At 72.0% G+C, this 230,686-nt stretch carries 149 protein-coding genes and 3 pseudogenes (2 of these 152 only partly in view); 67 read left to right on the forward strand and 85 right to left on the reverse strand.

What is annotated here, in order from left to right; translation table 11 throughout:
* The 3 genes from M8C13_RS03250 to M8C13_RS03260 form a co-directional block, all read right to left on the reverse strand.
* On the reverse strand, positions 1–8,974 hold the start of the coding sequence (locus tag M8C13_RS03250; RefSeq protein ID WP_252478930.1) for a non-ribosomal peptide synthase/polyketide synthase. 9,683 nt of this gene lie to the left of the window's left edge; 8,974 of the gene's 18,657 nt are visible here — the first part of the coding sequence; it begins with the start codon at positions 8,972–8,974; its stop codon lies beyond the left edge, outside the window.
* Between the two features lie 96 nt (positions 8,975–9,070).
* On the reverse strand, positions 9,071–10,435 hold the full coding sequence (locus M8C13_RS03255; RefSeq protein WP_252478931.1) for a serine hydrolase: 1,365 nt from the start codon (positions 10,433–10,435) through the stop codon (positions 9,071–9,073).
* 703 nt (positions 10,436–11,138) lie between these two features.
* Positions 11,139–11,624, reverse strand: coding sequence for a MarR family winged helix-turn-helix transcriptional regulator (locus M8C13_RS03260; protein ID WP_252478932.1), 486 nt, complete (start codon positions 11,622–11,624; stop codon positions 11,139–11,141).
* A gap of 94 nt (positions 11,625–11,718) precedes the next feature.
* On the opposite strand from M8C13_RS03260, the gene M8C13_RS03265 reads away from it, so the two are divergent.
* Both M8C13_RS03265 and M8C13_RS03270 read left to right on the forward strand, forming a co-directional pair.
* Complete coding sequence (locus M8C13_RS03265; RefSeq protein ID WP_308202765.1) at positions 11,719–12,897, forward strand: glycosyltransferase; 1,179 nt, start codon at positions 11,719–11,721, stop codon at positions 12,895–12,897.
* Positions 12,898–13,083: 186 nt separating this feature from the next.
* On the forward strand, positions 13,084–13,788 hold the full coding sequence (locus M8C13_RS03270; RefSeq protein ID WP_252478934.1) for a response regulator transcription factor: 705 nt from the start codon (positions 13,084–13,086) through the stop codon (positions 13,786–13,788).
* A gap of 75 nt (positions 13,789–13,863) precedes the next feature.
* On the opposite strand, the gene M8C13_RS03275 is transcribed toward M8C13_RS03270, so the two are convergent.
* Positions 13,864–14,070, reverse strand: a complete 207-nt coding sequence (locus tag M8C13_RS03275; protein ID WP_252478935.1) for a hypothetical protein — start codon at positions 14,068–14,070, stop codon at positions 13,864–13,866.
* Positions 14,071–14,211: 141 nt separating this feature from the next.
* Positions 14,212–15,069: an NAD(P)-binding domain-containing protein gene (locus M8C13_RS03280; RefSeq protein WP_252478936.1), complete on the reverse strand. Its 858-nt coding sequence runs from the start codon at positions 15,067–15,069 to the stop codon at positions 14,212–14,214.
* A gap of 101 nt (positions 15,070–15,170) precedes the next feature.
* Between M8C13_RS03280 and M8C13_RS03285 the strand changes: the two genes are divergently transcribed.
* Complete coding sequence (locus M8C13_RS03285; protein ID WP_252478937.1) at positions 15,171–15,752, forward strand: TetR/AcrR family transcriptional regulator; 582 nt, start codon at positions 15,171–15,173, stop codon at positions 15,750–15,752.
* Between the two features lie 4 nt (positions 15,753–15,756).
* Here M8C13_RS03285 and M8C13_RS03290 read toward each other — a convergent pair whose 3' ends face one another.
* On the reverse strand, positions 15,757–16,293 hold the full coding sequence (locus tag M8C13_RS03290) for a hypothetical protein (protein ID WP_252478938.1): 537 nt from the start codon (positions 16,291–16,293) through the stop codon (positions 15,757–15,759).
* Positions 16,294–16,471: 178 nt separating this feature from the next.
* Here M8C13_RS03290 and M8C13_RS03295 point away from each other — a divergent pair, with 178 nt between their 5' ends.
* From M8C13_RS03295 to M8C13_RS03310, 4 genes are all read left to right on the forward strand, one after another.
* Positions 16,472–18,274: a cellulase family glycosylhydrolase gene (locus M8C13_RS03295; protein ID WP_308202758.1), complete on the forward strand. Its 1,803-nt coding sequence runs from the start codon at positions 16,472–16,474 to the stop codon at positions 18,272–18,274.
* A 222-nt stretch (positions 18,275–18,496) separates the two neighbouring features.
* Entirely contained in the window at positions 18,497–21,274 is a 2,778-nt protein-coding gene (locus M8C13_RS03300; protein ID WP_252478940.1) for a LuxR family transcriptional regulator, read from the forward strand.
* A gap of 145 nt (positions 21,275–21,419) precedes the next feature.
* Entirely contained in the window at positions 21,420–21,866 is a 447-nt protein-coding gene (locus M8C13_RS03305) for an FdtA/QdtA family cupin domain-containing protein (RefSeq protein ID WP_252478941.1), read from the forward strand.
* Positions 21,866–22,969: a DegT/DnrJ/EryC1/StrS aminotransferase family protein gene (locus M8C13_RS03310; RefSeq protein ID WP_252478942.1), complete on the forward strand. Its 1,104-nt coding sequence runs from the start codon at positions 21,866–21,868 to the stop codon at positions 22,967–22,969. The genes M8C13_RS03305 and M8C13_RS03310 overlap by 1 nt, the downstream gene beginning before the upstream one ends.
* Positions 22,970–23,065: 96 nt before the next feature.
* On the opposite strand, the gene M8C13_RS03315 is transcribed toward M8C13_RS03310, so the two are convergent.
* The 14 genes and pseudogenes from M8C13_RS03315 to M8C13_RS03390 form a co-directional block, all read right to left on the reverse strand.
* Positions 23,066–24,346, reverse strand: coding sequence for an RNA polymerase sigma factor (locus tag M8C13_RS03315; RefSeq protein WP_252478943.1), 1,281 nt, complete (start codon positions 24,344–24,346; stop codon positions 23,066–23,068).
* 3 nt (positions 24,347–24,349) lie between these two features.
* Complete coding sequence (locus M8C13_RS03320) at positions 24,350–24,766, reverse strand: YciI family protein (RefSeq protein WP_252478944.1); 417 nt, start codon at positions 24,764–24,766, stop codon at positions 24,350–24,352.
* 534 nt (positions 24,767–25,300) lie between these two features.
* Positions 25,301–27,736 carry a beta-glucosidase gene (locus tag M8C13_RS03325; RefSeq protein ID WP_252478945.1) on the reverse strand — a complete coding sequence of 812 codons (2,436 nt, stop codon included), beginning with the start codon at positions 27,734–27,736 and terminating at the stop codon, positions 25,301–25,303.
* Positions 27,733–28,446, reverse strand: coding sequence for a class I SAM-dependent methyltransferase (locus tag M8C13_RS03330; protein WP_252478946.1), 714 nt, complete (start codon positions 28,444–28,446; stop codon positions 27,733–27,735). Before M8C13_RS03330 ends, M8C13_RS03325 begins: the two co-directional genes overlap by 4 nt.
* A gap of 8 nt (positions 28,447–28,454) precedes the next feature.
* The gene (locus M8C13_RS03335) at positions 28,455–29,729 is read right to left on the reverse strand and encodes an activator-dependent family glycosyltransferase (protein WP_252478947.1); all 1,275 of its coding nucleotides are present in this window, start codon (positions 29,727–29,729) and stop codon (positions 28,455–28,457) included.
* A gap of 36 nt (positions 29,730–29,765) precedes the next feature.
* Positions 29,766–30,944, reverse strand: coding sequence for a P450-derived glycosyltransferase activator (locus tag M8C13_RS03340; RefSeq protein WP_252478948.1), 1,179 nt, complete (start codon positions 30,942–30,944; stop codon positions 29,766–29,768).
* Positions 30,944–31,714, reverse strand: coding sequence for a thioesterase II family protein (locus M8C13_RS03345; RefSeq protein WP_252478949.1), 771 nt, complete (start codon positions 31,712–31,714; stop codon positions 30,944–30,946). Before M8C13_RS03345 ends, M8C13_RS03340 begins: the two co-directional genes overlap by 1 nt.
* A 14-nt stretch (positions 31,715–31,728) precedes the next feature.
* Positions 31,729–35,874 (reverse strand): annotated as a pseudogene (locus tag M8C13_RS03350) (type I polyketide synthase); the annotation flags it as partial.
* A 71-nt stretch (positions 35,875–35,945) separates the two neighbouring features.
* Positions 35,946–46,037, reverse strand: coding sequence for a type I polyketide synthase (locus tag M8C13_RS03355; RefSeq protein ID WP_374213021.1), 10,092 nt, complete (start codon positions 46,035–46,037; stop codon positions 35,946–35,948).
* A gap of 11 nt (positions 46,038–46,048) precedes the next feature.
* A complete protein-coding gene (locus M8C13_RS03360; RefSeq protein WP_374213016.1) occupies positions 46,049–51,190 on the reverse strand; it encodes an SDR family NAD(P)-dependent oxidoreductase in 5,142 nt (1,713 codons plus the stop codon).
* A 13-nt stretch (positions 51,191–51,203) separates the two neighbouring features.
* On the reverse strand, positions 51,204–55,994 hold the full coding sequence (locus M8C13_RS03365; protein WP_374213022.1) for a type I polyketide synthase: 4,791 nt from the start codon (positions 55,992–55,994) through the stop codon (positions 51,204–51,206).
* 20 nt (positions 55,995–56,014) lie between these two features.
* Positions 56,015–66,889, reverse strand: a pseudogene (locus M8C13_RS03370) (type I polyketide synthase); the annotation flags it as partial.
* Positions 66,890–66,952: 63 nt separating this feature from the next.
* On the reverse strand, positions 66,953–80,914 hold the full coding sequence (locus tag M8C13_RS03385) for a type I polyketide synthase (RefSeq protein WP_252478954.1): 13,962 nt from the start codon (positions 80,912–80,914) through the stop codon (positions 66,953–66,955).
* A complete protein-coding gene (locus M8C13_RS03390; protein ID WP_252478955.1) occupies positions 80,907–88,883 on the reverse strand; it encodes a type I polyketide synthase in 7,977 nt (2,658 codons plus the stop codon). Before M8C13_RS03390 ends, M8C13_RS03385 begins: the two co-directional genes overlap by 8 nt.
* 363 nt (positions 88,884–89,246) lie before the next feature.
* On the opposite strand from M8C13_RS03390, the gene M8C13_RS03395 reads away from it, so the two are divergent.
* Both M8C13_RS03395 and M8C13_RS03400 read left to right on the forward strand, forming a co-directional pair.
* Positions 89,247–90,101: a metallophosphoesterase gene (locus M8C13_RS03395; protein WP_252478956.1), complete on the forward strand. Its 855-nt coding sequence runs from the start codon at positions 89,247–89,249 to the stop codon at positions 90,099–90,101.
* Positions 90,098–90,742: a 4'-phosphopantetheinyl transferase superfamily protein gene (locus M8C13_RS03400; protein ID WP_252478957.1), complete on the forward strand. Its 645-nt coding sequence runs from the start codon at positions 90,098–90,100 to the stop codon at positions 90,740–90,742. Before M8C13_RS03395 ends, M8C13_RS03400 begins: the two co-directional genes overlap by 4 nt.
* Positions 90,743–90,797: 55 nt before the next feature.
* On the opposite strand, the gene M8C13_RS03405 is transcribed toward M8C13_RS03400, so the two are convergent.
* Positions 90,798–95,780 carry an SdrD B-like domain-containing protein gene (locus tag M8C13_RS03405; RefSeq protein WP_252478958.1) on the reverse strand — a complete coding sequence of 1,661 codons (4,983 nt, stop codon included), beginning with the start codon at positions 95,778–95,780 and terminating at the stop codon, positions 90,798–90,800.
* Positions 95,781–96,218: 438 nt separating this feature from the next.
* Between M8C13_RS03405 and M8C13_RS03410 the strand changes: the two genes are divergently transcribed.
* Positions 96,219–97,277 carry an NlpC/P60 family protein gene (locus M8C13_RS03410; RefSeq protein ID WP_252478959.1) on the forward strand — a complete coding sequence of 353 codons (1,059 nt, stop codon included), beginning with the start codon at positions 96,219–96,221 and terminating at the stop codon, positions 97,275–97,277.
* A gap of 76 nt (positions 97,278–97,353) precedes the next feature.
* A complete protein-coding gene (prcB, locus tag M8C13_RS03415) occupies positions 97,354–98,133 on the forward strand; it encodes a proteasome subunit beta (RefSeq protein ID WP_252478960.1) in 780 nt (259 codons plus the stop codon).
* 10 nt (positions 98,134–98,143) lie between these two features.
* Here prcB and M8C13_RS03420 read toward each other — a convergent pair whose 3' ends face one another.
* The 7 genes from M8C13_RS03420 to M8C13_RS03450 form a co-directional block, all read right to left on the reverse strand.
* Positions 98,144–98,974 carry a nitroreductase/quinone reductase family protein gene (locus M8C13_RS03420; RefSeq protein WP_252478961.1) on the reverse strand — a complete coding sequence of 277 codons (831 nt, stop codon included), beginning with the start codon at positions 98,972–98,974 and terminating at the stop codon, positions 98,144–98,146.
* Between the two features lie 331 nt (positions 98,975–99,305).
* Entirely contained in the window at positions 99,306–99,971 is a 666-nt protein-coding gene (locus M8C13_RS03425; RefSeq protein WP_252478962.1) for a hypothetical protein, read from the reverse strand.
* 33 nt (positions 99,972–100,004) lie between these two features.
* Positions 100,005–101,759 (reverse strand): hypothetical protein, encoded by a 1,755-nt coding sequence (locus M8C13_RS03430; protein ID WP_252478963.1) that lies wholly within the window; start codon positions 101,757–101,759, stop codon positions 100,005–100,007.
* 63 nt (positions 101,760–101,822) lie between these two features.
* On the reverse strand, positions 101,823–102,842 hold the full coding sequence (locus M8C13_RS03435) for an ABC transporter permease (protein ID WP_252478964.1): 1,020 nt from the start codon (positions 102,840–102,842) through the stop codon (positions 101,823–101,825).
* Complete coding sequence (locus tag M8C13_RS03440) at positions 102,839–104,377, reverse strand: sugar ABC transporter ATP-binding protein (RefSeq protein WP_252478965.1); 1,539 nt, start codon at positions 104,375–104,377, stop codon at positions 102,839–102,841. Before M8C13_RS03440 ends, M8C13_RS03435 begins: the two co-directional genes overlap by 4 nt.
* Positions 104,378–104,387: 10 nt before the next feature.
* A complete protein-coding gene (locus tag M8C13_RS03445) occupies positions 104,388–105,347 on the reverse strand; it encodes a sugar ABC transporter substrate-binding protein (RefSeq protein WP_252478966.1) in 960 nt (319 codons plus the stop codon).
* A gap of 41 nt (positions 105,348–105,388) precedes the next feature.
* Positions 105,389–106,462: a LacI family DNA-binding transcriptional regulator gene (locus tag M8C13_RS03450; RefSeq protein ID WP_252478967.1), complete on the reverse strand. Its 1,074-nt coding sequence runs from the start codon at positions 106,460–106,462 to the stop codon at positions 105,389–105,391.
* A 186-nt stretch (positions 106,463–106,648) separates the two neighbouring features.
* On the opposite strand from M8C13_RS03450, the gene M8C13_RS03455 reads away from it, so the two are divergent.
* A complete protein-coding gene (locus M8C13_RS03455) occupies positions 106,649–107,368 on the forward strand; it encodes a VOC family protein (RefSeq protein ID WP_252478968.1) in 720 nt (239 codons plus the stop codon).
* Between the two features lie 47 nt (positions 107,369–107,415).
* On the opposite strand, the gene M8C13_RS03460 is transcribed toward M8C13_RS03455, so the two are convergent.
* Both M8C13_RS03460 and M8C13_RS03465 read right to left on the reverse strand, forming a co-directional pair.
* Positions 107,416–107,964 carry a snapalysin family zinc-dependent metalloprotease gene (locus M8C13_RS03460; protein ID WP_252478969.1) on the reverse strand — a complete coding sequence of 183 codons (549 nt, stop codon included), beginning with the start codon at positions 107,962–107,964 and terminating at the stop codon, positions 107,416–107,418.
* A gap of 121 nt (positions 107,965–108,085) precedes the next feature.
* On the reverse strand, positions 108,086–108,436 hold the full coding sequence (locus M8C13_RS03465) for a hypothetical protein (RefSeq protein ID WP_252478970.1): 351 nt from the start codon (positions 108,434–108,436) through the stop codon (positions 108,086–108,088).
* A gap of 30 nt (positions 108,437–108,466) precedes the next feature.
* Between M8C13_RS03465 and M8C13_RS03470 the strand changes: the two genes are divergently transcribed.
* The 14 genes from M8C13_RS03470 (at position 108,467) to M8C13_RS03535 (ending at position 124,992) form a co-directional block, all read left to right on the forward strand.
* Positions 108,467–109,438 (forward strand): o-succinylbenzoate synthase, encoded by a 972-nt coding sequence (locus tag M8C13_RS03470; RefSeq protein ID WP_252478971.1) that lies wholly within the window; start codon positions 108,467–108,469, stop codon positions 109,436–109,438.
* A 70-nt stretch (positions 109,439–109,508) separates the two neighbouring features.
* Positions 109,509–110,300, forward strand: coding sequence for a DeoR/GlpR family DNA-binding transcription regulator (locus M8C13_RS03475; protein WP_252478972.1), 792 nt, complete (start codon positions 109,509–109,511; stop codon positions 110,298–110,300).
* 65 nt (positions 110,301–110,365) lie between these two features.
* Positions 110,366–111,448: an ABC transporter substrate-binding protein gene (locus M8C13_RS03480; protein ID WP_252478973.1), complete on the forward strand. Its 1,083-nt coding sequence runs from the start codon at positions 110,366–110,368 to the stop codon at positions 111,446–111,448.
* Positions 111,438–112,994 carry a sugar ABC transporter ATP-binding protein gene (locus M8C13_RS03485; RefSeq protein WP_252478974.1) on the forward strand — a complete coding sequence of 519 codons (1,557 nt, stop codon included), beginning with the start codon at positions 111,438–111,440 and terminating at the stop codon, positions 112,992–112,994. Before M8C13_RS03480 ends, M8C13_RS03485 begins: the two co-directional genes overlap by 11 nt.
* Positions 112,991–113,959, forward strand: coding sequence for an ABC transporter permease (locus tag M8C13_RS03490; protein WP_252478975.1), 969 nt, complete (start codon positions 112,991–112,993; stop codon positions 113,957–113,959). The genes M8C13_RS03485 and M8C13_RS03490 overlap by 4 nt, the downstream gene beginning before the upstream one ends.
* Positions 113,956–114,990, forward strand: coding sequence for an ABC transporter permease (locus M8C13_RS03495; protein WP_252478976.1), 1,035 nt, complete (start codon positions 113,956–113,958; stop codon positions 114,988–114,990). Before M8C13_RS03490 ends, M8C13_RS03495 begins: the two co-directional genes overlap by 4 nt.
* A 656-nt stretch (positions 114,991–115,646) precedes the next feature.
* A complete protein-coding gene (locus M8C13_RS03500; protein ID WP_252478977.1) occupies positions 115,647–117,659 on the forward strand; it encodes a hypothetical protein in 2,013 nt (670 codons plus the stop codon).
* A gap of 5 nt (positions 117,660–117,664) precedes the next feature.
* Positions 117,665–119,113, forward strand: coding sequence for a GT4 family glycosyltransferase PelF (pelF, locus tag M8C13_RS03505; protein ID WP_252478978.1), 1,449 nt, complete (start codon positions 117,665–117,667; stop codon positions 119,111–119,113).
* Complete coding sequence (locus M8C13_RS03510) at positions 119,110–120,567, forward strand: hypothetical protein (protein ID WP_252478979.1); 1,458 nt, start codon at positions 119,110–119,112, stop codon at positions 120,565–120,567. The genes pelF and M8C13_RS03510 overlap by 4 nt, the downstream gene beginning before the upstream one ends.
* A 35-nt stretch (positions 120,568–120,602) precedes the next feature.
* Positions 120,603–121,598 carry an SDR family NAD(P)-dependent oxidoreductase gene (locus tag M8C13_RS03515; RefSeq protein ID WP_252478980.1) on the forward strand — a complete coding sequence of 332 codons (996 nt, stop codon included), beginning with the start codon at positions 120,603–120,605 and terminating at the stop codon, positions 121,596–121,598.
* 29 nt (positions 121,599–121,627) lie between these two features.
* Positions 121,628–122,374 (forward strand): sugar phosphate nucleotidyltransferase, encoded by a 747-nt coding sequence (locus M8C13_RS03520; RefSeq protein WP_252478981.1) that lies wholly within the window; start codon positions 121,628–121,630, stop codon positions 122,372–122,374.
* 55 nt (positions 122,375–122,429) lie between these two features.
* Positions 122,430–123,383, forward strand: a complete 954-nt coding sequence (locus M8C13_RS03525) for an NAD(P)-dependent oxidoreductase (protein WP_252478982.1) — start codon at positions 122,430–122,432, stop codon at positions 123,381–123,383.
* Entirely contained in the window at positions 123,380–124,093 is a 714-nt protein-coding gene (locus M8C13_RS03530; protein WP_252478983.1) for a spherulation-specific family 4 protein, read from the forward strand. Before M8C13_RS03525 ends, M8C13_RS03530 begins: the two co-directional genes overlap by 4 nt.
* A complete protein-coding gene (locus M8C13_RS03535) occupies positions 124,018–124,992 on the forward strand; it encodes an endo alpha-1,4 polygalactosaminidase (RefSeq protein WP_252478984.1) in 975 nt (324 codons plus the stop codon). Before M8C13_RS03530 ends, M8C13_RS03535 begins: the two co-directional genes overlap by 76 nt.
* On the opposite strand, the gene M8C13_RS03540 is transcribed toward M8C13_RS03535, so the two are convergent.
* From M8C13_RS03540 to M8C13_RS03555, 4 genes are all read right to left on the reverse strand, one after another.
* The gene (locus M8C13_RS03540) at positions 124,940–127,186 is read right to left on the reverse strand and encodes a copper-translocating P-type ATPase (RefSeq protein WP_252478985.1); all 2,247 of its coding nucleotides are present in this window, start codon (positions 127,184–127,186) and stop codon (positions 124,940–124,942) included. The two genes, M8C13_RS03535 and M8C13_RS03540, sit on opposite strands and share 53 nt — an antisense overlap.
* Before the next feature lie 126 nt (positions 127,187–127,312).
* Positions 127,313–128,161 (reverse strand): glutamate ABC transporter substrate-binding protein, encoded by an 849-nt coding sequence (locus M8C13_RS03545; RefSeq protein WP_252478986.1) that lies wholly within the window; start codon positions 128,159–128,161, stop codon positions 127,313–127,315.
* Between the two features lie 615 nt (positions 128,162–128,776).
* The gene (locus M8C13_RS03550) at positions 128,777–131,218 is read right to left on the reverse strand and encodes a family 20 glycosylhydrolase (RefSeq protein ID WP_252478987.1); all 2,442 of its coding nucleotides are present in this window, start codon (positions 131,216–131,218) and stop codon (positions 128,777–128,779) included.
* Between the two features lie 124 nt (positions 131,219–131,342).
* On the reverse strand, positions 131,343–132,236 hold the full coding sequence (locus tag M8C13_RS03555) for a M23 family metallopeptidase (RefSeq protein WP_252478988.1): 894 nt from the start codon (positions 132,234–132,236) through the stop codon (positions 131,343–131,345).
* Between the two features lie 93 nt (positions 132,237–132,329).
* On the opposite strand from M8C13_RS03555, the gene M8C13_RS03560 reads away from it, so the two are divergent.
* Positions 132,330–135,137 carry a BTAD domain-containing putative transcriptional regulator gene (locus M8C13_RS03560; protein ID WP_252478989.1) on the forward strand — a complete coding sequence of 936 codons (2,808 nt, stop codon included), beginning with the start codon at positions 132,330–132,332 and terminating at the stop codon, positions 135,135–135,137.
* Here the strand turns inward: M8C13_RS03560 and M8C13_RS03565 are convergent.
* Both M8C13_RS03565 and M8C13_RS03570 read right to left on the reverse strand, forming a co-directional pair.
* Complete coding sequence (locus M8C13_RS03565; protein ID WP_252478990.1) at positions 135,104–135,913, reverse strand: SGNH/GDSL hydrolase family protein; 810 nt, start codon at positions 135,911–135,913, stop codon at positions 135,104–135,106. The genes M8C13_RS03560 and M8C13_RS03565 overlap by 34 nt on opposite strands.
* A 98-nt stretch (positions 135,914–136,011) precedes the next feature.
* Complete coding sequence (locus M8C13_RS03570; protein WP_252478991.1) at positions 136,012–137,139, reverse strand: lactonase family protein; 1,128 nt, start codon at positions 137,137–137,139, stop codon at positions 136,012–136,014.
* 232 nt (positions 137,140–137,371) lie between these two features.
* On the opposite strand from M8C13_RS03570, the gene rocD reads away from it, so the two are divergent.
* Positions 137,372–138,613, forward strand: a complete 1,242-nt coding sequence (gene rocD, locus M8C13_RS03575; RefSeq protein WP_252478992.1) for an ornithine--oxo-acid transaminase — start codon at positions 137,372–137,374, stop codon at positions 138,611–138,613.
* A 52-nt stretch (positions 138,614–138,665) separates the two neighbouring features.
* Here rocD and M8C13_RS03580 read toward each other — a convergent pair whose 3' ends face one another.
* Both M8C13_RS03580 and M8C13_RS03585 read right to left on the reverse strand, forming a co-directional pair.
* Positions 138,666–140,183 (reverse strand): aldehyde dehydrogenase family protein, encoded by a 1,518-nt coding sequence (locus tag M8C13_RS03580; RefSeq protein WP_252478993.1) that lies wholly within the window; start codon positions 140,181–140,183, stop codon positions 138,666–138,668.
* A 145-nt stretch (positions 140,184–140,328) separates the two neighbouring features.
* Positions 140,329–141,531: a transcriptional regulator gene (locus tag M8C13_RS03585; RefSeq protein ID WP_252478994.1), complete on the reverse strand. Its 1,203-nt coding sequence runs from the start codon at positions 141,529–141,531 to the stop codon at positions 140,329–140,331.
* 50 nt (positions 141,532–141,581) lie between these two features.
* On the opposite strand from M8C13_RS03585, the gene M8C13_RS03590 reads away from it, so the two are divergent.
* Positions 141,582–142,934, forward strand: coding sequence for a DUF2252 family protein (locus tag M8C13_RS03590; protein ID WP_252478995.1), 1,353 nt, complete (start codon positions 141,582–141,584; stop codon positions 142,932–142,934).
* A 4-nt stretch (positions 142,935–142,938) separates the two neighbouring features.
* On the opposite strand, the gene M8C13_RS03595 is transcribed toward M8C13_RS03590, so the two are convergent.
* Genes M8C13_RS03595 through M8C13_RS03605 form a run of 3 tightly spaced genes read right to left on the reverse strand, consistent with a single transcriptional unit; the run spans position 142,939 to position 145,948 of the window.
* The gene (locus M8C13_RS03595; RefSeq protein ID WP_252478996.1) at positions 142,939–144,561 is read right to left on the reverse strand and encodes an ABC-F family ATP-binding cassette domain-containing protein; all 1,623 of its coding nucleotides are present in this window, start codon (positions 144,559–144,561) and stop codon (positions 142,939–142,941) included.
* 42 nt (positions 144,562–144,603) lie between these two features.
* The gene (gene zapE / locus M8C13_RS03600; protein WP_252478997.1) at positions 144,604–145,635 is read right to left on the reverse strand and encodes a cell division protein ZapE; all 1,032 of its coding nucleotides are present in this window, start codon (positions 145,633–145,635) and stop codon (positions 144,604–144,606) included.
* A 28-nt stretch (positions 145,636–145,663) separates the two neighbouring features.
* Positions 145,664–145,948 (reverse strand): hypothetical protein, encoded by a 285-nt coding sequence (locus tag M8C13_RS03605; protein ID WP_252478998.1) that lies wholly within the window; start codon positions 145,946–145,948, stop codon positions 145,664–145,666.
* A gap of 157 nt (positions 145,949–146,105) precedes the next feature.
* On the opposite strand from M8C13_RS03605, the gene M8C13_RS03610 reads away from it, so the two are divergent.
* From M8C13_RS03610 to M8C13_RS03665, 12 genes are all read left to right on the forward strand, one after another.
* Positions 146,106–146,867, forward strand: a complete 762-nt coding sequence (locus M8C13_RS03610) for a pyrimidine reductase family protein (RefSeq protein ID WP_252478999.1) — start codon at positions 146,106–146,108, stop codon at positions 146,865–146,867.
* Positions 146,864–147,406, forward strand: a complete 543-nt coding sequence (locus tag M8C13_RS03615; protein WP_252479000.1) for an RNA polymerase sigma factor — start codon at positions 146,864–146,866, stop codon at positions 147,404–147,406. The genes M8C13_RS03610 and M8C13_RS03615 overlap by 4 nt, the downstream gene beginning before the upstream one ends.
* Positions 147,403–147,990 (forward strand): anti-sigma factor, encoded by a 588-nt coding sequence (locus M8C13_RS03620; protein ID WP_252479001.1) that lies wholly within the window; start codon positions 147,403–147,405, stop codon positions 147,988–147,990. The genes M8C13_RS03615 and M8C13_RS03620 overlap by 4 nt, the downstream gene beginning before the upstream one ends.
* Positions 147,991–148,081: 91 nt before the next feature.
* Positions 148,082–148,546, forward strand: coding sequence for an Asp23/Gls24 family envelope stress response protein (locus tag M8C13_RS03625; RefSeq protein ID WP_252479002.1), 465 nt, complete (start codon positions 148,082–148,084; stop codon positions 148,544–148,546).
* Positions 148,546–148,833, forward strand: a complete 288-nt coding sequence (locus M8C13_RS03630) for a hypothetical protein (RefSeq protein ID WP_252479003.1) — start codon at positions 148,546–148,548, stop codon at positions 148,831–148,833. Before M8C13_RS03625 ends, M8C13_RS03630 begins: the two co-directional genes overlap by 1 nt.
* Positions 148,834–148,836: 3 nt before the next feature.
* The gene (locus M8C13_RS03635; RefSeq protein ID WP_252479004.1) at positions 148,837–149,106 is read left to right on the forward strand and encodes a hypothetical protein; all 270 of its coding nucleotides are present in this window, start codon (positions 148,837–148,839) and stop codon (positions 149,104–149,106) included.
* A gap of 14 nt (positions 149,107–149,120) precedes the next feature.
* Complete coding sequence (locus M8C13_RS03640) at positions 149,121–149,300, forward strand: hypothetical protein (protein ID WP_252479005.1); 180 nt, start codon at positions 149,121–149,123, stop codon at positions 149,298–149,300.
* The gene (locus M8C13_RS03645; RefSeq protein ID WP_252479006.1) at positions 149,297–149,650 is read left to right on the forward strand and encodes an Asp23/Gls24 family envelope stress response protein; all 354 of its coding nucleotides are present in this window, start codon (positions 149,297–149,299) and stop codon (positions 149,648–149,650) included. The genes M8C13_RS03640 and M8C13_RS03645 overlap by 4 nt, the downstream gene beginning before the upstream one ends.
* Positions 149,651–149,654: 4 nt before the next feature.
* Positions 149,655–150,188 carry a DUF6286 domain-containing protein gene (locus tag M8C13_RS03650; RefSeq protein ID WP_252479007.1) on the forward strand — a complete coding sequence of 178 codons (534 nt, stop codon included), beginning with the start codon at positions 149,655–149,657 and terminating at the stop codon, positions 150,186–150,188.
* Positions 150,185–150,781, forward strand: coding sequence for an alkaline shock response membrane anchor protein AmaP (locus M8C13_RS03655; RefSeq protein WP_252479008.1), 597 nt, complete (start codon positions 150,185–150,187; stop codon positions 150,779–150,781). The genes M8C13_RS03650 and M8C13_RS03655 overlap by 4 nt, the downstream gene beginning before the upstream one ends.
* Positions 150,782–150,821: 40 nt before the next feature.
* A complete protein-coding gene (locus M8C13_RS03660) occupies positions 150,822–151,910 on the forward strand; it encodes an ATP-dependent DNA ligase (RefSeq protein WP_252479009.1) in 1,089 nt (362 codons plus the stop codon).
* Positions 151,911–151,985: 75 nt separating this feature from the next.
* The gene (locus M8C13_RS03665) at positions 151,986–153,548 is read left to right on the forward strand and encodes an alpha/beta hydrolase (protein WP_252479010.1); all 1,563 of its coding nucleotides are present in this window, start codon (positions 151,986–151,988) and stop codon (positions 153,546–153,548) included.
* Positions 153,549–154,381: 833 nt separating this feature from the next.
* Here the strand turns inward: M8C13_RS03665 and meaB are convergent.
* From meaB to mutA, 3 genes are read right to left on the reverse strand one after another with little or no spacing between them, the layout of a single operon-like run.
* Positions 154,382–155,377, reverse strand: coding sequence for a methylmalonyl Co-A mutase-associated GTPase MeaB (gene meaB, locus M8C13_RS03670; protein WP_252479011.1), 996 nt, complete (start codon positions 155,375–155,377; stop codon positions 154,382–154,384).
* Positions 155,377–157,587, reverse strand: coding sequence for a methylmalonyl-CoA mutase (gene scpA, locus M8C13_RS03675; RefSeq protein WP_252479012.1), 2,211 nt, complete (start codon positions 157,585–157,587; stop codon positions 155,377–155,379). Before scpA ends, meaB begins: the two co-directional genes overlap by 1 nt.
* The gene (gene mutA / locus M8C13_RS03680; protein WP_252479013.1) at positions 157,587–159,506 is read right to left on the reverse strand and encodes a methylmalonyl-CoA mutase small subunit; all 1,920 of its coding nucleotides are present in this window, start codon (positions 159,504–159,506) and stop codon (positions 157,587–157,589) included. The genes scpA and mutA overlap by 1 nt, the downstream gene beginning before the upstream one ends.
* A gap of 225 nt (positions 159,507–159,731) precedes the next feature.
* Between mutA and M8C13_RS03685 the strand changes: the two genes are divergently transcribed.
* Entirely contained in the window at positions 159,732–162,020 is a 2,289-nt protein-coding gene (locus M8C13_RS03685) for a glycoside hydrolase family 95-like protein (protein WP_252479014.1), read from the forward strand.
* Positions 162,021–162,030: 10 nt separating this feature from the next.
* Positions 162,031–162,498: an AAA family ATPase gene (locus tag M8C13_RS03690; protein WP_252479015.1), complete on the forward strand. Its 468-nt coding sequence runs from the start codon at positions 162,031–162,033 to the stop codon at positions 162,496–162,498.
* On the opposite strand, the gene M8C13_RS03695 is transcribed toward M8C13_RS03690, so the two are convergent.
* Together M8C13_RS03695 and M8C13_RS03700 are read right to left on the reverse strand one after the other, a co-directional pair.
* Positions 162,491–162,967 carry a GNAT family N-acetyltransferase gene (locus M8C13_RS03695; RefSeq protein WP_252479016.1) on the reverse strand — a complete coding sequence of 159 codons (477 nt, stop codon included), beginning with the start codon at positions 162,965–162,967 and terminating at the stop codon, positions 162,491–162,493. The two genes, M8C13_RS03690 and M8C13_RS03695, sit on opposite strands and share 8 nt — an antisense overlap.
* Positions 162,968–162,990: 23 nt before the next feature.
* Positions 162,991–164,427 (reverse strand): alpha/beta hydrolase, encoded by a 1,437-nt coding sequence (locus M8C13_RS03700; protein ID WP_252479017.1) that lies wholly within the window; start codon positions 164,425–164,427, stop codon positions 162,991–162,993.
* A gap of 169 nt (positions 164,428–164,596) precedes the next feature.
* Here M8C13_RS03700 and M8C13_RS03705 point away from each other — a divergent pair, with 169 nt between their 5' ends.
* Together M8C13_RS03705 and ald are read left to right on the forward strand one after the other, a co-directional pair.
* On the forward strand, positions 164,597–165,247 hold the full coding sequence (locus M8C13_RS03705) for an FMN-binding negative transcriptional regulator (protein ID WP_252479018.1): 651 nt from the start codon (positions 164,597–164,599) through the stop codon (positions 165,245–165,247).
* Between the two features lie 91 nt (positions 165,248–165,338).
* Positions 165,339–166,457, forward strand: a complete 1,119-nt coding sequence (gene ald / locus M8C13_RS03710) for an alanine dehydrogenase (RefSeq protein ID WP_252479019.1) — start codon at positions 165,339–165,341, stop codon at positions 166,455–166,457.
* Between the two features lie 31 nt (positions 166,458–166,488).
* On the opposite strand, the gene M8C13_RS03715 is transcribed toward ald, so the two are convergent.
* From M8C13_RS03715 to M8C13_RS03755, 9 genes are all read right to left on the reverse strand, one after another.
* On the reverse strand, positions 166,489–167,454 hold the full coding sequence (locus M8C13_RS03715; protein WP_252479020.1) for an MBL fold metallo-hydrolase: 966 nt from the start codon (positions 167,452–167,454) through the stop codon (positions 166,489–166,491).
* Positions 167,455–167,547: 93 nt separating this feature from the next.
* The gene (locus M8C13_RS03720; RefSeq protein WP_252479021.1) at positions 167,548–168,072 is read right to left on the reverse strand and encodes a hypothetical protein; all 525 of its coding nucleotides are present in this window, start codon (positions 168,070–168,072) and stop codon (positions 167,548–167,550) included.
* Positions 168,065–168,388 (reverse strand): hypothetical protein, encoded by a 324-nt coding sequence (locus tag M8C13_RS03725; RefSeq protein WP_252479022.1) that lies wholly within the window; start codon positions 168,386–168,388, stop codon positions 168,065–168,067. Before M8C13_RS03725 ends, M8C13_RS03720 begins: the two co-directional genes overlap by 8 nt.
* 32 nt (positions 168,389–168,420) lie before the next feature.
* Positions 168,421–168,990, reverse strand: coding sequence for a hypothetical protein (locus M8C13_RS03730; protein WP_252479023.1), 570 nt, complete (start codon positions 168,988–168,990; stop codon positions 168,421–168,423).
* Positions 168,987–169,472, reverse strand: a complete 486-nt coding sequence (locus M8C13_RS03735) for a hypothetical protein (protein ID WP_252479024.1) — start codon at positions 169,470–169,472, stop codon at positions 168,987–168,989. The genes M8C13_RS03730 and M8C13_RS03735 overlap by 4 nt, the downstream gene beginning before the upstream one ends.
* 26 nt (positions 169,473–169,498) lie before the next feature.
* Entirely contained in the window at positions 169,499–170,038 is a 540-nt protein-coding gene (locus tag M8C13_RS03740; protein ID WP_252479025.1) for a hypothetical protein, read from the reverse strand.
* On the reverse strand, positions 170,022–170,663 hold the full coding sequence (locus tag M8C13_RS03745; RefSeq protein ID WP_252479026.1) for a hypothetical protein: 642 nt from the start codon (positions 170,661–170,663) through the stop codon (positions 170,022–170,024). The genes M8C13_RS03740 and M8C13_RS03745 overlap by 17 nt, the downstream gene beginning before the upstream one ends.
* The gene (locus tag M8C13_RS03750) at positions 170,660–171,988 is read right to left on the reverse strand and encodes a putative T7SS-secreted protein (protein ID WP_252479027.1); all 1,329 of its coding nucleotides are present in this window, start codon (positions 171,986–171,988) and stop codon (positions 170,660–170,662) included. Before M8C13_RS03750 ends, M8C13_RS03745 begins: the two co-directional genes overlap by 4 nt.
* Positions 171,988–172,335, reverse strand: a complete 348-nt coding sequence (locus tag M8C13_RS03755) for a WXG100 family type VII secretion target (RefSeq protein WP_252479028.1) — start codon at positions 172,333–172,335, stop codon at positions 171,988–171,990. Before M8C13_RS03755 ends, M8C13_RS03750 begins: the two co-directional genes overlap by 1 nt.
* Positions 172,336–172,460: 125 nt before the next feature.
* Between M8C13_RS03755 and M8C13_RS03760 the strand changes: the two are divergent.
* Positions 172,461–173,482 (forward strand): annotated as a pseudogene (locus M8C13_RS03760) (IS5 family transposase).
* 19 nt (positions 173,483–173,501) lie between these two features.
* Here the strand turns inward: M8C13_RS03760 and M8C13_RS03765 are convergent.
* The 5 genes from M8C13_RS03765 to M8C13_RS03785 form a co-directional block, all read right to left on the reverse strand.
* Positions 173,502–173,711, reverse strand: coding sequence for a hypothetical protein (locus tag M8C13_RS03765; RefSeq protein ID WP_252479029.1), 210 nt, complete (start codon positions 173,709–173,711; stop codon positions 173,502–173,504).
* A gap of 75 nt (positions 173,712–173,786) precedes the next feature.
* Positions 173,787–175,517, reverse strand: a complete 1,731-nt coding sequence (locus M8C13_RS03770) for an ABC transporter ATP-binding protein (RefSeq protein WP_252479030.1) — start codon at positions 175,515–175,517, stop codon at positions 173,787–173,789.
* Entirely contained in the window at positions 175,514–177,295 is a 1,782-nt protein-coding gene (locus tag M8C13_RS03775; protein WP_252479031.1) for an ABC transporter ATP-binding protein, read from the reverse strand. The genes M8C13_RS03770 and M8C13_RS03775 overlap by 4 nt, the downstream gene beginning before the upstream one ends.
* Before the next feature lie 89 nt (positions 177,296–177,384).
* Positions 177,385–178,137 carry a thioesterase II family protein gene (locus M8C13_RS03780; RefSeq protein WP_252479032.1) on the reverse strand — a complete coding sequence of 251 codons (753 nt, stop codon included), beginning with the start codon at positions 178,135–178,137 and terminating at the stop codon, positions 177,385–177,387.
* A gap of 83 nt (positions 178,138–178,220) precedes the next feature.
* Positions 178,221–178,901 (reverse strand): TetR/AcrR family transcriptional regulator, encoded by a 681-nt coding sequence (locus M8C13_RS03785; protein ID WP_252479235.1) that lies wholly within the window; start codon positions 178,899–178,901, stop codon positions 178,221–178,223.
* 79 nt (positions 178,902–178,980) lie between these two features.
* Here M8C13_RS03785 and M8C13_RS03790 point away from each other — a divergent pair, with 79 nt between their 5' ends.
* Complete coding sequence (locus M8C13_RS03790; protein ID WP_252479033.1) at positions 178,981–180,210, forward strand: MFS transporter; 1,230 nt, start codon at positions 178,981–178,983, stop codon at positions 180,208–180,210.
* Here the strand turns inward: M8C13_RS03790 and M8C13_RS03795 are convergent.
* Positions 180,179–181,132, reverse strand: coding sequence for a nucleoside hydrolase (locus M8C13_RS03795; RefSeq protein ID WP_252479034.1), 954 nt, complete (start codon positions 181,130–181,132; stop codon positions 180,179–180,181). The two genes, M8C13_RS03790 and M8C13_RS03795, sit on opposite strands and share 32 nt — an antisense overlap.
* A 14-nt stretch (positions 181,133–181,146) precedes the next feature.
* Positions 181,147–182,511, reverse strand: coding sequence for an NAD(P)/FAD-dependent oxidoreductase (locus tag M8C13_RS03800; RefSeq protein WP_252479035.1), 1,365 nt, complete (start codon positions 182,509–182,511; stop codon positions 181,147–181,149).
* A gap of 325 nt (positions 182,512–182,836) precedes the next feature.
* On the opposite strand from M8C13_RS03800, the gene M8C13_RS03805 reads away from it, so the two are divergent.
* The gene (locus tag M8C13_RS03805) at positions 182,837–184,384 is read left to right on the forward strand and encodes an LCP family protein (protein ID WP_252479036.1); all 1,548 of its coding nucleotides are present in this window, start codon (positions 182,837–182,839) and stop codon (positions 184,382–184,384) included.
* 23 nt (positions 184,385–184,407) lie between these two features.
* Positions 184,408–185,616: an amidohydrolase family protein gene (locus M8C13_RS03810; RefSeq protein ID WP_252479037.1), complete on the forward strand. Its 1,209-nt coding sequence runs from the start codon at positions 184,408–184,410 to the stop codon at positions 185,614–185,616.
* Here M8C13_RS03810 and M8C13_RS03815 read toward each other — a convergent pair.
* The 7 genes from M8C13_RS03815 to M8C13_RS03845 form a co-directional block, all read right to left on the reverse strand.
* Positions 185,613–185,963, reverse strand: a complete 351-nt coding sequence (locus tag M8C13_RS03815) for a hypothetical protein (protein ID WP_252479038.1) — start codon at positions 185,961–185,963, stop codon at positions 185,613–185,615. The two genes, M8C13_RS03810 and M8C13_RS03815, sit on opposite strands and share 4 nt — an antisense overlap.
* Before the next feature lie 37 nt (positions 185,964–186,000).
* Entirely contained in the window at positions 186,001–186,951 is a 951-nt protein-coding gene (locus tag M8C13_RS03820; protein ID WP_252479039.1) for a hypothetical protein, read from the reverse strand.
* Positions 186,952–187,169: 218 nt separating this feature from the next.
* Positions 187,170–187,613 (reverse strand): very short patch repair endonuclease, encoded by a 444-nt coding sequence (locus M8C13_RS03825; protein WP_308202760.1) that lies wholly within the window; start codon positions 187,611–187,613, stop codon positions 187,170–187,172.
* A 46-nt stretch (positions 187,614–187,659) separates the two neighbouring features.
* Entirely contained in the window at positions 187,660–188,427 is a 768-nt protein-coding gene (locus M8C13_RS03830) for a GIY-YIG nuclease family protein (RefSeq protein ID WP_252479041.1), read from the reverse strand.
* 55 nt (positions 188,428–188,482) lie between these two features.
* Positions 188,483–189,715: a DNA cytosine methyltransferase gene (locus tag M8C13_RS03835; protein ID WP_252479042.1), complete on the reverse strand. Its 1,233-nt coding sequence runs from the start codon at positions 189,713–189,715 to the stop codon at positions 188,483–188,485.
* 152 nt (positions 189,716–189,867) lie between these two features.
* Positions 189,868–190,902 carry a non-homologous end-joining DNA ligase gene (gene ligD / locus M8C13_RS03840; RefSeq protein ID WP_252479043.1) on the reverse strand — a complete coding sequence of 345 codons (1,035 nt, stop codon included), beginning with the start codon at positions 190,900–190,902 and terminating at the stop codon, positions 189,868–189,870.
* Positions 190,889–191,533, reverse strand: a complete 645-nt coding sequence (locus M8C13_RS03845) for an NUDIX hydrolase (protein ID WP_252479044.1) — start codon at positions 191,531–191,533, stop codon at positions 190,889–190,891. Before M8C13_RS03845 ends, ligD begins: the two co-directional genes overlap by 14 nt.
* 25 nt (positions 191,534–191,558) lie before the next feature.
* On the opposite strand from M8C13_RS03845, the gene M8C13_RS03850 reads away from it, so the two are divergent.
* The 9 genes from M8C13_RS03850 to M8C13_RS03890 all read left to right on the forward strand — a co-directional run bounded on the left by M8C13_RS03850 (position 191,559) and on the right by M8C13_RS03890 (position 199,307).
* Positions 191,559–191,867 carry a hypothetical protein gene (locus tag M8C13_RS03850; RefSeq protein ID WP_252479045.1) on the forward strand — a complete coding sequence of 103 codons (309 nt, stop codon included), beginning with the start codon at positions 191,559–191,561 and terminating at the stop codon, positions 191,865–191,867.
* A gap of 17 nt (positions 191,868–191,884) precedes the next feature.
* On the forward strand, positions 191,885–192,310 hold the full coding sequence (gene msrB, locus M8C13_RS03855) for a peptide-methionine (R)-S-oxide reductase MsrB (RefSeq protein ID WP_252479046.1): 426 nt from the start codon (positions 191,885–191,887) through the stop codon (positions 192,308–192,310).
* Between the two features lie 156 nt (positions 192,311–192,466).
* Positions 192,467–193,408 (forward strand): TIGR04222 domain-containing membrane protein, encoded by a 942-nt coding sequence (locus M8C13_RS03860; RefSeq protein WP_305883919.1) that lies wholly within the window; start codon positions 192,467–192,469, stop codon positions 193,406–193,408.
* A 42-nt stretch (positions 193,409–193,450) separates the two neighbouring features.
* Entirely contained in the window at positions 193,451–194,353 is a 903-nt protein-coding gene (locus M8C13_RS03865) for a TIGR04222 domain-containing membrane protein (protein ID WP_252479047.1), read from the forward strand.
* Between the two features lie 36 nt (positions 194,354–194,389).
* Positions 194,390–195,259, forward strand: a complete 870-nt coding sequence (locus tag M8C13_RS03870) for a TIGR04222 domain-containing membrane protein (RefSeq protein ID WP_252479048.1) — start codon at positions 194,390–194,392, stop codon at positions 195,257–195,259.
* On the forward strand, positions 195,256–196,071 hold the full coding sequence (locus M8C13_RS03875; protein WP_252479049.1) for a DUF692 domain-containing protein: 816 nt from the start codon (positions 195,256–195,258) through the stop codon (positions 196,069–196,071). Before M8C13_RS03870 ends, M8C13_RS03875 begins: the two co-directional genes overlap by 4 nt.
* The gene (locus M8C13_RS03880; RefSeq protein ID WP_252479050.1) at positions 196,068–196,406 is read left to right on the forward strand and encodes a hypothetical protein; all 339 of its coding nucleotides are present in this window, start codon (positions 196,068–196,070) and stop codon (positions 196,404–196,406) included. Before M8C13_RS03875 ends, M8C13_RS03880 begins: the two co-directional genes overlap by 4 nt.
* 118 nt (positions 196,407–196,524) lie before the next feature.
* Positions 196,525–197,037, forward strand: a complete 513-nt coding sequence (locus M8C13_RS03885) for a TetR/AcrR family transcriptional regulator (RefSeq protein ID WP_252479051.1) — start codon at positions 196,525–196,527, stop codon at positions 197,035–197,037.
* 926 nt (positions 197,038–197,963) lie between these two features.
* A complete protein-coding gene (locus tag M8C13_RS03890) occupies positions 197,964–199,307 on the forward strand; it encodes a carotenoid oxygenase family protein (protein ID WP_252479052.1) in 1,344 nt (447 codons plus the stop codon).
* Positions 199,308–199,311: 4 nt separating this feature from the next.
* Here the strand turns inward: M8C13_RS03890 and M8C13_RS03895 are convergent, their stop codons facing one another.
* Genes M8C13_RS03895 through hemE form a run of 4 tightly spaced genes read right to left on the reverse strand, consistent with a single transcriptional unit; the run spans position 199,312 to position 203,179 of the window.
* A complete protein-coding gene (locus tag M8C13_RS03895) occupies positions 199,312–199,944 on the reverse strand; it encodes a class I SAM-dependent methyltransferase (protein WP_252479053.1) in 633 nt (210 codons plus the stop codon).
* 15 nt (positions 199,945–199,959) lie between these two features.
* Positions 199,960–200,655: a hydrogen peroxide-dependent heme synthase gene (gene hemQ, locus M8C13_RS03900; protein WP_252479054.1), complete on the reverse strand. Its 696-nt coding sequence runs from the start codon at positions 200,653–200,655 to the stop codon at positions 199,960–199,962.
* Positions 200,643–202,106 (reverse strand): protoporphyrinogen oxidase, encoded by a 1,464-nt coding sequence (gene hemG, locus M8C13_RS03905; RefSeq protein ID WP_252479055.1) that lies wholly within the window; start codon positions 202,104–202,106, stop codon positions 200,643–200,645. Before hemG ends, hemQ begins: the two co-directional genes overlap by 13 nt.
* Positions 202,103–203,179, reverse strand: coding sequence for a uroporphyrinogen decarboxylase (gene hemE / locus M8C13_RS03910; RefSeq protein ID WP_252479056.1), 1,077 nt, complete (start codon positions 203,177–203,179; stop codon positions 202,103–202,105). The genes hemG and hemE overlap by 4 nt, the downstream gene beginning before the upstream one ends.
* A 96-nt stretch (positions 203,180–203,275) precedes the next feature.
* Here hemE and M8C13_RS03915 point away from each other — a divergent pair, with 96 nt between their 5' ends.
* Complete coding sequence (locus tag M8C13_RS03915; RefSeq protein ID WP_247758574.1) at positions 203,276–203,839, forward strand: DUF3000 domain-containing protein; 564 nt, start codon at positions 203,276–203,278, stop codon at positions 203,837–203,839.
* Positions 203,840–203,865: 26 nt separating this feature from the next.
* Here the strand turns inward: M8C13_RS03915 and M8C13_RS03920 are convergent, their stop codons facing one another.
* On the reverse strand, positions 203,866–204,909 hold the full coding sequence (locus M8C13_RS03920; protein ID WP_252479057.1) for a dipeptidase: 1,044 nt from the start codon (positions 204,907–204,909) through the stop codon (positions 203,866–203,868).
* A gap of 317 nt (positions 204,910–205,226) precedes the next feature.
* On the opposite strand from M8C13_RS03920, the gene M8C13_RS03925 reads away from it, so the two are divergent.
* On the forward strand, positions 205,227–205,880 hold the full coding sequence (locus M8C13_RS03925; RefSeq protein ID WP_221490790.1) for a response regulator transcription factor: 654 nt from the start codon (positions 205,227–205,229) through the stop codon (positions 205,878–205,880).
* Between the two features lie 236 nt (positions 205,881–206,116).
* Entirely contained in the window at positions 206,117–207,391 is a 1,275-nt protein-coding gene (locus M8C13_RS03930; RefSeq protein WP_252479058.1) for a ribonuclease D, read from the forward strand.
* Positions 207,392–207,557: 166 nt separating this feature from the next.
* Here the strand turns inward: M8C13_RS03930 and M8C13_RS03935 are convergent, their stop codons facing one another.
* Positions 207,558–208,325, reverse strand: a complete 768-nt coding sequence (locus M8C13_RS03935; protein ID WP_252479059.1) for an NYN domain-containing protein — start codon at positions 208,323–208,325, stop codon at positions 207,558–207,560.
* A complete protein-coding gene (locus M8C13_RS03940) occupies positions 208,322–209,515 on the reverse strand; it encodes an MFS transporter (protein ID WP_252479060.1) in 1,194 nt (397 codons plus the stop codon). Before M8C13_RS03940 ends, M8C13_RS03935 begins: the two co-directional genes overlap by 4 nt.
* A gap of 216 nt (positions 209,516–209,731) precedes the next feature.
* Here M8C13_RS03940 and M8C13_RS03945 point away from each other — a divergent pair, with 216 nt between their 5' ends.
* Together M8C13_RS03945 and M8C13_RS03950 are read left to right on the forward strand one after the other, a co-directional pair.
* On the forward strand, positions 209,732–210,973 hold the full coding sequence (locus M8C13_RS03945) for a thiolase family protein (RefSeq protein WP_252479061.1): 1,242 nt from the start codon (positions 209,732–209,734) through the stop codon (positions 210,971–210,973).
* Entirely contained in the window at positions 210,970–213,084 is a 2,115-nt protein-coding gene (locus tag M8C13_RS03950) for a 3-hydroxyacyl-CoA dehydrogenase NAD-binding domain-containing protein (protein WP_252479062.1), read from the forward strand. Before M8C13_RS03945 ends, M8C13_RS03950 begins: the two co-directional genes overlap by 4 nt.
* A gap of 54 nt (positions 213,085–213,138) precedes the next feature.
* On the opposite strand, the gene M8C13_RS03955 is transcribed toward M8C13_RS03950, so the two are convergent.
* Entirely contained in the window at positions 213,139–213,969 is an 831-nt protein-coding gene (locus tag M8C13_RS03955) for an NAD(P)H-binding protein (RefSeq protein WP_252479063.1), read from the reverse strand.
* An 81-nt stretch (positions 213,970–214,050) separates the two neighbouring features.
* Here M8C13_RS03955 and M8C13_RS03960 point away from each other — a divergent pair, with 81 nt between their 5' ends.
* Both M8C13_RS03960 and M8C13_RS03965 read left to right on the forward strand, forming a co-directional pair.
* Positions 214,051–214,983, forward strand: a complete 933-nt coding sequence (locus M8C13_RS03960) for an AraC family transcriptional regulator (RefSeq protein WP_252479064.1) — start codon at positions 214,051–214,053, stop codon at positions 214,981–214,983.
* A 71-nt stretch (positions 214,984–215,054) separates the two neighbouring features.
* Positions 215,055–216,623, forward strand: a complete 1,569-nt coding sequence (locus M8C13_RS03965; protein ID WP_252479065.1) for a PHP domain-containing protein — start codon at positions 215,055–215,057, stop codon at positions 216,621–216,623.
* A 7-nt stretch (positions 216,624–216,630) separates the two neighbouring features.
* On the opposite strand, the gene M8C13_RS03970 is transcribed toward M8C13_RS03965, so the two are convergent.
* Together M8C13_RS03970 and M8C13_RS03975 are read right to left on the reverse strand one after the other, a co-directional pair.
* Complete coding sequence (locus M8C13_RS03970) at positions 216,631–217,854, reverse strand: serine hydrolase (protein WP_252479066.1); 1,224 nt, start codon at positions 217,852–217,854, stop codon at positions 216,631–216,633.
* A complete protein-coding gene (locus M8C13_RS03975) occupies positions 217,796–218,527 on the reverse strand; it encodes an alpha/beta fold hydrolase (RefSeq protein ID WP_252479067.1) in 732 nt (243 codons plus the stop codon). The genes M8C13_RS03970 and M8C13_RS03975 overlap by 59 nt, the downstream gene beginning before the upstream one ends.
* An 80-nt stretch (positions 218,528–218,607) precedes the next feature.
* On the opposite strand from M8C13_RS03975, the gene M8C13_RS03980 reads away from it, so the two are divergent.
* Positions 218,608–219,210: a TetR/AcrR family transcriptional regulator gene (locus M8C13_RS03980; RefSeq protein ID WP_252479068.1), complete on the forward strand. Its 603-nt coding sequence runs from the start codon at positions 218,608–218,610 to the stop codon at positions 219,208–219,210.
* Here the strand turns inward: M8C13_RS03980 and M8C13_RS03985 are convergent.
* The 6 genes from M8C13_RS03985 to M8C13_RS04010 all read right to left on the reverse strand — a co-directional run bounded on the left by M8C13_RS03985 (position 219,207) and on the right by M8C13_RS04010 (position 230,333).
* Complete coding sequence (locus M8C13_RS03985; protein WP_252479069.1) at positions 219,207–220,274, reverse strand: HAMP domain-containing sensor histidine kinase; 1,068 nt, start codon at positions 220,272–220,274, stop codon at positions 219,207–219,209. The two genes, M8C13_RS03980 and M8C13_RS03985, sit on opposite strands and share 4 nt — an antisense overlap.
* Before the next feature lie 88 nt (positions 220,275–220,362).
* The gene (locus M8C13_RS03990) at positions 220,363–221,049 is read right to left on the reverse strand and encodes a response regulator transcription factor (protein ID WP_252479070.1); all 687 of its coding nucleotides are present in this window, start codon (positions 221,047–221,049) and stop codon (positions 220,363–220,365) included.
* A gap of 143 nt (positions 221,050–221,192) precedes the next feature.
* Complete coding sequence (gene dxs, locus M8C13_RS03995) at positions 221,193–223,166, reverse strand: 1-deoxy-D-xylulose-5-phosphate synthase (protein ID WP_252479071.1); 1,974 nt, start codon at positions 223,164–223,166, stop codon at positions 221,193–221,195.
* A gap of 249 nt (positions 223,167–223,415) precedes the next feature.
* Positions 223,416–226,961, reverse strand: coding sequence for a DNA polymerase III subunit alpha (dnaE, locus tag M8C13_RS04000; protein ID WP_252479072.1), 3,546 nt, complete (start codon positions 226,959–226,961; stop codon positions 223,416–223,418).
* Between the two features lie 109 nt (positions 226,962–227,070).
* Positions 227,071–228,276, reverse strand: a complete 1,206-nt coding sequence (locus M8C13_RS04005; RefSeq protein WP_252479073.1) for a class I SAM-dependent RNA methyltransferase — start codon at positions 228,274–228,276, stop codon at positions 227,071–227,073.
* The gene (locus M8C13_RS04010; RefSeq protein WP_252479074.1) at positions 228,273–230,333 is read right to left on the reverse strand and encodes an APC family permease; all 2,061 of its coding nucleotides are present in this window, start codon (positions 230,331–230,333) and stop codon (positions 228,273–228,275) included. Before M8C13_RS04010 ends, M8C13_RS04005 begins: the two co-directional genes overlap by 4 nt.
* Positions 230,334–230,471: 138 nt before the next feature.
* Here M8C13_RS04010 and M8C13_RS04015 point away from each other — a divergent pair, with 138 nt between their 5' ends.
* Positions 230,472–230,686 carry the 5' end (the start) of an NAD-binding protein gene (locus M8C13_RS04015; RefSeq protein WP_252479075.1) on the forward strand. The gene runs 451 nt beyond the window's last position, so 215 of the gene's 666 nt are visible here — the first part of the coding sequence; it begins with the start codon at positions 230,472–230,474; its stop codon lies beyond the right edge, outside the window.

The following is a 230,686-nucleotide window of genomic DNA, read 5'->3' on the forward strand; positions in this document are numbered from 1 at the left end:
CGGTCAGCGGCACGAACACCGAGGGCACCAGGTAGTCCGGCACCGACTTGGCCAGGAACTCGCGCAGCTCGGCCGCGCCGGGCACCGGGTGGTTCTCCACCGGCACCAGGTAGGCGACCAGGCGCTTGCGCCGGGACTCGTCCAGCAGCACCGCGGAGACCACCTGGCCGAGGTGCTCGTGCCGCAGCAGGGCGTTGTCCACCTCGCTCAGCTCGATCCGGAAGCCGCGGATCTTCACCTGGTCGTCGGTGCGGCCGAGGAACTCGATCTCGCCGCGGTGGTTCCAGCGCACGGTGTCACCGGTGCGGTACATGCGCTCGCCGGGCGCGCCGAACGGGTCGGCCACAAAACAGGCCGCGGTCAGGCCGGGACGCCCGAAGTAGCCGCGGGCCACCCCGGTGCCGGCGATGTGCAGCTCACCGGGAACACCGGCGGGCACCGGGCGCAGGGTGCGGTCGAGCACGTAGACCCGCATGTTGTCCAGGGCCCGGCCGATCGGCAGCAGTTCCGGCACCGCGTCCGCGGCAGGCAGGTGGTGGTGGGTGGCGAAGGTGGTGGTCTCGGTGGGGCCGTAGGCGTCGACGGCGAGCAGGCCGGGGCAGGCGGCCAGCACCCGGCGCACCGACTCGGCGAGCACCACCTCACCGCCGGTCCACACCTCGCGGGCGCCGCTGAAGCAACCCGGATCCTCCTGCGCCACCAGCCGGAACAAGCCCGCGGTGACGAAGAGTCCAGTCACGCCGTACTCGGTGATCATGCGCCGGAAGACCAGCGCGTCCACGTCACCATCAGGGGTCACCACGGTGCTGCCGCCACTGAGCAGCGGGGTCCACAGCTCGTAGGTGGACGCGTCGAAGGCCAGCGGGGAGTGCATGAGCACCCGCTGGTGCCCGCCGTGGTGGAAGCGGCGGTGCCTGGCCAGGGCGAGGATGTCCCGGTGGCACACCGCGACGCCCTTGGGGATTCCGGTGGAGCCGGAGGTGTGCATGATGTAGGCCAGGTTGTCCGGCCGCACACTCGGCAGCGCCGCGCCGGCCTCGGGGTGTGGCCGGTCGGCACGCAGGATGTGTCCACTGTGGACTTCTTCGGCGGTGGCCGCCCAGGCCTGGTCGGTGAGCAGCACGGACACGCCGGTCTCGGTGAGCAGGCGGCGCAGGCGGGCGGCCGGGGCACGCACGTCCAGCGGCACATAGGCCCCGCCCGCCTTGAGGATGGCCAGTTCGGCCACGACCACGGCGGCGGAGCGGGCCATCAGCAGGCCGACCGGCTGCTCCACGTCAACACCCAGCTCGACCAGGTGCCTGGCCAGCTCGGTGGCGCGCTCATCGAGTTCGGCGTAGCTGAGGCTGCCCTCGTCGGTGATCACCGCGGTGGCCTGCGGAGTGCGCTCGACCTGTGCGGCAAAGGCTTCCGGGACGGAACCGTCGGGCAGTCCGGTCGCGGTGTCGTTCCACTCGAACAGCACCCGCTGCCGCTCGGCCTCGGTGAGCATGGGCAGCGCGGCCACCGGATCGTCCACGTGCGAGGGGAATCCGGCCAGCAGGGTGAGCAGGTGCTCGGCCAGCCGGTCCGCGGTGGCGGCGTCGAAGTGCGCCGGGTCGTAGCCGAGGCTGACCGCGAGCTCGCGGTGCGGGTAGGCGACCAGGGTGAGCGGGTAGTTGGTGGTCTCCACCCCGCGCAGCTCACGCAGGCCGAGGCCGTGCGCGGCGGCCGCGTCGTCGTCGAAGGGGTAGTTCTCGAAGACCACGATGCTGTCGAACAGGTTCGACCGCTCGGGCAGGTCGGTGCAGGCGCGCAGCCGGGGCAGCGGCAGGTAGTCGTGGCGGCGGGCCGCGGACTGGGTGTCCTGGATCTCGCGCAGCCACTCGGACAGCGACTGTCCACTGTGGATCTGGACCCTGGTGGGCAGGGTGTTGATGAAGATGCCGGTGATGTCCTCGACCCCGGCCAGGTCCGCGGGACGGCCGGAGACGGTGGTGCCGAAGAGCACGTCGTCCTGCCCGCTGTGCCGGGCCAGCAGCAACGCCCAGGCGCCCTGGACCAGGGTGTTCAGCGTGAGGCCGTGCCGCTGGGCGAGGGTGCGCAGCGCGCCGGTGGTCGCCGCGTCCAGTGAGCGGAGCACAGTGGCGGTGGACTCCTGGTGCCCGCCGCCCGCGGGCTGCCGGTCGTAGGGCAGCGCGGTGGGCTCGCCGATCCCGGCCAGCGCGGATCGCCAGTGCGCCAAGGCTTCCCGGGGGTCCTGGCGGTCGATCCAGCGCAGGTAGTCGCCGAAGGGACGGCGGGTCGGCAGCGGCTGACCGGCGTGCGCGGCGAAGACGTCGTTGAGGACCTGGAAGACGCTCCAGCCGTCGAGCAGCACGTGGTGGAAGGTCCACACCACCCGCAGCTCGGTGTCGCTGATCCTGGCCAGCGCGATCCGTTGCAGCGGCGGCTCGTCCAGCGCGATGCCGGTGGCCCGGTCCTCGGTGAGCAGCGCGTCCAGCTCGGCCTGGCGCTGAGCTTCGGTGAGCTCGCGCCAGTCCAGGTGCCGGACCGGGACGCGGACCTGGGCACGCACCACCTGCACCGGTTCGGGCACGCCCTGCCAGACGATGTGACTGCGCAGCACCGGCAGCCGGTCGCTGACCTGCTGCCAGGCCTCGGCCAGCCGCCGGGGGTCGGGGATGCCGTCGAGGCGGAAGGTGAGCTGCTGGAAGTACACGCCGGTGTCGCCCTGGGCCAGGCGGTGGAACACCATGCCGGCCTGGGTCGGGGTGAGCGGGTAGATGTCCGCCACGTCCCGGCCATCCCCAGCCAACATGTCCACAGTGGACTGATCGAGGCGGGCCAGCGGGAAGTCGGACGGGGTGCGGCCACCGGCGCCGGGCCGGGCGCAGTGGTCGATGATCTCGCCGAGCGCGGCGAGCAGCTCCTCGGCCAGGCGGCGGACGGTGGCCTCGGTGTGCCGGTCGGTGGAGTAGAACCAGCTGAACTCCAGGGACTTGCGGTCCACCCTGCCCACCACGTCCAGCAGGTGCGGGCGGGCGGCGGCCGGATCGGCGTCCAGGGCCAGCTCGCTGTGCAGCCCGTCGAACAGCGCGGTGGCCGGCGCGTCGAAGGAGCCGAGGTAGTTGAAGCTGATCTGCGGGCTCGGCGGAGCGGCCAACCGGTCGGTGAGCCGGTGCAGCGCACCGTAGGACAGGCCGCGGTGCGGCAGCGCGCGCAGCTGTTCCTTGACTCCCTTGAGCGTGGCCGCCCACTCACGGTCCGGTGTGGACAGTGCGACCGGGAACATGGTGGTGAACCAGCCGACCGTGCGGGAGATGTCCAGGTCCGCGAACAGCTCCTCGCGGCCGTGGCCCTCCAGGTCGATGAGCACCCGGTCCCCTCCGGTCCACCGGGTGAGCACCCGGCTGAGCGCGCTGAGCAGCACGTCGTTGACCTGGGTGCGGTAGACCGGTGGCACGTCCTGGAGCAGCGCGCGGGTCCGCGCCTCATCCAGCCGAACGGTCACCACTTCGGTGCTGGCCACGGTGTTCGGGCCGGTGCGCTCGACCGGGAGGTCGGTCTGGCCGTCGATCGCGGACCAGTACTCGGCATCGGCGTCGAAGCCACCGGCGGCGGTGTGCTCGGTGAGGCGGATCGCCCAGTCCCGGAACGAGGTGGTCTTGGCCTCCAGCCGGATCCGCTCGCCGCGGGCGGCCTGCTGGTAACCGGTGGCCAGGTCCTCCAGCAGGACGCGCCAGGACACGCCGTCGACCACCAGGTGGTGCACGGCCAGGAACAGCCCGCGCCGGCCGTCCGGCAGGTCGCGGATCTCCGCGCGCAGCAGGGAGCCCCCGTCCAGGGTGAGCGGCCCGCCGGCGACCGTGGTGTCCCCGATCGGCGCGTTGTGCTGCTGCCAGCCGGATTCGGTGCGCTGATACCGCATGCGGAGGGCGTCGTGGTGTTCGACCAGCGCGGACAGGGCCGCCTGTAAAGCACGGTCGTCGATGCCGTCGGCGAGGGCCAGGGTGAGGTGCTGGGCGAAGTGCTCCGGCCGCTCGGGCTGGATCTCGAACAGCCAGTGCTGGATCGGGGTCAGCGGCACCTCGCCGGTGACCGGCCCCTGCGCGATCCGGCGGGTGGCCACCGCGGTGACCTGCGGGGCCAGCGCGGCGATGGTCTGGTGCAGGAACAGATCGCGCGAGGTGAGCTGGAGTCCGGCGGCGCGGGCCTTGGCCACCACCTGGATGCTCAGGATCGAGTCGCCGCCGTGGGCGAAGAAGTTGTCCGTCACGCCGATCCGGTCCAGGCCGAGCACCTCGGCCCAGATGTCGGCGAGCACCCGCTCGGTGGCGTTGCCGGGGGCCACGTACTCGCCACCGGCGACCGCGGCCCAGTCCGGCGCGGGCAACGCGCGGCGGTCCAGTTTTCCGTTGGGGTTCAACGGGAGCCGGTCCAGTTGGAGCACCGCGGCCGGCACCATGTACTCGGGCAGTCCGCTGCCGAGGAAGGCGCGCAGCTCGGCGGAGTCCACCGGGGACTCGGCCACCACGTAGCCGACCAGGCGCTGGTGCCCACCGTCGGTGCGGGCCACCGCGACCGCCTCGGTGACCGCCGGGTGCCGCAGCAGCGCGGCCTCTACCTCACCGAGCTCGATCCGGAAGCCGCGGATCTTGACCTGATCGTCGGCCCGGCCCAGGTACTCGAGGTCGCCGTCGGCGTTCCAGCGCACCACGTCCCCGGTGCGGTACATGCGTTCACCGGGCGCGCCATAGGGGTTGGCCATGAACCGGTCGGCGCTCAGGCCGGGCCGGTGCAGGTAACCGCGGGCCAGACCGCGCCCGGCCAGGTACAGCTCGCCGGGCACGCCGATCGGCACCGGACGCAGGTTTCCGTCGAGCACGTAGGTCTGGATGTTGCTGACCGGCTTGCCGATCGGCGGCGTGCTCCGCTGCTCGCTGCCGTCGGAGTACCAGGCGGTGGCGTAGACGGTGGCCTCGGTCGGGCCGTAGATGTTGGCGATCCGCCCGCCCGGCAACGCGGCCTGGATCTCCCTGGTGGCGTGCGCGGACAGGCCCTCTCCGGCCAGCACCACGTGTTCGGCGGAGACGGTCACCGCGCCCTGCGCCAGCACCTGGGCCAGCGCCGAGGGCACCGCGCTGACCAGGCTGGCCCGCAACGGTTCGGCCCGTTCCTCCCCCAGTGCCAGCACGTTCGCCACCACCTCGATGCGGCCGCCCAGCACCAGCGGGCAGAAGATCTCGAACACCGAGACGTCGAAGTTGAGCGAGGTGGAGGCGACCACCGAGGACAGCGCGGCCGGGCCGAAGTCGCAGGCGGCCCAGGCGGTCAGGTCGGCCAGGCTCTCGTGCGCGATCACCACGCCCTTGGGGCGGCCGGTGGAGCCGGAGGTGTAGATGCTGTAGGCGGCGTGCGCCGGGTCCAGCGGGAGCAGGCGGTCCGCGTCGGTGATGTCCACATCGGACAGTGCGGTCAGCTCGTCGGTGATCCGGTCCAGTTCTTCGGCGGTGAGCACCAGGATCGGGTCGGCGTCGGCGATCATGAACTCGATCCGGTCGGCCGGGTAGGCCGGGTCGATCGGCAGGTAGGCCGCGCCGGACTTCAGGATGGCCAGCAGCGCGACGATGGTCTGCTCGGTGCGCGGCATGGCGATGCCGACGAACCGCTCCGGCCCGGCGCCCTGGCCGATCAGCCAGCGGGCCAACCGGTTCGCCCGCCGGTTCAGCTCGGCGTAGGTCAGCTCGCGGCCGGCGTGGGTGACCGCGACCGCCGCCGGGGTACGCGTGGCCTGGCGGGCGAACAACTCCGGGTACAGCGCGGGTTCCACCGCCAGTGCGGTGTCGTTCCAGCCACGCAGCACCTGCTGCCGCTCGGCACCGGTGAGCAGCGGCAGTTCGCCGAGCGGGGCCTCCGGGCTGGCCAGGATTCCGTTGAGCAGGACTTCCAGGTGCTCGGTGAGCCGGGCGATGGTGCTGCCGTCGAACAGGTCGGTGTTGTACTCCACCGCCACGGTCAGCCCGTCGGCGCGCGGCCAGAACTCGCACACCAGGTCGAACCGGGACCGCGGGCGCGGCAGGTCCTGCTCGGCCAGGCGCAGCTCACCGATGGCGCGGGGCCGCACGATCGCGTTCTGCAGCACCACCAGGGCCTGCACCAGCGGGGTGCGGCTGGCGTCCCGGTCCAGGCGCAGCTCTTCCACCAGGCGGTCGAACGGGGCGTCCTCGTGCGCGAAGCCGGCCAGCACGGTCTCCCGCACCTGGGCGAGGAACTCGGTGAACGGCAGCTTGCTGTCCACTGTGGACCGCAGCACCACGGTGTTGACCAGGAACCCGGCCAGGCGTTCCAGTTCGGCGCGGTTGCGGCCGGAGGTGGCGGTGCCGACCGCGATGTCGGACCGGTTGCTGTAGCGGGCGAAGAGCACCTGTACCGCGGCGGTGAGCAGCATGAACAGCGTGGCACCGCGCTCGCGCCCCGCCGAGGTGAGCTTGTCCACCAGGGTGGCCGGCAGCAGGTGGCGGTGCACCGCGCCGGGATTGGTGCGCACCGGCGGGCGCGGGCGGTCGGTGGGCAGCTGCAACGGCTCCACCCCGGCCAGCCGCTCCCGCCAGTAGGCCAGCTGACCGGCCAGTTCCGGGCTGTTGAGCCGGTCCTGCTGCCAGGCGGCGTAGTCGGCGTAGCGCACCGGCAGCTCGGGCAGCCGCGGCTCCCGGTGCTCGGTGGCGGCCGCGTACAGCTCGGCGAGCTCCTCCACCAGCAGCGACACCGAGGCGCCGTCGGTGACGATGTGGTGCTGGCACAGCAACAACACCTGGTCCTCGGCGGCCAGGCGGACCAGCAGGGCGCGGGTGAGCGGGCCGCGGCGCAGGTCGAAGGGCCGGTCCAGCTCCTCGGCCAGCACCGCCTCCAGGGTGGCCGGCCCGGCCTCGGCGGTGGCCAGCGGGATGACCGCGGTGGCCGCCACGACCTGCTCGGGCACGCCGCCGGACTCGGTGAAGGTGGTGCGCAGCGACTCGTGCCGGGCGGCCAGCGCGTCCAGGGCGCGGCGCAGCGCGTCGGCGTCCAGCGGACCGGTCAGGCGCAGGCCGACCCCGGTGTTGTACTCGGTGCCGCCGGTCAGGTTGTCCAGCAGCCACATCCGGTGCTGCGCCGAGGACAGCGGCAGCGGCCGGTCCACCGGCGCGGCCGGGATCACCACACCGTCCACAGTGGACGGTTCGGGCAGCGCGGCGGCCAGCTCGCGGATGGAGCTGGTCTCGAACAGCAGCCGGGGGGACAGCTCGACGTCGAAGGCGGCCCTGATCCGGGCCAGCGCGCGGAAGGCCAGCACCGAGTCGCCGCCGAGGGCGAAGAAGTCGTCGGTGACCCCGATCTCGGGCAGGCCCAGCACCTCGGCCCAGATCCCGGCCAGCGCCCGCTCGGTCCCGGTGCGCGGCGGGATCGCGGACTCCCCGCCGGGCAGCGGCCCGGTCGGCGCGGGCAGCGCGGTGCGGTCGAGCTTCCCGTTGGGGCTCAACGGAAGTGTGGCCAGCACCAGCAGCACGGCCGGGACCATGTGCGCGGGCAGCGTCTCGGCCAGCACGGTGCGCAGGTGCGCCGGGTCCGGCTCCTGTCCCTTGGCCGGCACGACGTAGCCGATGAGCCGTTTGAGGCCCTGGTCCTCGCGGGCCACCACCACGGCCTCGGCCACGGTGGGCTGCTGCCGGAGCAGGCTCTCGATCTCGCCCGGCTCGATCCGGAAGCCGCGGATCTTGACCTGGTCGTCGGCGCGGCCGCGGAACTCCAGGTCACCGGCGTCGGTCCAGCGGACCAGGTCGCCGGTGCGGTACATCCGCTCCCCCGGCGCGCCGAACGGGTTGGGCGGGAAGCGGTCCGCGGTCAGGCCGGGCCGGTTCAGGTAGCCGCGGGCCAGTCCGATGCCCGCGAGGTACAGCTCGCCGTCCGCCCCGGCCGGGACCGGGTTCAGCGACTCGTCGAGCACGTAGACCCTGGTGTTCTGGATCGGGCGGCCGATCGGCGGGATGCCGCCGGGGGTCAGCGGATCGCTCCAGGTGGCGACCACGGTGGACTCGGTAGGACCGTAGGAGTTGATCATGCGGCGGCCGGGCGCCCACCGGTTGACCAGCTCGGCGGTGCAGGCGTCGCCACCCACGATCACGGTGCGGAAGTCCGGCAGCGCAACGCCTTCCGGGATGGTGGCCAGCGCCACCGGCGGGATCAGCGCGTGCGTGATGCGGCGCTCGGCGAGCACCTCGGCCAGGTGGTCGCCGAGCAGCGGACCGGGTGGCGGCACCACCAGCGTGGCCCCGGCGGGCAGCGACATGCACAGCTCCAGCACCGAGGCGTCGAAGCTGGGCGAGGAGAACTGGAGCACCCGGTCACCCGGTTTGACCTGGTAGTGCTCGATTTCCGCGGCCGAGAAACCGGCCAGTCCGGCATGGGTGACCACCACGCCCTTGGGCCTGCCGGTGGAGCCGGAGGTGTAGATGACGTAGGCCGGATGGCCGAAGGCCAACGGGCACAGGCGGTCCGCGTCGGTCGGCGCGGTGTCCGGCAGGTCCTCCGGCGTCGCGGCCAGAAAGTCCTCGTCGATCACCAGCGCGGCCGCGGCGTCGGCCAGCATCAGCCGGATCCGCTCGGCCGGGTAGGCCGGATCGACCGGCAGGTAGGCGCCACCAGCCTTGAGCACCGCCAGCTGCGCCACCACGATGTCCACCGAGCGGGGCAGCAGCAGTGCGACGATCCGCTCCGGCCCCACCCCGAGCCCGATCAGCCGATGGGCCAACCGGTTCGCCCGGTGCTCCAGCTCGGCGAAGGACACCGTGCCCTCGTCGTCGAGCAGCGCCGGCGCCTGCGGGGTGCGGGCGGCCTGTGCCTCGACGAGCTGCGGCAGGGTCGCCTGCCTGATCGCGCACGCCACACCGGTCGGCTCAGTCGCGGTGAGTGACGACGGCAGGGCGTGAGCGGGCAGGGACACCTGGCGTGCGGACATGAACTCAAAACCTTTCAGGCACGGCAAAAACCGCGCCAGCAGACGGCGTATGCTGGGGCAGGGCGGAACTGCGGTGAAGCGGACCGGATCGCGCCGCTAACAGCGGCTGCTACCGACCTCACGCCGGGCCAGTCGGCCGGAAACCTGAATTCGATCGAGGACTCCGGTCACCGGGTCGCGAAGAAAGCGACCGGGGTGCACGAGTTGTCCCGATTCCCAGTCCTGCTGGGCGAACATGAGCCCTTCGTGCGGGGTGAGCCTGGCGACGATCTCGCCGTCGATGGCCAGTCGCAGCGTGGCGTCCTCGGCCGGGGTGACGGTGTACTCGGTGTCGCCGTTGCGGTAGCTGCCGAAGATCTCCGGCGGCACGGTGGCCCGCTGTCCCGGCACCTCCAGCCGGTAGCTGCCCACCTCGATGCCTGCCTCGGCCAGCTCCTCCACCAGTTCCGCCCACAGGCCGATGCCGGTGTTGCCGTTGCTGGTGAAGGCGATCGCCTGGCCGCTGTCGGCGTTGACCCGCAGGTGCGCGTCGGTGCCGTCGGCGTTGCCGTCGTGGCCCACCCACTCCCGCAGGCCCTCGCGCCAGACGCCGAAGCCGAGGCCCCAGCCGTCGGCCAGGCCGATCGGATCGGCTCCCGGCTGGATGCGGCGCATCTCCGCGGCCAGCTCGGCGGGCAGCAGTTCGGGCAGTCCGGTGGTCGCCGGATCCAGTTGCAGCAGACCAAAACGGAGCAGGTCCGCGGCGCTGATGGCGAGTGCGCCGGCCGGCGCCTCACCCAGCGCGAGTGACTGCACCACCGGCCTGGTGCGTCCGTGCGAGGTGTTGACCGCGTGTCCGCTGGCGACGTTCGCCGAGGTCAGCGGGTTGGGCCCGACCACGAACGACGGCCTGATGCCCAACGGGCGGAAGAGGATCGACTCGATCGCCTCCCACCAGCTCATGCCGGTGACCTCTTCGATGAGCCGTCCGACGACGGCGTAGCCGAGGTTGGAGTAGGAGAACCCGGCACCCGCGGGCAGCACCAGTTCGGGGGTGCGGCAGTGCTCGGAAACATAGCGGCGCAGGGACATCGTGGCAGCGACGGCCGAGTCCGGGCCGGAGGCCAGCCCGCTCGTGTGGCTGAGCAGCTGGCGCAAGGTCAGAGGAGCACCCAGTTCGGGCAGATGTTCGGTGGCCTCGGCATCGAGCTCGAGGTCATCGTCGGCCACCAGCAGCATCGCCAGCGTGGCGGTGAATGCCTTGGTGACCGAGCCGATCGGGAAGGCAGTGGCCGGATTTACCGGCTGTCCCCCACCGTAGCGCAGTTCGCCGGCCTGGGCCGTGTGGGTTTCCCCGTTGACGTGCACGGCGAGCTGAGCGCCGGGGACCTGGTGCTTGCGGACCAGGGTGGACAGGGTGCGGGACAGCCACTCGGCCTCAATGGTGACTTGTGCCACGCAGGCGTCGCGGTATGACGACATGGAACGACAGACCCCTCATCGGTGACATGACTCATCGGGCCGCGACTCCCGAAGGCAGATCAAACGCATAACGGGGGCAAGAATGCAACACGACCCCCCTTGGTCAATACCGCCAGACGGACTAGCGACCGCCAGGCGACAAGAGACCCCGCACACATAGGCCAACTATCAGTAAATAAATTGGGCCGAGAAGCACAATTGAACGAAACAAGATTGAGCCAAGCGGGTGCGTTTAGGTCCCATTTTCGGGGACAAAGCGGTAACTCTCCGAAGTCAGAACCACCCAGAGTGACGGTCATCTCGCCCGATCTTGTTCCTCTCTAGGCAACCGCCTGTCACTGTGACGATCGCGGCACGGCTGACCGCTAACGCATCAGTTTCGATCAGCACTGAAGCCACAGGGCACAGCGATGCGTGATTAACGGATTGACCTGGGCATTTCCGCTGGGCGGGCTGGCGGCATCATTCGGTGGGTTCGGACAGGGAAGCCCGTTGCCGCACAACTCGGCGGAGCGGATGGAGGGCGGGCAAGCGGGGACCAGCCACGGTGGCGTGCGCTTCAACCAGGTCCCGCAGCAGGCAGACGGGCCGCGGCGGTACGGCGTGGCGCCGTCCAGGATGGACTGCGCGCGGTCCGGGTGCACGTGCTGGCGCAGCGGGAACACCGGCACACGCAGCGCACGCGTCGGTTACCGACCAAGCTTCAACGCCCGGCCGACCGGTAGGTCAGTTCTCGCATCCGGGCCAGCTCGGCCGCGGTGTTGTCGCGCACCCGCTGGATGAACCGCAGCACCACCTGCAACTCGGCCTCGGTGAACTCGCCCAGGTCCCCCGCGGTGTGCTCGGCCAGTCGCTCGTAGTAGGCCCGCACTCTGGCCAGCCCCTCGGCGGTCGGCTCGATCAGCACCCGTCGCCGGTCGCCGGGATCCGGCACGCGGACCACGCACCCGGCCGTCGCCAGCCGGTCGATCATCCGGGAAACGGACCCGGAGGTCAGGCCGACGTGTGCGGCGAGACCGGTGGCGGTGCTGGGGCCGTGTTGGTTGAGGGCGTGCAGGCAGTCGAGGTCGGTGAGGGTGACGCCCATGTCGGCGGCGATCTCGGCGTTGAGCTGGGCGGTGGTGTTGCCCCAGTCCGGGAGGGCGGACAGGACCTGTTGAGCCGCTTTGCCCATGCGCTTCTTCGCCACACGGGGACGGTAGCAGCGATAACTGCGTGACACAATTACTGCGTCACGCAGATACTGTGTGGCGCAGTGACCGGACCGAGGAGGGTGTGTGCGGGTGTTGCTGGCGGCCATGGGGTCGCGGGGTGAGGTGCAGCCGGTGGTGGCGTTGGCGTTGCGGCTCAAGGAGATGGGCTGCGGGGTACGGGTATGCGTGTCGCCGGATCTGTGCGATTGGGTTGCGGGATGGGGGATTCCCGCGGCGCCGGTTGGGCCGCGGATGCGGGACAGGGGATGGGAGCTGAGCACGCCGGCGGGGCGGCGGCGGGCAGCGGAGGATGCCGTGGCGGCACAGTTCGCGGCACTCCCCGCGGCGGCGCGGGACTGCGATGTGGTGGTGGGGTGCGGGGCGGTGCTGGTGGCGGCGCGCTCGGTGGCCGAGTTGGCCGGGATCGGGTACGTGCACGCTGAGTTCTGCCCGGCCGCGCTGCCGAACTCGCGACTCGCGCCCGCGCCGTGGCCGGGGTGGCCGCGCGAGGCGGGTGAGCCTGACGAGCTGTGGGCGGCGGACGCGCGGCGCTGGAACGAGGTCTGGGGGCCTGTGCTCAACGCGCACCGGGTGGCTGCCGGGCTGACCCCGGTCTTGGCGGTGCGCGAGCACGTGCTGACCGAGCGGCCGTTGCTGGCCGCCGATCCCCTCCTGGCGCCAGGTGGCCCGGCGGCCCGCCAGACGGGTGCCTGGCTGTTGCCGGATGAGCGGGCGTTACCGGCCGACGTTGAATCCTTTATCCGGGCGGGCGAGCCGCCGATCTACTTCGGGCTCGGCAGCTACTCCGGGGTCGACGGCGCGGATGCCGGGCTGGCGATGGTCGAGGCGGCGCGGGCGGCGGGGCGGCGGGTGATCATCTCCCGTGGCTGGGCGGGTCTGGCGGGGCCGGGAGGTGCCGCTGACTGCCTGGTGATCGGCGAGGCCAACCACCGGGTCCTGTTCCAGCAGGTGGCCGCCGTGGTGCACCACGGGGGCGCGGGCACCACCAGCACCGCGGCGCGGGCCGGGGCGCCGCAGGTCGTACTTCCTCAGCACTACGACCAGCACTACTGGGCCAGGCGGGTCGAGGTGCTCGGGATCGGCGCGGAGGCTCCGGACCTGCGATCACTGGACCTCGCGCTGGGCAGGGCGCTGTGTCCGGAAACTGCCAGCCGGGCCCGCGAGGTGGCCGCCGAAGTCCGAGCCGACGGCGTGCGGAAGGCCGCGCAACTCGTGTTGACACGGAGTGCGCACGTTACCCCGGGATAAAAAGTTTGAAGCGAATACAAACGTGAATACACAAACGTGATACACTCACAAAAAAGTTTAGCGTTCACCCACGAAAAATCGTCGCGACCGGGGAGGCCAGGGCGAACGAGACCCGCAGACCATCGGAACACAAAATCTGTCCACCGCCAAGTCGACGAACTTGTACTCCGATCAGGGTGACACCCGATGTCATCCACCGCCATCGACCTCGGGAATGCGATGAACACTCAGCTCCAGGCTCACCACCTGACGCACACCAGCACCCGTGAATTCAAGGTCTACCTCATCGATCCGGACCCGGTCGTGGCCCAGGGGCTGCGCGCCGCGTTCTGGGACCAGTCCGACATCTACCTCTCCGGGTGGGCGGCCGGCTGGGAGCAGGCCGCCAGGGGTATCGCGGTCGAGACCCCGGACGTGCTGCTGGTCGAGATCGTCGCCACGGGTCTCTCCGGGGACGGAGTCGAGGTCATCCGCAAGGCGGCCAGGGTGTTCCCCCGGATCCCGCTGCTGGCCTTCTCCAATGACCGGAACCAGGTGGTCAGGGCACTGGAGGCGGGCGCGCGCGGGTTCGTGCTCAAGTCCTCCGGCAGTGCGGAGCTGATCAACGCGGTGCGCGGGGCGGGCAACGGCGGCACCCCGATCTCCACCTCGCTGCTGCCGCAGCTGGTGGCCAGGGTGCGCGACGGCGGCAGCACGCCGAGGCTGTCCGCGCGGGAGCTCCAGGTGCTGCGGCTGGTGGCCACCGGGAATCGCACCGGGGAGATCGCGCAGCGGTTGTCAGTGACCGAACCGACGGTGAAAACGTATCTGCAGCGCATGTTCACCAAACTCAAGGTCAGTGACCGCGGCGGCGCGGTACTGGCGGCACGAGCGGCCGGGCTGCTCCCTTAAGCGTAATACCGAGAAAACGGCGGCCTGGGCCGCTCCGGCGGCAAAACCGCGCGAAGCGACCCAGGACACGAAGCGTCACGCGCGCTGTTCGCTCTTTTTCATGGAGAAACTGGCCACCAACAGCGCGACGCCGAGCACCGCGACCACCACGTTGGCCGCGGGCTGGTACTCACTGAAGGTCCTCATCAGGAACCAGTCCTTCCCGTTGACCTGACGGGAGATGAAGGACCCCACCCCGTTCACCAGGGCGATCCACCCGAAAACCTCCAGCGTGACGCGCATGACCACTCCCCTGCTCCGCGACCCGTGACCGAGCCGCTGGACTTCCCTGCATTGCCTGCTCAACGCTAGGCAGCGGGGGCATGCGCCGGAGTCCTCAGCGAGGCGGATCCGGCCATCACCTGCCAGACGTAGGAACCGGGCTCAGGCGTCCTGCTTGCGCAGCACCTCGAAGATGCTGGCGAACCCGTTCTGGCCGTACCCGGCCTCCACCGCACGGCGGAAGATCGCCGCGACCGTGGCGGGCAGCGCGGTGTCCACGCCGGACTCCCGCGCGGTCTCCAGCGCGTGCTCGGCGCTGGCGGTGTTCATCAGCATGGCCGCGTCCGCGCCGGGGTAGTCGCGGGCGTCGACCTCCTTCGAGGTCTCTGCCATGAAGATCGGCCCGATGTCAGCGGCGTTGCGCGCGTAGGGCAGGTACTCCATCGCGCTGATCCCGTTGGCCTTGGCCATGGCCAGCGCCTGCACGTGCGCGGTCATGTTGGTCCAGAAGATGGTGGCCATGAGCTGGTAGTACAGCGGGGCCAGGCCCTGGTCCTCGCCGCGGTAGTCCGCCGCGGTGATGACCTCCAGGGTCTCCCGGTGCGCCTCGAACAACTCCTTGGGGCCACTGTAGAAACTGGCCGCGCCCTCGGTCGCGATCAGGTACGGCGGCACCTGCACACCGCCGGTCAGGTAGGCCGCGCCGTGCCCGATGGCCCACTCGGCCGCGGCCCTGGACTTCGCCGGGGTGTCGGAGCTGAGGTTGATCAGCACCACGCCGTCCAGGGCGTCGGTGGCCTGTTCCAGGATCGCGTACATCGCGGAGTGCTCGGTGAGGCTGAGGATCACCGGTCCGCCTGCCTTGAGCGCCGCGGCCACCGTCTCCGCGCGCACCGCGCCCTTGGCCACCAGCGCGTCGGCCTTGCTCGCGGTCCGGTTCCACACCGTCACCTGGTAGCCGCGGTCCAGGTAAGCCGCGGCCATGGCCTGCCCCATCGGCCCCAGACCCACGATCGTCACTGCCTTCCCCACAGGGATTCCTCCTCTAGAACGAACGCTCTACTTAGTGACTGGACCGTAGCACACACTAGAACGAACGCTCTACTTAGTAAGATGAGGCGGTGACTGAGGCACTGGGCACCCGCGACCGGATCGTGCACACCACGTCGAAGCTGATGCAGCGACAGGGGTACGAGGGCACCGGCATCAAGCAGATCGCCAGGGAGGCCAGCGCCACCCTGGGCTCGGTGTACCACTTCTTCCCCGGTGGCAAGCAGGAGCTGGCGGTGGCCGCGGTCCGGCACGCGGACGAGGAGTTCGCCGAGATGTTGACCGAGATCCTGGCCGCGCACGAGGATCCGGCCGAGGCGGTGTACCAGGTGGCCGCGATGAACGGGGCCTACCTGCGGGACTCCGGCTGGGAGGAGGGCTGCCCGGTCACCGCGACCGCGCTGGAGACCGCGGGCCGGGTGCCGGAGATCCAGCGGGCCTGCGCGGAGACCTTCGCGAACTGGGAGCGACTGGTCTTCGAGAAGCTGAAGTCCAGCGGCTTCAACGAAAAGCTCGCGCGGGAACTGGCAGGCACGGTGATCAACGCGCTCAGCGGCGCGGAAGTCTCAGCCCAACTCACCCGCAGCGTCGAGCCCTTGGAGACCACCGGCCGCCACCTGAAGCGCCTGATCGAGTCCTACCGCCAGGCCTGACGGCTCAGGCGTCGGCGAAGTTGGCCAGGCTGTGCACGGCTTCCCACAGCCAGCGGGCGTGGTCGTAGCGCGGGCGCAGGTCGGCAGGCGGCTCGGGCAGCTCGTCGTGCAGCAGCACCTCGGGCACCCAGGTCACCGCGTAGGCCACCCGCAGGTTGAACAGCACCGCGTTCCAGTGCCGCAGCGTCTCCGGGTTGTCGTGCAACACGATCGGCGCGCCGTCGACGGGCAGCACGTTGATCGCGTGGTCCACGCCCTGGCGCAGCCAGCAGAGGAAGTCGGGCTCCCACAGCAGTCTGGCTTCCTCGGGCAGGTCCTCCTCCAGGTTCATCCGGAGCAGGAACTCCAGCGCGGGTTCGTTGCTGGGGCCGGTGGGCAGGGGCAGGCCGAGCTCGGCGCCGAGCGGGTAGTCGGTGGTGTACTGCGCGGTCCGCCAGTCGATCAGCGCGGCGAACTCGGTCAGCCGCTGACGTAGCCATTCGACCTGGTCAGCCCCGCAGTACCCGATTATCGTGCTGTCGACCCGGTCCCAGAAGATCACCACTTGTCCCTCGTTCGCGTGGGTCCCCACCCCATGTTCATTCATACACCTGGCCGCCGTTCGTCGGTTCCGCGGCCACTGTGTGCATCGCCACCATGACCGTATGAAGTGGCATCTGCCCAGCTCGGCCCTTGTGGTTGTGACAGTTCTGGCCTCCCTGCTGACAGTTCCGGTACCGGTGCAAGCGTTTACCGAGGACTGGCGGGGGCCGCTGAGCACCCGGGGCCGGTACGTGGTGGACGCGGACGGAAACCGGTTTCGACTGCGCGCCGGGAACTGGCACGGCGCCAGCGGCACCTACAACGGCAGCGGCGAGGTCACCGATCCGGCCAACCACCACGCCGGGGAGATGAGCTCCGGCATCCCGCTCGGCCTGGACCGGGCGCCGCTGGCCGAGCTGATCGGCAGCTTCCAGGCGTTGGGGCTCAACAGCATCCGGCTGCCGTTCTCGAACCAGATGATCCACGAGACCGCGCCGGTGCCCGATCGGGCAGTGGCGGCGAACCCGCAGCTGCGCGGAAAGACGCCCCTTGGTGTTTATGACGCGGTGGTGTCCGCGCTGACCGCGGCGAGGTTCGCGGTTTTCCTGAACAACCACACCACGACCAGCCGTTGGTGCTGCGGAGTGGACGGCAACGAGCGCTGGAACACCGCGCAGACGGCGGCGCGGTGGGAGCAGGACTGGCTGTTCATGGCCCGCCGCTACCGGGCCAACCCCCGGGTGGTCGGCGCGGACCTGTACAACGAGGTGCGGCGCAACGTGCTCGACGATCCCAACTGGGGCCTCGGCGATGCCAGGGACTGGCACGCGGCGGCGCAGCGGGCGGGCGACCGGATCCTCAGCGAGGCCAACCCGGACCTGCTGATCGTGATCGAGGGGATCAACTGGTTCGGCATCCCGGTCAACGGCCTGCCGCACGGGCGGCCGACGCTGGAGCCGGTGCGCACGCTGTCGAACACCTTGGCGCACTCGGGAAAGCTGGTTTACGCGGCGCACTTCTACGGCTACACCGGGCCGAACCACAGCGGGGCCACCGGGATCGGCGAGACCAGCGATCCGCGCTACCAGGACCTGAGCCGGGCCGAGCTGGCGGAGGTGTTGCGGCGGCAGGCTTTCTTCGTCACCGAACAGGGTCAGCACTTCACCGCGCCGGTGTGGGTCAGCGAGTTCGGCGTGGGCGGCCGGGAGGAGACCGGCGCGAAACCCAGGGCCTGGTTCGAGAACTTCGTGGACGAGCTGATCAAGGCGGACGCGGACTTCGCCTACTGGCCGCTGGTCGGCTGGCATGAGAACCGGCGCGGCAACGGCTGGGCGCTGGCGCACTGGGACGCGGCGGGCAAGCGGATGTTCCTCGAGGACGGCGACGACTGGCGCGCGCCGGCCTGGCGCAGGCTGATCGCCGCCTCCGGTAAGACCGGGCCGGTTCCCGTTGTGCCGCAATGGCGGCAGCTGGCCATCGACCACGGCGACCTGGTGCAGTCGGTGCGGATGCGCGGGCTGCCGGACTGGGACTCCGGCGCGCGCAAGGCGGTCTGCCCGGACGGTCAGCGGCTGATCGGGCTCAGCCACACCGGCAACCGCGGCCTGTGCACCGACGCCGGCGGCCCGCTGCCGGTGCCGACCAGCCACCAGGTGGTGACCGATGAGCGGTTCGTGACCGCGGACTGGGCGAGCGGCTACACCAAGTTCCAGTGCCCGGCCGGGCAGCAGGCCATCGGCTACAGCGTGCGTGGCGCGGCGGTCTCGGCGCTGCTGTGCGCCCCGGCCGGCCGGTCGATCGGCGGGCCGGACCGGACGGTGTGGTTCGACCGGGGCGACAACCGGGCGAGCACCCGGGGCGGGGAGTTCGCGCCCGGGCGGCACAAGGGTCAGTGCGCGGACGGCGAGGTGCTGGCCGGGGTGGCCTGGACCGGGCGGATCGGCTCGGCGCGCACCCCGGACGCGCTGCTCTGCCGGGGGTTCGCCGGGGCTGCGCGCTGACAACCGGCGAGAAACTTGACGTCGCTCTGACGTACCGAATATTTGATGCGCACGGGGCTGGGATTCACGTCACTTGTTTAGGCTCGAACTTGGCAGAAACTGCCTGTTATGGTGATTTTCGGTCGTGAGAGGGAGTGGCGCAGCTCTCATCCCTCGGCCGAATGAGTAGCCCGTCACCCTAACGGGCTATCCACTGGGGACTGGGGATGGGGTGAATCTCGCATGGCCTTGGCCGAGCGGGACGGACAGCTGGACTTCCTGCGACGATTACTCGCCGACACGGCGGAAGGCCGGGGCCGGGTCGCGATGGTGACCGGGCCGGTGGCCAGCGGCAAGACCGAGTTGTTGCACGTGTTCGGGGAGAACGCGCGCGCCGCCGGTGCCCTGCTGCTGACCGCGACCGGGACCCGCGCGGAGCGGAACATGCCGCTGGGCCTGCTGCGCCAGCTGCTGCGGGGCGCGGCACTGGCGCCGGAACCGCTGGCCAGGGTGCTGGCGCTGCTGGATGAGGGCCAGGCCACCGCCACCCGCACCGAACCGGACAACGAGGTGACCGAGCGGGTCCAGGCGCGGATCGCGCACGACCTGGCCGACACGCTGCTCGCGCTGTCCCAGGACTCGATGCTGGTGCTCAGCATCGACGACGTGGACCACGCGGACGTGGCCTCGGTCCGGGTGCTGGTGGACCTGACCCGCAGACAGCGCGCGCACCGGGTGCTGGTGCTGTTCACCGAGCTCACCGGCGCGGCGCCGGCGCATCCGGCCTTCCGCACGGAGTTGTTGCGGCAGCCGCACTTCCGGCGGATCCGGCTGACCCCGCTGTCGGTGCGCGGGGTGGCCGAGATGCTGGCCCAGGAGCTGCCCGGCGCGGTGCACCTTGCCGCCGACTGCCACGAGCTCACCGGCGGCAACCCGCTGCTGGTGCGCGCGCTGGCGGAGGACCAGCACTCCGCGCTGACCCCTGGCGGGCTCAGCGTCGGCGAGGCGTTCAGCCAGGCCGTGCTGGCCTGCCTGCACCGCAGCAACCCGTCGCTGCTGCGGGCGGCGCAGGGCATCGCGGTGCTGGGCGACACCGAGACCGAGCCGCTGGCCGGGCTGCTGGAGCTCCCGCCGCAGACGGTGGCGCAGGCGGTGGACACCCTGTTCGGGGCCGGACTGGCCCGGCGCGGCGGGTTCCGGCATCCGGCGGTGGGCGCCGCGGTGCTGGCCGACCTGTCCGCCTACGACCGCGCCGAGCTGCACCTGCGGGCCGCGCACCGGCTGCACCTGGCGGGCGAGCCGCCCGCGCCGATCGCCGAGCACCTGCTGGCCGCCGGACGGATCAGCGGGCAGTGGGCGGTGCAGGTGCTCTGGTCCGCCGGTGAGCACGCGCTGACCGAGGACCGGGTGGAGTACGCGGTGGAGTGCCTGGAGCTGGCGCACCGCAGCTGCACCGACGACCAGAACCGGTCGACCATCCGGATGATGCTGGTGGGCCTGGCCCGCAGGGCGAACCCGGCGGTGGTGGCCCGGCACCTGGCCGAGCTGACCGAGGCGCTGCGCAAGGGCACGCTGAACACCAGGGACGCGCTGACCTCGGTGCGCTGCCTGCTGCTGCACGGCCGCAACGACGAGGCCGCCGAGGCGCTGAACCAGCTGAGCGCGACGGTCGGGCAGACCGACCGGCAGACCGCGCTGGAGCTGGCGATCACCCGGGAGTGGATGTACAGCATGCACCCGCCGCTGCTGTCCAGGCTGCCCGAGGCCGAGCTGGCGCCCGAGGCGATCGCCCTGGGCGCGGCGCGGGACCCCCGCCTGCAGACCGGGCTGGCGCTGCGCCGGGTGATCGCGGACGGTCCCGAGGAGACCGCGATCATGGACGCCGAGCAGGTGCTGCAGGGCTCCCGGCTGTCCGAGAAGACCTTCGACGCGCTGGTCTCCGCGCTGATGGTGCTCTACTTCGCCGACCGGCTGGACAAGGCGCTGCCCTGGGCGGACGCCCTGCTGGCCGAGTCGGCCGAGCGCAACGCGCCGGGCTGGCACGCCATGTTCGCCTCGGCCAGGGCCGCGATGGCGCTGCGCCAGGGCGATCTGCCCGGCGCCGAGCTGCACGCCCGCGCCGCGCTGCGGCACACCACCCCGCACACCTGGGGGGTGGCGGTAGGGGGTCCCCTTGGCAGCCTGATCGTGGCGCTGACCGAGATGGGCAAGCTGGCCGAGGCCGAGGAGCTGCTCAACCTGCCGACCCCGGACGCGATGCTGGAGTCGACCTTCGGCTTGCAGTACCTCTCCGCGCGCGGCCGCTGCCACCTGGCCGCGGACCGGCTCTACGCGGCGCTGGGCGACTTCCGGCTGTGTGGGGAGCTGATGGCCGAGTGGGGCATGGACCGCCCCTCGTTCGTGCCGTGGCGCAGCGACGCCGCCGAGGTGCTGATCCGGCTGGGCAAACACCACGAGGCGCGGGCCCTGCTGGAGGAGCAGCTGGCCATGGACTGCGGTGGCCGGCCGCGGATCCGGGGGGTCGCGCTGCGGCTGCTGGCCTCGATCAGCGAACCGCACCGGCGCACCCAGCTGCTCACCGAGGCGGTCGAGCTCTCCCGTGCCGGTGGCGACCGGTTGCAGCTGGCCAGGGCACTCGGCGAGCTGAGCAGGGCGCAGCTGGACGCGGACTCCACCCAGGCGCGGATGACCTTGCGCCGGGCCTGGCACCTGGCGCGGGAGTGCCAGGCTTCGCCGCTGTGCGAGGAGCTGGTGCCCGGTCAGGCCGGCGTCGAGGCCGAGCCCCTGCCCGCCCCGGTGGAGGTGGACGCGGATCGGATGACCGCGCTTTCCGACGCCGAGCAGCGGGTGGCCGCGCTGGCCGCGCAGGGGCATACGAACCGGCAGATCGCCAGCAAGCTGTGCATCACGATCAGCACGGTCGAGCAGCACCTGACCCGGGTGTACAAGAAGCTGAACGTGACCAGACGGGCTGACCTACCGGCCGGGCTGCACAGTCCGGACGCGGCGGTAAGTGCATAAACCCTCAGGGGTGGGTGGACGGCGAATGGGTTCTTAGGGGCTCGTAGGGGTTAAAAGTAGGGGGGATCCCCGGCCTACGATTTTCCGGAATCAATTCGCCGTTCATTCGCCGTCGCATTGTGCGGCGAGACCCCTGGGGGTTGTCATGCCCGCCTACAAAAATGAAGAAGGAATTCTGGTCGGCAAGGTCGAACCCTGCCGGATGGTCGATCTGCCCGAGCACAACGACCCGCGCGGCAACCTGTGCGTGGTGGAGGCGGGCAAGGAGATCAAGTTCGACATCAAGCGCGTGTACTACCTGTACGACCTGCCCGCGACCACCATCCGCGGCGCGCACGGGCACCGCAACCTGGAACAGCTGATCGTCGCGGTGCACGGCAAGTTCGACATCACCGTCGACGACGGCGAGTACCGGGATCGTTTCCACCTGGACAATCCCAGCCGCGGTCTCTACGTCGGCCCGATGGTGTGGCGGAACCTGATTAACTTCTCCCCCGGCGCGGTCGGACTGGTACTCGCCTCCACGCACTACGACGAGGCCGACTACTACCGCGAGTACGCCGACTTCCAGCGCGACGCCAGGAAACTCTGATGACCGTTCCCTTTCTTGACCTGAAGGCGCCGCACGAGGAACTGCGCGCCGGTCTGGACGCCGCCTACCGCCGGGTGCTGGACTCCGGCTGGTTCCTGCTGGGCCCCGAGCTCGCCGCCTTCGAGGCCGAGTTCGCCGCCTACTGCGAGGCCGAGCACTGCGTGGCCGTGGGCAGTGGCTGCGACGCGCTGGAGCTGGTGCTGCGCGCCCTGGACATCGGTCCCGGCGACGAGGTGATCGTGCCCAGCGCGACCTTCATCGCCAGCTGGCTGGCCGTCTCCGCGGTCGGCGCCACGCCCGTTCCGGTGGAGCCGGACGAGGAAACCCAGCTGATCGACCCGAAGCAGGTCGAGGCGGCGATCACCGCGCGCACCAAGGCGATCATGCCGGTGCACCTGTACGGCCAGCCCGCGGACCTGGACGCGCTCGGCGAGATCGCCGCGGCGCACGGGCTGCACGTGGTGGAGGACGCCGCGCAGGCGCACGGCGCGCGGTACAAGGGCCGCCGGGTCGGCGCGGGCTCGCTGGCGGCGGGGTTCAGCTTCTACCCCGGCAAGAACCTCGGTGCGCTGGGCGACGGCGGCGCGGTGGTGACCTCCTCGGCCGAGCTGGCGGACAAGCTGCGGCTGCTGCGCAACTACGGGTCGCGGGTGAAGTACCAGCACGAGATCCAGGCGACCAACTCCCGGCTGGACGAGCTGCAGGCCGCGATGCTGCGGGTCAAGCTGCCGGTGCTGGATCGCTGGAACGCCCGGCGGCAGCAGATCGCCGAGCGGTACCTGCGCGAGCTGGCCGGTATCGAGGGCCTGGCGCTGCCGGTGGTGGCGGAGTGGGCGGAACCGGTGTGGCACCTGTTCGTGGTGCGCTGCCGGCACCGCGCGGCGGTGCAGGAGCGGCTGACCGCGGCCGGGATCGGCACGCTGATCCACTACCCGGTGCCGGTGCACCGGTCGCCGGCATACGCCTCGGGGGCCTGGGGCGAGCTGCCGGTGGCGGAACGACTGGCCGAGCAGGTGCTGAGCCTGCCGATCGGCCCGCACCTGCCGGATGAGCAGGTGGACGCGGTGATCACGGCGGTCCGGGCCGCCTGCGCCGCCGAGTAGGGGCCGCGGCCCGGATGTGTGCTGACACCCGGGCCGCACCCCAGCGCCGTTTTGCCGCGCCGGTCTCGGCCCAGCCCCAGCCGTCAGCTCCGGCTCTCAGCCCCGGCCGAGGTCGGCGATCTTGCGGGCCAGCAGGGCCCGTTCCTTCTCGTTGCCGCACAAGCCGATCGCCCGCGCCAGCTCCGCTCGCGCCTCCTCGGCGCGCCCCAGGCGGGTGAGCAGCTCCCCGCGCACGCTGGGCAGCAGGTGCGAGGTCGGCAGGGCCTTCGCGGCCACCAGTTCGTCCACGATCGGCAGCGCCGCGGCCGGGCCCTGCGCCATGGAGACCGCGACCGCCCGGTTGAGCTCGACCACCGGCGACGGCGCGACCCGGGCGAGCGCTTCGTAGAGCAGCACGATCCGCGCCCAGTTCGTCGCCGCCACCGACTCCGCCACGGCATGGCATTCCGCGATCGCGGCCTGCACGCCATAGGCGCCGAGCCCGCGGCCGACTCGCTGGGCGCGGGTCAGCGCGGCCCGGCCCCGGCGGATCGCGGCCTGGTCCCAGCGGCCGCGGTTCTGGTGCTCCAGCAACACCGGTTCGCCGTCCGGGCCGACGCGGGCGGGGAAGCGCGCGGCGGTCAGTTCCAGCAGCGCGAGCAGTCCGAGCACCTCGGGCTCAGCGGGCATCAGCCGCGCGAGCACCCGCGCCAGGCGCTGGGCCTCGCCTGCCAGGTCGACCCGGATCAGGTCGCTGCCGGAGCTGGCCGAAGACCCCTCGGTGAAGATCAGGTAGACCACGCTGAGCACCGACCCCAGCCGCTCCGCCCGCTCCCGCCCCGACGGCACCTCGAACGGCACCCGCGCCGCGGCCAGGGTCTTCTTCGCCCTGGTGATCCGGGCCTGCACGGTCGCGGTCGGCACCAGGAACGCCCTGGCGATCTCGTCGCTGGTCAGGCCACCGACCACGCGCAGGGTCAGGCTCACCCTGGCCTCCCTGGACAGCACCGGGTGGCAGGAGATGAACATCAGCGCCAGCACGTCGTCGTCGAGCTGGTCCGGATCCCACAGCAGGTCGGTGCTGTCGGCGGGCTCGCTGCCGGCGTACGCCCCGCCGTCGTCCAGGTCGCGGGCGAAGGCAGCGTACCGGTGGTCGAGCGCGGCGCGCCTGCGGAAGGCGTCGATGGCCCGGCGCCTGCCCACGGTGAGCAGCCACCCCGCCGGATTGCGCGGCACCCCCTCCCGCGGCCAGCTCACCAACGCCTCGGCCAGCGCCTCCTGGGCGAGGTCCTCGGCCAGCGCGAAGTCGCCGGTGCCGCGGGCGAGCGCGCCGACGATCCGCGCCGACTCGATCCGCCACACCGCGGCCACCGCCGCCCGCCCGGTCGGTTCAGCCATCGCTCAGAGCTGCCCGGTCGCCTCTCGCCACGCCCGCTCCTTCTGGATCCACACGTTGTCCTGCGGGAACTCCTCGATCGAGGTGATCCGCCGGATCTCGCACTTGGCCCCCGGCCCGGTCATCGGCGCCCGCCGAGCCCACTCCACGGCTTCCTCCCTGGACGCCACGTTCAAGATCCAGAAACCACCGAACAGCTCCTTGGTCTCCCCGTAGGGCCCATCGGTGACCACCGGCGGCTCGGTCGAGTAGTCGACGACCACCCCGTCGGCGGTGTCCAGCCCCTCGGTCGCGACCAGGACGCCGGCGCGGATCATCTCGTCGGCGAACTTCCCCATCGACTCCATGATCTCGCCGAAGTCGACGTCCTGGTACGCCTGGATGGTCTCGTCGGTGGCGCGCATGATCAGCATGAACTTCATGGTGGAACTCCCTGGGTCGGTCGGGGTCCGGTGGGCCCGTTCACTGCTAGGTCGAACGGGGTGGGCGGGGGATCGACAGGGGGTGGGGATTTTTTGGGGTGGTTTGGAGCGTAGGGCGGGAGTGGTGGATCTGCCGGTGGTCCCTCCCCTCCCGCCCCTTCTCTCCCCTCCCTTTAAGACGACCGGTCATATTCAGACGACCGGTCATATTCGAGAGCGGCCGCCGTCGACCTGAATATGACCGGTCATCTCAATGTGACCGGTCGTCTCAACATGACCGGTCGTCTTAAAGGGGGGGCGAGCTGGTGAAGGGGGTGGACGAGAGGGGCGGGCGAGGGGCGGGAGAGGGGTGGGAGAGGGGTGGATGAGCGGGTTGGGAGAAGAGGGGCGGGACGAGAGGCAGGGCGAGGAAGTGGCAGTGAGCGAGCCGGGAGTGAGCGGGAGCCTGCGCTGGAGACGGAGTCCTTCCCACCCAAGCCAAGGGGCCCGGACGCATCCCCGCGTCCGGGCCCCCGACCAATCCAGCCGATCCGGCTACGGAGCCACCACAACCGACCCCTTCAACGGCAGCTGCGCCGACGATCCGCCAACCTGCACCGTCCGCACCCCCGCCCCCGTCATCCACCGGTCAGCAGCCGAGTTCCAGTACTTCAACCGCTGCGCGTCCACCTTCACCGTGACCCGCTTGGTCTCCCCCGGCAGCAGCTCCACCTTCGCGTACCCCGCCAGCGCCTTCTCCGCCTGCGGCGCGCTCACCAGCGGGCTCGCGCCCAGGTACACCTGCGGCACCTCCTTGCCCTTCCGGATTCCGGTGTTGCGCAAGGAGAAGCTCACCTCCAGACCGTCCGCGACGACCTTGGTCGCCAGGTCCGTGTAGGTGAACGAGGTGTAGGACAGGCCGTGGCCGAACGGGAACAGGGGCTTGACCTTCTGCTTGTCGTACCAGCGGTAGCCGACCTGGATGCCCTCGGTGTACTTCTGCTCGTTGCCGATACCGGGGTAGCGCTCCGGGTTGCCGGCCACCGGGTGGCTGTTCTCGTCCAGCGGGAAGGTCTGGGTGAGCTTGCCGCTGGGGTTGGTGTCGCCGAACAGCAGTGCCGTGGTGGCCTCGGCGCCGGTCTGGCCGGGGTACCACATGTCCAGCACCGCGGCGGTCTTGTCCAGCCAGGGCATGGTGATCGACGAACCCGTGTTGAGCACGACCACCGTGTTGGAGTTCGCCTTGGCCACCTCGGTGATCAGCTTGTTCTGGCGGCCGGGCAGGGACAGGTTGGCCCGGTCGTAGCCCTCCATGCCGTCGTCGTAGGCGAAGACCACCGCGGTGCGGGCGGTCTTGGCGGCCTGCACCGCGGCCACGATCGCGGCCTCGGCGGCCTCCGGGGTGACCCAGGAGAGCTTGACCGACAGCGAGGACGCCACCGGGGCCGAGCCGGACATGGTGATCTTGTGGGTGCCCGCGGTCAGGTGGACCACCGCGCTGGTGATCTTGCCGTAGACCTCGCCGGCCTCGATCGGGGTCTGGTTGCCGATCTGCACCGTGGCGAAACCGCCGGTGGCCTCGATGGCGATCCGGTAGTCGCCGGTGACCGGCGCGGTCAGGGTGCCCTCGTAGAACTGGCCCGCGGTGCCCGGCTGGAGCACGGTGCCGGTCGGGAACGCCGGGGTCAGCGTGCCTGCCGGGATCGGCGAGCCGACGAGCTCCTCACCGGCGGAGTAGGTCACCGTGGCGCCCGCTCCGGCGCGGGCGCGGATGGTGTCGATCGGGGCCTTGGCGCTGTCCGGCACCACGTGCGCGCTGCCCAGGCCGGTGACCTTGGGGTCCTTGGCGCGCGGGCCGATCACCGCGATGCTGGCGCCGTCACCGGCGAGCAGCGGCAGGGCCTGGTTCTGGTTGCGCAGCAGCACACCACCGGCCTCGGCGACCTGCTGGGTGACCGCGTTGGCGGTGGCCAGGTCGCGGGTCGGCCGGGGGCGCGGGTTGGCGCCGATGAGGCCGTGCCGGTCCAGCTGGCCGACAATCCTGCTCACCGCTCTGTCCAATGTGGACATCGGGATCTGGCCGTTCTGCACGGCCTCCTTCAGCTTCTTGCCGAAGTGCAGGCCACCGGGGATGCCGTGTTCGACGCCCTGGCTCCAGTCGATGCCCAGTTCCTGGTCCAGGCCCTTGCTGATCGAGTCGGTGCTGTGCGTGGCCAGCCAGTCCGACATCACCCAGCCCTGGAAACCCCACTGCTCGCGCAGGATCGAGGTGAGCAGCTCCTGGTGCCCGCAGGACGGGGTGCCGTTGACCTTGTTGTAGGCGCACATCACCGAGCTGACGCCTGCCTTGACCGAGGCCTCGAACGCGGGCAGCTCGATCTCGCGCAGGGTCTGCTCATCGACGGTGACGTTGATGTTCTGCCGGTTGTGCTCCTGGTTGTTCGCCGCGTAGTGCTTGGCGGTGGCGATCAGGCCCTGGCTCTGGATGCCCCTGATCTGCGCGGCCGCGGTGCGCGCGGAGACCAGCGGGTCCTCGCTGAAGGTCTCGAAGTTCCGGCCGGCCTGCGGCACCCTGATGATGTTCATCATCGGGCCGAAGACCACATCCTGTTGCAGCGCACGGCCATCGCGGCCCATGACCTCGCCGTACTTGCGGGCCAGCTCGTCGTCGAAGGTGGCGGCGAGCGCGACCGGCGCCGGCATCGCGGTGGCCGGCTGGTTGTTCAGCCGGATACCCGCGGGGCCGTCGGCGGAGCGGATCTCCGGGATGTTCAGCCGCGGCACGCCGGGCAGCGAGCCGACGCTGAACGGGCCGGTGAAGGCGACCGTCCAGTGCACGAACGAGAGCTTCTCGTCCAGGGTCATCTGGGCGACCAGCGGGTGCGTCCCGGTGCGCCCACTGACCGTTGCCGCGGTGGCCCCGGTGCTCGCCACCAGGGTGGTGGCGGCGGTCAAAGCCAGTGCGGCCAACAGCTTCTTGCTGCGTCTCACTTCACGACTCCCACGAACAGACCGCGGCCGGACGGGCCGCCTTCGACGAACTCCACGACGCAGCCGGCCCGCTCGAAGGCGGTCTCGTACTGCTCGCGGGTGAACAGGGTGATGACGTGCGTGTCGGTGAAGTGCTCGATGCCCTTGTCCGGCTCGGCGACCGTGTAGTGCACGTCCATGTGGGTGTAGTCGCCCTCGCGGCGGGAGTGCGAGACCCTGGCGATGGTGCGGCCGTCCACCCGGACCACGTCGCCGCCGACGTAGCCGTCCAGGAACTTCTCCGGCGTCCACCAGGGTTCGATCACGATCACGCCGCCGGGCTCGGTGTGCCGGGCGAAGGCGGCCAGCGCGCGGTCCAGCTCGTCCTGGTCGGCCATGTAGCCGATGGAGCTGAACATGCAGGTGACCGCGTGGAAGGTGCGGCCGAGGTCGAACTCGCGCATGTCGCCCTGGTGCACGGTGACCTCGGGGAAGCGGTCACTGGAGATGCGCACCATGGCCTCGGAGAGCTCAAGTCCCTCCACGTGGCCGAAGAGCTCGGTGAACGGGCCGAGGTGCGCGCCGGTGCCGGAGGCCACGTCGAGCAGGTCGGTCGCGTCCGCCTTGCGCGCGGTGATCAGCCCGTGCACCTGGGCGGCCTCGGCCGGGTAGTCCTTGCCCCGGCCTCGGTAGATGGCGTCGTAGACGTCCGCCAACTCGGTGTCGTACATGGGTTTCCTTACGCTGAGGGGACCGGGGCACGGTGCTGGGCGACCAGGCGCTCCAGCTCCGGGACGATCTCGTTGGGCTTGGGGTCGGCGAGCACCTCGCCGCGCAGCCTGGCCGCGCCCTCGCTGAAGGCGGGGTCGGTGAGCAGGCGGATGAGCTTGTCCCGCAGGGCTTGCGCGGTCAGCTCGGCCGGGCGCACGTACAGGCCGGCGTTGATGCCCTCCAGCTGCTGGGCCTTGAGCACCGCGTCGAACATCTCCGGCAGCAGCAGCTGCGGCACGCCGTAGAGCATCGCGGTGGCCGCGGTGCCCGCGCCGCCGTGGTGGATGATCGCCGAGCAGGTGGGCATGAGCGCGTGCAGCGGCACGAACTCCACCAGCTTCAGGTTCTCCGGCACCTCGGTGAGCTCGGCCTGCTGGGCCGCGCTCATGGTGGCGATGATCTCGATGTCCAGGTCGGCCATGGCCGTGACCAGGTCGGTGAAGGAGACCGAGTCACCGCCCAGGCTCTCCCGCGCGGACACGCCGAGGGTGATGCACACCCTGGGCCGGGAAGGCTTGACCCGCAACCACTCCGGCACCACCGCGGGCCCGTTGTAGGGCACGTAGCCCATGGGCACGATGGGCTGGCCGACCGGCAGCCGGGTGCTGGCCGGGGTCTGGTCGATCGTCCACTGGCCGCTGACCAGCTCCTCGTCGAAGGTGATGCCGAGGCGTTCGCAGGTCCAGCCCAGCCATTCGCCCAGCGGGTCGTCCTGGTGCGGCTCTGGCTGCTGCTCGTGCAGCTCCAGGAAGCGGTTCCTGGTGCGGGTCAGCACATCCGGACCCCAGAGCAGCCGGGCGTGCGCGGCCCCGCTGGCCCGCGCGGCCAGCGAGCCGGCCCAGGTGAACGGTTCCCAGATGACCAGGTCCGGCTGCCAGGAACGGGCGAAGGCGACCAGCTTGTCGACCATGGAGTCGTTGTTGGCCAACGAGTAGAACATCGGCGTCATCATGGTGTACATGCCGAGCATGTAGTCCCAGGTGAGCACCTCCGGCCTGGTCTCGGAGAAGTTGATCTCCGGGTGGTCGGCCTGCTTCTCGCTGGTGGCCTGCTCGCGGGTCTGGTGGATGACGTGGTCCTCGCCGACCGGGACCGCGGTGAGCCCGGCGTGCGTGATCGCGTCGGTGAGCGCGGGCTGGCTGGCGATGCGGACCTCGTGGCCCGCGGTGCGCAGCGCCCAGGCCAGCGGCACCATGCTGAAGAAGTGGGTGTTGTGCGCGAAGGAGGTCATGAGCACACGCATCGGCGGCTCCTTCCGGAAGCGGTGGCGGCTAGGACGCTAGGCCGTGACGGGCAGGCTGAGTGGGCCGCGCAGGACCGGGGAGCGCCTGCGGCGCAACAGCTTGCCGGTCTGGCGCAGCTTGGGGGCGTGTTCGGCGAGCACCCGCAGCGCGGTCTCGGCCTGCACCCGCAGCAGCGGGGCCAGCAGTCCACAGTGGAATCCACCGGTGAAGGCCAGCGGCGCGGGGCCGGGCACCCGGGTCAGCTCGAACTCCTCGGCGTCGGCGTAGAGCCCCGGATCACGGCCTGCGGCCCCGGCGAGCACCACCAGCTGGCTGTCCTTGGGGATCTCGACGCCGGCGAACTCGGTGTCGGCCAGGGCGACCCTGGTGTGCAGCTGGACCGGGGCGTCGAAGCGCAGGGTCTCGGTGACCGCGTCGGCGGCCAGGCCGGGGTCGCCGACCAGCTTGGACCACTGCTCGGGGCGGGCCAGCAGCGCGTGCACCGTGTTCACCAGCAGCGTGGTGCCGATCTCCACCCCGGCGGTGGCGGTGATCACCGCGGCGTGCCGGGCCTCGGGCACCGTGCAGCCCATGTCGGACAACAGCTTCGTCACGTTGGCCAGTGCGGCCAGCAGGGCCCTGGTCGGGCCGAGCGGCTGCGGGCACACCAGGGAGTCCAGGGTGGGCCGCAGGTCGGCGCACAGGCTGGTGAAGTGCGCGCGGTCGGCGTCGGGGATGCCGAGCAGGTCGGCGGTGAGGTCCACCGCCAGCGGCGCGGCGAAGTCGGTCACCAGGTCGAACCGGCTGTCCCGCTCGCTGACCCGGGCCTCGGCCAGGCGGCGGACGTGCGGTTCGTGGATGTGCACGGCCTGTTCGCTGAGCAGGTTCGCCGCGCGCTCGGTGATCCGGGCGTGCTCGGCCGCGCCAAGACCGAGGAAGGTCTCATCCAGCGGGAGCACCTGCGGCACCGGCGGTTCGCCGTCGGCCTTGCGCAGGCCCAGCCTCGGGTCGGTGAGGATGGTGCGGCCCAGGTCGGGGTCGGCGGTGACGAACGCGCCGAGCAGGCTCTGGTGCAGCACACCGCGTTCGCGGACCATGGCGTGGAACGGGGTGGGGTCGTCGGCCTGGGCGCGCAGGATGAGCGCGTACGGGTCGCCGGTGGTGCCGAAGTGCCACTGGAGCCCACGGGTCATCTGCAGGTGCAGGCCCAGCTGGCTCGGCGTGCGGTCGGACATCACGCCTCCTTGGCGCAGAAGGAGATGAGCTGGTCGGAGATCTCGTTGACGACGTCCGACTGGTGGTGGTTGAGGTAGAAGTGGCCACCGGGCATGGTGCGCAGCGCGAACTCGCCGCGGGTGTGCTCACCCCAGGTGGTGGCCTCGTCGAGGTTGACCCTGGGGTCCGCCTCGCCGACGATCGCGGTGATCGGGCAGGACAGCGGCACCCCGCCTTGCCAGCGGTAGGTCTCGGCGGCCTTGTAGTCGCTGCGGATCGCGGGCAGCACCATGCGCAGCAGTTCCTCATCGCCCAGCAGCGCGGAGTCGGTGCCGGAGAGGCGTTGCAGCTCAGCCACGATGCCGTCGTCGCTCTGCTGGTGCACGCGTTCGTCCCGGTGCCGGGACGGGGCGCGGCGGCCGGAGGCGAACAGCGCGGCCGGGACCACGTCGAACTCCTGCTCCAGCAGGGTGGCGACCTCGAAGGCGATGCTCGCGCCCATGCTGTGCCCGAACAGCGCCAGCGGCTGGTCGGTCCAGGCGAGCAGGGGTTTGACGATCTCCCTGGCGAACTCCTGCACGTTCTCGATCCGCGGGTCCAGCCGCCGGTCCTGCCGTCCCGGGTACTGCACGGCCAGCACCTCGATGGAGGGGGTGAGCGCGGCCGAGAACGGGTAGTAGTAGCTGGCCGCGCCACCGGCGTGCGGGAAGCAGGCCAGCCGGACCTTGCTGTCCTCGGTGGGGTGGAATCGGCGCAGCCAGAGGCCGTTGTCGCCGGTGTCTGCTGTCATCGTGGTTCCTGTTCTTACTTCGCGTTTCCGGCGACGGTGACGGACGAGGCGAGCCAGTCCACAATGGACTGCGCGGTGGCCCCGGCGTGCTGCTGGGTCATGGTGAAGTGGTTGCCCGGCACATCGGCCACGGCGTGCGGGAAGGGCCAGTGCGAGCGCCAGTCGGCCTCGCCGGTCCACTCCCCCATCGGCTCACTGGCCCGCACCAGCAGGGTGGGCACGGGCAGTGCGCTGGGCTGCCACCCGGCGAGCTGCCGGTAGTAGGCGCCCATGGCGGTGAGCCGGGTGTCGTCAGCGGGCACGTAGTCGCCCTGGTTGCCGAGCATCCACTCGGTCATCTCCCGCTGCCACACGCCGATCGGGCCGCTGTGGTCGGGTTCGTAGACGTCCAGCAGCACCAGTCCGGCGGGCGGGGTGCCGCCCTCGGTCAGGTGTGCGGCGAGCTGGTGCGCCAGGATCGCGCCCGCGGAGTGTCCGATGAGGACGAACGGGCGGCCGTCGGCGTGGGCCAGCACGGCTTCGGCCTGGAGGCGCAGGGCGGCGGTCAGGGTGGCGGGCAGGGGTTCGCCGTCGAGGTAGCCGGGCAGGGGCAGCGCGGCCATCGGGCACTGGCCGCGCAGGGCGGTGGCCAGCCGGGCGAACTCGTGCGGGCCGGAGATGGCCGCGGTGCCGCTGCACCCGATGAGCACCGGTCCGTCGCCGTCGACGGCCAGCCGGACCGGGCGGACCAGGTCGGCGCGGTCGCTGGTCTCGTCGAAGCTGGGCCGGAACGCGGCGGTGTCGGCGAGCAGGTCCATGAACTGCGCGATCCGTCCACTTCGGACGGACTCCTGGTAGAGCTTGGCCAGGGTGCTGGGCTGCTGGACCGGGGTCTCGGCGACGCCGATGCGCTCGCGCAGGTGGGCGGCGAGCTCGGCCGGGGTGGGGTGCTGGAGCAGCAGGCCGGGCGCGAGCTGCACGCCGGTGGCCGCGGTCAGCCGGTTGCGCAGCTCGACCGCGGTGAGCGAGTCGAAGCCGGACTCCAGGAAGGCGCGGTCGGTGACCACGTCCTCGGCGGCGGCGTGGCCAAGCACGGCGGCGGCGTGCCCGCGCACCAGGTCCAGCAGGCGGCGCTGGGCCTCGGCCGGTTCGAGTGCGGCCAGCCGCTCGGCGAACCCGGGTTCGGGCGCGGGCTGGGCGGCCGGCTCCGGCTTGGCGCGGCGCTGCGCGGCCAGTCCGGGCAGCAGCTCGGCGAGGGCGGTGAGGTCCTGGTTCTCCACCGCGGTCCAGAACTGCTCGTCCGCGGTGATGCCGGCGGCGGGTTCGAGCCAGTACCGCTGGTGCTGGAAGGCGTAGGTGGGCAGGTCGACCCGGTTGCCGCCGCGGACCGCGGGCGCGAAGTCCACCGGCACACCGCGGGTCCAGGCCTCGGCGAGGGAGGTGTGCAGCCGCAGCAGCCCACCCTCCTCGCGGCGCAGCGAACCGACGGTGACCGCGGGGGTCTCGGCCCGGTCGGCGGTCTCCTGGATGCCGACCGCGAGCACCGGGTGCGGGCTGGTCTCGATGAAGGTGCGGTGCCCGGTGGCGAGCAGCCCGCGCACGGTCTCCTCGAAGCGCACGGTCTGGCGCAGGTTGGTGTACCAGTACTCGGCGTCCAGCGCGGCGGTGTCGATCGGGCCGGCGGTGACGGTGGAGTGGAACGGGATGTCCGAGGTGCGCGGCGACAGTCCACTGAGGACGGTCAGCAGCTCCTCGCGGATCTGTTCGACGTGCGCGGAGTGCGAGGCGTAGTCCACCGGGATCCGCCGGGCCTTGACGTCGGTGTCCGCGCAGTCGGCGAACAGCTCCTCCAGCGCGTCCGGATCCCCGGCCACCACCACGGAGGCGCTGCCGTTGACCGCGGCCACCGAGATCCGCCCGCCCCAGCGAGCCAGCCGGGCCTCAACCTCGGCGACCGGCAGCGGCACCGACATCATGCCGCCCTTGCCGGCCAGCGCCCGGATCGCCTTGCTGCGCAGGGCAACCACCTTGGCCGCGTCACGCAGGGACAGCGCGCCGGACACCGCGGCCGCGGCGATCTCGCCCTGTGAGTGGCCGACCACTCCTGCGGGCTCGACGCCGTGCGCACGCCAGACCGCGGCGAGGGAGACCATGACCGCCCAGAGTGCGGGCTGGACGATGTCGACCTGGTCGTAGTCGTTGTCGCGCAGGACGTCCAGGAGGTTCCAGTCGACGAACTCCTGGAGCGCGACGGCGCACTCGGCGATGCGGGCGGCGAAGACCGGGGAGGAGTCGAGCAGCTCGACGGCCATGCCGCGCCACTGGGAGCCCTGGCCGGGGAAGACGAAGACGACCTTGCCCGGACGGGCGGCGGTGCCGCGGACCAGGGCGGGGGTGATCTCGTCGGTGGCGAGGGCGTCCAGGGCGGTGAGGTCGCCGAGCAGGACGGCGCGGTGCTCGAAGGCGCTGCGGGTGGTGAGGGTGTGCGCGAGGTCGAGCGGGGCGGGGGTGTGCTTGGCGAGGTGGTCGCGGAGGCGGATGGCCTGGGCGCGGAGGGCGGCGGCGGTCTTGCCGGAGAGCAGGAAGGGCAGCGCGGCAGCGGCAGCAACCGGCGCGGTGCCCGCGGCGGCAGCGGCGGGCGTGGCAGCGGCAGCGTTGGCGGGCACGGTGCGCGCGGCATCCGCGGCGGGCGTGGCGGCAGCGGGCAGGGAGCGCACGGCATCCGCGGCAGGCGCGGCGTCATCGGTCGGCGCGGCGGCCACGGCGGGCGCAGTGCGCGCGGCGGCAGCGGTTGGCGTGGTGGCCACGGCGGCGTCGGGCTGGGTGGCGGCGCTGGTCTCGCCTTCCGCGGGCGCGGGGGCCTGTTCCAGGATCACGTGCGCGTTCGTCCCGCTCACCCCGAAGCTGGACACCCCGGCCCGCCGCACCTCCCCCGTCCACGGCTGCGGCTCGGTCAGCAGCGACACCGCGCCGACCGACCAGTCCACCTGCCGCGAGGGCTCGTCCACGTGCAAGGTCTTGGGCAGCACCCCGTGCCGCATCGCCATGACCATCTTGATCACGCCCGCGACCCCGGCCGCGGCCTGGGTGTGCCCGATGTTCGACTTCACCGAACCCAGCCACAGCGGCCGGTCCCGCTCCTGCCCGTACGCGGCGAGCACCGCCTGCGCCTCGATCGGGTCGCCGAGGCGGGTGCCGGTGCCGTGCGCCTCCACCACGTCCACCTGGGCGGGGGTGAGCTGCGCGTCGGCGAGGGCGGCGCGGATGACGCGTTGCTGGGACGGGCCATTGGGGGCGGTGAGGCCGCTGGAGGCGCCGTCCTGGTTGACCGCGCTGCCCTTGAGCACCGCGAGGATCGGGTGGCCGTTGCGCTGGGCGTCGGAGAGGCGTTCGACCAGGAGCAGGCCGACGCCCTCGCCCCAGCCGGTGCCGTCGGCGGCGTCGGCGAAGGCCTTGCAGCGGCCGTCGGTGGCCAGGCCGCGCTGGCGGGAGAACTCGACGAAGATCTGCGGGGTGGCCATGGTGGTCACGCCACCGGCCAGGGCCAGCGTGCACTCGCCCTTGCGCAGGGCTTGCGCGGCCAGGTGCAGCGCCACCAGCGAGGACGAGCACGCCGTGTCGATGGTGAGCGCGGGGCCCTCCAGTCCGAGGGTGTAGGCGATGCGGCCGGAGGCGACACTGCCGGAGTTGCCGGTGCCGAGGTAGCCCTCGACGCCCTCGGGAACCTCGTGCAGGCGGGCGGCGTAGTCGTTGTAGATCACCCCGGCGAACACGCCGGTCTTGCTGCCGCGCAAGGTGGCCGGGTCGATGCCGGCGCGCTCGAAGGCCTCCCAGGAGGTCTCCAGCAGCAGGCGCTGCTGGGGGTCCATGGCCAGGGCCTCGCGCGGGGAGATGCCGAAGAAGGCGGGGTCGAAGTCGGCGACGCCGTCCAGGAACGCGCCGTGGCCGGTGTAGGTGCGGCCGGTGGCGGACGGGTCGTCGTCGAGCAGGTCGGGCCAGCCGCGGTCGGCCGGGAACCCGGTGACCGCGTCCCCGCCCTCGGCCAGCAGGTCCCACAGCTGTTCCGGTGAGCCGATGCCGCCGGGGTACCGGCAGGCCATGCCGATGATGGCGATCGGCTCGTGCTCGGCCGCGCGGACCTCGGTCAGCTCCTGGCGGGTCTGCCGGAGGTCCGCGGTGACCTGCTTGAGGAAGTGCCTGAGCTTGTCCTCATTGGACACTGTGGTTCCCTTCTCCCCAGTAGGAATCCCCGTTACGAGATTCCGAACTCCTTGCCAATGAGGTCGAACAGGTCGTCGTCGGTGGCCGCTTCCAGGTCCTCGGCGGCCGGGGTGCCGTTGGCCTCGGTCCACTTGGCCAGCAAGGACTTCAGCCGGAGGGTGATGTGTGCCCGGGACTCCTCGTCCGGGGCGATCCCGGACAGGTCGTCTGGCACGATCACCGACAGGCTGGCCTCCAGCCGGTCCAGCTCGGCCAGCAGCGGACTGCCGCCCGCCGGGGCCGTGGACTGGGGCACGCTGTCGTCCAGGTGCGCGGCCAGCGCCTCCGGAGTCGGGTGGTCGAAGACCAGCGTGGCGGCCAGACGCAGGCCGGTGGCCGCGTTCAGCCGGTTCCGCAGCTCGACCGCGGTGAGCGAGTCGAACCCGAGCTCCAGGAAGCCCTTGCTCTCCTCGACCGCCTCCGGCGAGGAGTGCCCCAGCACCGCGGCAACCTGCCCGCGGACCAGGTCCAGCAGCACCTCGCGCCGCTGGGCGCCGGTGCGGCCGTGCAGTCGCTGCGTGAGCGCCGTGGCGTCCGGGGCCGCGCCGGCCGCCGTTCGGCGACCGGGCTTGCGGACGAGCCCGCGCAGCAGGGCGGGCACCTCGGCCTGTGCCCGCAGCGCCGTGGTGTCCAACCCGATGGGCACCAGCACCGCCGATTCCACTGTGCTGGCCGCGTCCAGCAGTGCCAACCCCTGTTCTGAAGACAGGGGTGCCATGCCGGCCCTGGCCAGCCGCCCCAGTTCGGCCTCGTCCAGGTGGCCGGTCATGCCGCTGGCCTGCGCCCACAGGCCCCAGGCCAGGGACACGGCTGGTTTGCCCAGCTCACGGCGGTAGGCGGCGAGTCCGTCCAGGAAGGCGTTGGCCGCGGCGTAGTTGCCCTGGCCCGCGCCGCCGAAGGTGGCGGCGGCGCTGGAGAACAGCACGAACTCGGTGACCTCGCCGGTCAGCTCGTGCAGGTTGACCGCGGCGTCCACCTTGGGCCGCAGCACCGCGGCCAGCCGGTCCGGGGTGAGCGCGGAGAGCACGCCGTCGTCGAGCACCCCTGCCGCGTGCACCACGGTGGACAGGGGTTGATCAAGGGTGCCCAGCAGCGCGGCCAGCGCGTCCCGGTCGGCGGCGTCGCAGGCCTCGATCCGGACCTGCGCGCCGAGCGCGGTGAGTTCGGCGTGCAGTTCCGCCGCGCCGCGGGCGGCCGGGCCGCTGCGGCTGGTGAGCACCAGGTGCCGCACGCCCCGGCTGGTCACCAGGTGCCGGGCGACCAGCGCGCCGAGGGTGCCGGTACCGCCGGTGACCAGCGCGGATCCCCCGGTCGGCCGCTCGGTCGAGGTCTTGGCCACGCGGGCCAGGCGGGGTGCGGTGAGCTTGCCCTGCCGGATGGCCAGCTGCGGTTCGCCGGTCTGCGCGGCGGCGGCGAGCTGCCGGGCGGAGTCGGGGCCGTCCAGGTCGAGCAGCTGGAACCGGCCCGGTTCCTCGGCCTGCGCCGAGCGGATCAGGCCCCAGACCGCGGCCGCGGCTGGATCGGTCACGTCCGCGGCCGCGCCCCGGGTGACCACCACCAGCCGGGAGCCGGCGAAGCGCGGATCGGCCAGCCACCCCTGTGCCGCCTGTAGGGCGATAAGGGTGGTGGTGTGCGCGACCTTGGCCATGGGTCCGTCCACTGTGGCCAGTGGCAGGAATACCAGCTCGGGCACCTCGGTCAGTTCTGCCAGTCCGGTGTGCTCCTGCACCCGGACCCCGGCGGCGCGCAGACCGGCCGCCACGCCCAGTGCGTCGCCGAGCACGGCGGCGCGGCCGAGCGGGGTGGCAGGCGCGGGCACGGTGACCCAGTCGAGCTGGAACAGCGAGTCGTGGTGCCCGCCGCCGAGCGCGTCGGCGGAGAGGGCGCGCAGCACCAGGGAGTCGACGGTGGCCACCGGGTTGCCCTCGGGGTCGGTCACCGCGAGCGCGATGCCGTCGTTGTCCACCTTGGACAGTCGCACCCGCAGGCTGGTCGCGCCGGTGGCGTGCAGGCTGACCCCGGTCCAGGCGAAGGGCAGCCGGGCCTGCTCGGCGCTGAAGAAGCCGCCGAGGCCGATGGCCTGCACCGCCGCGTCCAGCAGGGCCGGGTGCAGCGCGAAGCCGTTGTCCCGGTGGTCTTCGGGCAGGGTGGCCTCGGCGAAGACCTCGCCGCCCTTGGTCCAGGCGGCGCGCAGGCCCTGGAAGCTGGGGCCGTAGTCGTAGCCCGCCTCGCTGAGCCGGTCGTAGAGACCGTCCAGGGCAACGGGTTCCGCGCCCGCGGGCGGCCAGGCGCCGACCGCGACCGGGGTGCCGAGGCCGGGCAGCAGGGTGCCGCTGGCGTGCAGCTGCCAGGGCTCGTCCTCGCCGGTCTGGGAGTGCACGGTCAGCGCGCGGGCGCCGGAGTCCTCCGGTTCGCCGACAGTGAGGTGTAGCCGGACCGCGCCGTCCTCGGGCAGCACCAGCGGCGCGGCCAGGGTCAGCTCCTCCACCCGGTCGCAGCCCGCGGCGAGGGCCGCGTGCAGGGCGAGCTCGACGAAGGCGGTGCCGGGCAACAGGATCGAGCCGAGCACGGCGTGGTCGGCCAGCCAGGGGTGGCTGCGCACCGAGATCCGGCCGGTGAACAGCAGTTCCTCGCTGCCGGGCCGGGTGATCGCGGCGCCGAGCAGCGGGTGCTCGGCGGCGGTCAGGCCGAGCTCGGCGGCGTCGGAACCGGAGCGGACCGGGGTGTCCAGCCAGTAGCGCTCGCGCTGGAAGGCGTAGGTGGGCAGGTCGATCCGGTGGGCCCCGGTGAGCAGCCGGCCGAAGTCGACCGGCAGGCCGCGCACGGCGGCCTCGCTGACGGAGAGCAGGAACCGGGCGAGCCCGCCTTCCTCGCGGCGCAGCGAACCGAGTGCGACCGCGTTGCTGCCGGCCTCTTCCAGGGTTTCCTGCACGCCGACGGTGAGCACCGGGTGCGGGCTGGCCTCGACGAAGTAGCGGTAGCCCTGTTCCGCCAGCGCGCGGGTGACCTCGGCGAACCGGACGGTCTGGCGCAGGTTGGTGTACCAGTACTCCGCGTCCAGCGTCGCGGTGTCGACCAGCTCGCCGGTGACGGTGGAGTGGAACGGGATCTCCGAGGCTCGCGGCTTGATCGGGGCCAGGACCCGCAGGATTTCCTCGCGGATCTCCTCCACGTAGGCCGAGTGCGAGGCGTAGTCCACCGGGATCTTGCGGGCCCGGATGTTCCCGGCCTCGCACTCGGCGAACAGCTCGTCCAGCGCGTCCGGCTCACCGGCGACCACCACCGAGGAGGTGCCGTTGATCGCGGCGACCGAGATGCGGCCGTCCCAGCGGGCCAGTCGTTCCTCAACCTCGGCGACCGGCAGCGGCACCGACATCATGCCGCCCTTGCCGGCCAGCGCCCGGATCGCCTTGCTGCGCAGGGCAACTACCCTGGCGGCGTCCTGAAGGGACAGTGCGCCGGAGACCGCGGCCGCGGCGATCTCGCCCTGGGAGTGGCCGACCACCACCGAGGGTTCGACGCCGAAGCTGCGCCACAGCGCGGCCAGGGAGACCATGACCGCCCACAGCGCGGGCTGCACCACGTCCACCCGGTCGAAGCCGGGACCGTTGCCGCGCAACACTTCCAGCAGGTCCCAGTCGGTGAACTCGCGGAGCGCGCCCGCGCAGTCGCCGAGCCGTTCGGCGAAGACCGCGTTGGTCTCGGCCAGTTCGACCGCCATGCCCAGCCACTGCGAGCCCTGACCGGGGAAGACGAACGCGACCTTCTCCCCCGGCGCGGCCACGCCGGTGGTCAGGCCGGGCCACGGTTCGCCGTTGGCGAGCGCGTCCAGGCCGGTGCTCAGCTCGGCGGCGTTGTCCACGACCAGGATGGCGCGCTGGTCGAAGGCGGTGCGGGCGGTGAGCAGGGAGTGCGCCAGGTCGGCGAGGCCGGTGTCCGGGTGTGCGGCCAGGTGCGCCGACAGCGCGCGGGCCTGGCCGCGCAGGGCATCGGGGGTGCGGGCGGTGAGCCGCACCGGCACCGGTCCGTCCACAGTGGACTTCTCGGGAGTGTCGGCCGCGGGCGGCTGTTCGATGATGACGTGCGCGTTGGTGCCGCTGATGCCGAAGCTGGACACGGCGGCCCGGCGCACGCCCTCCGGCCAGGGCTGGGCCTCGGTGAGCAGTGAGACCGCACCGGCGGACCAGTCGATCTGCGGGCTGGGCGCGTCGATGTGCAGGGTCTTGGGCAGCAGGCCGTGGTGCATGGCCAGCACGCTCTTCATCACCCCAGCCACCCCGGCGGCGGCCTGGGTGTGCCCGATGTTGGACTTCAGCGAGCCCAGCCACAGCGGGCGGTCCCGGTCCTGGCCGTAGGTGGCGATCAGCGCCTGGGCCTCGATCGGGTCGCCGAGGGTGGTGCCGGTGCCGTGCGCCTCCACCAGGTCGACGTCCGAAGTGGACAGTCCGGCGTTGGCCAGCGCCTGGCGGATGACGCGCTGCTGGGACGGTCCGTTCGGGGCGGTGAGGCCGTTGCTGGCGCCGTCCTGGTTGACCGCGCTGCCCTTGACCACGGCCAGGATCGGGTGGCCGTTGCGCTGGGCGTCGGAGAGGCGTTCCACCAGCAGCATGCCAACACCCTCGGCGAGGGCGAAGCCGTCCGCAGCGGCGGCGAAGGCCTTGGAGCGGCCGTCGCGGGCCAGTCCGTTCTGGCGGCTGAACTCGAAGAACATGTCCGGGGTGGACATGATCGTGACGCCACCGGCCAGGGCGAGGGAGCATTCGCCGTTGCGCAGGGCCTGCACCGCCCAGTGCAGGGCGACCAGCGAGGAGGAGCAGGCGGTGTCCACGGTGACCGCGGGGCCTTCGAGTCCAAAGGTGTAGGACACCCGGCCGGAGAGCACGCTCGCGCCGTTGCCGGTGGCCAGGTAGCCGGACAGGTTCTCCGGCGCGCCCGCCAGCAGCGGCGCGTAGTGCTGGCCGTTGGTGCCGGCGAACACGCCAGTTCGGCTGCCGCGCAAGGAGTCCGGGTCGATGCCCGCGCGCTCGAATGCCTCCCAGGAGGTTTCCAGCAGCAGGCGGTGCTGCGGGTCCATGGCCAGGGCTTCGCGCGGGGAGATGCCGAAGAAGGCCGGGTCGAACTCGCTGGCCTCGTGCAGGAAGCCGCCGTGGCCGACGTAACTGGCTCCGGTGCGCCCGTTGGGGTCGATCAGCGCGTCCAGGTCCCAGCCGCGGTCGGTGGGGAAGCCGGTGATGGCGTCGCCACCGGACTCGACCAGCCGCCACAGCGCTTCCGGGCTGGCCACGCCGCCGGGGAAGCGGCAGGCCATGCCGATGATGGCGATCGGCTCGTCGTCGGCGGCCGCGGTGACCACCGGTCCGGCGATCTGTGCGGCGTGGCCGATCAGCTCGCCGCGCAGGTGCTCGGCGAGCACGGTGGCGGTCGGGTAGTCGAAGACCAGGGTAGCGGGCAGGGTCAGGCCGGTGACGGTGTTGAGCCGGTTGCGCAGGTCGACCGCGGTGAGCGAGTCGAAGCCGAGCTCGCGGAAGGCGCGGTTGACGTCGACGGCTTCCGGGGAGGCGTGTTCGAGCACGGCGGCGAGCTGGGTGCGGACCAGGTCGAGGACGAGTTTCCCTTGGTCTGCCTCGGAAAGTCCGGTGAGGCGCTGCACCAGCGGGGAGGCTTCGACGGCCTCGGGCTCGGTCTCGGGGCGGGCCTGCGGGATCTCGTCGAAGAGGTGGCTGGCGCGGGCGGCGGTGAAGCCGGGGACGAAGCGGTCCCAGTCGATGTCGGCGACGGTGAGCACCGGCTCCTCGTGCTCAATCGCCTGGCGCAGCGCGGAAAGCGCGAGCTCGGGGTCCATCGCGGTGACGCCGCGGCGGCGCAGGAACTCGCCGTAGCTGTCCTCGGTGGTGGTGTCGCCGCCGTCCCACGGGCTCCAGGCGATCGCCACGCCGGGCAGGCCGCGGCCGCGCCGGGCTTCGGCCAGCGCGTCCAGGTAGGCGGTGCCCGCGGCGTAGGCGCCCTGGTTGCCACCGCCCCAGATCCCGGCGACCGAGGAGCAGAAGACCACGGTCTCCACGGAGTCGTCGAGCAGGGCGTCCAGGTGGGTGGCGGCCGCGGTCTTGGCGTTGACCACGGCGGCGAAGGAGGCCAGGTCGCTATCGGCCAGGGACTTCAGCGGCACCACCGGCGGGGCGTGCACCACGGTGGCCGGCTGGTGTTCGGTGAGCACGGCGCGCAGTGCGGCGCGGTCGCCGACCTCGCAGGCGGCCAGGGTGACCGTGACGCCCTCGGCGGCCAGTTCGGCGCGCAGGTCCTCGGCGGTGTGGTCGTGCTGACCGGCCAGCACTAGGTGCTCGATACCGTTGCGGGCCAGCCACTTCGCCACCAGCGAGCCGAGCGCGCCGGAGCCGTCGGTGACCAGCGCGGTGCCGGTGGGCTGCCAGCTGCGGACCGGGGTGGCCGAGCCGAGCGGGGCGGGTGCGAGGCGGCGGGCGAAGATCCCGGCGGCGCGGATGGCCACCTGGTCCTCCTCGGCCGCGGCGAGCACGGCGTGCAACCGGTTGACCGCGGTCTCGTCGAGGCGGTCGGGCAGGTCGACCAGGCCGCCCCAGCGCTCCGGGTGCTCCAGCGCGATGACCCGGCCGAGGCCCCAGACCTGGGCCTGGGTGGCGCTGCGCAGGAGATCCGTGGCGGAGGTGGAGATCGCGCCGCGGGTGGCGCACCACAGCGGGGCGGTGATCCTGGCGTCGCCGAGGGCCTGGGTGAGCACCACGGTGCCCGCGAGCCCGGCGGGCAGCGGGTGTTCGGCCAGCGGGGACTCATCGAGGGCGAGCAGCGAGAGCACCCCGGCGGGCGTGAAGTCCAGTGCCGCAAGGCGATCGGCGAGCGCGGCCCGGTCCAGGGAGCCACCGATCTCCAGCACCCGCGCGCCGGACAGCACGGTCCCGGTGTGTCCCTCTGGCTGCACCACCAGCCAGTCGCCGGTGAGCGGGGCGGCGGGCAGGGTGACCGGCCGCCACTCCACCCGGTACCGCCAGCCGTCCACAGTGGACTGCTCGCGGCGCTGGCGGCGCCAGGCGGCGAGCACCGGCAGCACACCGGTGAGCGCCTCGGCCTCGGCGCCGAGGGTGGCGGCCAGGGTGTCCAGGTCCTCGGTCTCGACCGCGGTCCAGAACTCGGCGTCGGCCGGGTCGGTGGTGTGCTCGACGGCCGGGGCGCCGTCCTCCAGCCAGTAACGCTTGCGCTGGAAGGCGTAGGTGGGCAGGTCCACGTGCGCCGAGCCGCCCCACAGGGTCGCCCAGCGCACCGGCAGGCCGCGGACCTGGCCCTCGGCCAGCGAGGTCAGGAAGCGGTCCAGGCCGCCCTCGTCCCGGCGCAGCGAGCCGACCGCGACGGCTTCCACGGTCTCCTGGATGCCGAAGGTGAGCACCGGGTGCGGGCTGGCCTCCACGAAGAACCGGAACCCGGAGTCACCGAGCAGCCGGACGGTCTCCTCGAACCGGACGGTCTGGCGCAGGTTGGTGTACCAGTACTCGGCGTCCAGCCCGGTGGTGTCGAAACGCTCGGCGAAGACGGTGGAGTAGAACGGGATCTCCGCCGCGCGCGGTTCCAGTCCACTGAGGACGGTCAGCAGTTCGGCCTTGATGCTTTCCACGTGCGCGGAGTGCGAGGCGTAGTCCACCGGGATCTTGCGGACCCGGATCTCCGCGGTCTCGCAGTCGATGAACAGCTCTTCCAGGGCGTCCGGGTCGCCGGCGACCACCACGGAGGCACTGCCGTTGACCGCGGCCACCGAGATCCGCCCATCCCAGCGGGCCAGCCGCGCCTCAACCTCGGCCACGGGCAGGGAGATCGACATCATGCCGCCCTTGCCCGCCAGCGCCCGGATCGCCTTGCTGCGCAGGGCGACCACCTTGGCCGCGTCCCGCAGCGACAGCGCGCCGGAGACCGCGGCGGCGGCGATCTCACCCTGTGAGTGGCCGACCACTCCTGCGGGCTCGATGCCGTTGGCGCGCCACAGCGCGGCCAGGGAGACCATGACCGCCCACAGCGCGGGCTGCACCACGTCGACCTGCTCGAAGTCGCCGCTGCGCAGGACGTCGAGGAGGTCCCAGTCGGTGAACTCGGCGAGGGCCTCGGCGCATTCGGTGAGGCGGGCGGCGAAGACCGGGGAGGTTTCCAGCAGCTCGACGGCCATGCCCCGCCACTGGGAGCCCTGGCCGGGGAAGACGAAGACGACCTTGCCGGTGCCGATGCTGTCGCCGGTGATCAGGTTGGCGGCGGGTTCGGCGTTGGCGAGCGCGGTGAGGGCGGTGCGGAGCTCGGCGCGGTCGCGGGTGATGGCGACGGCGCGGTTCTCGAAGGCGGAGCGGCCCAGGGCGAGGGCGCGGCCCAGGTCGGCCAGGGGGAGGTCGGGGTTGGCGTCGAGGAAGGAGAGCAGGTTGGTGGCCTGGGCGCGAAGGGCTTCGGGGCCGCGGGCGGAGAGGGCCAAGGGGAGCACCGGCGCGGAGGCAACGGCGGCACCCGGCTGGACGGCGAGTTCGCCGGGGGCCTGGGCGGCGGTCCCGGCGGGAGAGGCCACCGGGGCCGGGGCGGCGGTCCCCGCGGCGGAAGCGACCGAGGCCGCGTTGGCTGTCCCGGCGGCGAGAGCGACCGGGGCCGCGTTGGCAGCCTCGGTGGCGGAAGCGACCGGGGCCTGCTCCAGGATCGTGTGCGCGTTCGTACCCGAGACGCCGAAGGAAGACACCGCGGCCCGGCGGGGCCTGCCGGTCTCCGGCCACTCCCGCGCCTCGGTCAGCAGCGACACCGCGCCCGCCGACCAGTCCACGTGCGGCGTCGGCTCGTCCACGTGCAGCGTCCTCGGCAGCACGCCGTGCCGCAACGCCATGACCATCTTGATGATGCCGCCGACGCCGGCCGCGGCCTGGGTGTGGCCCAGGTTCGACTTCAGCGAGCCCAGCCACAGTGGCTGGTCGGCCGACTTCTCCTTGCCGTAGGTGGCCAGCAGGGCCTGGGCCTCGATCGGGTCGCCGAGCACGGTGCCGGTGCCGTGCGCCTCCACCGCGTCCACTTCGGACGGTGTGAGCTGTGCGTTGGCCAGGGCGGCGCGGATGACGCGGCGCTGGGACGGGCCGTTGGGGGCGGTGAGGCCGTTGCTCGCGCCGTCCTGGTTGACCGCGCTGCCGCGCACCACCGCGAGGACCGGGTGGCCGTTGCGCTGGGCGTCGGAGAGGCGTTCCACCAGCAGCATGCCGACGCCCTCCGACCACGAGGTGCCGTCGGCGGCCGCGGCGAAGGACTTCGAGCGGCCGTCGGGGGCCAGGCCGCGCTGGCGAGAGAACTCGACGAACGCGCCCGGGGTGGACATGATCGCCACGCCACCGGCCAGCGCCAGGGTGCACTCGCCGTTGCGCAGGGACTGCACGGCCAGGTGCAGCGCGACCAGCGAGGAGGAACAGGCCGTGTCGATGGTGACCGAAGGCCCTTCCAGGCCAAGGGTGTAGGAGACCCGGCCGGAGACCACGCTGCCGGAGTTGCCGGTGCTGAGGTAGCCCTCGACCCCGGCCGGCACGCTGTGCAGGCGGGCCGCGTAGTCGTGGTACATCAGCCCGGCGAACACGCCGGTGCGGCTGCCGCGCACGGTCGCCGGGTCGATACCGGCCCGCTCGAAGGTCTCCCAGGCGGTCTCCAGCAGCAGGCGCTGCTGCGGGTCCATGGCCAGGGCCTCGCGCGGGGAGATGCCGAAGAAACCGGGGTCGAACTCGTCGGCGGTGTGCAGGAACCCGCTCTCCCGCACGTAGGAGGTGCCGGGGTGTTCGGGGTCGGGGTGGTAGAGGGCGTTGAGGTCCCAGCCGCGGTTGGCCGGGAAGCCGGAGATCGCGTCGCCGCCGCCTTCCACCAGCCGCCACAGGTCCTCCGGCGAGCTGACCCCGCCGGGGTAGCGGCAGGCCATGCCGACGATGGCGATCGGCTCGCGGTCCTCGGCCTCCACCTCGTGCAGGCGCGCCTTGGTCTGCTGGAGGTCCGCGATGACCCGCTTCAGGTAGTCGCGGAGCTTGTCCTCAGTCGTCGGCGACATGCCGCCCCCTCGGTCAGTAATGGCTTGCGTGGTCAGTGGACGCCGAGCTCGGAGTCGACGAGGGCGAACAGCTCGTCGTCGGTGGCCAGGTCGAGCTTGGCGGCGGGGGTTTGGTCGGGCGTTTCGTCCACAGTGGACAGCAGTGCCCTGAGCTTCGCGACGGCTTCGGCGCGGGTGTCCCCGGTGAGCGCGGTCAGGCTCGCGGCCAGCCGGTCCAGCTCGGCGAACACTGGTGGCGCGGCCTGCTCGACCGGCAGCTCCTCCAGGAGGTAGCCGGCGAGTGCGGCCGGGGTGGGGTAGTCGAAGACCAGGGTGGCCGGCAGGCGCAGGCCGGTGGCCGCGGTGAGCTGGTTGCGCAGTTCGACCGCGGTGAGCGAGTCGAAGCCCAGGTCCTGGAAGGCCCTGCTCTCCTGGACCGCACCCGCGGAGCCGTGGCCGAGCACGGCGGCGGCCTTGGCGCGCACCAGGTCGATCAGCGCGGTGGCCCGGTCGTCGGGGTCGAGACCGGCCAGCCGCTGGCGGAGGTCGCCGGTGTCGGCGGCCTTGCGCGGCTTGGCCTTGACCAGTCCGCGCAGCAGTGGCGGCACCTCGTCCCGGCCCGCCTTGGTGGACAGGCGCATCGGCACCAGGACCGGTTCGCCGGAGCCGAGTGCGGCGTCGAACAGCGCGAGTCCGTCCGTTGTGGACAGTGCGTCGACGCCGCCACGGGTGAGCCGGGTGGAGTCCACGCCGTCGGCCATGCCCTGCGCCCACAGGCCCCAGGCCAGCGAGACGGTGGGCCTGCCCTGGGCGGCGCGGGCCCGGGCGAAGGAGTCCAGCACCGCGTTGGCGGCGGCGTAGTTGCCCTGGCCCGCGTTGCCGAAGGTGGCCGCGGCCGAGGAGAACAGCACCAGGGTGGTCTCCGGTCCGGTCAGCTCGGCCAGGTTGCGGGCGGCGTCCAGCTTGGGGCGCAGCACGGTGTCCAGGCGCTCGGGGGTGAGCGCGGTGAGCATGCCGTCGTCGAGCACGCCGGCGGTGTGCACCACCGCGTTGACCGGGTGCTCGGCGAGCAGGGCGGCCAGGGCGTGCCGGTCGGCGGCGTCGCAGGCGGCGACGGTGACGTTGGCGCCCAAGGAGATCAGCTCGTCGCGGAGTTCGGACGCGCCCGGGGCGGCCAGGCCGCGGCGGCTGGTGAGCACCAGGTCGCGGACGCCGTGGCCGGTGACCAGGTGGCGGGCGAACAGCGCGCCCAGGCTGCCAGTGGCCCCGGTGACCAGGACCGGTCCGGTCAGCTGGGCCGCGGAACCGGTGGCGCGGGCCAGTCGTGGCGCGAACACCTTGCCCGCGCGGACCCGCAGCTCGGGTTCGCCGGTGGCCACGGCCGCGGCGACCAGGTCCGGGTTGTCGGTGTCGACCAGCACGAACCGGCCGGGCTCCTCGGCCTGGGCGGCGCGGATGAGGCCGTGCACCGCAGCGGCGGCCAGGTCGGTGTCCGCGTTGGCGGTCACCACGACCAGCCGGGACAGCGCCAGCTCCGGATCGGCCAGGAAGTCCTGGGCCGCCTTGAGGATGTGCGCGGTGGCCGCGCGCACCTCGGACTCGGTGCTGTGCACCACCACCGCGTCGGCCAGGTCACCGTCTACTGTGGACAGTTCGGTCCAGTCGACGCGGAACAGCGAGTCCTGGCTGTCCCGCGCGGTGCGCAGCGCCTCGGCGGAGACCGGGCGCAGCACCAGGGAACCGATCGAGGCGACCGGTGCGCCGGTGGGGTCGGACAGGGTGAGTGAGACGGCGTCGGCGGCGACCGGGGTGAGCCGGACCCGGACGGCAGAGGCGCCGGGCTGGTGCAGGCTGACGTCGTTCCACAGGAAGGGCAGCCGGGCCTGGCCGGTGTCCGCGATCAGGGTGCCCAGGCCGACCGCGTGCAGGGCGGCGTCCAGCAGGGCCGGGTGCACGCCGAAGTTCGCGCCGTCGTTGCCGGGCAGGCTGACCTCGGCGAGCACGTCGTCGCCGTGCTGCCAGGCGGCCTTGAGACCCTGGAAGGTGGGGCCGTAGTCGTAGCCCCATTCGGCGACCCGGTCGTAGAGGTCGGACACGTCGAGTGCGACCGCGTCGGCCGGCGGCCAGGCGTTTTCGGCGGTGGCCGGTGCGGTGTCGGTGGTGAGCAGGCCGCTGGCGTGCCGGAGCCAGGTCTCGCCGGTGCGGGAGTGCAGGGTCAGGCCGCGGCGGCCGGTCTCGTCGGTGCCGGTGACCGCGAGCTGGAGCTGGACCGCGCCGTCGGCGGGCAGCACCAGCGGGGCCTCGATGGTCAGCTCGGCCACGGTGTCCGCGCCGACCTGGCGGCCGGCGTGCAGGGCCAGGTCGACGAAGGCGGTGCCGGGCAGCAGCACGGTGTCCAGCACGGTGTGCTCGGCCAGCCAGGGGTGGGTGCGCAGGGACAGGCTGCCGGTGAAGACGAACCCATCGCTGCCGGGCAGCGGCAGGGCCGCGCCGAGCAGCGGGTGCTCGGCGGCGGTCAGGCCGAGTCCGGCGGCGTCGGCGAGCGCGGCACCGTCCAGCCAGTAGTGCTGGCGCTGGAAGGGGTAGCCGGGCAGGTCGACACGGCGGCCACCGGCCACAGTGGACAGATCGACCTCGGCGCCGCGGACCAGGGCCTCGGCCAGGCCGGTGAGCAGGGCCTCGGGCTCGGGGCGGTCCTTGCGCAGCAGCGGCAGGAAGGCGGCGTCCAGGGTTTCCTGGCCCAGCGCGGAGAGCACGCCGCCGGGGCCGATCTCCAGGAAGGTGCGCACCTCGTCCTCGGCCAGGCAGCGCAGCGCGTCGGCGAACCTAACCGCTTCGCGCACGTGCCGGACCCAGTAGTCCGGGCTGGTCAGCTCGGCGGAGACCGGCTGGCCGGTGAGGGTGGAGACCAGCGGAATGTTCGGCACCGCGTAGGAGATGGTCTCCGCGACGGCGCGGAAGTCGGCGAGCATGCCGTCCATCAGCGGCGAGTGGAAGGCGTGGCTCACGGTGAGCCGCCGGGTCTTGCGGCCCTGCGCGGCGAACCGCTCGGCCAGGGCGAGCACCGCGGCTTCCTCGCCGGAGAGCACCACCGACTCCGGGCCGTTGACCGCGGCGATGGCGACCCCGTCGGTCAGCTCGACCTCGTCCTCGCTCGCCTGCACCGCGACCATCGCGCCACCGGCGGGCAGGGCCTGCATCAGGCGGCCGCGGGCGGCGACCAGCTTGGCGGCGTCGGCCAGGGAGAAGACCCCGGCCACGTGCGCGGCGGCCAGTTCGCCGATGGAGTGCCCGGCCACCACGTCGGGGGTGAGGCCGAGGGACTCGACCAGGCGGTAGAGCGCGACCTCGATGGCGAACAGGGCGGGCTGGGTGTAGCCGGTCTGGTGCAGCTCCTCGGAGTCCAGGACCTCGCGCAGCGGGCGGGGCAGGTGCCGGTCGAGCTCGGCGCAGGCCGCGTTGAAGGCCTCGGCGAAGACCGGGAAGCGGGCGGCCAGTTCGGTGCCCATGCCCAGGCGCTGGGAGCCCTGGCCGGAGAACAGGAACGCGGTGCGGCCCTCGGCCACGGTGCCCTGGACCAGGCCGGGCGCCTGCTCGCCGTTGACGAGGGCGGTGAGCGCCGCGGTCAGGGTTTCCTTGCTGTCGGCCAGGATCACCGCGCGGTCGCTGAGCTTGGCCCGGCTGGTCAGGGTCGAGTAGGCCAGGTCGGCCAGTGGCGCGTCGACCTGGCGCAGGTTGGCCGCCTGGGCACGCAGCGCGTCGACTCCCTTGGCGGACAACAGGATCGGCGCGATCGGCGGGGCCGGGCTGGGTTCGGCGTGCTCGGTGGCGGGGGCCTGTTCCAGGATGACGTGCGCGTTGGTGCCGCTGACGCCGAAGCTGGACACCGCGGCCCGGCGCACACTCTCCCGCCACGGCTGTTCCTCGGTGAGCAGCGCGACCGAGCCGGCGGACCAGTCCACGTGCGGCGAGGGCTCGTCCACGTGCAGGGTGCGCGGCAGCACGCCGTGGTTGAGCGCCAGCACCATCTTGATCACCCCGGCGATGCCCGAGGCGGCCTGGGTGTGGCCGATGTTGGACTTCAGCGAACCCAGCCACAGCGGGGTTTCCCGGTCCTGGCCGTAGGTGGCCAGCAGGGCCTGGGCCTCGATCGGGTCGCCGAGGGTGGTGCCGGTGCCGTGCGCTTCGACCACGTGCACGTCCGAAGTGGACAGTCGCGCGTTGGCCAGCGCGGCCTGGATGACCCGCTGCTGGGCGGGACCGCTGGGGGCGGTGAGACCGTTGGAGGCGCCGTCCTGGTTGATCGCGCTGCCCTTGACCACGGCCAGCACGCGGTGGCCGCGGCGCTGGGCCTCGGAGAGGCGTTCCACCAGCAGCACGCCGACGCCCTCGCCCCAGCCGACGCCATCCGCGGCGGCGGCGAAGGACTTGCAGCGGCCGTCGGGGGCCAGGCCGCTCTGCCGGGAGAACTCGGTGAACGCGCCGGGGGTGGCCATCACCGCGACGCCGCCGACCAGGGCCAGCTCGCACTCGCCGGTGCGCAGCGACTGCGCGGCCAGGTGCAGGGCGACCAGCGAGGAGGAACACGCGGTGTCGATGGTGACCGCGGGGCCGGAAAGGCCCAGGGTGTAGGCGATCCGGCCGGAGGCGACCGCGGTGGCGCCGCCGGTGAGGAAGTAGCCCTCGGAGCCGGTGCCCGCCTGCTGCAGACCGACGCCGTAACCCTGGCCGGAGACCCCGGCGAACACGCCGACCGCCTTGCCGCGCAGGGAGTTCGGGTCGATCCCGGCATGCTCGACCGCGGTCCAGGAGGCCTCCAGCAGCAGGCGCTGCTGCGGGTCCATGGCGGCGGCCTCGCGCGGCGAGATACCGAAGAAGGCCGCGTCGAACTCGGTGGCGTCGTAGAGGAAGCCGGCCTCGGTGGCCTGCGGGCCGGTGCTGTCCGCGTCGTAGATCGAGGCGGGGTCCCAGCCGCGGTTCTCCGGCAGCCCGCCGACGGCGTCCACACCGCCGGTGAGCAGTCGCCACAGGGCCTCCGGGCTGTCCGCGCCGCCGGGCAGCCGGCAGCTCATGCCGACGATGGCCAGGGGTTCGCGGGTGGTCGCCTCGCGCTGACGCAGGCGTTCGTTCTCCTTGAGCGAGGCGCGCAGGGCCTCGACGACCTTGTCGGTCGGGGTAGCCATCTTGGTCTCCACAAGCTCGGTCAGGTCAGGAGTCGGAGCCCTGGAGGGCCAGGCGCACCAGGTCGTCGGCGTCCATCTCGTCGAGGTCCTCGCCGTCGTCCACAGTGGACTCAACTGGTTCGCCACCATCAGCCAGGCGCAGCAGCGTGTCGAGCAGCCCGGCCTCCCGGAGGCGGGTCAGCGGCAGGGTGGCCAGTGCGGCCCTGATCCGCTGTTCGGACTCGTCGACGCCGTCGACAGCCGGGAACAGCTGACCGCGCAGGAACTCGGCCAGCGCGCTCGGCGTGGGGTGGTCGAAGGCCATGGTGGCCGGCAGCTTCAGGCCGGTGGCGGCGGTGATCCGGTTGCGCAGCTCGACCGCGGTGAGCGAGTCGAAGCCCAGCTCGCGGAAGGCACGCCCGGCATCCACCGCGTCGGTGGAGTCGTGGCCGAGCACCCCGGCGACCTGGGTGCGCACCAGGTCCACCAGCGCGCGCCGCTGCTCCAGCGGGGAGGCCGCGGCAAGTCGTTCGGCCAGCCCGGAATCAGCCTCCGGCTCGGGCTCGGCGAGCAGCTCGCGGACCTCGGGCAGCTCGCTCAGCAGCGGGCTGGGCCGGACCGAGGTGAAGGCCGGGGTGAACTTGGTCCAGTCCATATCCGCGATGGCGATCGCGGTCTCGTCCTCGTCCATGGCCCGTTGCAGTGCGGCGATGGCCAGCTCGGGGCGCATCTCCAGGATGCCGCGGCGGCGCAGCTGCTCCCCCGCGTCGCCCTCGGCCATGCCGCCCTCGGCCCAGGCGCCCCAGGCGACCGCGAGTGCGGGCTGCCCGGTGGCGCGGCGGTGCTGGGCCAGCGCGTCCAGGTAGGCGTTGCCCGCGGCGTAGCCGGTGTGGCCCGCGCTGCCCCACACGCCGGAGTTGGAGGAGAACAGCACGAACGCGTCCAGGTCACCGGCGAACTCGGCCAGGTGCGCCGCGCCCGCGATCTTGACCGCGGTGACCTCGGCCAGTTCCTCCTGGGTCACCTCGGCGAGCGCGGTGGCCTGGGGCACGCCGGCCACGTGCATGATCGCGGTGACCGGGTGCCGGGCCAGCAGGTCGCGCACGGCCTCCCGGTCGCTGATGTCGCAGGCCTCGATGGTGGCCTTGGCGCCCAGTTCGCCCAGCTCGGCGGCGAGCTCGCTCGCACCGGGCGCGGCCAGGCCGCGGCGGCTGGTGAGCACCAGGTGGTCGGCTCCGTTGCGGGCCAGCCAGCGGGCCACCTGCGCGCCGATCGCGCCGGTGCCGCCGGTGACCAGCACGGTGCCGGTGGGCCGCCAGTCCCACTTGGTGGCACCGCGCGGGGCGTGCACCAGGCGGCGGGCGAGGATCCCGTTGGCCCGCACCGCGAGCTGGTCCTCCTCCCCCGCGTTGGCCAGCAGCGAGACCAGGCGGTTGAGGTCGGTCTCACCCGGGTTGCCGGGCAGGTCGACCAGGCCGCCCCAGCGGCGGGCGTGTTCAAGCGCGGCGACCCGGCCGAAGCCCCAGACCTGGGCGGCCACCGGTTCGCGCACCGGGTCGGCCGGTCCGGTGCCGACCGCGCCGCTGGTGACGGTCCACAGTGGAGCGTCGAGGCCGGCGTCGCCGAGGGCCTGGGTGAGGGTGACGGTCAGGCGCAGCCCCCTGGACACCTCGGGGTGGGCCGAGGTGTCCAGGCCCAGCAGGGACAGCACTCCGCTGGGCGCCACGGGGGAGGTGGCGAGCTGCTGGGCGAGCCCGGCGCGGTCGACGCGGTCGAGCACCAGCTCGGCGACGTCGGCGCCACGGGCGCGCAGTGCGGTCACAACCGCGGTGGTCAAGGGGTGGTTGGCCGCGGGAACGACGAGCAGCCAGGTGCCGGAGAGTTCGGCGGCGGCGGGTTCGGTGAGCTGCTTCCAGGTGACCCGGTACCGCCATCCGTCCACAGTGGACTGATCGCGGCGACCCTTGCGCCAGGCGGACAGTGCGGGCAGCACACCGCTGAGCGGTTCGAGGCCGGTGCCCAGGGTGCTGGCCAGCCGGTCCAGGTCCTCGTTCTCCACCGCGGCCCAGAACTCGGCGTCGGCCGGGTCGGCGGCGGTGGCGGCCTGCTCGGGTTCGAGCCAGTACCAGCGGCCCTGGAAGGCGTAGGTGGGCAGGTCAATCCGCCGCGCGCCGGGGAAGGCCGGGCGCAGGTCGACGGGCAGGCCGCGGGTCTCGGCCTCGCCGAGGGAGAGCAGGAAGCGGTCCAGGCCGCCGTCCTCGCGGCGCAGCGAGCCGACCGCGACCGCCTCCACCTCGTCCAGGGTCTCCTGCACGCCGAAGGTGAGCACCGGGTGCGGGCTGGCCTCGATGAAGAAGCGGAAGCCGTCCTCGGCCAGCAGCCGGGTGGTCTCGGCGAAGCGGACGGTCTGGCGCAGGTTGGTGTACCAGTACTCGGCGTCCAGCCGCGCGGTGTCGATCTGCCCGGCGGTGACGGTGGAGTAGAACGGGATCGCCGAGGTCTTCGGCTCCAGTCCACTGAGGACGGTCAGCAGCTCGGCCTTGATGCTTTCCACGTGCGCGGAGTGCGAGGCGTAGTCCACCGGGATCTTGCGCACCCGGATCTCCGCGGCCTCGCACTCGGCGAACAGCTCGTCCAGGGCGTCCGGGTCACCGGCGACCACCACCGAGGCGGGGCCGTTGTGCGCGGCGACCGAGATCCGGCCGTCCCAGCGGGCCAGTCGCGCGGCGGCCTCCTCGCCGGACAGCGAGACCGACATCATGCCGCCCTTGCCCGCCAGCGCGCGGATCGCCTTGCTCCGCAGGGCAACCACCTTGGCCGCGTCACGCAGGGACAGTGCGCCGGAGACCGCGGCGGCAGCGATCTCACCCTGTGAGTGGCCGACCACTCCGGCAGGCTCGACGCCGTACGAGCGCCACAGCGCGGCCAGCGACACCATCACCGCCCACAGCGCGGGCTGCACCACGTCGACCTGCTCGCAGTCACCGCTGCGCAGGACCTCCAGGAGATCCCAGTCGGTGAACTCGGCGAGGGCTTCGGCGCATTCGGCGATGCGCGCGGCGAAGACCGGCGAGGTCTCCAGCAGCTCCACGGCCATGCCGCGCCACTGCGAGCCCTGGCCGGGGAAGACGAAGACCACTCGGCCGTCCACCCCGGAGACACCCTGCACCAGCGCGGGGTCGGGCCGGTTCGCGGCGAGTGCGCCCAGGCTGGCGCGCAGCGCGTCCCGGTCGGTGGCGGCCAGCAGCGCGCGGTGCTCGAACCGGGTGCGGGTGGTGGCCAGCGAGAAGCCGAGGTCAGCCAGCGGAAGATCGGGGTTGTTGTCCACAAAGGACAGGAGTCGTTCGGCCTGGCCGCGCAGGGCTTCGGCGCCCCTGGCGGAGAGCAGGATCGGCGGCACCGCGACCGGAACCCGCTCGGGATCGACGATGTCGGCGGCCGGGGCCTGTTCCAGGATGGTGTGCGCGTTGGTGCCGCTCATGCCGAAGCTGGAGATGCCGGCCCGGCGTGGCTGCCCGGTCTCCGGCCACGCCAGCTGTTCGGTGAGCAGCGACACCGCGCCCGCGGACCAGTCCACGTGCGGCGAGGGCTCGTCCACGTGCAGGGTCTTGGGCAGCACCCCGTGCCGCATGGCCATGACCATCTTGATCACACCGGCGACTCCGGCCGCGGCCTGGGTGTGCCCGATGTTGGACTTCACCGAGCCCAGCCACAGCGGCCGTTCCCGGTCCTGGCCGTAGGTGGCCAGCAGGGCCTGGGCCTCGATCGGGTCGCCGAGCGAGGTGCCGGTGCCGTGCGCCTCCACCACGTCCACCTGGGCCGGGGTGAGGCGGGCGTCGCCGAGCGCGTCGGCGATGACCCGGCGCTGGGACGGGCCGTTCGGCGCGGTGAGCCCGTTCGAGGCGCCGTCCTGGTTGATCGCGGTGCCGCGGATCACCGCGAGGATCTGGTGGCCGTTGCGCTGGGCGTCGGAGAGCTTCTCCAGCACCAGCATGCCCACGCCCTCGGCGAAGCCGAACCCGTCGGCCGCGGCGGAGAAGGGCTTGCAGCGGCCGTCGGCGGCCAGGCCGCCCTGGCGGGAGAACTCGACGAGTGAGTTGAGGCTGGACATCACGGTGACGCCGCCGGTGAGCGCGAGCCCGCACTCGTTGTTGCGCAGCGCCTTCACCGCCAGGTGCAGCGCGACCAGCGAGGAGGAGCAGGCGGTGTCCACGGTGAGCGCGGGGCCCTCAAGGCCGAGGGTGTAGGCGACCCGGCCGGAGACGAAGCTGGTGGCCGCGCCGGAGAGCAGGTGGCCCTCCAGGTGCTGCGGGGACTGGTCCAGTCCCGGGGTGTAGCCGGAGAACCACGCTCCGCTGAACACCCCGGTCCGGCTGCCGCGCAAGGACACCGGGTCGATCCCGGCCCGCTCGAAGGCCTCCCAGGAGGCTTCCAGGATCAGCCGCTGCTGCGGGTCCATGGCCAGCGCCTCGCGCGGCGAGATGCCGAAGAACCCGGCGTCGAACTTGCCGGCGTCGTAGACGAACCCGGCCTCGCGGGCGTAGTAGGTGCCGGGGTTGTCGGGGTCCGGGTGGTACCGGCCCCCGACATCCCAGCCGCGGTCGGCGGGAAAGCCGCCGACCGCGTCACCGCCGCCGGAAACGAGGTTCCACAGGGATTCCGGACTGTCGACCCCGCCAGGCAGGCGGCAGCTCATGCCGATGATGGCCACGGGCTCGTGCCCGGCCTCCTCGACCTCACGCAGCCGCTTGGTGGTCCGGTGCAGGTCGGTGGTGACCCGCTTGAGGTACTCGCGGAGCTTCTCTTCGTTCGACATCCAGCATCCCCAGTTCGTCAGACCCTCCGCGAGTCTCCGTCCTAAACGGACTGTCCGAACTCCTTGTCAATGAAGTCGAACAGGTCGTCGTCGGACGCGGACTCGATAACGTCCACATCGTCGTCACCCGGCTCGGCCGCCGCGCTCCACATGGCCGCCAACGCCGTCAGCCGCTGGGCGATCGCGGAGATCTCCGCGGGCGCCACCCCGGCCAGTCCCGCCTCCAGCCGGTCGAGCTCGGCCAGCAGCGGTGCCGCGGCCGGCTCGTCGGGCAGGAGTTCGGCTCGCAACAGCTCCGCGAGCGCGAGCGGGGTCGGGTAGTCGAAGACCAGCGTGGCCGGCAGGCGCAGCCCTGTGGCCGCGTTCAACCGGTTCCGCAGCTCGACCGCGGTGAGTGAGTCGAACCCGAGCTCCTTGAACGCTCGGTCCGCGCTCACCGCGTCCGGTCCGGCGTGTCCGAGTACGGTGGCGACGTTGCCCCGCACCAGGTCCAGCAGCGCCCGGTCCCGCTCCGCCGCGGGGAGTCCGGTCAGCCGCTGCACCAGGGCAGACACTCCGGCGCCTGCCGATCCGGCCTCCGCGGTCCTGCGCGCCGGGTTCTGCACCAGCCCCGTGAGCGGGGAGGGCACGGATCCCGTCTGTCGCAGGACCGCGGTGTCCAGGCCCATCGGCACCAGCACCGCCTCGTCAAAGCTAAGTCCGGCGTCGAGCAGCGCCAACCCCTGTTCTGAAGACAGGGGGGTCATGCCCGAACGGGCCATCCGCCCCAGTTCGGCCTCGTCCAGGTGGCCGGTCATGCCGCTGGCCTGCGCCCACAAACCCCAGGCCAGTGCCTGTCCGGGTACCCCTTGCGCGCGCCGGTGCGCGGCCAGGCCGTCCAGGAAGGCGTTGGCCGCGGCGTAGTTGGCCTGGCCGGCGCCGCCGAAGGTGGCCGAGGCGGAGGAGAACAGCACGAAGGCGTCCAGCTCGCCGGTGAGCTCGTGCAGGTTGACCGCGGCGTCCACCTTGGGCCGCAGCACCTTCGCCAGCCGCTCGGGGGTGAGCGCGGAGAGCACGCCGTCGTCGAGCACCCCTGCGGCGTGGATCACACCGGTGAGCGGGTGCTCGGCCGGGATGCTGGAGAGCAAGGCGCTCAACGCGTTCCGGTCCGCGGCATCACAGTTTTCGATGCGAACGACGGCACCCAGTTCCGACAGTTCCGCGGCCAGCTCGGGGGCACCGGGCGTGTCCATGCCGCGACGGCTGGTGAGCAGCAGGTGCCGCACCCCGTGCCGGGTGACCAGGTGCCTGGCCAGCAGCGCGCCCAGGGTGCCGGTGCCGCCGGTGATCAGCACGGTGCCGTCGGTGCGCAGGCCGCGCGGGATGGTGAGCACCAGCTTGCCGACGTGCTTGGCCTGGCTGAGGAAGCGGTAGGCGTCCTTGGCCCGGCGCAGGTCCCAGCTGCGCACCGGCAGCGGCCGCAGCACCCCCTGCTCGAACAGGGGCAGCAGCGCGGCGAAGATCTCCGCGATCCGGTCCTCGCCGGCGTCGGTGAGGTCGAAGGCGCGGTAGGCCACCCCGGGGTGCTCGGCCGCGACCTGGTCGGCGTCGCGGATGTCGGTCTTGCCCATCTCCACGAACCGGCCGCCGCCGGGCAGCAGCCGCAGCGAGGCGTCCACGAACTCGCGGGCCAGCGAGTCCAGCACCACGTCGACCCCCCTACCGCCGGTGACCGCGCCGAACTCGCGCTCGAAGTCCAGGGTGCGGGAGTTGGCGATGTGGTCCTCGGCCAGGCCGAGGGCGCGCAGGGTGTCCCACTTGCCGGTGCTGGCGGTGCCGAACACCTCGGCGCCCCAGTGCCTGGCCAGCTGCACCGCGGCCATGCCGACGCCACCGGCGGCGGCGTGCACCAGCACCTTCTCCCCCGCGCCCAGCCCGGCCAGGTCGTGCAGGGCGTAGTAGGCGGTGAGGAAGACCACCGGCACCGAGGCGGCGGTCTCGAAGCTCCAGTCCGCCGGGATCCGGGTGACCAGGCGCTGATCGGCGACCACGTAGGGGCCAAAAGCCCCGGCCAGCAAGCCCATCACCCGGTCGCCGGGCCGGAACCCGGTGACGCCCGGTCCGACCTCGGTGATCACACCGGCGCCCTCGGTGCCCATCAGCGCCTTGTCCGGGTACATGCCCAGGCCGATCAGCACGTCGCGGAAGTTCAGGCCCGCGGCGCGGATCGCGATCCGGACCTGGCCTTCGGCAAGGGGTTCGAGCACCTCGGGGCAGGGCAGCAGGGCCAGGTTCTCCAGCGTGCCCTCACCGGCCACGTCCAGCCGCCAGGCGTCCACATCGGACGGTGCCACCAGCGCCTCGGTGCTGGCCGCCCTGGCCAGCCGGAAGGCGTGGATCTGCCCGGCGCGCAGGGCCAGCTGCGGTTCACCGGAGTGCAGGGCGGCGGGCAGTGCGGCGTAGGAGTCGTCGGCCTCGTCCAGGTCGAGCAGCTGGAACCGGTCCGGGTTCTCCGACTGGGCCGAACGGAGCAGTCCCCACACCGCGGCGCCCGCGAGGTCGGTGACGTCCTCGCCGTGCCGGGTGGACACCGCGCCCCTGGTCACCACGACCAGCCGGGCCTCGTGCTCCTGGGCCAGCCAGCCCTGCACCAGCTCCAGCGCGCGACGGGTCGCCGCGTGCGTGGTCTCGGTGCGCGGCCCGCTGACCGAGGGGAAGGCGACCAGGGTCAGCTCGGGCGGGTTCGTCGCCAGTTCGGCCAGGTCGCTGTGGTTGGTGACCGCGCTGCCGCTGCTGGCCAGCGCGGCGCCCACCTTGAGGTCGTCCCGGCCGAGCACCGCGACCGGCATCGGCGCCGACGGCGGGGTCAGTCCACTGAGGACGGTCCAGTCGAGGCGGAACAGCTTGTCCAGGTTGCTGTCCCTGGCCGCCAGCGCGTCGGCGCTGACCTGCCGCAGCTGCAAGGACTCCACGGCCGCGACCGGAGCCCCGGTGGGGTCGGCCACGGTGATCGCGATCGCGTCCTCCCCGGCCGCGCGCAGCCGGACCCGGAGTGCGGTGGCGCCCTCGGCGTGCAGGGTGAAACCGTTCCAGGCGAAGGGCAGGCGCGGGGTCTCCGGGTCGGCGAAGAAGTCGCCGAGGCCGATGGCCTGCACGGCCGCGTCCAGCAGCGCCGGGTGCAGGCCGTAGCGGCCCGCGTCCTCGGCCTGTGGCAGCTCGACCTCGGCGTAGACCTCCTCGGCGGTGCGCCAGGCCGCGCGCAGGCCCTGGAAGGCGGGGCCGTACTCGTAGCCGCGGTCGGCGAACCGGCCGTAGATGTCCTGCACCGGAACCGGGGTGGCGCCGGCGGGCGGCCAGGCGGTGAGCTCCTCGGTCACGCCGGCCGTGCTGGAGAGCAGGCCGCTGGCGTGCCGGGTCCACGGCTGGTCCGGGTCGGCGGACTCCGGGCGGGAGTGCAGGGTGAGCGTGCGCGCGCCGTTGGCATCGGGCGCGCTGAGCACCAGCTGCACGGCCACGCCACCGCTGGCGGGCAGCAGCAGCGGGGCTTCCAGGGTCAGCTCGTCCAGGCGGTGGCAGCCGACCGCGTCCCCGGCGTGGCAGGCCAGCTCGACGAACGCGGTGCCCGGCAACAGGACCGTGCCGGAGACGGCGTGGTCGGCCAGCCACGGGTGGGTTTGCAAGGAGAGCCTGCCGGTGAACAGGTAGCCGTCGCTGTCGGCGAGCGCCACGGCCGCGCCGAGCAGCGGGTGCTCGGCGGTGTGCAGGCCGATGGCGCTGGCGTCGCCCGCCCGGCCGGAACCGGGGCGCGGCCAGTACCGCTGTCGCTGGAAGGCGTAGGTGGGCAGGGTGAGCAGACGACCGCCACCGATCCTCGGCGTGAGGTCGACCCGGTGGCCGCGGACCTGGAGCTCGGCCAGGGACAGCAGGAACCGGTCCTGGCCGCCGTCCTCGCGGCGCAGCGAACCGGTGGCCACGCCGCGGTCGCCGAGGATCTCGTTGAGCCCGAAGGTCAGCACCGGGTGCGGGCTGGCCTCGACGAAGGCGGTGAAGCCCGCCTCGGCGAGGCCGCGCACGACCTCCTCGAACCGGACGGTCTGGCGCAGGTTGGTGTACCAGTACTCCGCGTCCAGCGCGGTGGTGTCGATCAGCTCGCCGGTCACCGTGGAGTGGAACGGGATAGCCGAGGTCTGCGGCGACAGTCCACTGAGGACGGTCAGCAGCTCCTCGCGGATCTGTTCGACGTGCGCGGAGTGCGAGGCGTAGTCCACCGGGATCTTGCGGGCCCGGATGTCGGCGGCCTCGCACTCGGCGAACAGCTCGTCCAGGGCCTCGGGGTCACCGGCGACCACGATCGCGGTGGGGCCGTTGATGGCGGCCACCGAGATGCGGCCGTCCCAGCGGGTCAGCCGCTCCTCGACCTCGGCCAGCGGGAGCGGCACGGACATCATGCCGCCCTTGCCCGCGAGAGCTCGGATCGCCTTGCTGCGCAGCGCGACCACCTTGGCCGCGTCCCGCAAAGACAGCGCGCCAGAGACGGCAGCCGCGGCGATCTCGCCCTGTGAGTGGCCGACCACTCCGGCAGGCTCGACGCCATAGGACCGCCACAGCGCCGCCAGCGACACCATCACCGCCCACAGCGCGGGCTGCACCACGTCGACCCGGTCGAAGCCGGGGCCGTTGCCGCGCAACACCTCGAAGAGGTCCCAGTCGGTGAACTCGGCCAGCGCGCCGGCGCAGTCGGCCAGCCGCTCGGCGAACACCGGCTCGGCCTCGGCCAGCGCCAGGGCCATGCCCAGCCACTGCGAACCCTGACCGGGGAAGACGAACGCGACCTTGCCCGGCGCGCCCGCCAGGCCCTGGACCAGGGCGCCGGAGGGCTCGTCCTGGGCCAGGGCGGCGAGCCCGGCGCGGAAGTCGGCGCGCTCGGTGGCCACCAGCACGGCGCGGTGCTCGAAGCGCCCGCGCTGCTCGGCCAGTGACCGGGCCACGTCGACCGGCGCCGAGTCGGGGTGGTTGTCCAGGAAGTCGAGCAGGCGCTCGGCCTGTCCGCGCAGGGCTTCCGGCGAGCGGGCGGCCAGCAGCCACGGCTGCGGTCCGTCCACAGTGGACATCGTGACCGGCTCGTCGGCGGGGGCTTCCTCCAGGATGGCGTGCGCGTTGGTGCCGCTCATGCCGAAGCTGGAGATCCCGGCCCGGCGCGGTTCACCGGTGCTCGGCCACTCCTGGGCCTCGGTGAGCAGCGAGACCGCGCCCGCCGACCAGTCGATCTGCGGCGAGGGCGCGTCCACGTGCAGCGTCTTGGGCAGCACCCCGTGCCGCATGGCGAGCACCATCTTCATCACGCCCGCGATACCGGCGGCCGCCTGGGTGTGCCCGATGTTGGACTTCAGGGAACCCAGCCACAGCGGGGTTTCCCGGTCCTGGCCGTAGGTGGCCAGCAGGGCCTGGGCCTCGATCGGGTCGCCGAGGGTGGTGCCGGTGCCGTGCGCCTCCACCGCCTCGACCTGGCGGGCGGACAGCCCGGCGCTGGCCAGCGCCTGCCGGATGACCCGCTGCTGGGCCGGTCCGTTCGGCGCGGTCAGGCCGTTGGAGGCGCCGTCCTGGTTCACCGCGCTGCCGCGAACCAGGGCCAGCACCGGGTGCCCGTTGCGGCGGGCGTCGGAGAGTCGTTCGAGCACCAGCATGCCCGCGCCCTCGGCGAGGGCGAAGCCGTCCGCCGCGGCGGCGAAGGCCTTGGACCGGCCGTCCCGTGCCAGTCCGCGCTGCCTGCTGAACTCGAAGAACATGTCCGGGGTCGACATGATCGTGACGCCACCCGCCAGCGCGAGGGAGCACTCGCCGTTGCGCAGCGCCTGCGCGCCCAGGTGCAGGGCGACCAGGGAGGCCGAGCAGGCGGTGTCCACGGTGAGCGCGGGGCCTTCGAGGCCGAGGGTGTAGGAGATCCGGCCGGAGAGGATGCTGGCCCCGTTGCCGATGGCCAGGTAGCCGTCGAAGTTGTCGGGCCCGTCCAGCAGCAGCGGCGCGTAGTGCTGGCCGTTGGTGCCGGCGAACACGCCGACCGCCTTGCCGCGCAAGGAGTCCGGGTCGATGCCCGCGCGCTCGAAGGCCTCCCAGGAGGTTTCCAGCAGCAGCCGGTGCTGCGGGTCCATCGCGGTGGCCTCGCGCGGGGAGATGCCGAAGAAGGCCGGGTCGAACTCGTCGGCCTGGTGCAGGAAGCCGCCCTCGCGGGTGTAGGAGCGGCCGCTGCTCTCCGGGTTCGGGTCGTAGAGGGCGTCCAGGTCCCAGCCGCGGTTGTCCGGGAAGCCGGAGATCGCGTCCACGCCCTCGGCGACCAGGCGCCACAACGCTTCCGGGGTGTCCACGCCGCCGGGGAAGCGGCAGGCCATGCCGACGATGGCGATCGGGTCGTCGTCCAGCACCGCGACCGTGGATGCCTCGGCCGCCGCGCTGACGCCGAGGATCTCGCCGCGCAGGAAGTCGGCGAGCACGGTGGCGGTCGGGTAGTCGAAGACCAGCGTGGCCGGGAGTTTCAGCCCGGTCGCGGTGTTGAGGCGGTTGCGCAGGTCGACCGCGGTGAGCGAGTCGAAGCCGAGCTCGCGGAAGGCGCGGTTGACGTCGACCGACTCCGGCGAGGGGTGTTCCAGCACCGCGGCCAGTTGGGCGCGCACCAGGTCCAGCACGGCCTGGGCCTGGTCGGCCTCGGACAGGCCGGAAAGCCGTTGGGCCAGCGGGGATCCGGTCTGCTCCGGCTCGACCTCCAGCTCGGCGACCTGGGGCAGGGCGGAGAGCAGCGGGCTGGGCCGGGCGGCGGTGAAGCCGGGGTGGAAGCGGGACCAGTCGATGTCCGCGATGGTCACCGCGGTCTCGTTGTGGTCGAGCACCTGGCGCAGCGCGGTCAGTGCGGCGGCCGGGGCCAGCGCGCGGACCCCGCGGCGGCGCAGCTGCTCGCCCATGGCCTCGACGGTGGCGCCGCCGTCCCACGGGCTCCAGGCGATCACGTTGGCGGGCAGGCCGTTGCCGCGGCGGTACTCGGCGAGCGCGTCCAGGTAGGCGGACCCGGCGGCGTAGGCGGCCTGGTTGCCACCGCCCCAGACCGCGGCCACCGAGGAGAAGAAGACCACGTGCTCCGGTTCGATCGGCAGTGCCTCGACCGCGAGCACATCGGCGGTCTTGGCCGCGACCACGACGGCGAAGTCAGCAAGGCCAACACTGTCCACTTCGGACGGATTGACTACCGGCGGCGCGTGCAGCACCGTGGTGACCTCGGCGGCCTTGGCCAGGTCGGTGTGCGCGGTGACGCCCAGTTCGGCCAGTTCCTCGACCAGTTCCGGTGCGGCACCGGGGAGAACAAGGGTGGTGACGCCCTGGGTGGCCAGCCAGCGGGCGGCTTCCGCGCCGAGCGGTCCGGCCGCGCCGGTGACCAGTGCGGTGTCGCCGGGCTGCCAGCTGCGGGCGGGCTTGCCGGTGAGCGGGGCGGGGGTGAGGCGGCGGCCGAACAGCCCGGCCGGGCGAACCGCGACCTGGTCTTCGGTCCCGGTCAGTGCCGCCACGAGCTGGACTCCGGTCCGCTCGTCCAGCACCTCGGGCAGGTCCACCAGGCCACCCCAGCGGCCGGGGTGCTCCAGCGCCACCACCCGGCCGAAGCCCCAGACCTGGGCCTGTTCCGGGCTGGTCAGCACGTCCGAGCCGCCGATGCCGACCGCGCCCCTGGTCAGGCTCCACAGCGGAGCCTGGGCCCCGGTGTCGCCGAGGGCCTGGGTCAGCAGCAGGGTCTGGGCGAGTCCGACGGCCAGTTCGGGGTGCTCCGGGTGCGGGGTCTCGTCCAGGGCCAGCACCGAGATCAGTCCGTCGGCCTCGGCGATGCCCGCCGCGCGCAGGGTTTCCGCGATCTCCGCGCGGTCACCCTGGACGGCGATCTCGGTGACCTGCGCGCCGTGCGCGGTGAGCGTGTCGATGAGTCCGGCGGGCGCGGGACCGGCGAGCAGCCAGTTTCCGTTGAGGGTAGGGGCGTTAGGGGTGCTGAGCGGGGTCCAGGTGACCCGGTAGCGCCAGCCGTCCACGGCCGCGAGCTCCTTGCGCTGGCGGCGCCAGGTGGACATCGCGGGCAGGACCTCGTGCAGCGGGGTGTCGCCGTCCACGGCCAGGGTGGCGGTCACCTCGTCCAGGTCGGCGCGGTCCACCGCGTCCCAGAACCCGGCGTCGGCGGGGTCGGCGGCCGCGGCCGGGGCCAGCGGTTCCAGCCAGAACCGCCTGCGCTGGAAGGGATAGGTGGGCAGTTCGCGACGGCGGGCGCCGGAGTTCGCGAAGACGACCTGCCAGTCCAGCTCCAGGCCGCCCACGTAGGCCTCGGCCAGCGAGGTGAGGCAGCGGGTGAGGCCGCCCTCCTCGCGGCGCAGCGAACCGACCACCACGGCCTCGCCGCCCGCGGCGTCCACGGTGTGCTGCACGCCGACGGTGAGCACCGGGTGCGGGCTCATCTCGATGAAGAACCGGTAGCCCTGCTCGACCAGGCCGCGCACGGTGTCCTCGAACCGCACGGTCTGGCGCAGGTTGGTGTACCAGTACTCGGCGTCCACGATGGCGGTGTCGATCAGCTCGCCGGTGACCGTGGAGTGGAACGGGATCTCCGCCGAGCGCGGCTGGATCGGGGCCAGCACGCGCAGGATCTCCTCGCGGATCTCCTCCACGTAGGCGGAGTGCGAGGCGTAGTCCACCGGGATCTTGCGTGCCCTGATCTCCGCGGCCTCGCACTCGGCGAACAGCTCGTCGAGGGCCTCGGGCTCACCGGCGACCACCACGGTGGCCGGGCCGTTGACCGCGGCGACCGAGATCCGGCCGTCCCAGCGGGCGATGCGGGTCTCGACCTCGGTGCGCGGCAGCGGCACCGACATCATGCCGCCCTTGCCGGCCAGCGCCCGGATCGCCTTGCTGCGCAACGCCACCACGCAGGCCGCGTCGCGCAGGGACAGCGCGCCGGAGACCGCGGCGGCGGCGATCTCGCCCTGGGAGTGGCCGACCACCGCGGAGGGGTTGACGCCGAAGGAGGCCCAGACCGCGGACAGCGAGACCATCATGGCCCACAGCGCGGGCTGCACCACGTCCACCCGGTCGAAGCCGGGACCGTTGCCGCGCAACACTTCCAGGAGGTCCCAGTCGGTGAACTCGGCCAGCGCTTCGGCGCACTCGGTCATCCGGGCGGCGAACACCGGCGAGGAGTCCAGCAGTTCCAAGGCCATCCCGGCCCACTGCGAACCTTGACCGGGGAAGACGAAGGCGACCTTGTCACTGGCCCGGGCGGTGCCACGCACCAGGTTCCCGGCCGTGCCGTCGGCGGCGAGGGCGTCCAGCGCGGAGCTGAAGCCGTCCCGGTCGGCGGCGATGACCACGGCGCGGTGCTCGAAGGCGCTGCGGCCGGTGGCCAGCGAGTAGGCGGTGTCCAGCACGGACAGGTCGGGCTCACTGTCCACAGTGGACTTAAGTCGGACGGCGGTCTCGCGCAGCGCCTCGGGGGTGCGGGCGGAGAGCAGCCAGGGCAGCACCTGAGGTTCGCTCTGCTCAACCGGTTCCGGCTCAGGAGCGGCCTCGATCACGGCGTGCGCGTTGGTGCCGGAGACACCGAAGCTGGACACCGCGGACCGGCGCGGACGCCCGGTCTCCGGCCAGGGCTGGGCCTCGGTGAGCAGGGACACCGCACCGGCGGACCAGTCGATCTGCGGTGAGGGCTCGTCCACGTGCAGGGTCTTGGGCAGCACGCCGTGCCGCATGGCCATGACCATCTTGATGATGCCGCCCGCGCCCGCGGCGGCCTGGGTGTGCCCGATGTTGGACTTCAGCGAGCCCAGCCACAGCGGCTGCTCGTCGGTGTGCTCGCGCCCGTAGGTGGCCAGGAGTGCCTGCGCCTCAATGGGATCGCCGAGCTTGGTGCCGGTGCCGTGCGCCTCCACCGCGTCCACCTCGGCGGCGGTGAGCCCGGCGTCGGCCAGGGCCTGCCGGATCACCCGCTGCTGGGAGGGACCGTTGGGGGCGGTCAGTCCGCTGCTGGCGCCGTCCTGGTTGACCGCGGTGCCGCGCACCACGGCGAGGATCGGGTGGCCGTTGCGCTGGGCGTCGGAGAGCTTCTCCAGCAGGATCATGCCCGCCCCCTCGGCCCAGGAGGTGCCGTCGGCGGCCGCGGCGAAGGACTTGCAGCGGCCGTCCGGGGCCAGGCCGCGCTGGCGGGAGAACTCGACGAAGGCCGCGGGGGTGGCCATCACCGCGACGCCACCGGCCAGCGCGAGGGAGGTCTCTCCCTTGCGCAGCGAGCGGACCGCGAGGTGCAGCGCGACCAGCGAGGAAGAGCACGCCGTGTCGATGGTGACCGAAGGCCCTTCCAGGCCAAGGGTGTAGGACACCCGGCCGGAGACCACACTGCCGGAGCTGCCGGTGGCCAGGTAGCCCTCCACGCCCGGCGGCACCTCGTGCATCCGCGGCGCGTAGTCGTGGTACATCAGGCCCGCGTACACGCCGGTCTTGCTGCCACGCAAGGAGTTCGGGTCGATGCCGGCCCGCTCGAAGGCCTCCCAGGAGGTCTCCAGCAGCAGCCGCTGCTGCGGGTCCATGGCCAGGGCTTCACGCGGGGAGATGCCGAAGAAGTCCGGGTCGAACTCGTCGGCGTCGTGCAGGAACCCGCTTTCGCGCACGTAGGCGGTGCCGGAGCGGTCCGGGTCGGGGTCGTACAGGGATTCCAGGTCCCAGCCGCGGTTGACGGGGAACGGCGTGATGCCGTCCCCGCCCGCCGCGACCAGGTCCCACAGCTGTTCGGGGCTGCTGACCCCGCCGGGGAACCGGCAGGCCATGCCGATGATCGCGATCGGCTCCTGGTCCTGGGACTCCAGCTCGGCCACCCGTCGCCGCGCGTCGCGCAGGTCGACGGTGGCCCGCCGGAGGTAGTCCAGGAGCTTCTGCTCGTTTTCGTTCGACACTGCCCTCAGCCCCCAAAGCCGATACGGGTTGTTGTTGCGCTACAGCAGACCGAGCTCGCGGTCCAGCACGTCGAACAGCTCGTCCGCGGTCGCGGTCTCCAGCGCCTCGTCCGCGCGCTGTTCGTCACCGGGTGTCTCGTTCCATTTCGCCAGCACCGCCTGCAACCGGGCGGTGACCGTGGTGCGGGTGGCCTCGTCGGCGGGCAGCGCCTCCAGGGCGGCGGCCAGCCGGTCGAGCTCGGCGAGCACCGGCGCTGGTGCCCCTGCCGTCGCTCCCCCGCTCACGGGGGCGAGCTCCTCGTCCAGGTGCTGGGCGAGGGCCTTCGGCGACGGGTAGTCGAAGATCAGCGTGGCCGGCAGCCGCAGCCCGGAGGCGGCGTTGAGCCGGTTGCGCAGTTCGACCGCGGTCAGCGAGTCGAAGCCCAGTTCCAGGAAGCCCCTGGTGGCGTCGACCGCCTCGGCTGCGCTGTGTCCCAGCACGGCCGCCGTGTGGGTGCGCACCAGGTCCAGCAGCACCCGGCCGCGTTCGGCCGCCGGGGCACTGGCCAGCCGGTCCCGCAACGACGGTCCCTGTTCGGCCGTGGCGGAAACGGCCTCCAGGGTCCGCCGAACCGGGGTCCGGACCAGACCGCGCAGCAGCGGCGGCGCCTCACCCTGGAACACCGTGGTGTCCCAGCGCATCGGCACCACCGTCGCTGCGTCAACGGTGCGGGCCGCGTCGAAGAGAAGCAACCCCAGTTCCGAAGTCAGGGGGGTCACCCCTGTCCGGGCCATCCGCTGCTTGTCCGCCTCCGCCAGGCCCGCGGCCATGCCGCCTTCGCCCCACGGTCCCCAGGCCAGCGACACCCCGGGCTTGCCCTGGTCCCTGCGCTGCTGGGCGAGCGCGTCCAGGTAGGCGTTGGCGGCGGCGTAGCTGCTCTGCCCGGCCTGGCCGAGGGTGGCCGAGGCGGAGGAGAACAGCACCAGGTCGACCTCGGGGTCGAGCAGCTCGGCCAGGTGCCGGGCGGCCTCGACCTTGGGGCGCAGCACCGCGTCCACCCGCTCCGGGGTGAGCGCGGTCACCACGCCGTCGTCGAGCACCCCGGCGGTGTGGATCACCGCACTCAGCGGGTGTGCCTCGATCAGCGCGGCCACCGCGTCCCGGTCGGCCACATCGCAGGCCACCACGTGCACCGTCGCGCCGAGCCCGGTCAGCTCGTCCCGGAGCTCCGCCGCGCCCGGTGCGGCCAGGCCGCGGCGGCTGGCCAGCACCAGCCGGCGCACCCCGTGCTCGGCGACCACGTGCCGGGCCAGCAGCGAGCCGAGGCTGCCACTGGCACCGGTGATCAGCACCGCTCGCTCGGCATCCCACTGCGGCGCAACGCCTGCCGCGACCGCCTTGGCCAGGCGGGCGGCGAACAGCTTGCCGTTCTCGATCTTCAGCCAGGGCTCGTCCGCGTACAGCTCGGCCGACCCGTCGGTCTCGATCACCTGGAACCGCCCGGGGTTCTCCGACTCGGCCGAGCGCATCAGCCCGGCGGCGGCCGCCCCGGCGAGGTCCCCGGTGCGGATGACGAGCACCATGCGCTCGTCCTCTGGCCGTTCGGCCAGCCAGTTCTGCACCAGGGCGAGGACCTCGTGCACGACCGGCCCGGTTTCCCCGGCGGGGCAGGGCACCAGCGTGACCTCTCGGCCCCGCTCGGTGGCCTGCACCGGGATCCAGTCCAGGCGGAACAGGTCCTTCTGCGTGCGGGCGGCCTGGATCTGCTCCGCCGCAACGGGTCGCAGGGTCAGCGACTCGACCGTGACCACCGGGTTGCCCGCGGCGTCAGTGGCCTCGATGGTCACCGTCTCGCGCCCGGCCGGGGTCACCTTGACCCGCAGCGCGGCCGCCCCGGACCCGTGCAGGGTCACGCCGGCCCAGTTGAACGGCAGCCAGCCACCCTCGGGCAGTACGCCGAGGCCGAGGCTGTGCAGGGCCGCGTCGAGCAGCGCCGGGTGCAGGCCGAACTTCCCGGCCGGGCCGGGCAGCGCGATCTCGGCGTACACGGTCTCGCCGTCCCGCCAGGCCGCGCGCAGGCCCTGGAACACCGGCCCGTAGTCCAGCCCGCGGGCGCTCATCGACGAGTAGAGCTCGTCCACCGCAACGCTTTCCCCGGCTGGCGGCCAGGTCAGCGCGGGCGGGGTGGCCGCTCCGGTGCCGAGCAGGCCACTGGCGTGCCGGGTCCACTCGCCGTCCTCGTCCAGCCTGGAGTGCACGGTCAGCGACCGCTGCCCGGACTGCTCCGCGCCCACGGTCAGCTGCACCCGCACGCCGCCCTGCTCGGGCAGCACCAGCGGGGCCTCCAGGGTCAGGTCCACTAGCCGGTCGCAGCCGACCTGGTCACCGGCGGCGATGGCCAGCTCGACGAAGGCCGTGCCGGGCACCACGACCGAGCCGTGCACCAGGTGGTCGGCCAGCCAGGGCTGGGCCCGCCGGGACAGCCGCCCGGTGAGCAGCACGCCGCCGGAGTCGGGCAGCGGGATGGCCGCGCCGAGCAGCGGGTGGTCCACATCGGACAGTCCGGCCGCGCTGACGTCGGCGGTGGCCGGGGCGTCCAGCCAGTACCGGCTGCGCTGGAACGGGTAGCTGGGCAGGTCGACGCGGGCGCCGCCCTTGCCGGCGAACACCGCGGCCCAGTCCGGGGAGTGGCCGTGCACGTGCGCGGTGGCCAGCGCGGTGTGCGCGGCGGCCAGTTCGGCCCGGTCCTTGCGCAGCACCGGGACCAGCACCGGTTCCGCCTCGGCCAGGCAGTCCTGGCCCATCGCGGAGAGCACCCCGTCCGGGCCGAGCTCGACGAACACGCCGACCCCGGCGTCAGCCAGCGCGCGCATCCCGTCCAGGAACCGCACCGCGTCCCGGACGTGCCGCACCCAGTACTCCGCCGTGGTCAGCTCGGCCCCGGCAACCGCGCCGGTCACCGTGGACACGATCGGAATCACCGGCTCGCGGTACTCCAGTTCCTCCGCCACCGCCCGGAACTCGGCCAGCATCGGGGCCATCCGCGGCGAGTGGAAGGCGTGGCTGACGGTCAGCCGCCGCGTCTTGCGTCCCTGTGCGGCAAGGAGCTCGGCGACATCGGCCACCGCCTCCTCGTCACCGGAGACGACCACCGCGGCCGGGCCGTTGACCGCGGCGATGCCGACCTGGTCCTCGCGACCGGCCAGCAGTGGCAGCACCTCGTGCTCGCCCGCCTGCACCGCGACCATCGCGCCACCGCTAGGCAGCGCCTGCATCAACCGGCCGCGCGCGGCGACCAGCTTGGCCGCGTCGGCCAGGGAGAACACCCCGGCCACGTGCGCGGCGGCCAGCTCGCCGATGGAGTGCCCGGCCAGGAAGTCCGGTCGCAGGCCCCAGGACTCGACCAGCCGGAACAGCGCCACTTCCAGCGCGAACAGCACCGGCTGGGTGTAGCCGGTCTCGTTGATCAGCTCGCCGCCGTCGAAGGCGACTTCCAGCACCGGCCGGTCCAGGTGCTTGTCCAGCTCGGCGCAGGCGGTGTCGAAGGCTTCGGCGAACACCGGGAACTCCCGGTACAGCTCAGCTCCGGCCCCGACCCGCTGAGCGCCCTGGCCGGTGAACAGGAAGGCGAGCTTGTCGTTGCGGTTGGTGCCGGTGACCAGCTCGGCGGCCAGGTCGCCGCGGGCCAGCGCGCGCAGGCCGTCCAGCTGGGCGTCGCGGTCACCGAGCACGGCGGCCCGGTGCTCGAACACACCCCGGCTGGTGGCCAGCGCCGCGCCGAGGTCGGCCGAGCTGACACCGTCCACAAAGGACAACAGCTGGGCGGCCGAGTCGGCGAGGGCCTGCGGGGTGCGGGCGGAGAGCAGCCAGGGCAGCTCACCCTCAGACGCGGGCACGGGCTCCTCGGCGGGGGCCTGCTCCAGGATGGTGTGCGCGTTGGTGCCGCTCACCCCGAAGCTGGACACGGCCGCCCGGCGGATGCCGTCCGGCCAAGGCTGGGCCTCGGTGAGCAGCGAGACCGCGCCGGCGGACCAGTCCACGTGCGGCGAGGGCTCGTCCACGTGCAGGGTCCTGGGCAGCACGCCGTTGCGCATCGCCATGACCATCTTGATGATCCCGGCCACGCCCGCGGCGGCCTGGGTGTGCCCGATGTTGGACTTCAGCGAACCCAGCCACAGCGGGGTTTCCCGGTCCTGGCCGTAGGTGGCCAGCACGGCCTGGGCCTCGATCGGGTCACCGAGCCGGGTGCCGGTGCCGTGCGCCTCCACCACGTCGATGTCCGAAGTGGACAGTCCGGCGTTGGCCAGCGCCTGGCGGATCACCCGCTGCTGGGACGGCCCGTTGGGCGCGGTGAGCCCGTTGGACGCGCCGTCCTGGTTGATCGCGCTGCCCTTGACCACGGCCAGGATCGGGTGGCCGTTGCGCTGGGCGTCGGAGAGGCGCTCGACCAGCAGCATGCCGACGCCCTCCGACCAGCCGGTGCCGTCGGCGGCCGCGGCGAACGGTTTGCACCGCCCGTCCTCGGACAGCCCGCGCTGCCGGGAGAACTCCACGAACGCGGCCGGGCTGGACATCACGGTGACCCCGCCGGCCAGCGCCATCGTGCACTCGCCCTGCCGCAGCGACTGCGCGGCCAGGTGCAGCGCGACCAGCGAGGAGGAGCAGGCGGTGTCCACGGTGACCGCGGGGCCTTCCAGGCCGAGCACGTAGGAGACCCGGCCGGAGGCGACCGCGGTGGCGCTGCCGGTGAGGAAGTAGCCCTCCGCGCCGGTGCCCGCGTTCACCAGGTCCGCACCATAACCCTGGGCGGAGACGCCGACGAACACGCCGGTCTGCCCGCCGCGCAACGAAGCCGGGTCGATGCCCGCGCGTTCGACCGCGGTCCAGGAGGCCTCCAGCAGCAGGCGCTGCTGCGGGTCCATCGCGGTGGCCTCGCGCGGCGAGATGCCGAAGAAGGCCGCGTCGAAGTCGGTGGCGCCGTCGACGAACCCGCCGGAGTCGGTGGCGGACAGGCCGGGCCGTCCGCCGGTGCCCAGCAGCTGATCGAGGTCCCAGCCGCGGTCCTGCGGGAAGGTGCTGATCGCGTCCACCCCGCCGTCCACCAGCTGCCACAGCGCCTCCGGCGAGTCGACCCCGCCGGGGAAGCGGCAGGCCATGCCGACGATCGCGATCGGCTCATCGTCCACAGTGGACGCCGTGACGACCTGCTGGTCCGGGGTGTCCCCGGTGAGCTGGGCGGCCAGCTCGCGGGCCAGCGCGGCCGGGTTGGGGTGGTCGAAGACCAGGGTGGTGGGCAGGGTCAGGCCGGTGGCGGTGGCCAGCCGGTTGCGCAGCTCGACCGCGGTCAGCGAGTCGAAACCCAGCTCCCGGAAGGCGATCGCGGGTTCGACCGCCTCGGTGGTGGCGTGTCCGAGCACGGCGGCGACCTCGGTGCGCACCAGCTCCAGCAGCGCCCGCTCGCGGTCGGCCGCGGTGCGCCCGGCGAAGGCGTCCACCGGGGTGTCCGCGACCACCTGTTCGGCCGCGAGCAGCAGCTTGACCTCGGGGATCTCGCTGATCAGCGGGCGGTCCCGCATCGCGGTGAAGCCGGGCGCGAACCGGGCCCAGTCCACCTCGGCCACGGTCACCGTGACGTCCTCCGCGTCCATCGCCTGCTGCAGCGCGGAGATCGCCAGCTCCGGGTCCAGCGCGGGCAGGCCGAGCCGCCGCAGCTGGTCGGCCGCCGAGCCGTCGGCGACCATGCCGCCGCCGTCCCAGGGCCCCCAGGCCACCGCGGTGCCCGCCTTGCCGTCCGCGCGGCGGCGCTGCACCAGCGCGTCCAGGTAGGCGTTGGCCGCGGCGTAACCGCCCTGGCCGCCGCTGCCCCAGGTGCCGGCGATCGAGGAGAACACCACGAACGCGTCCAGGTCACCGGTCAGCTCGTCCAGGTTGCGCGCGCCGTCGACCTTGGCGCGCAACACCTCGGCCAGCGCGGCCTGGTCGGTGTCCATCAGCGCGCGGAACTCCACCGCGCCCGCGGTGTGCACCACGGCATCCACCGGCTGCCCGGCGAGCAACGCGGCCAGCGCGTCCCGGTCCGCGACATCGCAGGCGGCCAGGGTGACCCGGGCGCCGAGCGCGGTCAGCTCCTCCTGAAGTTCGGTCGCGCCAGGGGCTTCCGCGCCGCGGCGGCTGGTGAGCACCAGGTGCTCGGCCCCGTTCCCGGCCAGCCAGCGCGCGACCCGCGCACCGAGTCCGCCGGTGCCACCGGTGACCAGCACGGTCCCGGCTGGCCGCCAGTTCCGGCGGCTCACCGCGGGCGCGCGGTCCAGTCGTCGCACGTGCGCCCCGGAAGCGCGCACCGCGACCTGGTCCTCGGTGCCCGCGGCGAGCACACCGGCGATCCGCCCGAAGGCCCGCTCGTCCAGCCGCTCCGGCAGGTCCAGCAGACCGCCCCAGCGCTGCGGCAGCTCCAGGCCGACCACCCGGCCAAGGCCCCACACCAGCGCCTGCTCGGGGTCACGCACCGGGTCGGCCTTGGCCACCGACACCGCGCCCCGAGTCAGCAGCCACAGCGGCGCGTCGATCCCGGCGTCGCCGAGCGCCTGCGTCAGGGTCAGCGTCTCGGCCAGGCCCAGCACCGCCAGCACACCGTCCACTTCGGACAGTCGAGCGGCCAGCCCGGCCCGGTCCACGCCGGATTCCAGCACCAGCTGCTCGATCCGCGCGCCCTGTCCGATCAGCCCCTCGGCCAGCTCGGTCTCCGGCGCGGTGCTGACCAGCAGCCAGTTCCCGGACAGCTTCCCGGTGAGGGCCTTCGGCCGCCAGTTCACCCGGTACCGCCAGCCGTCCACAGTGGACTCGGTCTTGCGCCGCTGCCGCCAGGCGGCCAGCGCGGGCAGCACCTCGCGCAGCGGGGCGGCGTCCACGTCCAGCACCGAGGCCAGCTCGGTCAGCTCCGCCTTGTCCACCGCGGCCCAGAACTCGGCCTCGACGCGGTCGGTCTCGGTGACCTCGGCGGGTCCGGCCGCCAGCCAGAACCGCTCGCGCTGGAAGGCGTAGGTGGGCAGCTCGATCCGCCGCGCCCCGGACCCGGCGAAGTAGCCGGTCCAGTCCACCGCGATCCCGCGCACGTGCGCCTCCGCCAGCGCGCCGGCCACGGCCAGCGGCTCCGGCCGGTCCGCCCGGAGCGCGGGCACAAACGCCGCCTCCGCCAGGCATTCCTGGCCCATGCCGGACAGCACCCCGCCCGGCCCCAGTTCGATGAAGGTGCGCACACCCTGCTCGCCGAGTGCCCGCACGCCGTCGGCGAAGCGCACCGCCTCCCGGACGTGCCGCACCCAGTACTCCGCGGTGCCCAGCTCCGCACCGGCGATCGCGCCGGTCACGTTGGACACCACCGGAATCTCCGCCGCACCGAAGGCCACGCCTTCGGCGACCGCGCGGAACTCCGCCAGCATCGGCTCCATCAGCACCGAGTGGAAGGCGTGGCTCACGGTCAGCCGCTTGCTCTTGCGCTCCCCAAGCCGGGCGACCACCTCGGTCACCGCGGCCTCCTCGCCGGAGACGACCACGGAGGTCGGCCCGTTGACCGCGGCGATGTCCACCGCGAGGCCGTCCAGCAGCGGCCTGACCTCCTCCTCGGTGGCCTGCACGGCCAGCATCGCGCCCCCGCTGGGCAGCGCCTGCATCAACCGGCCACGGGCCGCCACCAGCTTCGCGGCGTCCACCAGCGACAACACCCCGGCAACGTGCGCGGCGGCCAGCTCGCCGATGGAGTGTCCGGCCACGAAGTCCGGCCGCACACCCCAGCTCTCGAACAACCGGAACAGCGCGACCTCGATCGCGAACAGCGCGGGCTGGGTGAACTCGGTCTGGTGCAGCTCTTCGCCGTCCAGGATCTCGCGCACCGGCTTGGCCAGGTGCCGGTCCAGCTCGTCGCACACCGCATCGAAGGCGGCTGCGAACACCGGGAACACCCGCAACGCCTGACCCATGCTGAGGCGCTGGGAACCCTGGCCGGAGAACAGGAACGCCACCTTGCCCGCCACCGGCGAACCGAGCACCAGCCCGGCGGCCGAGCGGCCTTCGGCGAGCGCGTCCAGTGCGGTGGCCGGGTCCTCGGCGACGATCACGGCGCGACGGTTGTGCGTGCCGCGGCTGCTGAGCAGCGAGTAGGCCAGGTCGAGCGGGTCCACGGAGTCGAGGACCGGCCGCAGCGCGGCGGCCTGGGCGCGCAGGGCGGTCTCGCTGCGGGCGGAGATCGCGATCGGCAGGACCGCCGGTGCGGTGCCGCCGACCGGAGTAGCCGCGCTTTCCGGCGCCTGCTCCAGGATCGTGTGCGCGTTGGTGCCGCTGATGCCGAAGGCCGACACCGCGGCCCGCCTCGGACGCCCGACCTCCGGCCAGGCCACCTGCTCGCTCAGCAGCGAGACCGCACCGGCCGACCAGTTCACGTGCGGCGAGGGCTCGTCCACGTGCAGCGTCTTCGGGGCCACGCCGTGTCGCAGGGCCAGGACCATCTTGATCAGTCCGGCGATACCGGCCGCGGCCTGGGTGTGCCCGATGTTGGACTTCACCGAGCCGAGCAGCAGCGGGTGCGCCCGGTCCTGGCCGTAGGTGGCCAGCAGGGCCTGGGCCTCGATCGGGTCACCCAGCTTGGTGCCGGTGCCGTGCGCCTCCACCACGTCGACGTCCGAAGTGGACAGTCCGGCGTCGGCCAGCGCGGCCCGGATGACCCGCTGCTGGGCCGGTCCGTTGGGGGCGGTGAGGCCGTTGGACGCGCCGTCCTGGTTGACCGCACTGCCGCGGATCACGGCGAGCACCGGGTGCCCGTTGCGCTGCGCGTCGGAGAGGCGCTCGACCAGCACCATGCCCACGCCCTCGCCCCAGCCGGTGCCGTCCGCGGCGGCCGCGAAGGCCTTGCAGCGGCCGTCGGGGGCCAGGCCGCGCTGGCGGGAGAACTCGACGAACACGCCGGGGGTGGACATCACCGTGACGCCACCGGCGAGGGCCATGCCGACGTCGCCGCGGCGCAGCGCCTGCACCGCCCAGTGCAGGGCGACCAGCGAGGCCGAGCAGGCGGTGTCCACGGTGACCGCGGGGCCTTCCAGGCCGAAGGTGTAGGAGATGCGGCCGGAGATCACGCTGGCCGCGTTGCCGGTGCCCAGGTAGCCCTCCACGCCTTCGGGCGCGGTGCTGAGCAGGCCGGCGTAGTCCTGGCCGTTGGTGCCGACGAACACCCCGGCCTTGCTGCCGCGCACCGTGGCCGGGTCGATGCCCGCGTGCTCGAAGGCCTCCCAGGAGGTCTCCAGCAGCAGCCGCTGCTGCGGGTCCATGGCCAGCGCCTCGCGCGGCGAGATGCCGAAGAAGGCGGCGTCGAAGTCGGTTGCGGTGTCGAGGAACCCGCCCTCGCGGGCGTAGCTCTTGCCGGGGCGGTCGGGGTCCGGGTCGTACAGGTCCGGGTCCCAGCCGCGGTCGGCGGGCAGGCCGGTGAGCACGTCCGCGCCCTCGGTGAGCAGCCGCCAGTAGTCCTCGGGGCTCATCACACCGCCGGGGAACCGGCAGGCCATGCCGACGATCGCGATCGGTTCATCGTCCACAGTGGACATCGCGACCACGGCGGCCTCGGTGACCGCGCCGAGCAGTTCCGCAAGCAGGAAGTCGGTGAGTGCCAGCGGGGTCGGGTAGTCGAAGACCAGGGTGGTGGGCAGGGTCAGGCCGGTGGCGGTGGCCAGCCGGTTGCGCAGCTCGACCGCGGTCAGCGAGTCGAAACCGGCTTCCCGGAAGGCCTTCTCCGGCTCCACCGCCTCCGCCCCGGCGTGGCCGAGCACGGCGGCGACGCTGGTGCGGACCTGCTCCAGCAGGAACCCGTGCCGCTGCGCGACCGGGAGCTTGCCGAGCTTGGCGGCCAGCGCGGAGTCCGCCTGCGGCGCGGCCGGGGCGGCCACGGCCTTGCGGCGGTGCAGTTCGGGGATCTCGCTGATCAGGCGGCTCGGGCGGGCCGCGGTGAAGGCCGGGCCGAACAGCTCCCAGTCCACGTCGACGATCGCGACCACGGTGTCCTCGCGGTCCAGGACCCCTTGCAGGGCCTCGATCGCGGTGTCGGCGGCCATCGGCGGCAGCCCGGCGCGGCGCAGTCGCTCGCCGATCGCGGCGTCGGCCATGCCGCCGTCGGCCCAGGGGCCCCAGCCGATGGAGGTGGCGGGCAGGCCCTGGGCGCGGCGGTGTTCGGCGAGGGCGTCCAGGTAGGCGTTGGCGGCGGCGTAGTTGGCCTGGCCCGCGGTGCCGACCATGCCGGTGACCGAGGAGAACAGCACGAACGCGTCCAGCTCACCGGTCAGCTCGTGCAGGTTGCGGGCGGCGTCCACCTTGGGGCGCAGCACGGTGTCCAGGCGGTCCGGGGTGAGGCTGCCGATCAGGCCGTCGTCGAGCACCCCGGCGGTGTGGATCACCGCGTTGACCGGGTGCTCGGCCAGCAGCGCGGCCACCGCCTCGCGGTCGGCGGCATCGCAGGCGGCCAGGGTGACGGTGACGCCAAGGGCCTCCAGGTCGGCGGCCAGTTCGGTCGCACCGGGGGCTTCCGCGCCACGGCGGCTGGTGAGCACCAGGTGCTCGGCGCCGTTGCGGGCCAGCCAGCGGGCGACCCGCGCGCCGAGCGCGCCGGTGCCGCCGGTGACCAGCACGGTGCCGCGCGGCCGCCAGGACCGCTTCGGGGCAACGGCGTCGGCGTGCGCGAACCGCCGGACGTAGCTGCCGGAGGGGCGCAGGGCGAGCTGGTCCTCGGCGCCGGTCAGGGCACCGGCCAGGCGGGACAGCGAGCGCTCGTCCAGCTCGGCGGGCAGGTCGATGAGGCCGCCCCAGCGTTCGGGGTGTTCCAGCGCGGCAACCAGTCCGAGGCCCCAGACCTGGGCCTGCTCCGGGTTGGGCAGCTGTTCGCCGCCGACCGAGACCGCGCCCTGGGTGAGGCACCACAGCGGGGCCGGGCACCGCGCGTCCCCGAGTCCGCGCACCAGCGCGAGTGCCTGGTGCACATCGCCGACGGAGAGCACCCCGGCGAGGTCGAGCACTCCGGCGGCGTTGAGCGCGCCGGCCGCGTCCGCGATTTCGCGCACCTCGGCGCCCGCCGCGGTGAGCGCCCCGACCAGCTCGGGCTGGGCGGACCCGACCAGCAGCCAGGTGCCGGTCAGCGAACTGTCCACAGTGGACTCCGGCTGCCAGTTGATCCGGTAGCGCCAGCCGTCGGCGATCGAGCGGACCGGGGCCTTCGGGGTCAGCTCCAGCCAGAAGCGTTCCCGCTGGAAGGCGTAGGTGGGCAGCTCGACCCGCCGGCCGCCCTCGAACAGCGCGGTCCAGTCGACCCGGACGCCCCTGGTGAACAACCGGCCCAGCGCGGTGACCGCGGCCGCAGACTCCGGCCGGTCCTTGCGCAGCGCGGACAGGAAGGCCGCACCGGGCGCGGACTCCGGCCCCATCGCGGACAGCACGCCGTCCGGCCCCAGCTCCAGGAAGGTGGCGACCCCGGCCTCGGCCAGCGCGCGCACCCCGTCGGCGAAGCGCACCGCACCCCGGACGTGCCGCACCCAGTACTCCGCGGTGCCCAGCTCCTCCCCCGCGACCGCGCCGGTCACGTTGGACACCACCGGAATCCGCGCGGGCGCGTAGTTCACGCTTTCCGCGACCGCCCGGAACTCGGCCAGCATCCCGTCCATGTGCGGGGAGTGGAAGGCGTGCGAGACCCGCAGCCGCTTGACCTTGCGCCCCTTAGCTTCCAGCCCTGCGGCGACCTCGGTGGTGGCGTCCTCGTCACCCGCGATCACCAGGGCGTTCGGCCCGTTGATCGCGGCGATGTCCACCGCCAGCCCGTCCAGCAGCGGCGCGACCTCGTCTTCGGTGGCCTGCACCGCGATCATCGCGCCACCACCGGGCAGCGCCTGCATCAACCGGCCACGCGCGGCCACCAGCTTCGCCGCGTCGGCCAGCGTCAGCACTCCGGCCACGTGCGCCGCGGCCAGCTCGCCGATGGAGTGCCCGGCCACGAAGTCCGGCCGCACACCCCAGGACTCGTACAGCCGGAACAGCGCGACCTCGATCGCGAACAACGCGGGCTGGGTGAACGCGGTCTGGTGCAGTTCGTCGGTGTCCAGCACCGCGCGCAGCGGGCGGGCGAGGTGCTGGTCCAGTTCGGCGGCCACCGCGTCGAAGGCGGCGGCGAAGGCCGGGAAGGTCTCGGCCAGCTCCCGGCCCATGGCCAGGCGCTGGGATCCCTGGCCGGTGAACAGGACCGCCAGCTTGCCGGGGGTGACCGCGCCGGTGTGCACGCCGGGGGCATCGAGGCCCTCGGCGAAGGCGGCGAGCGCGTCGCGGGCCTCAGTGAGACCGGTGGCGGCGAGCACGGCGCGGTGCTCGAAGGCGGGCCGGTTGGCCAGCGAGAAGCCGAGGTCGAGCAGGGAAGCGGGACTTCCGTCCACAAAGGACACGAGCTGGGCGGCCTGGGCGCGGAGGGCTTCAGGGGTCTTGGCGGAGAGGGCGAGCGGAAGCTGCGCCAGGGCGGCGGTCCCCTGCCGGGCGGCAGTCGCGTGCTCGGCGGCGGTGCCGTGCTTGGCGGCGGGCGCGGCGTCCTCGTCCGTGGCCGGACCAGCCCCCTCCCCCGTCACCGGAGGCGCGGCCTCGATGATGGTGTGCGCGTTGGTGCCGCTGATCCCGAACGAGGAGATCCCCGCCCGGTGCGGGTTGCCGGTCTCCGGCCAGGGCTGCGGCTCGGTGAGCAGCGCCACCGAACCGGCCGACCAGTCCACGTGCGGCGAGGGCTCGTCCACGTGCAGGGTCTTGGGCAGCAGCCCGTGCCGCATCGCCATGACCATCTTGATCACGCCGCCGACCCCGGCCGCCGCCTGGGTGTGTCCGACGTTGGACTTGAAGGAGCCCAGCAGCAGCGGGTTCTCCCGGTCCTGCCCGTAGGTGGCCAGCAGGGCCTGGGCCTCGATCGGGTCACCCAGCTTGGTGCCGGTGCCGTGCGCCTCCACCGCGTCCACTTCGGACGGTGTGAGCTGGGCGTCGGCGAGCGCGTCCCTGATCACCGCTTCCTGCGCCAGGCCGTTCGGCGCGGTGAGCCCGTTCGAGGCGCCGTCCTGGTTGACCGCGCTGCCACGCACCACGGCCAAGATCGGGTGGCCGTTGCGCTGCGCGTCGGACAGGCGCTCCAGCAACAGCATCCCCGCGCCCTCGGACCAGGAGGTGCCGTCCGCGGCCGCGGCGAAGGACTTGCAGCGGCCGTCGGGGGCCAGGCCGCGCTGGCGGGAGAACTCGACGAAGGAGTTGGGCGTGGACATGACCGCCGCGCCACCGGCCAGGGCCAGCGTGCACTCGCCCTTGCGCAGCGACTGCACGGCCAGGTGCAGCGCCACCAGCGAGGACGAACACGCGGTGTCCACGGTGACCGCGGGGCCTTCCAGCCCGAAGGTGTAGGCGACCCGGCCGGAGACCACGCTGCCCAGGTTGCCGGTCAGCAGGTAGCCGGAGACCTCGGCCGGTGCCTCCTCCGGACGGTTGGCGTAGTCGTGGTACATCAGCCCCGCGTACACGCCGGTCTTGGTGCCGCGCAGGGACTCCGGGTCGATGCCGGCCCGCTCGAAGGCCTCCCAGGAGGTCTCCAGCAGCAGCCGCTGCTGCGGGTCCATGGCCAGCGCCTCGCGCGGGGAGATGCCGAAGAAGCCGGGGTCGAACTCGGCGGCCTCGTGCAGGAACCCGCTCTCCCGCACGTACACGCTGTCCGGGCGCTCGCCGGTGGGGTCGTAGAGGGCGTCCAGGTCCCAGCCGCGGTCGGCCGGGAACGGGGAGATGCCGTCACGGCCGCCCGCGACCATGTCCCACAGCTGTTCCGGGGTGGCCACACCGCCGGGGAAGCGGCAGCTCATCGCGACGATCGCGATCGGCTCGTGCTCCCGCACCTCGATCTCCTGGAGCCGGGCCCTGGTGCGGTGCAGGTCGGCGGTGACGCGCTTGAGGTAGTCGACGAGCTTCTGCTCAGTGGACTCAGACACTGCCGAACTCCTTGTCGATGAAAGCGAAGATCTCGTCGGCGGTGGTGACCGCGTCCAGTTCCTGGTCGAACTCGGCCGTTGGCGGCTCGGGTTCGGGTTCCTCGGCCGGGGCGGCCGGGGCGGGGGCGAGTTGGGCGAGCAGGTGCTCGGCCAGTCGCGCCGGGGTGGCGTAGTTGAAGAGCAGGGTCGGCGGCAGCCGCAGCCCGGTGGCGGTGTTGAGCCGGTTGCGCAGCTCCACCGAGGTCAGTGAGTCAAAACCCAGTTCCTTGAACGAGGACTCGGCCTCCACCGAGGCGTCCCCGCTGTGGCCGAGGACCCCGGCCGCGTTGACCCGCACCACATCGAGCACCAGCTGCGCCCGCTGCTCCGCAGGCGCGGCCACCAGTCTGTCCACAAAGGACTGCTCGGTGGCCGCGGTCGCGGCGGCCCGCCGGGTGCGCTTGGGCGCGATGAGCCCGCGCAGCAGGGCGGGCACCTCGCCGTCGCGGAGCGCGCTGGTGTCCAGCTTCAGCGGCACCGGCGCGGCCACTCCCGCGCCCAGGGCCAGGTCGAACAGAGCCAGGCCCAGTTCCGGTGGCAGCGGGGCCATGCCTGCCCTGGACATCCGGTTGCGGTCGGCCTCGGCGAGCCGGGCGGCCATCCCGCCCTCGGCCCACGGTCCCCAGGCCAGGGACAGCGCGGGCTGTCCAGCGGCTCGGCGACGCTGGGCGAGGGCGTCCAGGGCGGCGTTGGCCGCGGCGTAGTTGGCCTGGCCCGCGCCGCCGAGCACGCCGATCACCGAGGAGAACAGCACAAACGCGGTCAGCTCCCGGTCCTGGGTCAGCTCGTGCAGGTTGACCGCGGCCTCGACCTTGGGCCGCAGCACGGTGTCCAGCCGCTCGGGGGTGAGCGCGGCCAGCACGCCGTCGTCGAGCACCCCGGCGGTGTGGATCACCGCAGTGACCGGGTGCCTGGCCAGCAGGTCGGCGAGCGCGGCCCGGTCGGCGGCGTCGCAGGCCTCGATGGTCACTTCTGCGCCCAGCCCGGTCAGCTCCGCCTGGAGTTCCGCTGCGCCAGGGGCTTGGGGTCCGCGGCGGCTGGTGAGCAGCAAGCGGCGCACGCCGTGCGTGGTGACCAGGTGTTTGGCCAGCAACCCGCCGAGCGCGCCGGTCGCGCCGGTGATCAGCACCAGCCCGTCGGGGTCCCAGCTCTGCTCGGCGAACTCGGTGATCTTGGCCAGCCGGGGCGCGTGCGCGATCCCGTTGCGCAGGGCCAGCTGCGGCTCAGGCGAGCCGAGCGCGGCGGGCAGTGCGGCGGCGGAGGCGGCGTCCAGGTCGATGAGCTGGAACCGGTCCGGCTGCTCGGTCTGCGCGGTCCGCAGCAGGCCCCACACCGCGGCCCCGGCCAGCTCCGGAGCGTCGGCGAGCACCGCGTCCCTGGTCAGCACGACCACCCTGGACTCGCTGCGCTGCAACACCGCCAGCACCTCGGCGGTGACCGCGCGCACCGGGCCCTCGGGGCAGGTCAGCACTACCAGGTCCGCGTCACCGGGCTCGGTCCGCTCCTCGATCTGGAAGCCCGCCGCCCGCAGCGCCACCCCGGCCTTGAACTCGTCCCCGCCCAGCAGCGCCACCTTGCCCGCCAGCACGGGCGACTCGGGCAGCGTGACCACCGGCCAGTCCACCCGGAACAGCGAGTCCAGCTCGGGCCGCACCCGCAGCGCGTCCGGGGACACCGGCCGCAGCACCAGGGAGTCGATGGAGAGCACCGGCGCGCCGGTCGGATCGGTCACCGCGAGGGACACCGCGTCCGGACCAGCCGGGGCCAGCCGCACCCGCAGCGTGCTCGCGCCGGTGGCGTGCAACCGCACCCCGGTCCAGGCGAAAGGCAGCGGCGGGTTCGCACCCTCGGCCGCGGCGACCAGGCCGTGCAGGGCGGCGTCCAGCAGCGCGGGATGCACCCCAAATCCGTCCACAGTGGACTGAACGCTGACCTCGGTGAAGATCTCCGCACCGCGCCGCCACACCCCGCACACACCCTGGAACTCCGGCCCGTAGCCGTAACCGCGCTCGGCCAGCCGCTGGTAGAACCCGTCCAGGTCCACCGCCTCCGCGCCGGTCGGCGGCCACTCACCCAGTTCCAGCGGGGCGTCCGCGTCCACCGCGAGCACACCGCTCGCGTGCCGCGTCCACTCCCCGTCCGCGAGCCGCGAGTACAGCTCCAGGTCCCGCCGCCCGTCCTGCTCGGCGGCGAGCACCACCTGCACCTGCACCGCACCCTGTTCGGGCAGCACCAGCGGCGCGGCCAGGGTCAGCTCCTCCACCGCCGCGCAGCCGGCCTCGTCCGCCGCCCGCAGCGCCAGCTCCACCAGCGCGGTTCCCGGCACCAGCACCGAGCCCAGGATCTGGTGGTCCACCAGCCAGGGGTGCGTCCGCCGGGACAGCTGCCCGGTCAGCACCACGCCACCGGTTCCGGCGATCGGCACCGCCGAGCTGAGCATCGGGTGCACCGAGGTGTCCACAGTGGACGAACTGGGCGCGAGCCAGAACCGCTGCCGCTGGAACGGATAGGTCGGCAGCTCGACCAGCCGCCCGCCCGAGGTCAGCCCCGCGAGGTCCACCGGCACACCTCGGCACACCAGCCGGGCCAGCGCCTGCCAGGCCGCCTCCGGCTCTGGCCGGTCCTTGCGCAGCAGCGGGATCAGCGCGGCGTCACCGGTCAGGCAGTCCTGCCCCATCCCGGACAGCACCCCATCGGGCCCCAGCTCCAGGAAGGTGCGCACCCCGGCGTCCTCCAGCGTCCGGATGCCGTCGGCGAACCGGACCGCCTGTCGCACGTGCCGCACCCAGTAGTCCGCGGTACCCAGCTCCTCCCCGGCCAGCTCGCCGGTCACGTTCGACACCACCGGAATCCGCGCCGGCGCGAAGCTCACGCTCTCCGCCACGGCCCGGAACTCCGCCAGCATCCCGTCCATCCGCGGCGAGTGGAACGCGTGGCTCACGGTCAGCCGCTTGGTCTTGCGCCCCTGCGCCTCGAACACCGCCGCCACCTCCAGCGCGGCGGCCTCGTCCCCGGCGATCACGGTGGAGGTGGGTCCGTTCAGCGCCGCGATGCTCAGCTCGGCCGACCGACCGGTCAGCAGCGGCTGCACCTCGTCCTCGGTCGCCTGCAACGCGATCATCGCGCCACCGGCGGGCAGCTCCTGCATCAACCGGCCCCGCGCCGCGACCAGTTTGGCCGCGTCCGCCAGCGACAACACCCCGGCCACGTGCGCCGCAGCCAGCTCGCCGATCGAGTGGCCGACCAGGTAGTCGGGCCGCACCCCCCAGGACTCCACCAGCCGGAACAGCGCCACCTCGATCGCGAACAGCGCGGGCTGGGTGAACCGGGTCTGGTGCAGCTCCGCCGACTCCAGGACCTCGGCGAGCGGCCGGGGCAGGTGCTTGTCCAGCTCAGCGCAGGCCGCGTCGAAGGCCGCCGCGAACACCGGGATCTCGGCCAGCTCCCGGCCCATGCCGAGCCGCTGGGAACCCTGGCCGGAGAACAGGAACGCGACCTGCCCGTCAACCACGGAGTCCTGGATCACGCCCGGTTCCCCAGCCGCCACGGCGGTGAGCCCGGCGCGGAGGTCACCGAGCACCACGGCCCGGTGCTCGTGCAGCGCACGGCGGGCCAGGGTGTGCGCGAGGTCGGCAGGCTCGACCGCGACCGGGAGCAGCGACTCGGCCAGTTCCCGCAAGGCTTCCGGCGTGCGCCCGGAGAGCACCACCGGCCCGGCGGGCACGGATGCGGTTTCAGTGGGAGCGGCGACGGGTGCCTGCTCCAGCACCACGTGCGCGTTGGTCCCGCTGATGCCGAACGAGGAAACCCCGGCCCGGCGCGGCGCACCGGTCTCGGGCCACTCCCGCGCCTCGGTCAGCAGTTCCACCGCCCCGGCCGACCAGTCGACCCGCGGCGAGGGCACCTCCGCGTGCAGGGTCCGCGGCAACACCCCGTGCCGCATCGCTTCGACCATCTTGATCACGCCGCCGACCCCGGCCGCGGCCTGCGCGTGCCCGATGTTGGACTTCAGCGACCCCAGCAGCAACGGTGTTTCCCGCTCCTGCCCGTAGGTCGCGAGCAGGGCCTGGGCCTCGATCGGGTCGCCAAGCGCGGTGCCGGTGCCGTGCGCCTCCACCACATCGACGTCCGAAGTGGACAGTCCGGCATCGGCCAGCGCGGCCCGGATGACCCGCTGCTGGGCCGGTCCGTTCGGCGCGGTCAGCCCGTTCGACGCGCCGTCCTGGTTGACCGCGGTGCCCCGCACCACGGCCAGGATCGGGTGCCCGTTGCGCTGCGCGTCAGACAGCCGCTCCAGCAGCAGCACGCCGACCCCCTCGGCCCAGGCGGTCCCGTCGGCCCCGGCTCCGAACGCCTTGCAGCGGCCGTCGGGGGCCAGGCCGCGCTGGCGGGAGAACTCGACGAACATGCCCGGCGTGGGCAGCACCGCGACGCCGCCGGCCAGCGCGAGCCCGCATTCCCCGCGCCGCAACGACTGCACGGCCAGGTGCAGTGAGACCAGCGAGGCCGAGCAGGCGGTGTCCACGGTGACCGCGGGGCCTTCAAAACCGAAGGTGTAGCTGATCCGGCCGGAGAGCACGCTCGCGGTCGCGCCGGTGAGCAGGTGCCCGGCGAACTCCTCGGCCGCCTCGTGCAGCCGCGGCCCGTAGTCCTGGGTCATCGCGCCGACGAACACGCCGGACTGGCTGCCGCGCAACGAAACCGGGTCGATGCCCGCGCGCTCGAACACCTCCCAGGTGGTCTCCAGCAGCAGCCGCTGCTGCGGGTCCATGGCCAGCGCCTCGCGCGGGGAGATGCCGAAGAACTTGGCGTCGAACTCGGTCGCGCCGTCCAGGAACCCGCCCTCGCGGGCGTAGGAGGCCCCGGCGTGCGCGGGATCGGGGTGGTACAGCCGGTCCAGGTCCCAGCCCCGGTCGGCCGGGAACGGCGAGATGGCGTCAATCCCCTCGCTGACCAGCCGCCACAGGTCCGCGGGAGAGGCCACGCCGCCTGGGTAGCGGCAGCCCATGGCCACGATCGCGATCGGCTCGTCCTCGCTGACCCGCACCGGCGCGGCGGCCGATTCCGTTGCGCCACCGTCGAGGTAGGCGGCGAGGGCGAGCGGGGTCGGGTAGTCGAAGAGCAGGGTGGCAGGCAGGGCGCGACCGGTGGCCTGGCTGAGCTGGTCGCGCAGCTCGACCGCGGTCAGCGAGGCGAAGCCCAGTTCCTTGAAGCTGCGGTCCGCGGCGACCGCCTCGGCCGAGGGATAGCCCAGCACCACGGCGGCGTGCGCGCGCACCAGTTCCAGCGAGGACCGTCCGCGCACCGGCGCGGGCGCCGCGACCGGCACGCTGTCCAGCCAGTACCGCTCGCGCTGGAAGGCGTAGGTGGGCAGCTCGACCCGGCTGCCATCGCCGAAGACGGTGAAGTCGACCGCGACCCCGCGGGTCCAGGCCTGCGCCAGACCGGTGATCAGCGCCTCCACCTCGCCACGATCCTTGCGCAGCAACGGAATCCCGACGCCCAGCGCGGCCAGCACGCCATCCGGCCCCAGCTCCAGGAACGTGGCCACCCCGGCCTCGGCCAGCGTCCGCATCCCGTCGGCGAACCGGACCGCCTGCCGCACGTGCCGCACCCAGTACTCCGCGGTGCCCAGCTCGTCTCCGGCCAGCTCGCCGGTCACGTTGGACACCACCGGAATCCGCGCCGGTCCGTAGCTGATGCTCTCGGCGACGGCCCGGAACTCGGCCAGCATCGGGTCCATCAGCAGCGAGTGGAAGGCGTGGCTCACGGTCAGCCGCTTGGTCTTGCGGCCGGTCAGCTTCCCGGCGACCTCGGTCACCGCGGCCTCGGTTCCCGACACCACCACGGCTTCCGGCCCGTTGACCGCCGCGATGTCCGCGTCCAGCCCGGCCAGCAGCGGCGCGACCTCGGCCTCGGTCGCCTGCACCGCGAGCATCGCGCCACCGGCGGGCAGCCCCTGCATCAACCGGCCCCGCGCCGCGACCAGCTTTGCCGCATCGGCCAGCGACAGCACCCCGGCCACGTGCGCGGCGGCCAGCTCGCCGATCGAGTGCCCGGCGAGGTAGTCCGGTCGCACGCCCCAGGACTCCACCAGCCGGAACAGCGCCACCTCGATGGCGAACAGCGCGGGCTGGGTGAACCCGGTCTGGTGCAACTCCTCGGTGTCCAGGACCTCGGTCAGCGGCCGGGACAGGTGCCGGTCCAGCTCCGCGCAGGCCTCGGCGAAGGCGGCAGCGAACACCGGGAAGGTCCCGGCCAGCTCCCGGCCCATGCCCAGCCGCTGCGATCCCTGCCCGGAGAACAGGAACGCGAGCCCGCCCTCGGCGACCGTGCCGCGCACCAGCCCGGCGGCCACCCCGTCCTTGGCGAAACCGGCCAGTGCCGCCCGGAATCCGGCGCTGTCCCCGGCGACCACCACGGCCCGCTGCTCGAACGCGGTCCGCGTCCCGGCCAGCGCACCGGCCACCGCACGGACATCGATTTCCGCATTGTCCACAAAGGACAGAAGTCGATCCGCCTGCCCGGCAAGGGCCTCCGGGGTACGACCGGACAGAGCCCAGGGCACCAGCGCGGACGGCACCGGGCGCATCGCGACGGCAGGCTCGGCTCCGACCGCCAGCGCCTGGGCGACCGGTGGTTCCGCAAGCACCAGGTGGCAGTTGGTGCCGCCGATGCCGAAGGAGGACACCCCGGCCAGCACCGGCGCGTCCCGCCACTCCCCCAGCTCGGCCTGCACCCGCAGCTTCAGCTCGTCAAAAGCGATCTCCGGGTTCGGCGTCTCGAAGTTCAGGCTGGGCGGCAGCTGCCGATGCCGGATGGCCAGCACCGTCTTGATCAGCCCGACGATCCCGGCCGCGCCCTCCAGGTGCCCGACGTTCGTCTTGGCCGAACCGACCCGCAGCGGCTCCGCGCGGTCCGCGCCGAGCACCGCGCCCAGCGCGCCGGCCTCGATGGGGTCGCCGACCTTGGTGCCGGTGCCGTGCAGTTCGACGTACTGGACCTGCGCCGGATCCACCCCGGCGTCCCGGTAGGCCAGGCGCAGAACCTCTTGCTGGGCAAGGCCGTTGGGGGTGGTGAGCGCCGCGGACTCGCCGTCGTTGTTGACCGCGCCGCCCTTGATCACCGCGAGCACCTGGTCGCCGTCGGCGAGCGCGGCGGCCAGCGGCTTCAGCAGCACGAAGCCGCCACCCTCGCCGCGCACGTAGCCGTTGGCGCGGGCGTCGAAGGTGTGGCAGCGGCCGTCCGGGGACTGGCCGCCGAACTTCGCGGTGGCCATGGTGGTCTCCGGCACCAGGTTCAGGTTCACCCCACCGGCCAGCGCCAGGGTGGACTCGCCGCGGCGCAGGCTTTCGCAGGCCAGGTGCACGGCGACCAGGGCGGAGGACTGGGCGGAGTCGACCGCGAGGCTCGGGCCGTGCAGGCCGAGCGCGTAGGAGAGCCGGTTGGCGATGATGCCGCGGTGCAGGCCGGTGACGGTGTGCTGGGTGATCGCTTCCGGGCCGCCGCGGTAGACCAGGGTGGCGTAGTCGTCCCAGATGGTGCCCACGAACACCCCGGTGCGGCTGCCGGCCAGCCGCTCGGGGAGCAGTCCGGCGTGCTCGAAGGCCTCCCAGCCCAGCTCCAGCATGAGCCGCTGCTGCGGGTCCATCGCGGCGGCCTCGCGCGGGGAGATGCCGAAGAAGCCGGGGTCAAAACCGTCCACCCGGTCCAGGAACCCGCCCCAGCGGGTGTTCATCCGGCCGGGAGTGGAGGGATCCGCGTCGAAGAACTTGTTGGCGTCCCACCGGTCCGAGGGCACTTCGGTGATCGCGCTGCGACCCTCGGTGAGCAACCGCCAGAACTCGGCCGGGTTCGCCGCGCCGGGTAGCCGGCAGGACAGCCCGATGACCGCGATCTCCCGGCCCGCAACAGTGGTGTTGTCCGACATAGGTGCCCCAGCCCGCCCGTCATCGCCATTACCGACACAAAAATCTCGCGACTTTTGGCGACGTTATCCCGGCGGTCACCCCTACCCTCAACCCCTAATTTTGCCGGGGGCGGTCGGGGTGCGGTTCAGATGGTTGCCCAATTAGTCGGCGGTGACCGGCACCTACGGGCATCCCTGCACGTCAAGACGCGGTAGGGGCGGAAGCAGGCACCCCAGTCCGGCGATGTTTCAGCGATGTTTCCGGCTGACTCGCCGAACCAAGACAACCATGGAAACAATGACTTGCCAAGTCCCGAGAGCCAACTCACAAAGAACTTTTCTAAATTGGATTTCTGATGAACCGCTCGCCTTTATAGTGCACGTGTGGCTTCTGGAGAACCGAGACTGCTCGCCGTCAGCGACCTGCACGTCGCCTACCCGGAGAACCGGAAGCTGGTCGAGGAGCTGGTGCACCCCACCCATCCCGGCGACTGGCTGATCGTGGCCGGTGACGTGGGCGAGCTCTTCGCCGACATCGAGTGGACGCTGTCCCTGCTGGCGCGGCGGTTCGACACGGTGATCTGGGTGCCCGGCAACCACGAGCTGTGGACGCCGAAGGAGGATCCGGTGCAGCTGCGCGGGGACCAGCGCTACCGGCGGCTGGTCGAGCTGTGCCGCGAGCTGGGCGTGCACACACCGGAGGACGAGTTCCCGGTGTGGCGGGGCGCGGGCGGGCCGGTGGCGATCGCGCCACTGTTCCTGCTCTACGACTACACCTTCCGCACCGACCCGGCCGACGACAAGGCCGCCGCACTGGCCAAGGCGCACGCCGCCGGGGTGGTGTGCAGCGACGAGTTCCTGTTGCACCCCAACCCTTATCCCAGCCGGGACGCCTGGTGCCGGTCCCGGCTGACCATCACCCAACGCCGCCTGGACGCGCACGACCCCTCGGTGCCGCTGGTGCTGGTCAACCACTGGCCGCTGGTGCGCGACCCCACGTTCGTGCTGCGCTACCCGGAGTTCGCGCTGTGGTGCGGCACCGAGCGCACCGCGGACTGGCACCGCCGCTACCGCACGGTCGCCGCGGTGTACGGGCACCTGCACATCCCGCGCACCACGCACTACGACGGGGTGCGGTTCGAGGAGGTCTCGATCGGCTACCCCAGGGAGCGGAAGATGTACGGCGGCCTGCCGCGCGGCCCGCTCCGCCAGATCCTGCCAGCGGAGGAGAACCCGTGATCGCCCAGCTGCTGCCAGCCCCGGTCGTCACCGTCGAGACCAGCGCCGATCGGTCCACTGTGGACCTGTTCCCGGCCGAGCTGGCGCTGATCGCCAAGTCGGTGCCCAAGCGGCAGGCCGAGTTCAGCACCGCCCGCTGGTGCGCCCGGCAGGCGCTGGGCTTCCTCGGCGTCGAGCCGGCGCCGATCCTGCCGGATGAGCGCGGCGCCCCGCAGTGGCCCGCCGGGTTCGTCGGCAGCATCACGCACTGCAACCGGTACCGGGCGGCCGCGGTGGCCAGGGACACCGACGCGCTCAGCCTGGGCATCGACGCCGAGCCGAACGAGCCGCTGCCGGAGGGCGTGCTGGAGGCGGTGTCGCTGCCCGAGGAGCGGGCCATGCTGCGCGCGCTCGGCGCGGACGCCTCGGTGTGCTGGGACCGGTTGCTGTTCAGCGCCAAGGAGTCTGTCTACAAGGCCTGGTACCCGCACGCCCGCAAGATGCTCGGTTTCGAGGAGGCCCGGCTGGCCATCTCCGTCGACGGCTCCTTCACCGCCACCCTGCTGGTGCCCGGCCCCATCGTGGCCGGGAAACCGCTGACCGGGTTCACCGGGCGCTGGCTGGCCAAGAACGGCATCGTGCTCACCGCGGTCCAGCACTGACGCCACCGGGCCGGTGTCCACTGTGGACACCGGCCCGGTTGGTCACTCGGTCAGATCAGCTGCGGCGCCTCCGTTTCCGGAAGGTCGTGGCCACCAGCCCGCTGCCGCCCAACAGGAGCAGCAGGCCCCAGGCGACCAGCGGCCCGGTCTCCTCACCGGTGTCGGCCAGCTTGCCCGGGCCGGCCAGCTTGCCGGGGTCCGGCTTACCCGCGTTCACGGTGAGGTCGACAGTGTCGGTGTTGTTGGTCAACGTGGTTTCCACCTGCCCGTCAAGGGGTTTGGTGGTCGCGGTGCTCACCAGCGAGGCCCCTGGGGTCTTCGCGGCGGTCACCACCGTCACCGGCGGGGTCTTGCCGCCGGGCAGCAGCACGTCCGGCCGGGTGCACACGACCTCTTGGCCGTTGACCGAGCACGTCCAGCCGTCGCCGGTCACCGAGGTGATGGTCAGGCCGGGCGGCACGGTCTGCCGGTACTCCTGGCCCTGCACCGGGGTGTTGCCGGTGTTGCTGACCACGCCGGTGTAGGTGACCTTCTCGCCGGTGTTGGCGGTCGGCCGGTCCACGGTCAGCTCCACCGCGAGGTCCGCCTTGGCCGCCACCAGACCAGCGTCCACATCGGACCGTTGGGTGATCTTGCCGTCCGCCACCGTGATCGCGATCGCCGGGGTGCGGCCGGTCACGATGTCCGGGTCGGACCCGGTGGCGTCGGTGCCCTTGCCCGCGGGCGTGAACGCCTTGCCACCGGGCAGCTGGAAGCCGACCTGGTAGCTGCCCGCCGGGACATCGGTGAACCGGTACTTGCCGTCGGCCCCGGTGGTGGTCTTGGCCACCTCGGCGCCCTTGTCGTCGTAGAGGACCACGGTCACCCCGGCCACCCCGGGCTCACCCGCGTCCTGCACGCCGTCGGCGTTGGTGTCCGCCCAGACGAAGTCACCGATCGAGCCGAGCTGCTCGCCGAAGTCCGCCTTGCCGGTGCCACCCGCGGGCACGGTCACCTTCACCTCGTCCGGGGTGGTGGTGCCGTAGCCACCCGGCTGGTTCTCCCGCACGGTGTAGTCACCGGGCGGCAGACCGGGGAAGGCGTAGTTGCCGGCGGCGTCGGTGCTGGTCTTGCCGACCTCCTTCCCGTCCTTGTCCAGCAACACGATCTCCACCCCGGACAGGCGCTTGGCCTCGGCCGGGTCCAGCACGCCGTCGCCGTCGGTGTCCACCCACACGGTGCCGGTGATCGCGGCCCCGACCTCGCCGAAGTCGTACCCGGTGGCCGCGGTGCCCGCAGGCAGCGTCAGCTTGACCGAGTCCGGCGGGGCCAGCGTGCCGCCCGCGGAACCGACCGCGTCCTTGCCGTCGGCGTAGTCCGCGGGCTGGGTCTCGGTGACGGTGTAGTCGCCACCGAGCAGCCGGTCGAACAGGTAGTCGCCCTTGGCGTCGGTGACCACGTTCATGGCCACCGGCTTCCCGGCGGCGTCGGTGCCGGTGAGGGTCACCGTGGCACCGGGGATGCCGGGTTCACCGGCGTCCTGGACCCCGTTGTTGTTGGTGTCCACGTACACCGTGCCCGCGAGCGAGGACCGCTTCTCGGTGAAGGTGTACCCGGTGCCGCTCTGGCCGGGCGTCAGCGTGATGCCGCTGAAGGTGTCCGGCAGCTGCGGGGTGCCACCGGCGGAACCGGGGGTGTCCGGGCCGTCGCCGAAGCCCGGCGGCTGCGTCTCGGTCACCGTGTAGGTGCCGGGCGGCAGGTTCGGGAACGACCAGGTGCCGTCTTCCTTCGTCGTGGCGGTGGTCTTGTTGCCGTCCTTGTCGGTCAACGTGATCGTCACATCCGGGATCGGGGTGCCGTCGTCCTCCACGACCTTGCCGGAGATCCCGGCCGGGGGCAGTTCGCCGAAGTCGTAGCCCATGGCCGCGCTGCCCGCGGGCAGGTTGATGCCGGCCACCTTGTCGTTGCTGACCGTGCCACCGGCGTTACCGGCCTTGTCCTTGCCGTCGAGGTAGTCGCCCGGCTGGGTCTCGGTCACGGTGTAGTTGCCGGACAACAGCTTGGTGAACTCGTAGGAGCCACCGTTCGCGGTGGTCACCGTCTTGCTCACCGGCTGGCCGTTGGCGTCGGTGCCGGTCAACGTGACCGTGGCACCGTCGATCCCGGTCTCACCGCTGTCCATGATGCCGTTGTTGTTGGCATCGACGTAGACGTGGCCACCGATCATGGCCCTGGTTTCCTTGAACACGTACTCGGTACCGCTCTGGCCCGGTGTCAGCGTGATGCCGCTGATGGTGTCCGGCAGCATCACCGTGCCACCGGCGGAACCTGGGGTGTCCGGCCCGTCGCCAAATCCGGGCGGCTGCGTCTCGGTCACCGTGTAGGTGCCAGGAGGCAGGTTCGGGAACGACCAGGTGCCGTCCGGTTTCGTCGTGGTGGTCTTGTTGACCGGGTTGCCACTGGCGTCGGTGCCGGTCAACGTGATCGTCACGCCCGGGATCGGGGTGCCGTCGTCCTCGGTGACCTTGCCGGAGATCCCGGCCGGGACCAGCTCGCCGAAGTCGTAGCCGGTGGCCGCGGTGCCGCCGGGCAGCAGGATCGCGGCGACGGTGTCGTTGCCGGCCAGGCCGCCCGCGCTGCCCGCCTTGTCCTTGCCGTCCAGGTAGTCCGGCGGCTGGGTCTCGGTCACCGTGTAGCCGCCGGAGAGCAGCCGGTCGAAGACGTACTTGCCTTCGGCGTCGGTGGTGGCGGTCTTGCTGACCGGCTGGCCGTTGGCGTCCGTGCCGGTCAACGTCACGGTGGCGCCGGGGATCGGCGCTTCACCGGCATCGCGCACGCCGTTGTTGTTGGCATCGGCGTAGACCTGGCCCGCGATCGAGGACCGCTGCTCGGTGAAGACGTTGCCGGGCGCGTTCTCGCCGGGGTCGAGGGTGATGCCGCTGATGGTGTCCGGCGGGGTGGCCGAACCACCGGCCGGGCCGGGGGTGTCCGGGCCGTCACCGAAGCCGGGCGGCTGGGTCTCGGTCACGTTGTAGTTGCCCGGCGGCAGGTTCGGGAACGACCAGGAACCGTCCGAAGTGGACGTTGTGGTCTTGTTCACCGGTTTGCCGTCGGCGTCGGTGCCGGTCAACGTGATCGTCACACCGGGGATCGGCGTGCCGTCGTCCTCCACCACCTTGCCGGAGATCCCGGCAGGCGGCAGTTCGCCGAAGTCGTAGCCGGTGGCCGCCTGGCCGAGGCCGAGGGTGACCCCGGTGACGGTGTCGTCGCCGAGCTCGCCGCGAGCGGAACCCGCCTTGTCCTTGCCGTCGAGGTAGCCCGCCGGCTGGGTCTCGGTGACCGTGTAGCTGCCGGGCCGGAGCCGGCCGAAGGTGTAACTGCCGTCGGCGGCGGTGGTCGTGGTCAGGTTGACCGGGTTGCCCGCGTCATCGGTGCCGGTGAGCTTGACCGTGGTGCCGGGGATCGGGGCCTCGCCGGTGTCGCGCACGCCGTTGTTGTTGGCGTCCACGTACACCTGACCGGCCAGGCTGCCCGTGGGCAGCTCGGCGAAGTTGTTGCCAGGACTGGATCCGCCCGGTGGCAGCGTGACCGTGAAGGCGTCGTTCCCGGCCGCGGCGGCGTTTGTGCCCGGGGTGTCCTTGCCGTCGTTGTAGCCCGGTGGCTGGGTCTCCTTCACCTGGTAGGTGCCTGCGGGCACGTTCGGGAAGGAGTACTTGCCGTCCGCGCCGGTGGTCGTGGTCAGGCTGACCGGGTTCCCGGCCAGGTCCTGACCGGTGAGGGTCACCGTGACCCCGGCGATCCCGCCGTCATCGGGGTTGTTCAGCGCGCCGTTGTCGTTGCGGTCGCTGAACACCGTGCCGGAGACCGTGCCCAGCGGCGGGCGGTAGCCAAAATCCGCGGTCAGCACGTCCTGACCGGCGCTGAGCTTCACCAGGGTCTTGTTGTCCTTGGTGGCATCGGGATCCCCGGTCTGGGTGTACCCGGCGGGCAACGTGGCCGGGTCGACCCGCACGGTCCAGTCGAAGGCGGGCAGCTGCTCGAACAGGTACTTGCCGTTGGCGTCCGTGGTCGCGGTCTGCACCACATTGCCTTGCGGGTCAAGGAGTTGCACCTTGACCCCGGCGATCCCGGGTTCGCCGGGGTCCTGCTTGCCGTCGCCGTCGATGTCGGTGTAGAGGGTGTCGCCGATGCTGCCGGTGCCCAGGCAGGTGGTGAAGAAGTTGAGCCGCACCGCGTGGCTGTCGGAGACCGAGTTGGCCGGCGCGGTCAGCGGCGGGATCGGCGGCGGGTAGCTGGGACCCGCTTCGGCGGCTTCGTCGTCGGGGCCGTTGGAGTAGGCCAGCACGAACTCGGTGACCGGCTCGTTGGTCCGGCCGCGCAGCGTGCCCGCCGGGTCGTCCGGGTTGACGTCGCCGATGGTGTTGAGCTGGTAGGGGCCGCCGACCGCGGTGCCGCCGGTGATCACCGGGCGGGGCCCGCCGAGCGGGGTCAGCGTGACGCCGACCGGCAGGCCCTGGCGGTTGGCGGTGAACAGGATCTGGTCCTGGAAGGAGTTCCACGGCTCCTCGGCCGGGGAGGCGCCCAGGCCCGCGTAGTCGATGTCGCCGACGGAGAAGTTGGGCAGCAGCACCGGGTGCGAGAACTTGAACCGGAACGTCATGGTGTCGCCGACGTTGAGGCTGTTCATCTCGATGGTGAGGAAGCCGGGCCCGAAGGCGCCGTCGGTCTCGGTGTAGGTGCGCGGGTCCCAGCCGAACAGGCTGCCGCCGGAGTTGGCCTCACCGGTGTCCTGCAACGGGTTCGAGTCGTCGCCGTTGCGGTTGGCCGGGTCGCTGAGGGAGATGTTGAGGTCCAGGCCGGAGCCCGCGATATTGGTGGCCGAGGCGCTGGTGGAGTTGCGCGGCCACTTCACCGCGCCGTTGGCGCCCCAGGTGATCGGCACCGCGGTGGTGCCTGCTGGACAGACCGGTGGCTGTGCCTGTGCCGCGGGCGGGGCGACACCGCCACCGGCGATGGTCAGACCGCCCACCATCAGTGCCGGGGTGATCCCCGCCGCCACCCTGCTCCGCCAGCGTCTGTGCCGCCGGCCCTCACCACTAGCCACCGAGAACCTCCCGTACGCTTGCGGCGCCACGGACAGCGCGCCGGCACGATCATCAGGGCTGCTAAACCAGACCTCTCCCGGAGAACCCCTAACGGGTAACGCGTTCCCCTTGTCCGGTTACCGTGGCTTGTGGACTGTCCACCTCGGACTGATGAACGAACTCGCTGCGTGACCAAGTTTCCGGCGCAACCACCGATCAGGGTCCACAGTGGACTCCGCTGCCGCGAACGGATGAATCCGGTGGCGGGCAGGCGGAGTGCGCCCGGCACCCGGCGGCGGGCTGTGCTAACCCTGGCCACGCACAGCGAACACCAATCACGACGAGCACACCGGGGAGATCACCGAATGCCGTCTGGCCGAGCCGGGGCGCGTCTCGCCCTGTTGACCTTCGGAGTGGCCACGCTCGTGTCGGCGCCCGCCGTGGCTTCGGCCGCGCCCGCCGACGAAGCCCTGGACCCTCCCGCCGCACCGCCCGTCCTCTCCCCCGCCGCCCGGCCGGCCACCCAGGTGGTCGCGACCGAGGCGCTGGCCAGGGTCGCCGAGACCCAGCGCCGCCTGGCCGCGGTGGAGGCCGCGCTGACCAGGTTCGACCAGAGCGTGCGCGCCGGTGACCTCAAGGCCGCGCGGACCGTGCTCACCGGTGTCGAGCAGCTGTGCGCCGAGCCGCAGCCCGACCCGGCGCTCGCCGGGGTCGCGCGCGGCTGGACCGGGGTGGTGGCCGCCTCCGCGGACCGGCTACAGCGGGAGCACCTGCGCCGCCGGGCCGAGCTGTGCGCGGGCCTGCCCCAGTTGACCGAACGGTTGGCCGAGGCCCAGCTGCGGCAGCGGATGGACCGGGTCGCCGCCGCCCTGCCCACGCTGCGGACCGGCAGCAGGGACGCCGAGTCGGTGCGCCAGCTCAAGACCCTGCTGACCAAGGCGGTCGGCGCGCGGCTGTCCCCGAAGAACCCGGCCTACGGGCCCGGCACCACCGCCGCGGTGCGCGGGTTCCAGGCCGACCGGGCCCTGCCGGTGACCGGCAGGGTGGACCGGCTGACCTGGCGGGAGCTGCTGGTCGCCAACGGCGGCCTGCCCGCGCCCGCGGTCTTCGGCGGCCGGGCGCCCTCGGAGCGGGCGGCCACCGCGGTGCACGCGGCGCTGAGCCAGCTCGGGCTGCCGTACGAGTGGGGCGCGGTGAAGCCGGGTGAGAGCTTCGACTGCTCCGGGCTGACCAGCTGGGCCTACCGGCAGGCTGGGGTGGCGCTGCCCCGGCACTCCACCGACCAGGCGGTGGGACAGCCGGTGGACCGCACGGACCTGCGGCCCGGCGACCTGATCGTGTGGCAGGGGCACGTGGCGATGTACGTGGACCGGGGCCGGATGATCGAGGCCGGTGACCCGGTGCGGCTGACCCCGCTGCGCACCACCAATGTCGGCATGCCGTTCCTGGGGTTCTTCCGGCCAACCGCCTAGCCCGCTTGTCGGGTTCTTCCGGCCAACCGCCTAGCCCGCTTGTCCAGGTAGGCCGCCGTGCGCTTAGCTGATCGACATGGCCGACTCCTCGTTCCTCCGCCACCTGTCGACCGAGGCACCGCACCTGCTGCCCTGGCACCAGGTGCCGCGCACGGCGGTCAGCGCCCCGCACGGCACCACGGTGCTGGCGGCGGTCTTCGACGGTGGCGTGGTGATGGCCGGTGACCGCAGGGCGACCGCGGGCCACCTGATCGCGCAGCGCGACCTGGAGAAGGTCCGGCAGGCCGACGAGCACTCGGTGGTCGCCTTCGCGGGCACCGTGGGCATCGCGGTCGAGCTGGTCCGGCTGTTCCAGGTCGAGCTGGAGCACTACGAGAAGATCGAGGGTGTCTCGCTGACCCTGGAGGGCAAGGCCAACCAGCTGAACTCCATGGTCAAGGGCAACTTCGGGCTGGCCCAGCAGGGGCTGGCGGTGGTGCCGCTGTACGCGGGGTTCGACGTGACCAGGGGCATCGGGCGGATCTTCACCTACGAGGTGATCGGCGGCCGCACCGAGGAGACCACCTACGCCGCGGTCGGCTCGGGCTCGGTGTTCGCCAACAGCGCGCTGAAGAAGCTGTTCCGGCCGGGCCTGTCCGAGCAGCAGGCGGTGCGGGCCTGTGTGGAGGCGCTCTACGACGCCGCCGACGAGGACACCGCCACCGGCGGCCCCGACCTGACCCGCGGCATCTTCCCGGTGGTCGCGGTGGTCACCGCCGAGGGCTTCCGCCGGTACACCGACGAGGAGGCCGCCACGGTGGGCCGCACGGTCGTGGCAGATCGCACCACCCGCCCCGGCGGCCCCACCGCGGTCTGACCGCCGCGGGTCATGACATGGCGGCTTCCAGCACCGGGATGAGCTGGGCCTCCTCGTAGTCGAGGTGGCGTTCGAGCTCGTCGGTGAGGCGCTCGACCTCGGCCAGGACCACCGCGGGGTCGGCGTCCTGGTTGTCCAGGGCCGCACGCAGCTCGGTGGTCAGCTGCTCGATCCGGACGTGCTCGGCGCGCAGCCGTTCGATGGTGGGCGCGAACTCGGGGAACTTGTCGGTGAGGAACGGGAAGATCGCCATGTCCTCGCCGGTGTGGTGGTTGTGCAGTCCCGCGCACAGCGTCAGGCAGTTGATCCGCAGCTGCACGCCGAGCGTCCGTCCGGACTTGGCGAACTCGGTCCGGATCAGCTCCAGCTCCCGCCGGAACGCGTTGTGCACCAGCTTGAGCGCCTCACCGGGGGACTTGGCGTTCGGCGGCCCCCCGGAGACGGCCTCCAGGATGACCACCGGGATCACCCTGGTGGTCTTGGCCTGGTACTCGGCCCAGCCGGCGTCGGCTTCCACCGCGCGGACGAACGCCTGGTCACGGGCCTCCCCGGTGAGCACGGTGGCCTTGGCCTCGTAGGTGAACACGCCGTCCTCGACCGTCAGCAGCGGGTTGGCCACCAGGTTGTGGAACCAGTCCGGGTGCTTGGGCGAGCCACCGGCACTGCCGATGATCATGGTGCGGCCGTCGCCGTCCGGGTAGTAGCCGACCGGGTTGGTGTGCGGCTGCCCGCTGCGGGCGCCGGTGGTGGTGATGAGCAGCAGCCGGGAACCCTCGAAATAGCCGCCGACGCGACCGTTGTTGGCCCGGAACTCCTCGATGACCTGCTTGTTGAAATCCATTTGTCTCCATTCTTCGGGCATGACTGAGCACCGCTCGTGATGACGAGCGGAAAGGAAAAGGGCAGCCGTCAGCGCGGCGGGTGGTACGGAATGCGCGCAGCGGTCAGCGCAGCCGTCGGCGCTACTGGCACGTGCGGGAGCAGGCGAGCGTCAGCGCAGCTCAGCGAGCTGGTGGCGCGCGAAAGTGACGGGAGAGGACACCGTCAGGAAAGGAACAACTGGGCGGCGGGCCTCTGGCCCACCCTGGCCTCACGCGGAGGCCGGGAACCCAACTCGGTAGTGGCTCAAGGCCGACCCGGCAGTCACGGGGATGACCTTAACCGGATAAACGCTATTCAGGCAACCGGGTGTGCTCCGGCGCGCACTTTTTCCGGTGCCGGAGCTGCCGGAAGGCCAGCAGGGCGAGCACCGCCAGGAACACCACCGCCACGTGCCCGTCGGTGCGCGTGCGGAGCGGATCGGGCGGCAGCATCTCCTGGACGAAGCCCGCGACGCAGAACACCGCGGCGCACACCGCGAACACGGTCAGCTGACGGTCGGTCAGGCCGGCCACGCGCTGGGGCGTGAGCTTGTCCAGGCTCAGCGTGAGCAGGTCGCGGAAGCGGCGTTCGGCGGCCATCGACCACACCCAGAGCACCAGTCCGGCGACCGGCAGCACGACGAGGTCGGCCAGCAGCCGCGGCGGCAGCGGGCCCGGCCCGGCCAGCAGGTTGCCGAGTCCAGCCACGGCCCCGCTGATCAGTACCAGCGGCAGCAGCGCCCAGAGCCAGCGGCCGAGGAACTTCGCGACCAGGACCCGTTTGCGCGGCCCCTGGCGCACCGGTGGGACCGCGGGCGCCTGGATCAGCGGCAGCGGTGGGAGCGGTGGGAGCGGCGGCTCCGGCGCGGGCTGGTTCAGGTAGAAGTGCACGCCGCCCTGGATCATCCCGGCCTGCACCGAGTTGCCGGCCACCGGTCCGTTGACCGTGTTCGAGCTCGGCGGAACCTGCTCAGTCATCATGCCCCCTGGCGTGAAGGGCTCATCCTAGAGTCAGTCCAGCGAGAAGACGTAAGCGTCGTCGTGCACCCGTTTCACGGTCACGTTCAGCTCCCCCAGCTCCGCGGACTGGGCCCGCCGGAACGCCGGGTTGTTGCGTGGCCGGTTGTGCACCACCACCGTGCGCACCCCCAGCTGCCGCAGGTGCGCGACGCTCTCCCGGTCCGGGAAGTTCTTGGTCTTCTTGCGCATTTCGTCGGTGATCCTGGGCAGGAAACCGCTGCCGCCGTTGGCCAGCACCGGGAAGCCGTCGGTGGAGAAGAACATGGTCTGCTGGTCCTCGATCTGCTCCGAGGGCAGGATCAACGCCGGGGAACGCAGCGTGCTCATCGCGACGGGGGCGGCAGGCACCTCGGGGTGGGCGGTGCGGTTGGCGCCTTCGCCCAGCACCAGCAGGGCGGGCAGCACCAGGGCCACAGCGAGCAGCGGCCGGGAGCGCCGGGTCTGGGCGGCACGTTCGGCGAGGTGGGTGATGCCGCCGGCGGCGAGCAGGCCGAGCAGCAGGGTGGTCCACAGCACCAGGCGGCTGGGGGTGCGGATGGCGTCCCAGGCCGGGAGGTAGTGGTAGAGCAGCAGATACGTGTACTCGCCGTCGCCGATGACCTTGGTGCCCAAGGCGAGCACCACCGAGACCGCGGTGCCCACGGCGAGCCAGCAGCGGACCTTGCGGGACCAGGCCGAGACCAGCAACCCGAAGACGGCCAGGGTGATCAGCACGATGCCGACCAGCAGGGTCATCTCGGCGGGGGCGGCCAGGTCGGCGCGGCCGCGTTCGCTGACCTCGCCCCAGATCGCGGACTCACCGGGGGCCAGGAAGAAGCCGTACCAGGGTGGGCTGTGCACGTCGACGTCCCACAGGCTGCGGCGGGCGTCCGGGTTGGCCGCCAGGACCCGCAGGTAGGGCAGGCCCATCAGGACCGAGACCGCGGCGAAGGCCAGGCCGCCTGCCAGGTCCGCGCCGAGCAGGCGGCGGGGGAAGGGCGGGCGGCCGGTGGTGAACCAGCGGATCGCGGCGACCAGGACCACGCCGGCCAGCACGTAGGCGAAGGGCAGGCCGACGCCGAAGCCCAGGGTCAGCTGCCAGGCCGCGACCAGCCAGCCGGCCAGTGCCCAGCCGGGGCGGGCACGATCGGGCTGGTAGCCCTCGCGCAGGCTGAAACCGTGGCCGCGGGCCAGCATCGCCAGGGCCAGCACGATGCCGCCGGTGGACAGGATGTTCAGGTGGCCGCCGTGCGCCAGCCGCCACGGCGCGAAGGCGAAGGCGAAACCCGCCACCGCGGCGCCCTGCCAGCTCGCGCCCAGCTGCCTGGCCAGCGCGTACCCGCCCGCGCAGGCCAGCGCGTAGGCGAAGATGTACAGCAGGTTGTACCGGACCAGCGCGGCTTCCGGGCCCTCGCCGATCAGGCCCGCCGGGGCGTAGCCGAGCAGGCTGTCGCTGAAGGCCAGCGCGTCCTTGGCCGGGAAGAACGCGTTGGTCTGCCACAGGTTGCCGGGGTCGGTGAGCAGCGCGTGGCCGTTCCAGGCGACCTGCCAGGCCTGCAGCAGCGGGTCGGCGGTGTCCTGCGGGATGGTGGTGCTCAGCCCGGCCAGCGTCGGCCAGGTCATCACCATCGCGACAACCAGGGCGAAGGCGCTGGCCAGCACCGGTTCGGCGGTCAGCCAGCCGCGCAGCCGGGTCGCGAAAACCGCCCCCGAGGTGGTCTGGGGGCGGTCTGCCAGCGCGGTCGTGGACCGTTCGTATTCGTTCACCACCGTGAAATACGCTCCAGGTTGCCGTGAGGTTGCCTTGGCGGACCCGGGAGCCTACTGATCTCACATCACGGAGTTGAGACGAGTGGCGAACCGGCGGCGGTAGGCGTCCAGCACCACCGCGACGATGATCACCCCGCCGGTGATCATGGTGCGCTGGAAGTCGGAGACGCCCAGCAGGATCAGGCCGTTGCTGAGCACGCCGAGCAGGCAGGCGCCCAGCAGGGTGCCGATCATCGAGCCGCGACCGCCGGTGAGGCTGGCCCCGCCGATGACCACCGCGGCGATCGCGTTGAGCTCGTAGCCGCTGCCCAGGATCGGGCTGGCGATGTTGAGCCTGGCCATGTAGACCACCGCGGCGATGCCCACGCAGACCCCGGCGATGACGAACACGCTGACCTTGACCCACCCGGTGCGGTGCCCGGCCAGCCGGACCGCCTCCTCGTTGGTGCCCACCGCGTACACCAGCCGCCCGTAGACGGTGCGGCTCAACACGAACCAGCCCAATGCGACCAGCGCCAGCGCCACCACGAACACCGCGGGCAGGCCGAGGAAGGTGGCGGTGCCGAACAGGGTCAGCTCGCGCGGCAGGTTGTAGATGGTCTGCGCACCGGTGTACTCCTGGGCCGCGCCGCGGGCCACGTAGAGCATGCCCAGGGTGACGATGAAGGCAGGCACCTTCCAGCGTTCGGTGACGGCGCCGTTGACCAGTCCGCACAGCGCGCCGACCAGCACCGCGGCCAGCACACCCAGCAGCAGCCCGGTGCCGGGACTGATCGCGTCCCAGGTCATCAGGCTGCCGGAGACCACCGCGCACAGCGCCAGCACCGAGCCGACCGACAGGTCGATGCCGCCGACCAGCACCACGAAGGTCATGCCGACGGCGAGGATGGTGTTGAGGGTGATCTGGGTCATGATGTTGCGGATGTTCTGACCGGTGCCGAACTGCGGGGCGAAGACCAGGAACACCACGACCAGCAGCAGCAGCGCCACGCCGATCCCGGCCTCGCCGAGCACCTGGCCCAGCACCCGGTTGCGCGATCGGGGCGGCGCGGGCGCCTCCGTGGTCAGCAGGTCGGTCATCGACTCGGCCCGTCCTCTTCGTCGGTGGTGGTCAGGTAGCCCGAGTAGGCCAGGGCCAGGATCTTCTCCGCGTCGAACTCCGCGCGGGTCAGCTCACCGGCCAGGCGGCCGCGGGAGAGCACCAGGATCCGGTCGCAGATGCCCATCAGCTCGGGCAGGTCGGAGGAGACCACCAGCACGCCCTTGCCGCCGTCGGCGAGCTCCAGCAGCAGCCGGTGGATCTCGTAGCGGGCGCCCACGTCCACGCCCCTGGTGGGTTCGTCCACGATGAGCACGCCCGGGTCGGCCAGCAACCACCGTCCTAAGAGGACCTTCTGCTGGTTGCCGCCGGAGAGTGCGCGCACCGCCTGCCGCACACCGGAGGTGCGCACGCCGAGCCGGCCGACGAGGGTGGCGGCCACCTCGTCCTCCAGCTTCCGGTTGCGCAGCCCCCAGTGCGAGACCAGCGGCAGCGCGGCCAGCGAGGTGTTCGCGGCCACCGTCATGTCCAGCAGCAGGCCCTGGTCCTTGCGGTCCTCGGCCAGCATGCCGAGTCCATTGTGGACGGAGCGGACCGGCCGGCCGTTCGGGATCGGCTTGCCGCAGACCAGCACCCGGCCACCGGCGCGGCGGTCGGCGCCGTAGAGCGCGCGGACCGCCTCGGTGCGGCCGGAGCCGACCAGCCCGGCCAGCCCGACCACCTCACCGGCGTGCACCACCAGGTCCAGCTCCCCGGTGCCGCCGTAGACCCGCAGCGACTCCGCGCGCAGCAGCTCCGCGCCGGGCGCGCGGGCGGCCTCCGCGCGGGCCGGGAACTCCTGGTCCAGGTCCCGGCCCACCATCAGGCGCACCAGGTCGGCCGCCGCGGTCCCGGCGGCGAGCTGGCTGGCCACGCTCTTGCCGTTGCGCAGCACGGTGATCCGGTCCGCGATGGCCAGCACCTCGGCCAGGTGGTGGGAGATGAACACGATCGCGGTGCCCGCCGCGGCCAGCTCGCGCAGGATGGCCAGCAGCCGGGCGGACTCCGCGCCGGTGAGCGCCGCGGTGGGCTCGTCCAGCACCAGCAGCCTGCTCTCCGCGGTCAGCGCGCGGGCGATCTCCACCAGCTGCCTGGCGGCCAGGCCGAGGCGGCCGACCGGGGTGCGCGGGTCGACCGCGAGGCCGACCCGCGCCAGCAGCTCGACCGCGTCCTGGCGGATCTTCTTCTTGTCCACCAGGCCGAATCGCCGGGGAAGGTGCTCGAAGAACAGGTTCTCCGCGACCGACAGCTCGGGCAGCAGCGCCAGTTCCTGGTGCACCACCCTGATCCCGGCGCGCAGCGCGTCGGCCGGGCCTGCCGGGGCGTGCGGGGCGCCGTCGAAGGTCATCTCGCCCTCGTCCGGCTGGTCCATGCCGGAGAGGCACCGGACCACGGTGGACTTGCCCGCGCCGTTCTCCCCCACCAGGGCGTGGATCTCACCCGGCGCGACCTCGAGGTCGACCCCGGCCAGCGCGATCACCCCGGGGTAGCGTTTGCCGAGGCCGGACAGGCGCAGCAGCGGTTCCCGCACGAGCACCCGGTCCGCCTCAGCCCGCGGCGGACTTGGTCTTGACCTCGACCGGGGTCTTCTGCCAGCCGGTGACCTTCTCGCCCTTGACCATGCGGATGGCCTGGTCGATGCCGCGGGCGGCCTGCGAGGTGGCGTGCTGCTCCACGGTGGCCACCACGGAACCGTTCTGCAGCAACGGCTTGATCGCCGGGATGTTGTCGAAGGAGGCGACCTTCACCTTGCCGCCGAGCCCGGCCTCCTCGATCGCCTTGACCGCGCCCAGCGCCATGCTGTCGTTGGCCGCGAGCACGCCCTTGACGTCGGCGTTGGCGGTGAGCAGCGCGCCGAGCACCGAGTGCGCCTGGTCGGTCTCCCAGTTGGCGGTGCGGGAGGCGACCAGCACCAGCTGGTTCTCCTGGATGGCGTCCTTGAAGCCCTTGACCCGCAGCTCGCCGTTGGCCGCGCCGGGGATGCCCTCCAGGATGATCACCTTGCTGCGCGGGCCGAGCACCTTGGCCAGCTCGACCCCGGCCAGCCGGGCGCCCTCGCGGTTGTCCGGCCCGACGAAGGGCACGTCCAGGTTGGCCTGGCGCAGCGCGCCCGCCTCCAGCTCGACGTCGATGTTGACCACCTTGATGCCGGCGTCCACGGCCTTCTTGACCGAGGCGATCAGAGCGGTGGAGTCGGCGGGGGCGAGCACGATCGCGTCCACCTTCTGCGTGACGCACTTCTCGACCTCGGCGACCTGACCGTCCACATCGGTCTCGTTCGGGATGCCGCTGGCGGTCAGCTTGATGCCGCCCTGGCCCGCGACGTAGTCCTCGGCGCCCTTCTTCATGTTCTTGAAGAACTCGTTCGCCAGGGACTTCATCACCAGGCAGATCTTGGGGTCACCACTGGACGGGGGCACGGTCAGCCCGTTGCTCTCCTGGCCGCAGGCGGCCGCGGTCAGGGCGATGGCGGCCGCGGCGGCGACGACAGAGGATTTCCTCGGCACGGACGAACTCCTTGGGGGGCTTGGAGAATGATGGCTGGTTGTCAGCGCTCGGCGGAGTGGGGCAGGGGAATGGCAACCGGTGGCGCGGGGGCCGAGCAGCCGCCGCCGGCGGGGTCAGGGCAGCCGCAGGAACCGCGGCGCAGCAGGGAGGTGGGCAGCACGATCCGTTTGCCTGCCGGGTTCTCCGCGTCCAGCAGGAGTTTCACCGCGGTCTGGCTGAGCGCGGCCAGCGGCTGGCTGACCGTGGTGAGCGCGGGCACCGGGTAGGCCGAGCCCGCGATGCCGTCGAAGGAGGCGATGGCGATGTCCGCCGGCACCCGCAGGCCCAGCTCCAGCACCGCCCGCAGCACCCCGACGGCCTGTTCGTCGCTGGTGACGAAGATGGCGTCCGGGCGCTCCGCCGAGGTCAGGCCGGTGAGCAGCTCGGTGGCCGCGGTGTAGGCCGACATCCGGCCAAAAGGCGTGTGCAGCAAGGGCAGCTCGTCCGGGTCGACCTCGGCCGCGATCAGCGCGGACCGCCAGCCCAGCACCCGGTCGTCGGTGGGCGAGGCGCAGTGCGGCCCGGCCACGCAGGCGATCCGCCGCCGCCCGTGCCAGAGCAGGTGCTCCACCGCCGTCCGCGAGCCGCCGATGTGGTCGGCGAGCACGGTGCCCGCGGCCAGCCGGGGCAGTTCCCGGTCGACCAGCACGCACCGCACCCCGGAGGAGGCCAGGTCCTCGACGCACTGGGTGGGCGCGCAGGCGGGGATCAGCATCAACCCGTCGATCTTGCGGTCCAGCAGGGTGCGCACCTGCTCGGCCTCCCGGTCGGGGTCCTCCCGGGAGTTGGCCAGCAGCAGCGAGTGCCCCGCGGCGAAGGTGTCCTCGGCGATCTGGGCGGCCAGCTCGGCGAAGAACGGGTTGGCGTTGTCCGGCACCAGCAGGCCCAGGGTCCGGGTCCGGTTGGTGCGCAGCGAGCGGGCGACCGCGTTGGGCCGGTAGCCCAGCTCCTCGATCGCGGCCAGCACCCGGTCCCGGGTGGCCGGCGCGACGTTGCGGGGACCGGCGTTGAGCACGTAGCTGACCACCGACTCCGAAGTGCCGGCAAGCCGCGCGACATCGCGCCGAGTAACCACGAACCGCTCTTTCAACTCGTGTTGATGACGCCGGAACGAGATCACGGATTGGTGTCGGAGCGCAACCCGCCTGATTCGAAACCCTACGACCGGACGGTATGGCGAACGCCCCCGGGGGCCGATTTCGGTAATGGGCCAGCTCGGAATCGCGTTGCACACCTCTGCCGCACCTCTTAGCGTGGCCGGATGCCCGCCACCCTGCTCGCGCTCGGCTTCGACGCCAAGGACCCCGCCGGTCTGGCCCGCTTCTGGGCAGGCGTCCTGAACTGGGAGATCGCGCCGGACGCCCTCGGCGGCATCGCGCTGCTGCCTGATGACGACACCGGCTTCCGGATCAGGTTCCTGCCGACCGAGGCGGAGAAACCCGGCCCGAACCAGGTCCACTTCGACCTGACCAGCAAGTCCACCGAGGACCAGCAGGCCACGGTCGCGCGGGCGCTGGAGCTGGGCGGTCGGCACCTCGACATCGGCCAGCGCCCGGAGGAGGGCCACATCGTGCTGGCCGACCCCGAGGGCAACGAGTTCTGCGTGATCGAGGCGGGCAACAAGTTCCTGGCCGACTGCGGGTTCCTCGGCGCGCTCTCCTCCGACGGCACCCAGGAGGTCGGCTACTTCTGGAGCAAGGCGCTGGGCTGGCCGCTGGTCTGGGACCAGGACCAGGAGACCGCGATCCGCTCGCCGCACGGCGGTCCCAAGATCACCTGGGGCGGGCCGCCGGTGGCCCCGAAGCTGGGCAAGAACCGGCTGCACTTCGACCTCACGCCGTCGGCGGACAGCGACCTGGCCACCGAGGTGGATCGGCTGGTCTCGCTGGGAGCCAAGCGGATCGACCTGGGCCAGGGCGAGGTGGACTGGGTGGTTTTGGCCGATCCGGACGGCAACGAGTTCTGCCTGCACCCGGCCTGACGGCCCGGACCACCGCGCGGTCCGGGCCGTCGGCGCCGGCTGGTCGCTTACGCGGCCGCCAGTTCCCGGTCGTACACCGTGGACTCGATGCTCGACGGGCTGAATCCGCCCGCGAACAGCTGGTTCACCCGCGCCGCCTCCTGGGCGTTCGGGTTGGGGTTGCGGCAGCTGGTGCCCGCGCTGCCGCCGGACATCAGCTGCGAGCAGACGCCGTTGTAGTTGTCCGGCAGGCCGAGGATGTGCCCGATCTCGTGCGCCATGATGCGCAGCGCGTAGTGCCCGGCGTTGACGTCGTTGCGGTCGATGTAGACCAGGCCGCGGCCCAGGCCCTGCGGGTAGGCGCGGCTGCCGCCGCCGGTGGTGACCCGGATGGTCATGGTGGCCGCGCCACCGGAGACCAGGCGGACGTTGGGCACGCGCTGGTTCCAGATCTGGGCCGCCTGGTCGGCGGTGCCCCGGTACTCACCGGCGCCGCTGGCGTTGTAGTAGACGGTGCGGGCCTGCGGGGCGGCGATCGCCGAGGGGGTCAGGCCGATCAGCGTGATCAGGGACAGCAGGGTGGCGGCCAGGATTCCGAGTACGCGTTTGGCTGTCATGGGGGCTCCTTGCTGGCAGGGGGTCGCAAGAAGTCGCGCTGTCTAAGCAGGGATGCAGTCGATTGCGCGATCAATTCAATGTAAATCCCGCCGGTAGTACGGGGGATATCAGACTTTGGTATCAGGCCTGGTGATGACTCATCGCGTCGGCCAGGTGCCGGGCCAGGCGGGCGGCCTGGTCGCGGTCCAGGACCAGGGTCCAGGAGTCCGCGGGCAGGGTGGCGGTGAGCGTGGTGTCACCCGCCGGACCGGGGGTCAGGGACAGGGCGCCCTGGACGCACGGGGTGTTGGTGCGCAGCGACTTGGCCAGTGTCCGCGCGGCCTGCGGCGTCAGCGCGAAGTCGTACTGCTGGGTGCAGCCCAGGCGCAGGTGCAGGCCGTCGGGGGTGTGGGCCAGCTGGCTCACGCAGGTGCCCCGGCTGTCCTGAGCGGTCCAGGTCCGGTAGAAGGCGGGCAGGTGCCAGGTGCGCATCAAGCACAGTATTCGGGTAGGACTGTCCCGATGCGACCCGGAGGTGCCGTGCACGTCTACTCGATCCCGCTGCGCACCCGGTTCCGCGGCATCACCGTCCGGGAGGGGCTGCTGCTGCCCGGACCGGCCGGCTGGGGCGAGTTCTGCCCGTTCGAGGACTACGACGACGAGGTCTCCGCCCGCTGGCTGGCCACCGCGGTGGAGGCCGCCGAGCTGGGCTGGCCCGAGCCGGTGCGGGAGCGGATCCCGGTGAACTGCACCGTCCCGGTGGTCTCCGCCGAGCGGGCCTATCAACTGGTGCGCGAGTCCGGCTGCGGCACGGCCAAGGTCAAGGTGGCCGACCACCCGGACTCGCTGGCCGAGGACCTGGAGCGGCTGGCCGCGGTGCGGGACGCGCTGGGGCCGGGCGGGGCGGTCCGGGTGGACGCCAACGCGGTGTGGGACGTGGACACCGCGGTGCGCTGGATCAAGCGGATGGCTGTGGCCGCCGGTGGGCTGGAGTACGTGGAACAGCCCTGCCGGAGTGTCGAGGAGCTGGCGCAGGTGCGGCGGCGGGTGGACGTGCGGATCGCGGCGGACGAGTCGATCCGGCGGGCCGCCGACCCGCTGCGCGCGGGCGTGCGGGAGGCCGCGGACATCGCGGTGATCAAGTGCACGCCGCTGGGCGGGGTGCGGCAGGCGCTGCGGGTGGCCGAGGCGACCGGGCTGCCCTGCGTGGTGTCCTCGGCGCTGGAGAGCAGCGTCGGGCTGGCCGCGCAGCTGGCGCTGGCCGGCGCGCTGCCGGAGCTGGAGTTCGCCTGCGGGCTGGGCACGCTCTCGCTGTTCACCGGCGACGTGACCAGGGAGTCGCTGCGGCCGGTGGACGGCTACCTGCCGGTGCCGCGGGCCGCGCCGGGGCCGGATCCGGACCTGCTGGCCGAGCACGCCGCGCCGCCGGAGCGGGCCGAGCACTGGAGAAACCGGTACCAGCGGGTGCGGGCCGTCCTGAACCGGACACGCTGAGGTACCAAAACGGCCAAGACCGGGGTGTCGATGGGTGCCCCGACCGATTGTGTCCGTTTACGATCGCCTCGTGTTCGCTGACGAGCGCCGACAGGTGATCCTGGAGCTGGTTCGCTCCAACGGCGCTGTCTCGTTGCGCGAGCTGGCCCGGATCGTCAAGACCAGTGAGGTCACCGTCCGCAGGGACCTGCGCCAGCTGGAGGGCGAGGGCCTGCTGACACGGCGGCACGGCGGCGCGGTGGCCACCGACCGCCCGGCCTACGAGCCAACGCACACCGAGAAGACCCACGTGGCCAGCGACGAGAAGGCCGCCATCGCCGACCTGGCCGCCGAGCTGGTCGCGCCGGGCGATGCCATCGTGCTCGGCGCGGGCACCACCACCCAGGCGCTGGCCCGCCGCCTGTCCCGGCTGGCCGAGCTGACCGTGCTGACCAACTCGCTGCTGGTGGCGCAGGCGCTGGCGCGTTCCAGGGGCATCGAGGTGATCATGCCGGGCGGCACCCTGCGCGGCTCGATCTTCGCGCTGGTCGGCACCGCCGCCGAGCAGGGCCTGGCCGGGCTGCGGGTGCAGCGCGCCTTCCTCTCCGGCAACGGGCTCACCGCCGCGCGCGGCCTGTCCACCCCCAACGTCTCGGTCGCCGGCACCGACCGGGCCATGGCCTCGGCGGCCGACGAGATCGTGGTGCTCGCCGACCACACCAAGATCGGCGTGGACACCATGGTGCAGACCGTGCCGCCGGAGTCGATCACCCACCTGGTCACCGACGGGGCCGCGGACGCCGCCGAACTGGCCGCGCTGCGCTCGCTCGGCGTTCAGGTGCACGTCACCGGTACAGAAACCACCGATCAATTTCGTTCATAGTGACCACCGACCCAGGGGCAACTGGCGTTTCACCGCCCAGTCCATGATCCACAAAGGAGTGGACAATGACTGCTTTGCAGGTTCGATCCCTCAAGTCCAGCGCGGTGCTCGTCGCGGCGGCCGCACTTGTGCTGGCCGGCTGCGCGAACCCGGAGAACTCCGGCAACCCCGGCACGACCGGCGGCGGCGGTGAGCAGGTGACGAAGTCGGCCCAGCCGGAGGGCGGGAGCACCTGCAAGATCGACGCATACGGCACACCGAAGATCGACCTCAAGGACGCGGTCGTCGGCTTCTCCCAGTCGGAGAAGGAGGCCAACCCGTTCCGCATCGCCGAAACCGCCTCCATCAAGGCCGAGGCGGACAAGGTCGGCGTCAAGCGGCTGCTGACCACCAACGCCAACTCCGACCTCGGCAAGCAGATCTCCGACATCCAGTCCATGCTCGCCCAGGGCGCGCAGCTGCTGATCGTGGCCCCGCTGAACTCCGACGGCCTGGAACCCGCCCTGCGCGCCGCCCGGGAGAAGAAGGTCCCGGTGCTGACCGTGGACCGCAAGCTCAACGCGGCCAAGCCGTGCGTGGACTACCTGGCCTTCATCGGCTCGGACTTCGTCGACCAGGGCAAGCGCGCCGGTGAGTCGATGATCAAGGTGACCGGCGGCAGCGCCAAGGTGGCCATCCTGCTCGGCTCCTCCGGCAACAACGTCACCACCGACCGCACCAACGGCTTCAAGGACGCCATCAAGGGCACCCCCGGCGTCACCGTGGTGGCCGAGCAGACCGGCGACTTCTCCCGGGAGAAGGGCCAGACCGTGGCCGAGCAGCTGTTGCAGTCGAAGCCGGAGATCAACGCGATCTACGCGGAGAACGACGAGATGGCCATGGGCGCGATCAACGCGATCCGGGCGGCCGGCAAGAAGCCGGGCACGGACGTCAAGGTGGTCTCGGTGGACGGCACCAGGGACGCGGTGCAGGCCATCGTGGACGGCAACATCAACGGCGTGATCGAGTCCAACCCGCGGTTCGGCCCGCTGGCCTTCGCCACCATGCAGAAGTACCTGGCCGGGGAGGCGATCCCGGAGAAGATCATCATCTCGGACAAGGCCTACGACGAGGCCAACGCCAAGGCAGAGGTCAACGGTGCCTACTGAGGCCGTGCCCGGTCTGACCCCGGCCGTCTTGACGGCGGCCGGGGTGGACAAGCACTTCGCCGGTGTGCACGCGCTGCGCGAGGTGGACTTCACCCTGCGCGCGGGCCAGGTGCACGCGCTGGTCGGCGAGAACGGCGCGGGCAAGTCCACCCTGATCAAGGTGCTCACCGGGGTGTACCGCCCGGACGGCGGCGAGATCCGCTTCCTCGGCGAGCCGGTCAGCTTCGACCGGCCCGCCGCGGCCCAGGAGGCCGGCATCTCCACGGTGTACCAGGAGGTCAACCTGGTGCCGTCGATGTCGGTGGCGCACAACCTGTTCCTCGGCCGGGAGCCGCGTGGCCGCTTCGGCACGGTGGACTTCGGCCGGATGCGCCGGGAGTCGGCGAAGCTGCTGGGCGAGCTGGGCATCCCGGTCGACCCGCGCCGGGAGCTGAGCTCGCTCGGCCTTGGCGTGCAGCAGATGGTGGCCATCGCGCGCGCGGTGCAGACCGAGGCGCGCGTGGTGATCATGGACGAGCCGACCTCCTCGCTGGAGCCGCGCGAGGTGGAGACCCTCTTCCAGGTGGTGCGCAGGCTGCACCAGCGCGAGGTGTCGGTGGTCTACGTCAGCCACCGGATGGCGGAGCTCTACACCATCTGCGACTCGGTCACCGTGCTGCGCGACGGCCGCACCGTCCACAGTGGACCGATGAGCGAGGTCAGCAGGCTGGAGCTGGTCGCGCTGATGCTGGGCCGCGAGGTGGCGCAGGTGCGCAGCGAGGGCACCACCGCCTTCTCCGACAGCCATGCCGGCGGCGACGACTCGCGGCAGCCGGTGTTGCGCGCCAAGGGTTTGCGCAAGCGCGCGGTGCTCACCGGGGTGGACCTGAGCGTGCAGCCGGGTGAGGTGGTCGGCCTGGGCGGACTGCTCGGTTCCGGCCGCACCGAGACGGTCACCGCGCTGGCCGGGCTGCTCACCCTGGACGGCGGCGAGATCAGCGTGGCGGGCAAGCCGCTCAAGGGCGGGTCCACCGCGGCGGCGATCCGCGCGGGCATGGTGCTGGTGCCGGAGGACCGCAAGGCCGAGGGCATCATCCCGCACCTGTCCGTGCGGGAGAACATCGTGCTGGCCGCGCTGCCCCGGTTGTCCAAGGCCGGGATCACCTCGCGCGCCCGGCAGGACAAGGTCGTCGACATCTTCATGAAACGCCTGCGCATCAAGGCTTCCAGCCCGGAGCAGCGGGTCAGCGAGCTCTCCGGCGGCAACCAGCAGAAGGTGATGCTGGCCCGCTGGCTGGCGGTGGAGCCCAAGGTGCTGCTGCTGGACGAGCCGACCCGGGGCATCGACGTGGGCGCCAAGGCCGAGGTGCAGGCGCTGATCGAGGAGCTGGCCGAGCAGGGCCTGGCCATCGTGATGGTCTCCAGCGAGCTGGACGAGCTGGTCGACGGCGCGGATCGGGTGGTCGTGCTGCGCGAGGGCGGATCGGTGGCCGAGCTGCGCGGCGACGAGGTCACCGCCGACGGGGTGCTCAACGCGCTCGCCGAGGCCAGAGAGGACAGCGCATGACAACCGCGACGGCCCCGGCGGCCGCCCCCGGCCGGGCCAGGGCGCTCGGCCTGGTCCGCGACTACGGCGTGTACTTCGCGCTGGGCCTGCTGTTCCTGGTGAACCTGGTGGTCACCGACAACTTCCTGACCGCGGACAACCTGCGCACCCAGGCCGTGCAGATGGTGCCGACCCTGGTGGTCGCCCTGGGCATGGCGCTGGTGATCGGCACCAAGGGCGTGGACCTGTCGGTCGGCTCGGTGATGGCCATCACCAGCGCGCTGCTGCCGCTGTACCTGGGCTACGGCGCCGGGCTGTCGGCAGGCGTGTGCCTGCTGGCCGGCGCGGCGGCCGGGCTGCTCAGCGGCTACCTGGTGGCTTTTGTTGGTGTGCAGCCAATTGTGGCCACGCTGGCGCTGCTGGTCGGCGGGCGCGGGCTGGCGCTGGTGCTGGCCGGCGGGCAGCTCAAGGACATCCGCAACCCGCAGCTGCGCGAGCTGGGCGCGGGTTCGGTGCTGGGCATCCCGTACACGGTGCTGATCGCCGCGGTGCTCGCGGTGCTGGTCGGCCTGCTGGTCTCCCGGACCACGTTCGGGCGGCAGGTGGTCGCGATCGGCGGCAACCCCAAGGCGGCCCAGTTCGCCGGGCTGCCGGTCAAGCGGGTGCTGGTCACGGTGTACGTGGTCAGCGGCATGCTGGCCGCGATCGCCGGGGTGCTGGCCACCGCACGGCTGTCGGCCAGCGACCCGTCCCGGCTGGGCGAGCTGATCGAGCTGGCCGCGATCACCGCGGTGGTGGTCGGCGGCACCCCGCTCACCGGTGGCCGGGTGCGCATCCTGGGCACGGTCGCTGGTGCGGCGCTGATGCAGCTGATCGTGGCCACCCTGATCAAGAACGATGTGCCCGCCTCGCTGGCGCAGATGGCCCAGGCACTGATCATCGCGGCCGCGGTGCTGGTGCAGCGAGAAGGGAACGGTTCCCGATGACTCCCGAAGGCCCGCTCGCGGGGCCGAGCGTCAAGACCGCCCCCGCGACCGCCCCGCCCGCCGAGGCTGCTCGCCGCGGCGAGCAGGCCGCCCGGATCGTCCAGCGCCACGGCGCGCTGATCGTGCTGGCGGTGCTGCTGGCCGTCGGCGGCGCGACCTTCGACACCTTCCTCACCGCCTACAACCTGGGCAACCTGGCCGTGCAGGCCAGCTTCCTGGCGGTGATCGCCCTCGGCATGACGATGGTGATCATCACCGGCGGCATCGACCTGTCGGTCGGCTCGGTCTACGCGCTGGCCGGGGTGCTGGCCGCTTACGGCGCGAGGGAATGGGGCCTGGCGGGTGCGCTGCTGCTGCCACTGGCGGTCAGCGGCACCATCGGCCTGGCCCAGGGTCTGTTGGTGGGCAAGGCCAAGATGGCCCCGTTCATCGTCACCCTGGGCGGCCTGCTCTTCGCCCGCGGCCTGCTGCAGTTCCTCACCGAGGAGGGCAGCCAGACCTACCTGGTGCCGCAGACCGAGACCGCGTTCCTGGAGCTCGGCCAGGGCAGGCTGTTCGGCATCGGCTACCCGGTGCTGATCGCGCTGGCGCTGTTCCTCATCGGCGGATTGGTGTTGCAGCGTACCCGCTTCGGCATGCGGCTGTTCGCCATCGGCGGCAGCGAGGACGCCTCCTCGCTGATGGGCCTGCCGGTGGCCCGCACCAAGGTCAGCGTCTACGTCATCTCCGGCCTGCTCGCCGGTCTGGCGGGCACGCTGAACGCGGCCCAGCTCGGTTCCGGCGTCACCGTGATCGGCGTGGGCCTGGAGCTGGAGGCCATCGCCGCGGTGGTCATCGGCGGCACCCTGCTCACCGGCGGCGTCGGCTCGGTGAGCGGCACCCTGGCCGGGGTGGCGCTGCTGTACGTGATCCGGGACGTGATCAACCAGGTCGGCGGCTTCGACTCCAGCATGCAGGCCGTGGTCAACGGCGCGTTCCTGGTGGTCGTGGTGGTCATGCAGACCCTGCTGTCCCGGGCCAGACGCAGGTAGCGCACCGCTTTCCCGAACGGCCCGAGCCACCCCGGTTCGGGCCGTTCGCCGTTGTGCGGCCCCAAATGCGCGACCACGGCTGCTTCCAGCCCGAGGACCCCTTCGCCCTGCCCGCGGACGCGCGGTTACCCAGAAATGGGGACAGGGCAGACGGGTGACAGTAACTGCCATGTCATCGATTGCGTGCTGGATGCGTGTTGCATGATGCCGAGTTTAGGATTTTCCAGCTGAAGAAACCTTCAGGTAACGCTCGTCATATCAGGTATGCCCGTATACCAATCAGTAGCCCGCTAGACCGGATTCAGCCAGCTCAGCGCAACTTTGGTCTCACCATCCGGACATTCTGGCAACCAAAGGTCCAGAGCCGCCAAATGGCCTAACTATCCTGGCGTTCGGCTCAGTTCTTGCGCCAAAAGTGCAGGTCAGCTGGCACTTCTTGCGCTGTCAAGGGCCTTTGGGGCGGATCTCGACGCGATTTTTGACGCACGTCCTATCTGTTATCAGTGAGGTCGGCCGGAACCCGTAACAGAACCTTGTGCTGAGCGATTTATTTTGCGGAGCCGCAATGGCGGCCCTTCCTTTCCACCGCACGTGTGGTCACGGACGCGTGCATGAACGGGGTTTTCGTGAGTTCTCTTCGTGTGCTTCGCCCTGTCTTGCTACGGGTCGCGGCCGCCACCGCGTTCGTGCTGACCCTCAGCATGACCCCGGTGGCCTCGGCCGCGGACACACCCGCCCGGATCGACCTCAACGTCCTCGTCGTCACCGACGGTGGATCCTCCGCTGAGGCCTTCCGCGCCGCCCTGGTCAACGAGGGCGTGCCCAGCACCGTGGTCCGGCTGGCCGACCCGCAGCGGCCGGTGCTCACCGCCGCCTACCTCGCCGACACGGTCAACTCCACTCCCCGGGCCAAGTTCCAGGCGGTGGTGCTGCCCAACGAGGCGCCCGCCGGGCTCGCCCAAGCGGAACTGGACGCGCTGGCCGCCTACGAGAGCCGCTTCGGCATCCGCCAGGTCAACGCCTTCACCTATCCCAGCGCCAAGGTCGGCATGAACACCCCGCACTACGCGGGCCAGCTGGACGGCACTACCGCGCAGCTCACCGCGAGCGCGCTGGGCGGGGCCTTCCGCAACCTGCGCGGGCCGGTCGCGATCGAGAACGGCGACCCGGCGGTGTGGGAGGCCTACGGCTACCTCACCAACCCGGTGCCCGACGACCCGGCCACCGGCGCCACCTTCACCCCGTACCTCACCGGCGTCTCCCCCGACGGCAGCCAGCAGGGCGTGCTGGCCGGGGTGCTCAAGCAGGGCGCCCGGGAGCAGCTGACCCTCAACGTGGCCTACAACAGCGAGCAGGCCCAGTTCAAGGTGCTCCAGCACGGGCTGATCAGCTGGCTCACCAAGGGAGTCCACTTCGGACACCACCGCTCCTACCTCAGCGTGCACATCGACGACGTCTTCGACGGCGACGACCGCTGGAGCAGCGAGCACAACTGCACCCCCGGCGACATCGACTGCCAGGGCGACGTGCCCGCGCTGCCCGCGATCCGGATGAACCCGGCCGATGTCACCAAGGTGGTGCAGTGGCAGCAGCAGCACGGGTTCAAGCTGGACATGTACTACAACGCCTATGGCAGCGACGAGGTGGTCGCCGCCCAGGGCTCGGACCCGCTGACCACCGCGCTGCTGCAGAACCGGGGCCAGTTCCGCTGGGCCAACCACACCTACTCGCACAAGTTCCTCGGCTGCGTGCAGGACACCTCGGTGGTGCCCTGGCGGTGCGCGACCAACCCGGACGGCTCGGTGAAGTGGCTGCCCAAGGCCGACATCGTCACCGAGATCAACAAGAACCACCAGTGGGGCGTGAACAAGGGTCTTTCCTTGCAGCGCAACGAGATGCTCGCCGGTGAGCACTCCGGCACCAAGATCCTGCCGCAGCAGCCGCTGGACAACCCCAACTACGTGGCCGCGCTGCGCGAGACCGGGGTGGCCTGGATCGGCCTGGACGCCTCCCGCGAGCCCGCGCTGCGCCAGGTGGGCACCGCGCAGGGCGTGCCGCGCTACCCGATCTCGGTGTTCTACAACGTGGGCACCAAGGCCGAGATGGTCGACGAGTACAACTGGATCTACACCTCCCGCGCCAACGGCGGTTCCGGCATCTGCGAGGACAACCCGCAGACCACCACCTGCATCCAGCCCTTGGGCGCCAACGGTTTCGACTCCTACATCGTGCCCACCCAGGTCCGCCTGGGCATGCGGTTCATCCTCGGCAACGACGCGCGGCCGCAGTACGCGCACCAGTCCAACATCGCCGAGGAGCGGCTGCTCTACCCGATGGTCGAGGGCATGCTTTCCAGCTACCGCAACACTTTCGCCGCGAACGCGCCGATCGTGAACCCGAGGCTCTCGGAGGCGGGCACCGCGATGAAGCGGCAGAGCGCCTGGCGGGCCGCGGTCGCCGCGGGCAAGGTCTCCGGCTACCTGCTCAACGGCCGGGTGCACACCATCGCGCCCAGCGGGCTGGACGTGCCGGTGACGGTGCCGGAGGGCACCCGCACGCCCGGTCTGCTCGGGCTGCCCGGCCCGCTGTGGGGCCAGGCCTACGCCGGTGAGCGCTCGGACTGGCGGCGCAGCACCGGTGGCACGTTCACCCTCGTGCTGCCGGCCTGACTCCGATGGACGTCGCGCTGATGACCGAGGGCACCTACCCGCACAGCTTCGGCGGGGTGAGCGTGTGGTGCGACCAGCTCGTGCGCGGGCTGCCGCAACACCGGTTCCACCTGCTGGCGCTGGTCTCCACCGGGCAGGAGCCCACCGCGTGGGAGCTGCCGCCCAACGTGGCCTCGCTGACGCTGGTCCCGCTGTGGGGCGCCGACCACCACGGCCGCAGGCCGGGGCGGCGGGCCCTGCGCGGGTTCGGCGAGCTGTTCCGGGAGCTGCTGGCCACGCTCACCGTGGCCGGACTGCCGGACAAGGCGGCCCGCTTCACCACCGTGCTGCGCGCCCTGTTCGACTACAGCCGGCAGCACGACCTCTCGGCCAGCCTGCGCGATGAGGACGCGGTGCGGGCGATGATGGCCGCCTGGCGGGACTGGCCCGCCGAGCTGGGCAAGCCGCCGACGGTGGCGGACGCGGTGACCGCGGTCGAGCTGCTGGAGCACTCGCTCCGGCCGCTGGCCGCGCCACCGATCCTGGCCGACGTCTCGCACTGCGTGGCCAACGGGCTGGCCGCGCTGCCCGCGCTCACCGCCCACTGGTGCCACCAGACCCCGCTGCTGCTCACCGAGCACGGGATCTACCTGCGGGAGCGCTACCTGGGCTACCGCAACTCGCCCTACCGGCACCCGGTGAAGGCGCTGCACCTGGCCTTCTTCCGGCAGGTGTGCGAGCTGGCCTACCGCACCGCGGCGCTGGTGGCGCCCGGCAACATCTACAACAAGCGCTGGGAGGAGCGGCTGGGCACCGACCCGGCCCTCATCCGCACCGTCTACAACGGCGTCGACCCGGCCGACTTCCCCGCGGTGGAGGCCGAACCCGAGGTGCCCACGCTGAGCTGGGCGGGCCGGGTGGACCCGATCAAGGACCTGGAGACCCTGATCAAGGCCTTCGCGCTGGTCTGCGAGCAGGTGCCGAAGGTGCGGCTGCGCCTCTTCGGCGGCACCCCCAAGGGCGGCGAGGCCTACGCCAACCGCTGCAAGGAGCTGGCGAACAGCCTGGGCGTCGGCGACCGGGTGCTCTTCGAGGGCCGGGTGGAGGACATCAGGGACGCCTACGTGGCCGGGCACGTGGTGGTGCTCTCCAGCATCTCCGAGGGCTTCCCGTACACCCTGATCGAGGCGATGACGGTGGGCCGCGCCTGCGTGGCCACCGACGTCGGCGGGGTGCCGGAGGCCGTGGGCGACACCGGGATCGTGGTGCCGCCACGGGATCCGGCGGCCATGGCGCAGGCCTGCGTGCGGCTGCTGGCCGACCGGGACCTGCGGCACGCGATGGCCGCCGCGGCCCGGCACCGCGCGCTGGAGCTGTTCACCGTGGACAAGGCGGTGGGCACCTTCGACGAGCTCTACACCGGGCTCGGCGTGGTCACCGAGCAGGCGCGCGCGCTCACGGCGGCCGCGTCATGAGCGCGGGCACCGTGCCCGAGCTGGAGCACATCGGCGTGCTCGGCCTCCCGCAGGCGCTGCCGGATGTGCGCACCCTGGACATCCCGCCGCGGCTGCGCGAGCTGGCGCACCGGTTCGAGTCCTTGTGCGCCAACGCGGTCGACCCGCTGGAGGTGGCCGCGGGGCTGGAGGCCGACGGGCTCTCCGACCAGGCGGTCAAGGCCCGCTACGGCTGTCCCGACGTGTTCTCCCTGGCCGAGGAGCTGTTCCGGCTGGTGCCGCGCGCGCCGGCCGAACCGGCCCCGCAGCCCGAGGTCTGGGCGGCCAACCCGAAGCTGCACCTGCTGCGCGGCGTGCTCTTCGCGCTGCCCGGCCTGGGTTACACCGCGGCGACCCCGCTGCTGGTGCGACCGGCGGCGCTGGCGGTGCTGGTGGGCTCGCTGGTGCTGTCCTGGACGCTGAGCCAGGGTCTGTCCTACCTGGGCTACGTCCGGCTCGGCCAGGGCCGGGCGGCGGCGTCGTACTCGGTGCTGCGCCACGGGTTGTTCGCCTGCGGCGCGCTGGTCGCGCTGCTGTCCACCGGGCTGGCCGTGGCCAGCGACGCGGGCTGGGCGGTGCTGGCCCTGGGCATCGGGCAGGGCGTCTACCTGCTGGCGGCCACCGTGCTGCTGGTGCGCGGCGCGGAGTTGTTGCTGCTGCTGGCCCTGACGCCCGCGGTGCTGGCCGGTGGCCTGCACCTGCTCGGCGACCACCGGCTGCTGCCGCACTGGGCCGAGCTGCTCGGCCTGATCGGCTCGGTGCTGCTCACCACCGGGTTCGCCCTCTGGCGGACCAGACCGGCGAACCCGGTGCGGGACAAGGCCAAGCTCGGCTGGACCGAGCTGCGCAATGCGCTGCCGCACGCGCTGTTCGGCCTGTGCGCGGCCGGGTTGCTCGCGCTGCCGGTGGTGTGGGCGGTGCTGCCGGGCGCGCCGGAGATCCCGGGCGCGGCACTGGCCGCGCTGCCGATCTCGCTGAGCATGGGCATCGCCGAGTGGTGCCTGTTCGGCTACCGCAGGCGGATGGGCCGCCTGCTGCGGGAGAGCACCTCGCTGCCCGGCTTCGCCCGGCGTTCCCGGTTCGTGCTCACCGGGGTGCTGACCCGCTACCTGCTCGCCGCGGCCGCGCTGTGCGCCGTGGTGCTGCTCGCCGTGCCGGGGGCCATCCCCGCCGCGGTGCCCACCTACACCGCCTACCTCGCCCTCGGTGGCGCCCTGTTCCTCGCCCTGCTGGTTCAGGCGCTGGGGCTCAACACCATCGCGCTGCTCGCCTGCGGCGCGGCGCTGGCCGCCGAGGTGGCCTTCACCCTCACCGGCGGGGCCGGGCACTGGCCGCTGGGCACCGTGTGGGTGCAGCTGTCCGTCGCACTGGCCCTGCTCCTGGTCCTGTACTGCCACGCGGCCGGCTCGCTCGGCAGCGCGGTCCGCCACCGCTAGCAAACCCAGTCCCGCCAACAAGAAAGAGGCACATCGTGTCCAACGTCGTCGCCGTTACCGGCGCCGAGGGCTTCATCGGCTCCCACCTGGTCGAGCGCCTGGTCGCGCACGGCCACCGGGTGCGCGCCATGGTGCTCTACAACTCCTTCGGCTCCTGGGGCTGGCTGGACTCGCTGCCGGCCGAGGTGCTGGACCAGGTCGACGTCGTGCTGGGCGACGTCCGGGACCAGGCCAGCGCCCGCGAGCTCATCGAGGGCGCCGAGGCCGTCTACCACCTGGCCGCGCTGATCGCGATCCCCTACTCCTACCGCGCGCCACGGTCCTATGTGGACACCAACGTGATCGGCACGCTGAACGTGCTGGACGCGGTGCGCGCCGAGCAGACCCCCAGGCTGGTGCACACCTCCACCAGCGAGACCTACGGCACCGCGCTGACCGTGCCGATCAGCGAGGCGCACCCGTTGCAGGGCCAGTCCCCCTACGCCGCCTCCAAGATCGGCGCGGACAAGCTGGTCGAGTCCTACCAGCTCAGCTTCGACGTGCCCGCGGTGACGCTGCGGCCGTTCAACACCTTCGGCCCGCGCCAGTCCGCCCGCGCGGTGATCCCCACCGTGATCAGCCAGCTGGCCGCCGGGGCCACCGAGCTGAAGCTGGGCGCGCTGGACCCGACCCGCGACTTCCTCTACGTCAAGGACACCGCGGCCGCCTTCCACACCCTGGGCACCGCACCGGCCTCAGCCGTGGTGGGCGAGCTGTTCAACGCCGGCACCGGCGAGGAGGTCTCCATCGGGCAGCTGGCCGAGGACCTGGTGCGGGTGATGGGCGTGGACGCGGTGGTCACCGAGGACGCCCAGCGCATCCGGCCGAAGAACTCCGAGGTGCAGCGGCTGGTGTGCGACGCGGCGAAGCTGCGTGAGCGCACCGGCTGGGCCCCGGCGCACACCAGGGACGAGGGCCTGGCCGAGACCATCGAGTGGTTCCGGGACCCGGCCAACCTGGCGCACTACAAGCCCGGCATCTACACCCAGTGACCAACCAGACAGGACAAGGGGCAACGACGATGCACGCGATCATCCTGGCCGGTGGCAAGGGCGTCCGGCTGCGGCCGTACACCACCTGCCTGCCCAAGCCGCTGGTGCCCATCGGCGACGAGTTCTCCATCCTGGACATCGTGATGACCCAGTTGGCGCACAGCGGTTTCCGCAGCGCCACCCTGGCCATCGGCTACCTCGGCGACCTGATCCGCTCCTACGTCGGCGACGGCGGCAAGTGGGGCATGGCGGTGGACTACGCCGAGGAGGAGAACCCACTGGGCACCATCGGCCCGGTGGTGCAGCTGCTGGACTCGCTGCCGGAGCACTTCCTGGTGATGAACGGCGACGTGCTCACCGACCTGGACTACGGCGCGCTGCTGCGCAGGCACAGCGCGGAGAACGCGCCGCTGACCGTGGCCACCTACCAGCGCCAGGTGAAGATCGACTTCGGCGTGCTGAGCGCGGCGGACGGCAAGATCGTGGAGTTCACCGAGAAGCCGACCCTGGACTACCGGGTCAGCATGGGCGTCTACGGGGTCAGCCGGGAGGCGCTGCGCGGCTACACGCCGGGGCTGCCGCTGGGCTTCGACGAGCTGGTGCTGGACCTGCTCAAGACCGACACCCCGCCCAGCAGCTACGAGTTCGACGGCTACTGGCTGGACATCGGCCGCCCGGACGACTACGACCGGGCCAACGCCGAGTTCCCGGTGCTGCGGCACAGCCTGCTCAAGGACACGCCGTTGCAGCACCCGCCGCTGAAGGTGCCCGCCTGAGACCGGCGGCCCCCGGAGACGACCGACCCGCCGTCCGCCGTCTCCACCGTCCACAATGACCGTCCACATCAGACAATCTGAGGAGATCGCAGTGCCCCGCGTGTTGTTGCTCGGCGCCACCGGCTTCATCGGCAGGCACGTCCACCGGCGGCTCACCGAGCGGGCCGGCCTGGAGGTCGTGACGGTCGCGCGCGGGCCACTGCCCTCTTCCTCCTGGCACATCCGGCTCGACCTGACAGCCGAAAACGCTCACCCGATCGGGGGACTGCTCGCGCGGACCGCCCCCGACATCGTGATCAACTGCGCCGGTCTGGTCGGCGGCGATCCCGCCGATCTGGCCGCCTGCAACATAGATCTGCCCGCCGCGCTGGTGCGGGCCGCGCTGTGCGGCCCCGCGCGAGTGCGTCTGGTGCATCTCGGTTCGGCTGCGGAATACGGCAGGGTGGTGACGGGCGAGCCCGTCACCGAGCAGACTCCGACACGACCGGTCGGCGTCTACGGGATCACCAAGCTGGCCGCCAGCCGGTTGGTCTGCCTTGCCCGCGTGGCAGGCCTGGATGCCGTGGTACTGCGGGTGTTCAACCCGATCGGCCCCGGATCACCGCCCGGCAACGTCGCCGGAAGGCTGGCCCAGGAGCTGCTTCGGGCCCAAGCGGAGGGCGACGAGGTCCGGCTCGGCCCGCTCTCCGCGGTGCGGGACTTCATCGACGTCCGGGACGTCGCCGAGGCGGTCTACGCCGCGGCACTGGCCCCGGAGATCGGTGACCCCGTGCTCAACGTCGGCAGTGGAGAGGGAGTCACGGTGGGCGAGCTGGCCAAGGCGCTCACCGGGATAGCCGGTTACACCGGCCCGATCAGGCAGGCTGACGCAGGCTCCGCGCGCTCGGCGGAGGTGCCGTGGCAGCAGGCCGAGATCAGCGCGATCGGGAAGGCCCTCGACTGGCGGCCCGCCATCGACTTGGCCACCTCGCTATCGGACCTCTGGCAGGAGGCGCAATGCCGCACATGACCATGGAACCGGACCGCGGGCTGCTCGCGGTTCCGGCCTACTTCCACCCCACCACCGCCCCGGCCGACTGGCAGACGCTGGTCAGCGCCGCGGAGTACCTGCGCCTGGTGATCCTCAACATCGACAGCGGCCCAGGGCTGGCGAAGGAGATCATGTTCAGCGCCGTGGTGCAGCGGCTCAAGCTGGCCGGCATCCCGGTGATGGGCTACGTGGACACCGGCTACGGGCGCTGCTCGCGGGAGCTGGTGCAGCGCCAGATCGCCCGCTACCACGCCTGGTACCGGGTGGACGGGGTGTTCTTCGACCAGGTCTCGGCCGATGCCGAGCACCTGCCGCAGTACAAGAGCCTGGCCGCCGCGGCCCGCGGGATGGGCGCGCGCACGGTGGTGTTCAACCACGGCGTCTACCCGGCCTACGGGTACGCCAAGCTGGCCGACCTGCTGGTCACCTTCGAGGGACGGCTGCGCGAGCACGAGAACCTCAAGGTCCCGGCCTGGGCCTACGGCATGCCGGCCCAGCGGTTCTGCCACCTGGTCTACGGCACGCCGAGGGGCGAGACCGAACGGACGTTGCAGCGGGCCTCGCGGTTCAACGCGGGCGCGGTGTACGTGACCGACCTGGACGGAGCGAACCCGTGGCGACGACTTGCGGGGCATTTCAACCGGCAGACCCTGGCCGTCGGCCGCTGCGGCCCACGACGGGTCTCCTGACCGTACTGCTGGCCGCCGCGCTGGCGGCAGGCGGCTGCACGTCGGGCAACGCCACCGAGGAGCAGGCCGCCACCGCCGCCGCCTCAGTGACCGCTGCCACCAGCACGGACGCCCCGCCCGGCAGCACGGGGACCCCGGCTCCTTCGCCGTCGGAGCCGGGGTCCGCCCCGCCGCCCCCGCCCAGGTCTCCGGAGCCCCAGCAGCGCTGGCGCCCCGCGCCCGGTGTGACCTGGCAGTGGCAGCTGACCGTGCCGGTGGACACCTCGGTCAAGGCCGAGGTCTTCGACATCGACGCGGTGGAGAACGGCCCCGAGGTGGTCCGCGAGCTCCAGGCCAAGGGCAGCAAGGTGATCTGCTACGTCAACGTGGGCGCCAGCGAGGACTACCGCCCGGACGCGCACCGCCTGCGCGGCCCGGTGCAGGGCAAGGAGAACGGCTGGCCCGGCGAACGCTGGCTGGACGTCAGGCGCCTGGACGTGCTGCTGCCGGTGATGGCCGAGCGGTTCCAGGTGTGCCGGGACAAGGGTTTCGACGGGATCGAGGCCGACCTGGCCGATGCCTACGCCCACGACACCGGCCATCAGATCTCCGCCGAGGACCAGCTCGCCTACAACCGGGCGCTGGCGAAACTGGCCCACGGCAAGGGGTTGGCCATCGGGCTGAAGAACGCGCTCGGGCTGGTTCCGCAGCTGGTGGCCGAGTTCGACTTCGCGGTCAACGAGCAGTGCGCCGAGTTCGACGAGTGCGCCCAGCTCACCCCGTTCATCAAGGCGGGCAAGGCGGTCCTGCACGCCGAGTACGACGTGCCCAACGACAAGTTCTGCCCCGTCACCCGCAAGCTCGGCTTCAGCTCGATGCGGAAGAACCTGAAGCTGGACGCTCCGCGCTGGCCCTGTTGAGCCGGACCCGGCGCAGCAGCTGGGCGTTGAGCGCGACCACGATGGTGGACAAGCTCATCGCCACCGCGCCCACCGCGGGCGGCAGCACAAACCCGATCCCGGCCAGCACCCCGGCGGCCAGCGGCACCGAGAGCACGTTGTAACCGGTGGCCCACACCAGGTTCTGCCGCATCTTGCGGTAGCTGGCCACCGACAGCCGCCGCACCGCGAGCACCCCGCGCGGGTCGTCACTGGCCAGCACCACGCCCGCGGACTCGATGGCCACATCGGTGCCCGCGCCGATGGCGATGCCCACGTCCGCACGGGCCAGCGCGGGCGCGTCGTTCACCCCGTCGCCGACCATGGCCACCCGGTGCCCGCGGTCCTGCAGCGCCCGCACCGCGGAGTCCTTGTCCTCGGGCAGCACCTCGGCGAACACCTCGTCCACGCCGAGCTCGGCCGCGACCGCCTCGGCCACGTGCCGGGCGTCCCCGGTGACCATGACCACCCGCACCCCGGCCCGGTGCAGCTCGGCCACGGCTTCCCGCGACTCCGGCCGCACCTCGTCGGCCAGGCCGATCGCGCCCAGCACCTCGTTGTCCCGCAACACGTGCAGCACCGCCGCACCCCGGGCCGCCCACTCCTCGGTCGCCCCGGTCAGCGGCTCGATCCCCTTCTCCCGCAACAACGCCGGTCCGCCGACGCTGATCAGCGACCCGTCCACGGTGGCCTGCACCCCCCGCCCGGTCAGCGAGCGGAAGTCACTGGCGCGCGGGATGTCCGACCCGGCGGCGGCGAGCACGGCGCGGGCCAGCGGGTGCTCGGAGTCGCTCTCCGCGGCGGCGGCCAGCCGCAGGGTGTCCGGGTGCCCGGTCACGCCGAGCACCGCGGGACGGCCCTTGGTGAGGGTGCCGGTCTTGTCGAAGAGCACCGCGTCGACCTGGCGCATCCGCTCCAGCGCGAGCCGGTCCTTGACCAGGATGCCCGCGCGGGCCGACAGCGAGGTGGACAGCGCGATCACCAGTGGGATGGCCAGCCCGAGGGCGTGCGGGCAGGCGATCACCAGCACCGTCACGGTGCGCTCCACGGCGGCGGTGAGATCCCCGAGCAGCGTCCAGACCAGGAAGGTGAGCACCCCAGCCGCCGCGGCGAAGTAGAACAACGCGGCCGCCGCCCGGTCGGCCAGGGCCTGCACCCGCGACCGCGACTCCTGGGCCTGCGCGACCAGCCGCTGGATCCCGGCCAGCGCGGTCTGCTCCCCCACCGCGCTGATCCGCACCCGCACCGCCGAGTCGGTGGCCACCGTGCCCGCCACCACCCGGTCCCCGGCACCGCGCCGCACCGTCCGCGACTCCCCGGTCACCATAGACTCGTCGACCTCAGCCGCCCCGTCCACCACCACACCGTCCGCGGGCACCCGCCCACCGGACCGCACCAGCACCACATCCCCCACGGCCAGCTCCGCCAACGGCACCGGCACCGGGTTCCCATCCGGCCCAAGGCGTTCCGCGGTGTCCGGCAACAACTCAGCCAGCGCCGCCAGCGCGCCGGAGGCCTGCCCGAGCGCACGCATCTCCAGCCAGTGCCCGAGCAGCATGATCACCACCAGCAGCGCCAGCTCCCACCAGAAGTCCAGCTCAGGCCCGAGCACGCCGAGGGTGGCCAGCGCACTGGCCAGGAAGGCGACCGAGGTGCCCATCGCGACCAGGGTCATCATGCCCGGCTTGCGGGCGCGGAGCTCGCCGACCGCGCCGGTGAGGAAGGGGACGCAGCCGTAGAGGAAGACCACGGTGCCGAAGACCGGGGCGACCCAGGTGAGCCAGGACGGGACGTGGTAGCCGAGCCAGCCGGAGACCATGTGCGAGGCGAACACGGCCGGGACGCTGAGCACGAGGCTCAGCCAGAACCGGTCCCGGAACTGCGCCGCGTGGTCGCCATGCCCGCCAGCGCCGTGGCCCGCGTGTCCGCCATGCTCGCCAGCGCCGTGGCCCGCATGCGCGCCGCCGTGGCCCCCACCGCCGCCATGGCCTTCGTGGCCGCCACCGCCGCCATGGGCCGCATGCCCACCGGCGCTGTGCCCCACGTGCCCGTCCGCGCCGTAGCCCGCCTGCGCGCCGCCGTGGCTCGCGTGTGCGCCGTGCCCGCCGCCCTCGTGGCCGCCAGCGCCGTGCCCCGCGTGCTCATCCCGCTTCGTCTGCTGCTCGTGTTCGCGCACTGCTCTCTCCTCCTCAGTGGACGACCACTGCAACGATACCCCCCAGGGGTATGTTCCCGCTCGGCCAAAAAAAGACGGCGGGCGTCCCCCAATCCGGGAGACGCCCGCCGTCTGCGCTGGTGAGAGCTACCGCTCCGTGATCGACGGCGGCGTCGGCACCTGGTAGCCAGAGGGCCCGACGTTGCGGTCGATGGACTTCTTCCACTCGCCGCTGCTGATCATCTTCTCGATCGCGGCGTTGATCGCGGTCCGGCCCTCGGCGTCGTCCTTGTTCAGGCCGATGCCGTACCGCTCCTGGGTGAACGACTTGCCGGCCATCTTGAGCAGCTCGGGGTTCTGCGCGGCGAACCCGGCCAGGATCACGTCGTCGGTGGTGACCGCGTCGACGTTGTTGAGCAGCAGCGCGTTGACGCACTCGGAGTACCGGAAGTACTCGACGAGCTGGGCGTCCTTGGCGAACTTCTGCCGCACCTGCTGGGCCGAGGTGGAGTCCTTGACCGAGCAGAGCTTCTTGCCGTTGAGCGACTCCGGGCCGGTGATGTTGTTGGTGGTCGAACGGACCAGGATGCCTTGCCCCGCAACGAAGTACGGGCCGGCGAAGGACACCGACTGCTTCCGGGTGTCGTTGATCGAGTAGGTCGCGACCACGAAGTCCACCGACCCGTCCTTGATCAGCTTCTCCCGGTCGGCGGCGCGCACCTCCTTCCAGGTGATGCCCGAGGGCTGCACACCGAGCTGGCCGGCGATGTACTTCGCCACATCGATGTCGAAGCCCTCGAACTTGGTCTCGGTGACCTTCAGCGACAGGCCCGGCTGGTCGAAGCGAACCCCGATGGTCACCTTCTTGGTGTCCTCGGCGCGAGCGACCAGCGACTTGCTGCCCCCGGCGGATCCCTGCCCCGGTGTGCCACAGGCGGCGGCCAAGGCGACGGCGGCCAGCGCCGCACCGATTCGCAGGATCCCGGTGAATCGCATCGCATGTTCCTTCCGACGGCCGGAAAGCTGAGGGAAGTTCAGCCCGGCTCTACGTGTCAGTTCGTGCGCGCCCGGCCGGGTGTTTCAACACTTGTATGTGTCACACCTCACAGCGGGCGGCAACGCAGCCACACCTCACAGTCTGAACAACCGATCTCCCCAGGTCACACCGTCGTGACTGAAGACACTCAACCGGTACCGCCAGTTCTACACCGAACCCAACGGAACCGGCGAACGGCGGGTTCAGTTGGATACCCCTTGCCAGACAAGGCAAACAGCTGGTGAATCAGTCACCGGGCAGATCTTCGAAGCCGTGGAATCGGCAGCGTGAGACAAGACTGTCGCAGTCGTGACAAAACTGTTGGCGCGGATTACCGGCAAAACCTCCGGCACTGCGCGGTTGTGCGCGAAGTTGAGGATTCCCGAGCATTAATGCGGGCTCCAGCGAGGCGATGTGAGGTTCCCGTTGGCCCACCACAAGAATCCGCAAAAATTCTTGCCGAAACCCAGCGCACCCAGGCGCGCACCAGTACTGTTTCTAACGCGGGCCTACGCCCCGGAGCCCCTCCCCCCTGTGGTTCCCGCGCGTAGGCCCGCCCTAGTTCGTCCTCTGGTTCAGCGCAACCCGTCGCTCAGCTCCGTGAAGTCCCACGGCCCCTGCCCCGGCGCGGACTGCCAGCCGTGCAGCATCCGCCCGCCGGTGTTCCGCGCGAAGATCACCAAGCGACCCACGTGGTCCTGGATCGCGCTGACGTCGCTGGTGATGTTGCCGCCCAGGTCGGCCTCCGACCAGTTCCACAGGCCGGGTGAGTTCTGCCAGCCGTGCTGGATGTGGCCCTCGGTGTCGCGGGCGAAGAAGGTCAGCTTGCCGTCCGGTTGCAGGGACAGCGCGACCTCGCCCGCGATGCCGCCGCTGTACTGCCTGGTGTCCCACCGGGATCCGCTGTGCTGGGCGAGCAGCAGCTTGCCGTTGGTGGTGCGCGCGGCGGCGAAGAGCCTGCGGTCGCGGTCGAGCACCAGGGCCGGGTCGCCCGCGATGTCGGCGCCGAAGGTGGAGTACTGCCAGTTGCCGGAGCTGGGGCGTTCGCGGCGGCCCAGCAACAGGCGGCTGCCGCCGGTGCGGACCACAAAACACGGGATCTTGTCCCGGTCCAGCACGATCGCCGGGTCGCCGTGCGCGTCGACCTGCAGGCGGGTGTACTCCCACTCGCCGAAGCCGGGGGTGCGTTCCCGGCCCAGCAGCAGGCCGCCCTCGGCCGCGCGGACCACGAAGGTCAAGCGCCCCATCTGGTCCAGCACCATCGCCGGGTCACCGAGCACCCGGACCGGCAGCTCGGTGAAGTCGGTCCACGGGCCCGAGCCGGGAGCGGGCTGACGGCCGCACTCCAGCGTGCCCGCGTTGGTGCGGGCCAGGTAGGTCAGCCGCCCGTAGACGTCCAGGATCACCGGGGTGTTGCCCGCGATGCCGCCGCCGTAGCGACCACCAAAAGCGGTGCGCGCCCACGGGCCGTGGCCGGGGTGGTGCTGCCAGCCGTGCTCGACCTTGCCGTCGGCGCGCGGGGCGAAGAAGGTCACCACCTCGTAGCCGTCCCTGGACACGCCCGGTCCGTGCCCGCACGGCACGGTGGTCGGCGGCACGTAACCGGGCGCGCGGCCCACGTTGTCCACGATGGGCTTGAACGCCCCCCAGCTGGTGGTCAGCTTCGGCGAACCCCAGGCCGCCTGGGCCACCGCGCGCAGGCTGTCGAACATGGCCAGCTCGGTGGCCTGGCTGCTCTCCAGCTGCTCCACCGGCAGGTCGTTCCACTGGCAGAACCGGATGCCCAGCAGCGCCGGGTGGTCGTCGGGGAGGTCGTCGCCGTGCAGGTCGCCGGGCCGGAACTGCTCGTAGATCCGCCGCGCGTCGCTCTTCTTGCGCTGGCTGCCGTCGGGGTTGCGGCCGCCGTTGTAGTAGATGAACTGGTCGTTGCCGTTGACCAGCTTGTGCCCGCGGTTGATCAGCTCCTGCACCGAGAGCAGGCCCTCCCGGTCGCTGGTCCAGTGCTCGATCACCGTGTTCGGGTCCACCCGCACCACCTGCGCGTGCACCCGCTGCATGTCGCTCCAGATGCGGATCTGCTTGCCGTGCTTGCGAATCCGCTCCGCGCCGTCGTTGACGAAGCCGTTAAAGGCGTCCCAACCGTTTGCCTGCCCGCCGTAGCGGCGCCTGCCGTACTCGGCCAGCTGCGGGAAGTCGTCGATGCCGCCGGCCCAGGCCGGGTACTCGTCCGCGCCGAAGTGCCACACCGGGCCGGGGAAGATCGGCAGGTACTGCTCGATCAGGCCGAAGGCCCACTCCCGCGCGGCCTCGTTGCTGATGTCCAGCGCGTTGTGCCGGTACTCGCCGCTGGGGTGGCGTAGCTGGTACTGCCGGTGCGGCGGCAGCACCTGGTCCATGTGGCCGGGCATGTTCAGCTGCGGCAGCACGGTGACGTGGTACTGCTCGCTGAGCCTGGCGATCTGCGCCAGCTCCTCGCGGGTCACGCCGACGCCGTCGACGTAGATGACCAGCTCGTTGAACTTCAGGTACGACAGGTCCCGGATCTGGTTGGTCCACCAGCCCATGTCGTAGTGCTTGGTGGCGTTGCACAGCAGCGCCCCGCGCACGGTGTAGCGCGGCCAGTCCCTGATCCGCCCGGCCTGGACCGGCTCGCCCGCGGTGCCGTGCAACAGCTGCAACACCGTGCGGGAGCCCCAGAACACGCCGAGCCTGCGCCGCGCGTGCAGCCGCAGCACCGGCCCGATCTCCAGCTGGTAGCCCTCCTCGCCGAGCTGGGCGTCGCTGAGCCCCAGCCCGAGGACCAGGTCGCCGTCCCTGGCGTCGGCCGCGGGCGCGGTGCGCACCTTGGGCGGCGCCGTCTCGAACAGCAGGCCGAGGTCGACCGCGAAGGTGTTCGCGTCCGCAGTCAGCTCGGCCGACGCGGCCGGGTCCACCAGGATCGTGCTACCGGGACCGAACCGGTACCGGCCGTCACTGGCCGCCCAGCTCTGGACCGCCGGGATGGTCCGTGGAGTCACGATGGCCCCCCTCAAATCAGCGAGCAGAACACCAGGAACCTATCCCGGTGCAAAACTCACCAACAAGCGGCCATCGGAGCGGATTTGCCTAGACCCGCGCTGTTACCGCAGGTAGGGGGCAGGGTCAACCGCAGTGCTCGAACGGACTGTTATAAACCGCCGAGCCCACGGAACCGCCCCATTTCACGCATTTGCCGGCCGCTGCCTTGCGCACCGGACCCGCGTAGTAGTCGAAACTCCCCGAGTCGGTCGCCCTGGCCTCGCCCTGCACCTCCAGGTAGGCCGACACCGCCGACGCGGTGCCGATCGAGGTGCCCTTGAGCGTCACCACGCAGTTGTTGCCGTTGCCCGCGTTGAACGCCAGCGCCACCGAACCGGCCGCGCCCAGCGAAGCGGTGTCGATCACACTGTACCCGGCGCCGCAGACCTCGGCCGCGTCGTAGGGGTTGCCGCCGCCACCGCAGTTGCGGGAGGTCAGCGTCTGGTTCGGGTAGCCGAAACGGGCGCCGTTGAAGTAGGCGGGCTGGATGTTGCCGGGGTAGGAGGTGTCGGTGGTGCGCACCTCGTAGTGCAGGTGCGGGGTGATGTTGTTGCCCGGCCTGCTGGTGTTGCCCACGGTGCCGATCTTCTGACCCTGCCTGACCTGCGCGCCGACCCCGACCGAGCGCACGTCCAGGTGCGCGTAGTAGGTGCGCCAGCCGCCGCCGTGGTCGAGCACCACCAGGTTGCCGTAGCCGTTGACCGAGCCCTGGTGCGCCGAGGTGATCACCTTGCCCGCGGCGGCCGCGGACACCGTGTCGCCCTTGTCCGCGCCGGGGCTGCCGCCGCGGTTGAAGTCGATCTCGTAGGCGCGGTGCGCGCTGCTGTTGTCGTTGTCGCCGTTCCAGGCCTGTCCGCAGGGAAAAGGCAGCTGGAAGTTGGGGCGGGGACCGGCTGCCTGGGCCGCGGGCGCGACCGCCACCGAGGCGGCCGCGAGCAACAGTCCTACTCCCGCCGCTACCAGATGTCTGATTTTCATGCTTCCGTCCCTCCTGTCGGCGTCGACAGCGTGCGGGCGGCGCGTACAGAACGGCTTCAAACCGCATACAACCGCGAGCCCGGCGGGGGTGAGATGACCGAGGACGAACTGGACTTCCGGGTGCTCGGACCGCTGGAGGTCAGGGCGCAGCGGCTCGCGCTGCCCATCGGCGGCCTCAAGCCGCGCCAGCTGCTGGCCACCCTGCTGCTCAACCCGAACCGCCTGGTACCGGCGGAGACGCTGGTGGACGTGCTGTGGCCGCAGTCGCCGCCGCGCTCGGCGGTGCCCAACCTGCGCACCTACGTCAGCACCCTGCGCAGCAGCCTGCGCGCCGGTGGCGAGGAGCGGATCCTGGCCCAGCCGCGCGGCTACGCCATCGTGGTCCGGCCGGATGAGCTGGACCTGCTGGTCTTCGAGGAGCTGACCGCCAGGGCCAGGCAGAGCCGCGCCGACGGACGGCTGGAACTGACCGTGGAGCTGCTGCGCCGGGCCGACGGGCTGGTCCGCGGCGCGCCGCTGGAGGACCTGCCGCCGGCCCCTGGCTGGACCGCACAGCTGCGCCGGGTGGAGGAACGCGTCCTGCAGGCCACCGAGGAGCGGCTGGCCGCCCTGGTGGCGCTGGGCCGCTACGAGCCCGCCATCGCCGAGCTGCGCGAGCTGCTGGCCCGGCACCCGTTCCGGGAGGGCCTGAGCCAGCAGCTGATGCTCGCGCTGGCCGGCACCGGCCGGGACGCCGAGGCCCTGCAAACGTTCGCCGACCTGCGCCGCGGCCTGCTGGAGGAGCTGGGGGCCGAGCCCGGCCAGGAGTCCCGGCGCATCCACGCCGCGCTGCTCTCCGGCGAGCTGCCCGCCACCGAGCCGGTGGTGGCCCCGGCGATCCGGTCCGCGGTCAGCCAGCTGCCGCCGGCCGACGGCGACTTCACCGGCCGCGGCCCGGCGCTGGACCAGCTGACCGCGCTGCTGCAACCGGTGTCCCCCGAGCTGGGCGCGGCCCGGATCGCGGTGCTCACCGGACCGGCGGGCGCGGGCAAGTCCGCGCTGGCGGCGCAGGCCGCGCACGCGGTGCGGGCCCGGTTCCCGGACGGCCAGCTGTACCTGGACCTCGGCGGCTCGCACCGGCCCGCGCCCACCGGCCGCCTGCTCGCCGAGCTGCTGCGCTCCCTCGGCGTCACCGACCTGCCCGACGGCCTGGCCGAACGGGCCGCCCGCTACCGCTCCGCGCTGGCCGAGCGGCGGGTGCTGGTGTGGCTGGACGACGCCGCGAGCGCGGCCCAGGTGCGGCCGCTGCTGCCGGCCACCAGCGGCTGCGCGGTGCTGGTGACCAGCCGCCGGAGACTGACCGAGCTGCCCGGTGTGCACGAGGTGCCGGTGGAGGCGCTCAGCCCGGCCGAGGGCGACCGGCTGCTGGCCCGGATCGTCGGCTCGGCCCGGATCGCGGCCGAACCCGAGGCCGCCGCGGCCATCCTGCGCGCCTGCGGCGGACTGCCACTGGCGGTGCGGATCGCGGGCGCGCGGCTGGCCGCCCGGCCCGCGTGGCGGCTGGCCACCCTGGCCGAGCGCCTGGCCGACCCGGCGCGGCGGCTGGCCGAGCTGCGCCGCGGTGACCTGGACGCGGGCGCGGGCATCGCGGAGTCCAGGCGCGGGCTGAGCCTGGCCGCCGCGACCACCTTCCTGCGCTGGGGCCTGCTCGGACCGTCCCCGGTGCGCGCGGAGACGCTGGGCGATCCGGCCGCGGTGGAGGAGCTGGTGGACGCCGGGCTGGCCGAGGTGGCCACCGCGAGCGGCCCGCGCTACCGGCTGCCGGAACTGCCGCGCTGCGCCGCGATCGCCGACGCGCCAACGGATCCGGCCTGGGTGCGCCAGGTGCTGGACGGCTGGCTGCACCGCGCCCGCGCCGCCGCCGCCGCGCTGCCGGTGAACATCTTCGCGCCGGGCCAACGGGACCACCCCGCCACCGAGCCGCTGACCCGCGCGCTGGCCTGGCTGGACGCCGAGCGCCCCGCGCTGGTCGAGGCGGTCGAGCTGGCCGCCCGGCACGGCGAGCACCACACCGCCGCCGGGCTGGCGCTGGCCCTGGTGCCCTACTTCGACCTGGGCAGCCACCACGAGGACTGGGAACGCACGCACCAGGCCGCTTTGCCGCTCTCCCAAGGGGAACAGCGCGCGGCACTGCTGCGCGGGCTGGGTCAGCTGCACCTCTACCGGGACGAGTACCAGCGGGCCAGGGAACGCTTCACCGCCGCGCACCAGCTCTTCACCGACGACTACGGCCGCGCGCTGGCCCGGTGCGGACTGGGCGCGCTGGCCAGGGTGCTCGAACGCCCGGCCGAGGCGCTGGAGCACCACCGCACCGCGCTGATCGCCTTCCGCGCCAAGGGAGACGCGTGCGCGGAGGCCTACGCGCGCAGTGCCATCGGCTCGGCCAGGATGGCCCAGCACCGGCTGGACGAGGCGCTGCTGGCCTTCACCGACGCGCTCCGGCTGGCCAGGCTGGCCGGGGACGAGCACCGCGCCGCGCACGTGCTGCACCAGCTCGGCCTGCTGCACCACCGGCAGGGCAGGCCGGACCGCGGACTGTCCTGTTTGGACGAAGCGCTGTCGGTGTTCGAGCGGATCAGGGACGCGCACGGCGAGGCGTATGTGTTGCGCGCCTTGGGTGAGCTGCACTCCGCGGACGGCCGGCGCGCCTGCGGGCGCAGCTCCCTGGAACGCGCGGTCCGCCTCTACCAGCGGCTGGGCGACCGGCACGGTGAGGCCGGGGCCACCCAGCTGCTCGGCGAGGTGCTCCGCGGCGAGCGCCGGGAGGCACTGGCCGAGGAGCACCTGCGCCGCGCCTTACGGCTGTGGCGGGACCTGCGGTTGCCGCCTCAGCCGGTGACCCGGTTGAGGGCGGGCAGGTAGCCCTCGGCGTTGCCCTTGCTGTTGGGGTGGTAGGACTCCACGATCGGCCAGCTCAGCCCGTTGACCCACTCGTTGGACGAGCAGATCCCGTGCGTGTTGAACGAGGCCCGCACGTCCACGTAGGTGCCACCGTTGGCCGAGGCGCGCCCGGCGACCACGTCGGAGAGGATGTCCGCGGCCGAGTTCAGCTTGACCCGCTTGGTCTGGCTCATCCCGCCGAAGGAGCAGGACGGGCCGCCGTCGAACAGCCTCGGGTAGCCCACCACCACCAGCTTCGCGTTGGGCGCCTTGGCTTTGATGGCCCGGTACACCGAGTCCAGGCGGGCCGGCAGGTCCCGCTGGGCGAAGGCGATCGCACCGTCCACCGCGCCGCGGCAGTCACCGTCGCTGCCCAGCTGGCAGCGGGTGAGGATGTCGGCGAAGCCCGCGTCGTTGCCGCCGATGCCGACCGTGACCAGGTCGGTGTTCGAGTTCAGCGCGCCCAGCTGGTTGTTCAGCACGTCCGCGGTGCGCGCCCCGGAACAGGCGGCGAAGGTGAACGAGCTGGTCTGGTGGGACTTGGCCCACAGCGCGGGGTAGGCCAGCTGGCTGCGGCGGCAGTCGCCGCTGCCGGAGTCGTACTGCCGGGTGCCCACCCCAGAGTGGTAGGAGTCGCCCAGCGCCACGTAGTCCACGGGCGCGGCGGCCTTCTTCGGTGCGGCCATCGCCGGTGCGGCGGTGACCGCACCGGCGATGAACAGGGCCGCGACACAGGCCAGTAACCGGTTCGGGTTCATGGTCCATACCTCCGTGCAGGGTCAGTGAGGTAGAACACAAATTAACTCGTGGGTAACATGGCCGGTACCGCCTTGAGCGGGTAGTTCCAGCAGGTGTTTTACGGTACAACCACACACACCGGAGCGGGTGTGCGCAGCTCACCGGTCTGCTTGGGCAGGCCGTTCACCGGGTCGACACCGAAGATTCCGATCACGTTGCCGCGCTGGTTGGAGCTGTAGAGCGTGCGGCCGTCCCTGGTGACCTCCAGGTGCCGCGGCCAGTCCCCGCCGCTGCCCGGCGTGCCGGCCAGGGTGACCTTGCGGCCGCCCTCGCTGGTGGCGAAGACCGCGATGCTGTTGTGCCCCCGGTTGGCCCCGTAGACGAACCGGCCGTCCGGGGAGATGGCGATCCCGCCGGGGTAGTTCTGCACGCCGGTGCCCGGCGGCAGGGTGGAGATCCGCTGGCCCGCGGTCAGCTTGCCGGAGGCCGGATCATAAGCCGCCACAACGAGTGTGGAGTCCAGCTCGTTGAGGATGTAGACGGTGCGGCCGTCCGGGTGGAACACCAGGTTGCGCGAGCCCGCGCCCTTGGCCAGGGCCAGCGTGGAGCGCAGGGTGAGGCGGCCCGCGTTGAGGTCCAGGGTGTAGGTGTAGACCGAGGAGGTGCCCAGATCCGTTGCCAGCACGTGCTTTCCGTCCGGACTGACCACCACCTGGTGCGCGTGCGGCTTGCCGGGGTGCTGCACGATGTGGGTCGGGTTGCCCAGCGCGCCGTCACCGCGGACCGGCAGCACGCCCACGGTGCCGGAGGTGTAGTTGGCGGTCAGCAGGTACCGGCCGCTGGGGTGCACGACGAGGTGGCAGGGGTGCGCGCCACCGCTGGAGCGGGCGCCGAGCGCGCGCAGGGATCCGTTGCCGGTCACCGAGAACGCGCTGACCGTGCCCTTGTCCAGCTCGTTGACCGCGTACACCGTGCTGCCGCCGGAACCGACCGCGAGGTAGGAGGGGCTCGCGTTGGCCACGGTGGACTCGACGGTCAGCTTGCCCGCCGCGTCCGCCTTGGCCAGCCCGATTCCCTTGCCACCGCTGGCGGCGTCGGTGTAGGTGCCGAGGTAGACCCGCCCGGCCGGGGCGCAGACCTCGCCGCCGGACTCCGCCGCCGAGGCGGCCCCGGTGCCCATCAGGCCACCGCCGACGACGGCCGCGCCGACCGCTCCGAGGAAAGTGCGACGCCCGATATCCGCCATGTCACAGCTCCTGTCGTCGTCCTGCTCATCGCGCTCACACTGGACTGGACCACTGCGGTTTGGGAAGGGGACGCAACGAAGATTGCGTCCAGCGCAACTCACCCGATCGATTCACGGTTTTAACACCGTTGCAACAGATCGCCACCCCATCTGACGATTGCGCAACAAACCACTGTAGTGCGCAACACTCGGCGGATGAAATCTCCGCATTTGGGGGCTTAGCCTTTACGCCATGACCGCCATTGCCGAGCACCCCACCACGACCGGCGAGCCCTGCTCCCCCGGCGATTTCATCGCGCTGGACGAGGAGTGGAGCACGCACAACTACCACCCGCTCCCGGTGGTGATCGCCGAGGCGGAGGGCGCCTGGGTGACCGACGTGTCCGGCCGCCGCTACCTGGACTTCCTCGCCGGCTACTCGGCGCTGAACTTCGGGCACCGGCACCCCGCGCTGGTGGCCGCGGCCACCGAGCAGCTCAACCGGCTCACCCTGACCAGCCGCGCGTTCCACCACGACCAGTTCGGCCTGTTCTGCCGCGAGCTGGCCGAGCTGACCGGCACCGAGATGGTGCTGACCATGAACTCCGGCGCGGAGGCGGTGGAGTCGGCGATCAAGGTCGCCCGCAAGTGGGCCTACCGGGTCAAGGGCGTGCCGCAGGGCCAGGCGCAGATCGTGGTGGCCGGGTCCAACTTCCACGGCCGCACCACCACCATCATCTCCTTCTCCACCGACGAGGACGCCCGCGCCGACTTCGGCCCGTACACCCCGGGCTTCGTGGTGGTGCCCTACGGCGACGCGGCCGCGCTGGCGGCGGCGATCACCGAGCACACCGCCGCGGTCCTGGTCGAGCCGATCCAGGGCGAGGCGGGCGTGGTCGTGCCGGGACCGGGCTACCTGGCCGAGGTCCGGCGGCTGTGCGACGAGCGCAACGTGCTGATGATCGCCGATGAGATCCAGTCCGGCCTGGCCCGCACCGGCCGCCTGCTGGCCCTGGACCACGAGGGCGTGCGCGCGGACCTGTACACCCTGGGCAAGGCCCTCGGCGGCGGCATCCTGCCGGTGTCCGCGGTGGTCGGCAGCCGCGCGGTGCTCGGCGTGCTCCAGCCCGGCCAGCACGGCTCCACCTTCGGCGGCAACCCGCTGGCCTGCGCGGTGGGCCGCGCGGTGGTCGGCCTGCTGTTCACCGGCGAGTTCCAGCGGCGCTCAGCCGAGCTGGGCGCGCACCTGCACGGCCGCCTCAACGCCCTGATCGGCCACGGCGTGGCCAAGGTCAGCGGCCGCGGTCTGTGGGCGGGCGTGGAGATCGCCCCCGGCGGCCCCACCGGCCGCGAGGCCTCCAAGGCGCTGGCGGCCAGGGGCGTGCTCTGCAAGGAGACCCACGACAACACCCTCCGGATGGCCCCGCCCCTGGTGATCACCAAGGAGGAGCTCGACCTGGGCATCGACGCCCTCACCGAGGTCCTCTCCCGCTGACCGTGGCCCGGACCTGGCCCAACTCGCGCCGTGAGCTGGGCCAGGCCGGGGTCTAGAAGAACCCGAGCTTCTTCGGCGAGTAGCTGACCAGCAGGTTCTTGGTCTGCTGGTAGTGCTCCAGCATCCGCAGGTGGTTCTCCCGCCCGATGCCGGACTTCTTGTACCCGCCGAAGGCCGCGTGCGCCGGGTAGGCGTGGTAGCAGTTGGTCCACACCCGCCCGGCCTTGATCTCCCTGCCGAACCGGTAGGCCTGCGCGCCGTCCCTGGTCCACACGCCTGCGCCGAGCCCGTACGGGGTGTCGTTGGCCAGCCGCAGCGCTTCCTCGTCGGTGTCGAAGGTGGCCACCGAGACCACCGGACCGAAGATCTCCTCCCGGAACACCCGCATGTCGTTGGTGCCACGGAAGATCGTCGGCTCCACGTAGTAGCCGCCGGGGTAGCCCTCGACACCGCGGGTGCCGCCGCCGGTGAGCAGCTCAGCGCCTTCCTGCCGGCCGATCTCCAGGTAGGACAGGATCTTCTCGTACTGCTCGTTGCTGACCTGCGCGCCGATCATGGTGGCCGGGTCGAGCGGGTCACCGCCCACGATGGCCTCGGTGCGGGCCAGGCAGCGGGCCATGAACTCCTCGTAGATGCGGGAGTGGATCAGCGCCCTGGACGGGCAGGTGCACACCTCGCCCTGGTTGAGCGCGAACATCACGAAGCCCTCGACCGCCTTGTCCAGGAAGTCGTCGTCGGCCGCGGTGATGTCGGCGCGGAAGATGTTGGGGCTCTTGCCACCCAGCTCCAGCGTCACCGGCACGATGTTCTCGCTGGCGTACTGCATGATCAGCCGCCCGGTGGCGGTCTCCCCGGTGAAGGCCACCTTGGCCACCCGGGGACTCTGCGCCAGCGGTTTGCCCGCCTCCACGCCAAACCCGTTGACCACGTTGACCACACCCGGCGGCAGCAGGTCGGCGATCAGCTCGATCAGCAGCAGCAGGCTGGCCGGGGTCTGCTCGGCCGGTTTGATCACCACGCAGTTCCCGGCGGCCAGCGCGGGCGCGAGCTTCCAGGCGGCCATCAGGATCGGGAAGTTCCACGGGATGATCTGCGCGACCACGCCCAGCGGCTCCTGGAAGTGGTAGGCCACGGTGTCCGCGTCCAGCACCCCGATGCTGCCCTCCTGCCCGCGGATCACCCCGGCGAAGTAACGGAAGTGGTCCACCGCCAGGGGCAGGTCCGCGGCCAGGCACTCCCGGACCGGCTTGCCGTTCTCCCAGGTCTCGGCGACCGCCAGCGGCTCAAGGTTCTCCTCGATCCGGTCCGCGATCCGGTTGAGCAGCCGGGAGCGCTCGGTCACCGAGGTCCGCCCCCAGCCGTCCGCGGCCGCGTGCGCGGCATCCAGCGCCAGCTCCACATCGGCCGCCCCGGACCGCGCCACCTCGCAGAAGGCGTGCCCGGTGACCGGACTGGGGTTGTCGAAGTAGCGGCCGGCCACCGGCGCGACCCACTTGCCGCCGATGAAGTTGTCGTAACGGGCGGCGAACTCGACGATGCTGCCCTCGGTTCCCGGCTGGGCGTACGCCATGGGACTCCCTTTCCGGCGCCGGAGTGCGTGCCGCCCACCATGGCCGCCCAAGGTTGGCGCGAGGTTGGCGTGGCGGTTCCAGGCCAGGCTGGAGCAGGTGCGCGCGCTGGGCGCCTGCGGCTGAGCCGGTCCGCCCGCGGGGTGGTCAGGCCGAGCGCAGCTTGTGCAGCTGGGCCAGCACCACCCCGCGCCGGGCGTCGGCCGGGTCCAGCCTGGTCAGGGCGAGCTGGTGGGCCTGGAGGTCGTACGGGTGGCGGGACAGGTAGGCCAGCAGGTGATCGGTTTCCGGTGACCGGAGCACCGCCTCGCGCAGTGCGACCTCGATGATCTCCCGCCACTCGCGGATGCCGGGGGCCTCGGAGTCCGGCAGCAGCGGGCCGAGGTAGTGCCGCAGCGCGGTGGTCAGGTCGCGGGCGGTCAGGGCGTCCAGCACGGCGCGGGCGTCCGAGGCGACCGGGACGCTCAGGTGGTAGCTGCGGGTGGTGACGCCGCCGCGCAGGGCCCGGCGCAGGTGGCTGACCTCGGCTTTCAGCGTGGTGCGGTGCACCGGGCGGTCGGCGTAGAGGGCGTCCTGGAGCTGTTCCGGGGTGAGGCCGTCGGGGTGCAGGGTCAGCAGGGTGAGGATCTCCAGCTGGCGCGGGCGCAGCGGGACCGGGGCGCCGCCGTCGAGCAGCTCGCCGCGGCCCAGGCAGCGCAGCGACCAGCCCGCCGGGGCCAGGTCCAGCGGCGACTCGGCCAGGCGCGCCTCCAGCGCGCTGACCAGGCTGCGGACCGTGGGCATGGCCAGCGGGTGCGAGCGGTCCCAGGTGGTGGACAGGTCCAGCACGCCGAGCACCTTGCCGTTGGGCGCGTGCACCGGCGCGGAGTAGCAGACCCAGCCGTGCAGGGCCTGCACCAGGTGTTCGGCCGAGAAGCAGGTGGCGGGCCGGTTGTGGTCCAGGGCCAGCGACAGCGCGTTGGTGCCCATCGCGGTCTCCGACCAGCGCCCGCCCGCGGCGAAGTTCACGCGTTCGGCGCGGCGGCGCATCACCCGGCCGCCGAAGGTCCACAGGATGGTGCCACCCGCGTCGGCGACCGCGGCCACGTAGCCGGCGTCCTCGGCGATGCTGCGCAGCTCGGCCGAGGAGGCCAGCACCGGCTCGCGCAGCGGCGAGTCCTGCCAGCGGGCATCGGCGCAGCTCGGCGCGCTGTCGCGGGCCGGGCTCACCTCGGACAGCGCCCGCGCCCAGGACTGGGTGACCTCGGGGGCGACCGCGGCCGCCGCGCCCGGCGACCGGTGCGCCACCCAGCACTCCCAGTCCCGCTCCAGCTGGGCCCGGCGCTGGCGGAGAGTGGTCCGTGGCGGCATCCATCACACGTTAGGGGGATGATGGCGGGGTGGATAGGGGAGAGAGCGCGGTGTCGCGCGACTGGGTCAAGCCCAGCGAGGTCTTTGCCAGGGGTCGTGCGCTGCGGGAGGAGGTGCGGCCGAGGCTGCACGACCACGCCGCGCTGGGCGCCAACCGGCCGGGGGCGGTGGAGTTCGTGCACGCCAGCAACGCGCCCCGGCTGCCGGAACTGGTGCCGCTGCGGGTCGGGCGGATGCTGGCCTCGCCGTTCGCCTTCTTCCGGGGCGCGGCCGAGCTGATGGCCGCGGACCTGGCCGCCACCCCGGCCAGCGGGATCAGCGCGCAGATCTGCGGGGACGCGCACGCGGCCAACTTCGGGCTGTTCGGCACCAACGAGGGCCGGATCGTCATGGACATCAACGACTTCGACGAGACCGTGCCCGGCCCGTGGGAGTGGGACCTCAAGCGGCTGGCGACCAGCCTGGTGCTGGCCGGCCGCGAGGGCGGGGTCTCCGAGGACGGCTGCGCCAAGGCCGCCGAGGACGCGGTGCGCGCCTACCGCAAGACCATGGCCCGGCTGGCCGAGCTGCCGTTCCTGGAGTCCTGGAACGCGCTGGCCGACGCCTCCACGATCAGCAAGGTCAAGGCGGACGAGCTGCTCGACGACTTCGAGAAGGCCTCGAAGAAGGCGCGCAAGAACACCAGCCGCAAGGTCGCGGCCAAGTGGACCAGGCAGGTGGAGCGGGACCACTGGCGGTTCGTGGAGGAGCTGCCGGTGCTGAGGCAGGTCAGCGGGCCCACCGCCGAGTCGGTCGCGGCCAGCTTGGACTCCTACGTCGGCACCCTGCGCGAGTCCCGCCGCAACCTGATCCGCCGCTACCGGGTGGCCGACGTGGCCTTCCGGGTGGTCGGCACCGGCAGCGTGGGCCTGCGCAACTACCTGGTCCTGTTGCACGGCAACGAGGACGACGCGCTGGTGCTCCAGGTCAAGCAGGCCAACCCGTCCTGCCTGGCGCAGTACCTGGACATCCCGGCCTACGAGCACGAGGGCAAGCGGGTGGTCGAGGGCGCCCGGCTGGTGCAGGCCGAGACGGACATCCTGCTCGGCTGGACCACGGTGGACGGGCGGCACTACATCGTGCGCCAGTTCCGCAACATGAAGGGCGACATCGACCCGACCGCGCTGCGCAAGGACCACCTCGACGACTACGGCAGGCTGGCCGGCGCGCTGCTGGCCAGGGCGCACTGCCGCTCGGCCGATCCCAGGCTGCTCGCGGGCTACTGCGGCGAGGACGACGAGCTGGACGAGGCGGTGGCCCGCTACGCGGTGCGCTACGCCGACGCCACCGAGGCCGACCACGCCGAGCTGGCGGCCGCGGTGAAGCGCGGCGAGCTCACCGCGGAGATCGAGGACCGGGACTGACTCCTCAGCGGGCGCGCTGGACCCTGGTCTCGTCCCAGACCGGCGCGTCCGCCTCGCTGACCGTGCCGTCGGCGCGGAAGATCAGGAAGCGGTCGAAGCCTGCCGCGAACCAGCGGTCGTGGGTGACCGCGACCACCGTGCCGTAGAACTGGTCCAGCGCCTCCTGCAGGGCCTCGGCCGAGGTGAGGTCCAGGTTGTCGGTGGGCTCGTCCAGCAGCAGCAGGGTGGCCCCGGACAGCTCCAGCAGCAGGATCTGGAACCGGGCCTGCTGGCCGCCGGAGAGCGTCTCGAACCGCTGGTCGCCGCTGGTGTGCAGGCCGTAGCGGCGCAGCGCGGACATGGCCCGGCCGCGGTCCATCCCGGTGCGGCCGTCCTCGCCGGTCCACAGCAGCTCGACCAGGGTCTTGCCCAGCCACTCCGGGTGGTCGTGGGTCTGGGCGAACAGGCCGGGCACCACCCTGGCCCCCAGCTTGCACAGTCCACTGTGGACAACCGAGGGATCTTCGTTGAGCAGGCGCAGGAAATGGCTCTTGCCGGAGCCGTTGGAGCCCAGCACCGCCACCCGGTCGCCGAAGAAGATCTCGGTGTCGAACGGCTTCATCAGCCCGGTCAGCTCCAGGCCCGCGCAGGTGATCGCGCGCAGCCCGGTGCGGCCGCCGCGCAGCCGCGGGGTGAGCTTCTCCTCGGTGGGCAGCTCCGGCGGCGGGCCGGCCTCCTCGAACTTGCGCAGCCTGGTCTGCGCGGCCTGGTACTGCGAGGCCATGCCGTCGTTGTACTCGGCCTTCTGCTGCAACATCCGGACCAGTTCCTTGAGCTGCTGGCGCTTCTCCTCCCAGCGCCGGTGCAGCTCGGCGATCTTGTCCCAGCGCGCCTCGCGGGCGGCGTGCCAGGTGCGGAAGCTGCCGCTGTGCGTCCAGGCCGAGTGGCCCTCCACGGTGACCACGTGCGTGGCCGCCTGGGCCAGCAGCTCCCGGTCGTGGCTCACCAGCACGATCGCTTTGTCCGAAGTGGACAGTCGTTGTTCCAGCCAGCGCTTGCCGGGCACGTCCAGGTAGTTGTCCGGCTCGTCCAGCAGCAGCACCTGTTCCCGGCCGCGCAGCAGGACCTCCAGCACCAGGCGTTTCTGCTCACCGCCGGAGAGGGTCTTCACCCCGCGGAAGCGCGCCCGGTCGAACGGCACCCCCAGCGCGGCCACGGTCACGGTGTCCCAGAGCACCTCGGCCTCGTAGCCGCCGACCTCGCCCCAGGCGACCAGCGCGGCCGCGTAGCGCAGCTGGGTGGGTTCGTCGTCGGTGTCCATCAGCTTCAGCTCGACCTCGTCCAGCTCGGCCGCGGCCGCCCTGATCGGCTCCGGCGCGACCGCCAGCAGCAGGTCGCGGACCGTGCGGTCATCGCGCACCGAGCCGACGAACTGCGGCATCACCGCCAGCCCGCCCTGCACCGACACGCTGCCCTCCACCGGCTTCAGCTCGCCGGCCAGGATGCGCAGCAGCGTGGTCTTGCCCGCGCCGTTGGCGCCCACCAGCGCGACCACCTGACCGGCACTGGCCTTCACCGACACCTCGGCGAACAACTCGCGCCCGTCCGGCAGGACATAGGACAGGCCGCCTGCCTCGAGATAACCCACGTCGCCGATGGTGCCCGAGCGCCGGGGCGGCTGGCGAACGCTTTACCGCCCGGCGGCCGCGGCGTCGCGCGAAAGGGCGACCAGGCGGGAGACCGCGCGCAGGTACTTCTTCCGGTAGCCGCCGCGCAGCATCTCCTCGGTGAACAGCTCCGACAGCGGCTGCCCGGAGACCACCACCGGGATGGCCCGGTCGTACAGCCGGTCGGCCAGCACCACCACGCGCAGCGCCACGTCCTGGTTCGGCACCGCGTGCAGCTCGCGCAGGTGCACCGCGCGCACCCCGTCCAGCAACCGCCCGTACTTCGACGGGTGCAGGGTGGCCAGGTGCGCGCACAGCTCGGCGAAATCGTCCACAGTGGACCCCGGCCGGGCCGCGGCCAGCGCGTCCAGCTCGGCGGCGGGCACCGGGTCCGGTGCGGGCGGCAGGCCGCGGTGCCGGTAGTCCGGGCCGTCCACCCGGACCACGGTGAACTTCGCCGACATCGCCTGGATCTCGCGCAGGAACAGCTCCGCGTCGAAGCGGCCCTCGCCGAGCTTGTCCGGCAACGTGTTCGAGGTCGCCGCCACGAACACCCCGGCGTCGGTCACCTCGCGCAGCAGCCGGGTGACCATGGTGGTGTCGCCGGGGTCGTCCAGCTCGAACTCATCGATCGCCAGCAGCCGGTGCTCAGACAGCCTGCGCACCGCCTCGGCGAAGCCCAGCGCGCCGACCAGGTGGGTCAGCTCGACGAAGGTGCCGTAGGCCTTGGGGCCGGGCACCGCGTGCCACACCGAGGCGAGCAGGTGCGTCTTGCCGACCCCGAACCCGCCGTCGAAGTACAGCCCCGGCTTGGCCACGGTGGCGGGCTTGGCGCCGAACAGCCCGCCGATCCAGGACTTGCGCGGCGGCCCGGCGATCACCTTGGCGCAGAAGGCCTGCCCGGCCTCGACCGCGGCGGCCTGGCTGGGCTCCTCCGGGTTGGGCAGGTAGGTCTCGAAGCGCACCGCGTCGAACCGGGGCGGTGGGACCATCCCGGCCACCAGGTCCGCCGGGTCGATCTCCGGGCGACGATCCACCAGGCGCGCGCTCGACATTCCGGCAGCGTATCCGGCCGCAGGGTGGCTAGTGCAGGCCCGCCCACAGCAGCAGCTGGCCGGCCAGCGCGGCCACCAGCAGGCCCATCAGCGCCGCGGCCACCCCGGTCGGCACCGGCCGCCACACCGCCATCCGGTCCAGCAGGACCAGCGCGATGCCGCCGACCACCAGCCCGCCGAGGGCCACCGCCACCGCCACCAGCAGGCCGAACGCCGGCGTCAGGCCCAGCACCCCGGCCGCGCAGCAGGCCAGCAGCACCGCGGCCGCCGGTAACAACGAGTCCGTCCGCTTCTTCTGACTGAGGTCTTCCACGGGCACCGTCCCCGACATCGGCGTCGAAACCTCTCACCCTGGATACGAGCAAAACACGCCTTCCGGACCACTCGCCGGTGGTCCTTCTCACATCGTGACCTGGCCGCCCGCACCGCCCGGCGAGCGGACCGAGGGGGTCCCGTGCTCAGATAGAGGCGTGGACTGGCTCTGGCCCTCGAACTCCCCCGCTGTCAGGACGCCCGCCGACGAGAGCGGGCTCGAAGCGCGCTACGCCTACCCGGACGGGCTGACCCGGCCCTGGCTGCGGGTCAACTTCGTGTCCAGTGTGGACGGTGCGGTGACCGTGGAAGGCCGCTCCCGCGGGCTGTCCACCGAGCTGGACAAGGAGATCTTCCTGCTGTCCAGGGACCTGGCCGACGTGATCCTGGTCGGGCTGCGCACCGCGGTGATCGAGGGCTACGCGGGCGCCAAGCCCGGCGCGCAGCGGCGGGCCCGCCGGGCCAGGCACGGGCTGTCCGCGGCACCGCCGATCGCGCTGGTCACCACCACCTGCGCGCTGGACCCGGAGTCCGCGCTGCTGACCGACACCAGGGTGCCGCCGATCGTGTTCACCTGCGCGAACGCGCCTGCCGAGCGCCGGGCGGCGCTGACCGCGGCGGGCGCGGAGGTGGTGCTCACCGGCGAGGCGAGCGTGGACCTGGCCGTGGTGCTCGGCGAGCTGGACCGGCGCGGGATGCGCCGGATCGACTGCGAGGGCGGGCCCACCCTGTTCGGCTCGCTGATCGCCGCCGACCTGGTGGACGAGGTGTGCCTGACCGTCTCCCCGCTGCTGACCTCCGGCGACGCCACCCGGATCGCGCACGGCGCGCACCCGGACGCGCCCCGCTCGCTGCGCCTGGACTCGGTGCTGCACGAGGACGGCGCGCTGTTCCTGCGCTACCTACGGGACCAACCGTGACCAGGGCCGACACCGACCTGCTCGCCGCGGCGGCACGCGGGGACGACACGGCCTTCGACGACCTGGTCCGGCGGCACACCAACCGGATGTACCGGATCGCGCTGCGCATCGTGGGCGACCCGGCCGAGGCCGAGGACGTGGTGCAGGAGGCCTGGGTGTCGGCCTGGCGCGGGCTGGGCCGCTTCCGCGGCGAGGCCGCGCCGACCACCTGGCTGTTCCGGGTGGTCACCAACACCGCACTGGCCCACCTGCGCAAACGGCGGCCGACCGTGCCGCTGGAGGACACCGTCGAGCCCGCGATGACCGATGTCGCGGCCGACCCGGAACGGGCCGCGCTGCGCAGCGAGCAGACCGGCCTGGTGCTGCGCGCGATCGCCACTCTCGAACCCAGCCAGCGGGTCCCGCTGGTGCTGCGTGAGCTGGAGGAGCTCAGCTATGAGGAGGTGGCCGAGGTACTGGATGTGCCGGTGCCGACGTTGCGCTCCCGGCTCTACCGCGCCAGGGTGGCTCTGCTCGCCAAGTTGGAGGAACTGCGATGACCGGAGCGAACGCGGCCCTGCCGTGCGGCCGTCTGCGCGGTGACCTCCTGGCGCTGGTCGTCGACGGCGAGCTGGAACCGGCCGACGCCGAGCTGGCCGCGCACGCCCGCGACTGCCCGCACTGCCAGGCCGAGCTGGGCGCGCTGGACGGCCGCTGGGGCGCGGTGCGCGCCGCGGCCAAGGCCCCGGTGCCGATCCCGGACGGGCTGGCCGCGCGGATGCTGGCCGGGGTGCGCGGGCTGCGCGGGGTGTTCTCCGCCGCGGACGCCGAGCTGGACCAGGGCGAGGGCACGCTGACCGTGTCCGCGCGGGCGGTGCTCACGCTGGCCCGCCAGTTCGCGGTGGAGGCCGTGCACGAGCTGCCCGGGGTGCACCTGCGCGGGCTCACCGGCGACGGCGCCGCGATCACCGTGTCGGTGTCGGTGCGCTACGGGGTGGCCGCGGACCTGATCGCCCAGCGGTTGCGGCAGGACCTGCGCGCCCGGCTGGCCGGCTCGCTGGACACCGCCGCGCCGGAGGTCGCCGTGGAGGTCGTGGACGTGCTGCCTCCCCGACCGGGTATCGGACTTCCCCAGTTCGAGTGACAAACCGCGATGCGGTGGAGCCACGGGGCATCCGAACCGATGTCAGGTACAGGACGAACACCTGACGTCGAAACGATGCGAAGGAGTCCCCATGGCGCAGTCCACCACCACCGAGTCCGTGCCCGTCGCCCGCGGCGGCAACACCCCGGCCCGGCTGGCTGACGACACCTCGCAGGGCAAGACCACCATCTCCGCCTCGGTGGTGCAGAAGATCGCCGGTATCTCCGCCCGGGAGATCTCCGGGGTGCACGCGATGGGCGGCGGGGTCTCCAGGGCCTTCGGCGCGCTGCGCGAGCGCATCCCCGGCGGCGGCACCTCGGCCACCTCCGGCGTGCAGGTCGAAGTGGGCGAGAAGCAGGCCGCGATCGACCTTGACATCGTGGTCGAGTACGGCGCGTCCATTGTGGACCTGGCCAAGGCGGTGCGACGCAACGTGATCACCGCGGTTGAGCGGATGACCGGCCTTGAGGTGATCGAGGTCAACATCGCGGTCAACGACATCAAGCTGCCCAGCGAGGAAGACGAGGACAGCGAGACCAACACCAGGGTCGAATGATGACGGCCGAACTGGCGGACCGGATCGCCCAGGTCGTGCTGACCCACCCGAGCGTGGTGTCGCTGCACGGCGGCGCGTACGGGCAGGTGCTCTCGTACCTGCCCGGCCGCAAGGTGATCGGGGTGCGCAGCACCGGGGACGGCGAACCGGTGGAGGTCGGGGTGGTGCTGCGCTTCGGCGAACCGCTGCCGGAGGTGGTCACCGAGCTGCGCCAGCGGGTGCGGCAGGTGACCGGCGCGGTGCCGGTGGACATCACCGTGGTCGACGTGGTGGAGCCCGGCGAGTAGCCGATGGCAGACACCGGCGGCGAGCCCCCGGCGGACCGGGCGGCCTTCCGCGAGTACGTCCGGCGGCACCACCCCGATGTCGGCGGCGACCCGGCGGCCTTCGCCGCCGCGGTGGCGGCCTACCGGCGGCGGCAGGCCGAGGCTGAGTCCGAAGTGGACGATCGGTTCGACGCGCCGGTGGAGATTGTGGTGACACCGCGGGGAATCCGCGGTATCGCCACCCGGATCGGCCGGTGGCGGGCGAAACGCAGGCGCCCGCCCCGGGTGAACTAAGGAGTGGGTTCGACGTGAACAGCACCCAGACCGGCCTGCTGGCCGGGCTCGTCCTCGGCGCGGCAGGCGCCCTCGGCGGGTTCACCGCTTTCCTGATCACCGTGCTCGTCGGCGCCATCGGCCTGGTCGTGGGCCGGGTGCTCGACGGCGAGCTGGACCTCGGCGAGCTGCTCGGCCGTGGGAAGGACCGGTGAGCCAGCCCGATCCGGCGGACCGCGGCGGGCTGAGCATCGACCCCGGCGTGCTGCGCAAGGTGGTCGAGCACAGCGCGGACGGGGTGCCCGGCACCCTGCGCGTGCCCCGGAAGCTGGCCGGGGTCGGCATCGGTGAGCAGGGCGCCAGCGCCCGGCTCACCCTCGCCGGCCAGGACATCGACGTGCGGCTGGACCTGGCGCTGCGCTACCCGGCCCCGGTCCGGTCCACTGTGGACGCGGTGCGGGTGGCGGTCAGCGACGAGGTCGAGCGGATCACCGGGTACCGGGTGCGGGTGGTGGACGTGACCGTCTCCGCGCTGCTGCCGGAGACCCGGCCGAGGGTGGAGTGACGTGATGCGGCTGATCGTGCGACTGCTGTCGACCCTGCTGGGACTGGCGCTGGCCGCCGCGGGCGCGCTGCTCGCGGTGGAGTTCGCCTGGGCCGCCTGGAAACCCGGCGAGCACGTGCTGGTCCCCTGGCGGGACTGGGCCGCGGCACTGGGTTCGGTGGACTGGACCGCGACGGTGACCAGGCTGGTGGCCGGCGGGCTGCTGCTGCTCGGGCTGGTGCTGCTGTGGGTGGCCACCGGCGCGCGGCGGCGCGATGTCCGGCTGGCCGATCCGGCGCCGGAGGTCACCGTGACCACCTCGCCGCGTTCGCTGGCCCGGCTGGTGGGCACCAGGGTGCGCGCCGAGGACGGGGTCAGCTCGGCCACCGTGACCGCCTCGGTGGCCAAGGTCCGGGTGCGCGCGGCCAGCCGGTTGCTGGCCAAGAACGAGCTGCGGCCCAGGGTCCTAGAAGTGACCAGGACCGTGGTGACCGATCTGCCGCTGCCGCGCACCCCCAAGGTGTCCGTGGTGGTGGCTTCGCCGAAGGAGCGCCGATGAGCACCCGATCCGCGGCCGCGGTGGCCCGTTCCGCCCGCGCCGAACGTGTCCTGACCGGCGGCGCCGGGGTGCTGGCGATCCTGCTCGGCGTCGGCGCGCTGGTGCTCGGCTCCGGGTGGCTGGGCGCCGGGCGGGCGGCCCGGCCGGTGCTGGACCCGATGATCAGGGACTGGCTGCTCGCGCACCGGCCCTGGGTGCTCGGCGTCGGTATCGCGCTCGGGCTGCTGGTGCTGGTGCTGGGCCTGCGCTGGGTGGTGCGCTCACTGCGCCCGGAGACCCGGCCCGATCTGCGGCTGGACGGGTTCGGGCCGAGCCGGGTGACGATCACCTCCGGCGCGTTCGCCGAGGCGGTGCGGGCCGACGCGGCCAGGGTGGACGGGGTCAGCCGGGCGCACGCGCGGCTGGTGGGCAGTGTGGAGCGGCCCGCGCTACGGCTGTCGCTGTGGCTGGCCGAGGGCACCGATGTGCGCGCGGTGTGGCAGCAGCTGGACCAGACCGTGCTGAGCCGGGCGCGGGCCTGTCTCGGGGTGGAGACGCTGCCGACCGCGGTGCGCCTCGAACTGGACAGCGCGCGTCGTCAGCGGGTGCGGTGAACGGCTGCGCAACCGGTTGCGACCAGGCATGATGGCCCGCATGACGCTGCCGCTGACCCCGCCCGTCCAGCCGATGCTGGCCAGCCCGGTGGACGAGGTGCCCGACCGCGACGGCCTGCTGTTCGAGCCGAAGTGGGACGGGTTCCGCTGCGTGGTCTTCCGCGACGGCGACTCGGTGTTCCTGCAGTCCCGCTCCGGCAAGGACCTGGCCAGGTACTTCCCGGAGGCGGTGGAGTTCCTGCGCGCCGGGCTGCCGGACCGGGTGGTCATCGACGGCGAGCTGGTGGTCGAGGTGGACGGCGAGCTGGACTTCGACGCGCTGACCGAGCGGATCCACCCGGCGGCCAGCCGGATCACCCTGCTGGCCGCGCAGCACCCGGCCCGGTTCATCGCCTTCGACCTGCTCGCGCACGGCGACGACACGCTGCTGGAGCTGCCGTTCACCGAGCGGCGGGCCCGGCTGGAGAAGCTGTTCGAGCAGGTCAGCGGCGATCGGGTGCACCTGACCCCGGCGACGGCCGAGATCGCCACCGCCCGCGAGTGGTTCACCCTGTTCGAGGGCGCGGGTCTGGACGGGCTGATCGCCAAGCCCGCGGACGGGCCGTACGCGCCGGGCAAGCGCACCCTGTTGAAGATCAAGCACGCGCGCACCGCGGACTGCGTGCTGGCCGGGCTGCGCTGGCACGTCAAGACCGAGCCGGGCACCGCGGTCGGCTCGCTGCTGCTCGGGCTCTACGACGACAAGGGCGTGCTGCACCACGTCGGCGTGATCGGCTCCTTCCCGGCGGCCAAGCGCAAGGCCCTGGTCGAGGAGCTGGCCGAGCTGCGCGAGGGCGCGGAGGACAACCACCCCTGGCTGACCGGCGAGACCGAGGGCCAGCGGCTGCCCGGCGCGATCAACCGCTGGCGCAGCAACGAGCAGAGCTGGCTGCCGCTGCGCCCGGAGCGGGTGGTGGAGATCGCCTACACCCAGACCGAGGGCGGTTTCCCGGCCCGGCTGCGCCACAACGGCCTGTTCCTGCGCTGGCGCCCGGACCGCGAACCGGACTCCTGCCGCTACGACCAGCTCGACCAGCCCGCCAAGTACGACCTGGACTCGGTCCTCGGCGGCGAGGTCAAGCCCGCCTGAGGCGCGTTCACCCTGGCCTCACCCCGGCCGTGCGAAGCTGCGGTCAGCCTGTCACCGGACCCGGGGAGATCATCAGTGCCGCGCCGTCGAGCCTCCATCAGCGTCGGCGCGATGGCCGCGGTGTCCGCACTGGTCCTGTCCGCCTGCGCGGTCGGGCCCTCGGACCGGCCGGCGGTCGCGCACGACGGCAGTGGCGCGGGCCCCGGCGGTCCGCCGCCGACCTCCGCCCCGGCCAAGCCGATCCCGCCGCTGACCGAGCCCAAGGACGTCGGACTGTCCTTTGTGGACTGCACGGACACGGTGAACCGCAAGCTGGGCAGTCCGAACAGTCTGCGGGTCGGCTGCGCGAAGCTGTCCACCACACTGGACTCGCCGACCAGGCCGGGCCGCGGCAACACCCGGATCCAGCTGACCAAGGTCGGCGAGGGCAAGCACCCGCTGGTGGTGCTCAACGACGCCATGGGCGAGCCCGGTTCGCTGTACGCGGTGCGGCTGGCCGCGCAGCTGCCCAAGGAGATCCTGGACGTCTTCCACCTGATCGGCGTGGACCGGCGCGGCACCGGCGACTCCGACGCGGTGCGCTGCGTGAACCAGCCCTCCCGCAGCGCCATGGTCGGCTTCGACCCGGCGGTCACCGACGCCGGCGCCCTGGGCGAGCTGCTGGAGACCACCAGGGACGCCGCCCAGGAGTGCATGCTGGACCTGGACGAGCAGCTGGGCGCCTTCGACACCGCGCGCACCGCCAACGACATGAACGCGCTGCGCGAGGCACTGGGCGTGCCCCAGCTGAACGCGGTGGCTCGCGGCGACGCCTCCCGGGTGCTGACCGTCTTCGCCGAGCGCTACCAGGACGAGGTGGGCCGGTTCATCCTGGACGGCTCCCCCGATCCCACGGTCGACGCGGTGGGCCAGGCCGAAGCCCGCGCCAGCGGCCTCAAGGACGCCTTCGCCGCCTTCACCGCCGACTGCGCCACCCGCGGCTGCCCCCTGGGCGCCACCCCCGACCAGGTGGTCAACGACCTGGTGGCCAAGCTGCGCGGCCAGCCCCTGCGCGGCGCCCGCATCACCTTCCAGTCGGGAACGGCGCTGCGCGCCATCGCCGCCGGCCTGGCCGACCGCCCCCGCTGGCCTGAGCTCGCCGAGGCCATCACCAAGGCCCGCGACGGCGACGCCAGCGGCCTGGAATCCTTCGTGCTGCCACTGTGGAACGGCCCCGACCGCGACATGATCCGCCTGGACGGCGGCCTGGTCACCACCTGCAACGACACCACGACCAGGGTCGACCCCGCGCGCGCGGCCACCCTGGCCCAGGAGTGGACGGCGAAGTACCCGATCTTCGGCGCGCTGAGCGCACACGAGCTGGCCTGGTGCATGCCGTGGCCGGTGCCCGCCCAGCCCCTGCCCATCCCCCGCGCGCCGGAAGCGCCGCCGATGTTGGTGCTGGGCACGGAAAAGGACGCGGTGACCCCGTTGGCGGGCACCACCAAGACGGCCGAGGCACTGGCCACGGCGGTACAGGTCAACTGGCAGGGCGCGGGCCACGGCGCGTTCGCCCGGTCCAGCTGCGTCAACGAGGCGAGCAGGCTGTACCTGGTCGAGGGCAAGGCCCCGGCAAACGGAACGGTGTGCCCCCCGTGACCGGGAAGGCACACCGCTCGGCTCGTGAGTTCAGCAGTTGGGACAGCAGTTGTCCCCGCAGCCGGTGCACTTGGCGCAACAACCACAACCTGCCATAGCAGCCTCCGATGATCATATTGCTGTGCCTGCATAACTACGGTAAGCAACTTTCCTGTTCAGTTCGTACCGCCACCAGCGTGACGGCTGCGCACAAAACGGTGACGTTTCTGCACTACAAACCGCGTTCGAATCCGGGTGAAAACCCACGAAGAGGGCCTCTCGTCTTCTCCGTACGGCCTGGAGACTGCTGACCGCATCTCATCGAGCGGCCCCTGCAACCTGCCGCCGCCCTAGCTTCGCAACGTGACCGGGGCCGCTCGATGAGATGTGGTTTGCTGTCGGAAGGTCGTGCGGAGAAGACGAGAGGGCCGCGAGCACGCTGGTTCGCTCGTCGGCAACACAAACCCCGCCCCGCAACCTGCTTGTCCGGGTGTTGACTTGTCCCACCCTCCGGGGGTCTGCCCGTCCGGCGAGGACACTCTTTTGATCTTTGTCTTGGGTTTTCAAGCGACAGTCAAGAGCGTCCTCGCCGGACGGGCAGAGATCAAAGCATGGGGGGGAAAGTCAAAGGCCAAGACGCAAGCGGGTCTTGAGGTTCCCCATGCCCGTCAACCTTCCGAAATCGAACCACATCCCAGCGAGCAGCCGCCGTCACGTGGCGTGGCTTTGGCGGCGGTTGCTGTGAGCGTCTGCTCGCTGGGATGTGGTGCGATGTCTCCAGGTTGACGGGCATGGGGAACCTCAAGACTTCGGTGGACGTTTGAAAAGCCACCCCGTCGCTGGTTCTTGGTCGCTCAGCCTTCTTTGCCCTGTTGGAAGGTGTCCAGGATCCGTTGTGCCGCTTGGGCTGGGGTCACCGTGCCCTCGGCCACCTGCTTCGTCAGCGCCGGTCCCAGCTCCCGGACTCCCGGGTGACTGTGCAGCTCGTGCAGCAGCCGGTCGTGCACCATCGCCCAGGTCCAGCCCAGCAACTGGTTGCGGCGCTTGGCTTCCAGCTCGCCCGCGGCGTCGAGTTGGTCGCGGTGGCGGGTCACCTGCGCCCAGACCTCGGCGATGCCTTGGTCGTCGCGGGCGCTGCACGTGAGGACCGGGGTGTCCCAGGTGGCGTCTGCCGAGCGCAGCAATCGGAGTGCGCCCGCTAGTTCTCGGGCGGCGCGGGCGGCTTCCTTGGCGTGGTCGCCGTCCGCTTTGTTGACGGCGATAACGTCGGCCAGTTCCAGGACGCCCTTCTTTATGCCCTGCAACTGGTCTCCGGTGCGGGCCAGGGTGAGCAGGAGGAAGGTGTCGACCATGTCGGCGACGGTGACCTCGGACTGGCCCACGCCCACCGTCTCCACCAGGACCACGTCGTAGCCCGCTGCTTCCATCACCACGATGGTTTCGCGGGTCGCTTTTGCCACTCCGCCAAGGGTTCCGGCGGTGGGGCTGGGGCGGACGAAGGCGTTGGGGTCGGCGGAGAGGCGGGTCATCCTGGTCTTGTCGCCCAGGATGCTGCCGCCGCTCTTGGTGGAGGACGGGTCGACCGCCAGCACCGCTACCCGGTGGCCTTCGGCGGTGAGGCGGCTGCCCAGGGTGTCGATGAAGGTGGACTTGCCTGCACCTGGGACGCCGGTGATGCCGATGCGGCGGGCCTTGCCTGCGTGGGGTTGTAGTTCGGCCAACAGGTTCTGGGCCGTGGTGCGGTGGTCGGCTCGTCTGGACTCGACCAGGGTGACCGCGCGGGCGACCCAGGACCGGTCGCCCGCGAGCACTCCCTCGGCGTACGTGCCGACGTCGATGTTGCCGCGCATCAGCCCTGCTGGTCGGTCAGGACCTTCAGCAGGTCCAGGGCGGCCTCGGCGATCACGGTGCCGGGCGGGAAGATCGCGGTGGCACCGGCGGCGCGCAGCTCGTCGAAGTCCTGGGGCGGGATCACGCCGCCGACCACGATGAGGATGTCCTCGCGGCCCTGGGACTCCAGCTCCTGCCGCAGGGCGGGCACCAGGGTGAGGTGACCGGCGGCGAGGCTGGAGACGCCGACGATGTGCACGTCGGCCTCGATGGCCTGGCGGGCCACCTCGGCCGGGGTCTGGAACAGCGGGCCCACGTCCACGTCGAAGCCCAGGTCGGCGAATGCCGTGGCGATGACCTTCTGGCCGCGATCATGACCGTCCTGGCCCATCTTGGCGACCAGGATCCGCGGCCTGCGGCCCTCGGCCTCCTCGAAGGCCTCGGCGGCCCTGCGGGTGCGTTCGATGTTGCTCACCGCACCGGCCTCCTCCCGGTAGACCCCGGAGATCACCCTGATCTGGCCGGAGTGGCGGCCGTAGACCTTCTCCAGCGCGTCGGAGATCTCGCCGACGGTGGCCTTGGCGCGGGCCGCGTTGATGGCCAGTGCCAACAGGTTCCGGTCGAGACCAGCCTCGCGGCGGCCGTTGGCGGCGTCCTCGGCCGCCTTGGTCAGAGCGTCCAAAGTGGACTGAGTGGCTGCACTGTCCCGCTCCTCGCGCAGGCGGCGCAGCTTCTCCACCTGCTGGGCGTACACGCCCGCGTTGTCCACCTTGAGCACGTCGATGGCCTCGTCCGCGGTGACCCGGTACTTGTTCACCCCGATCACCGGCTGCCTGCCGGAGTCGATGCGCGCCTGGGTGCGGGCCGCGGCCTCCTCCACGCGCAGCTTCGGGATGCCCTCGTCGATGGCCTTGGCCATCCCGCCCGCGGCCTCGACCTCCTCGATGTGGCTCCACGCGCGGCGGGCCAGGTCGTAGGTGAGGCGCTCCACGTAGTTGCTGCCGCCCCACGGGTCGATCACCCGCGTGGTGCCCGACTCCTGTTGCAGCAGCAGCTGGGTGTTGCGGGCGATCCGCGCGGAGAAGTCGGTGGGCAGCGCCAGCGCCTCGTCCAAGGCGTTGGTGTGCAAGGACTGCGTGTGCCCCTGGGTGGCGGCCATCGCCTCCACGCAGGTGCGCACCACGTTGTTGAACACGTCCTGCGCGGTCAGCGACCAGCCGGAAGTCTGCGAGTGCGTGCGCAGCGACAGCGACTTGGCGTTCTTGGGGTCGAACTGCTTGACCAGCTTCGCCCACAGCAGGCGGGCCGCGCGCAGCTTGGCGACCTCCATGAAGAAGTTCATGCCGATCGCCCAGAAGAAGCTCAGCCGGGGGGCGAAGGCGTCGATGTCCAGGCCCGCGTCCCGGCCGGCCCGCAGGTACTCCACGCCGTCGGCCAGGGTGTAGGCCAGCTCCAGGTCGGCGGTGGCCCCGGCCTCCTGGATGTGGTAGCCGGAGATGGAGATCGAGTTGTACCGGGGCATCTTCTGCGAGGTGTAGGAGAAGATGTCGGAGATGATCTGCATCGAGGGCTGCGGCGGGTAGATGTAGGTGTTGCGGACCATGAACTCCTTGAGGATGTCGTTCTGGATGGTCCCGGCCAGCTGCTCCGGCGCCACCCCCTGCTCCTCGGCGGCCACGATGTAGAGCGCCAGCACCGGCAGCACCGCGCCGTTCATGGTCATCGACACGCTCATCTTGTCCAGCGGGATGCCGTCGAAGAGCTGCCGCATGTCGTAGATCGAGTCGATCGCCACGCCCGCCATACCGACGTCACCGGGCACCCGCGGGTGGTCGCTGTCGTAGCCGCGGTGGGTGGGCAGGTCGAAGGCCACCGACAGGCCCTTCTGCCCGGCGGCCAGGTTGCGGCGGTAGAAGGCGTTGGACTCCGCGGCGGTGGAGAAACCCGCGTACTGGCGGATGGTCCACGGCTGGTTGACGTACATGGTCGGGTACGGCCCGCGCAGGTACGGCGCGATACCCGGGTAGGTGCCCAGGAAGTCCAGGCCCTCGGTGTCCGCGGCGGTGTAGAGCGGGTTGACCGTGATGCCTTCCGGCGTCTCCCACACCAGGTTCTCGGCGTCCTTGCCGGTGGCCTCGGTGAGCGCCGACCGCCAGCTCGCCGGGTCCGCGGCGGCGGCCGGGACGCCCAGGTCGACCTGGCCGAAGTCGGGGATCAGGTTGCGCGGCATCAGAAAGCCACCTTATCAATGCTCGACCCCGCGAGCGGGTCCACGGCTAGGTCAGTGAGCGTGCTGCGGAGGACACCGAGTGCGTCGCAACCGGCGAAGAGGTAGTCGTCGATGCCCGCGGCCCGGTCGCTCTCGGCGCGGTCACCGGGCTTGCCGGCCAGCCAGATCCGTTGCGCGCCAGCGGCTTTCAGCGCCTCGGCCACCGGGGCGGCGTGCTCGGCGTAGCTCTTGTCACTGCCGCACAAGCAGACCACGCTCGCGCTGCTGTCCTTGAACGCCGCCGCGATCGCCGCCGGATCGGTGCCGGGGCCGCTGTCCGGGGTGGCGATACCGCCTGCCTGGAACAGGTTCGCGGCGAAGGTGGCGCGCGCGGTGTAGGAGGCCACCGAGCCCAGCGTGGCCAGGAAGACCGCGGGCCGCCGCGGCGCATTGTCCGAGGCGGTGCGCAGGTCCTCGAACTCCTGCGCGTACCGGACCCTGGGCAGCCCGCCGGTGGGCGGGGCCGGGTTCGGCGCGCGGACCGGCAGCTTCTCGGTCAGGTTCGGGAACTCGCTGACCCCGGTGATCGCGTCCTTGCGGTGCGCGATCCGCTTGGCGCGCTTGGCCTGGGTGGCCGCCAGCCGCTGCTCGATCAGCCCGTCGGCCAGCGCCGCCTCGAACCCGCCTGCCCGCTCGATCTCGGTGAAGAAGGCCCAGGCGGCCTGCGCCAGGTCCTCGGTGAGCCGCTCCACGTAGTAGGAACCGCCAGCCGGGTCGATCACCCTGGCCACGTGCGACTCCTCCACCAGCAGCGCCTGGGTGTTGCGCGCGATCCGCCTGGCGAAGTCATCCGGCAGGCCCAGGCAGGCGTCGAAGGGTTGCACCGTGACGGAGTCCGCCCCGCCCACGCCCGCGCCGAAACAGGCCAGCGTGGTGCGCAGCATGTTCACCCACGGGTCGCGGGCGGTCATCATCGCCGAGGAGGTCACCGCGTGCTGGCGCTGCGCGGGCGCACTCGCCTGGCACACCTCGCCGACCCTGGCCCACAGCCGCCGGGCGGCGCGGAACTTGGCGATGGTGAGGAACTGGTCGGCGGTGGCGGCGTAGCGGAACTCCAGCTGCGCGAAGGCGGCGTCGATGTCCAGCCCGGCCTCGGTCAGCGCGCGCAGGTAGGCGGTGGCCACCGCGAGCGAGGCGCCCAGCTCCTCGGCGTCCGAGCCACCCGCGTCGTGGAAGACGGTGCCGTCCACGGTCAGCGTGCGCAGCCTCGGGTACTTCGCACTGACCCTGGCGGCCAGCGCGGCGGCGGCCCCGAGGTCGGTGTCCGCGCCGGTGCGGGCGCGCAGACCGAGCGGGTCGGCGCCCAGGTTGCCGGAGAGCTCGCCGTCGGGCACCCCGCGCTCGGCGGCCAGCGCGAACAGCGCCTCGGCCGCGACCTCGGTCTCCGGGCCCGCGTCCAGCACGATCGCGGCCAGGTCCAGGTACACCCCGTCCAGCACCCCTGGCAGGGCCTCGATCGGCAGCGCGTCCCCGCCGAGGGTCAGCCAGAGCGAGCTGACGCCGTTCTCCAGGTCCGCCAGCACCGCCTCGCGGCTGGTGGCCGGATCGGGATGGCTGTGCCGCTGGCGGACGTCCCAGCCGCCCGGAACCGCGCCCTCCGGCTTGCTGCCCCTGGTGTACGGCGCAAGTCCGGGCAGACCGGTCTCCGGGGCCGCGTCCTCGCGGGTGTACAGGGGATTGACGGTGATGCCGTCATAGGTCGTGCGGGCGAGCCTGGATTCCGGGAAATCCGGCAGCTCTGCCGAAGACCCGCTTGCGGGGTCGAGCATCGATAGAGCGCCGGACTTGCGGAGCACGCCCGCGACCAGCTCCCGCCACTGCCCCAGCTCTGGCTGCGGGAACTCCGCGGCCAGGGTGAGCTGCTCGCCAGGCAAAGTCATGCAGCGGATCGTAGCCAGGATGCGCGGCCAGAAACCCTTAGTCGTGGCCCGACCCACCCCTAACTTTTCCAGTCATCGGATGACTGGGGTGTCGTTCAAGTCCGTGAACTGGGAATACGCCAAACGAAGCACCCCAAAGTCCAGGTAAACATCGTATGATTCGCCCCCATGTCACCCCTTTCCAGGCGACGTTTCCTCCACCGTGGTTCGGCCGCCGCCGGACTCGTGACTCTCGGCGCTGGCTGGACCACCGCCGCGACCACCGCGTGGGCCGAACCCTCCGCCGAGGCGTTCGGACCCAAGAACGTGCACCGCGACATCGCGCGGGACGCCCGCATGCTCTGGCGCAAGCTGCCCACCAGCTGGCAGGACGCGCCCTTCCTGGCCAACGGTTTCCTCGGCGTGCAGGTCTACCGCGGTGCCAACGCCAACGAGCTGCGGTTCATGCTCAGCCACAGCGAGGTGCAGGACCAGCGGCCGCAGTGGGAGGCCGCGGTCGGCCTGTCCCGGCTGCCGATCGGCTACCTGACCCTCACCCTGGCCGGCACCGTCACCGCGGTCGACTGGCAGCTGGACCTGTGGGACGCCGAGCTCTCCGGCACGGTCACCACCACCGCGGGCAGCCTGAGCTTCCGCGCGCTGGTGCACAACGACCGGGGCGTGCTGCTGGTCTCGCTGAGCCCGAACGCCGGTGAGGAGGCGGCCGCGTGGGGCTTCACCGCGATGCCGTCCAAGACCACCCGCCAGATCCGGATCCCACCGGACTACACCGCCAACCCGGACCCGCGGACCGGCAGCTCGGCCGGGGTGTCCTATGTGGAGCAGCCGCTGCACGCCGGGGGTGGCTACACCACCGCCTGGCAGGAAAAGCGTATCGGCACCAGGCGGCTGCTGGCGGCCACCGTGGCCTACGGGTTTCCACAGTCCACCTCCACCGGGGACGCGGTCACCGCGGTCCGGCACGCCCAGCTGGCCGGGCTGGACCCGCTGGTCTTCGCCCACCGCGCGTGGTGGCACCGGTTCCACTCCAGGAGCCTGGTCTCGGTGCCGGACAAGTGGGTGCAGCGCTTCTACTGGATCCAGCTGTACAAGATGGCCTGCGCCACCAGGGAGAACGCGCCGGTCACCAGCGAGTGGGGCCCGTGGTTCCCGGAGGGCGGCGGCAGCTGGACCGCGGTGTGGTGGAACCTCAACGTGCAGATCACCTATCCGTTCGCCGGCATCGCCAACCACCCCGAGCTGGACGCGGTGACGCAGACCTTCCGCAAGCACCACAAGAACCTGGAGTTCTCGGTGCCGCCGGAGCTGCGCGACGGCCAGACCTACGCGCTGGCCCACCCCGGCGACCGCACCCTGCGCTCCGGCGGGCCGAAGCTCGGCGCGGAGATTCCCGGCAACGCCACCGTCGGCCGTCCCGGCACCTCCACCAAGACCGACCAGACCGGCAACCTGATCTGGGGCCTGCACAACGTCTGGCTCAGCTACCGGCACAGCATGGACCGCCGGATCCAGCGGGACGTGCTGTACCCGTTGCTGCGCAAGGCGCTCAACTTCTACCTGCACTTCCTCAAGCCGGGCCCGGACGGCCTGCTGCACCTGCCGCTGACCCGCTCACCGGAGTTCGCCGACGCGGTGGACGCCACCTACGACCTGTCCCTGATCCGCTGGGCGGCGCGCACCCTGCTGGAGACCACCAGAGAGCTGCGCGTCGACGACCCGCTGGCCCCGCGCTGGCGGGAGGTGCTGGCCAAGCTGGTGCCCTACCACCGCAACGAGCAGGGCGTGCTGATCGGCGAGAACGTGACCCTGCACGGCTCGCACCGGCACTTCTCGCACATGCTCTGGTTCCACCCGCTGCGCGAGGTCAGCTGGGAGACCGGCGACCGCGACCTGATCCGGCGCACCTACGACCAGTGGAGCAAGGACCGCTCGGCCTGGGCCGGGTACAGCTACCCGGCGGCGGCGATGATGTGCGCGCTGATGGGCCAGGCGGACACCGCGCTCGGCCACATCCGGCACCTGCTGGACGGCAACGTGATCGGCATCGCCAAGCTGACCCCGAACACGATGTACGTGGAGGGCAACAACCTCGCGCTGGAAAGCCCGCTGTCGGCGGCGGAGTCGGTGCTGCACCTGTTACTGGACAGCGGTTCCGGCGTGGTCAAGGTCTTCCCCGCGGTGCCCTCCACCTGGCGGGAGGCCGCCATCGACGGCCTGCGCGCCCAGGGCGCGTTTGTGGTGGACGCCTCCCGGCGGGACGGGGCCACCGAGTGGGTCCGGGTGCACAGCGAGGCCGGCGAACCCCTTGAGCTGGCACACGGCATCCCCGGCGATATCCAGGTCCGCTCCGAGCTGGGCCTGCCGCTGCGCTGGCGGCAGACCGGTCCCGGCCGGATCTCGGTGACCCTGCGCCGCGGCCAGACCGCGGTGGTGACCCGCCGCGGCCACCACCCCGACCTGCGCCCCCGCGACGTCCCGGCCAACGCCGCCGCGCCGCAGTGGGGACTGCCCTAGGTTTGGTGGTGTGACCAAGGTTCTGCTCACCGGCATGTCCGGCACCGGCAAGTCGACCGCCCTGTCCGCACTCGGCGAGCTCGGGCACCGGGTGGTCGACACCGACACCGACGAGTGGAGCCACTGGGTCACCGACGACGATGGCGAGCCGGACTGGGTGTGGCGCGAGCAGGCCATCACCGACCTGCTGACCGGCCACGGAGAGGGCAGCCTCTTCGTGGCCGGTTGCAAGACCAACCAGGTCGGCTTCTACCCGCTGTTCGACCACGTCGTGCTGCTGAGCGCACCGGCAGAGGTGCTGCTGGCGCGGATCGCGGCGCGCACGGACAACCCCTACGGCAAGGACCCGGCGGAACGAGCCGCGATCCTGGCGAACCTGGAGCTGGTCGAGCCGCTGCTCCGGGAGTCGGCGACCCTGGAGATCGACACCCGCGCCCCGGTCGCGGAGGTGGCGCGGCGGCTGGTCGCGCTCACCTGACCATCACCAGCTCCATCCAGCCGCCCTTGTCCACCAGCCGGTCGTCGGCGAACCCGTGCCGCCGGTACAGCGCGGCCGCGCTCTTGTTGTCCGCCATGACATCCAGCGTCACCCTGGTCGCACCGCGCTGCTCGGCCCAGCGCAGCGCGACCCGGATCAGCTCGTCCCCGACCCCGCGCCCCCTGGCGAACGGGGCGACCCACATCGAGCGCAGCTTCACCGTCGACTGCCCGGTCCGGGTCGCGCTGACCATCCCGGCGTCCCGGCCGGCCAGCACGGCCACCAGGTTCAGGTCGGCCTCGGCCAACCGGTCCCGCCAGCGTTGCTCCGGCGCGTCCGCCCAGTCGGCCAGCTTGGTGCCGAACGCGGCAGGCGCCTCGGCCAGCGCGGCCAGCCGCAGGTCCCGCCACCGTGCCCAGTCCCGGGTGCTCAGCGCGGTCAGCCCGATCATGTCTCCGACTCTCTCCATCCGCCGGTGTCCCGGCAACCGGTTTACTTGCAGCGCAGGCCTTCCGGCGGCAGCATGCCATCCACCAGGTACCTGGTCACCGGCCGATCGACGCAGGTTTTGCCCTCCAGGTAGACGGTGTGCTGCTCGCCCTCGAAGGTGACCAGGCGGGCCTTGAGCGCCTCGGCCAGCGCGATGCCCCAGTCGTGCGGGGTGGCCGGGTCGCCGGTGGTGGAGACCACCACGGCGGTGGGCGCGCCGTCGGTCTTGGGGCGGTGCGGGCCCATGGTGTTCGGCGCGGCCCAGAAGGCGCACACGTCCAGCACGTCGACCTTGCTCTTGTCCTTCACCGGCGGCGCGTCCAGGCAGTTGACCGCGGTGAGCGCGTCCTGGTTCCCGTCGTAGCTGCCGTCCGGCCGGCGGCCGTGGTACTCGTCGGCCACGGCCAGCATCTCGGTGCCGTCGCCCGCCTTGAGGCCCTCGATGGCCTCGGTCAGCCGCGGCCAGCTCTTCGAGTGGTACAGCAGGTGGTCCACGGCATCGGAGACGTCCTCGGCGGACAGCTTCCGGTCGCCGACCGGCAGTGGGCGCTTGCCCAGCGGTTCGGTCAGGGCGTCCAGGCGCTCCCTTGCCCCGGCCGGGTCGTCGCCGACCGGGCAGGCCTGGCGACCGGCGCAGTCCTTGGCGTAGCTGAGGAAGCTCTCCGCGAAGCCGTCGCCCTGCTCGGCGTGCTTGCCGGTCAGGCCGAAGTCGTCCGCGCCGTCCAGGACCAGCGCGCGCACCCTGGCCGGGAAGGTCTCGGCGTAGACCGTGCCGATCTTGGTGCCGTAGGAGTAGCCGACGTAGCTCAGCTTCTGCTCGCCGAGGGCGGCGCGCAGCAGGTCCAGGTCGCGCACCACGTCCCTGGTGCCCAGGTGGGCCAGCTCCTCCCGGCCGGTGCGCTCGGCGCACTTGTCCGCGAACTCCTTGTTCCTGGCTTCCTGCTCGGTCACACCCTCCGGGGTGGACGAGTCGACGGGCTCCGCGCGCCGGGCGTCCTGTTCCGGGCCGGTCAGGCAGCGCAGCGCGGGCTCGGAGGCGCCGATGCCCCTGGGGTCGAAGCCGACCAGGTCAAACCGGGCGGAGACCTCGTCGCCCCGCTTGGCCAGCCTGCCGCCCAGGTCCGCGAGCTGGGCCATGCCGGAGGCGCCGGGGCCGCCGAAGTTGAACACCAGCGAGCCGATCCGCCGCGCCGGGTCGGTGGCGCGCTGCCGGAGCAGCCCGAGCTTGATCTTGCGGCCGTCCGGCTTGGCGTGGTCCAGCGGGACTTCCAGCGCGGCGCAGTCCAGCGAGCGGCGGTCGAAGGCGGCCTTGCGCTCGGCGTCCCCGGCGAACGGCGCGCAGTCACCCCAGGCCAGGCCACCCGCGGCGACCGGCTGTGGTGTGGCGCAGGCCACGCAAGCCAGCGCCAGCACCACGATGACCGGGAAGCGTCTGTCCATATCGGACAGTCTCGGGACCGGCGCGGCCCGCGGGCAAGGACTCGGCGGGGGCTCTCATCACATCCGCACAGGAGTCGCACAACTCCACCGGGTGAGCCCCGGAATGGCCATCCGAACGGGCGACAGAGTGGACCTGTTGTGCCACCTCGGCACAGCGCACGCTGGCCTGGTGCTGATCCATCCCTGGGACGCCGCCCGCTCCGACGAGGACTGGCGGGACCTGCTGACCCGGCACGACTTCGGCGAGCTCATCGCGCCCGGCCGCGGCCGGGACCTGCCGGTGGTCGTGCCCATCCACTTCGCCTTCGCCGAGCCCGGCACGGTGTGGCTGCACCTGGCCCGGCCCAACCCGGTCTGGGCCGCGCTCACCGAGCACCCGCGCTGCCTGCTGGTGGTCACCGGCGAGGTCGCCTACGTGCCTGCGGAGTGGAACGCCGCCGCGCCCGGCGCGGACCCGGCCCTCGGCGTGCCGACCTCCTACTACGCCACCGTGCAGCTGGAGTGCGACGTGCGGATCGAGGACGATCCGGAGGGCAAGGCGGCCATCCTGCGCAGGCAGCTCGCGCACTTCGAGCCGGACGGCGGGCGCAGGCCGGTCTCGGCCACCGAGGACCCGGACCGGCGGCTGCTGCCGGGCATCCGGGGCCTGGAGCTGACCGTCACCGGGGTGCGGGCGAAGTTCAAGTTCGGCGGCAACAAGCCACTCGAACAGCGGGAACGGATCGCGGCAAGATTCACCGAGCGTGCCGGGGCCGGGGACGCGGCCGTGGTCGACCGTCTGCTCCGTGCGGGTGACGATTGTCCGATCAGCACCAAGTGATCATGGAATGTTGTCCACGGATACCAATGACTCACGCCACGGGGCGGTCTGACCATGGGTTTAGCCGCAGTCACCCACGAGGAGTCTTGCCATGAGGATCGGCGTTCCCCGCGAAGTGAAGAACCACGAGTACCGCGTCGCGATCACCCCGGCCGGTGTGCTCGAGCTGGTCCGTCATGGCCATGAGGTCTTCATCGAGCACGACGCGGGCGCCGGTTCGGCCATCGCGGACGCGGAGTACGTCGCGGCGGGCGCCAAGGTGCTGCCCACCGCCGACGAGGTGTGGGGCGCCGCGGACATGGTGCTCAAGGTCAAGGAGCCCATCGCCGAGGAGTACCACCGGATGCGCCCGGGGCAGGTGCTGTTCACCTACCTGCACCTGGCCGCGGACCGCGCCTGCACCGACGCGCTGCTGGAGCGCAAGGTCACCGGTGTCGCCTACGAGACCGTGCAGCTGCCCAACGGCGCGCTGCCGCTGCTCGCCCCGATGTCCGAGGTCGCCGGTCGCCTGGCCACCCAGGTCGGCGGCGAGACCCTGATGAAGTCCCGCGGCGGCCGCGGCGTGCTGCTGGGCGGCGTGCCCGGCGTGCACCCGGCCAAGGTCACCGTGCTGGGCGCGGGCGTCTCCGGCATGAACTCGATCGCGATCGCGGTCGGCATGGGCGCCGACGTCACCGTGCTCGACCTGTCCGTGGACAAGCTGCGCGCGGCCGACTCCTACTACCAGGGCCGCCTGACCACCGTGGTGTCCAACGCCTACGAGGTCGAGCGCGCGGTGCTGGACGCCGACCTGGTCATCGGCGCGGTGCTGGTGCCCGGCGCCAAGGCGCCCAAGCTGATCAGCAACGACCTGGTGAAGCGGATGAAGCCGGGCGCGGTGCTGGTGGACATCGCCATCGACCAGGGCGGCTGCTTCGAGGACTCCCGGCCGACCACGCACGCCGAGCCGACCTTCCCGGTGCACGACACCCAGTTCTACTGCGTGGCGAACATGCCGGGCGCGGTGCCGAGGACCTCGACCTTCGCGCTGACCAACGTGACCCTGCCGTACGCGATCGCCCTGGCCAACAAGGGCTGGCAGCGCGCGCTGGGCGAGGACAACTCGCTCGCCCTTGGCCTCAACACCCACGACGGCCTCCTGACCAACGCCGGTGTCGCCGAAGCGCACGACCTGCCGCTGACCGCCGTCGCCGACGTTCTGGCCGGCTGACCACTCAGCTCGGCTCGCTGGGCCCAGCTCCTTACCTTCCCTGGAGCTGGGCCCAGACTTCTTTGTCCCGCTCGGCGGTCCAGATCACCGGCCGGTCCACGCCGGAGAGCTCGTCCCACAGCCTGGCCACGTTGAACGGCAGGCAGTGCTCGAAGATCGGCCAGCCGCCGTAGCGCGGCGCCAGCGCGGCGTGCGCGCCGTCGAAGGCCTCCTTGAGGCTGCCGTGCCGCACGTGCACCGCGGCCACCTGGGCTTGCAGCACCTGCAGGAAGTGCCGGGTCTGCGCGATCGCCGCGTCCACCGCGTCCCGGCCCCTGGCCACCGCGCCCCGCCCGCCGACGAGCACCTCGGCCCGCAACGCGGCCACAGTGTCCAAAGTGGACGATGACCAGTCCCGGTGGTAGGCGTCGCCGGTGTAGAGCGCGGCCTGCGACTCCACCAGGTCCCCGGCGAAGAGGATGCGCTGCCGGGGCAGCCAGGCCACCAGGTCGCCCTCGGTGTGCCCCCGGCCGCAGTAGCGCAGCTCCAGGTCGCCGCGGTCGCCGCCGAGCGGGATGGTCAGCCGGTCGGAGAAGGTGAGCGTGGGCCAGGTCAGGCCGGGGATCGACTCGGGCTCGGCGAACAACCTGGGCATCCTGGCGAACTCCGAGGCCCAGTCCGCCTCCCCGCGCTCGGCGATCAGCGCCCTGGTGTGCTCGTGCGCCACGATGACCTGCGCGTCGAAGGCGCTCGCGCCGAGCACCCGCACCGCGTGGTAGTGGCTGAGCACCAGGTACCGCACGGGTTTGCCGGTGTGCTCGCGCAGCCGGTCCAGCCAGCCCCTGGCCGCCACCGGCGTGGCCATGGCCTCGAAGCAGACCAGGAAGTCCTCGCCCTCGATCGCCCCCACGTTGGGATCCCCGGCCGCGGTCAGCGCGTACACGCCGTCACCGAGCACTTCCAGGGTCTGCTCCTTGGCCGCCAGATCGGCGGAGGAGGCGAACGGCTTGCCGGACATGCGAACCTCCCTGTTCTGCATCGGGCAGCAGCCTAGGGGAAGTGGTCCCTACCCCGGTGTCCGCCAACGGGACCGAGCTGGGCGCCCAGCCGCTCAGTCCTGGAACACCCGGTGCGGCGCGCGCAGCCGCGACCCGTCCGCCCAGCACAGCGCGTTCCGCTCCAGCCGGGGCGCCGCCTCGCCACTGCCCTGCCACAGCGGCTCGCAGGTCTCCGGCCCGCACCGCACCAGCGCCATCCGCCGCATGGACCACGCCGCCCACACCCCGTCCGGCGGGCGGGCCGCGTCGGCGAAGCGCACCGCGTGCGTGCCGGGCCTGGCCAGCACGGTCAGCACCCGGCCCCGGCCGAGCCGGAGCAGCAACAGCCTGCCCAGCCAGCCGAAGACCCGCAGCAACAGCTCCACGAACCAAAGGAACACCGCGTGCCAGCTCAGCGCCAGCAGCAGGTCTTCCGCCTCAAGGGGCAGGTCAGGGGTGCCCTCGCGGGACCACCGGGCCGATCCGTCCAGCCGCCGCCCGCGCACCCGGTAGCGGAGCTTCAGCCCGCCCAGCGGCGCGACCGACACCCGCTCCCGCCACTCGCCCTCGGCCCACTCCCGCACCTGCGACTCAGCCATCGAGCTCCCCCTCCCCCAGCCCCGCCGGCAACCGGACCTCCGCCCCGTCCGGCCACACCAGCAGCCCGCCGTCCAGCCACACCGGCACCGCTCCCGACCAGCGCCGTTCCACCCAGTCCTGGCCGAGGAGCAACACCGCCATCCGGTTCGCCGACCACACCAGCCAGCGCTCCCCCGGCCCGTGCACCGCGGCCACGAACCGCGCCGCCGCACTGCCCGCCGCCGCGCGCCACCGGCACTCCACCCCGGTCACCTCGACCACCCGCACCGGCTCACGCCAGCCCAGCGCCCACTCCCGCACCAACCGCTCGGACACCCCAGCCCCCTCCCACCCGGGATGACACCGGTTCAGCCGGAAAGGTTGGCCGCCCCCAAGATTCCCTTCGGCAACCGCACCCTGGACCCGTCCGGCCAGCGCAGCAGGCTCCGCTCAACCCGCGGCGACTCACCGACCCACAACGGCTCGCACCACTTCGGCCGCACGTGCAGCAACGCCATCCGCTCCCCCGACCAGGCCAGCCACACGTCGGCACGCTGGTTGGCCGCGTCCGCGAACCGCACCCCGAGCTGCCCCGGCCCGCCCACCACGGTCGCGGTGCGCCGCCGCAGCCGCCGGCTGCCCAGCCGCAGCACCACCCACACCGCCCGAGCCGCCAGCAGCAACACCCACAACACCGCCGACACCACCAGCGCGACCAGCGCCCCCGCGCACCCGTCCGCCTGCTCCAGCGGCGCACTCACCCACTCATCCGCGCTGCTGGAACTGGACCCGCCGGTGTTGCGCCGCGAACCGTCCACCCGCCGCCCGCGCACGTGGTACCGGAACCGCACGTCCCCCAACGGAACCACCCGCGCCGCCTGCCCCCACTCCCGCAGGGTCCATTCCGCCGCCTCACGCGCGAGCCGGTCCCCGGTCAACGAACCTCCTGCCGGATCCTGGCCTTCTCCGCCCGCTTCGGCGGCAGCACCACCCGCCCGCCATCCGCCCAGATCACCGCGAACTGCCTGGCCGCGAACTGCGCGGGCCCCGACCACAACACCCGCCCGTCCGCCTGGGCCAGCAGCACCTGCCCACCACCCCAGGCCACCCACACCCGCCGGGCCCGCCGCGCCAGATCCGCGAACTCGATCGCCGGCGACCCGGGCGGCGCGGTCACCGTCCCCCGCCGCAGGTCGATATCGCCGTCCCCGTCCAGCACGAGCTGCACCAGCACGCCGGCGAAGCGCACCAGGTTCCAGCAGAACCGCCGCACCAGCCGCCGCCCAGCCACGGTCCCATCCGACCGCCGCCCCTTGACCCGGTACGCCGGCCGCACCTTGGCGATGTAGACCACACCCACCGGCGCCCGCCACTGCGCGGCCGCCTGCGCGCGCACCCGTTCCCGAACAGCCTCAACCATGCGAACCCCCAGATCCGCAGGTCATGCTAGCGAGCGAGCCCCGCCTCCTCCTCGCGGTACCGCTTCCGGTCGTGCTGCAGGGCGGCCAGCCGCACCCAGGAACCATCCGGCCAGCGCAACCGCCGCGGCAGCCGCAGTTCCGGTCGTTCCGGCCCGGCCGCCGTCCACACGAGCTGCTGGTTCCCATCGACCAGCCCGACCCGGGAAGGCGACCACACCAGCCAGGCGCCACCCCGCCGGACGGCGTCGGCGAACCGCACGCCACCGCTGCCCTCCTCACCGCGCACGGTGTCCCGCATCGGCCAGAACAGCAGCGCGAACACCCCCTCCGCCAGGGCCTCGCCGACCAGGCCCGGCAGGTCGAGCAGCCCGGAGAGCCCGATGCCCAGGCAGCCGGACCGGTTCCGCGGCGGCTTCGGCGTGCCGTCGCGGCGACGGCCGCGGACGTAGTAGCGCCAGCGGGGCGTGCTGGGCCGGAACACGCGGACCGGCTCACCCCAGGCGCGCATCGCGGTGTCCCGCACCTGCTCCCGCTCCGCCGCCGACTGCTCAGGGGTGGGCCCCAAGGCGGGCCTCCTCTCCAGTGCTCGCCGGCGCCCAGTCCAGCGAGTCGAACACGCCCAGTGCCAAGCCGCAGACGTGTGCCCAGTCCGGCCAGGAGTTCGTGGCCAGCGAGAGCACCGCGACCCGGGTGCCGAACGGGTCCGGCGCCCAGGCCGTCACCTCCCGGCGCAACACCGGTGCCGACTGCTCGCCCACGTGCAGCAGCATCGGTTCCTCGGTCACGGTGACCACCGCCGGACCCGCCGTCAGCCGCACCTTGTTCGGCTCACTCAAACCGCGCGCCCGATGCGCCTCGACCAGGCCCTGCACCGCGACCTCAGGTGACTCGTGCGCGGAGGGCATCTCCGTCACGGTCAACCAGACCATGATCAGCCGCTCCGCATCATCCGGCGACCGGTAGACCGCCACGGCCACGAACCCGGCCAACTGCTGCGCCGCCAGCGCGCCCATGGTGGCGAAACCCAGCGCGGCCTGCTCGGTGACCTCGGCTCCGGCGGCCAGGCCGAACCGTTGCGCCACCACCTCTTGGAGCCGGTCGAACCCTTCCTGGTCGACCTCCGCGGGCAGCTCGATGAAACCTTCCGGCACCGTGATGCCGAACCCTCGCTGATCCAGGTGGCCGGTCACGCCGCCCTCCCGTGCAGGACCTGGTTGAACGCCTGGTTCGCCGGGGTGAGCGGCCGTCCGCCGGTGAGCTGCTGGTAGTACTGCTGGCCCACCTCCTTGGCCCGGTCCAGATACGGTTCGGCCAGGATCTTGCCCGTGGTGCCGGCCGCGGTGGTGGCGGCGCCGACGGTCGCGGCCGCGATGTTGCCAGCCTGGGTGCCCGCGGCGAAGGTGTTCGGCGCCTTGCCCAGCGCCTCGGCCACCCGGTTGGCCGTGCCCAGCCACTTGTCCGCCTGCGCCCGCGACGCCGTGGCCAGCACGTCCTTCGCCGCCGCGGCGCCACGTGAGACAGCCTGTCCGACACTGGCCGCGCCCCTGGCCGCACCGACCGCGGCGTTGGCCGAGGAGATCACCTTGGTCGCCCCGAACATGGTCTTGGCGATGCCGCCGCCCGGGATGACCCCGATGGCGTCCGTGGCCAGGGTCTTCCAGCTGACGTCCGCGCCGGCCGCCTTCGCCAGTCCGTGCACGGCCAGCCCGGCCGCGCTCACCCCCACCGCGGCCGCGGTCACCACCTGCCCGACCACCGGGATCCAGCCCACGCACACCGCGGCGATGCTGAGCACCTTGCCCACCGCGCTGAGCACGTCGCCGATCAGCTTGATGTCCTCGGCGTGGTCCTTGACCCACTGCCAGGCTTTCTGCGCCAGTTCGCCGACCTTGTCGATGAACTTGCCGATGCCGTCCAGGATGCGGTCGAAGAAGCCGGGTTCTTCCGGGGCCTCGTTCTTGGCCCGGTCCAGGGCCCTGGCGACGGCGTCGGCGAGCTCCTCGTGCTGGGTGAGCAGGCGGCGGGCCTGGGTCCTGATCGCGTCGAGCTCCTCGCGGGCGTGGCCGAGGCGTTCGCTCGCGGCGCGCAGGCGGGTGTTGGCCTCGGCGAGGCTGGCCTCGTCCGGGAAGTGGCGGCCGGCCAGGGCGAAGTCCGGATGGGACTTGGCCTGTTCGACCCGGTCCAGCGCGGTGCGGGCCTGGAGCTCGTAGTCCTTGGCCCTGCCCTGCATGGCGGCCAGGTCGTGCTGCCACTGCCGCAGGATGCCTGCCGCGTTCCCCAGCGAGACCTTGCCTTTTTCCAGGTAACCGGGCAGTTCGCCGACGGCGCCGCGGAACTTCTCCGCCGCCTCACCGCGCCAGATGCCCTGGGCCTGCCCGATCTGGGACAGCGCGGAGTGCGTCTCGGCGAGCATGGCGGACACCCTGGTGAAGTTGTGCGCCAAGGTCTCGACGCCGGTCAGCTTTCCCGGCGCCGGGTCGAAGCCCAGAGTCGGATAGTCCTCGAGGTGGCTCATCAGCCCAGCCCCCTGGTGATCGCCGACTCCCGCGCGGGCGCCGCCTGCCCGCCGCTCCCGCCGGCGGGAAACAGCTGGTGCACGGCGCGTTCGGTGTGCTCGTAGTCCTTTGTGGTCTCGGCGAGTGCCTTGGTCATCTTCTCGGTGGCCTCGGCGATCTTGCCGATGCCGTGCTCCCAGCGGTCCTGGAAGCCCTTCCCCGCCTTGTCGATGGCCCTGCTGCCGAGATCCTGGGCGCTGGCCCCGCGCAACGCGGTGGTCGCCCTGGTCATCTCCTCAGCGGAACGATCCAGATTTTTGATCAACGCGTGCAACTGGGCGAAGTTCACCCCAAGTTTGTCCCCCACCGGTGGTCCTCCCCTACCAATCGGCTCCGGGCGGACACTACCAGTGACGGTCGCCTAGGAGCTGTTTGGGGTTCGGATCTAGGTCGGGCCCGGTGGTGTGTTGATAGGGCTGGTAGAACACGGTTGTGGCGCGTTTTGATCTGACCGATGCCGAGTGGGCGTTGATCGAGCCGCATGTGCCGGTGGCGGCCACCGGGCCGTTGCCGCGTCGGGTGCGGGAGCAGTTCAACGGGATCCTGTGGCGGTTCCGCACCGGGTCGGGTTGGCGTGACGTGCCCGAACGGTACGGGCCCTGGTCCACCGTCTACTCGCGGTTCAACGCCTGGGCCAAGGCCGGGGTGTTCCAGACGCTGATGGACGCGCTGATCGCCGAGGCCGCCTCCCGTGGGCAGGTCGGGTTGGAACTGGTCAGTGTGGACTCCACGATCGTGCGGGCGCATCACGAATCGGCCGGGCTGGCAATCGCCGGGGAGACCCTCGACGCGCTGGAACAGGCGCTGACCGAGGAAAAGGGGGCTCCGTTGCCCACACAGCGGCGAGTGCTGCGGGTGATCCAGCGCGGTCCGCGCCGGACGAGGCCGGCGCGGGCACCTCTGCCGATCGGGATCGTGCCGCCCTCCGGCGCTGCCGGAGGGCGCGGGCGAAGGCGGCCGGGCTCGGCCGGTCCCGAGGCGGGCTGAGCAGCAAGATCCACGCCGCGGTCGACGCCGCCGGGCTGCCGCTGGCGTTCGTACTCACACCCGGCCAGGCCGCGGACAGCCCACAGTTCCAGACCGTGCTCGACCGGATCCGGGTTCCCGGTCCGACCGGCCGGCCCCGCACCCGTCCGGACGCGGTGGCCGCGGACAAGGCGTACTCCTCCAAGGCCAACCGGGCCTACCTGCGCCGTCGCCGGATCACGGCCGTGATCCCGGAGAAGACTGACCAGCGGGCCAACCGGAAGAAGAATGGCTCCGCGGGAGGGCGGCCCGTGTCCTTCGATCCCACGCGCTACAAGGGACGCAACACCGTCGAACGCTGCTTCCAGAAGATCAAGACATGGCGCGGCCTGGCCACCCGCTACGACAAGACACCGCAAAGCTACGAGGCCGGACTGCACCTGCGAGGAGCGATCATGTGGCTGAAGACCCTCACCTCAACCACATAATCCGAACCCTAAACAGCTCCTAGCAGTCCTCGGACTCGGACTCCTGGCGCAGGTGGTACTCCCAGCCGTGTTCCTCGCTGTGCCGCAGGTCGTAGTGGTGCACGATCTTGGGTCCCTGGTGCAGGTGGACGTGCGTCACCGTGGCCAGTGCCGCTGGACTGGCGGAGGTGAAGGTCTGCCACCGGCCGTCCAGGGGACCGCCGACGAAGCGCGCCAGGAACGTGTGCACCGGGTCCTTTCCACCGTTGCGGCGACAAGTGTCTGCCCAACAGTATGCCGGTGGGTGCGAACGTTGGCGGCCACGTTAACGCGTTGGGAGCAGCCGCCAGCCGTGTGCGCGGTTGCGCTCGGCCCAGAACTCGGCGTACCGGCCGCCGCGGGTCAGCAGCTCCTCGTGGGTGCCCGACTCGGCGACCCGGCCCGCCTCCAGCACCACGATCTGGTCGGCGGCCACCACGGTCTGCAACCGGTGCGCGATGACCAGCAGGGTGCGGTCCGCGGTGAGCGCGGTCAGCGCGTCCTGCACCGCGGACTCGTTCTCCGGGTCCAGCGCGGCGGTGGCCTCGTCCAGCAGCACGATCGGCGCGTCCTTGAGGATGGCGCGGGCGATGGAGATCCGCTGGCGTTCCCCGCCGGAGAGGGTCACCCCGCCCTCGCCGATGCGCGCGGACCAGCCGCCGGGCAGCCGCTCGACGATCTCCTCCACCCTGGCCAGCCGGGCCGCGGCGCGCACCTGCTCCTCGCTGGCGCCCGGCCTGCCCACCCGGATGTTCTCCTCGATGCTGCCCTCGAACAGGTAGACGTCCTGGAACACCAGTGACACCAACGACATCAGCTGCTCACCGGCGATCTCGCGGACGTCCACCCCACCAACCCGCACCGACCCGGAGTCCACGTCGAAGAAGCGGGCGATCAGCCGGGTGACCGTGGTCTTGCCGGAACCGGACGGGCCGACCAGCGCGGTCATGCTGCGCGGCGGCACCCGCAGCGACACGTTGCTCAGCACCGGTCTGCTGTCGTAGCCGAAGGAGACGTCGACCAGCTCGATGGAGGCGTCGCCCGGCTTGCGCGGGGCGGCGGGCTCGGGCAGCAGCGGGGCGGCCAGCAGCTCGGTCATCCGGTGCAGGGCGTTGCGCCCCAGGCGGATCACGCCGCCCAGGTCGGCGGCCATGGCCAGCGGCTCGACGAACCGGGCGGCCAGCACCAGCAGCGCCAGCAGCTCCGGCACCCCCAGGCTGCCGCCCAGGGCGAGGCTGACGCCCAGGACCAGCAGCACGGTGAACGCCGCCTGCACCACCAGGCCGAAGCCGACCAGGCCCCACACCCCGGTGGTGATCATGCGGCGGCCCGCGTCGCGTTGCGCCACCAGGGCTTCGTCCAGCAGCCGGTAGCCCTGCACGGTGCGGCCGAAGGCGCGCAGCACCGGCTGGGTCTGGGCGAACTCGACCACCCGGCCGCCGGCCTCGGCGATCACCAGGTCCCGGCCCCGGTCGGTGCGCTGGATCAGCGCGCCGCTCCACTGGTAGACGAAGTAGAGCACCGGCGCGGACAGGGTGGCGGCCAGCGCCAGCCGCCAGTCGAAGAGGTACATCAGCGCGACCACGGTGGCCGGGGTGAGCACGGCGTCGATCAGCGGACGCAGCAGGTGGGCGGGCACCTGCATCACGTTGATCACGCCGCCGCTGGTCAGCTGGCCGAGCTTGCCGACCCGGTCACCGGTGAAGAAACCCAAAGGCAGGCTGGCGATGTGGTCGCCGAGCCGGTGGTGCAGGCCGCGGGAGAGCGTGGACCCGGCCCGGTACCCGGCCACCTGGGCGGCGTAGGCGGCCAGCGACTGGGCCAGCGCGACCGCGGCGAAGACCGCCAGCCATGGCCAGGCGTCGGCGGGACTCGGCCCGAGCAGGGCGCGCAGCACCGGCACCAGCAGCGCGAAGGCGAGGCCCTGCAACACCGAGGCCAGCGCCATCACACCGATCATCCGGCGCAGCGGGGCGGCGTGCGCCGGGCCGAGGACGGACAGCAACGAGCGGATCATCGGGTCTCCAGCGGCGAGGTGTGCGGCTGCCAGGCGCCCGCGCGTTCGTGGGCGGCCCACATCCGCGCGTACAACCCTTGGCGGGCAAGGAGTTCGAGGTGCGTGCCCAGTTCGGCGACCCGGCCGTCGGCCAGCACCGCGATCTGGTCGGCCTCGGCCACCGTGGACAGCCGGTGCGCGATCACCAGCAGCGTCCGCCCGGCCACCAGGGTGGACAGCGCCTGCTGGATGGCCGACTCGGACTCCGGGTCGGCGAAGGCGGTGGCCTCGTCCAGCACCAGGATCGGCGCGTCGGCCAGCAGCGCGCGGGCGATGGACACCCGTTGCGCCTCACCGCCGGAGAACCGGGCGTCCTCGCCGATCACCGAGTCGTAGCCGCGCGGCAGCTCCAGGATCCGCTGGTGGATCTGGGCCGCCCGCGCGGCAGCCTCCACAGTGGACTGATCGGCTTCCGGCACGGCCAGCCGGATGTTGTCGGCCACCGTCGCGCGCAGCAGCTGGACGTCTTGCAGGACAAAGGAGACCCGCCGGTAGAGCTGTTCGGCGGAGAGGTCCCTGATGTCCACCCCGCCGATGCTCACCGAGCCGTCGGTGACGTCGAAGAACCGGGGCAGCAGCTTGGCCAGGGTGGACTTGCCGCCGCCGGAGGGCCCGACCAGCGCGGTCACCGTGCCCGGCGCCAGCTCCAGGTCGATCCCGCGCAGCACCGGCGTGTCCGCGGTGTATCCAAAGTGGACGTTGCGCAGGCTGACCCTGCCGTCGGCCGGATCCGCCGCCTCGGCCTCGGGCGCGGGCAGCGGCTCGGTGCCCAGCACGGCGGCCACCTGCGCGGCGGCCAGCCGGGCCGAGCGCAGCTGCTGCGAGGTCTGCGCCAGGGTGGTGATCGGCGCGGTGATGCCCAGGCCCAGCAACGCGAAGGGCAGCACGTCGGCGGGCGCGAGCCAGCCGTTGGTGACGAACACGGTGCCGCCGGTGAGCACCACCAGCAGGACCACCACCGGGGACAGCAGGATCTGGCCGATCGCGCTGATCCTGGTCACCCCGCCGACCCAGTCCAGGAAGAAGGTGGCGAAGTCGTCGGCGGCGCTGGTGAACCGCTGGTGCGCCTTGCGGGACTGGCCGAAGGTCTTGACCACCGCGATGCCGTTGACGAACTCCACCGCGCTGCCGTTGATCCGGCCCAGCGCCTGGTCGTAGGCGACCATGTTCTCCCCGTACCCGGCCATCGAGCGGGCGTAGAAGTACAGGCCGGCGGCCACCGGCAACAGGGTCACCAGGGTCATCCGCCAGTCCACCCACACCAGGTAGGCCAGCGCGGCCACCGGGGTGACGATCCCGGCGGTGAGGTCCAGCAGCGAGTGCGCGACCAGGTGGTGCATCGCGGTGACGTCGTCCTGCAGCGCCTTCTTCACCGTGCCGGAGTTGCGCGCGCCGAACCAGCCCAGCGGCACCTGCCCGAGCCGGGTGGCCATCCGCCGCCGCAGGTCCAGTTGCAGGTCCGCGTCCGCCAGGTGGGTCAGCCCGCCGGCCAGGAAGAACAGCACGAACCGGGCGGCCAGCGCGCCGAGCGCCACCCACACGATCGGCCACGCGCCCGCCGCCGCGCCGCCGCCGAGCAGGAGTCTGCCCAGTTCGGCCACGGCCACGAACGGGACCACCGCGGCCAGCGCGGCGGCGACCTGCGCCACCACCGCGATCCGGATCCGGGTGCGGACGGGGGCGAGCAACCGGGCCAGCGCGGCCCGGTCGGGACGCTGCGCCGGTGAACCGTCGGTCATCGCGACTGCCTCAATTTAGACAACGTACAAATGAGTGTTAGGTGCACCTAACCACTCGAACGGGTGCCGGGGCAAGCGCCGTCAGGAGGTCAGGGCGTGGACGGCCAGGAGGGGGCGAGGGCCAGGCGGCGGGTGAGGGCGCTGACCACCTGGGCGCGGCCGTCGTTGAGGTAGAAGTGGTCGCCGGGGAAGACCTGGAGGTCGAACTCGCCGCTGGTGCTCTTGCCCCAGTCGCGGGCCTGCTCGATGGTCAGCTCCGGGTCGCGGTCACCGACGAAGGCGGTGATCGGGCAGGTCAGCGGCGGGGCCTGGGTCGGCTGGTAGGTCTCGATCAGCCGGTAGTCCGCGCGCACGATCGGCAGCAGCAGCTCGCGCAGCTCGGGGTGTTCCAGCACCGCGGCGCCGGTGCCGCCCAGCGCGGTCAGCTCCGCGGCCAGGCCGTCGTCATCGCGCAGGTGCACCTCGCCGGGGGTCACGTGCTCGGGCGCCTCCTTGCCGGAGAGCACCAGCCGCTGCGGCGCGGGCAGGCCGAGCCGCTGCAACACCAGCGCGACCTCGTAGGCCACCGCCGCGCCCATGCTGTGCCCGAAGAACACGAACGGCCGGTCCAGCTCACCGCGCAGCCCGGTGACCAGGCCGTCCACCAGCTCGTTCATGGTGGTCAGCGCGGGCTCGCCGAAGCGCTCCTCGCGGCCCGGGTACTGCACCGCGAGCAGCTCCACCCCGGCGGGCAGCAGCGGCGGCCACAGCCGGTACGCGCTCGCGGTGCCGCCCGCGTGCGGGAAGCAGAACAGCCGGAGCCGTGCCTGCGGGCGGGCCTCGTAGCAGCGAACCCAGGTCACGGGTCAGCCTCCTCGGAGTCGGCGGGAAACCTCGGCCACGACGGTAGCCGCCGGGCCGCCACCGGCGGGGTGTTGGCCGTGTCTCACTCCGGGTGCAGCTCGGCCAGCCTGGTCTGCGCCCCGTCCACCGCCCGCTGCACCGCGTAGGCGTAGAACGGCTCGGTCCCGCCGGGGGTGAGCAGGTACTCGGCCATCGCGGCCAGCCCGGTGCGCTCGTCGTCCCGGTAGGCGCCCAGCGCCTCGGTGATGGTGGTCTTGGTGCTCGCGCTCTCCGCGTCCCGCTCGTCGTAGGACATGATCAGCAACATGCCCGCGTTGAGCAGCGAGCTGTAGATCATCGGGGCCTCCGCACCGAAACCCGCGCGTTGCAGCACCCGCACGCCCCGGTCCAGGATGCGCAGCGCGGAGGGCACGATCGGGCCGCGCAGCACCAGCCAGCGGGCCACCCCGGGGTAGGCGCGCAGCACCGGCCGGGCACCCAGGAGCAGCTCGGTGAACCACTCCCGCCAGTCCAGCTCTTCCTCCGGGCAGGGCATCCGGGAGACCACCCGGTCGGCCACCGCCTGGTGCACCGCGGCCCGGTCGCCCACGTGGTGGTAGATCACGGTCGGCCAGCAGTCCAGCTCCGTGGCGAGCTTGCGGATGGTCCACCCCGCAAGGCCGTGCTCGGCGGTGAGCCGTTCGGCGGCGTCCACGATCAGCTCGGGCGTCAGCGGCGTCTCGCCGCGGAGGACCCGGGGGCCTCGCTCGGTTGCGGAACTCATCACGCGCTCACGGTAGCCATTGCGCGCCGGGTTTCGGGAGGCTTACCTTTTGGACACCGTACAAAAGACTGGGGAGCCCATGACTACGCAGACGGCGGCCAAGGTGTCGCTCGTCCCCATCTACCTGGCCGTGTTCGGCGTGTTCACCGGCCAGCAGATCCTCGCGCCGGTGCTGCCACCACTGGCCCGCGACCTCGGCCTGTCCGAGGTGCAACTGGGCCTGGTGTTCAGCGTCGCCGCCACCATGGTCGTGCTGACCAGCGGTTTCTGGGGCAGGCAGAGCGAGTCGCGCGGCCGCAAACCGGTGCTGCTGGCCTGCATGGCCGCCGCGGCCGCGGGTCTGCTGATCTTCGCGGTGATCGCCCAGCTCGGACTGGCCGGGGCACTGCCGGTGACCGCGGTGTTCGTGCTGGTCCTGGTCTTCCGCAGCCTGTTCTTCGGCTTCGCCTGGGCCGGGGTGCCGGTGGCCGCGCAGTCCTACGTCGCCGATGTCACCGAGGGCGAACGGGAACGCGTCGAGGGCATCGCGAAAACCGGTGCCGCCCAAGGACTTTCCCTGGTCCTCGGCCCGGCGCTGGGCGGCCTGCTGGCCTTCGGCGGCCTGCTGCTGCCGATGTACGCCGCGCCGGTGATCATCGCCGTGTTCGCGGTGCTGGTCTGGCTGCGGCTGCCCCGCGAACAGCGGCACGCCGACCGCCCGAAACCACCCAAGCTCAGCCCGTTCGACCGCCGTCTGTGGCCGTTCCTGCTGACCGGTTTTGGCCTCTACCTGTCCCTGGGCGTCATGCAGATCACCGTCGGTTTCCTGTTGCAGGACCAGCTCCAGCTCAGCTCCCAGGACACCGCCACCCTGGCAGGCGCGGCCATGCTGTGCGCGGGCCTGCCCTTCCTGCTCACCCAGGCCGCGGTCGTGCCCCGGCTCGGCTGGTCCCCGGCCAGGCTGATGCGCACCGGAATCCCGTTGGCGGCACTGGGTTTCCTCGGCATCGCGGTCAGCTCCGGCCTCACCCTGATCCTGCTCGGCCTGGCCGTGGTCGGCCTCGGCCTGGGCCTGGCCATGCCCGGCTGCACCGCCGCCCCCACCCTGCTGGTCAGCCGCGCCGAACAGAGCGGCGTGGCCGGCCTGGTCGGCGCGACCAACGCACTGACCTTCGTCGTCGGCCCCCTGATCGGAGCCACCCTCTACCGCCTCGGCCCATCCCTGCCGTACCTGTCCGCGGCCGCGGTGCTGGGCCTGCTGTTCGTCTTCGTCCTGCTGCACCCGGCCACGCGTGCAGCTAGTCGATCAACGCCTCCGTCAGCTGCTTGAAGAAGGCCTGGGCATCGACCGTCCGCGCGACCTTGATCGCCGGACGGTCGGTGATCCCGCCCAGCTCAGCCGCGATCTCCTTGCCGTACCCCCGCAGGTCGGCCACCGTCTGCCCCCGGGTCTTCTCCCCGCGCAGCTCCACGCTCACCGGCAGCTCGCGATAGGTCGCCAGGTCGGGGTGCAGCAGGATGGCCGCGGCCAGCGGGTCGTAGAGCGTGCAGCAGCGTTCGCCGAGCATCCGGCTGTAGAAGTCGACGTAGAAGCCGAGCACGTCGTGCGCGAACTTGCCGCGCGGGCCGGTGCAGGCGGCCAGCGCGTCCAGCCACTCGGCGTCCGCGCGGGCGGAGTGGGTGACGTCCAGCGCGACCAGGGTCAGCTCGAATCCGGCGGCCAGCACCAGGTCGGCGGCTTCCGGGTCGTGCCAGATGTTGGCCTCGGCGAACGGGGTGGCGTTGCCGGGGGCGTCCACCGCGCCGCCCATCACCATCACCGAGCGCAGCAGCCTGGGCAGCTCGGGTTCCAGCAGCAGGGCCAGCGCGACGTTGGTCAGCGGGCCCAGTGCGAGGAGGTCCAGCTCGCCCGGGTGCTGCCGGGCGAGCTGGACGATCTGTTCGGCCGCGGACTCGCGCACCGGGGGCTTGGACGGCTCCGGGCCCTCCCAGCTGCCGAGTCCCAGCGGGCCGTGCACCACCTCGGAGGTGGCCAGCGGCTGGGCGAGCGGGCGGGCGGCGCCGACGGCCACCGGCACCTCGTCCAGCCCGAGCACGTCCAGGATCCGCCTGCTGTTGTCCGCCGCGACCTGAGCGGGCACGTTCCCGTGGACGCTACCCACAGCGACGATCTCGACGTCTGCCTGCGCGGCCAAGTACAGGATCGCGAGCGCGTCGTCGATCCCCGGATCGGTGTCCAGCACAATTCGCACGGTTGAACAGTCAATCAGACTTTCCGGTCCTCGCCCGAGAACGGTTTCGGGACTGTGATCTGCGGATTCGACTCCACCTCGGCCACGATGGCCGCCCAGTCCCGGCGCGGATGCTCCACCTGGCCGAGTGACACCACCTCGCGGCCGCAGAAGAAGGTCAGCACCCAGTCGCCCAGCACCCGCACCTTGCGGTTGAAGGTGGGCACCCGGCTCAGGTGGTACAGCCGGTGCAGCAGCCAGGCCAGGAACCCGCGCAGCCGGATGCCGTAGACCTCCGCCACGCCCTTGTGCAGGCCGAGGCTGGCCACCGAGCCGACGTGCTTGTGCCGGTACTCCCGGACCGGCCTGCCCCGGACCGCGGCACGCAGGTTGTCCGCGAGCACCTTGGCCTGCCGCACCGCGTGCTGGGCACTGGGCGCGCACACGCTCAGCCCGCTGGCCGACAGGTCCGGCACCGCCGCGCAGTCACCGGCCGACCACACCCCGTCCACGCCGATCACCTCAAGCGCGGGCGTGCACAGCAACCGGCCCCTGCTGTCCACCGGCAGCCCCGAGCGCGCGGCCAGCGGGTTGGCCTTCACCCCCGCGGTCCACACCACCGTGTCCGCGGCGAACTGCTCGCCGTCGGTGAGCACCACCTGCCCACCGTCCATTGCGGACACCCGGGTGCCCAGCCGCACCTCGGTGCCGCGCTCGCGCAGCCGCCGCACGGTGTACTCGGCCATGCTGGGCGAGACTTCCGGCAACACCCGATCGGCTGCTTCCACCAGCACCCACCGCATGTCCTTTTCGGACAGTCGGGGGTGGTGCCGCAGGGCCGCGCGGGCCATGTCCTCCAGCTCGCCGAAGACCTCGATCCCGGCATATCCGGCGCCCACCACGACGAAGGTGAGCGCCCGCCGCCGCAGCACCTCGTCCTCGGTGGTGGAGGCCACGTCCAGGCGGGAGAGCACGTGGTTGCGCAGGTGGATGGCCTCGCCGACCGAGCCGAAGCCGATCCCGCACTCGGCCAGGCCGGGCACCGGCAGCGTCCTGGCGACCGCGCCGGGGGCCAGCACCAGGTGGTCGTAGGCCAGCTCGGCCGGCACACCCTCCACCGGCAGCACGGTGACGATCTTGCGTTCGGCGTCCACCGCGGTCACCCGCCCGGTGAGCACGGTGCACTTGCGCAGGACCTTGCGCAGCGGTACTACCACATGGCGCGGCTCGATCGAGCCGGCGGCGGCCTCCGGGAGGAACGGTTGGTAGGTCATGTTCGGCTGCGGGTCGACGACCGTGATCGTCGCCTCGCCCGCGCGCAGCTTTCGCTGGAGTCGCAGCGCGGTGTACATGCCGACATAACCGCCCCCGACCACGACTATCCGTTGCGGTCCGCTCATCGCTGTCCCCATTCGTGACTCTGCGCGTTGACAGCACCCAGCCTGCGGCGAAGCGGTCAGCGGCAACTCCCCCACAGGAACCAGCGCACTCCCCCAGGAGAGGGGATCGAGGCGATTCCGGTCACGTGCGGCAACCAAATCGACTATCGGTACGTTTAACGGCCGAGGGCCGGTGCCACCTGCGGCGGCCCAGCGGAACCACTGGTCAACGGTGCAACCCGGCTCGGGACTGCGGCGTATGAACAGCGCAGGACAGAACCGAGGAGCTGGACACATGGGCCGACGGTCGCGAGAGAGTGAGCAATCGCGCACGCTGGGTAAGGCTTTGCTGCTCACCCTGAGCTCGGTGGTCGTGCCCGGTTCCGGACACCTGGCCCTGCGCAAGCGCGCGGGCTGGTTCCTGCTGGCCGGATTCCTGCTGCTGATCGGCGCCGGCGTCTACCTCGGGCTGACCGTCACCCAGGAGCAGCTGTTCCAGTACGCGGTGTCACCGAGGGTCCTGCTCGGCGCGATCATCGCCTGCGTCCTGCTCGCGCTGGTCTGGATCGCCGTGGTGCTGCGCACCTTCGCGCTGGCCCGCCCGCGCGGCATGCGGCTGGGCGGCCGGATCACCGCCACCCTGGTGGTGGCCACCCTGTGCGCGGTGATCGCCGCGCCGCTGGGCTTCGCCGCCTACAACGTGCACGCCCAGCGCTCGCTGGTGCAGAACCTGTTCCCCTCCGGCGGCACCACCGCCAGCAGCGGCCAGGGCGGCACCGCGCAGACCGGCGACGCCGAGGCGATCAAGAAGCCGCGGATCAACATCCTGCTGGTGGGCAGCGACGCGGGCCCCGACCGCACCGGCACCCGCACCGACACCATGATGGTGGCCAGCCTGGACACCAGCAGCGGCCAGACCGTGCTCTTCGGCCTGCCGCGCAACCTGCAGCGCGCCCAGTTCCCGGCCGGTTCGCCGATGGCCAAGCAGTTCCCCAACGGCTTCCACGACGGCAGGGACCCCAACTCCGGCGAGTACCTGCTCAACGCGCTGTACAAGTACGGCAACGAGCACCCGCAGCTGGCGCCCAGCGGCCCGAGCACGGTGCCGGGGCTGAACCTGCTGCACTCCTCGGTGGCAGCCATGCTGGGCGTGGACCTGGACTACTTCATCCAGGTCAACATGGCCGGCTTCGCCTCCATCATCGACGCCCTCGGCGGCGTGGACGTCAACGTGGGCCCCAAGCCGATCCCGATCAACGGCCTCGGCCCGCACGGCGAGCAGATCCGCCCCAAGGGCTGGATCCCGGCCGGGCAGCAGCACCTCAACGGCGAGCAGGCGCTCTGGTACGGCCGCGCGCGCAGCGACGGCAGCGACTACATGCGGATGAGCCGCCAGCGCTGCCTGATCAAGTACGTGATCGAGCAGAAGAGCCCGATGGACCTGCTGACCAACTTCCAGGGCATCGCCGCGGCCACCCAGGACAACGTGGCCACCAACATCCCGCAGGACGTGCTGCCCGCGCTGCTGTCGCTGGCCAACAAGGCCCGCACCAAGCCGATCCAGAGCATCTCCTTCGACCCCAACCTCTCCACCCGCAACGGCGGCAAGTTCTCCACCGCCGTGCCGGACTTCAACTACATGCGCGAGGTCGTGCGCAACGCCCAGGCGCTGACCACCACCAGCACCACGGCCAAGCCCACCACGACCACCAGCGCCGCCCCGCCGACCACCACCACCGGCAAGCCCGGCGCCAAGACCACGCCCAACCGCACCACCGGCACCCAGCCGCCCAGCAGCGCGGGCAACGGCACCGGGACCTCGCCCAACATCGCGCCGCCGGACTCCCTGGACCAGATCTGCTCCACCGACCCCGGACAGACGGACAAGAACTAGTTCGCCGCCTACGCTGACCCGCTATGGGCGGCGAGGCGGGGCTGGTACTGAGCGGGGCGACCCTCATTGACGGCACCGGCGCCGATCCGGTCCCGTCGGCCACTGTGCACACCCTCGGCGACCGGATCACCTCGGTGGACTCGCCGCCCTCGCCCGGCGCGCGGGTGCTGGACCTGTCCGGGTGCACGCTGCTGCCGGGGCTGATCGACGCGCACTCGCACCTGGGCCTGATCGACCTCGGTGAGCGGGATCCGCTGTCCCCGGCCAGGACCGCGGCGGAGATGTTCCGCAACGCCGAGCTGTGCCTGCTCGCCGGACACACCACCGCGCGCGACCTCGGCGGCGCGGACGGCGCGCTCACCGAGGTCATCGAGGCGGGGCTGGTGCCCGGGCCGCGGCTGCTGCCCTCCGGGCCCATGCTGGCGCAGTCCGGCGGGCACGGCGACCACACCCCGAGCTTCCTGGACCGCCACCAGCACTACGCGGGCCTGCCCGGCCTCTCGCACGCCACCCAGACCTGCGACGGGCCGGAGGAGGTCCGGCGAGCCGCCCGGCACGCCTTCCGGCGCGGCGCGACCCAGCTCAAGGTGGCCGCCTCCGGTGGCGTGCTGTCGCGTACGGCGGGCATCGCCGACACCCAGTTCACCGTGGCCGAGCTGCGCGCCGCGGTCGAGGAGGCGGCCAGCCGGGGCAGCTACGTGACCGCGCACGCCCATGCGCTGCAAGCGATCCACAATGGACTCGACGCCGGGGTGGCCTGTTTCGAGCACGGCAGCTTCCTGGACGAGGAGACCGCGGCGCGGATGGCCCTGCACGGCGCGGCCCTCGTCCCCACACTGTCCATTATGGATGTTCTGGGCCGGCCGGAGCTGGCCGACCGGATCGAGCAGGTGCGCGCGGCCACGTACAACGCGGTGCTGGTGGCCACCGAGGCCGGAGTGCTGGTCGGCTCCGGCAGCGACCACCTCGGCCCCGGCCAGCACCGGCGCGGACTGGAGATCACGGTCAAGGCCAAGGTGCTCGGTGCGATGGCCGCGATCGTCTCGGCCACCCTGACCAACGCCCGGATCCTGCGCCTGGACCACGAGATCGGCTCGGTCGAGGTCGGCAAGTGCGCCGACCTGGTCGCGGTCGCAGGCGACCCGCTGGCCGAACCGGGACTGTTCGCCGACCCGGACCGGGTGGTGCTGGTCGTGCGCGGCGGCCGGATCGTCAAGGACACCAGGACCTAGGACAGCTCCTGGCGCAGCACGCTCAGCACCCCGGAATCGAGCCCGGTCCCGGCCTGACCGGCCAGCCACCGCTCCAGCTCCCGGCCCCGGTCCACCAGCCACAGCTCACGCCCGCCGCGCTCGCGCACCAGCACCGCCCCACCGGCGATCACGACCTCCGCGATCGGCGCACCGGCCGAACCCGGCTCGACCCGCAAACCCCGGTACCCCAACGGTTCTGACCGCGCGTCCGGCGCGGGCGCCGGGTCGAGTCCGGCGAGCCTGCGCAACAGCTCGGTCCCGGTGGCCGGGTCCAGCCGGAAGCGCGGGTTCGGCCGCCCGCTGTAGAGATCGACCTCGACGTCCATGCCGCCGCCCCCCGCCGGTGCTGAAAACCCAACGGTATCAACGAATGCGCTGGCGCTGGCTGTTGCAGCCGTAGAAGTAGCCGCAGAACTGGGTGTACGGGCCGCGGTTGGCGGTCTCCGGGTTGCTGATCACCACGCCGCTGTTGTCGGTGTTGCGGGCCGCGGTGCGGCCCGGCTTGTGGCCCCAGTACGGCTCGGACTGCAACCGGTACCAGTGGTAGTCGATGAAGCCGGGTCCCGGCGCGACCACCAGCGCCACCAGCGGACGCGGCTTCTCGGTGTCCGGGAAGCAGTCGTAGCGGCGGTGCATGCCGTCGGCCAGCGCGCCCCTGGTCACCTCGGCACAGGTGACCGCGGAGTACACGGCGCCCGCGCCGCGGCCCGGCTGGGCGAAGGTGTTGGTCCGCCAGTTGGAGGCGTAGTTGTAGCAGTTGTTGTCGCGCAGCGTGGTGGCGTCGTCGTTCCAGAACCCGGGGTTGAACGCGGTCCGCTCGATGTAACAGGTCACCGCGGCCGCCGACTCGGCGTCCTCCGGGGCCTGCTCCGCGGCCGAGGCGCGGCCGCCGCGGGTGTCCCGCACCGACTGCGAGGCCGTCCCCGCCGAGCTGACCGACTCCAGCTGGGCGCCCAGGAAGGAGGCCAGCGACTCATCCAGCGGCAGCGCGTCCTGCGCCCCGTAGCCCGCGCTCTCACTGTGCCCGATCAGGCCGATCAGCCGCTCCCCCAGCTCCGCCGCACCCGGCCCACCGGCCAGCGCGCCCACCGGCAGGTACACGCTCGCGACCCCCAGGTCCGCCGCGTGGTCATCGCCCAGTGCCTCCACCTGAAAGCCCCGGAACCCCAGTCCGCCCTCGGCCGGCGCCGAGTCGGTGAGCAGGTCCCGGCTCGCGGTCAGCGCCCGGACCGCGGCCCGCGCCTCGGTCCCGTCCCGCACCTCCCACACCGGGTTCGACCGGCCGGAGAATATGTCAGCGGTGATGCGCAACATCGATACATCCCTTCCCAGCAACGTCTCGTGGTGACCACCGACGACGCTGCCAGGAATTCCCGCACGGCAAGGCGACTCGTCCCCAAGGGGCGCCGCGCACCGCCCCTTGGTCTGCCCCATCCGGCTGGAAAACCCTTATCGCTCTAGGGAATCCGGCCAGTTGGCCCAGCGGGCTAGCTCTTCACTGTCCACAAAAGACAGAAAGGAAGCCCAGATAGCTAGCTGGCACTTCCACGGCGGGCCAGCACACTCACCGCCACTCGTTCGGCCGCCTGTTCTAGATCCTCGTGCTCCCACACGACTTCCAGCAACCAGCCGGCCTCGGCTAATCGACGTTCGGTGTCCAGGTCTCGCTCGACGTTCCGTCGCACCTTGTCAGCCCAGTACTGGTTGTTCGCCTTGGGCGCGCGATAGTGGTCAGGGCAACCGTGCCAGAAGCAGCCACGCAGCTCCACTGCGACCTTCGCCGGACGAAAGACGACGTCGACCGTCCGGCGCACTTCCGGCAACGGACGTGCGCACACCCGGTAACGCAGCCCTAGCGCGTACAGCGCTTTGCGCAGCCGGATCTCGGGCTTGGTGTCGAAGCTCTTGTTGGCACGCATCGACTTCCGAGTCGCAGCGCTCGTGGCCCACGATGACTCCGCCATGCGCGCGACCATAGCTCGACCCGCCAGCGAAGTCTTCGAGAGGGTGGCGTGTCGTTCCTCAGGTCAGTCGCAATTGACCGTCGTCGCCCTCTTCAACTTCGTCGGTCTCATCAAGCTCGTCAACGCCGTTGACGTCTTCGTCGTTCCGGTCGTGCTCGTCATCGAGCACCTGACTCTCACCGCCGAGAAGGCTCACAGCGTCGATGGCCGAGACACTTGGCCCTGGCCGTCCCTCAGCCGCAGCGAAGCGCTCAGCCGTAAGGAAAGTCAGTCGGACAGCTTGGATGACAAGCACCCGACGCAGACCAGTCGAGACATCGCCACGCTCGTGTGCGACAGCGGCAAGCCTGGCTATCGTCTCAGCACGCCGCGCGATGCGAATGTCAGCATGCCCACGCTCCTCGCGGTTCGCCGCGCTGACCAGGTCAACTTTGAGTGACGGCGGCAAATCGACCGTGGCTGAAACTGGCGGAATCTTCTCGTTCAAGATCGCCTTGAAGCGGCTTTCCCTGATTGCCTTCCGGTAGGCGGAGTACTCGACCGCATTCAAGTGGGCACGGGCGGCCGCGTCGTTTCGCTGGACGGCTTCGAAATCCCACAATGGCCACATCTCGAGCTGCGCCACTTCGAACACGTCCAGAATACGCATTGCGACGGCGTCTGTCCGCTGATTGGTCAAATGACGTCGAATCCGCGTCCGCAGAGACTCGTTGGTCTGCCCAACATAGATGGGCTCGCCATCGTAGTCGTAGAACGCGTAACAGCCCCACCTCGCATCAGCCCACACGCGCCCCTGGTCGTCCCGCAGGGCGAGCGCCTTGGTCAACTCGTCACGGAAGTCTCGGACTGACCTGGCAGGACCAGCGCCACCTTGTGATTTCTTACGCGCTGACACCAGATCCCACCAGTTCCCCAACCGGGGCAGAGGTCATTTGAGGCTTTCCCTGCACCAGCGGCATCAGGTAGTTCTCGGCCAACCAGGCGACCGCAGGCACGCAGACTGCGTCACCGAAGCCAAAAAGGGCCTGATTAGGCCGGATGTCGTCCAGTCGGTAGTCACCGGCGCCCATCAGCCGAGCGTATTCCAGAGCAGTCATCCAGCGAACCCGTAGCTGCCCGTTGCCGACTTCTACCAATGCTTGCTTCGACGAGCCGCCGCGCGCAGTCCGAAGACATCCTGCGATGGAATCCGAACGGACCTCCCACATGGGGATCTTGTTACGCGTGCGGCGATATGCTGTCCGGTGGGTGATTTTCTTCCCCTTCCGCAACACTGCCAGTCGCTCAGCCTGCAACGGGGAAAGGGAGTTCTCGAACGCAGCGGTGCGCTTGGCGTCCCACCAGCGTTCGTCGTGCGGATCAATCTTCTCGACGACCGAGGAGAGGTCACCGGCTTTCGCTGTGTCGATCTCCGGCAGCCGCGCGCGGTGCGTGCGCAGAGTTGGATTGTTGAACGCCGCCTGCAGCCATGCGGGCCGGATCAGCGGGTTGGCTCCCGCGACGTCAGCAGGGGGGTTGCGAGCTCCGACCAAGAACAACCGCGGCCTGGACTGCGGCACGAACCACCGAGCGTCCAGCGTCAGCACGTCGACCGAGTAGCCGAGACCGTTCAGCTCCCTTATGGCGGCCGCCAGGTCCTCGCCGCCATTGCTGGTCGCCAGGCCGACCACGTTCTCCAGCGTCACGACACTAGGGCGGTTCTCAGGCGTCATCTCCCGCAACACGCGGGTGAAGCCGTAGAAAGTGCCCGACCGCTCCCCGTCCAACCCAGCTCTGGCGCCAGCCAACGAGACATCGACGCATGGCGAAGAAGCCCAGGCCAGGGCAACCTTATCCGGCATATCCTGCGTGGTGACGTTCGCGACGTCCGCCAACTTGAACGTGTGCGCTTCTTCCGGGTCCCGGAAGTGCTTCTTGTACATGTCCCGCTTCGACGGCTCGATGTCGTTCGACCAGGGCACAGAGAACCCCGCCTGCTCGAGCCCCAGCCGAGCCAGTCCGATGCCGGCGAAGAACTCAGCGACCGCAGGGCCGACAGGCTCGTCCGGCTCATCCGACACCAACTGCAACGACAACTGACCTTGATCATCACGCACGGCAGCTGACTTGGACACGGAAGGCACCTTACGAAATCTACGGCACAGAGTGGGGGATGTTAGCAACGGGTCGCACAACTGTTCGAGCCCGCTGTCAGGAGGCTACCGAAAGATCACCAACGACTGCGCCGTGGTCCAAGCTGTGGGACCGCGCAAGGCCGAGGAGGGGCTCACCCGTCCTCCGCCTTGCGCGCCTTGGACGGCTGCACCCTGGGCGGTTCCCCTGGCATCTTCGGATAATCGGGCGGGTACGGCATCTCGCCGAGCCCGTGGTCCCGCTCATCCCTGGCGTACCACTCCAACGCGGTCTCGATCCCGAAGGCCCGCTCGTCCATACTCGCGTGCGCGTCCCCCCGCTCGGCGAGCAGCCCCGGCACGGTCAGCACGTCGAAGTCATCAGGGTCCACAGTGGACAGATCGGCCCAGTCCAGCGGGAAGGACACGGTCGCCCTCGGCGTGCCGCGCACCGACCAGGTGGAGGCAACCGTGCGGTCCCTGGCGGCCTGGTTGTAGTCCAGGAACACCCGTTCGCCGCGCTGTTCCTTCCACCAGGCGACGGTGGCCTGCTCCGGGAGGCGGCGTTCCACCTCGCGGCCCAGCGCGATCACCGCGTGCCGGACGTCGATGAAGTCCCAGTCCGGGCGGATGCGCACCAGCACGTGGATGCCGCGGCCGCCGGAGGTCTTCGGGTAGCCGGTCAGCCCGGCCTCGGCCAGCACCTCGCGCAGCACCCCGGCCACCCGCACCGCGTCCTGGAAGTCGGTGCCGGGCTGCGGATCCAGGTCGATGCGCAGCTCGTCGGGGTGGTCCACGTCCGGCCGCCGGACCGGCCAGGGGTGGAAGTCCAGGGTGCCCAGGTTGGCCGCCCAGACCAGCACGGCCGGTTCGGTCGGGCAGACCTGTTCGGCGGTGCGGCCGGACGGGAAGGTGATCCGCACCGGCTGGACCCACTCCGGCGCGCCCTTGGGCACGCGCTTGGCGTAGAAGGGCTCGCCCGCGACCCCGTCCGGGAAGCGCTTGAGCGTGGTCGGGCGCTCCCCCAGCACGCGCATCAGGGGCTCGGCCACGGCCAGGTAGTACTCGACCACCTGGCGCTTGGTGATGCCCCGCTCCGGGAAGTACAGCTTGTCCGGACTGGACACCCGCACGGCACGCGGCCCCTCGGGCCCGTCCACGGTCAGTTCGAGTGCTTCACCCCTGCTCACGGGCGTGGACGCTACCGCCCACCGGCCCGTTCCGCAGCAAACCGAAGGTCATCGCGTGCAGCAGGCCCAGGTGCGAAGGCGCGCAGCTGACCAGGTCGCCGCCGAGCACCTCGCGCAGGTGCTGGTGCCCGACCCACACCGCGTGGCCCTCGTCGTGGTTCTCCGGCCCGCCCAGCCACCGCCCCGCCCGCGCGTGCACGAAGTGGAAGAACTGGTCGCTGCGGCCGTTGGAGACGCACCGGGACAGGTACAGCCGGGGCCCCTCGGCGGCCCAGCCGGTCTCCTCCGCGGTCTCCCGCACCGCGGCGGTCACCGGGTCCTCACCGGGGTCGATCGCGCCGGCCGGCAACTCCAGGCCGACGGTGTCGGTGATGAACCGGTGCCGGTGCAGCATCAGCACCCCGCGCTCGGGGTCCTCCAGCACCACGGCCACCGCGTCGGCCATCCGGACCACGTGGTGCTCGTACGGCGGCGCGGTCGGCGGGCGCACCGCCACCAGGTCCACGTTCACCCACTCGCTTCGGTACAGACCGCGCTGACCTGCGGGTTCCCAGCGGGGCGCGCCCGGCAGCCCAGCCAGGCCGAGGGCGGGGTCGTATTGCGGCGCGGTATCGGTGTCTGCCCTGTTCACAGCTCCGCACGCTACCGTTGCGGGTATGCGACGCACGGAACCGGATGACGAGCCGCAGGGCCCGCCAGGGCGGTTCGGTGAGGACCTGGTCGGGCTGGACCCGCACGATCCCGAGGCGCAGGCCTTCGCCAAGCACCTCGACCGGATCGAGCACGCCCCCAAGCCCTACACCGTGGAGGGCTACCTGGCCGGGGTGAGCGAGTTCGCGGACTCGGCCAACCGGGTCGGCGGCGGCTGGCGGCTGGCCGCGGTGGTGGTCACCGGCCTGATCCTGATCGGCCTGGTGCTCACCTTCTCCGGCGCGCTCAACACCATTCTGCTGTTCCTGTTCTGAAGTATTAGCGTGGTGGCATGGAACAGGGTCCGAAGGTCGTCAAGACCGAGCAGGAGTGGCGGGAGCAGCTGACTCCCGAGGAGTACCGGGTGCTGCGCCAGGCGGGCACCGAGCGGGCGTGGACCGGCGAGTACACCGACACCAAGACCGAGGGCATCTACGAGTGCCGGGCCTGTGGCGCCGAGCTGTTCCGCAGCGACACCAAGTTCGAGTCGCACTGCGGCTGGCCGTCCTTCTACACCCCGCTGGCCGGGGACGCGGTGGTGCTGCGCGAGGACCGCAGCCTGGGCGCGGTGCGCACCGAGGTGCTCTGCGCGACCTGCCACAGCCACCTCGGGCACGTCTTCGAGGGCGAGGGCTTCCCGACGCCGACCGATCAGCGCTTCTGCATCAACAGCGTCAGCTTGCGCCTGGTGGCCGACCCGACCGAGCAAGAAGGCTGAGTATCTTCATAACGGCCGGATTTCGTTGTGGTTGAGCCGAAAACCGGCCAAGCTCAAGCTTTCCCTAAGTTCTGCCCAATCCTCCATCAAATACCCTTGTACCGGTGTGACCCAGACCGCACCATGAGGCTTCCTTGCTGGTGAGAGGGGGTCACGATGGAGAATCCATGGGGACTGACCGGCCCGGAGTTCTTGCAGTTGTACGCCATCGGCCTGGTGGTGGCGCTGGTGCTGGCGGGGTGGATCCGGATCGCCGGACGGCGGCCGGATCCCACCGCGGCCCCCAGGCCGGGTGAGCTGACCGACGTCGAGCTCGCCTTCCTGGTCGGGGGCGCGCCACGGGCGGTGGAGACCGCGGTCGCGGCGCTGCTGGAACGGGATGTGCTGCGGGCCTCGCGTGGGGGCTACGTGAGCGGCACCGGCCCACTCCGGACCACGGATCCGCTGGCCCGCGCGGTGTGCGACTACACAGGGGACACCGGCCGGCGCACGTTGCAACTGCTGGTGAACCGGGTCGCGGACAGCCAGGCCGTGGCCGATGTCGGCGCGCGGCTGGCCGACCGGGGGTTGCTGGTGCCGCCGGAGCGGTTGCCCGGCATGGGTTTGCGCTCCGCGCTGCCGCTGATCGGGCTTGGCGTGATCGGCCTGTGGCGGGCGATCGACGGTGGCAGCCAGGGTTACCCGGTCGGGTACCTGATGCTGTTCCTGCTGCTGACCGGGCTGCTGGCGGGCTTCGCCGCCTGGCTGCCGGTGGCCTGGCGCACCCAGGCTGGGGACGCCGCGGTCGAGCAGGCCATGCAGTCCACTTCGGACAGTGCGGCCAGTCTTGTTGCGCGGCAAGGCGTTTCGGGCTACCCGGACGCCCGGGTGCGCACCGCGCTGCTGAGCCATTCGGCCCAGCTACAGACCCAGCGCGACCTGAAGACAGCCCGCGGCGGCCGCCGGGGGTCCCGTTACGACAGCAGCGGCTCCTACGCCGGGTACGCCGGCGGGTTCGCCGCCGGGGGCACCATCGGCGACGGTGGTGGCGGGGGCGGCGGGGGCGGCGCGAGCTGTGGTGGCGGAGGGGGTGGTTGTGGCGGCGGTGGCGGCGGCTGACGCGCTACCGTCGCCCCAACCAAGAGCGACACGAGGTGGGCGATGACCGAGACGTGGGGCCTGACCGGGCCGCAGTTCCTGCTCCTGTACTGCCTGGGGCTGGTTGTCTCGATCGTGGTGGCGGTCTGGGCGCGCCGGTCGGTCCGGCGCGCCGAGATGGCCCCCGGTGCGGGGCGGCTCAGCGCGGACGACGTGGCCTACCTCGCAGGCGGCGGGGCCCAGGTGGTCTTCACCGCGGTGGCCAGGATGTTGGAGGCGGGCAGCCTGCGCGCCGCCAGGGGCAGCTGGCTCAGCGTCACCGGTCTGACCGCGCGGCACCCACTGGACCAGGCGATCCTGGCCGAGCTGAACTCCAGGGCGAACCCGGCGGCCACGCTGGGCAGCCTGCGGGCGAAGTTCGAGGATCACCCGCTGGTGGGACAGGTGCGCAACCGGCTGGAGACGCTGGGCCTGGTGGTCTCGCGCAGGCAGCAGTGGCAGGCCAGGTTGCGCGGGGCGGCGGCCCTCGCGGTGCTGTTGCTCATCGGCGTGGTCCGGGTGGCCGACGGGACCGGCAACGGCAGGCCGGTCGGCTACCTGGTCTGGCTGCTGGCGCTGACCGCGGTGCTGGCCCTGATCGCGTTGCTGGCCAAGGTCAACCGGCTCACCCAGGCGGGTGTGCGCACGCTCACCCAGTTCCAGACCACCGTTCGCCGCGAACCGAGGGCGGACAACAACGACCAGCTGGCCCTGCTCGGCGGCGCGGCGATGCTGGTCGCGGTCGGCGGCCTCGCGGCCTTCCCGGACGACGAGGTCAGCAAGGTGCTGGCGCTGCCGGCCTCGGGCGGCGGCTCGGCAGGCGGCTCTTCCTGCTCCGGCAGCAGTTCCTCCTCGTCCTGTTCCTCTTCCAGCAGCAGCGGTGGCAGCAGCTGCGGCGGAGGTGGAGGCGGCGGCTGCGGGGGCTGATCCCGTTACACCACAACGGCACCTGGGGGTGGCGACATGCACGACACGTGGGGCCTGACGGGCCCGGAGTTCCTCGGCCTGTACGCACTGGCGCTGATCGTCACCGTCGCGGTGGCCATCCGCCGCCGCCTGTCCGCGCGCAAGCTCACCGGCGCGCACCCGCGCACCCCTGAGCTGACCGTGGACGAGGCCGCCTACCTCTCCGGCGGCACCCGCCGCCTGGTGGAAGCGGCCCTGGCCCGCCTGGTCGCCACCGGCGCGCTGCGGGTCAGCCGGGGCGTGCGCCCGGCGGCCACCGGCAAGCAGGCGGAGTCCCTGGTCGACGGCCGCGTGCTGACCGCGGTGCGGGACCGCAAACCGGCCGACGGCCTGGAAGCCGCGACCAAACAGCTGAACCGCTCCCCTGAGCTGGGCGAGCTGCGCACGCGCCTGATCCAGGCGAACCTGCTGGTGCACCCGGAACGCGCCCGCACGGCCCAACTGTCCGCCGCCGCCTGCTTCGCACCGGTCGCGCTGGTCGGCGCGCTCCGCCTCGCCGACGGCGTCAGCAACGGCAAACCCGTCGGCTTCCTGGTCGCCCTGCTGACCCTGACCGCCATCCTGACCCTGGCCGCCGCCCTGGTCCCCGGCCCCAAGGCCACCACCCTCGGCCGCCGCGCGCTGGACCGCGCCCGCACCGAGGCCGCGCGCAGGCGCTCGGACAACACCCTGCTCAACACGGCCAGCTCGGTGGTGAGCGCCGAAGTGCTGTTCCTGGTGGCATTCCACGGAATGAGCTCGCACCCCGACTCCGCCATCGCCGCGGGCCTGGCCCCCGACGCCGGCAGCGCGGGCGGCGGCGGCAGCTGCGGCTCCAGCGGCGGAGGCGGCTGCGGCGGTGGAGGCGGCGGGGGGTGCGGCGGATGACCCGGATCCCGCACCTGGGCGTCGGCATCGGCTGGCGCCCGGAGATCGACCTGACCGTGGAACGCCTGCCCCAGGTCGACTTCGTGGAGGTGGTGGCCGAGAACCTGTCCGGCCCCACCCTCCCGGAGTCCCTGGAGATCCTGCGCGCCAGAGGAGTCCCGGTCCTCCCGCACGCGGTGACCCTGTCCCTGGGCGGCGCGGACCCCGTTGTGCCCCAACGAGTCCAGCATCTCGCCACGATCGCCGAACGCCTGGGCGCTCCCCTGGTGAGCGACCACGTGGCCTTCGTCAGGGCAGGCGGCATCGAGGCGGGCCACCTGATGCCCGTCCCGCGCACCAAGGACGCGCTGGATGTGCTGTGCGCCAACGTGAAAGACGCCCAACGCGATCTCCCGGTCCCACTGGCGCTGGAGAACGTGGCCGCCCTGATCGACTGGCCGGACAACGAGCTCACCGAAGCCCAGTTCCTCACCGAACTGGCCGAGCGCACTGACTGTCTCCTGCTGGTGGACGTGGCCAACCTGCACGCCAACAACCTCAACCTGGGCACCGACCCGGAAGAGTTCCTCACCACCCTGCCCCTGGAACGCCTGGCCTACGTGCACGTCGCCGGCGGCACCACCGAACACGGCCTCTACCACGACACCCACGCCCACGCCGTCCCCCAGCGGGTCCTCGACCTGCTCGCCGACCTGTGCGCCCGAGTCAACCCACCCGGCGTCCTCCTGGAGCGCGACGACGCCTACCCCCCGGACGCCGAGCTCGCCGCCGAACTGGCCGCCATCCGCGCAGTGGTCGAGGCCCCCCGATGACCGACCCCCGCACCCGCCTGGCCGCAGCGCAATCCACCCTCCTGCACGCCCTGCTCGCCAACGGCCCGACCCCCACCGGCTTCAACCCCACCCGCCTCCAAGCCCAGTCCCAGGCCCTGCGCGCCAAACGCCGCCGGGTCACCGCCGCCCTGCGCCCCGACCTGCCCGAGCGGCTGGGCGAGCGGTTCCGCGAACTGTTCGACGCGTACGCCGCCGCCCATCCCCGGCGAGAGGGCGTAGGCGCCCGCACGGACGCGAACACCTTCGCCGACTGGCTGACAACAGAAGGCCACCTCCCCAAACCCCGCCGCCGCTGGTGGCCCCGCCCCCGCTGATGGCCGCCCCGCCCCCGCCGCTGAGCCCCCGCTTGACCCCAAAAAGTGTGAGTGGTTTATTACTCACATGGGCGAAACAGGTCGAGTGCTGTCAACCGCGGACGAACGACGAGAGACCGTGCTGCGGACAGCGGTAGGAGCCTTCGCGGCCAAGGGCTACTACGGCACCACCACCACCGAGGTCGCCAAACTCGCAGGCATCTCCCAGGCCTACATCTACCGCCTGTTCCCGAACAAGGAAGCACTGTTCGTCGCCGTCGTCGAACGCTGCTTCAACCAGATCCGGGAAGCCCTGACCCACGGCGCCACCGCGACCCAGGCCAGCGCACCCGAGGTGGTGCTGAGCGCCCTGGGCGCCGCCTACGCCCGCCTGGTCACCGACCGGGACCTGTTGCTGGTGCAGCTGCACGCCCAGGCCGCGGCGGCTTCGGACGAGACCGTGCGCGCGGCGGTGCAAGCCGGGTACGCGCGACTGGTGGAGTACGTGCGCAGCGTGTCCAACGGAACGGACCACCAGGTCCAGCACTTCTTCTCCCGGGGCGCGCTCTGTCACCTGGTGGTGGCGATGGGCGCTGAGGGCGTGGACGCACCGTGGGCGAACACGCTGTCCGAAGGCATCCGCCACTACTGACCAGCCATCTCCACGCCCGCCCCCAAGCCCCCCTTGGCCAGCCGACACTCCTTGACCGATCGACCCTCCCGATCGCCGGACGCCACCGACCGCCCACTCCCCGATCGCCGAACACTGCCGATCGCCCCTCCCGGACCAACCGCACCACCGAACGGTCCGCGCCGCCCACCCAAATCAGTGAGTGATCGACCACTAAATGACCTGCCCGAGTGAGCGATCAACCACTAAGCAGGCCAGATCAGTGAGTGATCGACCACTCATCGCCTCGCGGGACCGATACTGACGCCGACACCGGCACGGGTACCGACACAGGTACCGGCAGGGCGGGACAGGCAGGCAGGGCGGGGGCAGGCAGGGCGGGACAGGCGGACAGGCGGACAGGGCGGGCAGGCAGGCGCGCAGGGCGAGGCAGAGCGGGCAGGCAAGGCGAGGCAAGGGAGGGCAAGGCAGGGCGGGCGAGGCAGAGCGGGCAGGCAAGGCGAGGCAAGGGAGGGCAAGGCAGGGCGGGCGAGGCAGAGCGGGCAGGCAAGGCGAGGCAAGGGAGGGCAAGGCAGGGCGGGCGAGGCGGGACACGGCACGGCACAGCACGACGGCGCAGAGCACGGCACGACAGGGCATGACACGGCATTGGCGCAGGCACAACCAGCGCCAGCACCAGCACCAGCACGCGCACCAACGCGGGCACCGGCCCTGGCCCTGACACCAGCACCAGCACCAGCAACGGAGACCCGGGCCCCATAGAGCATGAGTGATCGACCACTCAATGATTGCCGCCATCGACCGAACCCGCTCAGCAACTAAACCGCATCACTGACAAGCCCACACCAGCGTCCACCAGGCCGACTCCACCCAGTCGGCCTTCATTTCGCCACAAGAGTGAGTGATCAACCACTCACATGGAGCCACCGCGCCAAAGGAGCCCAGCCATGACCACCCCGCCCTACCTGACCGGCCACTACACCCCCACCGCCAACGAACACACCGTCACCCAGCTCACCATCCGCGGCACCCTCCCGCCCGAACTCACCGGCCGCTACTTCCGCAACGGCCACAACCCCAAACCCGGCGACACCCCCACCCACTGGTTCAAAGGCGCCGGCATGGTCCACGGACTCCGGCTCCGGGCCGGGCGAGCCGAGTGGTACCGCAACCGCTGGGTCCGCACCCCTGCCTTCCACGGCGCGCCCTACCAACGGGCCGACGGGTCGGTCGATCTCACCGCGAGTGTCGCGGGCACCCACGTCATCGAGCACGCCGGGCGCATCCTCGCGCTCCAGGAAGCGAACTTGCCGTTTGAGTTGTCGGGGGAGCTGGAGACCTTGGGGGCGTTCGACTTCGGGGGGCGGTTGCGGACGGCGATGACCGCGCATCCCAAGGAGGATCCGGTCAGCGGGGAGTTGCACTTCTTCGGGTACTCGGCCGTTCCGCCGCATCTGACCTACTACGTCGCCAACGCCGACGGGCACATCACGCGGGCGGTGGTGGTGGACGGGGCGGGGCCTTCGCTGATGCACGACTTCGGGCTGACGCGGGGGCATGTGCTCTGGCTGGACCTGCCGGTGGTGTTCGATCCGGCCGAGCGGTCCGGCATTCCCTACCGCTGGAGCGATGACTACCGGCCGCGCATCGGAGTCATGCCGCGGGTGGGTGAGCCCGTGGTCACCTGGTTCGAGGTGGCGCCCTCGGCGCTGCTGCACGTCGCCAACGCCTACGAGGACGCCGACGGACGCATCGTGCTGGACGGGCCGCGCTACGACCGGGCCGCGTGGGAGTCCTCGTGGAAGTGGTGGGTCGGCGCGCCCGGTCATCCCCCGGTGCCGTTGGTCGGTTCGGTCCGGCATCGGTGGATCTTGGATCCGGTGACTGGGGTGGCGAAGGAGGAGCGGGTGGATGATCTGGTGACTGAGTTCCCGACCATCAACGAGGACTTCGCGGGGGCGCCGACGCGGTTCGGGTACGCGGTAGCGATGCCGGGTGCGGGGCTGGAGCAGTACGCGGTGGTCAAGTACGACGATGCCACCGGCGCGCGTCAGGTGCTGCCGCTGGGGCCGGAGCGGATGCCCGGCGAGGCCGTGTTCGTGCCGGCCGCGGGTGGCGGCGCGGAGGATGACGGGTATCTGCTGACCGTGGTCAGCGACCTGCGGCGGGACAACTCCGAGCTGCTGGTGCTCGACGCCCGTGATCTGGGCGCCGAGCCGGTGGCGGTGGTCGAGCTGCCGCACCGGGTGCCCTCGGGGATCCACGGGTCCTGGATCCCGGACCGGGACTGAACGCTCAGGCGGCGGCCAGGGCCCAGCCGGTGACGAACGGGCTGACCCGGCGGGTGGCGATCACCTTCAGGCCGGCCAGGGCCGCCGCCCGCCGCCACTCCTCGCTCGGGTAGAACTGCCAGGCGCCCGGTCCGAAGACCGCCAGGGTCCTGGCATTGCGGTGCTGTTCGATGAGCACCATCCGGCCGTCCGCGCTGAGCAGCCGCCGCGCCTCGGCGAAGAGGGCCTCGCGTTCCCTGGGTTCGCGGAGCTCGTGGGCGGCGAAGACGGCCAGCACCACGTCCACCGAACCGGGCCTACCGGGCAGCGACTCCGGGCGGGCCGGGACCACCCGCACCGTCTCCGGGCGAAGCAGGCTGACCACGGCCCGCCGGTGCGCGATCACGTCCACCACCAGGCCGCGGGCCGGGGCCAGCACACTGCGCAGCGCGGGGACCGACTCGTCGACCCCCGCGGTCACCAGCAGGAAGCGGCGCAGGTGCAGGGGCAGCAGCTCGTGCAGCCAGCGCCAGCGTTGCAGTTCGGCGCCGCGCCGCAGGCTGACCGCGGTGGCCAGCCTGGCCAGGGCGAACCAGGTCGCGCCGGCCAGGGTCGTCCAGGCTCCCGCGGCGGCGACGACGCGAACTGCCTTGCGCATGAGCACTTTCCGGGACTACGGCAGGTTGGCGATCAGGTCGGCGACCGGCATCCGGGTGCCGGTGTAGAACGGGATCTCCTCCCGCACGTGCAGCCGCGCCTCGGTGCCGCGCAGGTGCCGCATCAGGTCGACGATCCGGTGCAGTTCGTCGGCCTCGAAGGCCAGCACCCACTCGTAGTCGCCGAGGGCGAAGGAGGCCACCGTGTTGGCCCGCACGTCCGGGTAGTCGCGGGCTTCCTTGCCGTGGTCGGCCAGCATCTTGCGGCGTTCCTCATCCGGCAGCAGGTACCACTCGTAGGACCGCACGAACGGGTACACGCAGATGTACTTGCGCGGGTCCTCACCGGCCAGGAACGCCGGGATGTGGCTGCGGTTGAACTCCGCGGGCCGGTGCAGCGCCACGTTGCTCCACACCGGGGTCGAGGCGCGGCCGAGCGGGGTGCTGCGGCGGAAGCCGTTGTAGGCCGCCTGCACCTGCTCGATCTCCTCGGCGTGCCACCAGATCATGAAGTCCGCGTCCGCGCGCAGCCCGGCGACGTCGTACACGCCGCGGACGACAACGCCCTTGCCCGCCAACGACTCCAGGTACTCGGAGGTGGCCTGGGCCGCCTGCGCCCGGTCCTCGGGCAGCACGCCCTGCTGGATCCGGAAGACCGACCACATGGTGTACCGGATGGTGTCGTTGAGTTCGTTGTAGTTCAGCCGCGCCATGTCCCCATACTCGCACCAGTCGGGCGACGGGCTACGGCCAGGTGAGTGGCGACACGGGTCGCCGCGGCCTGCCCGGTCGCGATGCACGCCGGAATCCCCACCCCGTGCAGGCTCGCGCCCGCCACCGCCAGCCCCGGCACCTCGCCGACGGCGGCCTCGATCGCGGCCACCGTGGCGGTGTGCCCGACCGCGTACTGCGGCAGCCCGCCGCCCCAGCGCCGCACGACCGCGTCCACCGGCTCGGCCCGCACCCCGGTCAACTCGGCCAGGTCGGCGCGCACCGCGGCGATCAGCTCGGTGTCCTCGCGTTGCAGGGTCTCGGTCTCGCCGAAGCGGCCGACCGAGGCGCGCAGCAGGGTGCCGCGCTCGGCGAAGTGGCCCCACTTGCGGCTGGAGAAGGTGAACGCCTTGGCGGTGAACGGCGTGCCGTCGGCGTGCCGCTCGCCCACCGCCAGCAGCACCCCGGAGGCGGCGGGCAGCTCGGCCCCTTCGGGCAGCGCGAAGGCCACCACGGCCATCGAGGACACCTCGATCCGCGCGTAGGCCGCGGCCGCCGCGGGCACCTCCTCGGCGAGCAGCTTGCGCGCGGCCGGGGCCGGCACGGCCAGCACCACGGCGTCGGCGTCCAGGAACTCCGGACTGGCCGCCGAGCCCAGCTCCAGCCGCCAGCCCTCAGGCGTGCGGCGCAGCCCGCGCACGGTGACGCCGAGCCGCAGCTCCGCGCCGGAGCTCTCGGCCAGCCGCGCCACCAGCTCGGCCATGCCCCCGGCCAGCGCGCCGAACACCGGCGGCCGGGTCTCCCCCGGCTTCAGTCCCGGCCCGAGCACCTTGGCGGCCGCGGCGGTCAGCGAGCCCGCACCCTGTTCCAGCGCGTCGACCAGCGGCGGCATGGTGGCGCGCACGCCGAGCCCGGCCGCGCGGCCCGCGTACACCCCGCCGAGCAGCGGTTCGGCCAGCCGGTCCACCACTTCACTGCCGAAGCGGGCGCCGAGCAGGTCGGCGACCGGCACGTCCCAGTCCGGGCCGTCCGGGCGCAGCGGCGGCAGCTCCGGCTCGGCCATCGCCTTGGCGAAACCCTCCGGGCTGAGCACCTCGCGCAGGACGGCCGGGTCGGCGGGGACCCCGAGGAAGGTGCGCGGCGGCAGTCCCCTGGTCGCCCCGCCCGCGTGGATGGTCGGCGCGGCGCGCAGCGGGTGCCGCAGCTGCTCGCCAAGGCCCAGCTCGGCGACCAGCTCCATGCCCTCGGTGCGACGGGTGACGAAGGCCTCCGCGCCCACGTCCACCGGCGCGCCGGCCAGCTCCTCGGTGCGCAGCTTGCCGCCGAGCCGGTCGGTCTGCTCCAGCACGGTCACCCGGACCTGCTCGCCGAGCAGACCGCGCAGCCGGTGCGCCACGGTGAGCCCGGCGATGCCGCCGCCCACCACCGCGACCCGCTGCGGCGCGGTGGTCATGGCCGCAGCTCGTGCACCAGCTCGACCGCGCGGGTGATCTTCCCGGGGTCGGTCTCGGGCAGCACGCCGTGGCCGAGGTTGAAGATGTGCCCGGCCGCGGCCCTGCCCTCGGCGCCGATCCGGTTGATCTCGCGCGCGAGCACGTCCTCGCCGCTGAAGAGCACGGCCGGATCCAGGTTGCCCTGCACCACCGGGGCAGGCAGGTCTGGCCGGACGCTGGTCAGGCGGCGGACCGCCTCGTCAAGCGGCACCCGCCAGTCCACGCCGACCACGTCGTTGCCCGCCTCGCGCATGGCCACGAGCAACTCGCCGGTGCCCACGCCGAAGTGGGTCCGCGGGATGCCGGTCTCCGCCAGTCCGGCGAAGACCTTGGCCGAGTGCGGCAGCACGAACTCGCGGTAGTCCCGCTCGGAGAGCGCGCCTGCCCAGGAGTCAAACAGCTGCACCGCGTCCACGCCCGCGTTGACCTGCACGGTGAGGAAGTCCAGCGCCATGTCGGCGAGGTGGCCCAGCAGCGCGTGCCAGGTGGCCGGCTCGGAGTGCATGAGCGCCTTGGTGCGCTCGTGGTTGCGGCTGGGGCCGCCCTCGATCAGATAGGAGGCCAGCGTGAACGGCGCGCCGGCGAAGCCGATCAGCGGCGTCTCGCCCAGCTCCTTGGTCAGCAGCCCGATCGCCTCGGCGACCGGCTGGACCTGCTCGGCGGCCAGGCTGGGCAGCTTCTCCACGTCGTGGATCGAGCGCACCGGGTTGGCGACCACGGGGCCGGTGCCGGGCACGATGTCCAGGTCCACCCCGGCCGCGGCCAGCGGCACCACGATGTCGCTGAACAGGATGGCCGCGTCGACCCCGTGCCGCCGGACCGGCTGCATGGTGATCTCGCAGACCAGCTCCGGCATGAAGCAGGAGCGCAGCATCGGAATGCCCTCGCGGACCTTCCGGTACTCCGGCAGGGAGCGGCCGGCCTGGCGCATGAACCACACCGGGGTCCGGCTCGGCGTGCCGCCACGCGCGGCGACCAGCAATGGAGCTTGGGGAAGGTCCCGGCGCGCCGGGACCTGGGCAGCGGTAGTCATCTCGGCTCCCATGTTGCCACGGGTTGCGCAAGGCGTTCGCGCGGCTCCGGCGTGCCTCCCGCCGCACCCGCCCGGCGCGGCCTAGAGTTCGCCAACGTGACCGGGATATCGGGTGAACCCGAGGTGTTCCGGCAGGCTGTTGCCGCGTTGCGGTCGATGCATCCACGACCTGAGGTCGAGCTGGGCGAGGTCCGCGCCCCGCAGCGTCTCGCCCCGTGGAGCTTCGCCCTCAGCGCCGAGGCCAACGGGCCGGCCGGGGAGCTGGCCACGGGCCGGTTGGTGCTGCTGCACGATCCGGACGGGGCCGAAGCCTGGGACGGGGTGCTGCGACTAGTGGCCTACGTCCGGGCCGAACTCGACACCGAGCTTGCCGCCGACCCACTGCTACCCGCGGTCGGCTGGTCGTGGCTGACCGAGGCGCTGGAGCTCTCCGGCGCCGCCTTCACCGCGCTCGGCGGCACGGTCACCCAGACCTCCTCCGCCCGCTTCGGCGACATCTCCGGCCCGAGCAGCACGCACGACCTGGAGCTGCGCGCGTCCTGGACGGCTCGGGACACCGAGCTGGCCGCGCACGCGGAGGCCTTCTGCGAGCTGCTCTCCAGCGCGGCCGGGCTGCCACCGGTGGGCATCGCGATGATCAGCCAGCGCAAGGGCGACTGACTGACCACCGCGACCCCTCGGACGGCTCAGCGGCTCTGGCGGAGTTCCGCGGCGACCTTCTCGGCGGCGTCCAGCACCCGCAGCACGTTGCCGCCGGCCAGCTTGGCCAGGTCCTGCTCGGACCAGCCGCGGTCCATCAGGTCGGCGAACAGCTCCGGGTACCTGGAGACGTCCTCCAGTCCGTCCGGGAGCTCTGCGGTGCCGTCGTAGTCGCCGCCGATGCCGATGTGGTCGATGCCGGCCACCTCGCGCGCGTGTTCCAGGTGTGCGACCACGTCCGCCCTGGTCGCCCGGCGCACCGGGTCCGCGGAGACGAAGGCCGGCACGAAGGTGATCATGCACACGCCACCCTTGGCGGCCATCTCGCGCAGCACCTCGTCCGGCACGTTGCGGACGTGGTCGGTGACCGCCCGGCAGGAGGAGTGGCTGAAGATCACCGGGGCGGCGCTGGTCTCCAGCGCGTGCGCCATGGTGCTCGGCGCGACGTGGGAGAGGTCGACCAGCATGCCGAGCCGGTTCATCTCCCGCACCACCTCGCGGCCGAAGCCGGTCAGCCCACCCGCGGCGGGCTGGTCGGTGGCCGAGTCCGCCCACGGGGTGTTGTCGTTGTGGGTGAGGGTCAGGTAGCGGACCCCGAGGCGGAACAGCGCGCGCAGCGCACCGAGGGACTCCCCGATGCAGTGGCCGCCCTCGGCGCCGAGCAGGGAGGCGATCCGGCCGTCGGCGAAGGCGGACTCCACCTCGGCCGCCGATCGAGCGAGCCGGAGCTGTTCGGGGTACCGTTCAACCAGCTCGTGAACCAGCTCGACCTGTTCCAGCACCGCCGTCACCGCGCGATGCTCGAGAAGGTGGCTCGGCACGTAGACCGACCAGAACTGAGCGCCCACGCCACCGTGGCGCAGCCGGACGAGGTCGGTGTGCAGACCGGGTTGCTCGACGGTCAGCTCGATCGCAGCCACCTCCCCGCCCGTTTTGTCCCGGATCGCCCACGGCAGATCGTTGTGCCCGTCGACGAGCGGAACCCGCCGGAGAAGCTCGCGCGAACGGCCTAACGACCCCTCGGTCGGCATAGTGCAAATCCTTCATGTCGTTTGTGTACGGCTCGGCGTTAACCACCATCCGAGGGACCGCCCGATCGTGTGATCAGACCACGTCAAAGTGACAACCCGATCGGGACAGATACCCAATTGATCGTCCCACTGACCCGCTTGGGCGGCTACGCTCCTCCCGACGACACCACTTTCGGTCGATCGGTGGCGCGGCCGATCGGTCGAAAGTCCCGGTGCCGGTCGGGGGGCACGACCGACTCCAGGGAGGTAGTGACGTGGCTGCCGTCGGCTTAGGACAGGCCGTTCGAACCACGCCAGCCGGCACTTTGCCGGCGAACATGGTCCCGCACCCGCGGGAAGAGCTGTTTTCGGTGCTGGTGGTCGATGACCACCCATTGCTGAGGGAGGCCATTGCGGCGCGACTGATGCAGATGGGAGCCGGCACGGTGCATGAGGCCGCATCGGTGGCCGAGGCGAGGGCGCGTGCCCTGGCCACGGGGCCGTGCGACCTCGCGATACTGGATCTCGGGCTTCCGGATGGAAGCGGCATTGACCTGGTCACGGAACTCCGTGCACAGGGCTGGCCGCGCATCGTGGTCCTGGCATCCTCCGATGACCCGTACGCGGTGCGTGCGGCCTTCCAGGCAGGCGCTCAGGCCTACCTGCTGAAGTCCGCGTCGCCGATGGTGGTCACCGACGGGGTGCGCAGGGTCCTCGAGGGCGGGGTCTACGCCGATCCGTCCGTGGCTCCGGTGCTGGCTGCCGGAACCAGGGTGCCCGGAACGGACAACACGCCGAGGGAACTCTCCGCGCGAGAGGTCGAAGTGCTGCAGCTGGTAGCCGACGGCCGCTCGAACAAGGAGATCGGCGAAGCACTGAACCTGTCCGCGCTCACGGTGAAGTCTCACCTGTCGCGGATAGGGCGCAAGCTGGGAACCGGGGACCGGGCTCAGATGGTGGCGCTGGCCATGCGTGCCGGCGTTATCCGCTGACTCCTCAGCCGAGGGGGTCCGAAAGTCGCGGTCGGGTGCGTTGCAGAGCGCGGACACGCCCGGCACACGAAGTTCGGACCCCGTGACGACCGGGGTGTGGTTGGCCGGTACGGAAAGATCGGAAAGCGTTGGATCAGCCTCTGACCAGCAATTTCCGGTCGGCGCGCCGTGCCGGTCAGCCTACTTCAGTGGATCTCGACTGTCTGAGCGCACCGTTGACGCATAGGGTCACGGCCGTGGATGTAGGCCGAACCGCTGTCAACGACTCGGGTGAGCAACCAGAACTCACGTTGCTCACCACCCCCTCCGGTGGCGTGCCGCTCGTCATCGACACCGTCGATGGCGTACGGCGGGCCGCCGCGATGCTGGCCGCCGGCACGGGGCCCTTCGCGGTGGACACCGAACGCGCTTCCGGATACCGGTACTCGCAGCGGGCCTACCTGGTGCAGATCCGCCGCGAGGGCGCGGGCACGGTGCTGATCGACCCGGTCGCGGTCAACGGCCGGGTGGAAGCGCTGGCCGAGGTGCTCAACCCCGCTGAGTGGGTGCTGCACGCCGCCAGCCAGGACCTGCCGTGCCTGCACGAGCTGGGCCTGCGCCCGGAGGTCCTGTTCGACACCGAACTGGCCGGCAGGCTGGTCGGCTTCGAGCGGGTCGCGCTGGGCGCGCTGGTGGAACGCCAGCTGGGCTTCCGGCTGGAGAAGGGCCACGGCGCCGCCGACTGGTCCCGCAGGCCGCTGCCCGCCGACTGGCTGGCCTACGCCGCACTGGACGTGGAGCTCCTGCTGGAGCTGCGCGCCTCCCTGGAGGCCGAGCTCATCGCCCAGGACAAGCTGGCCTGGGCGCTGGAGGAGTTCGAGGCGGTCCGCACCGCCCCGCCACCGGCCCCACGCGCCGAACCCTGGCGCCGTACCTCCGGCATCCACCGCCTGCGCAGCCCGCGCCAGTACGCCGCGGTCCGCTCACTCTGGCAGGCCCGCAACACCATCGCCCAGCAGCGCGACATCGCGCCGGGCCGGGTGCTGCCGGACTCCGCCATCGTCGAGGCCGCCCTGCACGACCCCACCGGCCACGCCGAACTGCTCTCCCTGCCGGTCTTCCGCGGCCGCGCCCAGCGCCGGATGGCCGATGTCTGGTCAGGCGCCCTGCGCGAGGCCCGCGAGCTCCCCAAGTCCGACCTGCCGGACCCCTCCCCGCAACACGACGGCCCCCCGCCGCCCAACCGCTGGGCCGAGCGCGACCCGGCCGCCGCGGCCCGCCTGAGCGCCGCCCGCGGCGCGCTGACCGCGCTGGCCGAGCGGTTGAAGATGCCGGTGGAGAACCTGGCCCAGCCGGACCTGGTGCGCCGGCTGTGCTGGCAGCCGCCCGCGGAGATCGAGGTGGCCTCGGTGAGCGCGGCGCTGGCCGCGGGTGGGGCGCGGAACTGGCAGATCGAGCAGGTGGCCGAGCTGCTGACCACGGCGCTGAAGGCGCAGCCGAAGGCGACGGAGAAGCCGGCGGAGAAGGACTGAGGCGGTGGTGGGGGCGGGCCGCCGTCCCCATCGCAAGCCTGGGCGTGGACGAAAAAAGACCCGGCCCCGTGCTGTGAAGCACGAGAACCGGGTGGTATGGGGCAAGGGTAGCGAGGACGGGTTTTGGGCGCAAGTTGGGCCTAGGTTGGGTGTAGTGCAGGGCAGCTCACCAGCCCGGTGGCTTCCGGAAGGGGCCGGTCGGGTCGGCCAGCTGGTTCGCCAGGAAGTCCTGGCGGCGGAGCCTGCGCCACCAATGCCGTCCGACGCCCTCGTCCCGGTCGCCGCGCAGCGCCGCGGTGGTCGGCTTGACGCTGGGGTTGACGGTCGCGACCGGGACCCGCAGCCGGGTCTGGCGCAGGGGGAAGCTCAGGTCGCTGTCGTTGGACAGGACCATGACCGCGTCGACCTGCCCGGTCAGCACGTCCATCAGCACGTGGCTGGCCACGTTCACGTCCGAGCCCTTCTCCTCGAAGGTCGAGATCCGGGCGAGCAGGTCGGTGGCTCCGCTGGGGCCCGGGACCTCGCGGACGGGAAGCCAGGCCGGCAGGCGTCCGGTTCCGGGAGAGCGGACTCGTCGTGGCGGGTAGCCCGTGCCCTGCTCGACCAGCACCCCGGACTTGGTCCGCGGCACGTACTTGCCCAGCGCCACCGTCAGCGAGGGGTTGGCGTGCCGCAACGCTGCGAGGTAGGTGTGCTGGTCGGCCAGTGAGCTGGGGTCGCCTTCCCGCTCGCGCATGGCCGTGCAGTAGACGACCCGGTCGATCCGCGCTCCCGGCCATACCCACGGGTTGATCAGGCCGGCGGCGAGAGCTGCGATGTCCAGCCACTTCCAGCCGGGTGTCGCCGGGCCGAGCATCTCGCGGCCGCCGTAGTAGACGTTGAACGCGTCGACATAGACGCCGACCCTGACCGCACTCCCTGCCTGATCGATCACCGCTCGACCGTAACCGCGGCCCTTCGCCTCGTTCGGCTGGCGAACACCAGGTGCCGGAGCAGGCCGATGCCCACCAGTACCGCGACCAGCGCGCACACCCCGCTCCAGCCGAGCCGCGCGTACACCGTCGCCCCCGCCCACGACCCCAGCGTGCCCCCGAGGAACGCGCAGGTCATGTAGGCGGTGTTCAGGCGGCTGCGGGCGTCCGGGCGCAGGGCGAAGATGCGGACCTGGTTGGCGACCATGCCGGACTGCATGGCCACGTCCAGCACCAGCGTGCCCAGCACCAGGGCCGCCAGGCCCGTGACGCCGCCGAGGGCGCCCAGGGCGAGGATGGCGGCGGCGGTCAGGGCGGCCAGGAAGCAGGTCAGGTTGACGCGGTCAGGGCCGTGGCGGTCGGTGCGGCGGCCTGCCAGCGGGGTGGCGGCCATGGTGGCGGCGTTGACCAGGGCCAGGGCGCCGACGGCCTGGGCGCCGAGGGCGTAGGCCGGGCCGGTCAGCAGGAGGGCGACGCTGGTCCAGACTGCGGTGAAGGCGCCGAACATGGTGGCCTGGTAGAGGCAGGAGCGGCGCAGGGCGGGCTCGGTGCGGAGCAGGCGGAGGGTGTGCGCGAGCAGGGCGGGGTAGCGCTCGCGGGTGGCCGGGGTGGTGGTGGGCAGGGCCAGGCCCAGGATCAGGGCGAGCAGCAGGGCCAGGGCCGCGGAGAGCAGGTACGGCGCGCGCCAGCCCAGCCATTCGGCCAGGCCGCCGCCCAGCGCTCGGGAGAGCAGCATGCCGCCGATGGAGCCGCTCAGCATCGCGCCGGTGACCGCGCCGCGCTGTTCCGCTGGGACCAGACCGGCCGCCAGTGGCGCCACGATCGGCGCGACCACCGTGGTCAGCCCGACCAGCGCGCTCGCCCCGAACAGCGGGGACAGGCCCTGGGCGCAGCCGGCGGCGAGCAGGCCGAGGCCGGTCAGCACGAGCAGGGTGACCAGCAGCGGGCGGTGTGGTAGGCGGTCGCCGAGCGGGACCAGGAAGAAGATCCCGGCCGCGTAGCCGAGCTGGGCCGCGGTGATCACCAGGGCGGCGGACTCCGGGGAGACGCCGAGGCCGGTGGCCACCAGCGGGCTGACCGCCTGCGGGAAGTAGAGGTTGCCCACGGCCACGCCGCAGGCCAGCGCGAGCAGCAGGACCAGGCGTCGACTCATGCGGCCACCGTCCTGGTCACTGCCCTCGGCGGCAACGGATTTAGCCCTGGGTGCGGTCGTGGTGCACCGAAAGCCTGATGTGACCCACTCGACAGCGCGATCCCCGTAGTTACCAGCGAGTAATAGGCGGTAGAGTGGTGTTACCGGCCGGTAGCAGCGCAGCGGAAGCCGCCACGGGCCGACGTCAGGGGTTCAGCACTGAGTGAGGAGCACGCCGTGGTCGCACCTGCGCCGGCGAAACCCGGCAGCGCCAGCGCGCGCGCCGTTCGGGACGTGGTCTTCGTCGACGGCGTTCGCACGCCGTTCGGCAAGGCCGGTGCCAAGGGCATCTACGCGGAGACCCGCGCCGACGATCTCGTCGTCAAGGTCATCCGGGAACTTCTGCGGCGGCATCCCGAACTGCCACCGGAGCGCGTCGACGAGGTCGCCATCGCCGCGACCACCCAGATCGGCGACCAGGGGCTGACCATCGGGCGGACCGCCGCGCTGCTGGCCGGGCTGCCGAAGTCCGTCCCGGGCTACGCGGTGGACCGGATGTGCGCCGGCGCGATGACCGCGGTGACCACCGTGGCCGGGGGCATCGCCTTCGGCGCCTACGACATCGCCATCGCCGGCGGCGTGGAGCACATGGGCCGCCACCCCATGGGTGAGGGCGTCGACCCGAACCCGCGGTTCCTGGCCGACAAGCTGGTGGACACCTCCGCGCTGGTCATGGGCCAGACCGCGGAGAACCTGCACGACCGGTTCCCGCACCTGACCAAGGAGCGCACCGACGCCTTCGCCGCGGCCTCGCAGGCTCGTTACGACGCCGCGGTCAAGGCGGGCAAGATCGGCCCCGAGTTCGTCACCGTGGCCACCCGCTCCGCGGAGCAGGGCTGGGGCCTGGCCGCCGCGGACGAGCCGCCGCGTCCCGGCACCACGGTCGAGGACCTGGCCAAGCTGAAGACCCCGTTCCGCCCGCACGGCCGGATCACCGCGGGCAACGCGGCCGGTCTCAACGACGGCGCGACCGGATGCATCCTGGCCGAGGAGGAGACCGCGCGCGAACTGGGCCTGCCGATCGGCATGCGCCTGGTCGCCTACTCCTTCGCCGGGGTGGAGCCCGAGGTCATGGGGGTCGGCCCGGTGCCGGCCACCGAGAAGGCGCTCAAGATCGCCGGACTGTCCATTGAGGACATCGGGCTGTTCGAGGTGAACGAGGCGTTCGCGGTGCAGGTGCTGGCCTTCCTGGACCACTTCGGCATCGCCGACGACGACCCCAGGGTGAACCAGTGGGGCGGCGCGATCGCCACCGGTCACCCGCTGGCCTCCTCCGGCGTGCGGCTGATGACCCAGCTGTCCCGCCAGTTCGCCGAGCGCCCCGACGTGCGCTACGGCATCACCACCATGTGCATCGGCATCGGCATGGGCGGCACCGTGATCTGGGAGAACCCCAACTGGACCGGGGAGAGCAAGTGAGCACCTTCACCCTCGACGAAGCCAAGACCCTCTTCCCCGACGAGGTCGTGACCCGCGCGGTCACCCGCCTGCTCCGCGTGCCGGGCCTGGACAAGCCGGTCGCGCTGATCACCCTGGACAACGGGCACGACCACACCCGGCCGTCCACCTTCGGGCCGCAGAGCCTGCTCAGCCTCAACGCCGCCTTCGACGAGGCCTCGGCCGCCGACGTGGCCGCGATCGCGGTCACCGGCAAGCCGTTCATCTTCGCCGTGGGCGCGGACCTGACCGCGGTGGAGAAGGCCACCTCCCGCGAGCAGGCCGTGGCCATCGGGCAACTCGGCCACGACGTGTTCCGTCGCTTCACCGACTCCACCGTGCCGACCTTCGCCTTCGTCAACGGCGCGGCCATGGGCGGCGGCCTTGAGCTGGCGCTGTCCTGCCACTACCGGACCCTGGCGGCCAACGCGGCGGCGCTCGCGCTGCCCGAGGTCTTCCTCGGCCTGTTCCCCGGCTGGGGCGGCACCCAGCTGCTGCCGAACCTGATCGGCGCCAACGACGCGGTCACCGTGATCTTCGAGAACGCGTTGAACCAGAACAAGATGCTCAAGCCCGCGCAGGCCGCCGGGCTGGGCGTGGTGGACGTGGTGCTGGAGTCCGCGGACTACCTGGAGCAGTCGCTGATCTGGCTGACCAAGGTGGTCAACGGCGAGATCACCCCGCCGCGCAAGGAGATCGACCGCGGTGAGGGCTGGGACCAGGCCGTGGCGCGGGCCAAGGCGATCGTGCACGGCAAGACCAAGGGCGCGGCGCCCGGTGCGCTCAAGGCCCTGGAGCTGCTGGAGCTGGCCCGCGAGAACGACCTGACCAAGGGCTACGCGGCCGAGACCCAGGCGCTCGCCGACGTCGTGATGAGCGATGAGCTGCGCGCCGGCCTGTACTCGTTCAACCTGGTGCAGAAGCGGGCCAAGCGCCCGGCAGGCGCGCCGGACCGCTCGCTGGCCCGCGCGGTGACCAAGGTCGGCATCGTCGGCGCGGGCCTGATGGCCAGCCAGATGGCGCTGCTGTTCGCGCGGCGGCTGAAGGTGCCGGTGGTGCTCACCGACATCGACCAGGCCAGGGTGGACAAGGGCGTCGGCTACGTGCACGGCGAGGTCGACAAGCTGCTCGGCAAGAAGCGGATCCCCCCCGACGAGGCGAACCGGCTCAAGGCGCTGGTCTCCGGCTCGCTGGACAAGGCCGCCTTCGCCGACGCGGACTTCGTGATCGAGGCCGTGTTCGAGGAGCTGTCGGTCAAGCAGCAGGTCTTCGCCGAGGTGGAGCAGCACGTCTCCGCCGAGTGCGTGCTGGCCACCAACACCTCCTCGCTGTCCATCACCGAGATGGCGAGCAAGCTGGCCCACCCGGAGCGCGTGGTCGGCTTCCACTTCTTCAACCCGGTCGCGGTCATGCCGCTGCTGGAGATCGTGCGCGCCGAGCAGACCGACGACGCCACCCTGGCCACCGCCTTCGCGGTCGGCAAGGAGCTGAAGAAGTCCAGCGTGCTGGTCAAGGACGCGCCTGCGTTCGTGGTCAACCGGCTGCTCACCCGGTTCATGGGTGAGGTGATCAAGTCCGTGGACGAGGGCACCTCCTTCGAGGTCGCGGACAAGGCCACCGAGCCGCTGGGCCTGCCGATGTCGCCGATGATCCTGTTGCAGCTGGTGGGTTCCGCGGTCGCGCTGCACGTCTCGGAGACCATGCACCACGCCTTCCCGGACCGGTTCTCCGTCAGCGAGAACATGAAGAAGTTCGTGGCCGCCGGCAAGGCCGCGGTGTGGCAGTGGGACGCGCAGGGCAACCAGACCGTCGACCCCGAGGTCACCGCGCTGTGGGAGTTCGGCGACAAGCCGCTCACCGGCGAGGAGGTCAAGGCCAGGGCGCTGGAGGCGCTGGCCGAGGAGATCCGGATCATGCTCGACGAGGGCGTGGTCGCGGAGGCGCAGGACATCGACCTGTGCATGATCCTGGGCGCGGGCTGGCCGTTCTGGCTGGGCGGCATCACGCCGTACCTGGACCGCACCGGCATCTCGGAGAAGGTCACCGGCAAGCGGTTCCTGGCGCCGGGCGTGGCCAGCGTGCCGACCGCCTGAGGTAGCAACGCGAAAGGGGCACCTCCCAGGTTGGGGGTGCCCCTTTTTCGTTGCTCAGTTCCAGGAGCCCGCGGCGACCGCGTTCTTGACGTAGGCGGCGAAGGGCCGGGGCTCGCGGCCCAGCACCCGCTGCACGCCGTCGGAGAGGTGGGCCTCCTTGCCGGCCCGGATCCGCTCGTACAGCCGGGCGATCAGCTCCGCGAACTCCCGCGGCATGCCCAGCCCGACCTGCTGCTCGATGTACTCGGCAGGCTCCACGTCGACCACCCGGATCTCCCGGCCCAGCTCCGCGGCGATGATCTCCAGCGCCTGCGGGAAGGTCAGCGGTTCCGCGCCGGAGAGGTCGTAGATCTGCCCGTCGTGGCCGTCCTGGGTGAACGCGGCGACCGCGACCTCGGCGATGTCCTCGGCGTCGATGAACGGCTCCAGGCCGTCCCCGGTGGCCAGCAGCACCTCACCGGCCCGCACGCTGGGCTCGAAGAAGTCCTCGTCGAAGTTCTGGTGGAACCAGCCCGGCCGCAGGATGGTCCAGGGCACCCCGCTCTCCCGCACCGCGCGCTCGGCGTTGAGGGTGCCCTCCACCTCGAAGGTGTCCACGTCCCGGGCGGAGAGCATCACCAGCTTGCGCACCCCGGCGGCCACGGCCTGGCGCACGAACCGGGGCACCTCATCGTGCTGGTCGCCGGTGGCTTCCAGCGGCACCAGGTACACCGCGTCCACCCCGGCCAGCGCCGGTCCCCAGGTGGACTCGTCCATCCAGTCGAAGCGGGTCTCGCCCGAGCGGGAGGCGGCCCGCACGGTGATGCCACGCTCCCGCAACTGCCGGGCCACCCGCTTGCCGGTCTTGCCCCTGCCCGCCTGCACCAAGATCGTCTGTTCGCTCATGTGACCCAGTCAAACAGCGGAAGTTGAGACGATCTATGGCCGGGAAGCTCGATCGCATGTCCATTCGTCTAAGGTGGCCGTATGGATGCCTTGGCTGACCTGTTGCAGGGGGTGCGGGCGCGCGGTGCGCTGTTCAGCCGGTCGGTGATGAGCCCGCCGTGGGGGCTGGAGTTCCGCAACCCGGCCCGGCTGACCCTGTGCACGATGCTCAGCGACGAGGCGTGGCTGGTCCCGGCCGAGGGCGAGCCGCGGCGGCTGCGCGCCGGGGACGTGGCGCTGGTGCGCGGGCCGCAGGTGTACCGGGTGGCCGACCGGCCGGACACGCCGCCTGGGGTGATCGTGCTGGACGCGGAGCGGTGCGTGCGCCCGGACGGTTCCGACGTCTGCGAGGAGGTGTGCCTGGGCCCGCGCACCTTCGGCGACTCCGCGGACGGTCCCGCGGTGCTGGCCAGCGGCTCCTACCAGGTGGCGGGCGACATCAGCGAGCGGCTGCTCAGCGCGCTGCCGCCGGTGCTGGTGGTGCCGGATGACCAGGGTCCGTGCGACCTGCTCCGGCGGCTGGGCGAGGAGATCGGCACCGACGCGCCCGGTCAGCAGCTGGTGCTGGACCGGCTGCTGGACCTGATGCTGGTGCTGACCCTGCGCTGCTGGTTCGACATGCCCGAGGCCAACCCGCCCGCCTGGTACCGGGCGCTGAGCGATCCGGTGGCCGGGGCGGCGCTGCGAGCCCTGCACGCCAGTCCGGCCCGCGCCTGGACGGTGGCCGCGCTGGCCGCCGAGGTCGGGGTGTCCAGGGCGACGCTGGCCCGCCGGTTCACCGAACTGGTGGGCGAGCCGCCGCTGACCTACCTGACCGGCTGGCGGATGGCGCTGGCCGCGGACCTGCTGCGGGATCCGGACGAGACGGTGGCCAGGGTGGCCAAGCGGGTCGGGTACGCGGACGGGTTCGCCTTCAGCTCGGCGTTCAAGCGCACCCGAGGGGTCAGCCCGTCGGTGCACCGGGTCGCCGGGTAATCGTTTCCACGGAGTCCACCAGCCGGTCATCTCGGCGATCTAGGGTCGCCCGGTCAACCGGGAGGTCAGTGATGGGTCAGGTGGGCCGGCGCGGGTTCCTGCGCGGGGTGGGCGCGGCCGCGGTGGCGGCGCCGCTGGCCGGCGCGGGCACGGCGAGCGCGGACATCGACGTGGACGTGCGGCTGGATCTTGGGCTGCCCCGGCTGCCGGGCCTGCCGCGCTGGCTGGTGGGCGACCACCACGTGCACACCCAGTACTCCAACGACGCGATGTACACCATCGACCAGGTGGTGGCCGGGGCGCAGCGGCACGGCGCGGAGTGGCTGGTGTTCTCCGACCACGGCCACGTCGCGCACGAGGCGCACTCGGTGGAGCCGGCGCACGCCGACATCGTGGCCGCCCGGCGCAGGCATCCGCACCTGCTGCTGTGGCAGGGCCTGGAGTGGAACATGCCGGCGGCCGAGCACGCCACGGTGTTCCTGCCGCCGAGCCGGGACGAGGCCGCGCTGCTGCGCGAGTTCGAGCGCACCTTCGACTCCCGGCTGACCGGCACGGGCGCGAGCACTCCGGCGAACGAGGCCAAGGCGCTGGAGGCGCTGCGCTGGCTGGCCAGGCGCGGCGGGCTGGTGGTGGTGAACCACCCGTCCCGCAACGGGCGGATCGCCCCGGCGGAGCTGCGCAACTGGCACGACGCCGCGCCCGGTGTGGTGATCGGCATGGAGGGCGCGCCCGGCGCGCAGGGCGACGGCTACCCCAAGCCGGACGGCAGCGGCGGCCACCGCGGCGGCTACGGCAACTCCCCCGGCGGTGACTCCTGGCCCGGTTTCCCGGCCGAGGCCTACCGGACCTTCGGCGGCTTCGACTGGATGACCGCGACCCTGGGCGGCATGTGGGACGCGCTGCTGGCCGAGGGCCGGAACTGGTGGGTGACCAGCAACTCCGACAGCCACTTCAACTTCCGCGACACCATCGTCCGCCAGCCGGAGGCCCCCGACCTCTACGACCGGGCGGGCAAGCACCTGGACCCGCTGCCCGGCGGCCCGGTGCAGACCCAGCCGCCGTACTGCGACTTCTACCCCGGCGAGTTCAGCCGCACCGTGGTCGGCGCCACCGACCGCGGCTACCGGGGAGTGATGGACGGCCTGCGCGCCGGGCGCAGCTTCGTCAGCCACGGCGGGCTGGTGCAGCGCCTGGAGACGCACGTCTTCGCCGAGGACCGGCTGTCCTGGCCGGTGGGCCTCGGCGGGCGGCTGCGGGTCCGGCGGGGCACGGACGTCACGGTGGTGGTGCTGGCCCAGCTGGCCGCCCGGCCGCACTCCGGCGGCGAGCTGCCCCGGCTGGCCAGGCTGGATCTGGTGCACGGCGCGGTCACCGGCCCCGCGACGGACCGGCAGGGCTTCCGGGCAGCCGAGGTCGCGGTGGCCCGCTCGTACGAGCCGAGGTTCCGGGCCGGGCGGACGGTCGGGTTCCGGCACACCTTCCGGAACGTGCGGGAGTCGTTCTACGTGCGGGCGCGCGGCACGGACGGGCGGCGGCACGCGCCGGGCGGGATCGAGCCGATCGCGGACGTGCGCGGCGCGGCCGACCCGTGGCAGGACCTGTGGTGCTACGCGAACCCGGTGTTCGTGGACGTGCGCTGAGCTCGCTTCAGTCGCAGCGCGCGGCCACGGCGTCGATGAACCGGGCGCGGCGGGCCGAACCCATGTGCGAGGTGCCTGCCCTGACCTCGGGCGAGTCCGGGTCCAGGTACGGGGTGCGCGGCACCGCGCCGAGCAGCACCACGACCAGCCCGCGGGCCGGGTCGACGTGCAGCCACTGCCCGTAGCTGCCCAGCGCCTGGTACGCGCCATCGGCCTTGAGCCACCACAGGTAGCCGTACCCCGCGTACTCCGCCATCGGCGGGCTGGACGCGCCGCGCACGCCGCTGAAGTCGAAGGCGAAGGCGGGCGCCCGGGGGCTGGTGGCCTGCACGACCCAGCCTTCCGGGACGACCCGGCTGCCGTCGGCCGCGACGCCGTCGTTGAGCATGAGCAGGCCCCAGCGCGCGTAGTCGCGCAGGCTTGCGCCGCAGCAGCTGCCGACCACCTCCTGGCCGTCGTCGCCGTCCAGCATGAAGAAGCCGTGCTGCTCCATGCCCATCGGCCGCCACACCTTCGCCGAGCAGTACTCCGCCACCGTCTTCCCGGTGACCTTGGTGAGGATCAGGCCGAGCAGGAAGGTGTCGCCGGTGTTGTAGTAGAAGGAGGTGCCGGGCTCGGCCGCGCGTGGCCGCGTCTTGAGGTACTCCTGGATGGCGCCGACCCTGCGCGCGCCGATCACCTTGATGTAGTGCTCGGCGACATCGCTGTGCAGGTCGTCGGTGTTCTCCGTCCACTCGATCCCCGAGGACATGGTCAGCAGGTGCTCGATGGTCACCTGCTCGTAGGCCGTGCCCGCGAAGTCCGGCAGGTGATCGGTGACCAGGTCGGCGCGGGAGAGCAGCCCGTCGTGCTCCGCGGCCGCGATGAGGATCGAGGTCAGCGATTTCACCATCGACGAGGACTGCCAGCGGCCTGAGGGCGTCAGTCCCTTCGCGTACCGCTCCAGCCTGATCGCGCCGTCCTGGACGACGAGCAGACCGCTGAGGTGCTCGTCCCGCATCAGCGACTCGACGTCGCCGCGTTCGCCGTAGGCCTCGAAGGCGACCTCGGTGATCGGTTCCCCGACCGGCAGTGGCGATGCCGTCGGGGCCTTCTCGATCGTCCGGGTCGCGAAGATCCGGTCCCAGTTCGCGAAGCCCTCGGCCTGGATGTTGGGGGACCACAGCAGGAAGTCACCGGCCAGCAGCCGGGCCAGGAACCGCTCGTCGGTCTCCGGATTCGTCGCGCTCATGGGCCCTCCACTCGGTGATGACGGCGGCGATGACCTCGGCCAGCGCCACCGGTTGGTCCCTGGCCACGAGGTGTCCGGCACCGCGGACCCGGGTCACCGCGGCGTGCGGGACCAAGCGCCGCAACCGCTCGGCGTCCTCGTCGGTCACGGGCGACCCCCGGTCGCCGCGCACGAGCAGGACGGGCAGGTCGAGCTCCGCGGTGACCTGCCGCAGCCGGGGCCCCTGGGCCAGGACGTCCTCGACGATCTCGGCGTGGGTTTCAGGCAGGCCGGCCGCGGCGAGGAAACGGCGGACCCCGTGCGGCTCGGGATCGGGCACGACGTCCACCAGCACGAGTCCCGCCACTCGCGCCCGCACCCCCGGATCGGCCAGGGCCGCGATGGCCGCGAGCCCGCCCAGCGACGCGCCGACGACCACACATCCGGGCGGCTCGGCACGCAGCATGGCGACGACGTCCGCCGCGCAGTGGGCCAGCGTCCGCAGCGGGCCGCCACTGTCGCCGTGACCCCGCTGGTCGAAGGCCACACACCGGAACCCCGCCCCGGCCAGGACCTTGATCACCGGCTGCCACACGCGGCGACGTTCCCCACCGGCGTGCAGCAGCAGGACGGTCGGCCCGGCACCGGTCTCCTCCCCGCGCAGGACCACGTCCGGACGAACCAGGGAGATCATGGCGGCGACCGTCCTTACCTTGTGGCGTCAAGGTAGGACCGTAGGAGCGCTGCCTTGAGCTGTCAAGGTAAGGTCGTGGGGTGACACGTTCGCGGGTGCGCCGCTCTCCCGAGGAGGCGCGGCGGCTGATCCTGGACGCGGCCGAGAAGCTGCTGGCCGAGGGCGGGGTGGCCGCGATCCAGGTCAGGGCCATCGCCGCCGCGGTCGGCATGACCGACGCGGGGGTCAGCCACCACTTCGGCACCCGGGACCGCCTGTTGGAAGCGCTGCTGCGGCACGGCGGCCGGAAGATCCGGGCCGGGGTGGCCGAGGTGCTGGACTCCTGGCTCGGCCGTGGCGCCGAACTTGGTGAGCTGGTCGACGCCTTGGCGGTGCTCTACCGCCGGGGCTACGGCGAACTGGCCGTGGCGCTGCACGCCGCGGGCTGGCGGGACGAGCGAGCGGGGATGCTCGACCCGGTCGTCGACGCGCTGCACGCGCTGCGCCCCGACGCCGCTGACGTGCCGGTCGAGGACACCCGGCTCGCCGTCGCCGCGCTGCACCAGGCCCTGGCCACCGAGCCCCTGTACGGCCCGGCCTTCCGCCGCAGCGCCGGGCTCACCGGACGGGCGGCCAGCAGCCCTGAACCACAGCTCCGCTGGTGGACCAGCCACCTCAGCCGAGCTCTGGGTCTCCGGGTCTAGGGGGCGATCGGGAGGGTCACCGTGACGTCCAGGCCGCCGCCGGGCACCGGTTCCGCGCTGACCTCTCCCCCGTGCGCGCCGACCACCGATCGCACGATGGACAGGCCAAGCCCGGCCCCGCGGTGGGCGGTGCGGTCGGTGCCGCCGCGGCGGAACGGCTCGAACAGCTCGGCCACCCGTTCCACCGAGATCTGGCCGCCGGAGGAGACCACGCGCAGGGTGGCGCGCTTGGCGTCGGCCTCGGTGCGCACGGTGATCCAGCCGCCGTCCACGTTGTGCCGCACCGCGTTCTCCAGCAGGTTCCCGGCCAGGCGTTCCAGCAGCACCGGGTCGCCGACGGCTTGCACGGCCGGGGTGTGGAACTCGGTGCGCAGGCCGCGTTCCTCCGCGGCGGCGCGGGCCGCGGACCAGGCGCTGCGGACCAGGGCGGACAGGTCGACGGACTCGCGGGCGGACAGGCCGACGGCGTCGGTGCGGGCGAGCAGCAGCAGGGCCTCGACCAGGTGTTCGGCGCGCTGGGTTGCGGTGCGCACCACGCCTGCCATCCGGCGCAGCTCGGCGGCGTCGGCGTCCGGGTCGGCCAGGGTGACGTCGAGCTCGGTGCGCACCACGGCCAGCGGGGTGCGCAGCTCGTGGCTGGCATTGGCCACGAACCGGCGCTGGGACTCGAAGGCGGCCTGCAGCCGGTCCAGCATGGCGTCGAAGGTGTCGGCCAGCTCGGCCACCTCGTCCCGTGGCCCGCGCAGTGCGATCCGCTCGTCCAGGGACTCCACGGACAGCCGGTGCGCGGTGTGGGTGACCTCGTGCAGCGGCCGCAGCACCCGGCCGGTCAGCGTCCAGGCCAGGATCGCGGTGGCCAGCACCATGCAGACGAAGGCGATCGCGCCGGAGTTGAGCACCACCTCGCGCGCGTTCTCCTTGAGGATCTGGTGCACCTGGGAGGGCGGCAGCTCCTGGCCGAGCACCTTGATCCTGGTGTCCGGCGGGAACACCGGGTACTGGTCGACCACACCGCCGACCAGCATCCAGCCGAGCCAGAGCAGCAGCAGGCTGACCGCCGCCACCAGGCCGGTCGCCAGCAGGGTCAGCCGTACCCGCAGGCCGGGTCCGCGGCGACGCCGCAGGGCACCGGGGTCGGCGGTCAGCGGGTGCTCAGGAATCAGCGGGCTCCGCTCCGGCGTTGACCGGCACCCGGTAGCCGGAGCCGACCACGGTCTCGATGATGCCCGGCTCGCCGAGCTTCTTGCGCAGGGTCATCACGGTGACCCGCACGGTGGTGGTGAACGGGTCGGCGTTCTCGTCCCACACCCGTTCCAGCAGCTCCTCGCTGCTCACCACGGCGCCGCCGGCGGCCAGCAGCACCTCCAGCACGCCGAACTCCTTGCGGGTCAGCTCCACCGGCTGACCGGCCCGCAGCACGCTGCGCCGGGCCGGGTTGAGCACCACGTCGGCCACGGTGAGCACCGGCGGCATGGCCGGGGTGGCCCGCCTGCCCAGCGCCCGCACCCTGGCCACCAGCTCGGGGAAGGCGAACGGCTTGGCCAGGTAGTCATCGGCGCCCAGCGACAGCCCGGAGACCCGGTCCTGCACGGTGCCGCTGGCGGTCAGCATGATCACCCGGGTGAGCGCGCCGGAGTCCACGATCTGCCTGCACAGCTCGTCACCGGACATGCCGGGCAGGTCCCGGTCCAGCACCACCACGTCGTACCGGGTCACCGAGGACTTCTCGTGCCCCGACTCGCCGTCGTAGGCCACGTCGACGGCCATACCTTCCCGTCGCAGCCCCCTGGCGATCGCGTCGGCCAGTGGCTGTTCGTCCTCCACAATCAGGATCCGCACGTCACCACGATGCCACGCCGCGCGCAGGGCCGTGGACGCGCGGGGCTGTCGAGACCCTGTCGATGAGCTGAGCGTTCGCTGAGCACGCCACCGGCCCGCCCCCATCGTGGGAGGGCGGGCCGGTGGCGGCGGTGCGGCGACTCTCAGCTCTGCGGGCGCTTGCGCGACCGGCTGGCCGGAGTCTTGTCCACAGTGGACTCCTTGGCGGCGGGCGCCTCGGTCTCCTCGGCGTCCTCGCCGAGGTACTCCGCGGTCCACTCGGTCACCCGGCGGGCCACGTCCTGGGCGGTGAGTCCCAGTTCGGCCAGCACCTCGGCGCGCGAGGCGTGGTCCAGGAAGCGCTGCGGGATGGCCAGGTCGCGCAGCGGGACGTCCAGGTTGGCATCGCGCAGCGCGGCCGACATCGCCCAGCCGAAGCCGCCGTGGCGGCCCGCGTCCTCGACGGTGACCACGAGGCGGTGCTCGGCGGCCATGCCGACCAGCTCGGTGGGAACGGGAACAACCCACCGCGGGTCCACCACGGTCACGCCGACACCCTGGTCGGAGAGCCGCTGCGCCGCCTCCAGGGCCAGCTGCGCGAAGCAGCCGACCGCGACCAGCAGCACGTCCTTGCCCTCGCCCTCGGCCGGGCGGCGCAGCACGTCGACCACGCCGATGCGCTCCAGCGCGGGGATCTCCTCGATCACCGCGCCCTTGCCGTAGCGGATCGCGGACGGGCCGTCGTCGATGGCCACCGACTCGCGCAGCTCCTCGCGCAGGGTGTTGGCATCGCGCGGCACCGCGACCCGCATGCCCGGCACGATGCCGAGGATGGACAGGTCCCACATGCCGTTGTGGCTGGCGCCGTCGTCACCGGTGACGCCGGAGCGGTCCAGCACGATGGACACCGGCTGCTTGTGCAGCGCGACCTCCATCAGCAGCTGGTCGAAGGCCCGGTTGAGGAAGGTCGAGTAGACCGCGAACACCGGCTTCATGCCGCCCATGGCCAGGCCGGCCGCGGCGGTCATCGCGTGCTGCTCGGCGATGCCCACGTCCAGGCAGCGGCCGGGGTACGCCTCGGAGAACTTGGCCAGACCGGTCGGGCCGAGCATCGCGGCGGTGATGGTCACCACGTCCTCGCGCTCCGCGCCGATCTTGACGATCTCGTCGGCGAAGACGCCGGTCCAGTCGGCGGCCTTCTTCTTGGTGGCCTTGCCGGTGACCGGGTCGATCACGCCGATGGCGTGCATGACGTCGGCCACGTGGTTCTCCGCGGGGGCGTAGCCGCGGCCCTTCTGGGTGACCGCGTGCACGATGACCGGGCCGCCGAAGGCCTTGGCCCGCTCCAGCGCGGCCTCGAAGGCCTGCTGGTCGTGCCCGTCCACCGGCCCGAAGTACTTCAGGCCCAGGTCCTCGAACATCACCTGCGGGCTCAGCGCGTCCTTGATGCCGCGCTTGGCCGCGTGCAGGGCCGCGTAGAGCGGCTTGCCGACGACCGGGGTGCTCTGCAGGGTCCGCTTGCCGCTTTCCAGCGCGCGCTCGTACCCGGGCCGCAGCCGCAGGGAGGCGAGGTGGTCGGCCAGGCCGCCGATGGTCGGCGAGTAGGACCGGCCGTTGTCGTTGACCACGATGACCAGCGGCCGGGACTTGTCGCCTGCGATGTTGTTGAGCGCTTCCCAGCACATACCGCCGGTGAGCGCGCCGTCACCGACCACGGCGACCACGTGCCGCCGCTTGCCGGAGAGCTTGAACGCGGTGGCCAGGCCGTCGGCGTAGGACAGCGCGGTCGAGGCGTGGCTGGACTCGACGAGGTCATGCTCGCTCTCGCTCCGGCTCGGGTAGCCGGAGAGCCCGCCGCGCTGACGCAGCTTGTCGAAGCCGTCGAGGCGGCCGGTGACCATCTTGTGCACGTAGGACTGGTGGCCGGTGTCGAACAGCACGGCGTCGTGCGGGGAGTCGAAGACCCGGTGGATCGCGAGGGTGATCTCGACCACGCCCAGGTTGGGACCGAGGTGCCCGCCGGTGCGGGAGACCTTGTCCACCAGGAACGCACGGATCTCCGCCGCCAGCAGCGCCAGCTCCTCCTGGCTCATGCGTTTCAGATCCGCCGGGCTACGCACGGATTCGAGTAGTTGCACCTAACACCCCTCGTTACGCTGTAGCTCGCCTGTCATCCCGCTCCACAACGGGAAACGCCGCCGGGGTCGGCGGCTGTCGGCCAGTCTACGGAGACCGGCGGAGTGGTCACTCCCGGAAAGGCCGCCGGGGGCACTCCTGCCGGGTCCTAAAACTTCCGGCCCCTGCTTCAGACCCATGCCGAACGTCCACCCGCCACTCGAACGGGTGGACGTCGTCCAGGCTACTGGTCTTGTCTGGGGAACTTCCGGCTAAGCGCTGACCGCGATACCGGGCAGGGCCTTGATCTCGCCCATGAACGCCGGGGTGAGCTTGATCGGGTAGTCGTCCACCGCCATCATCACGGCCTCGCGCCGGAACATCAGCTTGAGGTGCACCGGGGTGTCGCCCTTGTGCATGGACAGCGTCCGCTTGAGCTCCAGCAGGACTTCCTCGTTCAGCTTCTCCGGGTTGCAGGCCAGCACGAACGGCGGGTCCATGCCCGGGTTGTTCTCCGCGTCGGCGATGTCCAGCGGGATCACCCCGCCGCCGAAGATGGACATCTTGTCCTCGCGCCAGTTCACCCTGCCCTTGATCGCCACCGCGGCGTCCTCGACCAGGTCGGCGGAGAGCACGCTGTAGCTCTTCGGGAAGAACAGCACCTCGATGGAGGCGTCCAGGTCCTCCACCGTGGCGATGGCCCACGGCTCGCCGTTCTTGTTCACCCGCCGCTCCAGACCGGAGATCATCCCGGCGATGACCACCTCGCCCTCCCTTGGCGGGTCGTTGAGCAGCTCGGCGATGGTCTTCTGCGCATTCTTGCGCAGGATCCGCTCGGCGCCGTCCAGCGGGTGCGCGGAGACGTAGAGGCCGAGCATCTCCCGCTCGAAGCCGAGCATCTGCTTGCGCGGCCACTCCTCGGCGCCGAACTTCAGGTGCGCCAGCGGGGAGGAGTCCTCGCCGGCCTCGCTGTCGTCACCGCCGCCGAAGAGGTCGAACTGGCCCATCGCCTCCTGGCGCTTGAGGCCGACCACGGCGTCCACGGCTTCCTCGTGCACCTGCATGAGGGCCAGCCGGGTGCTGCCGAAGGAGTCGAACGCGCCCGCCTTGATCAGCGACTCGATGACCCGCTTGTTGCAGCAGACCAGCTCGGACTTGTCCAGGAAGTCGGTGAAGGAGCTGTACTTCCCCTTCTTCTCCCTGGTCGTGATGATCGACTCGACCACGTTGGCGCCGACGTTGCGGATCGCGCCGAGGCCGAAGCGGATGTCGGTGCCGACCGCGGAGAAGCGCAGCGCGGACTCGTTGACATCCGGCGGCAGCACCTTGATGCCCAGGCGGCGGCACTCGGAGAGGTAGACCGCGGACTTGTCCTTGTTGTCACCGACCGAGGTGAGCAGCGCGGCCATGTACTCGGCGCGGTAGTTCGCCTTGAGGTAGGCGGTCCAGTAGGAGACCAGGCCATAGGCGGCCGCGTGCGACTTGTTGAACGCGTAGCCGGCGAACGGGAGAATCGTGTCCCAGAGCGCCTTGACCGCCTCGTCGGAGAAGCCGTTGGCCTGCATTCCGGCGTGGAAGCCCTCGAACTCCTTTTCCAGGACCTCCTGCTTCTTCTTGCCCATCGCCTTGCGCAGCACGTCCGCGCGGCCCATCGAATAGCCGGCCACCTTCTGCGCGATGAACATGATCTGCTCTTGGTAGACGATCAGGCCGTAGGTCTCGGAGAGGATCTCCCGCAGCGGTTCCTCCAGCTCCGGGTGGATCGGCTTGACCTCTTGCCGCTTGTTCTTGCGGTCGGCGTAGTCGTTGTGCGCGTTCATGCCCATCGGGCCGGGGCGGTACAGCGCGCCGACCGCGACGATGTCCTCGAAGGCGTTGGGCTGCATGCGGCGCAGCAGGTCGCGCATGGGGCCGCCGTCGAGCTGGAACACGCCGAGGGTGTCGCCGCGGCTGAGCAGCTCGTAGGTGGTCTTGTCGTCGAGGGCCAGGGTGTCCAGGTCGATGTCCTGGCCGCGGTTGGCCTTGACGTTGTCGATGGCATCGCCCATGACGGTGAGGTTGCGCAGGCCGAGGAAGTCCATCTTCAGCAGGCCGAGGTTCTCACACGACGGGTAGTCCCAGCCGGTGATGATCGAGCCGTCGTCGCGCCGCCACAGCGGGATGGACTCGATCAGCGGCTCGGAGGACATGATCACCGCGCAGGCGTGCACACCGGCGTTGCGGATCAGGCCCTCCAGGCCGCGCGCGGTCTCGAAGATCTTGGCCACGTCCTGGTCGTTCTCGATCAGGGTGCGGACCTCGGCGGCCTCGCCGTAGCGCTCGTGCTTGGGGTTGACGATGCCGGAGAGCGGGATGTCCTTGGCCATGATCGGCGGCGGCAGCGCCTTGGAGATCTTGTCCGCGATGGCGAACCCGGGCTGCCCGTAGTGCACGCGCGCGGAGTCCTTGATGGCCGCCTTCGTCTTGATGGTGCCGAAGGTGATCACCTGGGCGACCCGGTCGCTGCCCCACTTCTCGGTGGCGTAGCGCACCATCTCGCCGCGCCTGCGGTCGTCGAAGTCGATGTCGATATCGGGCATGGCGGTGCGCTCGGGGTTGAGGAACCGCTCGAACAGCAGGCCGTGCGGGATCGGGTCGATGTTGGTGATGCCCAGCGCGTAGGCCACCAGCGCGCCCGCGGCCGAGCCACGGCCGGGCCCGACCCGGATGCCCACCGACTTGGCGTAGGAGACCAGGTCGCCGACCACCAGGAAGTAGGCCGGGAACCCCTTGCCCGCGATCACGTTCAGCTCGAACTCGGCCCGCTCCACGTAGCCGTCCGGGATGCCCTCCGGGAAGCGGCGGTGCAGCCCCTCCATGACCTGTTTGAAGAGGAAGGACTCCTGGGTCTCGCCCTCGGGCACCGGGAAGACCGGCATCCGGTCCCGGTGCGCCCACACGTCGTCGTAGGACTCGACCATCTCCGCGATCAGCAGCGTGTTGTCACAGGCGCCCTCGACCTGGCCGTCCCACAACTCGCGCATCTCCGCGGCCGACTTCAGGTAGTAGCCGTCGCCGTCGAACTTGAACCGGTTCGGGTCCGACAGCATCTTGCCGGACTGCACGCACAGCAACGCGGAGTGCGCGTCGGCCTGGTCCTTGGTGACGTAGTGGCTGTCGTTGGTGGCCAGCGGCGGGATGTTGAGCTTCTTGCCGATCTCCAGCAGCCCCTCGCGCACCCGCCGCTCGATGGACAGCCCGTGGTCCATCAGCTCGAGGAAGAAGTTCTCCGCGCCGAAGATGTCCCGGTAGTCCGCCGCCGCCTGGATCGCCTCGGCCTCGTGCCCCAGCCGCAACCGGGTCTGCACCTCGCCGGAGGGGCAGCCGGTGGTGGCGATGATCCCCTCGGCGTTCTCCGCGATGATCTCCCGGTCCATCCGGGGCTTGTAGTAGTAGCCCTCCATGGACGCCTGGCTGGACAGCCGGAACAGGTTGCGCACCCCGGTGGAGTTCTTGGCCACCATGGTCATGTGCGTGTAGGCGCCGGCGCCGGAGATGTCGTCACCGCGCTGGCCGGGATCGCCCCAGAACACCGGCTTCTTGTGGAACCGGCTGGTCGGCGCGATGTAGGCCTCGATGCCGATGATCGGCTTGATGCCGTGCTTCTTGGCCTGCTGGTAGAACTCGTCGCCGCCGTACATGTTGCCGTGGTCGGTCATGCCCACCGCGGGCATCTCCAACCGCGCCGCCTCCGCGAACAACGGAGCGATCTTGGCCGCCCCGTCGAGCATGGAGTACTCGGTGTGCACATGCAGGTGGACGAATGAGTCGCCAGACACCGGCCAGGACCTCCCCGGACTACAAGATCATCGACGGGGTGCGCCCCGCCGGACTGCGATCCCATCATGCTCGGCCCTGGAGGACAAATCTCGTTGAAACGCCGTGGTTTCAGCGCGTGAGCAGGGCGATGCACTCCATGTGATGAGTCATCGGGAAGGCGTCGAAGGCCCGCAGCTCCCGGAGCTCGTACCCCTGCCCCCGGAACAACCCGACATCCCGCGCCAGCGCCGCCGGATCACACGCCACGTGCACCACCCGCGACGGCCCGGCCTCGGCCACCGCCGCCACCACGTCCTTGCCCGCGCCCTTGCGCGGCGGGTCCAGCACCACCACGTCCGGCCGCTCCGCCCGCAGCTCCGCCGACCCCAGCACCCGCTCCACCCGGCCCACCCGCAACCGCACCTGCGGCAGATCCACCAGGTTCGCCGTGCCGTCCACCACCGCCCGCTTCGAGGACTCGATCGCCAGCACCGAGCCCGTCGGCCCGACCTGCCTGGCCAGCACCGCGGCGAACAGCCCGACCCCGCCGTAGAGGTCCCAGGCTGTGCCGCCCACCGGCGCCTGGGCCCACTCCTCGACGACCCCGGCGAAGGTGTCCGCGGCCGCGGGGTGCACCTGCCAGAAGCCGCCGGCGGCCAGGCGCCAGTCGCGGCCGGCGGCGTGTTCGTGGGCCAGGCCGTCGCCGGCCATGATCCGCGGTGGGCGGTCCTTGCGGATCTCGGCCACGTGCACCTGGCCCGCGCCGTCCTTGGCCACCTCCAGCTCGGTGCCCGGTTTCCAGCTGCGGCTGAGCACGCCCTCCAGCGCGCCGGGCGCCGCGATCGGGCAGTCCCGCAGCGGGATCACCCGGTGGCTGCGGTGCGCACGCAGGCCGGCGCGGCCGCCGCTGCCCACCGCGAGGCGGACCCGGGTGCGCCAGTCCAGCATGCCGCCGGGGAGCTCCTCGACGGTGACCTGCCGGTCCAGGCCCGCGATCCGCTTGAGCTGCTCCATCACCACGGTGGCCTTGAGCTCGCGCTGGGCGGCGGGGCTGGCGTGCTGCCAGTCGCAGCCGCCGCACTCGCCGGGCGCGGCCAGCGGGCAGGGCGGGGTGACCCGGTCCGGCGACGGGATGTGCACGGTGACCGCGTCGGCCCGGCAGAACGAGCCGCCGTTGTCCTCGGTGACGTGGACCAGGGCCTTCTCCCCCGGCAGCGCGTGCCGGACGAAGAGCACCCTGCCCTCGTGCCGGGCGACGCAGTGGCCGCCGTGCGCCACCGGGCCGATCTCGACTTCCAGCGTGCGACCGGTCCAGTCCAGGCGGTCCTGACTCACTTCTTGGCTTCCGCCTTCTTCTCGGCCTTCATGCGCCGCTCTTCGGCGGCCTTGCGTGCGGCGTGCACCGGGTCGAAGCCACGGCGGATCGCGCCGGGGGTGACCACCGGCGCCTCCTTGACCCTGCGCTGCGAGGACGCCAGCTGCCAGGGCACCGAGACCACCATGACGCCCGGCTGGAACAGCAGCCTGCCCTTCAGGCGCAGCGCGCTCTGGTTGTGCAGCAGGTGCTCCCACCAGCGGCCCACCACGTACTCCGGGATGAACACGGTCACCACGTCGCGCGGGTTGCTGCTGCGGATCCGCTTCACGTAGTCCAGCACCGGCTTGGTGATCTCGCGGTAGGGCGACTCGACCACCTTCAGCGGCACCGGCAGGTCCTGCCGCTCCCAGTCGGTGACCAGCCGCCGGGTGTCGGTGTCGTCCACGTTCACCGTGACCGCCTCCAGCACGTCCGGCCGGGTGGCCCTGGCGAAGCTGATCGCGCGCATGGTCGGCATGTGCAGCTTGGAGACCAGCACCACCGCGTGGTTGCGCGCGGGCAGGGTGTGCGAGCGGTCGCTCTCGGCCGCCTCCAGCTCCTGCGCCACGTGGTCGTAGTGCCTGCGGATACCGGTCATCAGCGCGAACACCGCGGCCATCGCCGCGATCGCCACCCAGGCGCCGAGGGTGAACTTGGTGATCAGCACCACGATCAGCACCACGCCGGTCATCACCATGCCGAAGCCGCTGATCAGCCGGGACCGCTTGAGCCGGGTGACGATCGCGGTGTCCTGCTCGCCGCGCAGCAGCCGGTTCCAGTGCCGGACCATGCCGGCCTGGCTGAGGGTGAAGGAGACGAACACGCCCACGGTGTAGAGCGGGATCAGCCTGCCCACCTCGGCCTCGTACAGGATGACCAGCAGGATGGCGAACCCGGCGAGGAAGACGATGCCGTTGGAGAAGGCCAGCCGGTCGCCGCGGGTGTGCAGCTGGCGCGGCAGGTAGCGGTCCTGGGCCAGGATCGAGCCGAGCACCGGGAAGCCGTTGAACGCGGTGTTCGCGGCCAGCACCAGGATCAGCGCGGTGACCGCGGCGATGAACACCGCGCCCACCGGGAAGCCGTCGAAGACCGCGTTGGCGATCTGCACCACCATGGTCTTCTGGTGGTAGCCCTCCGGCGCGCCGACCAGCTGCGTCTCCGGGTGCTCGGCGATCTTGACCCCGGTCAGCTGGGCCAGCGTGACCAGGCCCATCAGCATGATCACCGCGATCAGGCCCATCATCAGCAGCGTGGTGGCCGCGTTGCGCGACTTCGGCTTGCGGAAGGCGGGCACCCCGTTGCTGATCGCCTCCACCCCGGTCAGCGCGGCGCAGCCCTGGGTGAACGAGCGCAGCACGATCATGGCCAGCGCCAGGCCCATCAGCTCGTCGTGCTCGGCGTTCAGGGTGAACCCGGCGCTCTCCGCGCGCATCGGCTCGTCCAGCACGAACCCGCGCACAAGACCGAACACGATCATCAGGATCATGCCGATCATGAACGCGTAGGTCGGGATGGCGAAGGCGCTGCCGGACTCCCGGATGCCGCGCAGGTTGACCGCGGTGAGCAGCACGATGGCCACCACCGCGAAGATCACCTTGTGCTCGGCCACGTAGGGGATCAGCGAGCCGATGTTGGCCATCGCCGAGGAGATCGACACCGCCACGGTGAGGATGTAGTCCACCAGCAGCGCGCTGCCCACGGTCAGGCCGCCGTAGCGGCCCAGGTTCGCGTTGGCGATCTCGTAGTCGCCGCCGCCGGAGGGGTAGGCGTGCACGTTCTGCCGGTAGCTGAAGACGACGGTCAGCATGACCACCGCGACCGCGACCCCGATCCACGGCGCGAACACGTAACCCGAGATCCCGGCCACGGAGAGCACCAGGAAGATCTCCTCCGGCGCGTAGGCCACCGAGGAGAGCGCGTCGGAGGCGAACACCGGCAGCGCGATGCGCTTGGGCAGCAGCGTGTGGGAGAGCCGGTCACTGCGGAACGGCCGCCCCACCAGGAGGCGTTTGGCCGCGGTGGCGAACTTGGACACGGAGGGCAGCGTAGAGGGACCGCGTGAACCGGGGCTGGCCAGCCGTCGGTATGTTGGGAATGTCTGGACACAGGTCGCGGCCATCCCCCGAATGGGGGAAGGTTAGGGTGCACGGTTCGTGCTTGGAGGAGGAACTTAGTGCACGTGGTCATCATGGGCTGCGGCCGAGTCGGATCATCGCTGGCCAAGGGCCTGGAACGGCTGGGTCACACGGTCGCGGTCGTGGACAAGAGCGTGCAGTCCTTCCGCAGGCTGGGCGGGGACTTCCACGGTCAGCAGGTGGTCGGCATCGGCTTCGACCGGCAGGTGCTGATCGAGGCGGGCATCGAGCGGGCCGGGGCCTTCGCCGCGGT

Origin of the sequence: Crossiella sp. SN42 (genome assembly GCF_023897065.1) — a bacterium.
Lineage (GTDB): Bacteria > Actinomycetota > Actinomycetes > Mycobacteriales > Pseudonocardiaceae > Crossiella.

Coding starts and splice junctions, on each gene's coding strand:
- M8C13_RS03960 (WP_252479064.1), top strand. CDS start 214,051: ATGGATGCCTTGGCTGACCTGTTGCAGGGGGTGCGGGCGCGCGGTGCG.
- M8C13_RS03340 (WP_252478948.1), bottom strand. CDS start 30,944: ATGTCCGACCGCACGCCGAGCCAGCTGGGCCTGCACCTGCAGATGACC.
- M8C13_RS03925 (WP_221490790.1), top strand. CDS start 205,227: ATGGTCCCGCACCCGCGGGAAGAGCTGTTTTCGGTGCTGGTGGTCGAT.
- M8C13_RS03815 (WP_252479038.1), bottom strand. CDS start 185,963: ATGGACGTCGAGGTCGATCTCTACAGCGGGCGGCCGAACCCGCGCTTC.
- hemG (WP_252479055.1), bottom strand. CDS start 202,106: ATGACCACCGCGCCGCAGCGGGTCGCGGTGGTGGGCGGCGGCATCGCC.
- M8C13_RS03345 (WP_252478949.1), bottom strand. CDS start 31,714: ATGACAGCAGACACCGGCGACAACGGCCTCTGGCTGCGCCGATTCCAC.
- M8C13_RS03975 (WP_252479067.1), bottom strand. CDS start 218,527: ATGATCTCCCTGGTTCGTCCGGACGTGGTCCTGCGCGGGGAGGAGACC.
- M8C13_RS03775 (WP_252479031.1), bottom strand. CDS start 177,295: ATGACCGACGGTTCACCGGCGCAGCGTCCCGACCGGGCCGCGCTGGCC.
- meaB (WP_252479011.1), bottom strand. CDS start 155,377: ATGCGCGGCAACATCGACGTCGGCACGTACGCCGAGGGAGTGCTCGCG.
- M8C13_RS03880 (WP_252479050.1), top strand. CDS start 196,068: ATGACCGACCCCCGCACCCGCCTGGCCGCAGCGCAATCCACCCTCCTG.
- M8C13_RS03870 (WP_252479048.1), top strand. CDS start 194,390: ATGCACGACACGTGGGGCCTGACGGGCCCGGAGTTCCTCGGCCTGTAC.
- M8C13_RS03630 (WP_252479003.1), top strand. CDS start 148,546: ATGACGGCCGAACTGGCGGACCGGATCGCCCAGGTCGTGCTGACCCAC.
- prcB (WP_252478960.1), top strand. CDS start 97,354: ATGGCCGACTCCTCGTTCCTCCGCCACCTGTCGACCGAGGCACCGCAC.
- M8C13_RS03420 (WP_252478961.1), bottom strand. CDS start 98,974: ATGGATTTCAACAAGCAGGTCATCGAGGAGTTCCGGGCCAACAACGGT.
- M8C13_RS03390 (WP_252478955.1), bottom strand. CDS start 88,883: ATGTCGGACAACACCACTGTTGCGGGCCGGGAGATCGCGGTCATCGGG.
- M8C13_RS03585 (WP_252478994.1), bottom strand. CDS start 141,531: ATGCCGCCACGGACCACTCTCCGCCAGCGCCGGGCCCAGCTGGAGCGG.
- M8C13_RS03270 (WP_252478934.1), top strand. CDS start 13,084: ATGTCATCCACCGCCATCGACCTCGGGAATGCGATGAACACTCAGCTC.
- M8C13_RS03330 (WP_252478946.1), bottom strand. CDS start 28,446: ATGTACGACACCGAGTTGGCGGACGTCTACGACGCCATCTACCGAGGC.
- pelF (WP_252478978.1), top strand. CDS start 117,665: ATGGACGTCGCGCTGATGACCGAGGGCACCTACCCGCACAGCTTCGGC.
- M8C13_RS03735 (WP_252479024.1), bottom strand. CDS start 169,472: ATGGTTGAGGCTGTTCGGGAACGGGTGCGCGCGCAGGCGGCCGCGCAG.
- M8C13_RS03620 (WP_252479001.1), top strand. CDS start 147,403: ATGACCGGAGCGAACGCGGCCCTGCCGTGCGGCCGTCTGCGCGGTGAC.
- M8C13_RS03320 (WP_252478944.1), bottom strand. CDS start 24,766: ATGAAGTTCATGCTGATCATGCGCGCCACCGACGAGACCATCCAGGCG.
- M8C13_RS03460 (WP_252478969.1), bottom strand. CDS start 107,964: ATGACAGCCAAACGCGTACTCGGAATCCTGGCCGCCACCCTGCTGTCC.
- M8C13_RS03865 (WP_252479047.1), top strand. CDS start 193,451: ATGACCGAGACGTGGGGCCTGACCGGGCCGCAGTTCCTGCTCCTGTAC.
- M8C13_RS03785 (WP_252479235.1), bottom strand. CDS start 178,901: ATGAGTTCCGCAACCGAGCGAGGCCCCCGGGTCCTCCGCGGCGAGACG.
- M8C13_RS03465 (WP_252478970.1), bottom strand. CDS start 108,436: ATGCGCACCTGGCACCTGCCCGCCTTCTACCGGACCTGGACCGCTCAG.
- M8C13_RS03800 (WP_252479035.1), bottom strand. CDS start 182,511: ATGAGCGGACCGCAACGGATAGTCGTGGTCGGGGGCGGTTATGTCGGC.
- M8C13_RS03490 (WP_252478975.1), top strand. CDS start 112,991: ATGACAACCGCGACGGCCCCGGCGGCCGCCCCCGGCCGGGCCAGGGCG.
- M8C13_RS03650 (WP_252479007.1), top strand. CDS start 149,655: ATGCGGCTGATCGTGCGACTGCTGTCGACCCTGCTGGGACTGGCGCTG.
- M8C13_RS03720 (WP_252479021.1), bottom strand. CDS start 168,072: ATGGCTGAGTCGCAGGTGCGGGAGTGGGCCGAGGGCGAGTGGCGGGAG.
- M8C13_RS03850 (WP_252479045.1), top strand. CDS start 191,559: ATGCGACGCACGGAACCGGATGACGAGCCGCAGGGCCCGCCAGGGCGG.
- zapE (WP_252478997.1), bottom strand. CDS start 145,635: ATGTCGAGCGCGCGCCTGGTGGATCGTCGCCCGGAGATCGACCCGGCG.
- M8C13_RS03305 (WP_252478941.1), top strand. CDS start 21,420: ATGCCCGCCTACAAAAATGAAGAAGGAATTCTGGTCGGCAAGGTCGAA.
- M8C13_RS03955 (WP_252479063.1), bottom strand. CDS start 213,969: ATGAGCGAACAGACGATCTTGGTGCAGGCGGGCAGGGGCAAGACCGGC.
- M8C13_RS03525 (WP_252478982.1), top strand. CDS start 122,430: ATGACCGTCCACATCAGACAATCTGAGGAGATCGCAGTGCCCCGCGTG.
- M8C13_RS03750 (WP_252479027.1), bottom strand. CDS start 171,988: ATGAGCCACCTCGAGGACTATCCGACTCTGGGCTTCGACCCGGCGCCG.
- M8C13_RS03310 (WP_252478942.1), top strand. CDS start 21,866: ATGACCGTTCCCTTTCTTGACCTGAAGGCGCCGCACGAGGAACTGCGC.
- M8C13_RS03275 (WP_252478935.1), bottom strand. CDS start 14,070: ATGCGCGTCACGCTGGAGGTTTTCGGGTGGATCGCCCTGGTGAACGGG.
- M8C13_RS03315 (WP_252478943.1), bottom strand. CDS start 24,346: ATGGCTGAACCGACCGGGCGGGCGGCGGTGGCCGCGGTGTGGCGGATC.
- M8C13_RS03555 (WP_252478988.1), bottom strand. CDS start 132,236: ATGAAAATCAGACATCTGGTAGCGGCGGGAGTAGGACTGTTGCTCGCG.
- M8C13_RS03715 (WP_252479020.1), bottom strand. CDS start 167,454: ATGTCCGGCAAGCCGTTCGCCTCCTCCGCCGATCTGGCGGCCAAGGAG.
- M8C13_RS03530 (WP_252478983.1), top strand. CDS start 123,380: ATGACCATGGAACCGGACCGCGGGCTGCTCGCGGTTCCGGCCTACTTC.
- M8C13_RS03520 (WP_252478981.1), top strand. CDS start 121,628: ATGCACGCGATCATCCTGGCCGGTGGCAAGGGCGTCCGGCTGCGGCCG.
- M8C13_RS03655 (WP_252479008.1), top strand. CDS start 150,185: ATGAGCACCCGATCCGCGGCCGCGGTGGCCCGTTCCGCCCGCGCCGAA.
- M8C13_RS03635 (WP_252479004.1), top strand. CDS start 148,837: ATGGCAGACACCGGCGGCGAGCCCCCGGCGGACCGGGCGGCCTTCCGC.
- M8C13_RS03255 (WP_252478931.1), bottom strand. CDS start 10,435: ATGTCGTCATACCGCGACGCCTGCGTGGCACAAGTCACCATTGAGGCC.
- rocD (WP_252478992.1), top strand. CDS start 137,372: ATGACCGCCATTGCCGAGCACCCCACCACGACCGGCGAGCCCTGCTCC.
- M8C13_RS03660 (WP_252479009.1), top strand. CDS start 150,822: ATGACGCTGCCGCTGACCCCGCCCGTCCAGCCGATGCTGGCCAGCCCG.
- M8C13_RS03970 (WP_252479066.1), bottom strand. CDS start 217,854: ATGAGCGCGACGAATCCGGAGACCGACGAGCGGTTCCTGGCCCGGCTG.
- M8C13_RS03825 (WP_308202760.1), bottom strand. CDS start 187,613: ATGGTCGCGCGCATGGCGGAGTCATCGTGGGCCACGAGCGCTGCGACT.
- hemQ (WP_252479054.1), bottom strand. CDS start 200,655: ATGGCGCGGCTGAACTACAACGAACTCAACGACACCATCCGGTACACC.
- M8C13_RS03480 (WP_252478973.1), top strand. CDS start 110,366: ATGACTGCTTTGCAGGTTCGATCCCTCAAGTCCAGCGCGGTGCTCGTC.
- hemE (WP_252479056.1), bottom strand. CDS start 203,179: ATGACTACCGCTGCCCAGGTCCCGGCGCGCCGGGACCTTCCCCAAGCT.
- M8C13_RS03300 (WP_252478940.1), top strand. CDS start 18,497: ATGGCCTTGGCCGAGCGGGACGGACAGCTGGACTTCCTGCGACGATTA.
- M8C13_RS03570 (WP_252478991.1), bottom strand. CDS start 137,139: ATGGCGGATATCGGGCGTCGCACTTTCCTCGGAGCGGTCGGCGCGGCC.
- M8C13_RS03625 (WP_252479002.1), top strand. CDS start 148,082: ATGGCGCAGTCCACCACCACCGAGTCCGTGCCCGTCGCCCGCGGCGGC.
- M8C13_RS03940 (WP_252479060.1), bottom strand. CDS start 209,515: ATGAGTCGACGCCTGGTCCTGCTGCTCGCGCTGGCCTGCGGCGTGGCC.
- M8C13_RS03770 (WP_252479030.1), bottom strand. CDS start 175,517: ATGATCCGCTCGTTGCTGTCCGTCCTCGGCCCGGCGCACGCCGCCCCG.
- M8C13_RS03545 (WP_252478986.1), bottom strand. CDS start 128,161: ATGCGATTCACCGGGATCCTGCGAATCGGTGCGGCGCTGGCCGCCGTC.
- M8C13_RS03560 (WP_252478989.1), top strand. CDS start 132,330: ATGACCGAGGACGAACTGGACTTCCGGGTGCTCGGACCGCTGGAGGTC.
- M8C13_RS03510 (WP_252478979.1), top strand. CDS start 119,110: ATGAGCGCGGGCACCGTGCCCGAGCTGGAGCACATCGGCGTGCTCGGC.
- M8C13_RS03425 (WP_252478962.1), bottom strand. CDS start 99,971: ATGACTGAGCAGGTTCCGCCGAGCTCGAACACGGTCAACGGACCGGTG.
- ald (WP_252479019.1), top strand. CDS start 165,339: ATGAGGATCGGCGTTCCCCGCGAAGTGAAGAACCACGAGTACCGCGTC.
- M8C13_RS03700 (WP_252479017.1), bottom strand. CDS start 164,427: ATGGACAGACGCTTCCCGGTCATCGTGGTGCTGGCGCTGGCTTGCGTG.
- M8C13_RS03695 (WP_252479016.1), bottom strand. CDS start 162,967: ATGGAGAGAGTCGGAGACATGATCGGGCTGACCGCGCTGAGCACCCGG.
- scpA (WP_252479012.1), bottom strand. CDS start 157,587: ATGCCGCGCAACCTGATCCCCGACTTCGGCCAGGTCGACCTGGGCGTC.
- msrB (WP_252479046.1), top strand. CDS start 191,885: ATGGAACAGGGTCCGAAGGTCGTCAAGACCGAGCAGGAGTGGCGGGAG.
- M8C13_RS03495 (WP_252478976.1), top strand. CDS start 113,956: ATGACTCCCGAAGGCCCGCTCGCGGGGCCGAGCGTCAAGACCGCCCCC.
- M8C13_RS03860 (WP_305883919.1), top strand. CDS start 192,467: ATGGAGAATCCATGGGGACTGACCGGCCCGGAGTTCTTGCAGTTGTAC.
- M8C13_RS03790 (WP_252479033.1), top strand. CDS start 178,981: ATGACTACGCAGACGGCGGCCAAGGTGTCGCTCGTCCCCATCTACCTG.
- M8C13_RS03890 (WP_252479052.1), top strand. CDS start 197,964: ATGACCACCCCGCCCTACCTGACCGGCCACTACACCCCCACCGCCAAC.
- M8C13_RS03565 (WP_252478990.1), bottom strand. CDS start 135,913: ATGAACCCGAACCGGTTACTGGCCTGTGTCGCGGCCCTGTTCATCGCC.
- M8C13_RS03820 (WP_252479039.1), bottom strand. CDS start 186,951: ATGTTGCGCATCACCGCTGACATATTCTCCGGCCGGTCGAACCCGGTG.
- M8C13_RS03895 (WP_252479053.1), bottom strand. CDS start 199,944: ATGCGCAAGGCAGTTCGCGTCGTCGCCGCCGCGGGAGCCTGGACGACC.
- M8C13_RS03875 (WP_252479049.1), top strand. CDS start 195,256: ATGACCCGGATCCCGCACCTGGGCGTCGGCATCGGCTGGCGCCCGGAG.
- M8C13_RS03810 (WP_252479037.1), top strand. CDS start 184,408: ATGGGCGGCGAGGCGGGGCTGGTACTGAGCGGGGCGACCCTCATTGAC.
- M8C13_RS03435 (WP_252478964.1), bottom strand. CDS start 102,842: ATGACCGACCTGCTGACCACGGAGGCGCCCGCGCCGCCCCGATCGCGC.
- M8C13_RS03965 (WP_252479065.1), top strand. CDS start 215,055: ATGGGTCAGGTGGGCCGGCGCGGGTTCCTGCGCGGGGTGGGCGCGGCC.
- M8C13_RS03580 (WP_252478993.1), bottom strand. CDS start 140,183: ATGGCGTACGCCCAGCCGGGAACCGAGGGCAGCATCGTCGAGTTCGCC.
- M8C13_RS03455 (WP_252478968.1), top strand. CDS start 106,649: ATGCCCGCCACCCTGCTCGCGCTCGGCTTCGACGCCAAGGACCCCGCC.
- M8C13_RS03920 (WP_252479057.1), bottom strand. CDS start 204,909: ATGCCGACCGAGGGGTCGTTAGGCCGTTCGCGCGAGCTTCTCCGGCGG.
- mutA (WP_252479013.1), bottom strand. CDS start 159,506: ATGACTTTGCCTGGCGAGCAGCTCACCCTGGCCGCGGAGTTCCCGCAG.
- M8C13_RS03335 (WP_252478947.1), bottom strand. CDS start 29,729: ATGCGTGTGCTCATGACCTCCTTCGCGCACAACACCCACTTCTTCAGC.
- M8C13_RS03470 (WP_252478971.1), top strand. CDS start 108,467: ATGCGACCCGGAGGTGCCGTGCACGTCTACTCGATCCCGCTGCGCACC.